The following is a 230,686-nucleotide window of genomic DNA, read 5'->3' as shown; positions in this document are numbered from 1 at the left end:
CTATCCATATATACATCCATAGTTACCAGTAGGCTTAAGTGAAACAGCATCGCCATTATTAATATAACGACTAATTCTATAGGATAGGGATGCGGAGGAGGAATATTCTGAACGTGAAGTAAATAGGGATTTGTGCTAAAACCTAACGTGATAATAAGACCGACGAAAATGATCCACAAGATAGTAAAAACTACCCTTAGTGGTTTTGAGCAAAAGTAGCTCATTGTTGTCTTTATAAATCCTTTATGGGTCTTTATTTTTATCTTCAAAATCCTCAATCTCACCAGTTAAACTAGCCAAAAAAGCATCACTGTCAGCCAGTAATTCATTTAAGCGTTCTTCATTGATAAGCATTCCCAATTCATCAGAACTAAAGGGCTGCTCTTGACTGTAAGATAACTGCTCTCTAGTGACTTCTGTTTTTTCTAATTGTCCCAAATGTTGCTTAACATTCTCGGCACTAGACTTCTCATCAGGGGTTTTATTATTAGTCATCAAAACCACCTCAAGCCACTTGGCGTAATTATGCCATCTAATGGTACATCCCATGGTTGACGTTCTAATTGCTCAACCACTTGAAAATCATAGCACCAACCAATTTTCAATGGTTTTTTTAACCCTGCCTGATGGCTTTTACCAAGCGTTGTATCATAAAAACCGCCACCCATGCCCATACGATTACCATTTTTATCAACCGCTACGAGCGGACAGATAATGACGTCTAACTCTCGTGCCCAAAGTAACCTGCGATGATGGTTCTGCTTCATACCTAAGCTATGAATGCGTGTCGGTATATTTAATAGTTTCGACTGATAAATAGGCACAAAGCGCAGACGTTTATCATCATTACCATTTCTAGTACGACCGAGCGAACCAACCACAGGCAGATAAGGCAAATAGCCTAAGCGTTGACACCAGTCCAACAGTGGCTGAGTGGGTAGCTCGCCAAAGCCATCATAATATAAGCCAATCTTTGCATGCGGCGGTAAGCGTTGTTGCAATTTAATTAAATGTAAGCTTGCCATGCGCGCATATTGTCTACGCTCGCCAGCTGTTAATTGCCGACGCTGGCGGGTAAATTGTCGTCTGGGTGGATTAGCCAAGCTATCAGCGACTTTAACCTCCTTTTTAGAGCGAGCGTCATCAGCCGATAACTGAGATAAAGAATCAGATAATGCAGTAGCAGAATGTTGTTGGCCGGTGTTTTTAGACATCAGTTAGCCTCACGGACTTGGAGAAATTTGTGATAAGTCATGCTATCATAACGCCACTTTACATCGTATTTTCCTTTATGTGCAGCGTGTGTTGCACTTTTTTCAAAGCAGCTATACAACAAACCATCAAAGAGGGTAGTTATGTCGACACAGAATCAGGCAACTCGTACCGAAAAAGATACCATGGGCAACGTGGAAGTCCCAGCTGACGCTTATTGGGGTGCGCAAACTCAGCGTAGTCGCGAGAACTTTAAAATTGGTGGCGAGACATTGCCACGTCCGATGATTGAAGCAATGGCGCTAGTGAAAAAAGCCGCTGCCATTACCAATGCTAGCCTTGAGCGTATCGAAGGCGATAAGCGCGATTTAATCGTGCAAGCTGCTGATGAAGTTATCAACGGTGGTTTAACGGATCAGTTCCCACTCGTAGTATGGCAGACAGGTTCTGGTACCCAGTCAAACATGAACATGAACGAAGTGTTGGCAAATCGTGCCAACGAAATCGCAGGGAACGCGCGCGGCAGCTACACGCCGATTCACCCGAATGACCATGTTAACCATGCACAGTCTACCAACGACAGCTTCCCAACCGCGATTCGTGTGGCGGCTGCCCGTCAGATTAACAGCCTGCTTATCCCAGCGGTAAAAGCACTACGCGATACGCTAGATGCCAAAGCCAAAGAATTCGATAGTATCGTTAAAATCGGTCGTACGCATTTGCAAGACGCGACGCCTTTGACTCTAGGTCAAGAATTCAGCGGTTATGTCAGCCAACTTGACCATTCATTAACTCGTATCGATAACGCGCTACAAGGTCTATATGAATTGCCACTAGGCGGCACAGCGGTTGGTACAGGTCTAAACGCTCACCCTGATTATGCGGTAAAAGCTGCTGAGCAATTGGCTGAATTAACAGGCTTACCGTTTGTCACCTCACCAAATAAATTTGAAGCACTAGCCGCTCGTGATGCCGAAGTGTTTGCTTCAGGCGCACTCAAAACGCTAGCTGGCAGCCTAAATAAAATCGCTAATGACGTCCGTTGGTTGGCATCAGGTCCTCGCTGTGGTTTGGGCGAATTGACGATTCCAGAAAATGAGCCAGGCTCATCTATCATGCCGGGTAAAGTAAACCCAACTCAGTCAGAAGCAATGACCATGGTCGTCGCTCAAGTCATGGGTAACGATGTCACTATCAGCATGGCTGGCGCGTCAGGTAACTTTGAGCTTAACGTTTATAAGCCAGTGATTGCCTTTAACTTATTGCAATCTATCAAGCTATTGGGTGACGCTTGCAACAGCTTTAACGAAAATTGTGCGGTTGGTATCGAGCCAGTCAAAGACAAAATCGATGACTTCTTGCATAATTCATTAATGCTAGTGACTGCTTTGAACCGTCATGTTGGTTATGAAAACGCAGCAAAAATTGCTAAGACTGCTTATAAAGAAAACAAAACTTTGAAGCAAGTGGCGGTTGAATTGGAGCTGTTAACTGAAGCGCAGTTTGATGAGTGGGTAACCCCTGCGGATATGGTGCATCCTTCTTAATTTAGATTTTTTTGGGTAAATAAAAGATCTTGTCATGTAATGTGGCAAGGTCTTTTTTATGCTGTAAACTTATATTTAGGTTACTAAATTTTGAGTGATTTAATACTCTTATACTATAGTCTACTGTTAGGCTTTATGAGGAAAGTAGAATGGAAAGTGCATGGATTGGTTTAGCAGGGCTACTAATTGGCGTTTTACTTGGAGAGTATTTTCACAGAAATAAACGGATTGAAATTTACTCTCAAAAAGTGTTTGATAAAAGATTATCTGTTCATGAAGAGCTATATAAAATTTTTCTTGAAAGTAATGAGATGGTATCAGAAGCAATGACAAACTCAACTTTGAACGAAGTATAAAGAAAAAATTTAGTTGGCTCTGTAATACATTCTCTTTGTACGTTCACGGACAAAAACGGATTCTATTTGAATGATTGTCTTATAGTTCAGGTTGTAACCGCATATATGGGGGCTGAAGACGTTTTAAGTTATGAGGATGAGCTAGGTGCCATATCGGTAAGATCAAAAGTCTATGAATCAGCTAAAATAACAAAGAAGATGATACTTGAGGAGGCTGGTGTTACTGAGGTATTTAAGCATTTCTCTACAATATCAAAATCCAAGCCTAATTCTGCTGTGATCAGGTATTTTAGAAGATTGAGAATTAATAAGATGACAATACAATACAATACTAATAGGGTGCGTCCCATGCACCATTTTTAAGAAATAGCTATACTATCGGTGCGCTAGGCGCACCCTACAATTAAAGTAGAGATAAAAAAAGACCTTGCCACATCAAGCAACAAGGTTTTTTTACCTAAAATTTATTTTTAATTAAAACTTATAAAGTAATCCTAGCGTCGTTGTTGCATCCGTACGCGAGTCAACCATTGGGCTGTCGTATTGCTCATTTGGCAGATAGCTTAAGCTTTGATTGGCAAATCCTGCCCAGCGCTCATTAAAATCATAATTAGCACTGATATTAATATAAGGGTTTAAGCTATTATTTGACTCATAAGCAGCGACGCCTGTCTTCGCTGACTCTTGTGCACTAACGCCATAATAATAGTTATTGTAGTCTGCATCATGGTACTCAAAGCCAATGCTTGGATAGACGGTCAGCTTATCTTTAGTGATTTTAGCAAGATAGGTCAAACGCGCTGTATTACCACCACTTTTATCTAAAACGTCAGTCGCGACTTGCAGGCGAAAACCACCCACAGGCGTACGACGCAGATATGATAGACCGGCAGCGGCTGAAGCCTTACGTTTATCTAGACCTTGCAGCGCGCCAGTTGCATCGTCAGGGTCGAACTCACTGCCATCGAGCTGCGCATAAGCAGCTAGCTGATTGGTGCCATCATTGATGATATAAGCGCCCGCTTGCGCACCGCGTGCATAGATTCTGTTGTTATCATAAAACACACCCGGCAATACTTTTATGTCGGTGCTGTCTTCCAAATCATAAGCCGACTTGACCGCCATGATGTTGACGCCAACGCTTAAAATGGCATCTTTATCAGTCGGTAAGTTGTTTTTAAACAGTGCGGCATTAGAGATGCTGGCGACACTAAATAGGGCAGTGGCGGTCAATGCGCTGAGGACAGTGCGCGTCAACGGTTTCGATAGCGCTGATGATTTAAACATGATTTGCTCTCATAAGTGGGTAGGATAAACGGTAAAAAAAGCATTGATAAATAGAATAATAAATAAGTCTGGCATTTTACTCAATGGCGGCGAGCACTTGTAGTATTTGCTGATGAATATCTTGCCACCACCAGACAAAACCAATACTGATCAGCAGCATGACCAGCCACGGTAGCAATTGCCAAATAAGCGTCGATTTGGTCGCTGTTTGTTGTTCGTTAATTTTGCCGTGATTAAGGGGTGGTTGATTGGCATAGCTATCTAAGGGTAAGTTTACAGCAGAGTCGTGATTAAAACTGCTGTTATTATCAAAATTGCCATCATTGTCAAAGCGAGGAGAATTGATATATGTGGTGTGATAAATGTCTTGAGCTCGGCTAGGAATATTTTGTAGCGTCGCAGCCAAGCGCTGACGGTAGGCAATGGCAAACGCCAATGCAATCACCAATCCTGTGACCGCGCCACCAATATGGCCAGCATTATCAATGCCCGGTACGGCAAAGCCATATACCAAATTGATGCCCATAATAATGATCAGGCTTTTCAGATTGAGCACCATGCCATTGACTGAGATTTTAAATAGCGCGGCTATTAATAGCGCGGCACCGATACCCATGATACCTCCAGACGCGCCCGCTGATAGTCCGGGTTGTCCCGTACCATCCAAAATACCTTGCCACGTGACATAATTGTTCAGTAAATTACCACCGATTGCCGCCAGTAAAAACAACGCCAAAAACTTCGCTGAGCCAAACATCGGCTCGGCGATTTGCCCAAAGAAATACATGGCAAAACCATTAAACAATAAATGCATCAGACCGATATGCAAAAAGGCACTACTTGCCAAGCGCCATGGTTCATTATCCATGGTATAAGGCAAAGCATTGGCGCCCCATTTTAGCAATGCTTCGGTCGATGGATTGTTAGCATCGACGCCGCTCAGCACCTGCATGAAAAATAAGCCGATAAAGCTTATTAATAGCAAAGTGGTGACGGGCGCGGTTTTTAATAATTGTTGAATGGTCATAAACGCAAACTATCAATAGTAAATGATGAGTAGAGTATAAAGGCTAGGGTTAGGGCGTGTCACCCATAACTGGGTTAGAGTCGATTCAACCTCAAAACGATATAGGATTGCTAGAATAAATTTTTCGCAGCCTCTGGAGTGCGAAGCACACAGCAAGCAAGAAAAATTTATTCAAGCAGCAAGCTATTTTGGACATATCCTTTTCACACCGAACTGAATATATCAATATTTAATAAAGCTGGGCTGTTTAATAAGGACTGGCTTTTTAATAAGCATGAGTTTTAAGATTCTCATAAGTACCTTTGACCAAAATGTCATCCGTCACTTGATTGATATCGGTATGACCGCAAAACGCCATACTGATATCACACTCGTTATAAATAAGCTCTAGCGCACGGCGCACGCCATCTTCGCCATAAGCGCCAAGCCCATATAAAAACGCGCGACCAATCATCGTACCAGTAGCGCCTACAGCCAACGCTTTGAGCACATCTTGGCCGGAGCGAATGCCACTATCGAGCCAAATCTCAATATTGCTGTTTTCCGCTCGTACCGCTTGCACGATATCAGCAAGCGCGGCAATGGAAGACAGCGCTCCATCGAGCTGACGCCCACCATGGTTTGAGACGACCAATGCATCGGCACCGCTACGAGCAGCCATGATGGCGTCTTCAGGTTCCATAATACCTTTAATAATGAGCTTGCCGCCCCACATATCTTTAATGCGCGCGACATCGTCCCAGCTTAGCGCCGGGTCAAACTGTTCAGCCGTCCATGCCGAGAGCGATGATATATCCTCGACGTTTTTGGCATGGCCGACGATATTACCAAAGCTATGCCGTTTGGTGCCGAGCATATTCATGCACCATTGCGGCTTGGTCATGAGATTCAATATATTACCAAGGGTAGGTTTTGGCGGCGCAGATAGACCGTTTTTGATATCTTTATGGCGCTGTCCGAGGACTTGTAAATCCGCGGTTAAGATAAGCGCGGAACAATTGGCCGCCTTAGCGCGGCGAATTAGGTTTGCCATAAACTCTTGATCGCGCATCACATAGAGCTGAAACCAAAACGGCGCACTAGTGTTTTCTGCGACATCTTCGATAGAGCAGATACTCATGGTTGAAAGCGAGAAGGGCACGCCAAATTTCTCCGCTGCCCGTGCGGCGTGAATCTCACCATCGGCCCACATCATGCCAGTAAAGCCAGTTGGGGCGATAGCAACGGGCATTTTGACTTTTGAGCCTAGCATGTCAGTGGCAAGCGAGCGCCCTTCCATATTGACCAGAACCCGTTGGCGCAATTTAATACGGTCAAAGTCGGTTTCATTGTTGCGATAAGTAGTCTCAGTCCATGAGCCTGAATCGACATAATCATAAAACATCCGTGGTACTTTACGCTCGGCAACATGGCGCAAATCCTCAATTTCCGTTATTTTCTTTAAATCTTTCATAAGTTCCTCATTATTATCATTTTTTACGTTGTCTGTTTTATGACGCTGCTAATAATTGCTGCAAATCCAACACTGAAAAAGGATAGTTCAATCGTTTTGATGGCGTCAATATCACAGGAATCGTAGTAGCAAACTCCATCATCAGCACCTCATCAAAATCAGCAATATCAACATACTGATAGCGTATCGGTTGCACCGCTTGAAATTGGCTAAGCAGCTGCTCAGCGATGTCACAAAGATGACAGCCAGTCGTTCCGAGTAGCCACCATTTATCCTGATTTTCAGCCGTACCAAGATTGGGATTGGCGGCAATCATGCGTGCCCGTAACATTGCTACTGTATTATTAGCCATATTTACACTCTTATTCTTATATCTATTTATCGCCAAGCGTTAGTTTTAAATTTTTAAAGAAAAGTATTCGTAGCACTTGGCAGTATTTACATAATAAAGAAATAGGGTAAATAATGACAGCGATTGTGAGATTAGGTAAGATGACCTGCTATTTATGATTAACGCGTTAGGGTTAACAGTTTATTATGTTGACTATTTTTTAACTACTTGGATATCGCTCGCATGGCAAGTTTTGGCACATTTCTCAAACGCTTATTACTGGCATTCATGTTGTTGGTGGTGGCTTTTCATATATTGGTCGCAGGTCTGCTACTGATTTGGAAGACCCAGCCGATTAATAATAGCATGTTTATGCTGACCCATCGTTTAACGGGTGGCACGGTCACGCAAACGTGGGCTGAGTATGACGCCATTGCCAAATCTGCCAAACAAGCAGCGATTGTCAGTGAAGATTCGACCTTTAGCCAGCATAATGGCTTTGATATGAAAGGCATTAAGGCGGCACAGAAAAAGAACGAAGAAACGGGCAAAATGTCAGCGGGCGGCTCAACGATTACCCAGCAATTGGCCAAAAATTTATTTCTTACCTCGCATCGCTCTTATACCCGTAAAGCTGAAGAAGCGATTATCACAGTAATGATAGAAACCTTTTGGGATAAGCAGCGCATTTTGACCGCTTATCTCAACATCGCTGAGTTTGGTAACGGCATTTATGGTGTTGAAGCCGCCGCGCAGCATTATTTTGATAAATCAGCGGCCAATCTAAACCGTGACGAATCGGCTTTGCTCATCGCCATGTTGACCAATCCAAAATACTACGAAGGTCATCAAAGTGACAAACGCTTGCGCAACAAACAACGTATCATTAAAAAACGCATGAAAAATGCCGTCTTACCGCAATCCGCTTAGAAAACGATTGGCTTAGCATGTAATTAGCTTAAATTGTCGGTTGGCATTAAATAGCGTTCATAAAAAATAAAAGATGACGGCATATCGATCACGTAAAGGATTAAAAAGGTGGCAGAGATGGTTAATAAGCAAAATAATGGTCATGAAATTAACGATAGTATTGATGTTAGTACAAAAACGGATAGTGAACTCAGCACGAATCTGGTCAAAACAGAAGAAGAGCTAACAGCAAGCTCGACCAAGAGCTTGAGCGAAATAGATTGGCAGCGTTTCGACGATGGCAGCTATTCGCCGAGCAGCTATATCAATCGCGATTTGTCATTGTTGCAGTTTCATCTGCGGGTACTGGCGCAGGCCGCCAGTCCGCGCCATCCTTTGTTAGAGCGCTTGTTTTTCCTCATTATCTTTTCTTCCAACATGGATGAGTTTTTTGAGATTCGTGTCGCCGGTATCATGCAAAAACTCAATATGGGTGATGTCTCAACCAGCGCTCATGGTATGCGCCCAAGTGAGGTGCTCAGAGAAATCTCTGCTGTCACTCATAAAGCCATCAACGAGCAATACCGCATTTTAAATGAAGATATCCTGCCAGCCCTTGCCCAAGAAGACATCCGCTACTTAAAACGTGATGAGCTAACTCCTGAGCAATCTGCGTGGATGAAGCAGTATTTTACCGAGCAAGTCTCACCAGTTTTGACCCCGATTAGTATTGATCCGGCGCATCCATTTCCACGCTTAGTGAATAAAAGCTTAAACTTTATCGCCACGTTAGAGGGCAAAGATGCCTTTGGTCGTGATATCAATCTCGCCATTGTACCAGCGCCGCGCAGCTTGCCGCGTGTCATCCGCTTGCCGAATGAGCTGACGGGTGGTAAAGAGCATCATGTGATGCTATCGGCGGTGATTCATGAGCATATCGGTGAGTTGTTCCCAGGGATGAATGTCACTGGTTGTCATCAGTTTAGACTAACGCGCAATGCCGATTTGGATTTGGCAGAGGATGTCGATGATATTGCCAAGGCACTAGAGGGCGAGCTTGAAAACCGCCGCTTTGGCGACAAGGTGCGTTTAGAGGTCACTACCGATTGCCCAGCGCCGATTAGCGATTATTTGCTCAATGAGTTTGAGCTGCATGACAATCAACTTTACCGCGTCAATGGGCCGGTGAACTTAACACGCTTGCTGTTTGACTTTAATATCCCCGCGCTACGTTATCAGCCTTTTACCCATGTCGTCCCCAAACCGTTCCGCCGTGAAGTTGATAAGCTCGATAAAGCGACCAGCATGTTTGCCGCGATGCGTAAGAGCGATGTCTTGGTGCACCATCCGTTTCATGCATTTTCACCGATTATCAATCTATTGTGGCAAGCAGCAAGTGATCCAAAAGTGCTCGCCATTAAGCAAACGCTATATCGTTCAGGTACCAACTCAGAAATCGTTAAAGCCCTAGCGGCGGCGGCACGCAATGGTAAAGAAGTCACGGCGGTTATCGAGTTACGCGCCCGTTTTGATGAAGCCTCAAATATCGCGGTGGCTAATTATCTGCAAGAAGCAGGCGCGGTGGTGGTTTACGGTATCGTCGGTTACAAGACCCACGCCAAATTGATGCTTATCATTCGCCGTGAAAACGATAAAATTCGTCGTTATGTGCATCTCGGTACGGGCAACTATCATGCTGCCAATGCCAAAGTCTATACCGATTATGGTTTATTTAGCGCCGATCCTGATATCTCAGAAGACGTGCACAAAATCTTCCAAGAGCTAACAGGCATGGGTAAACCGGCCAATCTAAAAAAACTCCTACATGCGCCGTTTACTTTGCATGAAAAGCTCATGAGCTTTATCGATGATGAAATTGCTCAAGCCAAAGCAGGCAAACGCGCTCATATTATCATCAAGGTCAATGCGCTGACCGAGCGCCGACTGATTGATAAATTGTATGATGCGTCGCAGGCAGGCGTTAAGATTGAGCTGATTTTGCGCTCCATGTGCTGCCTGCGCCCGCAAGTAAAGGATTTGTCCGAAAATATCACCGTCCGTTCTGTGATTGGGCGCTTTTTGGAGCATACGCGCATTTATTACTTTTATAATGCTGGCTATGAGCGCTTGTATTGCGGCAGCGCCGACTGGATGGACCGCAACTTATTCCACCGCGTTGAGGTGGCGTTCCCAATCGAAGACAAAAAGCTATTCAAACAAATTTATCAAGATGGTTTAATCAACTATCTACACGACAATACTCAGGCTTGGACGCTTGATGGTAATGGCGTTTGGCAGCAATTACAACCAGCGGCAGATGAAACACCGCATATCGCACAAGAGCATTTATTAAAGGTCATCAACGGCGTTGGCGAGACAACTTAGACTAGTTCTCAACAACCTTTTTAGATTCAATAAGCATTGAAAAATCCAAATAAAAACCAAGCATCTGTATTTATCGGATCTTGGTTTTTTTATTTAATAGCGCTTATAAAGTTGCGGAATAAATTACTAAAAAGTAGCGCACTAATGAAAAGCAAGTTACAAACTGTCGGCTAACCTCACATTTATTCACACATTGATACGGCAGTACACTGGTGAGCAGTCAAAAATTATTCTTATAATTAAGTTATACCTTGTCTCTGATAGCTGATAGACAGCAGTCTATATATCAATAATTTATAAAGAGCGAGCAAGGATAAGCTAATTATAGCTAGCACAATTTTATTATAAATAAATTATAAATAAGAGGAATTGCACCATGAGTAATACCAATAATGACACATCTGATGTAAAAAAAGCGGCAGAACAAGCAGATAGCCAACAAATCGAAAAAAACCTAACCGATAACAAGCAAGTCGATAAACCTGAAAATCTAAGCGAAGAGCAAAAAACGCCTTTTATCGAAGATGATTTGCGGACTGATAAATAATAAAACTAATCTGCTGCTCTACACCAAACGCGAGGGACACGCCATGAAAGACTTTACCCAACCTAATGATGAAGAACCGGTACTAATTGATGATCCAGCGGCATTAAAGCCAAAAAATCCTAAAGACAGTTACAAAGGTCGAAAGTACGAGCCGGATATTGATGGACCTGAGCAAGCATCACAGGAAACCGATGAAGTATATGTAGACCCACGTAAAGAAGAGGATTTGCCACCTGGTGGTAAAAACGTTGCTGATTTAAACGCTTATGACTTGTCTCAAAAGAATAATGAGTAAACGTGAGAACGATAAGCGAATTTACCATAACGATAAAAATAATAATTTAAAAAACAATAAGGACATTATGATGCAAGCCAAAGATATGCCAACCAAAGATCCTGAATTAACCAAAACTCGTATTCAGGAGACTGATATTCGAGAAACCGCTATTACAGAGAATGAGGTTCATTCATCTGTTGCTCATGATGAAATCGAAGACAATACTAGAGTCAATAAAGGAACCGATACCTTTAAAGAAGGTGTGATAGAAACAGAGCATGTAAACAAAAATGACAATCCTGCGCGTCAGCCAGATCGCCGCGATCAAGAAGGTAATGCTTTCGACGAAGGGGTAAATGAGCATACTATCATGCCTGAAGCGGCTAAAAGTACCGATATAAACGATTTAAATCGCTATGCCAATGTCGATAATGCGCAAACACGCGTACTAAATCCTGATGAAAAAGATTTCTAATAGTTAAGATGAAAGGTGCTTAGCGTGGCTAAGAGTGCTAGCAAATATAGATAGCTATTTTTTATATACTAATAATTATAAAGAGAAGGCCTATGACTATACAAAACGACAAGAACGTTAATGCTACGGACGTCAGTGATAGGAGCGTTGATATACCTCAGCAAAAGCGAAATCATTCAAAAGATAACCCCAATCTAAAAGATGCCGATGACAATAATGGTATTGTACCTGACGATGCCCTGCAAAAGGTCAATCCGGCAGAAGCAGAACGGTTGACGGATGACCACGATCCGCATCATGTGGTAAAAAATCACAAACAATATGATACTTCGATAACCGAAAGCGATAAATAATGGCTTTCAGGACAATAAAAGATTGAATAATATAAGAACTTGACAGTTTGTAATGTTGTTTTAGATTGCAGTATTTAAAAGGTTTAATCATTAGTGAGGTTTTATACGCTAACGGTTAAACCTTTTTTATTTCAAGTGAAAATTAATAAGATGCTTAGTTAATTAAGCAGGGTTACCACTATGAAAGCGTAGCTCGCTATCTGGACTTGATATCAGCTCTGCTTCAACTTCTTTAAAAAAGGCGACACGCTCGTCAATACTATCTTCAGCTAGTGATTGTGCTAATGCCAAATAATCTTCAAAATGGCGACTTTCTGATTTAAGTAAGTAGCGATAGTACTTCGCCAATCGTTTATCATTAATGACTTCCGCCAGCGCCGCAAAACGCTCACAAGAGCGCGCCTCGATAAATGCCCCAATAATTAAGACATCTACCATCGCGGCTGGCTCGTAAGTGCGTTTATGCTTGAGCATGCCTTTGGCATAACGTCCAGCGCTCAGATATTTCCATGCTTGCCCGCGCTCATTCATGATGCCGAGCACTTGCTCATAATGCAGCATCTCCTCGCGTATTAATTGTGCCAATTTGCGCTGTAAGTCATAAGAAAACTCATAACGAAAGATTAAATTCATCGCCGTACCAGCCGCTTTTTTTTCGCAGTTGGCATGGTCTTGAATGATTAACGGCAAATCCGCAAGGGCAGCATCGACCCAAGCCTGCGTGGTACGCGCGCCTAAAAACTCATAAATAGGCGATAGGTCTACTTTTAGTGGCGTTCTTAATTGGGCGATATCGACACTGTCTTCTTGAGAGCTGTCTTCGTCAGCGTCATTATTTTGAGTTAGCGTTGCAAGATTTTGGGTAGTAATAGTCATAGTTTTTCGGACTTTTTAAAGAGTAGATGTAAGGCAGTATTTATTAAACAATAATAAAAAGGCTTAAGAGTGAGAGCTATTATAACGACTATAACGACAAATATTTTTAATGGTGTTTGGCATTTCTGGCATGATAGATAATCAGGCAAGCTTGATACTTTCAAATGCTTTGGCTTAACAGATAACTATTAAGCATAATTTGATGTAGTAATGATTACTTACGGTTTATACATCATTTCAATTCTAGCGCTTAAGCAGACTATTTACCGCACCTAAGGCCATATAGGTTATAGGGTATCATTTATAGACAGCCTAAGTATTTACTTAGTGAATGGTCTTTCCTTGTTTATTTCATTATTTGATAGTAGGATGAGATTTTGCTTTTAGAATATCTTGTCTTACTATTATTATCAGTTAATAGCTAGCCAATCGGTATTATATCAACTATCCATGCCAGCGCAAAAAGTAACGCTTAGCGCCCTAGCATTGGCTTTGCACTGCACTAAGTAGTAGCAATATAGATAATAGCAATCCGGGATTAACACACTTCACGAACAGATAAGGATAACAATATGAGCCAGTCTTCTAACGCCAATCGTATTCAAAAGGGCATTCTTGCCATCGATAAGCAGATGTTCGATTTTATTGAAAACGAAGTGCTGCCGAAAGTCGGTGTTGATTCAGACAGCTATTGGTCAGGTTTTGAAAAGGTTATTAAAGAATTTACGCCACGTAATAAAGCGCTACTCGCGACCCGTGCCAAAATTCAGAAGCAAATTGACCAGTGGCATCTCGACAATCCTGCCAAAAATGGCGATATTGATTACCCAGCTTATAAAGCGTTTTTGCAAGAAATCGGCTACTTATTACCAGAAGGTGATGATTTCAAAGTCAGCACCCAAAACGTCGATGACGAGATTGCCCATATCGCAGGCCCGCAGTTGGTGGTACCAGTCCGTAACGCCCGCTATGCATTGAACGCAACCAACGCGCGTTGGGGTAGCTTGTACGACGCCTTGTACGGCACAGATGTCATCAGCGATGAAAACGGACAAGAAGCCAAAGGTGGCTATAACCCAACGCGCGGCGCCGCTGTCGTCGCCTATGCCAAAAAATTCTTAGATGAGAACTTTGCATTAGCATCAGGCTCATACACTGATGCTACTGGCTTTAAAGTTGTCGATGGTAAGCTTGAAGTTGTACAAGGTGACAGCAGCACTGAGCTAAAAGACGCTGCGAAATTTGTTGGATTTGTCGGTGAGGCAGAGCAGCCTACTGGTATTTTGTTAAAAAACAACAACCTACATGCTGAAATCCAAATCGATGGCAGCCATCCAGTGGGTAAAGACGACCCAGCTAACATTAAAGACGTATTACTTGAATCTGCTATCACGGCCATTCAAGATTGCGAAGACTCAATCGCTGCCGTTGATGCCGAAGAAAAAGTAGAAGTGTATCGTAACTGGTTTGGTTTGATGAATGGCGACTTGCAAGAAACCTTTGAAAAAGGCGGCAAAACTCGTACGCGTAAACAAAACCCAGACCGCGAATACACCACGCCAGATGGCGGCGCACTTATCTTACCAGGTCGCTCGCTACTATTGATTCGTAACGTTGGTCACTTAATGCAAAACCCGGCTATCTTGGTTGATTTGGGTAACGGTCAAGAAGAGATTTTTGAAGGCTTAATGGATGGTTTGATTACTCCGCTATTGTCTTTAAATGATTTAAAAGGTAAAAACGAGCTATCAAACTCGCGCAAGGGCTCGATGTATATCGTTAAGCCAAAAATGCACAGCCCTGAAGAAGTCAAAATGGCGAACGATTTGTTTAACGCCGCCGAAGATTTGTTAGGCTTAGAGCGTAATACTATTAAAATTGGTGTGATGGATGAAGAGCGCCGTATGACGGTTAACCTCAAAGAAGCTATTCGCCAAGCAAAAGAGCGCGTTATCTTTATCAATACGGGCTTCTTAGACCGTACGGGTGATGAGATGCACACCAGTATGAACGCCGGACCCTTTGTCCGTAAAGGCGATATGAAATCGCAAGCATGGCAGCCAGCTTATGAGCAGTGGAACGTCGATATCGGTTTAGAAACTGGCCTGCAAGGCCACGCTCAAATTGGTAAAGGCATGTGGGCGAAGCCTGACGAGATGAAAGAGATGATGGAAAGCAAAATCACCCATCCACAAGCAGGCGCTAGCACAGCTTGGGTACCATCACCAACGGGCGCTACTTTGCACAGCATGCATTACCATGAGGTCAATGTTGCCGACGTGCAAGACAGCTTAAAATCCCGTGAGCGTGCCAGCTTAGATGATATCTTGACCATTCCATTGGCTAAAGATAGCAACTGGACAGAAGAAGAGAAGCAGCAAGAGCTTGATAATAACGCTCAGGGTATCCTAGGTTATGTTGTACGCTGGGTAAACCAAGGTGTTGGCTGCTCTAAAGTGCCAGATATCAATGATGTAGGTCTAATGGAAGACCGTGCAACCTTGCGTATCTCAAGTCAGCATATCGCCAACTGGTTACATCACGGCGTGGTAAGCGAAGAACAAGTCATGGATACCATGAAGCGCATGGCAAAAGTCGTCGATGAGCAAAATGCGGGCGATAATGGCTATCAGCCAATGGCCAATAACTTCGATAATTCTTACGCCTTTAAAGCTGCCTGCGATTTGGTCTTTAAAGGTCGTGAGCAGCCAAGTGGTTACACTGAGCCATTATTGCATCAAGCGCGTTTAGACTTAAAAGCCAATACGCATTGTTAATTCCTTATTTGTAAAAGCCATTAAAGGGCTACTTATCCATGGTTAAGTAGTCCTTCAATACTTAGTATTACTCAAGCATATTTAAAGCAATGTATTTCTACTTTATTTATAAAAGTTACCCCTATTTGCCAATGACGAGTAGGGGTGTTTTTTTTGTTTTTATCTAAATAATCGTTAAACCTTAGGTTAAGCATGGGTTTAAGGATTTTTCGTCATAAAAGTCTCAAAAAATATGTTGCAAATTATGTCAAAGTTGTTATGCTTGTAATCGAAGTATGAGTTTGGTAACGGATGTTACACAACAGAGCGATAAAGACCAGTATTTACATGGCAGTTACGATTCTAATCCCAGTTATGTAAGTCATGGTTTTTTTCATCTTACGGTAATAGCACTTCGCCACACTTGTTTCTGACTAATCTCGGTAGCCAGTTACACATTATATCTTTGAGGATTTGTGACGATACCATATTGGGCACCGGCTAATAATAGCTCGCTCATTACTAAAATTGTAAAGTGGAGATACCCCATGAAAAAACTACTTTTAGCTACAGCAATCGCTGCCCTATCTGTATCTGCAGCTAATGCCGCACCAACTCTATATGGTAAAGCTTTTTTAGCTGCTGATTATGTTAATGCTGAGTTTGACGCCAATAACTATGATGAAGATACCATAGAAATCAACTCTCATGCTTCACGTATTGGTATCAAAGGCTCTGAAGCCATGACTGCTAATACTGATGTTATCTATCAGTTAGAGTACGGCACAAGCGTTGATGGTGATAAAGATGGTTTCACTAACCGTGACACCTATCTTGGTGTTGTCAACAAACAGTTTGGTGAATTCCGTGTTGGTAAAAACCAATCTACGTTAGACAGAATTAACAACGTTATCACTGCTGACAGCGGCTACTGGGATAACTTAGGTAATAATAAATTTGAAAATAACGTTGTTGAAGCGTTAAATATGGCTGATAGCAGACGTGTTAATAGTTCAATCATTTGGACTGCACCAAAATACGATGGTCTACCATTAGAAATCTCTGCAATGTACAACTCTGATGATCAGAATAACAATGATAATTCTGGCTTTGGCGTTGCAGCTATGTTTGATCAAGGCACAGGCTTCACCGCTGGTGTTGCTTATGATAAAGATACCAACATCGTTGGTGATATCATTCGTGGTACCGCAACTGTGGATCTAGGTAAATTCATGGCAGCTCCTGTTACTTTAGGTGCGCTATATCAAGTAGCTGATTATGATTACGATCGTGATACTAAGAAAGAAAAAGGTCTAATCGTTAGTGCGGCAATGCCTTTAACTAACTTTGCTCGTCCAGCTTCTATCTATGCACAGTACAACAAAACTGACAATTTAAACGGTTGGGATAATGCTGATTCAGACCAGATCGTAGTTGGTGGTAAATACTTCTTTAAAGACAACATGATCATGCATGCTTACGCTGGTGTGAACAACGCTGACAATGTTAGATCTGTGAATATCGACGGTGATAACGTAACTTATGGCCCTTATGGCGATGCGGAAGTATTCGTAGTAGGTACTGGTCTAGAATACAAATTCTAATCTAAACATTAGAATCTGATTATAGAAAACTCATCCTTCGGGGTGAGTTTTTTTGTTATGCCCTTTTTAAAGCGGCAGTGGCGTATAATAGTCATGCTTATGATAAATATGCACGGATGCGGGCGAAGCGCTAAAACGGAGTGTTTTAAAGAGTTTGTGCTTTTGCCCTATATTTTGTGGCGTATTTTTAGTAAAATCCTTCTTTACCAATTACCGACAGAGTACTATGACCAAGTTTATATTTGTGACCGGTGGGGTAGTGTCCTCACTAGGAAAAGGTATTACCGCAGCCTCTCTTGCCGCAGTGCTTGAAGCACGTGGCGTGAGCGTGACGATGACTAAAATGGATCCGTATATCAACGTCGATCCAGGTACGATGAGCCCATTTCAACATGGCGAAGTGTTCGTCACCGAAGACGGCGCTGAGACCGATTTGGATTTAGGCTACTATGAGCGCTTTTTACGCCATTCAAAGATGAGTAAGAGCAATAACTTTACCAGTGGCCGTATCTATCAGAACGTTTTGAATAAAGAGCGCCGCGGTGAATATTTGGGCGGTACGGTACAGGTGATTCCGCATATCACTGATGAAATCAAAAGTAAAATCCTTGCCAGTGGCCAAGGCTACGACATCGCCATTATCGAAATTGGCGGTACAGTTGGTGATATCGAGTCACTTCCTTTTATGGAAGCGGTACGCCAAATGCAAGTAGAGCTTGGACGCAATCGTGCCATGCTGATGCATTTAACGCTGGTGCCTTATATTGCCAGCGCGGGCGAAACCAAAACCAAGCCTACTCAGCATTCAGTAAAAGAGCTACGTTCTATCGGTCTGCAGCCAGATATCTTAATCTGTCGCTCTGACCACCATATTTCACCAGACAATCGCCGCAAGATTGCACTATTTACCAACGTCGAAGAGCGTGCGGTTATCATGTGTGAAGATGCGCAAAGTATTTATCAAATACCGCGCACCCTGCATGAGCAAGATCTTGATGATTTAATCTGTGAGCGCTTTGGTCTTGATGTACCAGAAGCGGATTTAAGCGATTGGGATAAAGTCGTCGAAGCTCAGCTCAACCCTGAAGCGGCAGTGACGGTTGCGATGGTAGGTAAGTATGTTGAATTGCCAGATGCTTATAAGTCTATTAACGAAGCTTTGCTACACGCTGGTATCACTCATAAAGCCGACGTCAAAATCGACTATATTGACGCTGAGCTGTTAGAAACCGATGATGCTTTATTTGCTCGTCTAAACGATGCCGATGCTATTTTAGTACCAGGCGGTTTTGGTGAGCGCGGTACCAATGGCAAAATGAAAGCCATTACCTATGCACGCGAAAACAACGTACCGTATCTTGGTATCTGCCTTGGTATGCAGCTGGCAGTGATTGAATATGCTCGTAATGTGCTACATATCGATGCCAATTCCTCTGAGTTCCATCGTACCGCGGCCGAGCCTATTATTGGTTTGATTACTGAGTGGTTGGATGAGCGCGGCGAATTGCAGATTCGTAGCGATGATTCAGACCTTGGTGGCACCATGCGTTTAGGTGCGCAGCAAGCGGAACTGGTTGCTGGTAGTAAGCTTGCGCAAATTTACGGTTCAACCAATATCACTGAGCGTCATCGCCATCGTTATGAGATGAATAATCGCTATATCGAGCCATTAGAGCAAGCAGGTATGACGATATCGGGTTATTCTGCTAAGCAGCATTTGGTTGAATCGGTTGAGATTCCTAACCATCCTTGGTTTGTCGCCGTACAGTTTCATCCTGAATTTACTAGCTCGCCACGCGGTGGTCATCCACTGTTTAACAGCTTTGTTAAAGCAGCAAGAAACTATAGTGATAATAAATAGTCGTTATCGCACAGCAGCTTAATAACTATAAAAAAGACTGATCTTCGGATGGGTCTTTTTTTTGGCTTTAATTCAGACTTTTCTAATGACATTTTTTATAGGTACAGCTTTTATATCAGGCAGTTAAAATTATCAATTACGCTTGGATACTTTTTTTCATTGAGCTATCGGTTACAATAGGAAAAGTCAGATGAATAAACGCTGTTGATAACGACAGTAAATAACAATAATGAGGGTCAGCACTTCATGGAACATTTATTAACCGCACAATCACATATCAAGCTCGATACGCCAAGTGGCAAGACGATTAATATCGGTAACGGCCAGCCGTTTGTCTTATTCGGTGGTATGAATGTTTTAGAGTCCAAAGAATTGGCGTTTGAGATTGCCGAGCAGTATGTGGATATCTGTCAGCGTTTGGGCATTGGCTATGTCTTTAAAGCCAGCTTTGATAAAGCCAACCGTTCAAGCTTACATTCATATCGCGGGCCGGGTCTAGAGCAGGGTATCGATTGGCTAGGGCAAATTAAAGAAAAATTCCAAGTACCGATTATCACTGACGTCCATGAACCTTATCAAGCAGCGCCGGTCGCTGAAGTTGCCGACATTATCCAGCTACCAGCGTTTTTATCGCGTCAGACTGACTTGGTGCACGCGATGGCAAAAACCGATGCGATTATTAATATCAAAAAGGCGCAGTTCTTAGCACCGCACGAGATGCGCCATATTGTCAATAAATGCCTTGAGGGCGGTAACGATAAGCTGATTTTGTGTGAGCGCGGCAGTGCCTTTGGCTATAACAATTTGGTCGTCGATATGCTGGGTTTTGATACCATGAAGCAGATGAATATCCCCGTGTTTTTTGATGTGACGCACAGTTTGCAGCAGCCGGGCGCGCGTAGTGACAGTGCTGGTGGTCGCCGTGAGCAAATCACCACCCTTGCTCGTGCAGGTATGGCGACAGGTTTGGCAGGTTTGTTTTTAGAGGCGCATCCAAACCCAGAAGTGGCGAAATGCGATGGCCCGTGTGCGTTGCGAACCAGTCAATTAGAGCCGTTTTTGCGTCAGCTTAAGCAGATTGATGAGTTGGTCAAAGGCTTTGAGGTATTGGATACGCATTAATGCTATAAACGACGAGGGGATAAGATCATGGCGATTAAAGTTGCACAAGTCAGTATCGAGAATATCGATGATACCGAAGGGTTTGAGAGCGTAATGACGGCGCTAAAAAACATTACCGGTGTCACAGAGATTGAGCTACAGCCTGAAAACAGAATGGCATTTATCCATTATGATGATACCAAAACGACGGTGCATGCGTTTGTTGCAGCAATTAGCATGGTCGATTACGTGACTCAACCGTTTCCTATCGATGCCCCGCAAAACCCGCGTTATCATGATTAACGTTTAGTGAGTGACTATTTACTGCGGTATTTTTAACGCTTGATAGTTTCATAAGCCATGTTTATACAAATTTCGTTTTTATAAAAATATTTGAAGCAACAACGCTTTAATAAACTTACAACCAAACGGACTTGTTGTTAACAGTAATACGGCTTATGCTAGTTGCATGCTGTATTGGTAATTAAGCGCATAAAGAGCATTATCAAAACAGTTTTTGCACATTATAAAAAATTCACTAATAAAAAATCCGTTATAAGAATAAGGAGCCTCTCATGGCAAACCAAACTAGAATTATTAATATCGATGGCATGACTTGTGGTGGTTGTGTGGCAAGCGTACATAAAGCAACTGACGGCATAGACGGCGTAGAGACAATCTCTGTTGATTTGGCTGATAATTTAGCGACCGTGACCTTTGATGACACTAAGACCACTATCGAGGAGATAGCTACTGCTATCGACGATGCAGGTTTCGATGCTACCGTTGCAAACTCTTAAGATTATTTGTATTTGTAAAAGAACCGGCTCTGATGGCTGGTTTTTTTAATGGCTAAAAAATAATGAGGCAGCAATAACTAACGTCTTTTTATTTATACGCCAATAGCTCTTGATGAGTTGCAACCATAGAAAAAGTTGAATTACCGCCAATCATAACCATTTAATATTTATCATCAGTAGGTTTAGAAAAGGGCGCTTCAAATACGCTTTCGTCTAACACCTTTATCAAGCTATTGAGTTTTTTTTTCGCGCAAACAAATGACTAAATATCTAAACGCTATCACGCGCTTTAACGCAATAACGAGTTCTCTCTATGAATGACGCTACCCGTACCGCTAACAATGACCCCTATGAAGTTGAGACTGATATCCAGTCAAATACGCCGCTTGCGCCCAAGCGTGCGCACCTGCAACTGGCGATTGAGGGGATGACATGTCAGGCTTGTGCGTCTCGCATCGAGAAGGTTCTTAATAAGAAGCCAGCGGTTTATGAGGTCAATGTCAACTTCGCTGGCGAGACGGCCAACGTCGATTATGATCCAACGCAAACCACACCTGAGCAGGTAACAGAGTGGGTGAATAAAACTGGTTTTGTGGCCAATTTGCAGGCGGCCGATAGTTTGTTTGCACAAACAGATGAGGATACCGCAACTGAGTATCCGTGGCGCTTGATTGCCCTATGGGTTTGTTTGCTACCGTTTTTAGTGGGTATGGCAGGCATGCTGGTTGGACAGGGTATGGCGTGGATGCCACCGGTTTGGATTCAGTTTATCTTAGCGACTATTGTCCAATTTGGGCTGGCATTGCCCTTTTACAAAAGTGCGTGGGCGTCTATCAAAGGTGGTCTTGCCAATATGGACGTATTGGTGGTCATTGGTACGGTAACCATTTGGGCGTATTCTACTTATTTATGGCTGACCCATGGCGATGGCACGTTAAGCAGCTTATTACAAAGCGGGCATGCAGGCGGACACGGACCAGCTGTTTATTTTGAAGCAGGGGTAATGGTTATTGCCTTTGTGCGTACGGGTAAGTATTTAGAGGAGCGCACCAAAAAGCACAGCTTAAACAGTATTGATTTATTATTATCCCTAACACCTGATGAGGTTGAGCAGCAACAGCCAAATGGTGATTTTCATAATGTCGCGCTACAAGCGGTGCAAGTAGGCGATATCCTGCGTGCCAAACAAGGCAGCCGTGTGGCAACCGATGGTGTCGTTATCAGCGGTGCTGGCTGGTGCGTTGAGAGTCATTTAACCGGCGAGTCCGTACCGCTTAAAAAAGAAGCAGGTGATGTACTGCTAGCAGGGGCGTTGGTCGAAAATGGCAGCTTACTCTATCGCGTCAGTGCGAAAGGCAGCGATACCAAGCTCGGTGATATGGTACAAGCGCTCAGCGATGCACAAGGCTCAAAGGCCAATTTAGCGCGCCTTGCTGATAGAGTAACGGCTATTTTTGTCCCTGTGGTAGTAACGATTGCCTTGGTTACTTTTGGGCTGACGTGGTGGCTAACGGGTATGGTTGATACTGCCTTAATGCATGCGGTGTCGGTGTTGGTCATTGCTTGCCCATGTGCGCTTGGGTTGGCAACGCCAGCGGCTATTATGGCCGGTATGGGTGTCGCCGCCCGTCATGGCGTTTGGTTCAAAGACGCGCAAAGCTTAGAGGCGGCAGGTAATATTGATACCGTGGTACTCGATAAAACGGGCACATTAACTATCGGTAAGCCAACCATCGTCGATCAGGTCATGGTGGATAAATCGCTTGCCGTCGATGATGTGCTGCAAATTGCTGCAAGTGTTGAGGCGCACGCCAGCCATCCTTTAGCGACGGCGTTGATTAACGCGGCTCAAGAGCGCAACTTGCCATTGATGACTGTCACTGATATCAGTGTCATCAAAGGTGCGGGCATACAGGCCAATATCGAAGGCTTAGGTGTGGTAAAAGTTGGTACGGCAGAGTTTGCTAATCTAACCCTGCCAAAACTGATGCCAAAAGTATGGCAAATTGCCAGTACTGTCGCCATTAGTATCAACGATGAGCCGCTAGGCGCGTTTGCGTTAGCTGACGATTTAAAAGACGACACGCCGCAGGCAATTACTGCGCTACAAGATGCGGGTATCAATGTCATTTTGATGAGTGGCGATAAGCAATCGGTCGTTGACCATGTGGCAGGGCAGTTAGGTATTGAGCAAGCGTACGGTAAAATGAGCCCACGTGATAAGGCGAGCCAAATTGCCCTGTTGCAGACGGCTGGTCACAAAGTGGCGATGGCGGGCGACGGCGTCAATGATGCGCCAGCAATGGCAACCGCCGATGCCAGCTTTGCGATGTTTGAGGGTACGGATGTCGCCCAGCATAGTGCCTCTGCACGCTTGATGGGTGAGTCGCTCATGCATATTGATGCGGCGCAAAAAATTGCCAATGCAACGGTGCGCAATATCAAGCAAAATTTATTCTTTGCTTTTATCTATAATTGCCTAGGTATTCCGCTTGCCGCTTTTGGTTTTTTAAATCCTATGATTGCCGCTGCAGCAATGGCGCTGAGCTCTATTTCGGTATTGATGAATGCGCTACGTCTGACGCGTTTCAAAACCGAGGTTGAGCTAAATAACACCGTCTCTAATACTCAGACTGACAGTAAGCGTTTAACAAAAACATAAATACCAAACCGCCTGTCATATCGTCGCTGTTAAGAGGGATTGCACCCCCTCTTTAATGGCTGATATTACAGGCTATATTTCATTTTATGGGCGCAAGTTGGGGTAAGATAAGGGAAGTTTGGCAAAATTTATGCTATGATGCCAAGCACGATAGCTGACAGTTAAAGTATTAGATGAAGCTTTAATAAGGCATGAAACCAGTCAATTATATGAATAGATATTGTTGGTTTTGCTATAAGTGCTATACGATATTTTGCTTTACCTTTTTTGTATTGTAGTTGCCGTTATTTATCCCTCAAACTTGGCATGACCATAGGAATTAACAGACATTATGTACGCTGAAGAAACCACCAACTTCGCCGCAATTATAGACATTCGCGCTCGTGAGATTTTAGACTCGCGCGGTAACCCAACGATTGAAGCTGATGTCATCTTAGCTGACGGCACAATTGGCCGTGCTGCTGCCCCAAGTGGCGCCTCAACTGGCTCACGTGAAGCGCTTGAGCTGCGTGATGGCGATCAAGATCGCTACATGGGTAAAGGCGTCAAAAAAGCCGTTGCCAATGTCAATAGCCAGATTCGTAGCGCGCTTATGGACAAAGACGTCACTGAACAGCAAGCGATTGATGACGCTATGATTGCGCTCGATGGTACAGAAAATAAAGACAACCTTGGCGCTAATGCCATGTTGGCGGTGTCTTTGGCAACGGCAAAAGCAGCTGCTAAGTCACAAAGCCTACCGTTGCATCAATATATCGCAAACTTGCGCAATCAGACATCATTGACCATGCCGGTACCGATGATGAACATCTTGAACGGTGGCGAGCACGCAGACAATACCGTTGATATCCAAGAGTTTATGATTGAGCCGGTTGGTTTCACCAGCTTCTCAGAAGCGCTGCGTGCGGGTACAGAGATTTTTCATAGCTTAAAATCTGTCCTAAAAGCACAGGGTTTAAATACTGCCGTCGGCGATGAAGGCGGCTTTGCACCAAACTTGCGTAGCAATGAAGAAGCCATCACCGTTATCATGCAAGCGATTGAGCAAGTCGGTTATAAAGCTGGCGATGATATCCATTTGGCTCTAGACTGTGCTGCCAGTGAGTTTTATAAAGATGGTCAATATATCTTGGCAGGCGAGGGTAATAAATCCTTTGATAGCCAAGGTTTTTCAGATTACCTCGTAGGCTTGACGCGTCAATATCCTATCATCTCTATCGAAGACGGTCTTGATGAGTCGGATTGGGATGGCTGGAAATACTTAACTGAACAGATTGGTGATAAAGTTCAGTTGGTTGGTGATGATTTGTTCGTGACCAACCCTGCTATTTTGCAAGAAGGCATTGATAAACACATTGCCAATGCGATTTTGATTAAGTTTAACCAAATCGGCACCTTATCAGAAACCCTGGATGCGATCTATCTGGCGAAGAAAAATGGCTATGCAACGATTATCTCGCATCGTTCAGGTGAAACGGAAGACAGCACCATTGCTGACTTAGCAGTTGGCACAGCAGCGGGACAAATTAAAACCGGCTCACTATGCCGCTCAGACCGTGTTGCAAAATACAATCAGCTACTACGTATCGAGCAACAAGTACGTGCAAGCTACCGTGGCCGTGAAGAGTTTATCGGTTTACGTGGCTAATCAGCTAAGTAGTTGAAAAGTTAGGCTTAAAGCTAAGCGCTATATTGTCATTCGCAAGATGATATAGCGCCTAATAAGTTAATCTAATTTTCGATTTTAATTATTATCCCTTTATCACTTGGCGTTAATACTTTATGAAATACTTTAGCCAATTTATCTTACTTGCTTTAGCGGTCGCTGTACTGTTAGGGCTGCAATACCAGTATTGGCTGGGTGAAAACGGTCAATTTGAGCATCATAAATTATTGACCCAGATTGAAGAACAACAGCGTTTAAATGACAATCAAGTAGCGGCAAATAACTTGCTGCGTACGGACGTTCATGATCTAAAAACCGGCCTTGAAGCGGTAGAGGAACACGCGCGTTTAGATTTAGGCTTGATTAAGCCAAATGAAACCTTTGTACAAGTATCAACAGCGCCGACAACCCATAGCCGTTATTGATTCTATCTACTCCAAAATAAACGATTACCTATAATTTTTTCTGCTTATATTTAAAGTACGATTTTTTTTAACTTCCTTTTTATCCAATCCAGTCATATCATCATGGAATCTGACCATGAGTATCAATCAAAACCACCTTATGAATACCACACCACATATACATGCCATGATTGTCGCTGCGGGTCGCGGTAGTCGTTTTGGTGCATCAATCGCCAAACAATATACCAAGCTACAAGGGCAGACCTTGTTACAACATAGCGTGGCACGGCTTGCGAGCAGTCGTTATATTGATCAGTGTTTATTGGTGATTGCAAAAGATGATCATACAGCGCAGACGCTTGATTTTGCATTGCCTATTCAATATACGAGCGGTGGAGCAGAGCGTTGGCAATCGGTACAAGCAGGGGTAGAGGCGCTTATTAGGGCAGGTGCGCATGACTCAGACTTGCTGCTTATCCATGATGCTGCGCGTCCAGCGGTGCCTCAACAAGATATTGATAAAGTGATTAAAGCCGCGCTGCAAGAGCCGTATGGCGCTATCTTAGCGACCCCAGTTGCCGATACCCTAAAACAATCCTATACAGCGTCCTATAAGCACGCTAGCGCTGTCTCCGAAGCTATTAATAGCGCTAAAGGTGAACAGCATTCTTATGTTGAACGTACGCTTGAGCGTAGTAATATGTGGCAAGCGCAAACGCCGCAAGTCTTTCGCTTAGCTAAGCTGCGGGAAGTGTTGGCGTATGTTGAAGAGCATGACCTTGCTATCACCGATGAAGCAAGCGCGTTCGAGTACTTAGCGCTGCCAATTCGTTTGGTCGTTGGCAATCGGCAGAACATTAAACTTACCTATCCTGACGACGCCATCCTGCTTACCGCGATTCTTAACGCCCAGTCCCAATTGTCTTAAAAGATTTTCACCACCGTCACTATTTGCATTTCTCATTCTTTCCCCTGCTAAGTATTTTACTATAAATTTTCTATTCTCAAGTTCTAAATTGAGATGACTCTTCTCATAGCATCCATTTTTCATCTTTATTTTTCTAAGATTTTAGACCGACTGTTGAATAAAAAAGCATTTATTTATGCTATATGTTGAATATAAATCTTATTAAAGCAACGTTTAGTATTAATAAGTAGTCATTTAAAATAAACATATATTGCTTTGATGACGAAATTAGCCTATGATGTAACCAACTTAATACAATTAATATAAACATTTATAAATCAATAATATAACAAGCCAATTTGTTACTTCTAAATGCCTTGTTGCTCTATTTTTTCTAAAATGAGTATGGTTGTCTTAGCTACATTTACCTGATAATAGGGAGAAGCTGATTGTCAACAGTGAATGATTCGACAAATCCAGTAACGCCAGATCTCTGCCAGCTTGTATATCTGAGCCACATTACGTCGACTGGTCTTGCAAGTGCGAGTACGCTTAATGACATCGCAGAGGTCGCGATTGAGCGTAATCAAGCCGATAACATTACCGGTATCCTTTGCTACGGCAATGGCTACTTTTTTCAATGTGTAGAAGGGTCAGAACAAGCATTGACCAATTTGAAAAACCGCTTGTTGGTCGATGATCGACATAAAGATTTAAAAATATTGGATTTTTCGGCAATTGCTGAGCGCCGTTTTGCGGGATGGTCGCTACGCTCGATCACCCTTGAGCGTTGGATGATGAATGAGCCAAAGCTAAAATCTTTTATGCCATTTAAGCCCCATACTTGGGAAGTGAATGGCTGGCAGCAATTTTTAGATATTCTGCAAGGCTATTATGAAGACCAAGAAAAGACTGGTGAGCTTGATACCCAGCCGATAAAATACAGTACGCTAGGGGTGACCTTAGGTAAAGTCGTCGGTCAGCATCAAGCGTTTTTCTTAATTCAAAGCGTCTTAGCGGGCTTAATCGTATTGGCGCTGCTTTGGTTGATGTTAGCTGATAAGATTTGGTAAATTGTTCTAAATAATGAACGCGTAGATATTTAAAAAGCCAGCATTCAGTGCTGGCTTTTTGCTGCGAGAAAATAATATAAATCACGCTCGATTTATTTATGAGTATTTATAAATATTGATGAAAGACAGATATAGTCAAAATATTCTAAAAACGCTACGGTATTGCTGATATCAATTTTTTGTAGCCTCTGTCTGCGCAAGCACAGCAAGCAAGAAAAATTGATATTAGCAGTACGTGATGTATCGATATTAATTTTCACTCACTATAGATATTCGTGAAAAAAAATAGGCATAAAAAAACCCCACTCAAATTTCTATGAGCAGGGTTTTGCTGGTGCGCTTATCAGTCTTATTGATGCCGTACAGCAAACTTGCTAATAAGTGACGCCAAATAGTGGCGTCCCCAGGGGGATTCGAACCCCCGTTACCGCCGTGAAAGGGCGGTGTCCTAGGCCTCTAGACGATGGGGACTAGTAACAACACTTCAGCTGCTTTCACCATTTATGCCGAAGTGGTGCGTATTTTAATGGCGACCGCGCTTGCTGTCAAGCCTTTTTCGACGTCTTTTTGAAATTAAGTATCTTTTTTTAAGCGCGCGCCGTGGATGTAGGTCTTTTCGCTTTAAATGATGCCGAATCCACAACGACGTACAAGCGCTAATGGTTAACGCCAGTAGCATGTAACCGATAATGGTTGCCCATAATTTAACCTGTGGTTCCATAGCAAAGTCCCTTTTTGTTAAGCTCACCTAATCCATAATAGGTGATTAGCTATAGATAACACTATTCATTGAGTTTAACAATGCAAAGGGCGTATGCTTTATTTTACTTGGCGTCGTCAGCGTTGCTATCGACAGTGCTGTTAGCGGCTGTCTCGGTATTGTTCTGCTCGTTATGGATAGCGTTCGCGAGCATCGGGTAGCTATTTAAAATATGACAAAACAGTTCAGCCGTCTTTTGGGTATCATAGAGCGCTGAATGCGCGTCATTACCATCAAAATCAAGCCCAGCAGCCTTACAAGCACGCGCGAGTACAGTTTGTCCGAATGCAAGCGCAGACAGCGTCACGGTATCGAAAACTGAGAAGTTGTGAAACGGATTATGGTTTTTGCTGTTGGTACGCAACACTGCCGCATTTAAAAACGCTAAGTCAAAATGGGCATTATGGCCAATCAAAACGCATTGACGGCAGTCTTCAGCGCGGCGTACTTCTTTTAAGCCTTTAAAAATACGGCGCAGCGCCGTTTTTTCATCTTCAGCAATGGCTTTACGCAGTGGATTATTAGGATCAATACCGGTAAAGGCAAGGGCGCTTGGCTCAAGATTTGCGCCTTCAAACGGCTCGATATGGGCGTTAAATGCCTCACCTGGATAAAACACACCCTGCTCATCAAGTAGCACAGGAATACAAGCAATCTCTAATAAGGCGTCGGTTTGCGCATTAAAACCTGCGGTTTCGACATCGACGACAACAGGTAGAAACTTACGAAAACGCTCTTTTAAGCGCATGGGTGCTTGTTCATCTGTTGCGCCGTTACTATCGGCAGTAGCGCTTGAGGTAGTAGTAAGACAGGCATTTTCCGTATTAGCCAAATTGTTTCTAGGTAAGTCGGCATCATTTTGAGTGGTCATATCAGGTTAAATCGCTTTTATCAGTCGTGCTGTGGTATTGAATGAAATAAAAAATACCTATCATAGGATATGGCATAAAGGCAGGCAGACAATTTTACATCGTCGCTGTTAAGCTTTAATAGACCAAGGTAACGTTTCGCCCGCTAACAGGGGCGTTAACGACGCGCCATCAAAATAAGGGTAATTGGTCGGTACTTGCATCGGCGTGTTTATCAACGTGATGGTACTCTCATTTACTGGCAAACCATAGAACTGGGCGCCAAAGCGGCTGGCAAATCCTTCAAGCTTATCTATTTTACCCACACTATCAAAAGCAGTGGCGTATAGCGGTAAGGCATTAGCAGCACTATAGCAGCCAGCACAGCCGCAAGCCGATTCTTTTGCGTTTGTTGCATGCGGCGCCGAATCTGTGCCTAAAAAGAATTTTGGATTGCCACTGGTAGCGACATCCAACAATACTTTTTGATGGCTTTCACGTTTTAAAATAGGCAGGCAGTAAAAGTGCGGCTTGATACCGCCAACCAATAAATGATTGCGATTAAACATTAAGTGCTGCGGCGTAATGGTCGCAGCAATTTGATTGCCTTGTTCTAAGACAAAGTCGGCGGCATCACTGGTGGTTATATGCTCTAGCACAATTTTCATCGTCGGAAATTTGACGATGATTTGTGCCAACACTTCGTCTAAAAAGCGCTTTTCACGGTCAAAAATATCGACATGGTCATGCGTGACTTCGCCATGGAGCAGTAGTGGTAGATTGTATTTTTCCAGCGCTTCAAAGACATCGACGCAGGCATTAATATCGGTGACACCGTCGGCAGAGTTGGTCGTTGCGCCAGCAGGGTAGAGTTTGACCGCTTGCACGATACCAGATTTTGCCGCCATTTCGATATCCTGAGCAGTGGTTTGATCGGTGAGATACAAGGTCATGCGTGGGTCAAAAGCTGCTTTACGCTCCGCACTCAAATCGCTTGCTGCTAAATGCTGCAGGATGCGCTCACGGTAGGCTTGCGCCGCATCGATATTTTTAACAGGCGGTACCAAGTTTGGCATACAGATGACGCGGTTAAAACTCTGGGCGGCGTGCGGAACGGTAGTCGCCAACGCTTTATCATCGCGCAAATGAATATGCCAATCATCTGGCTGCAGCAGGGTTAATTCTCTAATCGAATCGGTCATAGTATCTTCGCGCTCTATATCTTTATACGGCAGTAAAAGGGAGTCTAGCTGAGCTGCTATCATAACAGATTTGCCTACTTGACTAAATATGCGGCGAAATATCTGTACATAAAAGCGTTATGATTTCGTTGATAAGTAACCAGCGCCTATGTATGCATTCATGCTAATTTTCGGTGAAAACCTAGCACCGAATGGCGCTGATACTTTTGCCGCTCGTAAATATGATGTACACTGAGCAGGCAATCTATTTTTTATTTATTTCATCCTATCCTGCGCATTTTTATTTCTCATTAAATGTATTCGATAATAAATTCTTATATTAGGAGTTATTCATGGCTCAGCTTGATCCAAAAAATATTAATAAAATCGTCTTGGCCTATTCCGGCGGTCTTGACACCTCAATCATCGCCAGATGGCTACAAGAAACCTATGATGCAGAAGTGATTACGTTCACCGCTGACATCGGTCAAGGTGAAGAAGTTGAGCCGGCGCGTGCCAAAGCTGAAGCGATGGGTATCAAGCATATCCATATCGAAGACTTACGTGAAGAGTTTGCCCGCGATTATGTGTTCCCGATGTTCCGCGCCAATGCCATTTACGAAGGCGAGTATCTGCTCGGGACTTCTATCGCGCGTCCTTTGATTGCCAAGCGTTTGGTTGAAATTGCTAAAGAGCATAACGCTGATGCTATCAGTCATGGTGCGACTGGTAAAGGTAATGACCAAGTACGTTTTGAGCTTGGCGCCGTTGCTTTATCGCCTGACGTGGTCACCATTGCGCCGTGGCGTGAGTGGGATTTATCAAGCCGTGAAAGCTTGATGAAATATGCCGAAGAACACAACATCGCCATCGATTATGCCGGCAATAAGAAGAAATCTCCGTACTCAATGGATGCCAACTTACTGCATATCTCTTATGAAGGCGGCATCTTAGAAGACCCATACGCCGAAGCTGAAGAGGATATGTGGCGCTGGTCAGTTAGCCCAGAAGAAGCGCCTGACGAAGCGCAATATTTAGAATTAGAATACAAACAAGGTGATATCGTTGCGATTGATGGCGAAGCGCTTAAGCCTTATGAGGTAATGATTAAGCTGAATGAGATTGGCGGTAAGCACGGTATTGGCCGTTTGGATATCGTCGAAAACCGTTATGTCGGTATGAAATCACGCGGCTGCTATGAAACCCCAGCCGGTACCATTATGTTAAAAGCCCACCGCGGTATCGAATCATTAACCCTTGACCGTGAAGCGGCGCATTTAAAAGATGAGCTGATGCCGCGTTACGCTAAAATTATCTATAACGGCTATTGGTTTAGCCCTGAGCGCATGATGCTACAAGCCTTGATTGACAAATCACAAGAATATGTCAACGGTACCGTACGCGTCAAATTATACAAAGGTGCGGTAAGCGTTGTCGGCCGTAAGTCAGACGATTCATTATTTGATGAAAAAATCGCCACTTTCGAAGATGATGCCGGTGCTTATGATCAAAAAGATGCCGAAGGTTTCATCCGTTTAAATGGTCTACGTTTGGCGATTGAAGCCAGCCGTGGTCGTGATTTATCGAAGTAAGCATATTTTTTTAGATTGTTCTAAATAAAGTATGAATAAAAAAAGGCGCTAATAAGTTAGCGCCTTTTTTTTGGTTTTTTAAGGGTTGTTCAACTATTTTCGTCTACTTCAAAATTTATCTATGAATTATTCTTATTGAGACGCTTTTGGTTCTTCAGCGCCATCTTCATCATCGTCTACCATAACAATCGCCACATCTTGCTGTTGGCGCTCCTTGATAAGATCTTGCTCGATGACTTCTTCTGTGGCCAATTTGATACCGTCAGATTTTTGGCTTTGATATTTGAGCGCTGCTAGCCCGCCAAGTACGCCAATAACCGCAATAATGATTAGGATAACGGGATTTTTCCAGAGCGGTATAGGCGCGTCGTATTCAATCGGCTTTTCACTGGTGGTGGTCGGCGTATTGTCGTTATTGCCGCCAATTAGACCTAAGCTTACCAAAGGTGGTTTTGGTGCGCTGGCAGGCTCGGAGGTAATTCTTAGGCGGTTGCGCTGCAAATATATTTCTGAGATTTTCGCCAATTGCAGCAGCCAACGTTGATGTGGCAAGCTTATGGCTGACATTTCGGCAAACACCAATAAGTCATTGTGTTTACCTTGTTGGGCATTCGCAGGTGAGCGCCCAATGACCTTTAAATAATTGCCCGTCGCTAGCTGCATGTCTTGGACAGGCTCATGGTTTTCAGGTTTAAACGTCGTCAACTCGTGCCAATAAGGATCAAAAGCGGGCGGGGTATCAGCGAGCTGCGCTGTGCTTAACAAAGTGCGTTCTGTGGCATTTTTTACTTCTGTCTTTAAGTCAGGTTGTAAAGCAGCTTCTGTAGAAGTGGTTGTTGCTTCATTTTCATTAGATTCAGCCAGTTTGGCAGACGTTGGCTTATTGGCCACAAAACGCTCGACGGATAAAAACTGCGGCTGCAAGGCGAACCATTTGTCCAGCTCCTCATTATCAAGCTGGCTATATTCTGCTAAAATCGCCAGTTCACGTAAGACAATCACGCATAAAGAGGTGAGTAGTATTTGCACTTGCGGTGACGTTGCGTCAATCTGCTCAGCAATGTAATCGCTGGCTTTAATCACGCGCGCATTCTCATGAAAAATCGCATCGGCCACCTCTTGGCGATAATATAAAGTCGCATTGATGGTCGAAAAATTCATTGAATTATATCGGCGTAGTTCTTTGACGGCGGTACGAGTAAACAGTTTTTTACTCACTGCTTGGCCATCGTTATGCTGCTGATAAGCAAGTAAGGCGCTGATAATCGCTTGCAAACTCGCATCCATCGCCAAACGCGCTTGCGGTAATGACAGCTTAGCGGCGTCTGCCAATAATGACACCATCGGCTTGGTATCTTGATAGAGAAAATCATACATCGACACACGTGTCGGTGAAATAGTCGTCATAATCTGCTAGCATCAAAAAGTGTGCCCCTATATTACGGTGCCAAAAGCCTTGATACAATCCCTTAATAATAGAAAAACGCAAACATTTTGCTCGCCATTTATTCTCAACGCAGTCGATAATAACTACTGTAGATTTATGAGCGCTGGAAAACCTTATGACAAATAATGAAGAATTTAAAGAAAATTTTAACGAAAAATCTGATGTGCGACTGGTTATTAACATTGCTCAGCAAACGTTAACGCTATATAAGCACAATAAACAAATGACTCAATATACGGTATCGACCGCTAAAAACGGCATTGGCAGCCAGCAAGATAGTGGCTGCACACCCCTTGGTAAGCACGTTATCGCGGCAAAAATCGGCGGCAGTGAACCCATGAACGCGGTGTTTGTGGGACGCAAACCGACAGGCGAGGTCTATAGTGCAGAGCTTGGTAAACTGCATCCTGAACGCGATTGGATATTAAGCCGTATTTTATGGCTGAGCGGTCTTGAAGAGGGACTGAATAAAGGCAGCAATGCTCACGGCGGCTGCGATACCTATCAGCGTTATATTTATATTCACGGCACACCAGACAGCGAACCAATGGGCGTACCGCTCTCGCACGGCTGTATACGGATGCGCAATGAAGATATTTTGGAGTTATATGAGCAAGTTATCGAGGGTGTAGCCGTGACCATTGTTGCTCATTGATATTTACTTCAAAATATCGCGTTTAAAAAAAACAGCGTACTTGATAGTAGCTGTCTTTTTTTTGAATTATGTAAAAGTCAAATATAAATAACATATGATGTTAAAAAACTAGTCTCAGTATTATTACCAAAACTTATCCGCAGATTTAAGCTTAGCTAAACGTTTTTTAGACTTTTTCTGTGTATCTATTAAAGAAGCATTCAACCAGCCTGCGCCGTACAAGGCATTCGAGTCTGTGCTCGCTTTATGTTGATAGCACTGCTGATAATAAGTGGTATCAAGTTGTTGCCTAAGCGCTTGCTGTACTTTTACGAGATGTTTTAGGAAGCGCTTGCTTTTCTTCTTAGACTTTTTACTGTTGAGCTTTTTATTTTTGAGATTTTCATTGTTGATTAAGGGCGCTGCAAATTCACTAACGTAGCGCAATTTTTCAAGCTGTCGGTACAGTTTATACTGGGCTTGTTTTTCGTCCTTGGCTGGCAAATCTATATCCTTCGTCTGCAGACTTTGCGGCTCTCTACTTTCTAAATTAACGCCTTTTGATTTAACGCCTTCTAAGTTAATACTTTCTGAACTCACGCTCTCCAAATTGACACCAGTTAAATCTTTGCTATCCGCGTTAGCATTCCTAGCTTCATGGAGCTTACTCTCAGCTTTCAACAATTTTTTATAACGTTTGTCCAATGTTTTTCTAAGCTTATGAGCGGCGCGTTTATTCGCCTGTGGTTCAAGGTTGGGGTCACTCATGGTAAAGGCTATTAGCTCAAGCAACGTCAGTTGTAAATTATTGGCACGTACCGCATCGATAGGAGTGATTTTCGCCGCTTCAATTTCTGCCGACCAATCAACGCTTGGTGCCTCATGCGCTTGTAAGTAGGGCTCGATATGACTGGCAAGATAAGCAAGCTTGCGATAATCAGCCAGTAAAGTCGCTGTTTGTTTAAGAATAATCACCCAGTCAGGATTGAGCTCATCGGAGAAGCCTTTAAATAGCTTAAGCGCGGTACGTAAGCGCTGAATGCCGTTATACAATTGTAAAATATGCTCATTGTCCGTACTGCCTGCGACGATGGCGCTACTATTGGGTAGTATTTGCAATAGGCAATTATGTACGACTGCCCGTATAAATGCCGGCCTGCTGCTGTCTTTATCAACAGTTAGATCGCTAAGATTGGCGCTAACCGCTCGGCTATGTTGTTGCCCCGTAATTAATAAGCCTCCGCGCTCGGCTTTGGTCACTGTAGACAAGCAGAGTTTATGGCGCTGACACCAGGTTTTGGCAGTCGTAAATAAAAAATCTACATCGCCTGATATCAGCTCAAACTCGATTTCTTGAATACTATCGCGCTGAGTATCATCTCTACCGTGGATAATCGCTCCGCAGTCGTATGCCATTTCAATCTGATTGCTGCTGTCCTTGTCGCTATTATCTGTGAGCAATCGCGTTATACGCTCGACATCGGTGACATATAAGCGGGTGAGCGTTTTAGCCAGTTTCGTTAATTTAAATGGTTCTAGAGCAGGGGCGATGGAAGTGTCTTGATAAATGCTCAAATCAGGCATGAGCGTATTGGTGTCCAACATGGCTTGGACTTGTTGGGTATCTAGTACCGCATTGTGCTCTAAACGCGCTGCAATACCGTCGCCACCCGCTTTGATGGTCTGCACCCACGCATCGCCTTCCTGACGAATACGTAAGCCAATACCCGCCTTAGCGAGCTGCTGATCGGGAGTGTCATAATAATGCGCGGCCAGCTGCGTGAGCTGTGAGGATTTAATATTCGCTTGGCGCATCAAACCTTTTAAGCGTGATTCTGGTACTAGAAACTTCAGCTCTATCTCTTGCATGATGGCTCCCGATTATAGTTATGAATGGTTAGTAATACCTGTTAAATAATTACCATCGTATGAAAGCTATCGAACAATGACAAGTAAAAGTTTTACTTTGGGTAATTAGCGGATACTAGGGCGTGTACCCAGTTCAATCGATAGACATCTAAATGTGCTAAAAATGGCTATTTAATAACGCTGTCCTTTTAAGACAGGGAAGTTATTTAAAGCCAAAAAAAACCGCCCTACTAGGTAGGACGGCTTTTTATAACGGCTACTTATAAAATATAACTATAAGTGAGCGATTATTAGAACTGGTTCATGGTGTTTTTGCCACCACCAGCTTTAAGGGCGTTTTCACCAGAGAAGATTTCTTTGTGATCATCGCCAAGGTCAGAACCCGCCATTGCTTGGTGTTTAACACAAGCGATGCCTTCACGGATTTCTTTACGTTGGACGCCAGCTGCATAAGCAAGCATACCTTCTTCACCGAAGTAGCCTTTAGCAAGTTCATGAACGCTAAGTGCAGTGGTGTGGTAAGTCGGTAGCGTGATTAGGTGATGGAAGACACCCGCTTCGCGTGATGCGTCACGTTGGAAGTTCTTCGCAGCGATGTCAGCAGCTTCATCAAGCTCAGTACCGTCGTAATCAGCACTCATCAAGTTGTCTTTGTTGTAGCTTGATACGTCTTTGCCTTCTTCTTCCCACTGAGCGATAACTTGCTTACGGAAGTTTAGCGTCCAGTTGAACGATGGGCTGTTGTTGTATACAAGCTTCGCTTTTGGCTGCTCTTCTTTAATACGGTCAACCATCATTTTGATGTGTTCTACGTCTGGAGTAGGTGTTTCGATCCATAGTAGATCAGCACCGTTTTCTAGAGCAGTGACACAGTCAAGTACGACGCGGTCGATGTTGGTTTCTTCGCGGAACTGATATAGACCGTTAGCTAGACGCTTAGGACGAACCAATTTGCCGTTGTGCTTAAGAAGGCTGTCATTTTCATTAGCTTCTTCGATGGTCACTTCTTCCATTTCTAGGAAGTCGATATATTGAGAAGCAAGGTCGCCTGGTTCATTTGATACTGGGATTTTTTGCGTGAGTGATGCGCCCTCACTATCAGTACGAGCAACGATAATACCGTCTTCAACGCCCAATTCTAGGAATGCATAACGAATCGCATTGATTTTTGCGATGTAGTCTTCATGCGGTACGGTTACTTTACCCGCTTGGTGACCACACTGTTTTGCGTCAGACACTTGGTTTTCAACTTGGATAGCACAAGCACCGGCTTCAATCATTTGCTTAGTTAGCAAGTAAGTCGCTTCTTCGTTACCGAAACCGGCATCGATATCAGCAATGATTGGCACAACGTGTGAATCGAAGTTTTCGATTTTTTCTAGGATAGCTGAAGTATCTTGACCCGCTTCTTCTGCAGCGTTTAGCTCACGGAAGTAGTCGTTTAACACTTTAGCATCAGCTTGACGTAAGAAGGTGTAGATTTCTTCGATTAGTTTAGGCACAGACGTTTTTTCGTGCATAGATTGGTCAGGTAGAGGACCAAACTCAGAACGCAGAGCAGCAACCATCCAACCTGATAGGTAGATGTACGTTTTAGCGGTAGTGCCAAAGTATTTTTTCTTAGCGTACATAGTTTGCTGAGCAACAAAACCGTGCCATGCACCTAGAGATTGCGTGTACTGAGACGTATCATTGTCATAATCTTCCATGTCTTGACGCATGATTTTTGCAGTATACTTGGCGATATCTAAACCAGTTTTGAAACGGTTTTGCATCATCATACGTGCGGCATCAGTCTCGCTGATATTCTGCCAGTTACCGTGCTTTTGCTTTAGTTCACGTACTAGATCAATCGCTGATTTATATGCAGTTGACATCTATAGTCTCCTTGGTGGGGTGGGGATTAAAGGGGATGTAAATTACTTAAGTAAAATATGCAGATAAGTGTTGCTGGTAAAATAATGTTTCTTGAAAAGAAATACATTGGCAAAAGTAAAGTTCGGGATATAAACCTTTTACCTGAGCAATCTTTACTAAACTATAAGAAAATGATTATAAAAGCAAATAAAACCTGTCTTATTGGTCAGCTTTTATTTTTTAGATTTAATTGACGCTGTTTTAGTTAAGATGTGCTTGCCAGTTAAACCACTTATTAGCCTAAAGCGTATATAGCATCAATTCAAGCCTAAAAACTGCCGCGAGCAAAACGCCAAATTTATAAAAAACGGCTTGCATAATAAAGCTTACGCAATAAGCTTTCTGACCATCTTTTAGTATAAAAATGCGATAAAATAGCAGGCATCATTGATTCGTTAAAAGCCGTGCTGATGGCATAAGATTTGAAAATGACTTATCAGCGCTTGCTAAGCACTATAGCTAGGTTACCCTGATTTATCTAGTTTATGATTATTATCTTGGGTATTTCATTTGGTTATAGTATAGATATAACAATGGCTTGAGCAGGGTAAACTGGGGTATAATAAGCGTATATTAAAATTATTTAGATAGAAAAACGCTTGATTTAAGCAGTCGAAAAACAATTTTGCAAAATAATAGAACGGAAGATGCCGCGCTTTTTTAAGCTTATGGTGGCATTTATTCTACGGTAAAGAGAAATAGATATGAATTTGCAGCGGGTTGATTTGAATTTGTTGGTACATTTAGATGTACTACTACGTGAAAAAAACGTCACACGTGCAGCTGAGCAGCTCGGCATTACCCAGCCGGCGATGAGTAATATTTTGCGGCGCCTACGTAAGTTGTTTAATGACCCGTTATTGGTGCGCTCATCGGAAGGTATGACGCCGACCGAGCGCGCGCTTGAGCTGCAGCCACGTATTCGTGAGATATTAGCAGATTTGACGCAAGTGCTTGAGCCGCGTACCGAGTTTCGCCCTTATAGTACCTCGCGCGTTTTTCGTATCATGACCTCAGATTATGCTGAGGCGACTTTGGTGCCAAAACTGGTCAAAGCACTACGCTCTGAAGCGCCCAATGTGATTTTGGACTTCTTGACGCCCTCTGATGTTTCCTACCGTGATATGGAGCAAGGTCGCGTAGATTTAGCGATTAACCGTTTTAATGAGATTCCGCAAAGTTTCCACCAAGTATTGGTTTGGCGCGATACATTTAGCTGTTTGTTATCCGCTGAAGGGCCATATGCCAATCGTTTTAATTTAAAAAATTATCTCAAAGCGCAGCATGTTTGGGTGTCCAAAACAGGTATGGGCGTTGGCTTTGGGGTCAATCCAGAAAAATCAGGTGGGCTCGGTTCTATCGATCAGGCATTGCAACGCCTAGGTCAAAAACGCCAAATCAGCGTCTTTACCCGTCACTATCAAATGCCAGCGATGCTTACCGCCAATAAAGACTTGATTGCGACCTTGCCGACGCGGGTGGCGAGAATGCAGGCCAATAATGACAGTATCATTATGGAAGAGCCACCATTCTTTATCCCTGAGTTTGAGCTGACGATGGCGTGGTCACCATTGTTACAGCATCACCCAGCGCATCGATGGTTACGTCAGCTGATTATGCATGTAGCACGGCAAGTAGTCGCCGAAGAAGAGAATCCGCCACCAGAAATTCCAGTCATTAACCATTTGTTTTAGCACAACTTTTAAAGAACCAGCGCATGTATCATGGGCTGGTTTTTTTATTGCCTCTATTTTTTAGATCAACCTTTTTTAATTTAAAAGCTCCTTAACTCAAAAGATTCTCTAAATTTAGTTTTTTTAAATAAAGCCAGTCTTTATAAGGGTGTCACATTATTAACATCTTAAGCACACTTCTTCATAACTTGTAAAACTATAACCAATGCATTTTGCTATGCTAGAAAGACATTAAGAAAAAAGACAACTAAAGCGAGCATTGTTAAGTAATTCGATAATATTGACACACTTAACGATAGAGTATTTCTTAGTCATCATGGCTCGTTTATCAAGTATCCATTACATAATAAGCAAATAAATAAGGACAATTATCATGGCAGATATTACCACTGTGAATCCAGCAACAGGTAAAGACATTAAAAATTACACTTATATGAGCGATGATGAAGTGAAAAAAATCATCGATGCCTCGCACGAAGCGTTTTCAAAATGGCGTTTGGTTGGTGCCGATGAGCGCGCCAAAGTCATTAACTCGATTGGCGAGACGCTAATGAAGTATAAGGACGAGCTTGCGAAGCTAATGACTGAAGAGCGTGGTAAGACCTTAGAGGCAAGCTTAGCTGAAGTAGATTTATGTAAAGCGATTTGTGATTTTACTGCAGGTGAAGGCGTTGCTGCTCTAGCTGACGATGAACGCGATATTGAAGGGATTAAAAAAGGCTTAATTAGCTATGACCCTATTGGTATTATTTATGGTATCCAGCCATGGAACTTCCCGGCTTACCAAGTATTTCGCTATACTATTGCTAATTTAATGGCTGGTAACAGTATCCTGCTTAAGCATGCCTCCAATGTGACTGGCTCAGGTCAATTGATTGAAAAAATCATGCAAGAATCTGACTTACCAGAAGGCTTATTCCGTGCCTTGATTATCAATCATGATCAATCTGAAAAAGTGATCGAGCACGAAAAAGTACGCGGTGTTACCTTAACGGGTAGTGATGTCGCTGGCCGAGTAGTGGCGCAGCAAGCCGCCAAAGTACTGAAAAAGACGGTTATGGAACTTGGCTCGAATGATGCCTTTATTGTGCTAGAGGATGCCGACTTAGATCTAGCAGCAGCGACCTGTGCCCATGCACGTTTATACAATAATGGCGAAACCTGTATTGCCGCCAAACGTTTTGTCGTCGTCGATAGCGTGTATGATAAATTCCGAGATTTAGTGATCGAAAAATTCAACAGCTATAAAGTTGGCGATCCAATGGAAAAGTCGACGGACGTAGGTCCGATGTCGAGTAGCAAACAGCGCGATACCTTGCACAAGCAAGTACAAGAAAGCGTAGATAAAGGTGCGACCATTACGATCGGCGGTGAAGTACCTGATAAGCCAGGCGCATTTTACCCACCAACGATTTTGGAAAACATCAAACCTGATCAACCAGCTTATAAAGATGAGTTATTTGGTCCCGTTGCCGCACTTATCCGTGCGAAAGACCAAAACGATGCCTTCCGTATTGCCAATGATAGTCGCTATGGACTCGGCGGTGCTATATTCTCAAAAGATGAAGAAAAAGCAATTAATTTAGCGCAGCAGCATTTCGATACGGGGATGGTTTATATCAATGGCTATAACTTGGTCAATCCTGGTTTACCATTCGGCGGCGTGAAGGATTCAGGCTATGGCCGTGAACATGGTGGCTTTGGTATTAAAGAGTTTGTCAATATTAAAGCAGTACATGTGGTTGATAAAAAGCCTGCTTAATGATTGAACTGCTTTAGATTTATCATTTGAAATGCCTCGTTATTCAGTAACGAGGTATTTTTTTGCTATACAGTCAAAATATCTTAAAAACGCGACGGTATGGCTGATATCAATTTTTTGTAGCCTTTGTCTACGCACGCACAGCAAGCAAGAAAAATTGATATCAGCAGTGCGTGATGTATCGATATTACTTTTCACTCACTATATATTATCTTTGACTTAAGCATAAAAAAGCAGAACCCGTTATGGATTCTGCTTTTTAGTTTATTAGAAAAGCTTAAACATCTAACCATAGCTTTAGCGGTAAAGCCGGTAGATAAGATGAATTAGTATCCTCATGCGGATTACCTAAGTCAATAATACCCTTAGCAATCAGCAATAGGGTCCACGGTAAGAGTTGATGCTCCGCTTTTTGTACGCGTGCTTGCAGGCTATCCGCAGTGTCTTTGTAATTGACTTCAAGCAGCGCTTGGGTCAACACAGCACCGGCATCAAGCTCGGCGGTGACCACATGAATACTACAGCCATGATGGCGTTCGCCCGCTTGTATCGCACGCTGATGGGTATCTAAGCCCTTATAAGCAGGCAATAGAGCAGGGTGCAGGTTAATCATGGGCGCAGGCGCATTATCGATAAATGAGGCGCTTAACACGCGCATAAATCCTGCAAGCACAGTCACATCAGGCTGCCAAGTGGTTAATTGAGCATTAGCATGGGTTTCAAAGGTTTTGATCCCCATGCGTTTGCCGCTAGTAACGTGAGATAAGACGGCGACTGGAATAGCAGCGTCATTGGCGCGTGTAATGGCATAAGCATCTTCGCGATTACTGATAACGCCAACAATTTCAATCGGTAGCGCGCCAGCTTGCATGGCATTGATTAATACTTGTAGGTTGCTACCGCTACCCGATACCAAAACAGCGACGCGTAACGGCTTAGCTGGTTGCTTTGCCATGCTTTTTAAATTGTCGTCTGGCATTAACGGTACACCACGGCGTCCGCTTCACGGCTCACCATTTCACCCAATTTCCAAGCGTTTTCGCCTGCATCATTTAAGGTTTTGATAGCAGCTTCTGCTTTGTCTTTAGGTACAACGATGACAAAACCGACGCCGCAGTTAAAGGTGCGGTACATCTCACTTTGCTCGATATTGCCTTGGGTTTGTAGCCACGTAAATAGCTCTGAGAACTGCCAGCTGCTCGTATCAATACTAGCAGCTAAATTATCTGGTAGTACACGCGGCAGGTTATCGGTTAAGCCGCCGCCGGTGATATGTGACATCGCATGTAAGGCTGAGCTACCAAGGGTATCTTGTAACGCTTTAATGGCTTTAACATAAATGCGGGTAGGTGCCATCAGCGCATCTTGAATAGGCTGGCCATCTAATTGCTCATCGCTTGTCGTGACATCGACGCCGCTGACTTCGATGACTTTACGTACCAATGAGTAGCCATTAGAATGCGCGCCGCTTGAAGCAAGGGCGATTAATACATCGCCTTCGCTGACGTTTTCACCGGTGATAACTTCCGCTTCTTCGACTACGCCCACACAGAAACCGGCTAGGTCATAATCATCATCTTGATACATGCCCGGCATCTCAGCGGTTTCGCCGCCGATAAGCGCACAATTTGATAATTTACAGCCTTCGCCAATGCCCGTGACAACAGTTGCCGCGACATCGACATCAAGCTTGCCAGTTGCATAATAGTCTAAGAAAAACAATGGCTCAGCACCGCAAACCAATAAATCATTGACGCACATAGCCACCAAGTCGATACCGATGGTGTCATGACGGTTTAATTGCAAGGCCAATTTGAGCTTGGTACCGACACCGTCCGTACCCGAAACCAACAACGGTGAGGTATAACCAGTCGGAATACGACAAAGCGCCCCAAAACCGCCAAGTCCGCCCACAACCTCAGGACGAGAGGTGGCTTTTGCCACTGATTTAATACGTTGCACCAACGCATCGCCGGCATCAATATCAACGCCAGCATCTTTGTAGCTTAAAGAAGGCTTGTTACTCATGGTCATCTCACAAATTTATAAGGAATGAAGGTCTGTCAGTAGAAAAGCGGATCGGTCGTGTTAATTTTGCAGATAGTGCGCGCATTATACCCAAAAATGACCCTTAGCCGCAAAGCAACTTGCCAATATTTGGCGGATATTTGCAGAAGAGAGCTAATAAAGCTGTCTTAGGTGCAATAAAAAATTAAGAAACAAAAAATGACTGATTTTTTGTTCGACTCTGCGATAATAGAACGCCAAAGTCGTTGGCAAAACCTACGACAATGACGCTGCTAATGACCATGACAAATATAAAGCCGCTGAAGACATATTTCAGTGAACAAATCATCAGATGCCAGTATTTTACATTGACTTAATCGTAGGGTTACCCTTAATGATAAACCAACCAATAGATCCCTTTTTTCGGCGCTTATTTATCGTCGTTGCGATTGTTATAGCGGTATTTTTATTGTATTTGATGATGCCGGTCATCGTGCCGTTTGTCGTGGCTTTTGTGTTGGCGTATTTGTTTAATCCGCTGGTTAAGCGTTTATCAAAATATATCAAGCGTTGGATAGCCATTATCATCGTTTATTCGACGATTACGCTTGGTATGGTGCTGCTGCTTTGGTGGTTAATACCGACTTTATGGCATCAACTGCAAGCGGCGTGGGAATATCTACCCAAAGTATTAAATTGGTATAACCAAGTTGTACGTGAGTGGTTTATCAATAACAGCCGTATTCGTCTGCCAGAACTCGAAGCCAAAGGCTTTTCTGATACTTTGGTTGATTATATGCAGACCAATTATAAATTCGCTGATGCCAGCAGCATGATGAGCCAAATTTTGGTCTCTAGTATGAATTTTATTAATAATGCTGGCTTGATTGTACTGGTGCCGATTTTAACCTTTTATTTCCTATTTAATTGGGATCAGCGTCTGCATACTTGGAAAATGGCAATTCCGGCGCCTTATTGCAAAAAGGTGGTTGCCATTGCTAAAGAATGCGATCAAGCCTTAATGGCATTTATTAAAGGTCAATTATTGGTCATGGTATTATTAGGCGTCATTTATGCTGTACAGCTCCAGCTTATTGGGCTTGAGCTTGGTTTGATTATTGGTATGGTGGCTGGTATCGCAAGCTTCGTACCGTATTTAGGCTTTGGTATCGGCTTTATCGCCGCGATTATCGCCTCTTTATTCCAATTTGGTTTAGACTGGACTTATCTAGCCTTAGTGGTTGGCGCGTTTTTGGTCGGACAAGCGGCAGAGGGTTATATTTTACAACCGTTATTGTTGGGCGACAAAATCGGTTTATCGCCGTTATGGGTTATTTTTGCCGTATTGGCAGGGGCAAGCTTATTAGGTTTCGTCGGTATGCTGATTGCGCTACCGGTGTCCGCTGTGCTTAATGTCTTATTCCGTCATTTATACGCCTATTATCAATCGACTGACTTTTATAAAGGCCGTAAACAATTGGCGTTATTTGAAGAAAAATAAATCGCCCAGACATTCTATGAATAATGATAGATTGGGCTTAATGGGTAAAAGACTTGTCAGTCATTTTGCAAATATGTTATATATAGGCGCAGTATTAACGGTATTTACCGTTATTAGGTTGGCTTTGCTAAATGTGAAAGTTAGCAAAGCCAGTTTACAGAATATTAGTCGTTTAGCCTTTTTAGTGATTGCGCTACGCAAACCGAGTTGATGATTCATGGCAGAAGCACAGCTAAGTCTCAATCTGGACATTAAGCATGATGCGAGTCTCAGCGACTTTGCCGGTCCAGGTTGGATGTCTATTATCGATGCAGTGCGGCAGCTACATGTCGGCCTGATAGGTCAGCTGTACCTATTTGGCAGCCCAGAGACGGGCAAGTCGCACTTATTATCCGCCATCTGTGAGTCGTTTATCGAGATGGACAAATCCGCGATTTGTCTGTCATTAAATGAGCTGATTCATACCGATGTCAATGTTCTATCTTCTTTAGAAAATTTTTCCTTGATTGCGATTGATGATTTAGAAGTGCTTGAGCAAAGCAGCCAATGGCAAGAAGCCTTATTTCACCTAATTAATCGTAGCCGAGAAGGACAACGGCAGCTGATTTTTGCCTCCAACAAACCTGCGACCGAATTACCGTTTCAGTTAACAGATCTCCTCACCCGTTTGGCGCAGTCACCAAGCTTTAAAGTGCCAACTGGTCATGATTTGGCAGACCGTCAAGCTTTGCTACAATCTATCTTACGCCGCCGCGGTTGGCAGTTTGATGAGCGTATTATCAATCATTTACTCACCGAAGGGCCGCATCGTATCGGCGCTATGATGGACGTCCTAAATTACATTCAGCCGATGTTTTCTAACCTTGGTCGTAGTAATATATCCAAAGCGGTCATTAGCGATGCGCTGCGCACGATTGATGAGCAGACGCTCGCCGCCGAGCTTGCTGATATCGCCCAAGAAACGCAAGGTGACAATGAGGTCGCTAATCAAGATCAACATACCATGCCGCTCGACTTTTAACCTTTCGTTTTTTGACCTTTAGCTTTTAATAATTAGTTTTTAATGTTCATAGACACGCCCTTTATACCGCTACTTTACTATCCTTGGAATAACTTATGAAACCAAACGCTTCTTTGCTAAAAAAACTGACTGTTGGCTCCTTATTGATTGCTGCTGGTTCAGTATCTATGTTATCGCACGCGGCAGTGACTCTGCTTGTTGATGACCATATCAAAGTGACCGCTATCAATGGGCAAGAAATCCAGCAAAGCCCGTTTCAGCCGCTGACGAAGTCGTTTACCTTAGAGCCTGGTCAGCATGCGATTACCGCTAAATATGATCGCTTATATAACTTGCGCCGTGATGAGCACGATTATTTGCGCTCGGGTAATGTGAGTGTGACGGCTGAATTAAAAGATAATCAGACCTATCGTCTGGTTATGCCAAATCAGCCAGAAAAATATGAAGCAGCAAGAGAGTATGCCAAGCGTCCAACCCTAGCGGTGCAACAGAATAATACAGTAGTTGCCAGTCAGCAAGCTTTGGAAGGCAGCCAAGGTGGTTTGCTATCAGGTTTGGGTAAAACATTGGGTGGTGTATTTGGCGGCGCAAATGATGCTGAGCTACAAAACCAACGTGCCATTGCTGCGTTAGGTCAACCTACTGCCAGCACTGTCAATACAGGTGCTGTGACCACAGTTCAGCAAACGACAAGCGCTGCTGCCTCTACCAGTACTTTAGATCAGTTTATGCAACTTTGGTTACAAGCAACGCCAGCAGAGCGTGAAAAAATACGCCAGTGGATTGAGAAGTAGAATAGGTTCAGCTATTGAAAGAGCTTAACGTTTATCGATTTTTAGCAAAGCGAACACAAAAAAAGCACCTAAATTAGGTGCTTTTTCCTTACTTACTATCTATTCAGTTAATAAACGAATTGAGTGATAAATGGTTTTATGTATTTATCTGTTTAGCCGTTATTTAGCCAAAAAAGCGTTATACATCCAAACCAGCTTTTCTTGTTGTTGTACATACTCATCAACTAAATCGGCTGTACCTTGGTCTTCAGCTCGTTCTGCCAATGCTGACACTTCGCGTTGCTCTTCAATCAGCGCTTGTAGGCCAGTCACCACACCTTGCACACAAGCATTACCGTCTTTAACGTTTTTATCTTCTTGAATGTTGGTATGTTGACTAAAGTCGCTATAAGCATGCAGTGGCGTGCCACCCAAGGTTAAGATACGCTCAGCGATTTCATCAATTTCTACTTGCAAATTGGTATATAGCTCTTCGAACTGTGGGTGCAAGGTGAAGAAATGCTCACCTTTTACGTTCCAGTGATAACCACGTACGTTGATATAAAACATATGATAGCTTGATAATAAGTCGTTTAACTTATCAATCACTTCGCTCATATCTGCTTTTTCTAGACCGATTTGATTGGTTGCATTATTAGTATTACTCATAATATTATCCTTATAGTTTGAGTGTTGATTTAAGAGACTGGTTATTTTTATAAACTTAGACTTAATCATCTAAGGCAAATGTAGAAGTCTAAGAGTGTAGCAAGTCATATCCTGCATTGCTATGCTCGTTATATATCTTCTACAGGTTTTTAGGTATCTATACCTTGTCTGTTTATGCTTATTATAATAGCAAAGATACTATGATAAGTTAAATTCAATTAATCTAAGTCTGTGATTGATTTGATAGAATTATAAAGTCACAATATCCACGCTATTCATACTATTTTATAAAGCCAACACCTATACAAGTTTAATGCTGAATTATAAAAAACGACTAACCACAGCACTCTAAAAGCCACTTCTTAATTTAAAAGTCACTTTTATAGTTTTGCAGGTGGCTGTAAGTTTTCAGGGTTTAAGCCTTTAACGGCAATGACTTCTTGTAGGTGCTGACGTACGGTATCGATTGGGAATTTTTGCGCTTGTAAACGCTTAGGAATGATTTGGCTGCCCTGTTGACCTTTTAGCTCAAACATCATGAAGATGTAGTCATCGGTTTCATCCCAGCTTTTGACGGCGCTCCAAGGAATAACCGCTTGCTGAGTGCTACCAGCACGCATCTGCATACCGCGCATCTGATTGCTATTAAACATATCAGGCTGATTGACTGGCATTGCCATGACTAAACCATGCTTTTGCACGCCCAATTTCATCTGACGCATCTCATCAGGCATTTCTTGGTCAGCAACTTGTTTTTCAAACTCTTTTTTGACATACCATTTAAAGCCAAGGGTACGTACCAATAGATAAATGACCACCGCCGCTAGCATAAGCCAAAAGATAATGGTCGAATAACCAGTTAAAAAAACCAAGCCCGCGATGGCTAATATGACGACGACTGCCATAATAATCCACTCTTTCATCTTAATACTCGACAGACCAAACGACGGGCTGGCACTGGCAAATAGCTCATATTGGGCTTGATGAAATTCGGCCTCGGTTAGGTTTAAGGCGACAGGTTGAAGCGTGTAGGGGTACAGGGCCATAAAGGTTTCTCAGATACGTATTTTAAAAGCGTGGGATGAAAAGCGCCAAAGCGAGGCTGCGATGCCATACTTAGCGATGCTTGGCGGAAAGTAGAATAAAGATATGCGCTTATCTTACCGAAAACTGCTCTTAAATGAAACATATAAGCGGGTCTGTCGACCAATAGCTCGGTTATTTTTCAGATAGCATCCTTATTTATACTAAGGTCAATGAGAGAACTTGATGTATAAGAGCATGATGTGACTTTTATTATTTGTTATTTAACCCATAAAGCTTGTGCAAAGAAAGTGCTAGATTGTGGCAAAATATAGCCAAAACATGGTCAAATCTGCTCGGTATTGGTATGATAGTGACTATTATTTATTATTCAGATTGACGTGGCCTTATGGCAAAGCTTTATAGTGGTTTTATAAGGCTTTGCGCGCTATTTTTTGTTTTATCTCATTTATGGCTAGTGATATCTAAGCACTATACTTGGCTACTATTTTCCCTTTTTATTTCTTACTCACTTTTGGCGCTACAGGCAACTATTATGATTGACCCAAAACTCTTACGCGGTGATTTAACGGATTTACAACAGCAGCTGGCCACGCGTGGTTATGCGCTTGATATGGCGTTTTGGCAAAGTATCGAGAACGAACGTAAGTCTTTGCAAGTCAAAACCGAAGAGCTGCAATCGCGTCGTAATGCCGGTGCTAAGCAAGTGGGTGCGCTAAAAAAATCGGGCGCAGATGCCAGCGAACTGTTGGCTGAGATGCAAAGTGTCAGCGGTGAGATTAAGACAGCTGAAGATGAGCTGCGTACCTTGCAAGAGCGTATTAGCCAAGCGGCCATGCAAATCCCAAATATCCCAGCCGCCGATGTGCCAGTCGGGACATCAGAAGATGATAACGTCGAAGTGCGCAAATGGGGAACGCCGCGCGCGTTTGATTTTGAGATTCAAGACCATACTCATATCGGTGAGACGCTAGGTATGCTTGATTTCGAAGCCGCTGCAAAATTAACAGGTAGCCGTTTTAACGTCTTAAAAGGTCAGCTTGCGCAAATGCATCGCGCTTTGATTCAGTTTATGCTCAATACCCATACCATCAAGTACGGCTACACTGAAACCTATGTGCCTTATATCGTCAATTCTGAGAGTTTAAAAGGTACGGGTCAATTGCCGAAGTTTGAAGATGATTTGTTTAAATTGACCAATCATACCAATAACGAAGGTACAGATTTTTATCTGATTCCAACGGCCGAAGTGCCCATGACCAACTTGGTACGCGGTGAGCGTTTGGATATCAAAGAGCTGCCGTTAAAATTTACCGCCCATACGCCATGTTTCCGTAGTGAAGCGGGCTCGCATGGTCGCGATACCCGTGGTCTAATCCGTCAGCATCAGTTTGAAAAAGTTGAGATGGTCAATATCGCTACCGCTGAGCAATCAGATGACTTACTTGAGGCGATGACGGCACAAGCTGAGTACATTTTGCAGCAGTTGAATCTGCCGTACCGTGTGGTCAAACTATGTACTGGCGATATGGGCTTTGCCGCTCAAAAAACTTATGACATCGAAGTGTGGTTGCCAAGCCAAGATACTTATCGTGAAATCTCAAGCTGCTCAAACTGTGGCGACTTCCAAGCTCGCCGTATGGGCACGCGCGTTAAAGATGGCAAGCAAACCAGCCTAGCGCATACGCTAAATGGTTCGGGTTTGGCAGTCGGACGTACGTTATTGGCAGTGATGGAAAATCATCAAAATGCTGATGGTAGTATCACCATTCCTGAAGTATTGCGTCCGTTCATGGGCGGAGTTGAAACCATTTTAGCTTAATGATTTAGTTTTTTATCTAAACTGCGGGTTGGTTGCTGACTCGCGGTTTTTTCATACGTATTGGTTTAATAAAACTGATACGAATGATTGTTAAATACAAACGCTTCTGTCAGCGCATTTTTAGATTGCCAGATGGCAAATATGTTAATATTGCATGTGATTTTATAGTCTATCTTTTGATGACATCCATTGTATTTTTGTCGTATTTCTGATGGATTGCCCTCTGAGTAACCCTTTCTCTTATGCTCCATACTTTTCATTCGAATATTAGGACACTCTATGCCGACCCCAATTAATGAACGCAAACTTGCCAATGCCATCCGTGTACTGTCGTTCGACGCGGTTCAAAAAGCCAATTCTGGACACCCAGGCGCGCCGATGGGCATGGCTGATATTGCCGAAGTATTGTGGCGCAAATTTTTAAAGCACAATCCTGCTGACCCGCAATGGCACAACCGCGATCGCTTTGTACTATCAAACGGTCATGGCTCGATGCTCATTTATTCCTTGCTGCATTTATCAGGCTATGATGTCAGCGTTGATGATTTAAAAGGCTTTCGTCAGCTGCATTCAAAAACTCCAGGCCATCCTGAACTTGGCTATACGCCAGGGATTGAAACCACAACGGGTCCACTAGGTCAGGGTATTGCCAATGCCGTTGGTTTTGCGATTGCAGAGAAGACACTAGCGGCGCAGTTCAACCGTGACGGCCATAACATCGTTGACCATCATACTTATGCGTTCTTAGGCGATGGCTGCTTGATGGAAGGTATCAGCCATGAAGTTTGCTCATTGGCTGGCACGTTAGGTTTGGGCAAATTGGTCTTTTTCTATGATGATAATGGCATCTCAATCGATGGCGATGTCGAAGGCTGGTTCACTGATGATACGCAAGCGCGCTTTGAGGCCTATGGCTGGCAGGTCATCAAAGTCGATGGTCACGATACCGATGAGATTACCAAAGCCACTGAGCAAGCCATTGCTGAGACCGCTAAGCCAAGCTTAATTATTTGTAAAACGACGATTGGTGCGGGTAGCCCGAACAAGCAAGGCTTAGCAGCTAGTCATGGTGCGCCGCTTGGTGATGATGAAATCGTCTTGACCCGTGACGCTTTAGCATGGACTCATGCGCCGTTTGAATTAGATGACGAAATCTATGAAGCATGGGATGCTAAAGCTAAAGGCGACGTACAGCAAAAGAACTGGGATGCGGACTTTGAAGCCTATAAAAAAGCCTATCCAGGATTGGCAAGCGAGCTACTACGCCGCTTAAACGGTGAATTGCCAGCGGATTTTGAAAGCCAAGCACAAGCCTATATTCAGCAAACGCAAGAGCAGGGCAGTGATGTTGCCAGTCGTAAAGCCAGTCAAAATGCGATCAATACCTTACAGCCGTTACTACCAGAATTGTTGGGCGGTTCAGCGGATCTGGCAGGTTCAAACCTTACGCTATTTAAAGGTGCGAAAGGCATCGAAAAAGACGCTGACGGCAACTATATCTATTATGGCGTGCGCGAGTTTGGTATGACCGCGATTGCCAATGGTATCGCGTTGCATGGCGGCTTTATCCCTTATGTGGCGACCTTCCTGATGTTTATGGAATACGCGCGTAATGCGGTACGTATGGGCGCACTCATGAAGCAGCGTGTGATTCATGTTTACACTCATGACTCTATCGGCCTGGGTGAAGATGGCCCGACGCATCAGCCAGTTGAGCAATTGACTAGCTTACGTACCACGCCAAATCTACGCACATGGCGTCCGTGTGATGCGACCGAATCGGCCAGCGCTTGGGTTGAAGCAATTAAGTCCGAAAACAATCCATCAGCATTGATCTTTAGCCGTCAAAGCTTGCCACATCAAGCACGTGATGCTGAGCAAGTCGCTAACATCGCTAAAGGTGGCTATGTGTTAGCGAAAGAGCAAGGCGAGTTACAAGCAATTATCATCGCGACAGGTTCAGAAGTTGGCTTAGCTATGCAAGCGCACGAGACGTTAAGTGCAAATGGCGTTGGCGTGCGTGTGGTCTCTATGCCATGTGCCGAGATTTTCGTAGAGCAAGAGACGAGCTACCGTGAAGCGGTATTGCCAGCTAATATCCGCGCCCGCGTAGCGGTAGAAGCAGCACATGTCGATTACTGGTATAAGTTTGTCGGTCTAGATGGCAAAGTTATCGGAATGACGACTTATGGTGAATCAGCGCCTGCTGATGAGCTGTATAAAGAGTTCGGTATTACCACTAACGCTGTGGTTGATGCAGTAAATAGTTTGGTGTAATAAACCTAACTTAGTTAGCGTTTAAACAAGAAAGAGCTACTAGAGAAATCTGGTGGCTCTTTTTTTTGTGATTAACTTTTGGTTTTGAAATATTATAAAAGCCCTGTAAATAGATTGCTGGGTAGGTTAGTGTCGAAACATAATGCACCATGAGTCGTTAAATGGTAACGCAAAGTTCGACCAGCCGCTCTATAACCAAGCTTGATGTGTTGTTTTATAGTTGACCGTTGTTAGTGTTATATCTAGTTCGCTAATTTAAAGCGAGCTTAAGGACGTGTACCTGTTTTGTACTGGCACGTTGATTAATAGACAAGGTGCGTCAAAAAGAGCTGGATAAAGTAGACAAGCTGCGTCAAAAAGAACAGGATAAAATTGATAAAAAGATTCAGGCAATGATAGACGATATCAACCAAAAGGCGATGAAAAAGCAAGAAAAAATAGATACTAAAATTCAGAAAAGAAGAAATAAAATAGATAAGACTGGTATAGCAGAAGAGCAAATATGGCAGTACTAAAAACGTTAGAAAATATATTTTTAATATTTAATCGATTTTTGAGTCATTTTTAGGTCATAATATTTTTAAATAATTAAGCGTTTCTGTAAGTATCGTCTTAAAAATCTATGGTGTTATCTACCCAACTTAGAAATTCTAAGTTGGGTTTTTTGTCACTTAATCAATTGGCTGCAATCAGCTTCCCTGATATCTCAAGGGGGATGATATTGCTAATCAGTTTCGGGAAAGCTGTCACTCCATAGCTATAGCGATCGACCATACCTGTCGCGCGAAACTTTAACGTCGGTTGAGAGGTGGCGGGGTCAATCTCTACATCAGATAAAGTCACTCTTACCGTTAACGGTTTGGTTTGACCTAAAGCGGTAAAGTCGCCCGTGACATTGGCTTCTTTCGGCGTAATCATCTTGATCTTTTTTGAGACAAACGTCATCGTCGGATATTGCTGCGTATTGAGCAGCTCTTTACGGCGCAAAAAAGAGTCACGTAGCTTGCGCTCGGTATCGATGCTATCGGTATGCACGGTAAAATTAATGGTCGTACTCTCAGGCTTTTTGACGTCATAATTGATCGATCCATTTACTTTACGAAACTTACCGTCAGTGGTCGCCTTGCCTAAATACTTGACCTCAAAATCAGCGCTGGTCTTAGGCACGTCCAGTTTCCACTTTTGTGGCATCGTGTTGGCGGCGACTCCCATTATAGGCAAAGATAATAATAAAGAGGTACCAAGCGTAATCTTTAACAAAGAGGCGGCGCGAGTATTCATACGTATTATCCAAAGGGTGGTATTAAAGTCGTCAGTATTGAACATGCTTTTAGGGCACAACTGAGCGTTATAGCTGAAATAATAATACGATAGCCTACTACAATTGTGCTGTTTCAATGTATTATTAAAGTTATGAGCGATTTAGAAGTAAGACTTACACTTTACACTGGCTTAGCGCTTAAAATAACCAATTTGACTTTTTATCAAAAAGCGCCGTAAAACCATGTCCCTTCTAGGGCATGGATATCAGGCGTCAGCTATTGTCGCTCAGCCTTAAAATAGACTTGTCAACCAAACTCATTAAGACCATAATCACTCTATGAAAACGCTCAAGTGTCGCATCAAAGACAAACACGCCAATCAGCTAAATACCTTAGCGAGCGCAGTTAATTTTGTGTGGAACTATGTGAATGACTTGAGTTTTAAGCATCTTCAACGCACCAATCATTTCTTTTCAGCTTACGATATTGCGGCTTATGTAAAAGGTAGTGGTGAGCTGTTAAATCTACATAGCCAAACCTTACAAGCTATTAGTGAGGTTCACGCTAAATCTCGCAAACAATTTAAAAAAGCCAAATTAAACTGGCGAACCAATAACCCAAAATCTAAGCGTAAATCACTTGGTTGGATTCCCTTTAAAAAAGCAGCAATCAAATACGTAGGTATCAAAAAATCAGGAAAGAAAAGTCTTAAATCCACCATTCAATTTAGCCTGGCTAAAGGCAAGAAGCTGACCATCGACGTGTGGGATAGCTATAATCTAGCACTCTACACCATCAACACCTGTGAGCTTGTGCAAGACAGTCGCGGCCACTGGTATGCCTGTATCACCATTAAAGAGTACCCAAAAATTGAGTGCGGTACAGGCGAAACTGGTATTGATTTAGGTTGCAGGGACTCAGCAACGACAAGTAATGGTGAGGTACTAAAAACCAAAGTCACCCAGCAATACGCTAAAAAACTAGGTACTGCTCAGCGGGCTAAAAACAAACAAAGAGTTAAGGCGATTCACGCCAAGATTAAACATACACGCCAAGACTTGATTCATAAATTTACCACCAACCTTACCAAGACTAATAAAATAATCATCATTGGCAAACTTCAATCAAAATCATTTACCTCAACCAAGCTAGCCAAATCTGTCTATGACGCACGTTGGTTTGAGATTAAGCGGCAACTGACCTATAAGTGCGAGAACGCAGGTTGCTACTATGATGAGGTAAATGAAAGTTACACCACCCAAACTTGTTCGTGTTGTGGCTCACGCCAAAACAGTCCGAAAGGTAGAGCAAACTTAGGAATAAGAGAATGGCTTTGCGAGTGCGGTGTCACTCATGACCGTGATATTAATGCGGCAAAAAACATTCTCGCGCTCGGGCTTGAGCGTCTAGTAGTAGGAATCCCCTCACTTTAGAGAGGGGAGGAAGTCAAATAGTAGAAAACCATGTCTTTGATGTCCAGCTTTAAAGGTATCGTCGGCGAGATCGTCATCAATGTAGCTATGTGGCTAAAACTTGATAAAGATATTTATCATCGCCTAAACAATATCACTCTGCCATTAGCAGATGGTGGTAGTACCCAAATTGACCATGTTATCGTCTCTAGGTATGGCATCTTTGTCATCGAAACCAAAAACTATAAAGGCTGGATTTTTGGTAATGAGAAGCAAAGACAGTGGACGCAAGTCATTATGGGTCGCAAGTATAAATTTCAAAATCCATTGCGGCAAAATTATTTGCATATAAAAACGCTGTCTGATTTATTAGAACTGGAGATGAGTTATTTCCATTCGATGATTGCCTTTATCGGCGAGTGTGAGCTTAAAACTCGCGATGAACTACCTGAGCATGTATTGACGAGCGGCATGGCATCTTATATTAAGAAAAAACAAGATAAAATGCTTACCGATGAAGAAGTCAAAGCCATTGTTGAGCAAATTGAAAACAATCGATTTAGCAAGTCTTGGCGTACTAACAGAGCGCATAAAGCCTATTTAAAAGAGAAGCATAATCCGTCAAACAAGCAAGCTAGTGATAAACCAAATGCTAAGTCAGTTACTATATCAGCGAATCAGCCTGCGCCTGAATTAATAGTAAAACAACCTCCTAAAAAGACCATTCTTCAAAGCAGAGAAGTACTGCGATGGTCTGGGCAAACGGAAGTTGAAGCGAGCGACGCTCCGTTTGTCCCTTCTAGCAATGTTCTGCCTATCTCTCAACTGATTAATGATGATTCTGTCTTTATTACCCCATTTGAGGTTTTGGAATCAGAGCCGAAGATAGAGAAAGCTGCTACTAAGGAGCCTTCTATTATCGAGCAAGTTGAAGCGTCAATCATTTCTGATAATACTCCCGCTTGCCCGAAGTCTAATAGTGAGATGGTCAAGCGCGTTGCTAAAAAAGGTCAGCAGCAAGGTCAGCCCTTTTTTGGTTGCAGTCAATTTCCTAAGTGTCGCGGTGTGGTGAATATTAATTAGGTGATATTAGGGCGTGTATAGAATTCAAATGAGTGGCAACCAGATAAAGACACAAGCAAGCATTATCGCTGCTGCATAGCTATCTTTGAGCTTATCATATCGCGTGGCAATGCCCCTAAAATGTTTCAACCTAGCAAAAGCGTTTTCTACCAAGTGACGGCAACGATACAAATACCAGTCTAGTGTGTCATTGTTGCTATTTTTAGAGATCGACTTAACGGGTATGACTGACTCAGCACAGTGCTTGAAGATACACTCTCTAATATCACTACTATCGTAGCCCCTGTCTGCAATCACCGCTTTAGTCTGGTTATTAATCGTGCTATCTATCAACGTCTTTGCCATCTTAGCGTCATGTACTTGCCCACCTGTCAGCTCAACATGTATAGGGTTACCACAAGCATCGACCACTAAGTGCAGATTGCTGCTATTACCTGCAACACTTTTACCAATGGCCTCATCAAGATGACTGGCTGCACCTGAACTATGCTGATGAGCTTTGACCACGCTACCGTCTATGAATAACCATTCACTATCATAGTTTGCTGTGATTATTTTCATGAGCTTTTGCCATTTACCGGTTTTACGCCAATAACGGTATTGATGATATATGCGAGACCAATGACCGAAATAAGAAGGTAAGTCTCGCCATGGACAGCCTACTCTTATGCGGTACAGCATGCCTTCAACGGTACGTCTTAGATTGGGCTTGTTATATACGTTAATTTGTCGCAATATAATAAATAGCTTGTGCCAAAGTTCATCGTTGAGCTTGGTGCGAGTCATAAGTGATGCCTTATCTCTTTGTTGTGGTAAACAGTAGTGTAAGGCGTTGCTTATTTTTTTCAATGGTTTCTCAATTCTATACAGCACCTATGCAAAACGAAAATAAGTCAGGTGTTTTTAACTCAAATTGTGGGCTGCGATAAATATCGATATAAATAAGCGGTTTAAATATACTACCTTACGCAGTTGTAACGCAAGGTATCAATATATTTAATTTGATAGAAAATGTCCCGTTTTAATATCTGTATTTTTGAGTGTAAGTGCTATTTTCAATAGAAAAGTTATGAGATAAAAGCGCTTGCCGTAAAATATTTTACTTATTTTTTCTATGATGCGATTTGCTCAGCGTGATGATGTTTTGCTTTAATGAAGTCAGCCATTTTTTCGGCAATCATAATGGTTGGCGCATTGGTATTAGCGCTTATCAAGGTCGGCATCACAGACGCATCAATAACCCGTAATCCATTGACGCCGCGCACTTTTAGTTCTAAGTCGACCACAGACTTATCATCTGAACCCATACGGCATGTGCCGACTGGATGATAGATGGTATCTGATTTATTACGAATATAGCCAAGCATGCCGTCTTTTTCGATATAAGGGGCAGGGTAGTCTTCGGTGATATATTTGGCGATGGGTGCTTCTTGCATGATGGCGCGCGTACGCTCAGCGCCTGCGACCATATACTCTACGTCTTTAGGATGGGAGAGGAAGTTGGGATCAATCAATACGCACTCTGAGGGGTCAGCTGACGCAAGCCTAACCGTACCGCGGCTTTCAGGGCGCAAGTAGCAGGCGTGACAAGAAACAGCAAAACCGCGTCTAAGGTCACGACCGTGTTCAATCACGCGAGATATGACAAAATGCAGCTGGGTATTTGGCCACTCTTTTGGGGCGTCACCAACGCTAAAGAACGCACCAGCTTCGGCGTAGTTGGTAGATAGTAGCCCTGTGCCATCTTTTCTCCATTGGCGAATGCTTTTAGACAAGGTTGAGAGCGTTGCCATACCAATACCGATCACATCGGTAGTATTGACCTCGTAATCAAATACCACGTCTAAATGGTCTTGTAGATTACCGCCAACCTCGGGCGCATCGACCAATACATCGATACCGTGCGCCTGCAAGTGCTCGGCAGGACCAATACCAGATAGCATCAAAACTTTCGGCGAACCAAAAGCGCCACCTGACAAAATAATTTCCTGACGTGCCATCACCATATGCTCGACGCCGTCTTTTTCATAAGCGACGCCAACGGCTTGTTTGTCTTCAAAGATGACACGGTTGGCTTGGGCGTGGGTGATAACGGTTAAATTTGGCCGACTTTTTTGTACGGGGTGTAAATAGGCGGCGGCCGCAGAGCAGCGTTGACCTTGTTTTTCACCATGAAAATGGGTGACTTGATATAGTCCTGCGCCGTCTTGTTTTTTACCATTAAAGTCTTGATTGTGCTCCAAGCCATTAGCGACAGCCGCTTCTACAAATGCTTTTGAGATTTCACGCGGGCTTAATAAATTACTGACGTGCAAAGGGCCGCTATCGCCATGCAGTTCATCCGCGCCGTGGACATTGTTTTCAGCTTTAATAAAGTAAGGTAGCACATCGTCAAAGCCCCAACCCTCACAGCCTTGCTCAACCCAGCGCTCATAATCAAGCGCGCTGCCGCGAGTATAGATCATTGCATTAATGGCGGATGAGCCGCCCAAGCATTGACCGCGCGGTTGAAAGCCGCGTCGATTATTAAGATGGGTTTGCGGAGTAGTATGAAAGCACCAATTGTTTGATTTTAGCGGTTTGCCTGGTACTAAAAGGATTAAACCTGCCGGTACGCGAATCGCAAGGTCTTTGCCTTCACCGCCGTACTCTAATAAACACACACTGATATCGGGATTTTCTGTCAGACGGCTGGCAAGGACGCAGCCTGCAGAACCGCCGCCCACGATGACGTAGTCAAATTTTGCGTCAAATTCCATTTTTATATTCCTTATAGCTTCCATGCCAATCAAACTGGAGAGCTAGCTTTCCAGTATATAGGTCATTGATTAGTATAGACCTAACAGAATACTGACGCTAGGCATTCATTCAATCTTCAATGGCGCATATTTCAGAGCGCACAATAAAGCGTTTGCCTTCAGGTATTTCCAGTGAAAAACTCGCACCACGACCATCGACTACATCGATAGTTAAATCAGTATGTTGCCAGAGTTTATACTGGGCTTTACCCATATAAAATGGACAACCAGCAAGCTCACCGACGAGTACGTCTTGACCACCAACTTTGAACTCACCCAGCGGATAACACATCGGTGAGCTGCCATCGCAGCAGCCGCCAGATTGATGGAACATCAGGTCACCGTGTTTGGACTTTAATAGCTCAATTAACGCAACGCAGGCTTCTGTCGCTTCAAGTTTCATAACGTGCTCCTTATTTTTAAACTTTTACCCAAACTAATCGGTAAAATATAAAAGGTCGTATCATCTTCACTCACATCATTCATAGCATGTGGCTGAAAACGATACGACCTAGCGTTAGTGATTAAGTGATGTTTTGTGACTAAACGTACCAATCACTGAGACAGTTGCAATGTCTACATAGCGTAGTCAATCACGATACGTCCCTCAATCTTGCCATCACGCATACGATCAAGAATATCATTGATATTCTCAAGCGGCTCAGCGGCAACGGTCGCTTTTACTTTACCTTCCGCTGCCATATCTAGCGACTCTTGTAGGTCTAGACGTGTACCAACGATTGAGCCACGAATGGTAATACCATTTAGTACCGTATCAAAGATAGAAACAGGGAAGTCGCCTGTTGGTAGACCATTACAGACCAAAGTACCACCGCGGCGCAGCATGGTCAGCGCTTGATCAAAGGCCTTAGAGGAGACGGCTGTCACTAGCACACCATGAGCACCGCCGATCTCTTCTTGCAGATACTCACCAGGATCGGTGTTTTTGGCATTGACGGTGACTTTTGCCCCCAGTTTTTTGGCAAAATCGAGCTTTTCATCGTCAATATCGACGGCAGCAACGTTCAGTCCCATGGCAATGGCGTACTGTACCGCCATGTGACCAAGTCCACCGATACCTGAAATGACGACCCAATCACCTGGTTTGGTGTCTGTCATTTTCAGACCTTTATATACCGTCACACCCGCACATAGAACTGGTGCAATCTCAACAGAGTCAACGCTCTCAGGAATAATGCCAACATAGTCAGCATCTGCCAATACGTATTCTGCAAAGCTACCATTCACTGAATAACCAGAGTTCTTTTGACTTAGGCACAAGGTTTCCCAGCCACCTAGACAGTGCGTACAGTGACCACAGGCAGAGTAGAGCCAAGGCACACCGACACGGTCGCCTTCTTTAACATGCTTAACACCTTCACCCACAGCAGTGATCAGGCCGACACCTTCATGACCAGGGATAAACGGGGGGCTTGGTTTGACTGGCCAATCGCCTTCGACAGCGTGCAGGTCGGTATGACAGACACCTGATGCCTGCATTTTTACTACAATTTGACCAGGACCTGGGGTAGGGATATCAACTTCTTCAATCTGCAGAGGTTGGTTGAACTCATGCAGAACCGCAGCTTTCATTTTATTAGCCATGTTACTTTCTCCTTATTACTGCCTTTTAAGTCGATATGCTCAGAGAGCACCAACTAGGCACTTTATAATTATTTATAAAGTGCCTTTAAAAAACTGAATTGAAAGACTGATTTAAAAGAAGCCCATCGCTTTAGGACTATAGGATACCAGCATGTTTTTGGTTTGCTGATAGTGATCGAGCATCATCAGATGGTTTTCGCGGCCGATACCCGATTGCTTGTAGCCACCAAATGCAGAATGCGAAGGATAGATGTGGTAGCAGTTGGTCCACACGCGACCTGCTTGGATGCCACGTCCGAAGCGATAGGCTTTGTGTACACTGCGTGTCCAGACTCCAGCACCAAGACCATATAAGGTATCATTGGCAATGCTCATGGCCTCTTCGTCGTCTTTAAATTTCGTGACGGCAAGTACTGGTCCAAAGATTTCCTCTTGGAACACGCGCATGTCGTTAGTGCCTTCAAAGATAGTGGGCTGCACATAGTAGCCATCTGCAAGGTCGCCGTCATGCTTGGCTTGTTCGCCACCGACCAATACTTTGGCCCCTTCTTTTTTACCAATATCCAGATAAGATAGGATTTTTTCTAACTGGTCTGTGCTGGCTTGGGCGCCAATCATGGTATCAGTATCTAATGGGTTACCCATTTTGATGGCTTTGACGCGCTCGATACAGCGCTTCATAAACTCATCATAAATGCTCTCGTGTACTAATGCGCGCGACGGACAAGTACAGACTTCACCTTGGTTAAGCGCAAACATCACTAGACCTTCGACCGCTTTGTCCAAGAAATCATCGTCTTCGTCCATGACATCAGCAAAGAAGATATTTGGACTCTTACCACCCAGCTCTAGGGTAACTGGAATGATGTTTTCACTGGCGTACTGCATGATTAGGCGACCAGTAGTCGTCTCACCAGTAAAGGCAACTTTATTGATACGTGGATTGGAGGCAAGCGGCTTACCAGCTTCAACTCCGAAACCGTTGACCACGTTGAGGACACCTTTTGGTAAGATATCAGCAATCCCGATCGTCTCTAGCATAAATAGGATAGAGGCAGGCGTTTGCTCTGCAGGCTTGAGTACTATACAGTTACCAGCAGCAAGCGCAGGGGCTAGCTTCCATACTGCCATGAGGATCGGAAAGTTCCATGGGATAATTTGGCCGACGACACCAAGTGGCTCATGGAAGTGATAAGCAACCGTGTCATCATCAATTTGACTGATGCCGCCTTCTTGTGCACGAATGGCACTGGCAAAATAGCGAAAGTGATCGACAGCTAATGGAATGTCTGCTGCTAGGGTTTCACGTACAGGCTTGCCGTTTTCATACGTTTCGGCAATGGCGATGGCTTCTAAATTGGCTTCCATCTTATCTGCAATTTTGAGCAGTAGATTGGCACGTTCAGCGACACTGGTTTTGCCCCAAGCGTCTTTGGCAGCATGAGCAGCGTCTAAGGCTTTTTCAATATCCGCTTCTTTTGAACGGGCGACTTGGCAGATGACTTTACCGTCAATGGGGCTGGTGTTGTCAAAGTATTCTCCATCGGCTGGTGCGACCCACTCACCATTGATAAAGTTGTCATATTTTTCGCGGAATTGGACGGGGCTGTTTTCTGTATTGGGATAGGCGTGTAGCATTAACGACTCCTTGTTGTATTAATTTATAAAGCAAATAAACGTTCAAGCCTTTGATATATGATCTTTTGAGGTCATATCTATAAAGTCACTTGCACGGTTTTGCTGGATCTTCCTGATCAGGTTGTCAGTCTATCCTACTGAACTTTTATACATAAGGATAGTTACTTTTACTAGAGCAAATCAGGTTGTTTCATAAATTTAGGTTATGCATAAGTATCTGCTTAAATTGGTTCGAAAACTTGGTACAGCTGTTATAATTGCTACCATTATGATGCTACGACGGTAGTTTCCTTTTTCTTATGTTATTGGTTGGTTTGGATATATGCGTCAATCTTCTGCTCTTGATATCTTAAAAACAGGTCAAAATGTGTTTTTGACTGGCTCAGCAGGTTCAGGTAAAACTTATACTCTCAACCAGTACATCAATTACTTACGCGCGCGCCGTGTGCCAGTTGCTGTGACTGCTAGTACGGGTATCGCGGCGACACACATGAACGGCACGACTATCCATAGTTGGTCAGGTATAGGCATCAAAGACGAGTTGTCTGATCGTGATTTGACCAATTTATCGCGTAAGCAGTTTTTAGCAGACAGATTAAAAGATACGGCGGTATTGATCATCGATGAGATTTCCATGCTGCATGCCAAGCAGCTTAACCTAGTCAACCAAGTGCTCAAGCATGTGCGAAAAAACGATGCTGCATTTGGTGGTATACAAGTGGTGGTTGCAGGGGACTTTTTTCAGTTACCACCGATTGGAAGTAAGGGTGAGAGTAACCGAGAAAAGTTTGCTTTTATGTCTGAGGCCTGGCTCGATGCTAAGTTCCATATTTGTTATTTATCCGAGCAGCATCGGCAAGTCAGTGAGGCCGCTAATGGTGGTCTCGATTTGGATGATATTCTCAATCAGATTCGCAGACAAGAAGTCACTTTTGAGGCGATTGCGGCATTGGAAGCTACCTTTGATCAAAACGTCGATATCAATCGCACCCGTCTCTATACCCACAACCTCAACGTCAATAAAATCAATGATAAAGAACTGGCAGCGCTTGAAGGCGAAACCATGCGGTTTGAGGCCACCGCGACAGGTGATAGCAAACTGGTTGAGACGCTCAAAAAGACTGTGCGCACCCAAGATGAGCTGATTCTAAAAGTTGGTGCTAAGGTAATGTTTATCAAAAACAACACTGAGCTTGGTGTGTCCAACGGTACCATGGGTGAATTGATAGGCTTTGCTGCTGTCAAAGTTGATGACAGTCAGAATGATAGTAATGCCTTAATCGACAATGAGGATGGTGTTGATACAAACAATACTACCGACAGTGAGACAGATACTGCTAAGAGTGACAAAGACAACGCTAAAAAAGATCAAAAAAACCCAAAGAGTAAGAAAGCCGTCACACAAAAAATGCCAGTGGTTAGACTCAATTCAGGCCGCGAGGTCATCGCTGAGCCTGAAGAGTGGATCATCGAAGATGAGACGGGAGATGTGCTAGCAAGTTACCTGCAAGTGCCGCTCTGTCTGGCATGGGCGATTACCATTCATAAATCGCAAGGCATGACGCTTGATGCGGCTGAGATTGATTTATCGCGCACTTTTGAGCTTGGGCAAGGTTATGTGGCATTGTCACGCTTAAAGTCGCTGGCAGGTTTGCAATTGCTCGGTATGAATGACATGAGCTTGCAGCTTGACCCGCTGGCACGCGGCGCCGATAAACGCTTTTTGGCACTGTCAGAGGAAGCGGATGCCAATTATGCCATGCTTGATGAAGAAAGTATGAGGCAGGCGCATGAGAAATTTATTCTAAAATCAGGCGGCACGCTTAGCAAGTCGGTGATTGAAGCGTATGCCAATTTGCAGAAAAAACGCCGCGAGCAACAGCAAGCGCAGATAGATAAAAAACAGAAACTTGGTAATCAAGTTTCTGATAAATCGGACAGCACCTTGCTGGCGACGCGAATTTTATTAGAAGAGAGCTTATCGATTGCCGAGATTTCGCAGGCGCGGCAGCTGTCGCAATCGACCATTATGCGCCATATTGCAGAATTAAAATCGCAAGATCCAAGTTTGGCGTGTGATCATCTGCGCCCAGACGATGAAGTGATGACGGCGGTTGGCAACGCTTATGTGGCCATTAAGGTCGCCAATAACCCTAATGACTTTAACGATGATGGCAGTGTTAAGCTGCGTCCAATTTTTGAGCATCTAAAACAAGCGGTTGATTACAATACCATTCGTTTGGCATTAATTTTTATTACGCCGTAGCATCCAATCGGTGAGAAAAAATCTCTAAAGATAGACCGTCATTATGCTGATAATATTCACTGTAGCGCGCCACTCTTTTTATATCTCTTTATAGCGATACCCTTTTATGTCTGACGTTATACCTGATTTTTCTAGCGCAACTTACCAATTGAACGCCGAACCTAGAGTGGCGCTTACGCATGCGACAGGCGAGCATACGCAGCCCTTGAGGATTGCTATCAATGGCTTTGGCCGTATTGGACGTAATGTACTGCGTGCCTTGTTAGAGCGCTTTGAGGTGTTGGGGCGCGCTATCCATGTAGTGGCGATTAATGATTTGGCATCGGCTGATATCTTATTGCATTTGTTAAAATTCGATAGTACTCATGGTCGCTTAAGCCGACTTGGCGTCAGTGCAGAGGTTTTAGACGATAAAAACAATACTCAGCTGTGTTTGACTAAGAATAATCTGACCTACTGCATCAAAATGCTCTCAGAAGCTGACCCAAAAAACCTACCATGGCGCACGCTTGGTATCGATGTAGTGCTAGAGTGTACGGGGCATTTTCGCTCTTATGAGCAGGCGCAGCTACATATAGCAGCGGGTGCACAGCAAGTCATTATTGGTGCTGCGCCCTTTGATAATGTCGATGCTTGTATTGTCATGGGCGTCAATACCGCTGAGCTCACACGCAAGCTGCCGATTATCTCGAGCGTTTCTTGTACCACGCAGGCCTTAGTACCGCTGATTGATACGCTTGATAAGGCATTTGGCGTTAGGTCGGCTATGATGACCGAGATTCATGCTGTGACTGCTGACCAGACAGTGCTCGATCAAGCGCACCGAGACCCAAGACGCGCACGCGCCTCTGGTTATAATATCATTCCTACTACTTCTAGCAGTATTGCAGCGACAGAGCGTGTATTGCCAAGCATGGTAGGTAAGATTAACGGTCATTCTATTCGTGTGCCAACCATCAACGTCGCCGCTATTGATGTGACCTTTGTATTCAACGCGCCAGATGTCAGTGTCGATGCGATACGAGAAAAGTTAAGAGCTGCTAGCCTTGGTGATTTGATAAATATCATGGCGTATACTGAGGAGCCGCTCGTTTCCAGTGACTTTATCCATCAGCCAGAATCGCTGATTATCGATGGGCAGCAATTGATGCAAGTGGGCGAGCAATATAAAGTGTTTGCCTGGTACGACAATGAATGGGGCTATGCCAACAGGCTGCTTGATATGTGCTTGCACCTCGCTTTAAGTAAATAACCTGGTTTGCAGTAAATGTTTTAAAAAAAGCACGGGGTAAAAAATTTTGGCGCACGCTAAGTCATTGATTTAAAACTGGCTGTAAATTAATTTCATTTTTTTAATATGAAGCGCTTGCATTATACGATGATATCTATATAATGATGCACCAATGGAGACGTGGCAGAGCGGTTGAATGCACCGGTCTTGAAAACCGGCAAGGGTTCATAGCCCTTCGAGAGTTCGAATCTCTCCGTCTCCGCCAAATTCGAAAAAGCCCCAATCAGTTATTGATTGGGGCTTTTTTATGTTTGCATAAATGCGGTTTTAACTTAGCGGGCACTCTATAGTTGGTTTATTTTAAATCCGATACCGTGCCGAGCGACTGGGATGAATTTTCCGCAGCCTCTGCACTAGCGCAAGCAAGGAAAATTTATACCAGTCGCACATAGTTATGCCCCTATCGATTTTGTTTTGAATGGACTATATGAACTCTCTATTATTTCGCCAGCGTTTGCTCAAACTCTACTTCTTGCCCATCCATTAATACCAGTGTGCCTTCGCTAATCTCAATGTGTATGTCCGTATGATTTTTAATCGCGCGCATGACATTGATATCTTCAATACTGCTTTCGATGATGATTTTGCCAGACTGTTCAGGTTCGATTGGTGGCTGGAACTGGGTCAACGGTACATTAAAGCTTTTACTTTTGGTCAAATTGGCCTCTTGCATGGTGAGCTTACCCTTAAAGCTTTTAATCGCTACCTTACCGTGGTTTGACAGCATAAACTGTAGTTTTACTTGGTTTAGACTATCGCTATCGCTGGTTTTTACGGGGAGTAAAGCGACAGGGTAATTTTGTGCTTTGGCAGTATGCACTTGCGGACTGGTGACAATCGGGCTTTTTTTGCCAGTAGGATTATTTGGATGCAAGCGCTCATATTCACGCTGCTGGATAAGGGCTTGCTTGATGGTGATACGTGGCATCGCTCCGGACTCATACGCGCCGCTGAGCTTCATACGTAGCATATAGCGGCTCAAGAGCTGTCTGTCAGCCTCAGGCAACCGCTCAAACGTATCGCCAAGCTTTTTTTGCCATTGGTCAGAGTTGGTTGGTATGGTCTGCCTGCTTGGATCTGCTGGCGGCTGCATGCAACCATTGATAACTGGCAACATCGCTACAGTGAATGCCAATAACATGGCCTTTTTTATATAGCGTGCACGGCCTGCGTGTTTATATAAACCAATCATCATATGCCTCCTTCTCAACCCATATCAATGCGAATAACTTTTATACCAATATAGCGCTTATCAATATAGCGCTTATGATAATTTTGTATGTATGTTTATCGCTAATGGGTATTCGATGTTATTAAGCGCATTGAGAAGGGCATATTTTACGTAGCAAGTTCAAATTAAATAGCAAAAAAAAGACCAAGCGCCGTTAAGCAAACTTAGTCTTTTTTTGTATGTATGATAAGCCAAATGCTACTCTTTATCCTGCAGCTCAGACAGCGGGTGGGTGGTGGTATTATTATGCGTGACCACAATCGCCTCATCAATGATACGTTGGCTGACCCCGCGCTTACGTAAGCTTTCAATAAACACTTCATCATGCGCCAAGGTATAATCTTGATGATCGCGATCCAATCCTTGACGGATATAAAGACGAATCAGACCTTGGATACGTTTAAAGCCCAGCTCTGCTGAGGTAGACTCTAACAATCTAATCATTTCTTCAGACAGGCGAATACTGATCGGACGCGTGATTTTTTGCGGATGATCAGAGAATTTATTTTTTATACGAACAGGTATCATAATAAACCATTACTTTTAGTGAGTAGGAATAAAACACTCAGACAAAAACGAACTTGGTCACAGCTCTTCTTACCATACAATAAAAATCGCCAAAAGAACACCGTCGCCGTATGAATATTGTGTTGGTGAATAAGGTAAGCTATTAAGGATTAAATAGCGACCATAAAAAAACCTCCATCAAATATTTGATGAAGGTCTTTTAGAATATGGCTCTCCAACCTGGGCTCGAACCAGGGACACACGGATTAACAGTCCGTTGCTCTACCAACTGAGCTATTGGAGAATAAGTTGTGATAACGGTTGATTAAACAAGTTTTACAAAGCCTTTGGTAGGTGCGATTGCTTATCTTGTTTGCGTTATGTGGGGCACATTTTAGCCAAGTAGTTCTGGGCTGTCAACCTTATTAGGCGATAAATAATAAATATAATTATAAATAGGATAAAATTGTGGGTGTTTCTTGTTAAAGCGGCGCCTTTATTGACGGTGACGATGATTACTGCTGCTAAAATGTGTATAAAAATTAATTTTTCTTAATATTATAATAACTTACTTTATTCCTTAGTTTGATAAGACTATCTATTTGAAACTAAAGAAAAACCTTATATCACTTTAACCCTTAAAATCTTTATTTCATGCACCCATATAAACCTATAAAATAGTTAGCCCAGATTTTTTATCGTTTTGTTTAACTGACTGTTTCTAATTCAATACTTTCTACCAATATAGGTGCCCTACATATGAGTCCAACCATGATTGCTTACGGTTACCTTGCCATCGCTATTGTCTGCGAAGTCATTGGCACTACCTTTTTGGTCAAGTCAGAGCAGTTTACGCGCTTTGTGCCCACGCTGATTATGGCGGTGCTTTATGCGATTTCATTCTATTTATTGACCCAAACCATAAAAACCATACCGATTGGTATTGCTTATGCCTTATGGGGCGGGCTTGGTATCGTATTGACTTCACTGGTAGGACTGTTCTTTTTTAAGCAAACGCTTGATACCGCAGCGATCATCGGCATTGCGATGATTGTTGGTGGGGTAGTGGTGATGAATTTATTATCTAATTCTGTGGCACATTAAGTAAACAGGCATTAGTAGTCGTTAAACATTGAAACGTCAAGGATAAACACATTGACCACATTAAAATATATCGCGCATTACTCTGAGCAAATTCAAAGCCAAGCGGCGACGCTGATTAGCACGGGCAGACTTGGTGAGTATTTGGATAAAAACTATCCAAATACTCACCAAGTACAAAGCGATAAAGCGCTATATCAATATATTAATGAGATCAAAAATCAGTATATGCGCAAAAGCAGTCCGCTGTCGCAGGTGTCTTATAATAGTAAACTTGCGGTGCTCAATCAGGCGCTTGGTATTCATACCTACCAATCGCGCGTGCAAGGCAGCAAGCTGAAATCACATAATAGCATCACGGTAGCCAGCCTATTTAAAGAAGCGCCGCCTGAGTTTTTGCGTATGATAGTGGTGCATGAGTTGGCGCATTTTAAGGAGCAAGAGCATAACAAGGCCTTTTATCAACTTTGCTGTCATATGGAGCCAAACTATCATCAATATGAGCTTGATACTCGTTTATGGTTGCATTGGCGCGAGTGCTAATCTATCGTGATGAAATAAAAGCTAACAATAATGCTAATCAATAAAATAGTAACAGGGCTAAGGACGATGAATAAAGCCGCTGTTTTAAGAGTAAGGTAGTCTATGAGTCAGTCAGCGCCGCAGTCCATGGCTAAAGGTAAAAAAGCGTGGCTCATTCCTGTGCTGTGTCTCATCGCGGGTGGTGGATTGATCGGTATTTCTACCAATCTAGCCAAATTTGCCGGCGAGGTCGGTCTGACGCCGCTAGCATTTCTGTTTTGGTCTATTACGGGTGCGGCGTTTATTTTATTTAGTTATGCGTTGTTACGCCGCGAGCTGCCGCCGTTAAGTAAATCAACCCTGAGCTATTATTTGGTTGCGGCGTTGGTGAGTGTGGCAGGCTCCAATCTCATTTTCTTCTCCGCTATTCCGCATGTCGGCGCCAGTTTTGTCGCCTTGATTATTTCTCTGCCGCCGCTATTGACGTATCTCGCCGCTATCATTCTAAGAATAGAGCGCTTTAACAAGCTGCGCGCGCTTGGCGTGGTCGCGGCACTTGTCGGCGCCGGGGTGCTCGCCGCCCGTAAATTCGCTGCGCCCGATGCCAGTGTGTTTTGGATTGGGCTAGCGCTTTGTGGTCCGGTCTTATTGGCAATTGGTAATATTTATCGCACCTTATATTGGCCTGATAATCTCTCTCCGAGCGCGCTGGCACCGGGTATGCTGATAGCCGCATCCGTGCTACTTGGTTTGTTTAGCATTTTACCTAATTATTCTCTTGCCGTTCCGCTAGCTGAGATGTTGCCGTTAGGGTTGATTGCAGTGCAGGCGTTCGTTTTCGCTGGTCAGTTTTTACTGTTATTTTTACTGCAAAAAACGGGCGGCCCAGTATTACTAAGCTTATTAGGTTCGGTTGGGGCGGTCGTCGGTGTGCCTGTCGCTATCTTTTTGCAGGGAGAAAGTCCGCCAGAAGGGTTGTTTTTGGGTGCATCCTTGATAGCGCTTGGTGTCGTGTTGGTTACCTATGGCGGGGTAAAAATGGCGGCATCAAACCAGCAGACCCGATAAAGGGTGGGCTTGCGGCTAAAAGGGGTAAAAAGTAGATAAACCGTTAAGTTTTTTTAGGATTGAAAGATTAGGTTTAAATGTCCGCCGTCTTTGTCATACGATTGAGCATGGCTGCTAAGCGCGCATTGTTATCGGCAATATATTTATCGCCAAGCGTTATTATCTCAGTAGGTGATTGTACGGTTTTAGGATAGTTAATTAGTCCTTTTTGAATGGCATTGTCGCCATTTGCTACCATCTTAACGATGCTTTCTTTGGTGACTTCAAAATGACACTGCCAAGCCATGACCCAAGTGCCAAGCGCTTTTTGCTGCGGCGTTTGATAAAGAAAGCCTTGATTGGGCCACGCTGCTGATGTCGCTAACGGAATCGCTCCTTGTGGATATTCAAATCCATCGCCATGCCAATGAAAGACCGTAAACGCCTGATTTGGTAAGTCCTGTAGTAAAGGATGCGCCTGAGCGTCTTTAGTCAACTGAATGGGTAACCAGCCGATTTCTTTTACGCCTGCCGGCTTTACGCTCGTCCCCAAGCAGTGCGCAATAAGCTGCGCCCCTAAACATACACCTATCACTGTCTTTCCGCTATCCATACTTTGTTTAATCAGACGTTTTTCTTCAATTAACCAAGGATGGTTGTCCTCATCGTGGACACTCATCGGCCCGCCCATCACAATTAACCAGTCAAAACTGCCAAGCGCTGGCAAGGTGTCTTTATTATAAGAACGCGTGTAGGTAATAGTGTGTTGATGATTAATTGCCCAATGCTTAATAAAGTTGAGGTCTTCGTAATCTGTGTGAAATAAAGCATGAATGCGTAAGGTCATCTGATGATCTCGATTAAGAAGTTATATTTTTATAATATTGACAGTCTAGAAGCTATGAGCTGTCTTAGATAGTGGAAACTATTTAGAGTACTATAATTCTCTTAAGTGTTTCATTATAAAGCGTAAAATTAGCTATTCTTATAATAACCTAATATTGTGATAGAAAAGGCTTGCAAAGTTTTAAAAACTTGCTAAAATGCATGTCCTAAATAGGCGTATAGCTCAGTTGGTTAGAGCGCTACCTTGACATGGTAGAGGTCGCTAGTTCGAATCTAGTTACGCCTACCAGATTCGAAAGCCCCAATCTTTATGATTGGGGCTTTTTTTATGCCCGTTTTACAAGCGTTGTAGCAGGAAATATCTGCACCCAACATTTTATAAACACAGTTAGATAATCAGCTCCGCACGATTCAAAAAGACGACATTAGCTAATGCAATGGTTATGTTTTTTGTAGGAAAATTAGACGATAGACGCTAATTTTCATAAAAAAATGGTGATCATACTTAAAGTACAACCACCACAGCAGAGTGTTTCAAAAACAGAATCGCTAAAAACTAAACAGCAGGCTTAAATTTTCTACGATAGATACTTCGCAACACTGGCATAAAAACCATTAAAATAGCCAATAACCATAACACCATAGTGATAGGGCTGCCCCACAGAATACTTAGCTCACCTTGAGAAATAGATAGCGCGCGTCTTAAGTTAGATTCCATCAGCTCGCCCAAAACATAACCTAAAATAAGCGCTGATAATGGGAAGTTTAACTTACGTAAGAAATAACCGAACACCCCGAGTGCGACCATAAAGACCAGATCAAAAGTCGTACTATGAATCGAGTATACGCCAACAAAGCTGACCGCAGCAATTGCTGGTACTAAGATATAATTTGGCACGTTTAGCAATTTTGCAAATAAGCCAACCAATGGAATATTCATTACCAGCAAAATAACGTTACAGATAAATAAAGAGGCAATCAGACCCCAAACGATATCAGGCTGCTCGGTAAATAACTGCGGACCTGGTGTGATGTTATATAGAGTCAATGCGCCCATCATGACCGCTGTGGTACCTGAACCTGGCACACCTAAAGTCAGCATAGGCACAAACGAGCCACAAGCTGAGGCATTATTCGCTGCCTCTGGCGATGCAACACCGCGCAGATCACCGTCGCCAAACGTACCTTTATCACCAGCGATTTTGCGTTCACTGGCATAAGTCATGGCGCTCGCAATAGTAGCCCCTGCACCCGGTAAAATACCAACGACAAAGCCCATTAAACCACTACGTAACATCGCGCCTAAGGTAAACATAAACTCTTTAAGGTTTAATAAACTACGCTTACCTTGCTCAATTACCTTGTGTCCAGTAGTAGTTTTTTCGAGTAAGATTAAGATTTCACTGACACTGAAAAAACCAATTACAATGGTGGTAAATTGGATGCCATCAGATAGATTGACCGAATCAAAAGTAAAGCGGTAAATCCCTGTAACCGCATCGACACCAACCGTCGCTAAACCAAGACCGATTAGAGCGGCAATACCAGTTTTAACCGGTTGATCACCGACCAAACCGCTTAGACACGTAATAGCAAATACCATCAATACAAAATATTCGGCGGGCCCAAATGAGATGGCCCACTTGGCTAATAACGGGGCAAATAAAACCACACCGATCGTGGCAATCGTTGCACCAATGAAGGAACTAACGGCGGATAAAGACAGTGCAATACCAGCTTTGCCTTGTTTGGCTAATGGATAACCATCTAACGTCGTCATAATAGCGCCAGCATCACCTGGTACGTTGATAAGAATGGCGGAGATACGACCACCATATTCACAACCAAGATAGACGGCGGCAAGTAAGATGAGCGCACTTTCTGGTGGTAATCCTAAAGCAAAGGCGAAAGGCAGTAATATCGCCACACCGTTAATAGGACCAAGTCCAGGCAACATACCGACAATGGTACCCAAAAAAGCACCGATAAGTGCAATCAGTAAGTTCTCTGGGGTAGATGCAATAGCGAAACCATGCATCAAAAAATCAAAAGTATCCATACTGGCTATCCTATTATCCCTGATAACAATCCAAGTGGTAATTTGACATCCAAAAGTATGTCAAATAAGACGTATAAGCCAATACTGATTAACACTGAAAAGATAAAGCTTTTAAGCGGGTTGCCAGCAAATAGTAAACCTACGGCAAAGGACATCAGAATGGTGGCAACAATAAAGCCCAGTACCTCAAAAATCAAACCATAGACAAGTAACGCAAGCGCACAAAGTACTAAGTTTCTAATGATTGGTTTGGTAAGCCCTAATTCTATCGGCTTGGTAAAGCTTGCTGGACGAAAAGCAACAACTAGCGCACCAAATGCCAGCAATGAAAAAATTAAAATCGGGTAAGGGCGAGGGCCGATGGGATCATAGGCAATAGGAGCGACATAGCCAATGGCTAGGTATATCAAAAATAAGCTCACCAGTGCCATTAGCCCAGAAAAAAGACGTTCCATAGTCATAATAGGACTCCTAGAATATTAGGGCAAAAAGGCTAGCATCTCTATTTTTTGCCAGCCTTTTGAGAATACGATCAAACTTTAGTATTCAATCAATAACGTGATTGAACACCAAGCTCACTATTTGGCTTCAGCCTCAACAAGACCGTATTCAGCAGACAACTCACGAAGCTCACCCGTACGCTTATAAACATACTCTTGTAGCTCTTCACCGGTCATAGAGAATGGCAATAATTCTTGCTGTTCACGTAGCTCAGCAAATTTTGGATCGGCAAGCATCTTATCAAAGGCATCTTTCCACCAGTTATAAGCGCTAGGACTTACATCTGGACCCATGTAATATCCACGTACGACCGGCCACGTGATATCATAGCCTTGCTCTTTAGCAGTAGGAATATCGCTCATAGTGCCACCCAACCTTTCATCGGCAAACACGGCTAGGACGCGCAATTTGCCAGCAGTGGTTTGCGGCATAAGCTCGGCAATGCCGGCACTAACGGCGGTGATGTGATTACCCATGACTGCTGTAATAGCCTCACCGCCGCCTTCCATCGCAACATAGGTCATATCGTTAGGATTGACGCCAACGGCTTTGGCCAATATGGCAGTTTGCATCCAATCTTGACCGCCGACACTGCCACCTGCGCCAAAGCTGACTGATTTTGGATTGGTTTTTAACACTTTAACCAAATCATCTAAAGTCTTGATGTCTGAATCCGCATTGACGGCGACAGCGCCATAATCTGTGCCAACACCGGCTAGCCACTTCACATCTTTTTCAGTGAATTTACCAAATTTACCTTGTGATAAATTAAGAATAGAACCGGTTGAGAAGGCAATAATGGCATCACCGTTATCACGATCATTGGCAACAATTTTGTTATAAGCAACCGCACCAACTCCGCCTGGCATATAAGTCACGCGCATAGGGTCTTTTAAGATGCCGGTCTCTTTTAAGCCCGCTTGAGCAAGTTTACAAGTCAAGTCAAAGCCGCCGCCTGGCTTGGCAGGTGCGATACATTCAGGACGTGAAGGAGCAGTCAGCTCACTTGAGCCATCTGTCGCGGCTGCATCTGTACTGGCCGTTTCATTAGCGTTGTTACAGGCAGTCAAAGATAGAATAGATAGGCCAAGAGCCAGATAGGAAAGTTTTTTCACACGACACTCCTTGTGTGTATATTTATACTAAAGTTTCAATAGAATTCTGATCTGTGCAACCTGTTATTAAGATTTGAAGCTATGATCAGATTAACAAAGTTACTGTACTTCATCAAAATATGTTTTTTTGTCACTGTGTAAAAGTAACAGAATATTTTGTAAATGACAAGAAACATATGTATGTTTGTATGAATTTTATTGTACTATAGAGCCATGTAAGGGTATTGACTATTATTTTTATGATTAGCTTTTGCTTATAAATAACAAACACTTTTATAGTTTTCTCTTATTTATAAGACATTAAAAGATAAGTTGGATCACTAAGATTGCTATTATTCCAACACAAATGTCTAAGGGCACAGCTTTGAATAACAGAGCAGTAAAGAGCTTATTTTTTTCTATAACGACTTGAGAGGCGCCTAACATGAGACTACCACCTGATGAAAAAGGTGACAGTGATGAGCTTTGCGCGCCCAAAACAATACAGGTAAAGAGTAATAAAGGACTTATGCCAGAAGCAACGGCTAGGGGTAACACTATAGGAAACAAAGTAGGGGCGACGACGCCAAGTGTACTGGCAAATACGGACATGATTGCGCTGATAACGAAGACTAGCGTCGGTATCAACCAGATAGGGACGTTGGTACTGAGCCATTCGGTGAGCTCGTAAATAACCCCTACCTCTACGCCGAGGCGAATTAACATACCGACACCGCAAATCATAATAAGCGTATTCCAAGGTATGAGTGCTATCACCGCTCTTTCGTCGCCTAACTTTAAAAATAGGCTAATTAAAGCAAAAATAACCGCGATAAAACCAATATCAACCCGAGCGTTCAAAAACTCAATCGCTGATATTTGCGGCATGAGCAGATTTAAAACAGGGATAATCAGTACAGTCGCCATCATGATAAAAATCAGCATAATAGATTGTTTTTGCTTACTATCAAAAGGCTCTGGTACTATCGCTTGAATCGAGATTTTGCTATTTTTGGCATTGAACACGCTATAGCCACCTAACAGAATTACAGGTATGACAAAAGTAGCAGCGAAAACCCCTAAAACATACGTAAAGCTATTATCATTGGCAACGCCTGCGCTGCGCATCAGCTCTCTAAAGATAACGCCGCTTTGTGAGGTAATAAAGTTAGCGCCAGCGAGCGCGCCATAATTGACAGATAAGGTGGCAATAACGATATTTAAATTGGTATGTTTAGACAAGAGCAGAATCATCGGTGCCATTGTCGCCAAAACGGTGTAATAGCCTGCGCCTAAGCCTGCAACAACTGTAGCAACAAAAAAGATAATTAATGGCAAAAATGCTGGAAAATGACGACACCTATAGATTAAATGATTCGATAGTTTTTCTAACGCACCGTTTGCGAGAGGGAAGTTATAAAAAAGCGTCACCGCAAAAATGACAAAGAAGATTTTTAGCGGCCATAGCTCGATAATCTCATAAGCCTTTAGCCCCATACCGAAACAACCAATCAGATACGAAAACGCAATAGCAAACAAGCCGATATTGATTTTGGTGGTATAGCCTAAAATGATGCATATTACGATGGCTGCGAGAATATAAAGTGTCACAACTGCCCCTTGATTTTAACGGTATGAATTCTATAAAAAGCCATAGCAGCTTTTATAGAGTAAAAAGCAGTACGCTAATATAGAAAAATAGCTTCATAAACGATAAGTCATATAAGCCTTAGCAGCGCCTCTAGTTAAGTAGAATGATAGCAAAAAAAATCATATGAATTAGATAAGGTTGATAATAACAAAAGGATCAAAAATACCTGTTAAAACGATTAGAATGGTCTTACTTTTACGGCAATAATGTCGCTTAAAAAGAATCGAGTTATTAAAAATTTTCCATGACGGTGAAACAATGATAGACAATTTCAAAAACTTTAAAATGCCACGATATGAGCAGGTAAGATGGCACATACAAACCTTACTGACAGAGAGCAAGTGGGATGAAAACACACCTTTACCTAGCGAGCAAGAGTTTGCTGATAAATATCAGGTATCGGTAGGCACCGTGCGTAAAGCGGTTGAAAAGCTGGTGGAGGAAGGGGTTTTAATAAAACAGCAGGGCAGAGGGACGTTTTTAAAGCGTCCAGATTTTAATAGCTCATTATTAAGGTTTTTTAAATTTCGTGATAAAGAGTCTGGTTATGTCACGCCAACGGGAATAATTAAAAAAATCTCAGTGATAGACGCGATTGATGATATTAACCAAAAATTAGATATAGATGAACATGAAGCGCTCATTTATATAGAGCGGGTTCGTATCGTCGAAGACAAAGTCTTACTGAGTGAAAAGATATGGCTTCCTAAAAGCTGTTACGAAGCCTTTGCCAACTTGGCGCCTGAAGATTTTGAGAATCTTCTTTATCCTTTTTATTATACAAAGTGTGGACAGTTTGTGTCGTCTGCCGTCGAGACTCTATTTTTTATAACCAATCATATAGACCCTTATTTAGGCAATAATAAACAAGAAAGTTTGGTTAAAGTATGCCGTATTGCCAAAAATTTAGAGGGTGACCCTATCGAGTATAGAGAGTCATATGGACTGGCAGGGAAGTTTAGTTATGAAATCAATATCATTTAATCATTATGATAGACCGTCAATAAAACCAAATGACTTATTAAAACAGCACATTGACGTTTCTTATTATCATTATTAGCCCACTAATAACCATGAGTATGAGTAGCATTATTCTAAACTGACTAATCGTCATTCCCGCTAAAAAATGCTTACCAATGATATTGCCGACGACCGCACCTAACCCTAGTACCAGTCCATATAGCCAAAGTCTGGCAGGGAATACGCCAAAGAAAGCGTAGCCGCCGATTTGCATGATACCCACAAAAAAGGAGTTGGCAGTTTTAGTAGCAATCAGGTTTTCTTTTTCTAGCCCAGCATTCATATAAAAAGGGTTGAGTATAGGGCCGAGACCACCGACCAAAGTACTCATAAAAGCAATGACAAAACCCAAAGGTATAAAGCCGAGTTTTGGCATATCAAAGGTTTTATCGACTTTACCGAACCTATATTGGAAGATGGTCGATACCAAAAATACGCCAACCAATAACTGAATCCACCCTGCATCCAAGCGGCTAAAAACCAAGGCGGCAATCCATGCCCCTACGATGGCACTAGGAACATAGTATCTGGTCAAGGACCAATCAATGTCATGCCAAAATAGATAGAGCCGTGAGGCATTGCTAATAAGCGTGGCCAAATTGATCACGGGAGGCGTAACGGCTGTTCCTATCATTGAAGAGGTGACAGGTATCAATAGCATGGCCCCGCCGCCGCCAGAGACCGTAGAGATGATAAAAGCGACCATGCCAGCGACAAACAAGCCTGCCAAGTGCCAATTCGGGATGGTGTGCAATAGCTCTAAAACACTGGTCACTATAAAATCCTATTCCATCAAATTCTAAAGTATCTTAAATGACTGATAGTATGAGTAGTCGAGATGTTTAAACTAGTAATCTACTTTATTAAGGTTTCTAAAACTCAAATCGCGGCAATACCCCGTAAAACTAATAATAGCTCAGTTCAAAATAACTGGTATTTAATGCTGTTTGAAAGAGACTTACATTATCTTAATCTTTGATAAAGTATGGTGGCACCAACGCTTGCTCATTGTTGTTCCGCCAGACCTGCTAGTCATTAAGCTTTGTTTGAAAGACAAACAAAGCTTAATGGCTAGGCAACATAGAAATGTTACTATAACTCTTAAAACTAATAACGATGGCAGTTATTTAATGCTGATTGTTTGCTAGCAGTCGTTTTTAGTATCCATTTATTTAAAACTAAAATAAACAGGAGCAAAACATGGGCTTATTGGTCGATGGTCAATGGCAAGATAAGTGGTATGACACCGAGGCAAGCGGTGGACGCTTTGTACGCGAAGATGCTGGTTTTAGAAACTGGGTAACAGCGGACGGTAGCGCAGGCCCAACTGGCGTGGGTGGCTTTAAGGCCGAAGCCAATCGCTATCATTTATATGTGTCGCTTGCCTGTCCTTGGGCACACCGCACCACGATTTATCGCAAGCTCAAAGGCTTGGAAGACATGATCTCACTGTCTGTCGTGCATCCCTTTATGGGCGATAAAGGTTGGACGTTTGCAGAAGGTGCTGGCGTGATTGCTGATCCGATTGTCAATGCCAGCTATTTATATGAAGTATATGTCGCTGCCAAGCCTGATTATACCGGACGCGTCACAGTGCCAATATTATGGGACAAAAAAACCAATACCATCGTCAGTAATGAATCCTCTGAAATCATTCGGATGTTAAATTCTGCTTTTGATGAAGCAGGGGCGACGGACGTTAATTTTTTACCAAAAGCGTTGCTCGCAGAAATCGATACGATTAATGAATTCGTGTATTCAGCGGTGAATAACGGCGTGTATAAAGCAGGGTTTGCCACAACCGAAGCTGCGTACAAAGAAGCGGTAGTGACGCTATTTGACGCGCTTGATACGTTAGAGGCACGTTTGGCTGACCAACGTTACTTGCTCGGTGATACGATTACTGAGGCCGATTGGCGCTTATTTACCACGCTAGTACGGTTCGATGCGGTATATGTTGGGCATTTTAAATGTAATATCCGCCGTATTGTTGATTATCCCAATCTTTGGGGTTATCTGCGTGATTTATATCAGGTGCCCGGTATCGCCGAGACGGTCAGTATCGAGCATATCAAGGCGCATTATTATACCAGTCACGCCAACATTAATCCCACGCGTATTATCCCTGTCGGTCCCGTGCTTGATTTTAACGAACCTCATGACCGTGCACGTTTCTAGCTTTTATTGAGCTTTTTAAATTAAGCTAAAAAAAACCGCGCTAGCTTGTATATAAGCTGGCGCGGTTCTTTGTATAAAACGATTTAATTTATATTAAGCGTTATTCAACTGACGAGCCGCTTCTAGGGCAAAATAAGTCAAAATCCCATCAGCGCCTGCACGGCGGAAACCAATCAAGGATTCCAAAATCACCGCATCGGTTAGCCAGCCGTTTTGAATAGCAGCCATATGCATGGCGTATTCACCAGACACTTGATACGCAAAGGTTGGTACGCCAAAGGCGTTTTTAACTTCACGAATTAGGTCTAAGTACGGCTGACCCGGTTTAATCATCACCATATCAGCCCCCTCATTGATATCCATGGCAACTTCGTGCAGCGCTTCGGCGCGGTTGCCAAAGTCCATCTGATATTGCTTTTTATGCCCACCTTTTAAGTTGCCGGCACTCCCAACGGCATCACGGAACGGACCGTAGTAAGCAGAAGCATATTTGGCAGAGTAGGCCATGATAGCGGTGTTGACAAAGCCTTCAGCTTCAAAGGCATCACGCATAGCTTTGATACGCCCATCCATCATATCACTTGGCGAGATAATATCAGCGCCTGCACGGGCATGTACAAGCGCTTGCTTGACCAAGACTTCGACCGTTTCATCATTGACCACATAGCCTGAGTCATCGAGCAAACCGTCTTGACCGTGAGAGGTATAAGGGTCTAGCGCCACATCAGTCATTACCACCATTTCTGGTACGGCATCTTTGACTGCTTTGACGGCGCGCGCGCTTAAGCCATTTTCATCATAAGCCGATTTGCCATCAGGCGTTTTTAATGAATTATCAATGACAGGAAAGATATCGATAGTGGTAACACCCTCTGCTAATAATTCTTTGGCATAATTAATCAACAGATCAATCGATAGGCGCTCAACGCCTGGCATACTAGCTATGGCTTCGCGCTTGTTTTCGCCTTCTAAAACAAATACGGGTGCGATAAAGTGCTTGGGATGCAGCTCAACTTCACGAATCATCGCGCGGACGTTATCGTTATAACGCAAGCGACGCAAGCGGGTTTCAGGGAATTGACGGTTAAAAGTATAAGTCATGAGGTTTCCTTATTTGATTTTAAGCATGGTTATTTATAAGCTTCATTAAGACTGGTTTTTATAAGATTGGTATCATTAAGAGAATAAAAAGGTCGTTGGTATAATGTTGTACGATAACTGGCACTACTATAACCAATAGTGACTATCGAAAGCAAAAAGCCCTACCAAGTCGGTAGGGCTGATTGTAGATATCGACTATCAAGGTGAGGAAAATTTTCCCGCAACCTTTAGAGCTACTTAACGCTCATTAATCTGTGTGACCGGTACTGGTTCAACCTTGGCCTCTTTCGTAATAGTCTGTTCAGTGACCACGCCGACGGCAGCGTCTGTTTTGCCATCATTATTGACATCGACAACAGCTGTTGGGTTAAAAGTTGCTTTCTCTATTGGCTGTGCCTGCTTAATTGCTTGCGCTTCTTGTGCAGAAGCCACGCGAGCAGAGCTGGCAGCTTCGATAGCATCGACCGCTTTGGCTTTATTGCTATTGGCCGGTAGATTGACCAATTGTACCAAGTTTTTATGCGGTACAGGAATGACCGTTGGTACATCAAGGTTGGCACCGCCACCTAGCACTTGGTAGAGCTCAACTTGGCTGATAATTTTTTGTAGCTCTAAGTCCAAGATACCTTGCTGCGTTGAGAATAGCGAACGCTGCGCATCGAGTACATCTAGGTAGTTGGCAATACCCGCTTTAAAGCGCGCATCGGCAATCTGATACGTTTGTTCAAAGTTGTCTTGCAGACGGTACTGCGCGGCCAACTGTTCGCCTAATGTCGCGCGTGTCGCTAGGACGTCCGATACTTCACGGAAAGCGGTTTGAATAGAGCGCTCGTAGTTTGCCAGCGTCTGTTCGCGCTCAATTTTCGCCACATCATAATTGGCATCTAAACGGCCCGCATCAAAAATAGGCACGCTAATACTTGGACCAAATGACCAGCCAACCGAACCACTCTTAAATAAATCATCTAAACTGCCACTACTCACACCCACGCTACTAGCTAAGCTAATAGATGGGAAGTAAGAGGCGCGCGCCACTTCAATATTGGCACCAGCGGCTTTTAGACTGTACTCTGCTTCCAATACATCAGGGCGATAGCGCAGCAATTCACTTGGTAAGCCGGCGCTAAATATCTGCTGGCTTGTGATATTGCTGACCGCAGGTGCTGGAATAAGATTGGTTGGAATGGGTCCACCGACCAAAAACTGCAGCGCATTACGCGATCTTAAAATACTGCTTTGCGCCTGTAAAACGGCAAGTCTGGCATTCTCTAGTGACGCACTGGCTTGCAAAGACGGCAGTTTAGGGTCAATACCAGCTTCAAAGCGTTTATCAGCGATAAATAGAGACTTCTCACGGCTTTCGACCGTCGCTTCAGCCAGTTTTAACTGCGCAAGGCTATAGCTCAAATTGGCATAGCTTTGAGCGATATTACTAATCAAGCTGATTTGGGTGGTGTCTTTCGCTGCGGTAGTCGCTAAAAAGTTCTGTAACGCCTGCTCTTTTAAGCTGGCGATTTTACCCCAAAAGTCTAACTCATAGTTGGCAAGGCCAAGATTGACGTTATATGAGCTGTTAGGGTTTTTATCCGTTCTGTTTTGGGCTTGGCGCGTATAACCACCGCTACCATCAATTCTAGGCAGGTCATTGAGATCAGTAATTTGATACTGCGCGCGTGCTTTCTCAATGGCCAAACGCGCACTTTCAAAGTCTTTGTTGTTCTCTAAACCTAACGCAATCAGACCTTTTAAGCGCTCGTCGCTGTAAAACTCCTGCCAGCGCTGCGCGGCAATACTGGCTTGATTGGCGCTGCTGACGGTTTCTTTGTCGAACGCGCCATAGGTTTGCTCGATAGGCACGTTTGGTTCAGCAAGCACAGGACGCATATCTGCTTTTGGAATGGTGTTACAAGCAGCCATGCTCAGTGCTAAGGCAGTGAGGCCAATGAGGCGACCGCCATTTTTACGCAGTACTGCTAGCGCTGGTTGGGCAGTGGTAGCTATAGAGACTACCGCTGCTGAGTTTAAAGTAAAGTTTTTTTGAGCACTCATTGTATATTATCTCCAAAGCTTGCAGGCTGATAACTATCAGAAGGCATTGGGTCAGAAGGCGTTGGATTTTGCGGGCCAGGTGTGCCGTCGTTACCATCATCTCTATCTTTCGGTTTATTATTCTCATACTTGTAAGGGAATAAACTACGTACCCAAATAAAGAACATTGGAATAAAGAAGATACCTAAGATAGTTGCGGTGACAACACCACCTACCACGCTGGTACCAATGGCGTTTTGACTGCCTGAGCCCGGACCTGTGGCGATGAATAATGGCACAACACCAAGTCCAAACGCAAGTGAGGTCATGATAATTGGGCGCAGACGTTGACGCGCCGCTATCATAACCGCTTCTTTTAGCGTATTACCTTCTTCTTGATGTTCTTTTGCAAACTCAATAATCAAGATAGCGTTTTTGGCTGATAGACCAACCACCGTTAGTAGACCAACTTGCAAGTAGATATCGTTATTAAAGCCGCGTAGCCAGGTAAATATCACCGCACCTAGCACCCCAAGCGGGATGACCAATAGTACAGAGAAGGGGATGGACCAGCTTTCATATAGAGCGGCGAGACATAAGAATACCACCAAGATCGACAGGGCATAAAGCATCGGCGCTTGGGCACCTGACTTTTGCTCTTCAAGTGACATACCTGTCCACTCGTAGCCAATACCTTCAGGTAGCTTTTGCATCATCGCTTCCATTGAGCTCATCGCTTCACCCGTACTAAGACCAGGGGCGGCGCTACCTTGGATATTCATTGACGGTAAGCTGTTATAACGGGTCAGACGCGGTGAGCCTGATTGCCATTCACTGCTTGAGAACGCATCAAATGGAATCATTTCACCGGCATCATTACGAACATACCATTTGCCGATATCATCAGGATTGGTACGACTGCTTGGCTCGCCTTGGACAAACACGCGCTTAATACGACCACGGTCAACGAAGTCATTGATATAGCTTGAACCCCAAGCAGTAGAAATCACGCTATTAATATTAGCCAATGACAGCCCATAAGCAGCGGCTTGCTCTTGATTGATATTAATTTTTAACTGCGGCGCATCTTCTTGTCCGTTTGGACGCACGCCTGTTACTTGATCGTTTTGCGCAGCCATACCGAGCAGCATATTACGTGCTTCAAGTAAGCCTTCATGGCCGACGTTACCCGTATCTTGAATCATCAAATCAAAACCACTGGCGTTACCTAGTGCGGTAATAGCTGGCGGTACAATCGCAAAGACTTGCGCTTCATTTAATTGGGTAAAGAAATAGCCCATCGCTCGACCAGCGACCGCTTGAGCAGTATTTTCATCGCCGCTTCGCTCCGCCCAGTCTGTCAAACGTACGAAAGCCAGACCCATGTTTTGACCTTGACCGGCGAAACTGAAGCCTGCCACAGAGAACACAGACGCCACGTTGTCTTTTTCTTGGGTTTCATAATAGTTGGTGACTTTTTCTAGTACCGCTTCCGTTTCATCAAGCGTCGCCCCAGCAGGAAGCTGTACTAAGGTAAACATAATACCTTGGTCTTCCTCGGGTAAAAACGAGCCCGGAATACGTAAGAATACCACGGCCATGACGCCGATAATGGCGGCATAACCGATTAAGTATAACCACTTAAATTTAAAGCTTTTACCGACAGAATTTTCATACTTACGGCTGACTTTATAAAAAGAGCGGTTAAACCAACCGAAGAAACCTTTTTGCTCTTCAGTAGATCCTTTCTCGTGGCTCTTACTACGTTTTAGCAAGGTCACACATAGGGCAGGGGTAAAGATAAGCGCCACTAATGCTGACAGTACCATGGCGGTAATCAAGGTAATGGAGAACTGACGATAAATGACACCGGTTGAGCCACCAAAGAAGGCCATCGGTACGAAAACGGCCGATAGAATCAAGGCGATACCGACAACGATTTTACTAATCTCGCCCATCGATTGTATGGTCGCGTCTTTAATGGAAATATGAGGGTCTTCTTCCAAGATACGCTCAACGTTTTCGACGACAACGATGGCGTCATCGACCAGTAGACCGATGGACAATACCAAGGCAAACATGGTTAATACGTTGATACTAAAGCCAGCAATATATAAGACGGCAAAAGTACCTAGTAATACCACGGGTACAGCAAGCGTTGGAATAATGGTCGCGCGCCAGTTCTGTAAGAAAATGAACATGACGATAAAGACTAAAACAATCGCTTCGATTAGTGTTTTGACTACTTGCTCAATAGACAAACGTACAAATGGCGTGGTGTCATAAGGAACAACGGTCGTCAGATTTTTTGGGAAATTCTGTTCAAGCTCCGCCATACGAGCGCCAACGGCTTCACGAGTTTCAAGCGCGTTTGCACCACCCGCCAAAGAAATACCGAGACCAGCGGAACTCTGCCCATTATAAAGCGCAGTCACACTATAGTTTTCACTACCGATTTCAACTTTTGCAACATCACCTAGGCGAACCTTCGCCCCAGAGGTATCGGTTTTTAATAAGATATTTTTAAATTCTTCAGGGGTTTGTAAATAGCTTTGCACGGTAACCGTGGCGTTAATAACCTGTCGATCCGTATCTGCAGGCGCTTGTCCTAATTGGCCAGCAGACACCTGCGCGTTTTGCGCACGTACGGCATTGACCACATCAGCTGGCACCAAGTTATAACTACGTAGCAGCGAAGGATCAAGCCAGATACGCATGGCATAGGCTGAACCAAACACCTGCACTTCACCAACACCTTCGACACGGCTGAGCTGGTCAACGACGTTTGAGTTGATATAGTCAGCAATATCGCTGTTATCCATACTGCCGTCTTCAGAGATAAACCCTTGTACCATTAAAAAGCTACTAGAGGATTTATTGACGTTGACGCCTTGACGCTGTACGGACTCAGGGAGTGAGCTCATCGCGGCTTGCAGTTTGTTCTGTACCTGTACCTGTGCGGTATCAGGATCGGTACCGTTTTCAAAGGTAAGCGTTACAGATGCGCCACCATTTGACGAGCTCGATGATGACATATACATCAAGCCATCAAGCCCTTTCATACGTTGTTCGATAATCTGAACCACTGAATCTTCAACGGTCTGCGCGTTCGCACCAGGATAGCTTGCGCTCACCGAAATGGTTGGCGGTGCAATGCGTGGATACTGCTCAATCGGTAGGTTAATAACCGATATTACCCCGATGAGCATGACCAAAATAGCCATCACCCAAGCAAAAATAGGGCGATCAATAAAAAAACGTGACATAGTATATTCCTAGTCTTCCTATCTTTGAATGGAATTAGTTAGCGGTAGATTCTGCTGGTTTTTTAGCAGAGGTATCTTTACTAGCTGGCTTATCCATCGCTTTTGCAGCTTGCTGCGGCGTTTGAGCAGTTGGCGTGCCCGGCTTAGCAGGGGCAGCATTTGGATTTTCTAAAGGTTTGGCGACGACTTCTTGCTCAGGTTTGACTTTTGAGCCACCAATCACCACCACTTTATCCCCTGCTTTTAAGCCATCAGTGACGACCCACTGATCTTTGTAGGTACCATTAATAGTGACAGGACGTACTTGGATTTTGTTATTTTCATCAACGATATAAACTTGCGTTTCGCTTTTCGGTGTCCGCATTACCGCACTTTGTGGCACTAAAGCAGCGTTAGTGATGACGCTTTGAGTCAAGCGCGCACTGACATACATACCCGGCAACAAGATATTATTCTTATTAGGGAAGACTGCACGTAAGGTCACAGCACCTGTTGATTCATCAACTTTTGCTTCTGATAATGCCAGCTCGCCACGTACCGGATACGTTGAGCCGTCCTCTAATACCAACTCAACCGAATTCATACCCGCCTGTGCTTTACCAGCAGAAATTTGCTGGCGTAGTTTAAGCAGCTCAGAGGATGACTGGCTGATATCGACATAGATAGGATCTAAGCGCGAGATAGTCACTAAAGGATCTGGTTGTCCGGCGCTAACCAAGGTACCAGCAGTAACGCTAGAGCGGTCAGTACGACCTGCGAGCGGTGCCCGTACGATAGTACGATTAAGGTCTAGTGTACTGGCTTGTAAGTTTGCTTTTGCTGTTTGGATACCAGCTTTAGCACTTTCAATACCTGCTTCTGTTTGCCCAATCGCCGCACGCGCGCTTTCGACTGCTGCTTGTGCGGTGCGAACTTGGGTAACTGCTTGGTCGTATTGCTGCTTTGAGATGGCATCAATTTCGATCAAACCTTGCAAGCGATTTAAGTCATTTTGCGCTTGTGATAATGACGCTTGGCGACTGACCAGCTCAGCTTTGGCATTGGCATTGTTTGCCAACGCCGTCTGATAATTGGCTTCAGCTTGTTGAATGGCCGCCTGCCCACTGGTGATAGACGTCGCGTAGTTATCGGTATTGATACGGTATAAAGGTTGGTCTTTTTTAACGTTGCTGCCTTCGCGGAACAACACCTCGTCAATAATTCCGTTTACTTGTGGGCGAACGTCGGCGGTTTGGTAAGCGGCGGTACGTCCAGCAAAGGTTTGTACTTGCGGTACGGTATCTAGAGTGACAGTCTGAACGTTGACGACGGCAGGTGGCATCTGCTGCTGCGCCGCTGCCCCAGCTGCGTCCTCATTTTTATCACAGCCGACCAATACAGCGCCAGATAGTACAGATGCTATTACAAGCGCAAGAGTAGAGTGCTTCATCAATGTCCTCGGCAATATAAATATCATATAATAATTACAGTTTAAAAAGTTTATGGATAAATCTTAACGAAGTAAATATGAAACGTAATATGTCTTTACCGCTGTTAGAGTTCATTACTAAATAGATAATATGATAACTAAACACACAACAATCGGCTAAGCAGATTTAAAGTAATGCATGATTATAAACTATAGGGTATACCCCACAGTCAAGACACAAAAAGGTGCTTATTCACCTTGTAAATGCTTTATATCTCGATAAAATTCTAACAAACATTGATAATACAAGCGTAACGTTCTAAATACTTCGTAAGATTGGTAATGAATACCGTGCCAAAATATTGTTAAATTTTGTTTTTTTAAATACGATTTAAGGATAGTAGCAAGAAAACCATATAAAAATATAGTAGAAAATGGCATGTACAGAAAAACGGTGTTTTAGCAATACTTAAGTGTGAACGCTAAAATTTTAGGGAAGAGTAAGAACAATAGAACGAAGAAAGCGATGGGTAATGAAAAAGCTGCGTGTATACCAACCTTATTTTCTCATTTTATTTATTTCATTATTATAAAGTACAACTTAACTAAAAATTAAATGGTCACATACTTTTCTATTGATGCCTAAACATTTTAAGCATCAATAATATTTTTAAGCATCTATAATATATAGGCTAGCAATATTTACACTAACCGCGCGCTGGCAAGTTCAGTCAGCTGATATAGCCCTTGACGGTAGCGGTTGTCAGGTAAGCTGCTTAGCGCTTGCTGAGCCAGTTTGGTTTCTTCCAAAGCACGCTTTTTACAGTATTCAAGCGAACCTGACTGACGGACGAGCTCGATAAGCTGCTCAGCGTTTGGCGTTTTACCCGTTTGCACTGCAAGTCGTAATTGCTCATAGCCTGCTTTATCGCTGTCTTTTAATAATTCAAGCGCCTTGATGGTTGGCAATGTAGGTTTGCCTTCTGCCAAATCATCGCCCAAATTCTTGCCCATCACTTCACTATCGCCACTGTAGTCGAGTACATCATCGACGATTTGAAAAGCGTTACCGAAGTGTTGACCAAAATCAGCCAATGCTTGTAAGTGCTCGGTTTTATTTTGCAAAATAGCCGCGCCTTGGGTCGCCATCATAAATAAGCGCGAGGTTTTGCCATCGATAATATTGAGGTAGTCTTGTTCAGTGGCTGCAGGGTTATGCTGATGCTGTAGCTGTAAGACTTCGCCCTCAGCAATATCACAGGTGCCATCGGAGAAGACCTGCAATAACGGCAAGCTTTGAAAACCAACCAACAGATTAAAAGCGCGAGCAATCAAATAGTCGCCGACCAGCACAGCAGTGGCGTTGTCCCAAGTGGCATTAGCCGTTGGTTTGCCACGGCGCTGTCCTGACTCGTCAATCACATCATCATGTACCAAGGTTGCCGTATGCAGCATCTCAGTAATCGCCGCAAGATGCATCGCTTGCTGCGATGGCTCGTCGTTAAACATACGCGCGCACAATAAGGTAATCAGCGGGCGCATACGTTTGCCGCCAGCATTAATCACATGCTGCGAAACGCTCATCACCAATTGGACTTTAGAATTCAAGCTGCCAAAGACTTGCTTATCCATAATCTCAAAATCGTTAGCAACGATACTTTGGATATCAGCATAGCTTAGCGTATTGGCAGAGCTTGGCGTACTGGTTAGAACGTTTAATGGCGTGGTCGAGGGTGCGGCGGCGTTCGATAAAGAATTACTGGTCATAATGAGTCGTCATACCAATGAAAATAAAAGAGGGTTTGGATAGCGGTCTATCTATTTATAGTAAGTGCTTATTGCAAGTATTGATAGTTAGGCTAGCGTTTGACGCATAATAGCATAGCTGTTTAGGTCAATGGTTGATTTAAGTATAGCAGAAAGTAAGTGAGGACTTTTAATATAGCGACGTGTTGTCCTTTTGATTTCTATCATTTTTAAAAGTTAACTGGTTAGATTTTTTTAATTAGTCACTTATGTTAGCAACATTTTATTAATAATAGTCGTTAATAAGGTTTATATTTACAAAAAACTGTAAGTCACTGATAATATAAGCTATAATAGCGGCTGTTGGATTTTAACCCATTCGCGTTCGTTATAGTATATCTACATAGAGCGGTTTATCTTAACATCGGTAGTCACTACCTTTGTCAGTGAAATCTATCGCTTTTTTTGAGAATTATATCAATCGCTATGATTGTTATTACTACCTTGCAAAAACAAGAGGCGCGGCTTGCTTTTATGAGCAAAAAGCCGTAAAATCTTGCCTTTAATTTTTCCCTGTCGTGTTCGTTATTGAAGCGTTGATATAACATCAGCCACGGCACACGGGTTAAACGGAGTCAGACAATGTACGCAGTAATCAAAACTGGTGGTAAACAGCACCGTGTTGTGGTCGATGAGCTTTTAAAAGTTGAATTACTAAAAGCAGAAAAAGGCGAAACAATCAAATTTGAAGACGTATTGATGGTTGTTGACGGTGAAACTGTCAAAATCGGTCAACCTATCGTTGAAGGCGCTAGCGTAGAAGTTGAAGTAGTTGAGCATGGTCGCGGCGAAAAAATCCGTATCATCAAACACAACCGTCGTAAGCATTATCACAAAGAGCAAGGTCACCGCCAATGGTATACCTTGTTAAAAATCAAAGCGATTAATGCCTAATTATTCACTTAGCAATGACTGCTAAATAGCGCACTAAATGCTTAAGAGTTGTCGCATTAGCGATAAGTCACATTAACAAGGAGATTTTCTCATGGCACATAAAAAAGCTGCCGGTTCGAGCCGTAACGGTCGTGATTCAAACCCAAAAATGCTAGGCGTTAAAATCTTTGGTGGCCAAGCTATCACAGCTGGTAACATCATCGTTCGTCAACGTGGTACAGAATTCCACGCAGGCGAAGGCGTTGGCATGGGTCGTGACCATACTTTATTTGCACTAAATGACGGTGTGGTAAAGTTTGCGACCAAAGGTAAATTCAACCGTCGTTATGTTATGGTTGAAAGCGCATAATTGCCCATCTAGATTATTTAGTTATTAACTAACATAATCCGATGACTAAAAAGCCCTTGTTACCCTTTGGTAGTAAGGGCTTTTTTATGGCGCTCATTTACATGAAAAACAGCTAAAGTAAAGAATAAACAGCACCATATGCCGTGTAACGCTATCGGTTACAAGCGTGTATGGCAACGGTAGTAATGATTGCAAATCATGACTAGGCGCGTAATAAAAAAACTGGCACACTGTCTGCATTGTTTACTGACGTCGTTTTTTTGGCGCGAGATAAGCACTTATTGAAAACAAAAATTTTAATTAACACGTATTATTTTTATGCAACTTTGCATTTGAGAGAGGATTTATAATGACTGTATTAACGAAAAAATTAACGAAAAAGACACTTACTAAAAAGACCACTTTAAAACAGAAATTGATGGGCGGCGCTTTAACGGGCGTATTGATGACATCGCTTGGAGTGGCAGCGCCGATGGTAGCATTGACCCAAACAGCAACTGCAGCTCCTGCAGATAATTTAACCGCGGCTAAACGCTTAAATAAGCTACTAAGCAACACCAAAAGCATGACTGCTAATTTTAGCCAAACCACCAAAGGCGCAAATAGTGGCACTTTTAGCGGTACCATGAGCGTCCAGCGTCCAAATAACTTCCGCTGGGAAACCAAATCACCGTCAGAGCAGCTCATTGTGGCGAATGGTAGCTCAATGTGGATTTATGACAAAGATTTGGAACAAGCGACAAAGCAAAATGTCGATAGCCAAGTAGGTAACACGCCAGCGTTATTGTTATCGGGTGATCCAAGTAAGATTGATAAAAACTTTAAAATCACCCAGCCTTATGCCAATAAAAACTACTATGTGCTCTATCCAAAATCAGATAGCGCCAGCTTTAAGAGCTTATCGATGAGTTTTAGCGGCGGCAAACCTGTGATGATGGTGCTGAATGATACGCTAGGACAAACCACGACGATTAAGTTTAGCGGTATTAAAATGAACCCAAGTATCAATAGCAGTCAGTTTAAATTCACGCCGCCAAAGGGCGTTGATATTATTAATCAATAATTCTTTTACTGATTGAGCCTATAAAAAAAGGACACGCTTATAAAGCCTGTCCTTTTTTATTGCTATAAGTCCAAGATATACAGATTTTACTTTAATCGATAAGAAATAACGACTTGCTACTAAGACAAAGCTTTGATGGCTTCCATATCGGGCAGTGGCGGTAGCTCATCTAAACTGGTTAATCCAAATGCATCTAAAAATTGCGCTGTGGTATGTAGCAGTGCAGGGCGCCCCAAAGTTTCTTTATAACCTTTCTCTTCAATCCAGCCTTTATCAAACAGTTGACGCAAGATATTACTTGATAGCGTCACACCGCGCACGTGCTCGATATCACTACGGGTCACAGGCTGCTTATAGGCGATGACACTTAAGGTTTCAAGCAGGGCTTGGCTCAGGCGCTCTTGACGCTGAGGAAAGACACGCTGGATTAATGCACTATAGTCGTCGGCAACTTGCAGTCGATAGCCGCTAGCCGTTTCATGTAAGGTCAGCACACCAGTATCCAAACGTTGTTGTAATAGCGCTAACGCTTGCGTAAGATCTTTAGTGTTTAATGACAGATATTTTTTTAAAATACTAGCAGTCAGGGGCGCTTCTGAAGCGTGCAGGAGTACTTCGATATGCTTGCTGATTTCTTCTAAATCTTGATTTTGCTTATCTGTCATTGCACGTATTCTCTGTTAAAACCATTAAGCTAGCCACTGTAACGTTAATTGTCCTATATGGCGGTCTGCTGCGGTTTCATTATGGGCAGCTGATTGGCGTTCTGGGTTATTATTCACGACACCAACCAACTGCCGTTTCATTAGCTCAAGTACCGCGACAAAACTGACTACGACGCCTATCTTACCTTGGGATTTATCCAGTAGTTCATAAAACGAGCGTGCACCATCCGTGCTTAGTTGTCTGCTAATACTAGCGATGCGATCAGAAAGAGGCACGGCATCAACTTTGATATTATGCATTTGATAGTCGGGCTGTAGCTGCATTTTAAATAAGCTATCAATCAAAAGGTTTGGCGAATAATTGGGCAGTTCGGCACTCATAATCTCTTGGCTGGGCATACTAACCATCGCCAAAAATACATCGCGCTCAAGACGCACGAGATTGTCCAAACGCTGACTGGCTACTTTGATTTGCGCATATTCTTCAAGGCGTTCAATCAGCTCAGCTTTTGGGTCGCGCTCATCGCTTGGCGTTTCAGGCCTTGGTAGTAGCAGCTCGGTCTTAATGGCAATCAAGGTCGACGCCATCAGCAGATAGTCACCGGCCAATTCAAAATGTTCGGTATCCAGCTCACCGATATAAGCCAAATACTGCTCAGTAATCGGCAATATCGGCATTTGGGTGAGATCGACATTGTTCTTTTTGACCAGATATAATAAAAAATCTAAGGGTCCAGCAAATTGCTCAAGCCAAATGGCAAAGGCTTGCGGTGGTACATAGAGATCTTCTGGTAGACGCTGCACTGGCGTCTGATAAATACGCAGCGCCATATCATTATTGATTGAAATACGATGTTTGCCATTGTTATCCATAAACTTAGCGTTTTTATGCAGGCTTACGGAAAACGCGGCTTTTGGTAAAGTCGCTGTTACATTTTTCAATACTGTCTGCACCTTTAGCATCCGCCCTGATTACTGTGAGTAAAAGCAATTAAAGAATTACTTAAGCTTAGCAAGGGGACGAATACCAATAGCGCGGCGCGTCTTATCGAGCTGTTTACGGCTATGGCGACGGGCCTTTTCTGCGCCCATTTGTAAAATTTCTTCTAGCTCTTTTGGGTTGGCCATCAGTTCCTCATAACGAGCACGGAATGGGGCAATCTCGCTATTGATTTTATCAAACAATGCTTGCTTGGCATCGCCCCAGCCAATACCAGCTGCATATTGATCACGCATATCAGCAATCTCCGCAGGCGTTGCAAAGGCTTTATAAATCTCAAAGAGTGCAGAATCATCAGGGTCTTTCGGTTCAGCAGGCAGTTGTGAGTTGGTGACAATCTTCATGATGGCTTTATGCATTTGCTTTTCAGGACTGACTTGTGGATTAGGGTCACCGAATAGAGGAATGGTGTTGCCATAGCTCTTACTCATTTTGCGACCATCAAGTCCTGTCAATAGCGGGATATCTTCATCAACAACCGCTGATGGTAGCGTAAAGAGAGGTTTATAACGATGGTTAAATGTACCAGCGATATCACGTGCCATCTCGATATGTTGTACTTGGTCACGACCGACGGGTACATGAGTCGCATTGAACATCAAGATATCGGCCGCCATCAGCACTGGATAGCCAAATAGACCCATATTAATACCTTGATCTGGATCAACGTCGGCTTTTTCGGTATTGATATCGACAGCCGCTTTATAAGCGTGCGCGCGGTTCATCAGCCCTTTGGCGCATGAGCAATTTAAAATCCATGCAAGCTCTGGAATCTCTGGCACATCAGATTGACGATAAAAGGTCACACGTTCAGGGTCAAGACCACAGGCAATCCATGTCGCGGCAATGATTTTGGTCGATTCATGAATGACAGCAGGGTCATAACAGCCGATAATGCCATGATAATCGGCCAAAAAGAAAAAAGCCTCATCATCACTGTCTTGAATCGATTGAATGGCTGGGCGAATGGCGCCAACGTAGTTACCCAAATGCGGAATGCCCGTCGGTTTGATACCGGTTAGGATACGTTTACTTTCTTGTTTAGAACTGTCTACAGCTGCGTCAGTTTGAGTGCTCATGAAAAATCCGTTATTTTATTTCTCACATCGTTATTTATGCAGGTGAGTTATTGATATGAGTGAGTTATTAATAGAGATAAGTTATCGATGTAAATAATAGGAAGGATAAAATCTCAGCTGCAAAGTATAGCAAATTTCGCAGCTGTTTTTTGGGGAATCAAAACCTACTTATAAATATCGGTACGTCCGTTAGGGCCGTTTTTAAAGCGACGATGAAACCACATCCACTGGGTGGGATCGATACGAATCAACCCTTCTAGCACCTCGTTAACGCGGGTCGCGTCGGCAACCTCGTCATCGCTCGGATAGTTCTCTAGCTCTGGCGTAATGGTCAGATGATAATGCGGACGTTTGCCCTTTGGTAGGTTATCAGGCGTTTGCCGATAAGTATGCAGGGCCATGATTGCCGGTGGGTTTTGCTTGTCACCCAATTTTGCCATCCGCCGAGAAGCAGTAATAGTAGCAGCGGGCACACCAAAGAACGGCGCCATGACACCTTGCTTAAGACCATAATCTTGGTCAGGTGAGTACCAAATCACATGTTTAGCTTTAATAGAATTAACAAGACTACGCATGTCACGGCTGGCAATCTGCTTGCCAAAAATCTTAGTACGTCCGTTATAAATGAACCAATCAAGAAGCGGATTGTTTTGCGGGCGGTACATACAATCGGTGGCAAAAAACTGCGTGCAGAGCATGCCGCCAAGATCGAGCATCGTATAATGGGCCCCAAGTAAAATCACAGGTCGACCTTGGTTTTGGGCATTCACTAGGTGCTGTAAGCCCGAGATAGACACCGTACGGGTAAAAATATTAGGACGATACCAAGCGCATAAGGTTTCAAACACGCCGATACCTTGATTGACGAAAACTTGCTTTGCCATCAACTCGCGCTCAGCTTCGGGCTTTTCTGGAAAAGCCAATCTTAAATTAATTAAGGTATCACGTCTGCGCGAGCCGGCTAGTTTATAGATTGAAATACCCAGTTTACGACCCAACCAAAACTGCCAACGCAGCGGTAAATATATCATCGGCAAGAAAATCGCTAATAACAGCCAGATACCCCAATACTTTGGTAATAAAAACTGCCACTGAAAGGGTTTCTTTTCTGCTTGCGCCGTTTGCTTATGCGTTTGCGTAATTGTAGGCATGCCAGCAGGAATGGCGGGCGACTTAACCATTTCACTCTGTTTATTATGCTTACCTGTAGGCGGCGGCATATCCGTTTTTGATGGGTTACTAGGATCGTATTGTTCGGGGGCTTTCATAATGAGCACAGTGTAATAAAAGTTATTATTATGATGGGGGAGCACGGTTAAGTTTGCAAGCAGGTTTTAATAAACTAACGACAACGAGAGCTAAGGACTTTAAACTATTAGGCATTTAAACAATATAGTCAAAATATCCTAAAAACACTACGGTACTGCTGATATCAATTTTTTGTAGCCTCTGTCTGCGCAGGCACAGCAAGCAAGAAAAATGGATATCAGCAGTGCGTGATGTATCGATATTACTTTTCACTCACTATAGAGTTAAAACAGCAGCGCTAAAAAATAGCCATAAAAAAACCTTATAAACTGAGACCAGCTTATAAGGTTTTGCAAATCTACTCTTTTGCTTAATACTGCTGCAGCGACTCTGAGAAAAAGAAGGCAGTCGTAAAAAGAGAAGAGATAGCTTTGATTAACGTTTTGAGAATTGTGGACGTTTACGTGCTTTACGTAGACCCAATTTCTTACGTTCAACTTGACGTGAGTCACGAGTAACAAAGCCAGCTGCTTTTAGAGCAGGTTTATTGGCTTCGTCAAGCTCAATCAATGCACGCGTGATGCCGTGACGGATTGCGCCCGCTTGACCACTGATACCGCCACCTTTTACAGTGATGTATAGGTCATAAGCAGTAGGTGATTCAAGTAGTTCTAAAGGCTGACGAACAACCATGCGCGATGTTTCGCGGCTGAAGTACTCATCAAGTGGTTTGCCGTTAACAACGATGCTACCAGTACCTTTCGCTAAAAAGACACGAGCGGTAGAAGTTTTGCGACGACCAGTTCCGTAATTGCGTTCCATAAGTATATCCTTAGATGTCTAGTTCTTTAGGTTGCTGAGCTTCATGTGGATGTTCTGTACCCGCATATAGTTTCAGCTTTTTGATCATCGCGTAGCCAAGAGGACCTTTTGGAAGCATACCCTTAACCGCTTTATGTAGAACATCTTCAGGCTTATGTGCAATCAGCTTGGTGAAGTTGGTTTCTTTAATACCACCTGGGTAACCACTGTGACGATAGTACTTTTTGTCTTGCGCTTTTTTGCCCGTTACCGCGATTTTTTCTGCGTTGATAACAACGATAAAATCACCAGTATCTACGTGCGGCGTGTAACAAGTCTTGTGCTTGCCACGTAAGCGACTAGCGATTTCAGTAGCTAAGCGACCAAGGGTTTTGCCGTCAGCATCTACGACATACCAGTCATGGGTCACTTCAGCTGGTTTTGCACTAAGTGTTTTCATGATAAAACCTTAAAATTAGAATTCGTTGAGAGTTTAGCTGGGAACGGGGCTCTCAAAAAACAGACTGCACATTATAAGCAGTAGCGCCTACGCTTGCAAGCTGCATTGGGGTTTATTTTCGCCTTATATACATTAAACTGCAGCGTTGGCCAGTTTTTTAGCGGTTTTAAACATTTTCAAAATTTGTTAATGGCTTTTATTAACCTGACAATTATGACGCTGAAAGCTGATAAAGTCCAGCGACAACTTGCCCAACTTTGGTCTGTTTTAGGCATTCAAAACGTATTAGGCTTTGCGCTATATCTGCTAGCGGCTCAGCGCTTTCGTTGATACTTGCTACCAATTGGTCCAGTTGCAGGGTTAAATCTTTATCCGCCTCTAAATAAATCAGCGTTTCTGTATTGATTAAAGACTGTTTAATAAGTGCTGTCAAAATCGGCTGCCATAAATCTTGCGCATACGGCGGGTCGATAAAGACGATATCAAAATGCCGCTGTATCGTTTGGTTCTGCGTCAGTACCTGCTCGGCGGTGCCTTGAATAATCTGATAGTTACTGGCATCTAAGCGTAATTGCTCGGCGCTTTGGCGCAGCATAATGACTTGCGCTGAACTTACTTCAATAAAGGTTGTATGAGCCGCGCCACGTGATAAGGCTTCAAAGCCTAAAACGCCGCTACCAGCGCAGCTATCAAGTACTTTGGCGTCATGAATATCGGCAATCAACCAATTAAACAAGGTCTCGCGCAGGCGGTCAGGAGTCGGGCGCAAACCTTCGGCATCGATAAAGCTGACGATACGGCGTTTATACTGCCCGCCGATGATACGTACGTCGCCCGCTACTGCGTTTTTTGCTTTATGATTTTTCTTTTGTTCGCGACCATTTGAGAGTTTCTTCATAGTGTCTCTTATCTACAGCTTTTTATTCGGTGCATTTCGTTTTATATATTTTATTCAGATGTGGCTGCGTTCTCGGCACCTTGCGCCTCGGCTTTTTCCGCTAGCGCTTGCTCTTTATCACGTAAGGCGTCGCGCATGGCCTTTTCAAAAGCCTTTTGGCGTTTGATGGCCCTTAGTTCATCGGCGGTTGGCGGCAAAATAGGGTCGGTTTTACGCTGCAGCATCCAATAATCAAATAAGGCGCGACCAATAGGCGCTGCAACGGCACTACCGCCGCCGCCATTTTCGACCAGTACTGAAAGGGCGATTTCTGGCTCTTCTACAGGCGCGAAACCATTAAACCAAGCATGATCCCAGTGACGTTTATCGAGTGCCGCTTTATTATAGCTTTTACCTTGAGCGATAGATTTGACCTGCGCCGTTCCGGTTTTACCAGCGATGCGATAGCGCGGTGTATAAATGCCACGCGCTGTACCTGCCTTAACCGTTTGTTCCATCGCATCGTGCATACGCGTCCAATCTGACGGTTTACCATTGTAGTCAATTTTGCCATCAGGCTTGCTAATCACGTTAACGGCCGCCGCGCCATCGCTGCTTTTTAATAAATGCGGGGTGATGTGATAACCCTTGTTGGCGGTCATGGCGGTGGCATTGGCAATCTGTAATGGCGTGGCTAAAAAATACCCTTGGCCGATACTGACAGAGATGGTTTCACCTGGTAACCAACCTTTATCATAGGTGTCTTTTTTCCATTTTGGTGACGGCATAACGCCTGATTTTTCATTGGGTAAGTCAATACCGGTCTGCTCACCAAAACCAAAGCGCACCATCCAGTCATGAAGGCGCTGAATCCCCATCTCATACGCCAACTTATAATAATAGGTATCTACCGACATCATGATGGATTTCTTTAAATCTACCGTGCCGTGACCACCGCGTTTCCAGTCGCGAAAACGATGCGAATCGCCGGGTAGACTGAAATAACCCGGGTCATAAATGGTCGTTTCCCAATCTCGTAGGCCGTAATGAATACCGCCCAAACCCTCAAAAGGTTTAATGGTTGAGCCGGGCGGATACGTCCCTTGTAGCGCGCGGTTATAAAGGGGTTGATCGACATCATCACGCAGAGCGCCGTAGTCCTTAAAAGAGATACCCGAAATAAAAGGATTGGGATCGTAGCTTGGGTTACTAACAAAAGCCAAAACATCGCCGTTTTTTGGGTCGATAGCGACGATCGCGCCGCGGCGACCATCAAGCTGCTGCTGCGCAATGGTTTGCAAGCCATAATCTAGACTAAGCGTGATGTCATTGCCCGCAATGGGCGCTTTGGTATCAAGTTGACGTAGAATATTGCCATGAGCATCGGTCTCTACTGACTGATAACCGGGCTGTCCGAGCAAGATATCTTCATAAAAATCTTCAATACCAATTTTACCAATAAGATCAGTACCTGCGTAGCGATCCTTATTAATTTGCTTGGATTCTTTATCGTTAATACGTCCGACATAGCCAATCACATGGGCAAATAGCTCATCGTAAGGGTACGAACGCGTGAGTTTGCTTTGAATACTGATGCCACGAAAAAAAGGCTGACGTTCACTAAACTGCGCCAATTGCGCTTCGGTCAAATCAATTTTGATGGTCACCGGGTCATTTTTGGTTTTGCTAACGCGGGCCAAAATATCGGTAATGTCTTTTTCGGTAAGATCAAAAATGGGCGCGAGCAGATTTAGCGTGCGCTCTGGGTCTTCGACTTCGTCAGGGCTGAGCATAGCGGTAAATACTGGCTGATTATCAGCGAGAATAATGCCGTTACGGTCGTAAATATAACCGCGACTGGGCGGCGCAGAGATGAGCTTGATGCGATTGTTATCGGCTTGGGTGGTGTACTTATCATGGGCATACACTTGCAGATAACCGTACCGCGCGATCAAACCCAACAAGCCCACAAACATGAATAGCCCGAGGATAATAATACGGCTGGTAAAAATACGATTGACCTGTTCGGTATCGGACGCGAGCGGTTTGTTCATATAAAGTCAGTACCCAGACGATCAGTAAAACGGTCGTTGATAAAGTGATGGTTGATTAAGCACAGATAAATAAAGCCAAGAAAGATACAGTCATTTTTTTTGTTTATTTAAAGCGGGGTGAGCATAAAGGATAAGACAAAGTATTTCAATAACATAGCGCGATGATTTATCAATAAAAGGTCAAATAATTTACTTGCCGTCTTCAGCTAGCCAGTAGCATTAAGCAATCGCAAATTATAACAGAACAAACACTTGCGCGCAGTAGGCAGCGTCTGTTTTGTGAGGATTGTCATTGCCATGATCGACAGTGTTCTTTAGCTATTTTTAACATCATTAAATGATAGTAAAGGTTTAGGCTGGTGAGTAGGGCGCAAAACGTGTCATCGCTAGTCACAACTTACCAAGGCTTGATATGTGCTAATAAATAGCAAGTATGCTAAAATCAGGCGATTTATTTTTAGCCACTTATCGCATTTATAGCGTTATTTAATTTAGTGGTTATTGAGGATAGAGCGTTTTTATTGAGCGTTCTTAATCGATTAAGGATATTTGCTTAACAACGACCATCATCACCTCAAGGATAATTAGAGTCATGGATGCAAATTCATTGTGGCAGACGATAGCGGAACACCCCGAGTTTTTTGCTATGTTGACCATTCCACCAGTGACTGCATTTGTCACTTGGATACACGTGTGGATGGCACTCAAGATGCTATTTTATCCGATTAAATTTTGGGGTATTCGGATTCCAAACTTTCCATTCTTTGGTTTGCCGGGATTGGGTTGGCAAGGAATTGTGCCACGTAAGGCAGGCAAGATATCGGGCGTGATTGTTGATCAGACGCTCTCAAAGCTGGGTTCGCTCGATGAGTTCTTTCAGGCGATGGAGCCAGAACAGATGGCGGTATTTATCACCGATACGGTCGATGAAAACCTTGAGAGTTTGATTGATGAGATTATGCTTGACCATTCGCCAGCGCTGTGGGGCAATCTGCCTTATGCGTTAAAGCGCCGCGTCTATGCCCAAGCGCATCAAGAGTTGCCAAATATCATGCAATCCTTGGTGACCGATTTGACCTATCACGTCGAAGATTTGGTCGATATGCGCAAAATGATTGTCAATAAAATGGAAAGCGACCGGCGTTTGATGGTCAATATGTTTTTAAAAGTTGGGCAAAAAGAGATTGATTTTATCTGGCATATCAGTGCTTTGATTGGCCTTGTATTCGGTATTATCCAAATGTTTATATTTTTGGTGGTACCGCAGCATTGGACGGTACCGTTTTTTGCCGCTATTTGGGGATTTTTGACCAACTGGATTGCGATTTGGATGGTGTTTAACCCAGTTGAGCCACGTTTTATTCCGTATGTGAAGTTTTTTGCGCTACAAAGCCGTTTCCCATTTATTAAGCCGCAACTGCCGCACATTGCTCAGTACCGCTTTCAAGGCGGCTTTATGAAGCGCCAAGAAGAAGTTTCTGAAGTTTTTGCTGAGATTGTGGTCAAAGATTTGGTCACTTTAGAAAACATCATGAATGAGATGATGTATGGTGACCGCGCCGCCGAAACGCGTGAGTTGATGAAATCGCATTTGTATAAAGTGTTAGAATCGCCGGTCATTAGTACCACATTGCGGGTTGGGCTGGGTCGCCGCGAGTTTGGGCAATTGAAAAATACCATTATCGACAAATCCATCGTCGCGACTATGGTGCCACTGCGAGACCCTGAACTTAATGAAAGCCGTGCCAGTAAAATATTTGGGCTGTTTCGCGATCGTATTCGCGCGCTATCCCCTGATGAGTTTCAAAACCTATTGCGTCCCGCTTTTCGCGAAGATGAGATGACGCTAATTATCCTTGGTGGTTTGACAGGTTTCTTGGCAGGTTGGTTGCATTTGGTCTTGGTGTTTTTCCCTGCCATGCAGTGAGAAAGGGTTTTTATGTTCTTTACACACATTACCTACAGAGTGGATACAGAAACGTGACAAGTTGACGCTAATGTACCATGCTGTAAGTCTTCTAAGCTGCAATAGCTGATAGATACAGATGCAGAAAAAAGCATGACAATGGCGGCGTAATGTCTAAAAGTAACGACTATTGACTATTCTCAGACGCATTAAAAATACTGCTTTCTAAAATAAACAATGACCGTATTAAGGTAAACAAGGTTAGACCGTATGTTAATCACAGAATTGGGTTATTTTGCCTTGCTGGCCGCCTTTGTGTTGGCGATTTTGCAGGTAGTATTACCAACCATTGGTGTCATGAACGACCACGTTGCCTGGCAGCGCCTTGCACCGAGTTTAGCGTGGGCGCAGTTTGCGGCCATGATTATCTCGTTTGGGTCATTGATGGCAGGCTTTTATTTTAATGATTTTAGCTTGGTTTATGTCACCCAGCACTCTAATACCTTGTTGCCTTGGTATTATAAATTGTCGGCGACGTGGGGCGGGCATGAAGGTTCGCTGCTACTATGGATGACCATTATGGCCACTTGGTGTGCCTTGGTCTCTTACTTTAGCCGTGGCTTGCCATTGACCATGCGCGCCCGCGTACTGGTGATATTGGCTGGCGTGCAGGTGATGATGCTGGCGATGTTAATCTTTACCTCATCACCGTTTGATCGCACTTTACCAAATTTACCCGTCGATGGCGCCGATTTAAACCCTCTGCTACAGGATTTTGGTTTGGTTGTCCACCCACCAATGCTGTATATGGGCTATGTGGGTATGGCCGTGCCATTTGCGTTTTGTATGGCGGCATTATGGGAAGGACGTTTGGACGCTGTCTGGACCCGCTGGTCGCGTCCATGGGCACTGGCGGCGTGGGGCTTTTTGACTGTTGGTATCGCCCTTGGTTCTTGGTGGGCTTATTATGAGCTTGGCTGGGGCGGTTGGTGGTTTTGGGATCCAGTAGAGAACGCCTCACTGATGCCTTGGCTTGCTGGTTTAGCTTTGCTGCATTCCTTGGCCGTAACCGAAAAGCGCGGAGTCTTTAAAGCGTGGACCATTATGCTGGCCATTTTTGCTTTTGCCTTGAGTCTTTTGGGCACCTTCCTTGTGCGCTCAGGCGTTATTACCTCGGTGCATTCATTTGCAGCCGACCCAACGCGTGGTCTGGTTATTTTGGTCATTCTGGGTATTATCGTCGGTGGCGGACTGTTGATGTTTGCTGTGCGCGGTTGGCGTCTGACGGTTGAAAGTCAGTATCAGCTGATATCGCGTGAATCATTTTTAGTTATTAATAACGTGATTATTTTAATCTCAACCTTAGTCGTTCTGCTTGGTACGCTATATCCTATTATCGCTGACTCCTTTAATTTGGGTCAGGTCTCTGTTGGTCCTCCGTACTTTAATGCGCTCTTTGTACCTTTAGCATGGCTACTGTTAGTAGCAATGGGCATGGGTTCTAACATTCGCTGGAAAAAAGACAGCCGTCCGCTCTTAGGCGCCGGTATGGTCATTGCGTTCAGCAGTTTATTATTAGCAGCGATTATTGCCTACTTTGTTAGCCCGTCTGATATGTTAAATATTGGCGTGACGCTGGCGGTTAGCTTTTGGGTCTTACTTTGGATGGCAGTCGATTTTAAAGACAAAACCAAAAACGCCCCAAGTTTCTTTAAAGGACTACGTCATCTACGTTTGAGCTACTGGGGGCAGCAAACTGCTCATATTGGCGTAATCGTCGCCGTCATCGGGGTGGCGTTTACCAGCACCTTGAGTGTCGAGCGCGATGTGGCATTGGGCGAAAATGAAACTGTGCACGTACAAGGCTACGACTTTGAGGTCAAAGATTTCCATGAAGTCAGGGGCAGTAACTTTGATGGTATGCAAGCACAGGTTGAGGTGACCAAAGAGGGCCGCGCGGTGACAACTTTGTATCCGGAGAAACGTACTTATATTATCAGTGGTATGCCAATGACCGAGGCGGCAATTGATGCCAGTCTCATGCGTGATGTCTATGTAGCGCTGGGCGAGCCTATCGCAGAAGACAGTAATAAGTGGGCGGTACGTATTTATGTCAAGCCGCTGGTGCGCTGGATATGGCTTGGAGCGATTATCATGGCCTTAGGCGGTCTGCTAAGTATGCTCGATAGCCGTTATCGTTTTAAAAAGGCTAAGGCATCAACGCAAACGGCAGCCAACAAAGCAGGATTTATTACCGAAGCTCACGTAGGGGAGAAGTAACATGAGTCAGTCAAATAATTCTTCCCAAAAAGCGCCTGCAGATAAAAAGACTAAAACTATGAAAAAAAGCCAAATAAAGATATGGTTTTTGATTCCGCTGATTGTGTTTGTTGGTTTTATTATTATGCTGTACCTGCGTTTGGGTCAGCCGACGGATATCGTCACCAATACTGCGCTTGAGCGGCCGGTACCGTCATTTGAGTTGCCATTATTGTCCGATACTAGCCGTATGATGACCAATGACAATTTGCCCGAACAACCATTTTTGATGAATATTTGGGGCTCATGGTGTCCAACTTGTATCATTGAGCATCCTTTTTTAATGCAATTAGAGGAGCGCGGGGTCAATTTGGTTGGTGTTAATTACAAAGATGACATCGGTGATGCGCTAGGATATTTAAATCGTGGCGGCGACCCATTCTCCATGTCTATTCAGGATTTATCTGGGCAGTTTGCTTTAGATTTAGGCTTAACTGGCGCGCCTGAAACCTTTGTGGTTGATGGGCAAGGTATTATTCGTCAGCATATTGTTGGTGAGATTAATGAAAGCAACTGGCAAAGCCGCATCATGCCCTGTCTGATGGTGCTCAATGAAGCGGATAAGAAAAATGTCAGTCCCGATCCTAGTCAGGTTCAGGAGGTGTGTAAATGAACGCCATATCTTTAAAGGCACATTCATCAAAAAACATGTCATCAAAAAGCCTGTCAGCACAAAGCATAAAACCAGCAAATTTTATAATAAAGTTAGCCAGCTTAATGCTTGCGTGCTTGCTGAGTTTTATCCTCAGTTTTAGTGCGCATGCCGCAATCGATGTTTATGACTTTGATTCGCCGCAACAAGAAGCACAGTATCGCGGACTTATCGAGGAGCTGCGTTGCCCAAAATGCCAGAACCAAAATTTAGCAGGTTCTGATGCGCCCATTGCGCAAGATTTAAAGCAAAAAACGTACGACATGATTAAAGAGGGTCGTAGTGATGCGGAAATACGCGCATATATGCAAGAGCGTTATGGCGACTTTATTACTTACAAGCCGCCTGTGCGCCCATCGACCTGGATACTGTGGTTTTTTCCGCCATTATTATTGATTGTGCTAATCATTGGCTGGTTTTGGCAAAGTAAACGTAGTCAGCGCGTGGCGCGCGGTGAAAGTGCGGTTAATGTAGACAGCGCCGCAGCGTTATCGGCGGCAGAAAAAGCGGAGCTTGATCGTTTATTGTCTCGTAGCAATAGCAATAGCAATAGCAATAGCAATGCTAAAAGCGAAGCTGTTATCACCAGTACAGAGGACAAAAAATGACCCTATTTTCTACTTTTGGCTTATTTATTGCCCTAAGCTTGTTTATTGCGCTGCTACTGGCTGTTATCGCTATCATGCCATGGCTACGCGCCTCACGCTTGCGCGACAAGCCTGTTGACAACCAACTGCTAGACATCAACGTTGCCGTATTCCGTGAGCGTCTAACAGAGCTGCAAACCGATAAAGACAGCGGCACCATTGATGACGTCCATTACCGCAATCAAAAGCTCGAGCTTGAGCGCCAATTACTGGACGCGCAGCGCACAGTCACACCCATGGTAGCGCCAAGTTTCAAAAGTCGTTTGATTATCATGATATGGGTGCCGGTATTGGCAGGATTGGCCTATTTCTTAATCAGTGACCGTACGTCAGTATTTGACTTATGGGCAGCTGAAGATAAAGTCGGACAAGTGGCAGATGACTTATTGACTGGTAAAATCGATCAGCCGCCTGCTTGGGCGATTGAAGATGGTACGCAGCTAATTAGTGCTATGCAGACCAACGTCTATCGTCATGCTGATGATCCTGATCGCTGGATGCGTCTGTCTGAGCTGTTTTTATCATTAGAAGCAACCGACTCAGCGCTTGAAGCTTTATCGCGTGCTTATCGTTTGTCGCCAGGCAATGAAGAGATTGCCACCACTTATGCGCAAATCAGCTTTTTTGCCAATAAAGGCCAGCTCGATGCCAATAGCCGCCGCGTCTTACAAGACGTACTAGCAAAAAATCCAAAGCACGAAGGCGCTCAAATGCTGATGGCAATGGGCGAGGCGCGTGGCAATAACTTTGAGCAGGCACAAGGCTGGATTAAGCGTTTGCGCGCCAGTATTGCCGCCAAACCGGGCGACCATAGCCAGGCGCTGGCAAGCCTTGATGAATTGAGCGCCAACGTCAGCGCGCAGCAGCAGCAGGCATCTGAGGGCGTTGAGGTTACGGTCTCTATTAATGCAAGTTTGCTACCGTTAGTAAAAGCAGACGATGTGTTGTTTGTCGCTATTCGTGATGTCAAAGGTGGGCCACCGTTCGCTGCCAAACGTTTACCGATTAGCGTCATTAAGCAGGGTGAGGCGACTATTAGCCTAAGTGATTTAGACGCCATGATGCCTGAACGTACGCTTGCGTCTGCTCGAGGCGATAAAGTCCAGCTTGCTGTCATTGCGCGTATTAGCCATAGCGGCACCGCCGATGCTGAATCCGGTGATTTAACCGGTAATCCTGTTGTCATTAGCGCCGACCAAAATCAGGTCAATGTGGCGATTAATCAACAAGTTCCTTGATAGATATATTGTAAAAATTGAATACTTAGTAAATGTGCGCCGTCATACTTTTGGCGGCGCATAACCCGCACAATCTTATCTCATGAACAGATAAGTCATCGTAACTTGCCGCATCAAGACTAAAAATACTTGAGCTTTTGAAAGCCACAAGGTAAGGTAAGCTCTGCAACCCACCAATCCCTAAGTTTTATTAGTCCCAAAATCCTATCTATTAAGGAGAGTCGTATAATGATGCGTATTATTTTGCTAGGTCCACCAGGCGCCGGTAAAGGTACCCAAGCCCAGTTCATCTCTAAAGAGTATGATATCCCGCAAATCTCAACAGGTGATATGCTACGTGCCGCCATCAAAGAAGGTACGGAACTTGGCAAACAAGCAAAAGATGTGATGAACGCTGGTGGTTTGGTTTCTGATGATCTTATCATTAACCTCGTGCAAGAACGCATCGCCAAGCCTGATTGTGTCAACGGCTGTATTTTAGATGGTTTTCCGCGTACCATTCCACAAGCCCAAGCGCTTGCTGATGCCAACGTAGCGATTGACCATGTGATTGAAATCAGCGTGCCTGATGATGAAATCGTTAAGCGCCTATCAGGCCGTCGTCAGCATGCTGGTTCTGGTCGTGTTTATCATATCGACCACAATCCACCTAAGGTCGAAGGTATCGATGATGTGACGGGTGAGCCGTTGATTCAGCGCGAGGACGATAAAGAAGCGACCATTCGCGATCGTTTAGCGACCTATCAACAGCAGACCTCTGCCTTGGTTGGTTACTATCAAGAAAAAGCAGCTGAGGGCGGCGATGCTCCTAAATATGACAAATTTGATGGCACCCAAGGCATTGATGACGTTAAGCAGCAAATATTATCGGCACTAAAAGGCTAAAGCTTTTTAAACGTCGCCGATAGACGTGTTGATTAACCGTTATATTCAAAACCCTGCCGCTTGTAATCATGAGCAGCAGGGTTTTTTAGTGCGTAAAAGCAAATACCAAAAAACGTCCATAAAAAAGCCGCTTACTTAAATTCAGTAAACGGCTTTTAGCTACTATTGGTTAAATGCAGCTTAGCTAATGCATTAGCAGATTAAAACTTACGCGTTACCTTGGGCATCAACTTGCGCTTGCTGCTGGCTTTGCGCGTATGCTTGGTCAAAGTTGACTGGTGCAAGCAATAGCTGCGGGAAGCTACCACGCGTTACGATGTCGCTAATCACTTCGCGCGCATACGGGAACAATACGTTCGGGCAATAAGCACCCAAAATTTGACCGATTTGGTCTTCTGGAATGTCTTTTAATAAGAAAATGCCCGCTTGATGCACTTCGGCGATAAATGCCGCTTCTTCAGCGTTTTTGGCGTTGACGCTGACCGTCAATACCACTTGATAATGATCGTCATCAAGCTTTTCAGCGTTGCTTGATAGATTGATATCAAGCTCAGGGTTCCACTCTTTAGTAAATACAGCGGCGCCTGGGACTTCAAGTGACATGTCTTTTACATAAATGCGTTCTAGTGCCAATTGTGGTTGTGCTTGTTCTTCAGCCATGGTCATTCCTCTAAAAGTTAATCAAATAATGGGGCAGATGTCATTGTAACAACATATCATTGTAATATAAATGCAGACTAAGGTTTGAGATTTATCTCAAAGTCTTTTACGCAGTTTTTTTAAATGTTTTTTATCACAACGCTTTATTCTTATCGCTGTCTATTTTTACACAATAAAAATAGACAGAAAAAGACAATAGCAAATTAACCGGCTAATAGCTCGTCAAGTTTGCCTTGTTGGTTCATTTGGTTGAGCTCGTCAAAACCACCGACAAAGGTGTCACCAATAAAAATTTGCGGCACAGTGCGATAGTTGTTGGTCTTTTGCATCAAAGCTTGGCGCTCTTCGCGGCTGATGTCATGCATGCCGATTTCTTCGTAATCAACGCCTTTAGATTGCAATAATTGCTTAGCGTTTGAGCAGTATGGGCACATTGGAGTGGTATAAATTTGTACAGAAACAGTCATGGTCATTCCTTATTTATAAATTTATGGGGGAGCAATTTTGTTATAAGTAATAGGATAAATAGTAAGATAAAAAAATTATAGGGTAGTCATTAATATAATCCGTTATCAATACGTAAATAACCCCTATATTTGCTGCTGCTCCGTATAAAGTGGGGATGGCTATGGCAAATTCAAGCAGTGTTGGTTAAAAAGCGCTGACGGTAGCATCATTAGCGCATAAAAAAAGACACCTCTTGATAAAGTGTCTTTTTGATTAGCGCTGCAAGCCTCTGAAGCGATATAGCTATTAATCTTATGAAATTTGCAGCTTTATCGGTTGTCTTACTTATGCAAACTTGGCTTGGCTTTACCTTTGTTTTTAGACTTAGTATCTTTTAACCCAACCAATGGCATACCAGCGCCTTGCCAGCCGCCGATTCCGCCCTCTAGGCGATAGACATTGTCTTTGCCAATCATTTGTACCGCAGCACCTGCTTGGATACCCATATCACAGACGATGATGACTGGCTGCTCAATCGCACGAATTTCCTCAATGCGGTCTTTGAGTTCAGTAAAAGGTATGTTGCGGCTGCCTTGGATATAACCAGTTTCAAATTTCTTTTTGGCGCGAATATCGATCAGCTGCGCATTTTGCGAGTTGACCATCATACCCAAGGTGTTGGGCGATATTTTTCTGCCACTACGTTTGTTTTCAATAGCAAAAAACAGCACGGCAAGCACGGCTAATATACCAAATAAAAACGGGTGGTTGCCCACAAATTCCAGCGCACGATCCAAACCATACCTCCAAAAATATAAGTGTTCGGTCAAACTGAGATAACAGCCCAACGATGGTGAACAAGGCGCTATTATACCGATAAGGTCATCTATAGTAAACGGGCGATGGCTTCGTCGTTACTTTATCTCGTCGTTCCTTTATCAGTAACCTTTAGACATATTTGCTAATAAGGCTTAGTATCCGCCTCTTCTGTTAACGTCACAAGGTTTTCAACCCGGCGCTGCAATACTTCGCCGTCCGCAACCGCTTGCCATAAGGCGCAGCCTTTACTGTTATGGGTATGGCGACAATCGCGGAACTGGCAATCACCTGCCAGTGGCGCAAGCTCGATAAAGCCTGAGATAACATCATCAGGAGTCAGATGCCAAATACCGTACTCACGAATACCAGGGGTGTCGACAATACCGCCTTGGTCTAAGTCACTTGGGTTAAATGGCAATAAGCGACTGGTGGTGGTGGTATGTTGACCGAGCTTTGAGTTTTCGGAGATGACATTTACCACTTGTCCTGACTCTGGCAGCAAGGCATTGATTAAGCTGCTTTTACCGACGCCTGATTGACCAGCAAAAATGACCAGTTTCTTATCGATGTAGCGCTTTAGCTCATCAAGCCCTATTTGCTCATCGCTATTAGCGATGTTTTCAGGGCACGCAACCGAGGTCAGCACGCTTTCGTAACCAAGCGCCGCGTATTGTGCCAATAATTCACTGGTATCGACGCCGTTTTCTTGGGCCAGTAGATCAGCTTTATTAAGTACCAATAATGGCTTTACGCCCGCATGATGACAAACGACCAAATAGCGATCAATCAATGTCGGCGCAGCGGCAGGCAAGGGCGCAAATACAATGGCCAAAATATCAACATTAGCAGCGACGGGTTTGAGCTTATGATAACGGTCAGGACGCGAAACGAGCGAGGTGCGAGGCTTGACTGATTCGATACGTCCAAAGCCGGTATTAGGATCGGCGCTCCAGCGTACTTGGTCGCCCGCTGCTAGCATAGGTAGATTGGTACGCACATGACAGCGCCAAATATCGCCTAACGTTAATTCCTGCCAAAATGGCTCAGGGTCATCGGGCGCAATCTCCGGCTGCACAGGAATTACTGCCGGCAAGCTGGTCACTTGTACTTCTAGCTGCTTACCATAATGCGCCATGACCACGCCATCCATCAAACTGTCATCGATGCTGTCTTGGCTATCGAGCTGTTGTTTGTCGATGCGACGAATCTGTTGTTTAGTCAGTTTGCGTTGCCGGATTAATGCCATGGGTTGTGACCTATTAGAAAAATATTGCTAAGTGTAGCGTGAAAATTTGCTAACATACAGCCTAAAGCGCCGCTAGCAGATAGTGGTTTTGTAATGTTTTCGTTTTATTAGGCATTATAGCCAACCAAGTGCAAAGCATATGATTTTAGCCTGACTATTTAGAGTCAGTTTAATTGATTAACAAGGCTCACAAGCTGTGCCAAAGTTTATTGACCATAGGATATTTTATGAGTACCGACGACCATCCCAATAAAATTAAAATCAAAAACCAAGGTAAAAAAGGGTTGGTGTGGATTGACCTAGAAATGACCGGACTTGATACCTTAAATGATGAGATTATCGAGATTGCGACCGTGGTGACCGATGAGGATTTAAACGTCCTTGCCGAAGGGCCAGTGTTTGCCATTAAAGTATCCGATCAAATATTAAATAAAATGGATGACTGGAATACCAAGCAGCATGGGCAGTCAGGCTTGGTGGACCGTGTGCGCCGTAGTACGGTGACCTTGGCGGAAGCAGAAGCGGAAACCATTAAGTTTTTGAATAAATGGGTCGATAGTGGCAAGTCGCCGATGTGTGGTAACTCAATCTGCCAAGATCGCCGCTTTTTAGCACGGCAAATGCCCGAGCTTGAGCGCTTCTTCCATTATCGCAACCTTGATGTGTCGTCGATTAAAGAGCTGTGTTTCCGCTGGCGTCCAGATATTTTAAGGAACTTTGAAAAAGGCGGCAGCCATTTAGCCTTAGATGATATTCGCGATTCTATTCGTGAACTAAAACATTATCGTCAGCATTTCTTTAAGTTGATGCCTTAACGTCATGTTCAAAGATTGATGTCTTAGAAATCAATCTTTAGAAATAACCATTTAAGAACAAATAAAAAGTCCGTCAAAGAAGCGAATGCCAAGATATGGCTCGTTTCTTGGCGGACTTTTTGTTTCAGTGATATTTTTAATTAACTCTTATTGGGGTAATCCTTTAATAGTATATTAGCGACCCTCATCAGGCCGCTTGATGCTATCAGAGCTGGCTTCATAAACCGCATCTAATTCTGCTTCCGTTAAATATTTTTCTACCGTCGGGTATAACTCGCGCTCTTCAAAGCGAATATGGTCGTATAATAGGGTGCCAAGCTCATGAACTTGTGCCACGCTGACCCCTTTATTGCCAGATTTTTGTGATTGTTCGACCGTATTTATCAGTTGATGTAATTGCTTATGCTGTCCATCAAGGGTATCGAGTACTAAGGCCACATCGGATTCAGTCACGCGGTACGGCTCTAAGGCATTAGCGATTAAATTGTCTTCAATTTGGAAGTGGTAAGCCATATCATTAATATAAGAAGTGAGATTGTCCCAATGTTTGGCAATCTCTTCGGGTTCATCCAAGCTTTCTTTGGCATGGCGTGACAGATTAAGCCCAAGATGGTGTTGGCGTGACAATGGCTGCAATTGATTGGCGCGTTTCATAATTAAATACCTTAATGCTTCGAGAAATCATGATTGATTAATTATTTGGAGTTATATTTTATGTTCAATTATCTTTTAATTTTACATTTACTGGGAGCAGCAATTTGGACAGGTGGTCATTTAATACTAGCATTAGTGGTGCTGCCAAAAGTGCTATCTTCACGTAATTTAGACGCATTGTTACAATTTGAAGGTCAGTTTGAAAAAATTGGTATGCCGGCATTAGCCATTCAAATCATTACTGGATTATGGATGGCGTATAAAATATTACCTAACATAGAGATGTGGTTTGCCTTTGATAATGACATCAGTGTCTTGATTGGTATGAAGCTGAGCTTATTATTACTGACGGCACTAGTCGCGATGCATGCGCGCTTTTGGGTTATACCACGCTTATCCGCTAATAATTTGAATGGGTTTGCCATCAATATTATTTTGGTGACGTTATTTTCAGTGGCGTTCGTCGTGGTTGGTACGCTGTTCCGTACGGGGTTTTAATGAGAAAGTTTTTAGATAAAATGATATAGACTAAGTAGCAATTAATAGCTAATACAAATCAACAAACACAAAAAAACCTCAAGTAAATGAATACTTGAGGTTGAAACTTTGTACTTAATAATGTAATTAAAAACCAAGTTTTAAATATGGCGCAGCGGACGGGACTCGAACCCGCGACCCCCGGCGTGACAGGCCGGTATTCTAACCAACTGAACTACCGCTGCTTAGGTCGTCTTTAGCATGTCGTCTTCTAAAAGACCCACTCGCTAAATGAGTGGTGGGTGATGACGGATTCGAACCGCCGACATTCTGCGTGTAAGGCAGACGCTCTACCAACTGAGCTAATCACCCTGAGAAGCGTTAAAAAATTGCACTGCAATTTTAGCTTCGCAAGGGAAATCCTTTAAATAGGATTTCCTGAAAGCTTTAACATTCAAAGCTGTCACCCTTTAAATAACTTTCAACAGAAGAGAACTAACTAAAGCCTCGCTCTGTGGGTGTGTATTATATACATTTACACATGGCTGTCAAATATTATTTTAAGTATTTTTAAAATTATGGCTAATAAACTTACTTACCGCTCAAACTAAGCCGTAAGTAGGGTGATGATAGACTATATAGCCGCTGTATTGCTGGCTATTGCGTGCTTGCTAAAAGTCACTATACTGATAAAGCTTTTTGCATCTAACGAACAAGACGTCGACTTATAGGGCGTCTACTTAATAAAACAGCGGGCTAATAACTAATAACCAATAACTAATAAATAGATGAATGATTTGAGTAATATAGGGTCATCGAGGTGAGCATAGATAATTTTAATATAAAAGCTCTGTCTATTGAAGAATACTTTACTACCTGGTCGGTGGGAGACTTTGCTGGATTGGGTCTGATATTGCACGTGATTCTTATGATAGTCATGACCCTACGTATTGTCTCGGTGCAGCGCAATATTGGGGTATCGATTGCTTGGGTGGCTGTGCTTTATACGTTACCCGTGGTTGGTTTTATCGCTTATATCTTATTGGGTGAGCCAATGATTGGGCGGCGTTATCGTGCGCGTATGAATCAGGCGCGGCTACTGATGAATGATATGGCCAAGCGTGAGCAAATGGTGTTTGATGAAGGACAAGAGCTGCTACCCGATAATTATCGCGGTGTCAGTAAAATCGGTACACGCTGGACAGGGTTTGGAGTGTTTCCTGATCATCAAATGCAATTATTGACCACGCCGAATGCTATCTTTGGGCGCTTGATTGAAGATATTAATGCCGCTCAGCGCATTATCCTGATGGAGTTCTATATTATTTATCCAAAAGGTCAGATACTCGACGTCATGGACGCGTTGATGGCAGCGGTACAGCGCGGCGTCGAGTGCCATATTTTGGCGGATAGTGTGGGCAGTTTTAGCTTTTTTAATAGTAAACAGCATCGCATGCTAGAAGAAGCCGGGGTTTTTGTACACCAGTCGCTACCAGTTGGTTTGTTTAAAACCCTATTTAAACGCTCAGATTTGCGTAATCATCGCAAAATGATCGTCATTGACGAACATGTCGGTTATATCGGTAGCTTTAACTTGGTAGATCCAAAGTTTTTTAAACAAAATAAAAATGTCGGTCAATGGATTGATGTGGCGATACGCAGCGTCAGTCAAGAGCCGATAAATATTGCTACAGCAATGGCAAAAGTAGTGGTCACCGATATTGGCGCGGAAAATAAAGACAATCTCGATGCGCTCAATCACCGCGTGAATAATTATACGCGTAAACTTTATGTCATGAGTCCGACTATTAATGATATCAATAGCCGCGTTAAAGTGATAGACGAGATTAGCGATACAGATGAGCTACCCGAGATTGGGTCGACATCGATTGTGATACCGCGTATGCCAATCGTTGAGAATGTGCTGGCGCAGCTGATACCTTCGGCGCCGCAAGTGACGGCGCACGTGATTTATAATACCTTGGTAACGGTGATACATCGCGCCAATAAACGTATTCGCATTACTACGCCGTATTTTGTCCCCGATGAAGCGTTATCGGGCGCGCTGACTACCGCGGCCAAACGCGGGGTCGAGGTGACGATTATTGTGCCCGAAAAGGTAGATTCATTTTTGGTGCAGCATGCCTCGCAAGCGTACTATCAAGAGCTACTCGAAGCCGGGGTAACCATTGCTTTATTTAAAGGTGGACTGCTGCATGCTAAAACCGTGGTTATTGACGATGATTACTGCCTGTTTGGTACAGTGAATATTGATATGCGCAGTTTTTATTTAAATATGGAGGTCAGCTTAGCGATTTATACGCCAGAAATGGTCGCGCAGGTTGCTGATTGTCAAGAAGTTTACTTGCAAAGCTGCCGGTTTTTAAGCTTAGAAGAATGGCAAGAGCGCCACGGGGCAGAGCGCTTATTCGATAATGTGGTGCGCTTATTTAGTCCTTTATTGTAGCGCTTTTGATTTTAGGTTAAGGTAAACTACTTATTTTTATTACCAGCTCATTTTTATTATTATTTGAAATGTTGGTTTTCAAAACGCTCAATTTTTAAAGGATAGGCTCGCCTTATGTCTGCATCGCCCTTGACGCCCCTTGATTATATCGCAGCAGGCTATTGGCAAGATTTCTTAGCTGGCCGTTTTGTCGCTGGCGGCATGGCTTATGAAGCGGAATTGCATCGATGCACACTCGATGAATCGCTGGCAAGTTTACAGCGCGTAGATACTTTGCTGTCGCAGATACGCCGCGACATGGTTAAGTCGGGCAGCTGGGATGAAGCGGCGCTGTTAGCAGATGAGCGCTATCGTAATTTTATGGTATTTTTGGCGTTTTATGCCGGGCGCGTATTGGCACAGCAATGGCAAAATACGCCGCATTGGTTCGGTGAGTTTGAGCTACGTAAGCGCTATCCTACCTTGCCGCTACTGACCGATGACTTTTATCAGCATATGGCCGTGGTTTATCGCGATGATAGTGAGGTTAATAATCAGTTTAATACGACTGAGTCGCTATTTTTTGCTTTAGAGCCGATAGGAATGCGGCTGTTTGGTCATATTGATAGACCGTTTCAAGCAGTGCAAGGCGGTCAGGTGACAAGTGGACTATACCAAGCAGTAACTGCAAGAGTGCCAAACGTCATTAATAATAGTTATACATTACCCTTAGATGACGCGCAATCTTTCGATAAAAAATTGACTGAAGTAGGTGTGAAGCAGCATAGCAGACAAGATATTCAGACAGATACTATGGATAATAGTCATACTCATCATGAGCTGCAATCAATACCTGAAATCACTCAAACAGAGGCGCTACCAGCAAAGCCTATTTTATCGACGGCTTCATTAGAAAGCCCCCCTGTACAAACTATAACGGCAGAAACTACGTCAGTAGTATCTTCACAAGCAGCGTTAAAAGAAGTTGCAGTAAAACCAATAACAAAATTCGCGCCAACTCCAGAGCTTTTTACTCAATTGCTGATAGAGCTTGATGAAATAGACGTCGCCCAAAGCGCTGGCAAGACAGAATACGAGCAAGCCCGTAAAGTCTTGGATCAATTTGAGCAGTATATTGCTAAGCAAGAGAAACCGCGCGCGCAAGTTGCCTTTTCACAGCAGCATTTGGCAGCAAAGCAGCAAGCTCTAGCAAGATTGCAAGACGCTGCCCATGCAGGTAATAGCGCGGCGATGCTACGTTTGGCAATGTATGAGCTGCTTGGTGAAGGAATAAATACGGATAAAGTAGCTGGCATGGAAGCAGGCGTTGAATGGGTGAAGCAAGCAGCGAGCAAAAACGACAGCCGTGCCCAGCGTTTATTAAGTAAGCTCTACTATCAAGGCTTTGGCGTACCGCAAGATATGACCAATGGCAAATATTGGCTTGAGCAAGCGGCCGAAAACGGTCATGTAGAAGCGGCCAGTTTGGTCAGTCAATGGCAGCAAGCGCAGGCGTTGATTAGCACACAAAAGCAAGAGCAGCATAGTCTCAAACGTTATCAGTTATTGTTTGCGGTAATTATTGTCGTCGCTATATTAATCTTCATTATTGTCTAAATGCTTATTTTAAATTCTAGCTCTTAAATCCTCGTTTTTAAATCTTTGTTTCTGATAGCGAGTGCTTTAAAACTATTGTTTAGCGTTAAATTCAGGTAGAATTGGCGCGTTTTTTATTGGCATCTCTTATTGTCATTTTATAACGTCACTTCTTATCGTCCGATCCATTACTAATCTGGGCTTCTTCATGCCATCTTCTGATAATTCCTTACCTTCTTTTGATAAGTCGACTCAGCCAAGCCGAGCCGTTTATAAGCCACCTGTTTATTATCAGGTGACGATTGGGTTGCTAAAACCGCTCTATCGTCTGCAAGTATGGCGCCGCTCGCATAAGCGTGATAATTATCAGCAAGAAGTCGAGCAGCGTTTTGGTAAGCGCTATCCTGCGCCGCCTGTATCTAATGCCAAAGTTAAACCTAATGCGACTGCCAACGAAAATGGCAATCTTAAAGAGAGCGATGGCAAAAGGGTCATCTGGTGCCATGCGGTGTCTTTAGGCGAGACCAATACTGTCGCGCCTTTGCTGGATGCGCTATTGGCAAAAGGCTATCAGATATGGTTGACCAATACCACGCAGACTGGATATGCGCGCGGTGCCAGCCGCTTTGCCGATGATATTTCTCGAGGTCGCTTAAGTCATAGTTACGTTCCTGTCGACAGTCCTGCGGTGATTGAGACATTTTTGGCACATGTACAACCCGTCGCTGCCCTGTTTGTAGAAACCGAGCTTTGGGCCAATATCTTAACCAAACTGTCCGAGCATCATATCCCAAGTGTTTTGGTCAATGGACGGCTGTCGGCGTCTTCTTTTAAAAGCTATCAAAAAATTGGCGCCGTCAGTGCCAGTATGATGAAGAATTTGAGTTTGATTATTGCGCAAGATAATGAATCGGCAAAACGCTTTCGGCAATTGGGCGCTCATAGCGCGCAAATCCGCGTGGCAGGCTCGCTAAAATGGGTCATTAATACCCCGAAGCTGAATGATGATAATGGTGCCAAAAAAGCTGAAATAGTAAACGATGGCGCAGACTTGGACTTAGATTTAGACGTAGCAGATCGTCCGATTTGGGTGGCAGCAAGCACGCATAGCGGTGAGGAAGAGATCGTATTATCATGGCAGCAGCAAATCCTATCTAACCCTTTGTTAGCCAATACCTTACTGATTATAGTGCCAAGACATCCAGAGCGTTTTGGTGACGTGGCAGAGCTGATTGAAAAATCTGGCTTGGGCATGGCGCGGCGTAGTGCTGAAGATGCCATTAGCGCAAATACTCAAGTCTATCTCGCTGATAGTATGGGTGAGTTGATGCGCTGGTATGCGCTTGCCGATGTGGCATTGGTAGGCGGCTCATTGGTCGATATTGGCGGGCACAACCCCGTTGAGCCGGCAAGCGTAGCAACGCCAGTATTGATGGGTGCTTATACCCAGTCTTGCCAAAGCGTGGTTGATAAGCTTGCTAGCGTCGGGGCGTTATATCAGCCAAACAATGCGTTTTATAGCGCGATTAATGCGAATGGCCAAGTCTCTCAGCCGCATCACTCTGATGGTAAACAATCTTCTTCAGATGATGGTGACAATCTTCTTTATCAGCAGCTAAAGTATTGGCTGAGCCATTTAACCTTAGCAAAACAGGCAGGGCAAGCAGGTGCAGCAATGACTGAGCAACAGCAAGCAGTCTTGCATCGTCAGCTATCGATGATTGAAGGTGTTATTGAACAATACGCTAAACCATCTTTTGAGCAAGACCTGAGCCAAGACGTGAATCAAGAGCGGATATAAGTGACGCTATGAACTGTATATTATTGCCAGCGACCAACTTTCAACATGATAACGCGTCTGCGTATATCAATGATTTAGCGCAAATTGCTCATGTGAATAAAGTGCTAAATGCCCAAGTAGGCGATAGGTTAAAAATTGGTCAGCTTGGCGGTAAGCTCGGTAGCGCTATCATTAAAACCATTACCTCCGATAGTATTCAACTAAGCGATATACAGCTGAATAACAATCCGCCAGCAAAGCTTAATCTTATAGTGGTGTTGGCATTGCCAAGGCCAAAGGTATTGCGGCGTTTAATCATGGATATGACAGCGCTTGGCGTTAACGATATCATTCTTATCAACAGCTACCGTACGCAAAAAAGCTATTGGCAAAGTCCAATGCTAGCTCGCCTTGACGAGTTTGTGTTAGAAGGTCTGCAACAAGGCGTGGACACAATTGCGCCGCGTATTAGCCTGCAAAAACGCTTTAAACCCTTTGTTGAAGATAAGCTTGCAAGTTTAATGACCAATCGTGCTATCGTTGCTCATCCTTATAGCGCGCTGTCATTTGCGCAATATGTCCAGCAACCACTGGCAAAACCAAAGTCAGCTCATGAATCGGTTTTACCAAGTATGGTATTTATCGGTGCAGAAGGCGGCTGGATTGATTATGAGATTGAGTTGCTTGCTGAGCAAGGATGTACGCTAGTTAATATCGGGCCACGCATCTTACGTACCGAAGCGGCGGTCAATGTTATTTTGGGACAATGGTTGCTACAAGGTCGAGATTAAGCGCAGGCAGATACATAAATCATTGATATCTTGTTAAAAATTAGACCAGTTTATCGGCACAGCAGGGCCAGATAAATGTATTGATAATTAATCTCATTTCTATTAGTATAATGTGTCTTAGATATTAAGGTCTTATTAATCCCGCTGTTTAATCATTTTCTAATGATTTTAATGTCGTCTTATCTCACTTATCCGTAGCACCATTATGGGGAATGCCATGTCATTAACTGCTATCAGTGCAAATCTATCTTCTAGTAAGCTTACTTTACCTATTGCTGTATTTAGCATGATGTTGGGTCTTGCGGGCTGTAGTAACTCATCGACGCCAGAAGAAAACGTAGATGCTGACACTACAACCACTGCTGAACAATCTGGCACTGAGCAAGAAGTGGCGAAAAATGATGACGCAACGGCCGCTGGTGGGCAAACCGTTACTATTTACTCATCACGTAATGAGCAGTTGATTAAACCGTTATTGGATAAATATACCGAAAAAACAGGTGTTAAAATTGAGCTGGTCACTGATAAAACTGGCCCATTGATGGCGCGTCTGCAAGCGGAAGGTAAAAACACGCCTGCGGATATGTTATTAACCGTTGATGCGGGTAACTTATGGCAAGCAGCGGAGCAGGGCTTATTGCAACCTGTGTCTTCTACTATCTTAGAAACCAATGTTCCTGCTAAATACCGTGATCCAAAAGGTCAGTGGACAGGTCTGTCTTTGCGCGCCCGTACAATTTTTTATGATCCAAGCAAAGTTAGCGCCGACCAGCTATCTACTTATGCAGATTTGGCCGATCCAAAATGGAAAGGCAAACTTTGTCTGCGTTCATCAAAAGCTGTTTATAACCAATCATTGGTTGCAAGCATGATGGAAAATCTGGGCGAAGAAAAAACAGAAGAAATTATTCGTGGTTGGGTAGCTAACTTAGCAACAGACGTCTTTAGTGATGATACCAGTATGTTAGAGGCAATTGCCGCTGGTCAGTGTGAAGTGGGTATTGCTAACAGCTATTATTATGGTCGCCTGCTTGATGAAAAACCAAATTTCCCTGTAAAAATATTTTGGGCGAACCAAGGTACGACTGGTACTCATGTCAACATCTCTGGCGCTGGGGTTATCGCCAACTCAGACAATCCAGATGGTGCGCTTAAATTGATGGAGTGGTTATCTTCTGATGAGGCGCAAGGTCTTTATGCCAGTTCTGATAAAGAGTATCCTGTAAAAGTAGGTATCGATGAGTCAGAGCTACTCAGATCTTGGGGTCCGTTTAAACAAGACAGTATCAGCGTGCAGAAGTTTGGTGAGCTACAAACCCAAGCCATTCAAATGATGGATAAAGCGGGTTATAAATAACAGACTGTCAGTCGCTAAGCGGTTGGTTTTTAGCGATTAGATGTTTAGTCATCTAGCATCTAATTGCGTTATTACGCGTATGACACGGTAACAACTTATGATAACAATGCCAGAAGCGTCTGCTAAACAAGACAATACTGTCAATGAAGCTAATAACGACAATAATAGCCCGTCTATCAGTCAAGACCATGTCGTCCGCAAACGTATTATCTCGAAATCAGTCTTAGGACTGATTTCGTTGTTTATGCTCGTACCGATTTTAATCGTACTATTATCATGGACGCAGCCGGTCGCTGATATTTGGACGCACATGCGTCAATATGTGTTGCCGCAAGTGCTAAAAAACACCGTCATTTTATTGCTGATGGTGACACTGATTTCTGGCGTGATCGGAACGGCACTTGCGTGGGTGACCAGTATGTACCGCTTCCCGGGACAGCGGTTTTTTGCCTGGGCGCTGATGCTACCATTAGCGATGCCCGCTTATGTTTTAGCATTTGTTACCGTCGGTATCGTTGATTTTAGCGGACCGCTGCAAACGGCTTTAAGAGAGTCAGGCTTTACCACCGCTATCCCATCGGTGCGTAATGTGTGGGGTGCAGGTTTAGTATTGTCATTGGCATTTTATCCTTATGTTTATTTGTTGGCGCGCCAAGCGTTTTTATCGCAAGGTAGGCGAGCGATTGAAGCGGGGCAGATGCTTGGCTTAAGTCGCAGTAAGGTATTTTTTCGGCTGGCATTACCACAGGCGCTGCCTTGGGTTATTGGTGGTTTGCTGCTTGCTAGCATGGAGACGCTTGCAGATTTTGGCGCAGTATCGGTCTTTAATGTCGATACTTTTACCACGGCGATTTATAAAGCATGGTTTGGATTTTTTAGTCTAACCACTGCCGCGCAGTTGGCCGCGTTATTAATCGGCGTGGTTTTTATCGTCGTCTTGTTTGAGCAATATTGGCAAGCCAAGCGCGGTAATACGGTGACGCAGGGTAGTAGTCAGCGCTTTGAAGCCAGTAAACCTGCGCAGTGGGGCATGGCGCTACTTTGTATACTGGTGTTTTCGATAGCGTTTTTGATTCCGTTTTTGCAGCTGCTTTATTGGACCACTTTAAATTTCCAGCAAGACTTCGATGCGCGTTATATTGATTTTGTCACCAATAGCCTTATGATTGCCAGTATGACCACCATATTTATCGCATTTTTGGCGATTATTATTGCGTGGGTCAAGCGTCAATATCCGGATAAATCGACCAAACTCATGACTACCTTAGCCAATTTGGGCTATGTGGTGCCGGGTACGGTATTGGCGGTTGGGATATTTATTCCGATAGCGTGGCTTGATAATCAGCTCATTGCTTTTGGTATTACTTCAGCACAGTTTTTATCCGGTAGTGTGATTGTGATGCTGCTGGCCTTATCGACGCGTTTTATGACGGTGAGCTTTCAGCCGGTCGACCGTCAGTTACAGCGCTTGACTGTCAATCAAGAAGCGGCAGCTAAATTACTCAGTGATAGCCCGTATCAGCGTTGGCGGCAAGTGATGCTACCCGTACTTAGCCCTGGGGTATTAACTGGATTATTAATGGGTTTTGTCGAAGTGATGAAAGAGATGCCGATTACCTTGATGACGCGGCGACAAGGCTGGGATACGCTGGCAGTAAGGGTATTTGAGATGACCAGTGAAGGCATGTGGGGGCGCGCCGCCTTGCCAAGTTTGTTGATTGTACTGGTTGGTCTTATTCCTGTTTGGATATTGCTGCGTCAAAGTGATAAACAGAGTTAAGCGCATTTATCGTTAAATAACCATAATCCAAGCGCTATAATCAAAGAGCCTTAATCAACTAGCCCTAGTTAAATAGTAGTTAAACAGTCTCTTTGAAAAAGAATCATATTAAAAAAGCCATATTAAAAACCGTGTCAATAAAAGGTTTTATTCACTAATAGCTCACTGGTACCGTCTATGTATACTGACTTGATGAACGATTCAACCAATCCAGCAGCGTCTAAATCCGTCAAGGTGGGCGGCAAGCCAAGACCGGAGCATGTGAAAAAACCACCGACAACGTTATTAACCAAAGCTCAAGTAGCAAAGTTGCAAGCAGATAGAAGCTTGCCTAAAAATACAGCAAAACAAAATATATTAAAACAAGGCATATCAAAACAAGGTACTTTAAACCAAAGCACTTTAAACCAAAGCACTTTAAATCAAAGCACTTTAAATCAAAGCGTTATAAATCAGTCTGTCTCAAATCAAGAAACGGCAGAACAGAGCCAATCGCAAGATAACCAAGCTATTAAAGCATCGACTAACAACACCGGTGCTGATGACGCTTACTTTAGCGTGCAGGACTTAATCGTTGGCTATGACGATACGATTATCGTTAATGGCTTATCGTTAGATTTAAAGCAAGGTGAAATAGGCTGTTTTTTAGGTTATAGCGGCTGCGGTAAAACCACGGCGTTAAGGGCGATTGCTGGGTTGGAGCAGAGTCGTGGCGGTAAAATTCGCTTAAGCAATCAGCGTCTCACTGAGCAGACAACGCGCACCAAATTTGCGGTCGCGCCAGCCAAGCGCGGTATGGGCATGGTCTTTCAAGATTATGCGTTATTTGGACACTTAAGCGTGGCAAAAAATATCGCTTTTGGTCTTAATAAGTGGACGGCGGCCGATAAAAAAGCGCGTATTAAAGAAATGCTAGAACTTGTCGAATTGACGGAACATGCCGATAAACGTCCTAGTGAGCTATCGGGCGGCCAGCAGCAGCGGGTGGCATTAGCACGTGCGTTGGCACCAAAGCCTAAACTCTTGCTACTTGATGAACCGTTTTCTAATTTAGATGTGGTACTACGTGAATCACTGGCGATGAGCGTGCGTGATATCCTTAAACGTACCAATACCACCGCTATTTTGGTCACCCATGATCAAAACGAAGCCTTTGCTTTGGCCGATAAAGTCGGGGTCATGGATAAAGGTAAATTGGTCCAATGGGCGACGCCAAGTGAGCTATATCATGAGCCAATCAGCCCGTTTGTCGCTGAGTTTGTCGGCGAGGGGGCAATGATAGATGGCATCATCAAAGAAGGTCATGTCGAAACCGCACTTGGTGATATTTATCGGCGTATGGAAGTCTATGATGAGTTAGGGCAGCCACTATATTGCGAGTACGATTATCCAAACGGCACACCGATTAAGGTCTTGGTACGGCCTGATGATATCGTTCATGACGATGAAAGTACGCAAACGGCCTTGGTCGTTGGACGTGTATTCCGCGGGGCAAACTATCTCTATCGCTTGCAACTGTCTGACGGTCAAACCGTGTTGTCGTTAGTTGCCAGTCATCATAACCATGAGATTGGCTCGCAAATTGGTATCTTGCCTATCTTAGAGCATGTGGTGGTGTTTGATGAAAAAGACATCAATGCCACCACTTGGTCAGAGTACGATAGATCTGAGCGCGTGGAAGAAATCAGATAGTTAGCAGTTTTAAGCTTGGCAATACTTTTTAAGTTTAACGAAGACGTTAAGCTTGGCGCGTTGCTAATATATGGAGATAACGTCCTAGCCATTTATACGGCTCGAGTTGTGAGTAGCGCAGCTCCATGCGTATGACTCCTTCAGGGTCATTATGACCGCCACGTTTGAGCGGCGCATAATCATGAAATACCCGCAAGCCACTGGCAAGTATGGTTTGATACTCATGCGACCTTAGCCATGATTCGACTTCTTCTTTAGCAACCGGATGATTGGGTGTGAGGCTTTTTTTATTGTCCGCTTTATACTCTGTATTATCCAATAAGTTGAAATTACCCATAATAAGATTGCGATAATCAAAACTCGCCGGATTATAAAAGCACAGCGATAGCGAGCCATGTTCAGTTAAGTGCTTATCAAAAAAATCCATCACCGCGGCCGGTTCTGCGAGCCATTCAAGCAGCGCATGACACATAATCAAATCAAATTTCTCTGTGTTACCTGCTAACTTTTCTTCTAATTCTTGATACGGACAAACGTACCACCTAATATCCAAATCCTTTTCGACGCATTCAGCATTTGTTTGCGCTTTCTCCAGCATATTGGCTGAAATATCATTGATAACCAACGTATGACCTTGGATAGCAAGCTCAATCGCGATTTGCGCCAGTCCTGCGCCCACATCTAGAATACGTAACGGTCGCCCAAGCATTTGGCTCATCTGCGTGCAATAGATAAAAATATCACGGCGCAATACGGCCAGACGAATATCACCCTTTAAGCCGCCGTAAACCTTTTTTTCAAAGTGGTCGGCAATGGCATCAAAGCTGCGGTCTGTACGCGTGTCGGGCTGGTCAATGGGTGCTGTAGTGGCTTGTTTGCTTGCCTCGTTAGTTGCTTGCTTAATGGATGGACTGCTTGCTTGGCTCTCTTTTTGTTTCATTACGGACTCTATCTTATCTAAGGTATTTGAAATGGTTTTTATAACTTTTTTATTGGATTTTAATAGGGTTTTAGCGTATAAATAGTAGGGTTGCAGCCATAATTTTTATTAAATTATTTTAATTAAACTGCATTTATCCATTGCCAAGGAATTTAGGCAATTTTTTGCATTATTACTGCTAAGGATAGCAATCATGGTCTTACCCAATACCTCTATTATAAACAAACCCATCATGACGCGCGGTATATTATCGCTAGCGATTGCCAGTAGCTTATTACTTGTTGGTTGTGGCGATGATGATAATGAAAGAATTGTTTCTGATACTACAACTGTCAAAACTATCGGCTCATTCACTGCCACTCAAATAAATACTCAGTTTGGCCTCAATAATACTGCCACCCCAGCCGCCAAATGTGATATTAAAATTGAGAAAGTAAGCTATCGGACAGTGGGCGCAGCAGGCGAGCGTACGAATGCGACCGCTGCGCTGATGCTGCCAAGTGGAGACAGCGCTGACTGTCAAGGCGATCGTCCAGTATTGTTGTACGCCCATGGTACGACAACGGATAAAGGCTATGATTTTGCGCAAGTAGGCAATGTCAAAAACCCTGCGGTAGGAGAGGCAAACTTAATTGCCGCGAACTTTGCCGCCCAAGGTTATATCGTCGTCGCTCCCAACTATGCCGGTTACGATGAGTCGAAGCTTGACTATCATCCTTATTTGGTCGCCCAGCAGCAGTCAACCGACATGGTTGATGCGTTAGATAGCGCGCGTAGCATTATCGAACGCAAAAAACGCGCCAATGATGTCAATTACAGCAAAATTGATGACTCAGGTAAGCTGTTTATCGCCGGTTACTCGCAAGGTGGCTATGTCACTATGGCGACCGCAAGATTATTAGAAGCGCAAAAGAAACCAGTGACGGCGATTGCACCATCATCGGGCCCTTATGCGTTGGCAGCTTTTGGTGATGAAATCTTTAGAGGTAATGTCAATATTGGTGCATCGCGCTTTGCCCCGCTGCTCGGTATTGGTTTGCAGGCAAAATACGGCAATATTTACAATAAAAAATCAGATATTTTTTTGGATAAATATGCTGACGCGCAGTTGCCTAGTAATACGCCATTTGATGAGTTGGTCAAAGCAGGTAAACTGCCCAATAATGCTTTATTTCAAAAAGATCCTAGCGATCCAAGGCTGGCAGGTCTATCACCAGGTAAGCTGTTTTCTATCTTGGGTGGCTACGATGATACCGATTATTTGATTAAAACGGATTTCCGAGCGGCTTATGTGGCGGATACGCAAAAAAATCCTGATGGTCTATGGGCTGATAATGGTGACGGACGGACAGCGGCAAACCCTGAGAACAATCTGCGTAAGGCGCTTAAGGATAATGACTTACGTGGTTACGTGCCTACAATGCCAACGTTCATTTGCGGCGGCAACCAAGACCCAACGGTTTATTTCGATACCAATACCGGCTCGATGGTAAAACTCATACAGACCGAAGTGGCTAAAAATCCTGCTAAGAAAGTTAATATTACGGTTTTGGATGTGGATAAAGACAACGAAGCGGAACGCCCAGATTATCAAACGTTGACTATCATTGGACAAGCATCAATGAACCCTTGGAAAGTCAACGATGTAGTCAAAAAAGTACAAACCAACTTTAGTAATAGTGTGAAAAAAGTCAAAGACAATGCAGACCCCAACGGAGGCGTCGCGGCGCTATTGGCATTCTATACCAACTATCACGGTGATTTGGTCAGTCCAGCCTGTACTGAGGCTACGCGTGAGTTCTTTAATCAAGAGTTCAAACCTGTTTAAACTGCTTTATAATTAAATGTCCTAATAGCTGTAGCCTTACTCACGAAAAACTGTATCCTTTGGGTGCAGTTTTTTTATGAAATAGCCTTTAAAAACAGCAAAGACAATGCCCAATTATTAAAGTCATTTTTATCCTTATCACTAAAGATAAAAACGAGCGCTAATCAGCTGTTTTGCTTGATTTTAATAGCATCTACAATCCCCTAAATAGACAAAAATGTGTTAAAATAGCTTCTTTAATTAAACGTTATTTTTAACAAAAACCGTATCGCCATTTTCCTATTATTTAGCCTGTTTGATAACGCTTTTTATAGTCTGTATATCATGGATATTGACGCTTTTTAGCGCCTTTATTTTTGTACAACTATCAGCGTTTTTAACCGAGCCAAATACTAGAAAAAGAATGTGAATAAAGGAGTGTATATGAGCGACTCGATCAGTCCTATTGCCATCGTGGATGAATTAAAGCAGTCCTATCTGGATTATGCGATGAGCGTGATCGTCTCGCGCGCGCTGCCTGATGTGCGTGATGGGTTTAAGCCAGTGCATCGCCGTGTGATGTATGCGATGCATGTGTTGTCCAATGATTATAACAAACCTTATAAGAAATCAGCACGTGTGGTCGGTGATGTCATCGGTAAATATCACCCGCATGGTGATAGTGCTGTCTATGATGCAATTGTACGTATGGCGCAGGACTTTAGCTTGCGTTATCCGATGGTTGATGGTCAAGGAAACTTTGGCTCGATTGATGATGATCCACCGGCGGCAATGCGTTATACCGAAGTGCGTATGACCAAGCTGACCCATCAAATGCTAGCGGATTTGGATAAAGATACGGTCGACTGGGAAGACAACTACGATGGCTCTGAGCGTATGCCAAGCGTCTTGCCAGCGCGTATTCCAAACTTATTGGTCAATGGCGCAACCGGTATTGCGGTTGGTATGGCGACCAATATGGCACCGCACAACCTGACAGAGGTGATTAATGCCTGTTTAGCGTATGCCGAAAACCCGCAAATATCTGCCGAAGAGTTGATGTCGCATATATCAGGTCCTGACTTTCCTACTGGCGGTGTTATTTATGGTCGAGCGGGTATTTTAGACGCTTATCGCACGGGTAAAGGCCGCTTGCATGTACGCGGTCGCTATATCATTGAGCCAATGAGCGATACGGGCGTCAACCGTGACCGTGAGCGCATTGTCTTTACTGAAGTGCCTTATCAAACCAATAAAGCCAAATTGATTGAGCGTATTGCTGAGCTGGTACGCGACAAAAAAATCGAAGGTATTACTGAAATTCGTGACGAGTCTGATAAAGACGGTATGCGTATCGCTATCGATTTGCGACGCGGTGAAACGGCAGAAGTGATCGTTAATAACTTGTTCTTGCAAACGCCGCTCGAATCTAGCTTTAGTATCAATATGGTGGCGCTCGATAACGGTCAGCCAAAACTATTGACTTTGCGTCAGTTAATCGCCGCCTTTGTCCGTCATCGTCAAGAAGTGGTGACGCGTCGTACTATTTTTGAGCTTAATAAAGCCCGCGTTCGTGGTCATCTGCTTGAAGGCTTAACCGTTGCCCTAGCCAATATTGACGAGATTATTGCGACGATTAAAGCCTCTGCAAACCGCGGCCTTGCTCGTGAAAATTTACTCAATAATACGTGGGGTTCAGGCAGCGTCGTTGCGATGCTAACCGCGGCAGGTAGTCAGTCGGTACGTCCAGACTTCATCGAAGGCGAAGACCCAAAAGCGCCGTTTGGTTTGATTGACAATCAAGAAAGCTATCGCTTATCACTTGAGCAGGTCAATGCCATTTTAGACATGCAGCTGCATCGCCTGACGGGTCTTGAACAAGACAAATTGACCGAAGAATACCAAGATTTATTACGTGAAATTGCTCATTTAGAGTCAATTCTTGGTGATTTTGATAAATTAATGACCATTATCTCTGATGAGATGATTGAGATTCGTGAAAACTTCGGTGATGAGCGTCGTACCGATATCATTGATTCCCGTATGGACTTTAACCGTGAAGATCTGATCCCAGAGCAAACCGTTGTGATGACAGTGTCGCGTACGGGCTATGCAAAAACGCAGCCAATTGACGATTATGTGGCGCAAAAACGTGGCGGCAAAGGCAAATCTGCAACCGCGATGAAAGAAGACGATGTGATTGATCATTTGGTCGTGACCTCAACGCACGCAACGGTATTGTGTTTCACCGACACAGGCCGAGTGTTCAGCTTACGTGGTTTTGAAGTGCCGATTGCCAGCCGCGGTTCGCGTGGTCGTCCGTTAGTGAATTTGATTGGTTTAAATGCTGATGAAACGGTCACCACGATATTGCCAATACCGCAAAATACCGCGGATGTGAGCGGGCATTTTGTCTTCTTTGCCACGGCAAATGGTACGGTTAAGCGTGTTGAGCTTGAGCAGTTTGCCAATATTCGCTCGAACGGTTTGATTGCTGTTGGCCTAGAAGATGATGATAAATTGGTTAGCGCCCGTATTACCAATGGCAGTCAAGAAGTGATGCTATTTGCTTCGAGCGGTAAAGCCATTCGTTTTGATGAAAACGATGCGCGTGTGATGGGTCGTACTGCTAAAGGTGTGCGCGGTATGCGTCTGGCCGCCGATGAATTTATCAAATCGCTGGTGGTTATCGAAGATGATGTGCGCGAAATCCTTATCGCTTGTGAAAACGGCTTTGGTAAACGTACCTTTGTCGAAGAGTTTAATACGCAAAATCGCGGCGGTGGCGGTGTCATTGCTATCAAAACCAGCGCCCGTAATGGCGCCTTGGTTCGGGCGACCAAGGTTGAGCCTGAAGACGATATTATCTTAATCTCTGATAAAGGCACGCTGGTTCGTACGCCGGTAGAACAAGTTGCAAGCTCGGGTCGTAATACCCAAGGCGTTACCTTGATTCGTCTGTCAAAAGATGAAAAACTGGTGGCCATGGCGTGCGTTGAGAACGAAGAGGGCGACGACGAGTTGGTCGAGGCGATGAAAGAAGATGGTACTTTTGGCGTAGAGGGTCAAGAACAAATCGATATTGATGCCGAAACAGGTCATGCGACGACCGATATCAATGATGTTATCGATATTGCCAATGACTATACGTTAGATGACGAAACATCGAATGATACCGCAGATGAAAACACCGACGATGACGAGTAATTATATCAGTTGTTAGCTTTTTAGTTTAGTTAGTCATACTGCTCTAGAATAAGCCTCTGACGTCATCGTTGGAGGCTTTTTTCTGAGCGCTGTTTATCCTTATAGCGTGTTTTTTAACCTTTAACTTTGCATGCTTAGCTTCTATACACTTATGATAAATAATATCTATTAAGCGCTATTTTTTAAGGCCGTTGTTATGTTTACGACCAATCAAACTTTTCAAGGAACGTTAGCCGCAATATCATCGAGTTTTTTATTCTCGATGATGTTTTTGTTTGGGTTATTTATGCTGCCCTTGACAGGAACACAGGTAGCATCATGGCGCATATTGATGATGCTGTTGAGTTTGCTTATATTGGTCAGTTTTACTAAGCAATGGCAACATGTCTTTGATTATCTAAAAACCTTAAAAACACCAAAAGAATGGCTGATATTTATCTTGCCGACGCCGATTTTGGGTGGGCAAATTTGGCTATTTATGTGGGCGCCGGTCAATGGCTTTGGTCTTGACGTCACTTTGGGCTATTTTTTATTGCCGCTGGTGATGATCATATTGGGGCGCTTTTTTTACCATGAGCATATGAGCGCGCTACAGTGGCTAGCGGCCCTGTTGGCTGCTTTAGGTATCGGTCATGATATTTGGCAATATGGCACCATCTCTTGGGTTACCTTGTTTGTCTGTTTAGGTTATCCCCCTTATTATCTGCTGCGGCGTAAGCTTGCCGTACCGCCGATTACTGGTTTGTTGTCAGATTTAACTTTGCTGACGCCAGTGGTACTTATTATGCTGTATAGCAGTGGCGGCTTTAGCGTGGCGGCACAAAATATGAAGTTTTGGTATTTATTACCGCTGCTTGGCGCGTTTAGTGCGCTTGCGATGTCCCTGACCATGATTGCGAGTAGTAAATTACCCGTCTCATTATTTGGTGCGCTAAGCTATATAGAGCCAATGCTATTGTTTGTGCTATCTATTACCGTGTTAAGCCAAAGCATTGAGGAAGGCGGCTCGTTATTTATGTACGGTATGATTACGCTGGCGTTATTTATTATGATTACTGATAGTGTCATGGGTTATCTTCGCCGCCGCCGCGACAACCATTTGCACGGCTACCGCGAGCCACAAGTGGGCGGTTTTCCGCCGCGTCGCCGCTTGATAAACTACCGTATCGACGGGGTGTTAGCCGCACATCGTTTTCGTAAGATGCGTCGTTATCAAAGGAAGCTCGATAGCATACAGCGTAAAATCGAGCAGCTTGATAGCAAATAAATCCTCACATGTATGTCAAATGAATAAACTGGATTTTAAAATGAACAGACGGGTTAAGCCATTGTATTGCGTATCTGTGCCGACTTTGACATAATGCTGAGCATGAGATACACAAGCGTTTATCTTAATTTTATTTAGTGACAGGATAGATAAAAATTTCTATCAACAATAGAGCTGATAGACAAAAGGCCTCCGACGTTCGCGTCTGAGGCTTTTGTTTTTTTCAAAATTGCCAAGGACGTGCGCTTATTTTTAAAGGCAGTTGTTATGCTCCTCACCAATCAAACGTCGCAAGGCACCATCGTTGCAGTCGCCGCAAATTTTTTATATGCAGGTTTGTTTTTATTTGGTCTGTTGATGCAGCCGTTATCAGGGACGCAAGTCGCTTCTTGGCGGGTACTGATGATGCTACTCAGTTTGGTGCTACTGGTCAGTGCGCTGAAACAATGGCAGCATATTTTTGATTATCTAAAAACCTTAAAGACGGCCAAAGAGTGGTTTTTATTTATCATTCCCACACCGATTTTGGGTGCGCAAATCTGGATATTTATGTGGGCGCCGGTCAATGATTTGGGATTGGAGGTGACATTAGGTTACTTTTTATACCCGATGATTATGATTGTCGTGGGGCGCTTTTTTTATAATGAAGACATGAGCTTGCTGCAATGGCTTGCGACTATTTGTGCGGCGCTCGGTATTGGCTACGATGTGTGGCAATATGGCAGCATTTCTTGGGCGACTTTATTTGTCTGTTTGGGTTATCCGCCTTATTATCTGCTGCGGCGTAAGCTTGCCGTACCGCCCATCACCGGCCTTATCTCGGATTTGGTGTTATTAACGCCGGTGGTGATGGTGGTATTATACTTAAGCGGTGGTTTTGAGCTGGCGTTCGCGACCGATAAGTTTTGGTATCTATTGCCGCTACTCGGTATTATTAGTACAGCGGCGATGGCGCTGACCATGGTTGCCAGCCAAAAGCTACCCGTGTCACTATTTGGCACTTTATGCTACCTTGAGCCGATATTTTTATTTATTTTTTCCATTACCATTTTGCACCAAAGTATCAATGACGGCGGCTCGCTGTTTATGTATGGCATGATTGTCATCGCGCTGCTGATTATTATTGCTGATAGTGCGCTTGGTTATTTGACACGTAAGCGCCACGACCGCCTACAAGCGTACAATGAGCCACAAGTCGGCAGTTTCCCGCCGCGCCGTCGCCTAAAAAATCGCCGCATCAAAGGGGTTTTGATTGCCCATCGGTTTCGTAAAATTAGGAAGTATCAGCAAAAAATAGACAAGATGACGCGCAAAATCGAAGAACTACATGCTAAGTAAGCTTTGCTATAAAGGCTCTCAATTAGACTCAGCAAGCATTGTTTTTCCTTATTACTCTACATAGTTTTTGTATTAAAGGGCGATTAATTGCGCTATTATCGTCAACAAGGCGGCCTTGCTCAATGATGCTTGACGAGTTACAAAAATGAAGTCTGAAGGCAGGCGTAGCCTATTAATATAGGTCTTATTTAAAATTATCGCTTATTCAAATTATAACTAGGATGGTTTATGTTACATCTTCATCATTTAGCAAATTCACGCTCGTTTCGTATTTTATGGCTATTAGAAGAGCTTGGACTCGATTATAAATTAACCTGTTATGAGCGCAACAAGGCTTACCGCGCCCCAGACAGTTTAAAACAAGTACATCCGCTCGGTCATGCGCCCATATTAGAGGTAAACGACCGTGCGCTCGTCGAGTCGGGATTTATCATTGAGTACTTGATTAAGCATTATGATAAAGAACATCAATTTAAGCCTGCTGATGACAATGAAGCTGCATGGGATGCTTATACGTTTTGGCTACATTTTGCAGAAGCGTCACTCATGCCGCCATTGGTCATGCGTCTGGTCTTTACCAAAGTGGTTGAGCAATCGCCGATGCTGATCAAACCTGTGAGCAAAAGCATTCGCAATCAGGTCGAGAAAAGCGTGATTAGCAAAAGTTTGGATACAATGCTCGCCATGATGGAGCAACATCTGCAAGATAATCATTGGTTTGCCGGTAGCGAATTTAGTGCCGCTGATATTCAGATGCATCTTGCGGTCGTCGGTGCCAATGCGGGAGCAGGTTTAGATAGCAGTAAATATGCCAATATCTTAAACTGGCTAAAACGCTGTGAAGAGCGCGATGCCTTTAAGCGCGCAGAAGAAAAGGGCGGGCGTTTAAAATTTTAGATGCAGCACATTTCATCATTAATAAATGACTGAATTTATATTAAAATAAAGGTTTTGTTTATTTATAGACAAAACCTTTTTTAGGATAAAAAATGACAGACTTAAATAAAACAAACAACCGGCATAGCAATGCTGATACAAGCTTAACTACGGAACCAACTATAAATGCTGCTGAAGAAAATAAAAATAGCCAGCAAGTCTCTATCAAAGCGTGGTCACAAAAGCTGCTGGTAGTACTCCTATGTCTTGCAAGCTTTTATGGTGGTTGGAAATCCTATGAATCCAATATGGTAAATGAATGTACGGCTAATGGCGGTAAAATGATTGAGGGTCAAAGAACCATGCTATGCCAGTCTTTATAAAGTCGTCTTTATAAAAACATCACTATAAAAACGTCGCTATAAAAAGTATTTAGATAAAGAGTTTGCCTATGTTAAAGCTTACCTTTTTGGGCACCTCAGCGGGCGTGCCAACCAGGCAGCGTAATGTCACCGCATTAGCTCTTGAGTCTCTTAATCCCTATGCCTCAAACATCCAAAACACGACTCAATCTAAAAAATCACGGCCTTGGGTGTTGGTTGACTGCGGCGAAGGCACACAGCAGCAGCTCTTACATACTAAGTTATCTCTACATCAGCTCCAAGCCATTTGCATCACTCATGTGCATGGCGATCATTGTTATGGTCTGCCGGGGTTGCTTGCGAGTGCGGCAATGTCAGGGCGCCGTGAGCCGTTAATCATCGTTGCGCCAAAAGCAATCGCCACGTTGCTTGAAGCGGTAACTTTGACGACAGAGCTATATTTTCCATTTGTTATCAACTTTATGGCGATAGAAGATTTGCTTTCTGAATCAGACGATAAAAACAAAATTCAAGTAACGATTACACTAGACAATCAGCATCAGCTGACGATAGGTATTTATCCTTTATCGCATCGCGTGGCCTCTTATGGCTTTGCTATCAATCAAACCATCAGCCGCCGTACGCTGAATACCGATAAATTGATAGCCGATGGTATTCCAGCAAGCGTGCTGTGGGGCAAGTTGCAGCAAGGCAAAGATGTCGCAGCCGAAGACGGACGCACGCTTTATTCAGCCAATTATGTCGATAATAACAGTCAGCGCATAAAGGTTGTGGTGGCGGGCGATAACGATACGCCAGAGTGCCTAAGTGCTGCGGTAGTCGATGCCGATTTAGTGGTACACGAAGCCACGTATACTCATGAGGTGTTACATAAGATTCAGGCAAAAAACCCAGACTTTGATCCGATGCACAGTAGCGCGCAATTGGTCGGTCAATTTGCCCAAGAAAACAGCGTTAAAAATTTAATTTTGACCCATTTTAGCGCCCGTTATCAAAGCTTTGATAATCCTCACAGTGATACGCCCAATATGGCGCATATCCGCTTGGATGCCCAAAGTGCTTATCAAGGCAATCTATGGTTAGCCGCTGACTTTGATCAGTATATGGTGAATGGCACAGCGGACTTAGTAAGCGCAGAAGAAGGGAGCCGCGTACAGTATCTAGGCTCTGCACGCGACCATAAAGAATAACATAACAACAAATTTCAATAACTTTTAAGCGTTATTATCTTCAGCTGCTAATTGCATTTGCCCTATCCAGTAGCGGCTAAATTGATAGGCCACGCGCCCCGAGCGGCCACCGCGCTCTGATGCCCAGCGTAACGCCGCTGCTCTAATGTCGTCAGGCAGCGTATTATTTTCCTCTGCATGATGATTACTTTCTTTAACGTCATTCGCATTATCTAGCTTGCGGTTTGGCGAAAGTGATAAATAATGGCGCACGATGTGTAAATACGTGTTTTGATCCATCGGATGAAAGGATAACCAAAGTCCAAAGCGATCAGACAAGGAGACCGTTTCGTCAATGGTTTCATAAGGGTTGACCTCGTCAGTCTGACCGTTATAAATATTGACATTGTCTTTCATCAACTGCGGCAAAAGATGGCGACGATTACTGGTGGCATAGACGAGTAGCTTGTCTTGCTCGGAATCCAGTGCGCCGTCTAACACACTTTTTAGCGTCCGATAACTTTCATCTTGACCGTTAAACGCCAAGTCATCACAGTACACCACATAACGGCAACCACAGTCCGCGGGCAGCGCATTAATCGCAACGCGTATCTTATCAAGCATCCGTAGGTCATCACGAGCGATTTCGATAATACGTAGCCCTTCGCTATGATAGGCTTGTAGCAGTGCCCGAATCAGCGATGACTTGCCAGCGCCGCGTGTGCCTGTCATCAGGACGTGATTGGCAGGATAGCCCTTTAAAAACTGGCGCGTATTTTGTACCAGTTTTGCCTTTTGGGTATCGATACCATGCAAGTCATCTAAACTTAAAAATAAATTCACTGCCAAAGGCTCCAGGTGCCCTTGCTTACCGCCAACCCAACGATAAGCCAGCTGGGCAGGATCAATCTCGATAGTTGGCGTGACCTGCTCTTGCAAATACTGCTCAAGTAAATTTAATACATGGTCGGGTAGGGCGTAATTCATAACAGGCATAGTAGATTGGGGCATAATACATAGTCGCTTATAATTTAGTTACTTATAATCATAAAAATGGCAGATTGCCTATTACATATATCAAGTACATACATCAAGGCAGCACTTATCATGAAAAATAGTGCCAGTTATCAGGCTGTATTTCAAGCAAAGCCAAAGCAAGACTTGGCAAAACAGACGTTGCAAACGGATGCGCAGCAAATTCTGCCTATATTGACCATAGCATTCTTGGACTTGCAGTATAGTAAGATAGCACATCAGCGTATCAGTCAGCAGGGTGTCACTAATACGCTTGAATATCAAGGTTTAACACGCGCCAAGCATCCCCAGTTTGGTGAGGTCATGATGAAATGGCAATTAAGTACAGATGCTCATCGACACGGAACTGATTTATCTTATGAGGCCGAAGTTCTAAAAACTATCAATCAGTTTTCGAACCATCAGGGTAGGTTTTCTTCTATCGGGCCGCCGTTATTAGCCACTCATCATTTACAGCTACAAGTATTAAATAACAGTCAAACACTCACCATTGTTGTTATGCCAAATTATGCCAACGGTAGTGTCGCGCGCTATTTAAAACAAAGCCTGACTGCCGAGCAAAAGCAGCAATTAATCGTTCAAGCCGCAAAGCTTATTGCCAATTTACATCACATAGGTTGGCTGCATAATGATATTAAGCCGAGTAACTTTTTACTAGAGGGTTTTATGCCAAATCATACGGCTATTGGCGGTATCGTACCTAATTTATTATTAACTGATTTTGCTTTGGCAGAACCCATTAATAATGGTATTACTCAAATAAATAAGAAAAATAGTACGGAAAATAATGCTGGCACGCCCGCTTACCTTGCCCCTGAACGCTGGCAAGGACAAGGCGCAACGCTGCAAAGCGATATTTATGCGTTTGGGATAATGCTATATGAAATATTGGCAGGCGAGCGACCTTTTAAGATTGATAATCCGAGTGGTGCGCCGTTAAGAGAATGGGCGACTCAGCATTGCCAACAGCCAATTGCAACATTGCCGTTAGAGTATAGTCGCTATCAACGTATCATCAATAAAGCATTGGCGAAGAGAATTGAAAAACGTTATCCAAGTATGGAAGAAATCGTGATGGATTTGAAAAGATTATAATCATGAATGCTAAATGCTAGACACAAAAAAACCTGCTAAAAAGCAGGCTTTAATATTTGGTCTAAGATGTACTATCCGAAAATGGTGGGGCTGGAGAGACTCGAACTCTCACACCTTGCGGCGCCAGAACCTAAATCTGGTGCGTCTACCAATTCCGCCACAGCCCCATTTTCGTTACTCTATCATCAAAGGCAGTTAAATTCAAATACCATCGAGATAGTTAACTGATTCGGTAGTGCGTCTCAGTGGTTGGCTATTATATAGAGTTTCAAAGGTTTGGCAACCCCTATTTACGATTTTTTTTAATTATTTGAAAATTATTTTTGCTAAATATCATAAATATTTGATATTGCTGGTTTTATTTCAGAGACTGATGGCTTTAATTATTATTATTTTTCTCTGCTGCTGTCATCTCTAATTGCTGTAATTTGCGGGTCAAAGTATTGCGTCCCCAACCCAGTAAGTTGGCGGCAGCTATTTTTTTACCGCCGCTATGATTGAGAGCAGCTTGCAGTAACACACGCTCAAACTCGGGCGTTGCCGTTTGTAAAATATCGGTTTCACCCGTTTGCAGCGACTGCTTCGCCCATATAGCCAACGCTTGCTGCCAGCTTTGCTTGTCATGCGTTTGGGTCAATTGACTGTTCTGGCTGTTTTGCATGTTTTGATGCACGTGATATGCCGCATTGCTTTGTTGCTCTACATTAGGGGCAATATTGTCTAGCAGCTCTGGCGGCAAATCCTCAATCATAACGGTGTCGCCCGTGGTCATTACCGTCAGCCAAAGGCAAACGTTTTCAAGTTGACGGACATTACCTCGCCACGCAAAAGATTGCATCATCTGAAGCGTAGTGGGATGCAGCTGCTTTTCGGCGCTATTTAATTGTTTGGCGGCGCGCTGCATAAAGTAGTTTGCTAATGCAGGAATATCTTCAGGGCGCGTCCGTAAGGGCGGCAATGGCATACGAATCACATTAAGGCGATAAAATAAATCTTCACGAAATTTGCCTTGTTTGACCAATTCTTCTAAGTTTTGATGGGTAGCGGCAATGATGCGTACATTGACTTTGACCGGCTGCTGTCCGCCCACACGAAAAAACTCACCGTTGGCCAATACGCGCAGCAGTCGCGTTTGGGTACTATACGGCATGTCACCGATTTCGTCTAAAAATAGCGTGCCGCCGTCCGCTTGTTCAAAACGACCTTGCCGCGTCGTCGTTGCGCCAGTAAACGCGCCTTTTTCGTGACCAAACAATTCTGACTCAATCAAGTCATGCGGTATCGCTGCCATATTAAGCGCGATAAAAGGTTGCTGCGCCCTTGGAGAATGGGCATGAAGCGCACCTGCCACCAGCTCTTTACCTGTGCCTGATTCACCAGTAATCAAAACGGTAATAGGAGAGTGTGCCAAGCGTCCAATCGCGCGAAATACCGTTTGCATCGCTTGTGATTGACCGATGATACCGCTCGGATTGTTATTAATATCGCTATCCGTTTGGTTTTTAGATTTAGGTTTAGATTTAAGTTCGATGGTCGTTTTGGTTTCATTTTTAGCTTTTTTGACAGTCTTTTGAGCAGGCTTAGTTGCATCATTTGTTATTACTAAATTCGGCTGATAATTAATGGCCTTATAAATTGTGGCGACCGCCTCATCTAAATCAAAGGGTTTGGGCAGATATTCAAATGCACCAGTCTGATAGCTATTGATAGCAGAGCTCAGGTCGGAATGCGCGGTCATAATCACAATCGGTAGCGTAGGGAAGTGCTGATGTACCCAATCACTAAATGACAGACCGTCCATCATTGGCATACGAATATCGGTCAATATCACATCTGGTAGCTGGTCGGCTGCTTCATGCTGTTGCAAGATATCGTTCAGGCGCGTCCACGCTGCTTGCGCTTGGGTAAAGCTAATAACCGTTAAGCCTGCCTCTTCAAAGGTATCTGCCAAGATCAAGCGCAGCGCCGCATCATCATCGATAAGCCATAACGTTGCAGGAGTAGCAGCAGGATTATTACCCACAGTGACCATAGGAATTTGCTCATTGCTCGTAAGGTATTTTGTGTCATTATGCTGAGTCATGGGTTTGGCCTAATAAGCAGTGAGAAATGGAAAATGAATATAAAATTCTAGCCTTAACGGTCAGCGCTTGGCTGAGAAAAAGGCAGGTAGAGGGTAAAGCGGGTTTGATTGTGCTGATAATGACTTTTAAAACTGCCGCTAAAACCTTGGGCTTGCTTTGAGCTGACGTCAATCATACCATGATGGCGGCTGATGATATCTTGGACGATGGATAAACCTAGACCTGTACCAGCTGCGCGGTTGGTCACCATCGGGAAAAATATCTGACCGATTAATGCGTCGTCTATCCCTGAGCCGTTGTCGGTAATGGTGATTTGCAAGACTTGTTTGTGCTGCAGGCTACCGATGGTATGCTGAAAAACAACTCGCGTTTGGATATGCAGCTTTGGTTCATAGCTACTATCAATGTCAAGATGACTTTGGGTATTAGCTGATGAAAAGTTGCCAAACGTGGCTGGCGTATTTTGTTGCAGCGTTTGCTCAAAATCAGTCATCGATTCGCAAGCATTATTCATCAGGTTTAAAAACACTTGAATTAATTGAGCTTTATCCGCGCATAACTCAGGTAACGACAAATCATAATCACGTTGTAGCACCACGTCCGGATATTGATGAATGATTAAAGCCAAAACGTGCTCTAGCGGTTCATGGATATTGAGCATTTGCCAGTTTGGCAATTGATGAGAGCCAAGAAGCTGCCCAATCAACTGGGTCAAACGATCGGTTTCTGAAATGATAATATCAGTATAACTCCGCAGCTTTGCCGCATTATTTCTCAGGTTATTTTCATCCGCTACATTCAAATTTTCATTCACAATAGCAGAAAATTCATTAAACTTAATAAATTGCCGCTGTAATAATTGTGCCGCCCCGCGAATACCTGCCAATGGATTTTTAATTTCATGGGCGACCGAGCGCAGCATATGACGTGCAACGCTATATTGCTGCTGCTGGCGCTGTTCTTCTGAAATGCGACTTTGCCGATCTTTGCCCCACATCTCTATAATAAAATAAGACTGCTGCGCATAACTAACAGGGGTCACGCTATAATCCACGGATAGTGTCAGTCCGCCGTTAAGCTGGGTGTGTATAAGGTGGTCATGGTCAATAAACGGCTGCTGATAGTATTTTGCTTGACTAAAACGCTCCGTCAACGCACAGGTCTTATCTTCTCGATTACTATTAATAAGTCTGTCTTTTAACATTAACTCATCGGGCGCAAGTAGGCTCAAGATTGATTGACCTCGCAAACGTCCGCTGCTAATGGCAAGCAGCTGCTCCGCTTGCGCATTTAGCCAGGTAATGGTCAGCGCTTCATCAACGTATAAAATAGCGGTAAATAAATGCTGTAATATAAACGTCGAATCTGGATTAGGTTTGGCAGTGGTCAAATCAGCCGTCATGGATAATGCCTAAAATTAAGTGAGACTGGGGATAATATTTAACCATAAATCAACACACTAGCGCGGCAAAACTGGCGATTATCACAAAAAAAACGTACAATGCGCACAGCCAATTTATCTCTAGCAAGGTCAGCCATGCCCAACACTTCTACCGAGTCGCTTAATACGACTGTTACCACCTCATCAGTTCCTACATCGCCAGCTTCTGCCTCATTAGCTTCTATGCCAAAAGACACTGCCACTATTTTTAATCCTGCAAAGCCAAATATAGCGCGAGAAAGCAGTCAGGCAGATGTCAGTCAAGCAAACACTAACCAGCCTTACCACCATAAAGCCAACCACAATCAAAACCGTAGTATTGAGCAAAGTAGCGATGCGACGCTAGCCAATTCAGCGACGATTGACGCGCCCGTGAACGCTGCGCCAAAGATTGGCTTTGTATCGCTTGGTTGTCCAAAGGCACTGGTCGATAGTGAGCGCATTATCACCGAGCTTAGTCGTGACGGCTATCAAGTTGCCAGCGATTATGAAGGCGCAGACTTGGTTGTGGTTAATACTTGCGGTTTTATTGAGTCAGCCGTGCAAGAATCCTTGGACGCCATCGGTGAAGCGATTAGTAAAAACGGTAAAGTGATTGTCACCGGCTGCTTGGGTAAAGAGGCCGATAAAATCCGTGCCATGCACCCAGCTGTGCTATCGGTTACCGGTGCGCATGCTTATGATGAGGTAATTACTGCCGTCTCGCAACATGTGCCCAAACCCAAGCGCGATATAGATAGCAACTATGATCCAAAAATAGATTTGATTAATGAGGCGGGGATTAAATTAACCCCCAGTCATTATGCGTACCTTAAAATATCGGAAGGCTGTAACCATCGTTGTACTTTTTGCATCATTCCAAGCTTACGTGGCGATTTGGTTTCGCGGCCGATTGATAGCGTGATGAATGAAGCAATGGCGCTGAAAAATGCTGGCGTGAAAGAGCTGCTGATTATCTCGCAAGATACCTCGGCTTATGGGCTGGACTTAAAATATAAAACCAGCTTTTGGAATGGCATGCCGCTGAAGTCGAAATTTTATGACTTGTGCCAAGCGTTAAATGATTTGGGTATTTGGGTACGCCTGCACTATGTTTATCCCTATCCGCATGTCGATAAAGTGGTTGAACTGATGGGTGAGAAAAAACTACTGCCTTATCTTGATATTCCATTCCAACATGCTAGCCACAGTGTTTTAAAAGCCATGAAACGTCCGGCGCATAGCGAAAATACTTTGGCGCGTATCGAAGCGTGGCGTGAGATTTGCCCTGATATTGTCATTCGTTCAACCTTCGTCGTCGGCTTCCCGGGTGAAACCGAAGAAGATTTTCAGTGCTTGCTTGATTGGCTAGTCGAGGCGCGCCTTGATCGCGTCGGTGCTTTTACGTATTCAGAAGTCGAAGGTGCGGTTGCCAATGATTTGCCAAACCATGTACCTGAAGACATTAAGCAAGAACGCTATGAGCGTTTGATGACACTACAGCAAGAGATTTCAGCTCAAAAACTGCAAGAAAAAGTCGGTAAAACCTTGATGGTATTGGTCGATGAGATTGATGAAGAAGAAGGCATCGCGATTTGTCGTAGTTATGCCGATGCGCCTGAGATTGACGGTCACGTCTATGTCGATGATATCACTGCGCAAGTCAAAGTTGGACAATTCCTAACCGTCACGATCGATGATGCCAGCGAATATGATTTGTTTGCCAGTTATAAAGGTTAGAGAGCCACAACGATAACCGAGTGAAAGTTGCCCAATCGTGGGCAGTTTTTGCTACAATTAGCGCAATTTGGCTTTTTACCTATTTGACATCGTTTTTGGCGCTTATTATGCCATTTAGGATAATTTGAAAGGGTAAGCTAAAGTCCAATGCAATTTGTGTTTTACCGCTTATTTTCATTATAATTTCATGCTAACAAGGTGACCTCATGTCTGACAAAAACCCGCGTTACTCTCGTATCTTGCTAAAACTTTCTGGCGAAGCCTTAGCTGGTGGCAAAGAGATGGGGATTGATACCGAAGTGCTCGATAAGATGAGCTTGTCTATCGCCCACTTACGCGGACTTGGGGTACAAGTCGGTATCGTCGTCGGCGGTGGTAACTTGTATCGCGGTGCCCAGTTGCAACAAGAAGGTTTGGTCGGCCGTGTCACTGGTGACCAAATGGGTATGCTAGCCACTGTGATGAATGGTCTGGCCATGCGTGATGCCCTCGAGCGCCGTAATATTAAAACGCGTTTGATGTCAGCATTGCCAATTGGCGAAGTCACTGAAAGCTATAGTAGCCGTAATGCCATTCGTTATCTTAAAAATGGCGAAGTGTGTATTTTTGTCGCGGGCACGGGCAATCCGTTCTTTACCACTGATACCGCCGCTTGCTTACGTGGTATCGAAATCGAGGCGGGCTTAATTCTAAAAGCGACCAAGGTTGATGGCGTTTACGATAAAGACCCAAGCCTCCATGATGATGCCAAAAAATATGACGGATTAACCTTTGATGAAGTGCTCGAGCAAAAACTTGGCGTCATGGATTTAACAGCGATTGCTTTATGCCGTGAACACAACGTCCCATTGCAAGTATTTGATATGACCAAGCCTAATGCCTTATTAAACGTCATTATGGGCGAAAATGAAGGCACGCGCGTTTATCATTAAACGCTCACTTTATTTATAGATGACTAAATGATTATATGAATAAAAATCATTGATGTTGTAAGCATCAATCGTTGCATAGGATTTATACCTAACAGCTTTATACCTAACAATAATGAGTGATTTATCGACAGCGATAAATAAGGATACATGATGATTAAAGAGATTAAGCAAGACGGCGAAGCACGCATGCAAAAAACCTTGGAAGCGCTTGAGACGACTTTTAGCAAAGTACGTACGGGCCGCGCGCACCCAGGTATGTTATCTGGCGTGATGGTTAGCTACTATGGTGCCGATACGCCATTGAACCAAGTTGCCAGCGTCAACGTCGAAGATTCACGTACTTTACTGGTACAGCCATTTGAGCGTAGCATGGTGCAAGCGATTGATAAAGCCATTCGCGAAGCAGATTTGGGCTTAAACCCGATGACTGCTGACGTTATTCGTGTACCGATGCCAGCGTTGACCGAAGACACACGCCGCGATATGCAAAAGCTTGCGCGTAGTGAAGCGGAAAACAGCCGCGTTTCTATCCGTAATATCCGCCGCGATATGATGAATGATATTAAAGAGTTGGCAAAAGAAAAAGAAATCTCAGAAGATGATGAGCGCCGCGCCAGTGATGATATCCAAAAAATCACTGACAAATATATTGAAACCATTGATAGCCGCTTGAGCAAAAAAGAAAGCGATTTGATGGAAGTATAGGCGACAGTCTTTTCTCTTTGATTAAAGACGACGTTTTAGCATTATTTTTTCTCTACAAACAGTCAGTGTTAAATAAATATTGGCTGTTTATTGCTGTATAAGAAATTAAGCCATTGTTAAGTAATTGTTCTGTCATAAACCCTTTATCAAAGTATTTTCTGCTGAGTTTAGGTTTTTTAATAAGTCATTTACTAAATATGCAATATTTTTCTTAACAGGCGATAATTCGCGTCACCTTACTTTACCCAAACCACAAGCAAGTCAGCCTATGTCTATTTCAGATACTTCATCTCCCGCGCTTCTCCCGCGGCATATCGCCGTCATCATGGATGGCAATAACCGTTACGGTAAAATCAATCAGTTAGGCAAAGGTCAGGGGCATATCGCTGGCAAAGATGCGCTAGATCCCATTGTCGAATACTGCGTTAGTACGGGCATTGAAGTCTTAACCGTCTTTGCCTTCTCTAGTGAAAATTGGCAACGTCCACCGAGCGAGGTGGCTTTGCTGATGCATTTGTTGAGTTTAACCATCAATGAGCAATTACCGCGCATGCAAAAATATCGCATTCGCTTGCGTTTTATTGGTGATCGCAGTCAGCTTAGTGAAGAGTTGCAAGCCTTGATGTTAGATGCGGAGGCAAAAACCGCTGACTTTGAAGCGATGACCTTGGTAATCGCTATTAGCTACGGTGGTCAGTGGGATATTGCCCATGCTGCTAAGCAGTTGGCGCAGCAAGTCGAAGCGGGCAAGTTGCGCGCAGAAGACATTAATAAAGAGATGCTTGGCGGATATGTGCAATTAGCAGATGCGCCTGCGGTTGATATGTTGATACGCACGGGCGGCGAATACCGTTTGTCAAACTTCCTATTATGGCAATCTGCTTATGCGGAGCTGTTTTTTACCCAAACCCTATGGCCTGATTTTAAAGTAGTCGAGCTTGCGACGATGATAACAGAGTTTGCTCAGCGCCAACGCCGCTTTGGCAAAACCAGCGAACAAGTAGTAATAGAGCAGCAGAGTTCTTAAAATAATTTTAGCAAATAAGCGCTGTAGAAATAATTGCTTAAATCGTCCGCGAGGTTTGAATTACACTTGTTTGGTCTATAATAAGCTGCTTTAATTGGCGTTAATCCTGTTTAATGGGCTATTATAGAGTGCTGTTATGCTAGATTTTGACCAAACATTTTTCGTTATATAAGGCTCGATAAGTATGTGGCAACGAATTAAGACGGCAATTGTTCTCGTTATTATCGTTGGTATTGCAATGTTTGCGAGCCAAACGCCTATTTTATTTGCACCGCTGCTAGCGATTGGTGTCATTATCGCTGCCCACGAGTGGACCAAACTGATGCCAAAGTGGCAGCAGCCTGCGTTGTTTGTGCTGTTGGTTTTGGCGCTGACCATCGTCTCGCTGATGTTTAAAGTCACGTGGCTGTTTTGGTGGGTAGCGTCACTAATTATCTGGCTGATGGCACTGTCTTGGGTGCGAGTCTTTCCTACTCATACTAGCTGGTACGGTAAGAAATTAGCATTGATGGGCGCTATTATATTAACCGCTGCCATTACCGCTATGTTTTACTTATGGCAACTGTCCGCATGGTGGCTGCTGTATGTATTCTTATTGGTCTGGTGTGCCGATAGTGGCGCTTACTTTGTTGGGCGTAAGCTCGGTCGCCGTAAGATGGCGCCAAACGTCTCACCTAATAAAAGCATGGAAGGGCTGGCAGGCGGCTTGGTAACAGGTTTGCTTGTGGTCATCGTCATTAGTGTTTTTAAACTACAATTGACTGGCCTACCGTTAGTCGCTTTTGTAGCACTGTCAGCACTGACGATTTTGGCTTCTGTACTCGGCGATTTATTTGAGTCGATGCTCAAGCGCCGCGCTGACGTTAAAGATTCTGGAACGATTTTGCCAGGGCATGGCGGGGTACTTGACCGTATTGACTCGCTACTGTCTGCCACGCCGATATTTGCCCTTGGTTTTTGGTCGCTACAGCAGCTCGGTTTAATGGTCGTATAGCAATAACTAGTTTAAGAATAAAAAGTCTAAAAATAAAAAACTATCAGGCTAAAAATATAAAATAGGTAGGGCTTACATATTTGGTAGCGACTAGGCTGCCTCGTATTAGATTCTATACCTTATATTATTGTCTTTATTTCTCATTTAATTTCACCATATTATAGGCACCGATGGTTATGACCCAACGCATCGCCGTACTAGGCGCGACAGGCTCGATAGGCGATAGCACGTTAGCAATTTTGGCGGCACAACCACAGAACTACGACGTTTATGCCTTATCAGGCTACCATCGTTTAGATAAATTATTCGCGCTTTGTCAACAGTTTTTGCCAAAACGCGTCAGTGTACCGACAGCAGCGGTCGATGATTTCGCTCAGCGTCTTAGTACAGCTGGTCTTAATATCGACGTAATCGGCGGCGCTACAGGGCTGGTCGATATTGCGACTGATCCGCAAACCGATACCGTCGTCGCTGCTATCGTAGGCGCAGCCGGTCTGCCTTCTACTTTGGCAGCCGCGCGTGCAGGCAAGCGTATTTTATTGGCGAATAAAGAAGCATTGGTCATGGCAGGAAAGGTGATGATTAATGCGGTTAAAACGCATCACGCGACTTTGCTGCCTTTAGATTCAGAACACAATGCGATCTTCCAGTGTTTACCCTTTGCGATTCAACAAGACAGTAGCCAAATTCATCAGCCAAACCATGGCGTTCGTAAGCTTTGGTTGACCGCGTCTGGCGGGCCTTTTTTGCAGCAGTCATTTGCGCAAATGCAGCAAGCTAGCGTCGCTGAAGCAGTTAAACATCCCAATTGGTCAATGGGGCAAAAGATATCGGTTGACTCAGCAACGATGATGAATAAAGGGCTTGAGCTCATCGAAGCTTGTCATTTATTTGATTTGAGTGAGGATAAGATAAATGTGGTGATTCATCCACAAAGTATCATCCACTCAATGGTAGAATATAGTGATGGTAGCTTTTTGGCGCAGCTTGGCAGCCCTGATATGAAGACGCCTATTGCCCATGCCCTCAGTTACCCTGCCCGTATCGATAGTGGCTCGCAGCCATTAGATTTATTTGCATTAAGTGGTTTAGAGTTTATTGAGCCTGATTTGCAAAAATTTGCCTGTTTGCGTTTGGCAAGGCAAGCGATGCAAGCGGGTACGCAGGCCACGATTGTACTAAATGCGGCCAATGAGATTGCAGTTGCCGCATTTTTAAATGGGCAGATTCGTCTGACTGATATTGCCGATATTAATGCGCAAGCACTAGATGAGATACAAGTAGCGGTATTAAATGAGACTGCCGATATTGAAGATATTTTAGCGATTGATAACATAGCGCGTCAGCATACTGATACGTTAGTGGCAAAGTTGGCATGAATCTATAAAAATTCAGTCATTTGATAAACGATGTTAAAAGAGCATATTGAGAAAAGATCATGACGTTTTTATTAACGCTACTTGCGGCAATATTTGTCTTAGGTCCACTCATCGCCTTACATGAGTGGGGCCATTACATCGTGGCGCGTCTGTGCGGCGTTAAAGTACTGACGTACTCTATTGGCTTTGGTCCGAAACTCTTTGGTTGGACCAGTAAAAAAAGTGGCATCGATTATCGTATCTCGGCACTGCCGCTTGGTGGCTACGTCAAAATGCTTGATGAGCGTGAAGGTGAGGTAGCAGCAGACGAGCTACATCTAGCGTTTAATCGTCAGCATCCGCTCAAAAAGATTGCGGTGGTTGCCGCAGGTCCTATTATGAATTTTGTCATCGCTATTGCATTATTTTGGGTGTTATTTATGACCCCATCAGAGCAATTGGCAACAAAGATAGGGCAAGTGCTGCCCGATACCCCAGCAGCGATGGCACAGTTACCTGTGGGCGATAAAATTGTCGCTATTGATGGTCATGAGGTGCAGACGTGGGAAGGTATTAACTATCGCCTTGCTGGGCGTATGGGTGAGACGGACAATGTCAGTGTCACCTTACAATCTGATGCAAAAGGTAGTAACGCCACCAAAACCTATCAAGCACCGATTAAAGAGTTTATGCAAGGCGATGCCCAAGGCAAAGATGCGTTATCAAGCTTCGGCATGATACCGTGGCAACCAAACATCACACCAATCGTTGGCAATTTAACGCCCGATGGCGCTGCCAGCCGTCAAGGCCTACAGGTTGGTGACCGCATTACGGCTATTAATGGTAAAGAGATTACCGACTGGATTAGCGCCACGCGTATCATTCGCGACAATCCTGAAACTTTGCTTAATTTCACTGTATTGCGTGATAGCAAACAAGTTCAGTTATCCATCATGCCGCAAGGTAAAAAAGACAATTTAGGTAACGATTACGGGCAAATTGGTGCTATGGTGGCAGAGTCTGAAATTGTCATTCCTGACGCTTACAAAACCACGGTTGTCTACGGCCCTGGTGAGTCATTGATTAAGTCGTTTGAGAAGACGGAGCAGTTAGCCGTCATGACGGTCAGCTCAATGGGAAAGATGCTGTCTGGTATGATAGGTTTGGAGAATTTATCAGGTCCGATTACCATTGCGAAAGTCGCCAAACAAAGCTTTGATATTAGCTGGCAAATGGTATTATCGACAGCAGCGTTGATCAGTTTGAGCCTTGCGGTTTTGAATCTTTTGCCCATTCCAGTATTAGATGGTGGACATATTGTCTACTATCTTATTGAGCTGATACGCGGTAAACCTCTGTCTGAAGGCGTGCAAATGGTTGGTCTAAATATCGGTTTACTCTTGCTGGCAGGTTTCATGGTGTTAGCAATTGGTAATGATATCAGTCGGCTATTTTGATAAATAATGCGGCGGTTTATTAACTAAAGCATGATGGTTTAATGCTTGTATGCTGCTACAGCGCAGGCAGTTCATGTAATACGGCGTTTATTTTCTATTACCGCTACTGTACTAATTTTATTTTTTAGTTTATTTTATGATGCGTTTTATATAAAGTGTCCTGAGTCTGCCGTGCTGAAGTTTTTCGACTTTATGCGAAATGGGCTAGACAACACGTGCTTTTTACCTTAACTTAAGCAAGTTTTTTATTGACGGATAGTGTTTATGCGTACGCCTTTATTTATGAGCGCGGCTGGGTTGCCGTTAGTTGTAGCAATGATGAGTATGCCGGTGCAGGCTGCAGAATTTGTGGTCACTGATATCGGCTTTAATGGTCTACAACGCCTAACTCCTGATAGTCTCTATCCAGTTTTGCCGATTTCGGTGGGTGATACGGTTAATGATAGTCGTTTGGCCGCCAGTATTAAGGCACTATATGCGACTGAAAACTTCGCTGATATTCAAAGTCGTGTCGAAGGCGGCAAGTTGCGCTTTGATGTCGTCGAGCGTCCTATCATCGCTGAAGTCAACTTTGAAGGCAATAAACTTATCCCAAAAGAAGGGCTTGAGCAAGGGCTTGGTAACGCTGGTTTGTCTGTGGGTGATGTGCTAAAGCAAGCGACCTTGCAAGGTGTTGCCAACGAGCTACAACAGCAATATATTAGTCAAGGTTATTACAATAGCAATATCGAAGTCGATCAGACATTATTAGATGGTAATCGCGTCAAGCTTGATGTGCGCTTTATCGAAGGTAAACCCGCCAAAGTCGTCGATATCAATATCATTGGTAATAAGCACTTTAGTGATGAGCAGATTAAAGACGTTTTTGCGGTAAAAGAGTCGTCGTGGACGCGACTATTATCTAAGTCTGATCGCTATGCTAAAGAAAAGCTGGCGGCCAGTTTAGAAAATTTAAAAGCACTTTATCAAAACGATGGTTATGTACGTTTTTCTGTCGATAATGCGGTTCTTAATATTAGCGAAGATAAAAGCAATGTGTTTATCGAAGTCAGTCTTAGCGAAGGCGAGCAGTATCAATTTGGCGAGGTGAACTTCTTAGGTAAACCAACCTTTGATAACGCTGAGCTAAAAGAGCTGGTCACGTTTGCGCCCGATGAAAAATATTCACAAGCCAAACTGGATGCGACCACTGCTGCACTGAAGAGCCGTTATGGTAATGAAGGATATTATCTCGCACAAATCAGACCGGTACCGCGTATCAATGATGAGACCAAAGTGGTCGATATCGACTATTATATTGATCCTGCGCGTCCTATTTATGTGCGCCGTATCAACTTTACGGGTAACTTAAAAACTCAAGATGAAGTATTGCGCCGTGAAATGCGTCAGTTAGAAGGTACACTAGCCTCTAATGATAAAATTCAGCTGTCGCGTACACGCTTGATGCGTACCGGTTTCTTTAAAGCGGTCAATGTTGATGTGAAGCCTGTGCCAAACCAGCCAGACCAAGTTGATGTCAACTATACGGTCGAAGAGCAGCCTTCTGGCAGCTCAACGATTGCTGCTGGTTACTCGCAAAGTGGCGGTGTGACTTTCCAGTTGGATTTAACCCAAAATAACTTTATGGGTACGGGTAACCGCGTGAAAGCAGCGCTATCACGTTCAGAAACGCGCGATTCTTACAGCTTAGGTTATACCGATCCGTACTTTACTGAAAACGGTGTGTCGCAAGGTGTCAGCGCATATTATCGCGAAACCAAATACGACGACAGAAACGTTAGTAACTATGTCACTGATGCTTACGGTGCCACGCTAAACTACAGCTATCCTGTTGATGAAACCAAGCGTGTGAGCGCAGGTTTAAACGTTGATAAGACAACTGTACGCGGTGGTAGCCGTCTTGGTGTGTCCAACGTGCAGCAGATTATTGATGGTGGTGGTTCATTCGAAAAATTTATCAATGATGATAATGAGTTCTCGGGTCGCACCGGTTTTAAAAACGACTATCAGACCTACAACTTATTACTAGGTTGGGATTACAGTACGCTAGATCGCCCCGTATTCCCAAATAAAGGCATGAGCCATACTGTCGATGCAACCATTGGCTTTGGCGATGAAAGTTATCAAAAACTTGTTTATCGTGGCAATATCTACTATCCGATTTATAAAGATTGGGTGGCGCGTGGTTATACCAAACTTGGCTACGGTAATGACTTGCCATTTTATGAAAACTTCTACGCTGGTGGTTATGGGTCAGTACGTGGTTACGAAGCTTCAACGCTAGGACCTAAATCGCAAAGCTACTATGATGCGGTCAGTGATAAACCGGGCTCGTTGAAACCAGAAGAGATCGGCGGTAATGCGTTGGTTAGCTTTGGTACCGAGCTAATTCTACCAATGCCGTTTAAAGGCGATTGGGCGGATCAAGTACGTCCAGTACTATTTGCCGAAGGTGGTCAAGTATTTGATACCACAGATAAAGAGGACCGCACTTTTATTGATCCTGTTAGTGGTGACGATACGGGTGTTCCATTATTAACCCAAGATAATAATTTCCGCTTTAGTGCGGGTTTAGGGGTAACCTGGTATACACCAATTGGTCCGATTTCGCTCAGTTATGCTGTGCCTATCGGTGACAAAGAAGGCGATGAGACTGAAAAAGTTCAGTTCCAAATCGGTAATACTTTTTAGTCCGATAAAGTTAAATGCAGCGGTTTAATTGCTTTTGTTCGTTTATGCAGCTAAGTAAACTAGTCCGCAGTTAGAATTTAATAGGTCGCCAAGCTGTTATCTCAACTTGGCGATTCACTTATTCATACCAATACTAATTTTAATTATACCAATAGCAACTATGATAACGATTGAGCAACTTATCACGCGGATTGAGCAGCGTCAGCCGGTTCTTAACAAGGATGACCTTAGCGCTGAGCAGTTGTGCCTAAAATTAGAGGGTATCGGTAATTTAACCACCGCCAATTCGCAGCAATTAAGCTTTTTAGCCAATCCGCATTATCTGCCTAGTCTGGCAAACAGTCAGGCTGGAGCTGTGCTGACCACCTCAGACCATCAAAGCAAAGTTGCACAGAATACGGTTGCCTTAATCGTTGCGGCGCCTTATTTGGCTTATGCCAGTGCCAGTCAACTATTTGCCTGTACGTCCTTGTTTAAAGGTATTCATCCGAGTGCTGTGATAGCGGAAAATGCAGTTATTGGCAACCAAGTGACTGTTGGGCCTTTTTGTATGATTGGCGAAGGGGTACAAATTGGTGATCGCAGTGTGCTCGATGCGCACGTGGTCATTGAGGCGAACAGCAGTATTGGTACCGATTGTGTGCTCAAGTCACAAGTGGTCATCGGGCATGATTGTGTGCTTGGTAATCGTGTAAGATTGCATGCTGGCGTTAGCATAGGGTCAGAAGGCTTTGGCTTTGCGCCTACGAGTAATCCTAGTGTTACCGGCTGGGAGCGTATTGCTCAATTAGGACGCGTGGTAATTGGCGATGATGTACGTATAGGTAGCCAAACCTGTATCGATCGTGGTGCAATTGACGATACGGTGATTGGCAATCATGTTATTATTGACAATCTTGTACAAGTTGCCCATAACGTCCGTATCGGTGATGGTACTGCCATCGCAGCGCAAACTGGCATTGCCGGTAGTACCACTATTGGCAAGCGCTGTATTATCGGCGGTGCTGTTGGCATTACTGGTCATATTGAGATTGCGGATGATGTTACCTTATCTGGCATGACTATGGTAACCAAATCTATTACCAAGGCTGGTTCATACTCCTCTGGTACAGCGGCCATGCCAACCGCCAATTGGCGCCGTGCGGCGGTACGCTTTCGCCAGCTTGGTCGCGATTAGCCTAGCGCGATTAATGCATGACAATGAATGCTTAATGAATAAGACCTTCAATTATTTATAAAATTTAAAAACACAGCAATGCTTAAACACAAAGCACTGCTTAGTATATAGCAAGGAAGCGCGATTATGAGCACAATTGATATTGATAGACCAAGTGATGAAGACATCAAAAGCTTAGCAGAACAAGGCTTAACACTGCCATTAACCTATCATACATTGAAGCATTATCTGCCGCATCGTTATCCGTTTTTGCTGGTAGATAAAGTCATATCGTGCAGCCCTGGCGAATGCATTACAGCGATCAAAAACGTGACCATTAATGAAGAGTTTTTCAATGGACACTTTCCCGATCAGCCCATCATGCCGGGTGTATTGATGGTGGAGTCGATGGCGCAAGTATCGGGCGTCCTTGGGTTTATCAGTGCCGGATTGACGGCAGAAGATGGTTATTTGTATTTGTTTGCAGGGGTGGATAAAGTGCGCTTTAAACGCCGTGTTATCCCTGGTGACCAGCTGATTATCCGTGCAAAAACCGTGATGCAAAAGCAGGGTATCTATAAGTTTGATTGTACCGTCCATGTCGAAGATGAGCTTGCTGCTAGTGCCCAAATTATGATTGCCCGTCAGGGACAATAAAATACGATGAACGCTAACGTATGACAAGTTTATAAGATTGGCTAAATCTTTCGCCTTTAGATAATTGTTAGTAGAAATCTAGAAATTTATCTCGGTATTTTACCTAGATTGCCATTTTTAAACACCACTGTGCTTTTGGGCGTCGTTGTCTTTTTAACCAGTTTTAACCAAAACCAGTATCAGGTTGATTATTTACGCTAAGCTTGCTTTACTTGTTTTACCATTTATTCGCATCAGATGATACAAAGGTCCATATTATGAGTCAGATTCATCCAACAGCACTCATCTCACCGTCCGCTAACATTGATGAGACTGCCATCATTGGTCCTTATTGTATTGTCGGTGATGAAGTTTCTATTGGCGCCCATACGGTATTGCATCGGCACGTGGTCGTAGCAAGACTGACGCGTATCGGGCAATACAACCAGTTTTATCAGTTCGCCAGTATCGGCGAAGACCCGCAGGATTTGAAATACGCTGGTGAACGTACGTGGCTTGAAATTGGCGATCATAATACCATTCGCGAGGCGTGTAGCTTGCACCGTGGCACTGAGCAAGACGGAGGCTTGACGAAGATTGGCAGTCACAATCTTTTGATGGTCAATACCCATGTGGCCCATGATTGTTTAATCGGCGACCATAATGTACTGGCTAATAATGTCGGGGTGGCAGGGCATGTGACTATCGGTAATCATACGATTATTGGCGGCAACTCAGGTATTCATCAGTTTTGTACCATTGATGATTACAGTTTGGTTGGCGGCGCCAGCCTAATTTTAAAAGACGTCGCTGCTTTTACCATGGTTTCAGGTAATCCTGCTAAAGCCCACGGGCTAAATGTCGAAGGTATGCGCCGTAAAGACTGGTCTAAAGAGACGATTGATGTATTGCGCCAAGCGTATCGTGTTATCTACCGATCAGGTCTAACAACGGCTCAAGCGCTTGAGATTTTAAAAACAGAGCTATTACCAACAGAGCCAAAAATCGCCCTGCTAATAGATTCGCTACAAAAAAGCCGCCGAGGCGTGGTACGGTAAACATAGTTTTAGTAATTATAAAAGTAGCATAATAGCAAGATTTTGCATCTAGCATAGTTTGACAAATTATCTCGATAAATATAAGAAGCCATAACTAATAGTTATGGCTTTTTATATTTATCGCTACTTGACTTTTTTGGTCGCTTAGCAGAAACTGGGCGTTTACGATATTGTAAACAATTCTTTCATAATGTTGCTAAGCGCGTCACATTGACATGCTGGTTAAATGAGTCTCAGTCATTAAGAGCGATTTATGATAATCAAGGAAGATTATAAGCAACAGTAATTGAAGCACGAGGAAGGCAAAATGGCTATTAATAAACAAGAACATGCTCAGTGGAGCTCAAGTTTTGGCTTCGTACTAGCAGCAGTAGGATCGGCAGTTGGTTTAGGGAATATTTGGAAGTTCCCTTATATGGTTGGGGAAAGTGGTGGTTCCGCTTTTGTTATCGCCTATTTATTTTGTCTTGCTCTGATTGGTTTTCCAATTTTGGTTGCAGAATGGCTGATTGGTCGCCGTGGGCAAAAAAACCCTATCAATACGTTTTCTGATGTCGCCGCAAGCGAAGGTAAATCACGCAGTTGGGGTATTGTCGGTGCGACTGGTATTTTAGGTGGCTTTTTAATCTTATCGTTTTATAGTGTCATCGGTGGTTGGGCGCTTAATTACATCACCAAAGTTGGCTCAGGCAGCTTTGCCGGACAAGACAGTGACTCTGTAGCGGCAACCTTTGATGCGATGTTGGCGTCAGCTGGCACCTTGACAATTTGGCATACGGTTTTCATGGCAATCACCGCTTTAATCGTCGGTGTTGGTGTCACGAAAGGTATTGAAAACACTGCCAAAGTGCTTATGCCTTTACTGGGTTTGATTTTATTCGTGATTGTTGGTTACAACGTCATGAATGGCGGTTTTGGCCAAGCGGTGAACTACCTGTTTGCGCCAGACCTTAGTAAGTTAAATGGCGATGTGATGCTAGCGGCGCTTGGTCATGCTTTCTTTACCTTATCTATCGGTATGGGCATCATGGTGGCTTATGGCTCTTATTTGGGTCGTGATGTCAATCTATTAAGCACGGCGCGTACCGTTGTTATTCTAGACACTGTCATTGCTTTAGCGGCTGGTTTGGCTATTTTCCCAATTATCTTTAACAACGGTCTTGATCCTGCTTCAGGTCCTGGTCTTATCTTTGTCAGTTTGCCAATTGCTTTTGGTAGCATGGGCGCCGGTGCCATCATTGGTACGTTGTTCTTCTTATTGATTACCTTTGCCGCTGTGACTTCTTCAATCTCATTACTTGAGCCAACGGTTGAGCTGTTAGAAGAGCGTACGCCAATGAGCCGTACCGTATCGACCATCGTCGCTAGTATCGCGGTTTGGTTATTAGGTATCGCAGCTTTGTTGTCATTCAATCTATGGAGCGACTTTACCATCATGGGTAATGGTATTTTTGATGCTCTGGACAAATTAACCAGTAAATTCATGTTACCTTTAACCGGTCTTGCCGCGATTATCTTTGTCGGTTGGAAAATGGATCAACGTAGCATTCAGCAAGAGCTTGGATTGTCTAATGGTACCTGGCAATTATGGCAAATCATTGCTAAATTTGTCGCGCCGATTGCTGTACTGATTGTTTTTGTGACCACTTTGATGAGCTAATAGATTAACTATGATTAATACGAGCTTGTATTCTAGGCGGTATTGATTATTAGCTAATAAAAAGGGCTTAAGATTAATCTTAAGCCCTTTTCCATTTTAATGTCTCTCGCTTAAAGCAGCTTCAAGCAGCTTACGCAGATAAAATAACTCTAAAAATGGTTAACGTAAATTGAGTTCAGGAACGCTTTGACCGCGTTTGCTATAAAACTCATTTACAAACTCATCAAACTTATCTTGTTCAATCGCGTCTCTGATACCTTGCATCAAACGCTGATAGTAACGCAGGTTATGAATAGTCGCTAGCTGCGCCCCTAGCATCTCTTTACATTTATTTAGATGTGATAAGTAAGCACGGCTAAAGTTTTGGCAGGTATAGCAGTCACATTCAGGGTCTAATGGCCCTTCATCAGTGCGATACTGGCTATTACGTATGCGTATAATGCCGGCATTCTCAGCGTCACCGGTGACAAAGTAATGACCATTACGGGCGTTGCGAGTCGGCATCACGCAGTCAAACATATCGACGCCGCGGCGTACCCCTTCAACGAGGTCTTCAGGCTTACCAACGCCCATCAAATAGCGCGGCTTGTCAGCGGGCATATCGTCGGCGATATAATCTAGGACGTCTATCATCTCTTCTTTTGGTTCGCCAACCGATAAACCGCCGATGGCATAACCATCAAAGCCAATCTCAAGCAGACCTTCGAGTGATTGCTGACGCAAATCGGCATACATACTGCCTTGGATAATGCCAAATAAGGCATTGGTGCTGCCAAGCTTCTTATGCTCATCGACACAGCGCTGGCCCCAGCGTAGTGACAACTCTAAAGATTTTTTGGCTTCTTCATGAGTGGCAGGATAGGGCGTGCACTCATCGAACTGCATGACGATGTCTGAGTTTAAGCTATATTGAATTTGCATCGATTTTTCTGGCGATAAAAATACTTTTGCGCCATCGATAGGCGATTTAAAAGTCACGCCTTCTTCGGTGATTTTACGCATGGCCCCAAGACTGAATACTTGGAAACCACCCGAATCGGTAAGGATTGGCTTATCCCAATGCATGAATTTATGCAGACCACCAAATTTATCAATGATATCAGTGCCCGGACGCAGCCATAAATGGAAAGTATTGCCCAAGATAATATCGGCGCCAATCGCTTCGATATCACGTGGCAGCATGCCTTTTACGGTACCATAAGTACCCACTGGCATAAAAGCAGGCGTTTGCACATCGCCATGATTGAGATGAACCGTACCACGGCGTGCGCGCGTGATACCGCTGGCCGTTTTGTGTAAAACAAATTGCATAAGATAACCGCTATTTAAGCTATGAAAATGGCGCTAATTATAACATTGTTAAGCATTTTTTTGGACATGGATATTTAAGCGGCTGACAATTGGTTTAGAGAAGGAGAGCGTTTATAAAATAGCCTAAGCATGCTAACAATTAAACGGGACATTAATCGCTTATTAATTGGCATGCTATAACCGAAAAATACAGACATTCTTGCCAAGTCATTGCTAAAGTAGAAGAGTGGCTACTATAAATCAAATAAATGTTAAGGTCTAAATGTATATAGCGGAGAGATAATATGGCTAAAACACGCTATTTGTCATCGATTCGCTTGCTATTGAATAATGACTTATCAAATAAAGCCCTATTAGATGGACTGTTTTTAACGAGCGCATTATTACTATCAGGAGCAGCTATGGCAACCGAAGAGCCAAAATATACTGTACTAAAACAGACTGAAGACTTTGAGCTGCGTCGTTACGATGAGCAATTAGTAGCACAGACTTGGGTAACGGGCGACCAAGATACCGCTAGCCGTGCAGGATTCAAGATTCTAGCAGATTATATCTTTGGCAATAATAGCGCCGCAAATGGCGAGAGTCGTAAAATTAGCATGACGGCTCCCGTCACGATGCAACCTGAAACTAAGAAAGGGAGCGGTGAGTCACAGAAAATTGCCATGACTGCGCCAGTCAGCATTCAACAAACTAAAGATAAATGGCGCGTGCAATTTACCATGCCAAGCCAATATACGCTGCAAACGCTGCCAAAACCCAATAATCCGAATATCGAAATTGTAGAAGTTCCAGCGCAAACTTATGGCGTTATTAAATTTTCAGGATTGGCGGGTACTGAAAAGGTCGCGGCAAAAACTAAAGAGCTACAATCTTGGATGCAAGGGCAAAATTTAACCATCACAGGTAAGCCTGAGCTGGCGCGTTATAATCCACCTTGGACGCTGCCATTTATGCGCCGCAATGAAATAATGATTGCTTATCAGCCTAAATGATTCATTATTAAAAAAATAACGCCAAAAATGATGCTAAAAAAAGACAGCAAGCGCTGTCTTTTTTATTGGCGATTAAATAAGATTAGCTGTTTTGCTCACGGATAATATTCAGCATACGGCGTAATGGCTCTGCTGCGCCCCATAATAGCTGGTCGCCGACAGTGAACGCACCCAAATATTCAGGGCCCATATTGAGCTTGCGTAGGCGTCCTAGCGCCACTGTTAAAGTGCCAGTCACTGCTACCGGTGTTAAGCGATTTATAGCAGCTTCTTTGGTATCTTCAACCACATCTAACCACTGATTATCGCTATTTTTCAATGCCGCTTCGATTTCTTCTAGCGGGATGTCTTTTTTAAGTTTAATCGTTAAGCCTTGAGCGTGACAACGCATGGCGCCAACGCGGACACACATACCGTCAATGGCAATTTTATCGGCTTCAGAATTGCCAAGGATTTTATTGGTTTCAACGCCACCTTTCCATTCTTCGCGCGATTGTTTGTTTTCTAACTGCGAATCGATATAAGGAATCAAACTGCCTGCTAGTGGTACGCCAAAGTATTGCTTTGGAAAGTCGTCTGAGCGCTGTGTCTGAGCGATTTTTTTATCAATCTCAAGGATGGCGCTGGCAGGGTCGGCAAGCTCGTCTTTGACTGCTTCATGGAGTACGCCCATACCTTCGATTAGCTCGCGCATGTTGTTGGCGCCAGAGCCACTCGCTGCTTGATAAGTCATGGCGCTGACCCATTCAACCCAGCCTTTATTAAACAGCTCCCCGATTGCCATCAGCATCAGTGACACGGTACAGTTACCACCGATGAAGTCTTTTTTGCCATTTGCCAGTGCTTTATCAATCACACTGCGGTTAACAGGATCAAGAATGATGATACTGTCGTCTTCCATGCGTAAGGTGCTTGCTGCATCAATCCAGTAGCCGTTCCAACCGCTATCACGTAGGGGCTGATGTACCTTTGAGGTGTAATCGCCGCCTTGGCAGGTGATAATTACGTCACAGGCAGCAAGTGCTTCAATATCATGAGCATCTTTTAGTTTGCTGGTCTTGATACCGTCAAAGCTTGGGGCGTCGCCGCCAGCGTTACTGGTCGAAAAAAACACTGGTGTGATACCATCGAAGTCTTTTTCTTGACGCATACGCTCTATCAATACTGACCCGACCATACCGCGCCAGCCTACCAAGCCTACTGTTAAATTACTCATAAAACTCAATCCTTTTCACCATAAATTGTTGCACTGCCAACCGATAACAATGCCGTGAATAGCAGCAAAAAGCAAGGTTTTTTAGAGAATATACCGCATTTTTTAGATATGACTTATTCACTTTTCTACTTGTCAATGCTACTACCCATAAAGCCTGTTATTTATAAAGCGTATGACTTATTCATGATGTCAACTTAGCTTAAATGCAAGTCCATCTGCATAAGGTCTAGATTGTAATTTTTTATAGCCGCTAACGCCTAATGAATGTTCAATAGTAGGCGCAGGCGTGATGAGGTGCTAAAGTATGCAGGCTATTTATCTTGTGACAAAGGTTTAGAGTTTAGCCGCTCAATCATTTTTAGCTTAAATAAATTTAGCCCAAACAATTATTATATAAAGAATATTCACTATTATTGGCTTTGCCATTCATTTAATAAACGGTCGACACACATTATGGATCTCTCCCTCTTATATTATGGCGCTCAGTGGTTGGCAGGATTCATCGCCTTTGTCACTATTTGGGGCTTGTTGCCTCTTGATAATTGGTGGGTGCGAGGTGTTGAGTTTCCTCGTATTCAAATTATGTTCCTCGGGCTCGCCGCTTGGCTTGGCATGGTTATATTTTGGTCGGACTGGCAGTTTGGTCAGTGGCTGTTATTTATCGTTTTAAGTAGCGCGCTCGCCTTTCAATTGCGTATGGTGTTGCCCTATACCATACTTTGGAAAAAAGAAGTGCTCACTGCCAAGGATATGCCAAATGGACATGCGCACCAGCTTAAAATCATGGTTTCAAACGTATTGACGCCCAATGATGAGACCCAAAAACTGGTTGAACTGGTAAAAGATAAGCGCCCCGATATTTTAATTACTTTAGAGACTGATAAAAAATGGGAGAAAGCCCTTAATCAAATAGAAGCAAATTATCCTTATACTGTCAAAGTGCCTTTGGATAATCTATACGGTATGCATCTGTATTCTAAGCTTGAGCTCATAGACCCTGAAGTTAAGTATTTGATGATTGATGATATTCCATCTATCCATACGCAGCTACGTTTGCAGGGTGGACAAGTGATTTGGCTCTATTGTTTGCACCCGATGCCGCCCAGTCCGACAGAGGCAGATAAGTCTACGACCCGCGATGCTGAGCTGCTGATGGTTGGAAAACATATCAAAGAAAATAAGCAAACGGCGATATTGGCAGGAGATTTAAACGATGTCGCTTGGTCAAAGACTACCCGCCGCTTTCAACGTATCTCAGGCTTGCTAGATCCTCGTATCGGGCGCCATTTTATCAATACCTTTCATGTTAAATATCCGTTTTTACGTTGGGCGTTAGATCATATTTTCCATAGTGCCTGCTTCACCTTAGTCGATATTCAGCGCATGCCGTCTATCGGCTCCGACCATTTTCCGGTGCTGACAACGCTACAATACGAGCCCGAAAAAGTCAGCACCCAAGAAACTAATGCGCCAATTGAGAAGGCAGAAGATGTCAAAGAGGCAAAAAATACCATTGAAGCGGGTAAGGAAGAGGGCTGTAAAGTATCAAAAGAACATGCAGAGGCTGAAAAGGAAAGTGATTGCTAAAAAGGTTTTATCATCTGTATAAAACCCTCGCCACAAACAATGGCGACGTAAGCAAATGCTTACGCTAAATAAGGTCTTTAGCCTCTAGTCGTTCCGCGTCAATTCACCTAGAATACAACCATCAACACAAGGATACGTAAGGATGCAGTGTTGAGGCAGTAACAATAAAAGCACAGGTCAGCCCGCTGTCTTATAGGTTACTGTTTATGACTTAGGACGAGTCAACACGGAAGAGATAATAACAACAATATGAAACGCCATAGCCCTGAACCCAACGCCCTAGGTTCGGGGCTTTTCTTTGTGCATTATTTTTATTTGAAAAATATTTTCGACCGTTAATAAAAGCGTTAATGAATGTATAGTTAAAATATCCTAAAAACGCGACGGTATTGCTGATATCAATTTTTTGTAGCCTCTGTCTGCGCAGGCACAGCTAGCAAGAAAAATTGATATCAGCAGTGCGTGATGTAACAATATTACTTTTCACTCACTATAGAGCTCTAAGCTAAAGCTTATCCCATCATTTATGGAGTTTTTAATAAATGACCTAAATTAAAAAAGGGTACATGCATTAGCATTTACTACCCTTCTTTTATAAAATTTTTTCGATATTATTAAATACTAATTAGCCGAGTATCTGAATATAAGCGCCGGCTTGTAGTTCTTGTAGCCAGTCTTCTTTGGCTTGCGGAGCAAGGCGCTGATATAGCGCTTGACGTGCCATATTGCGACGGTATTCATCGCTGACATCTTGCTCGCGTTTGCCTTCAACTTTTAGAATGTGCCAGCCAAATTGCGTTTTGAATGGTGCAGAGTAATCACCGACGGCGGTATTCTTCATCGTTGTTTCAAACGGACCAATCATTTGCTCTTCACCAACCCAATCCAAATCGCCACCGCGTCCTGCTGAACCGGGATCATCTGAATAAGTTGAGGCTAGGCTCGCAAAGTCGGCTCCTTTACGTAATTGCTCGTAGAGGTCATTGATTTTTTGCTCAGCCAAAGCATCGGTTTGTAGCTCATCGACTTTGACTAAAATGTGACGCGTATGCCACTGCGGCACTAGCATGGTATCACTGGATTTTTTATCAGCCAGTTTGATGATATCAATACCTTCTGGGGTCACTAACGGCGCACTGACGGCGCCAACTTCAAGTTTGGTGATTTCGCTAGCAAGCTCGGTTGGTAGTGCAGCCGCTTTATGAAAGCCCATATCGCCCCCTTGCAGCTGAATAGGGTAGCTGCCTTGACTTGCGGCAATGGCTTCTGTGACATCGACATTTGGCGCCTGCAGTCGTGTGCGTAGACGCTGCGCGACTTTTAATGCTTCTTCACGCTGGGCGTCCGACAGACGGCTGTAATCGTCCATATAGGGGATACGTACGTGAATAGTTTGATATTCGCTTTGACTCAAACGCTTGGCTTCAGGAGAGGCCAAAAAGGCATCGATATCTTGTTCGCTGATGCGCACGCGGCTTGCGATTTGGCGCTGCTGCAAGGCTTGAATCGCGGCATCTTCAATCAATTGCGCGCGTAGGGTAGCATAACTGCCTGGTTTTGCGGCGTCCAAACGTTGTTGCAAGTCGCCAAGGCTGCTGAGTCCTTCTGCTTGGGCGATTTGAGCCAGCCGCTGATTGATGGCAGCTTCATCAGGATTGAGACCCACCCGTTTGACCATTGAGAGTTGTAATTCACGCATAATGAGGGCGTTTAGTACTTCAGACTGCAGCTGGGCTGAATTGGTAATGGGTTCACCAGCCGCCTGCGCTCGTGCTTGGGTTTGCGCCATAGCAGCGATCAGATCGCTTTTTAAGATAGCGTTTTCATTGACTAAGGCAATGATACCGTCCGTACTATTGGCAGGCGTCAAACGTGCGGCGCTATTTTTCTGAGTGCCAGCATCAACGTTTGCAGCTGAAGCTTTTGCAGGCTTAACGGTGGCTGCTTGCGCACTTAGGCTCAGAGCAATAGCGCCCGTCATACCCATAGAAAGCAATACAACTCGGCTTGTCTGACGTAAAGAAAAAAATCTCATGATGCTCCTCATCAATGTCATTGCATCGGATGGTAATCGGTTAAACCTTAGCCGTTGCTTTCTATTTAAGTAGCGGCTAAGGCTGTTTATAATAGGGTGTAAACACTGCTATATGCTGTTATAGCACAAATGTTACTTGATACATAAACCATCAATCATACGTGAGTCTAAGGATATAGACGACGTTTTATTCATCTTTCCATGCGCTTTGAACCGGCTCAAAGCCCAACACTTTATCAGAAAGTAAGCGTGTTAAGCGGCTGCTACCGCTACCAAGACCGTTGAGTCTGATTTCTGCCATAATCGCTTGTGTTGGTTTGTCTTTGATATTCAAATCATTATAGTAACGACGACCATAAACTGCAAAACCAAAACAGCAATCCTCATAATCAACACCGACTAACGAGTCGAGCATTTTATCACGATTATAATCGTATTGACCTTGCGCCAATACGCGCCAGTTATTATTAATTGGGAAAACCGCTGATGCGGTAAACGCCGATAAAGGTAACTGGTTGGTGTTTTCATCGCGCATACGCTTCACAAAGCCGACGTTAAATAAACTGTTGTCAGATGGCTGATAACGCAGCTCAGTGGTGATATAGTTTAAATCATAGCTATGAGTAAGCGCGCCGCTTACATCGACCCAGACGTTATTATAAGGCTGGGTACTGGTATCCCACACCAATCCTGAGGAAGAATTCGTCAGCACAGGTTTTTGGCCTTCAAGGGTCACGCGCCCATCATCGATATAAAACTGCTCTGCGATACTACCATCAAAACGTGTCACACCCGTTGCATCGATGTAACGATAATTAATACCGGGTGTAAAGGCATGCAAATCTTGCAAGCGGTCATGACCTAAAAACCAGCTGTCCGAAAACAGTTGCTCGTAGTTGATAGAGGCAATACGGGTATTAAAGTTAGGAATATCGTTTTGGTCTTTATAGGGCGAGTAGGTATATTTTAAGCGCGGACTGAGCAAGCGATAACCGCCTAAAGTATCGTCAAAGGCGCCAAAGGGTGAGCCCGCTTGAGAAAAGTGCAAGCCAGCATCGACACTGACTTGAGGCACAAATACCGATTGGTTGCCGTCATCTTTGCTCAAATCATTGTCCGCCAAACTGTCTTCATCATAAGACGTATACAGATGCTGTAAGCTGAGCTTAGGTTTGATATAGCCCCAAGATTTTTCCATCGGATAAACGGCGCTTAATTTATTATAAAAACGCGTGCCACTTTTTTCATTTTCAGAGCCATCATCGATGGATTTTTTAAAATAAGCCGAGTCACTTACGCCTGTGATATCAAAGCTTTTTGCCCATGGTAGACGATAGTCAAGTTTAAGCTGTGGCAAGCGCGAGTACGGCTTGTCTTTATCTTGTAAAGGCTGTCCATTATTGTTAAATGCATCGAGCGTTTGGAAAGTCTCGACTTTTAATTCACCATTGACATAATCGTTATAATAATTCACCCGCGCACGGCGTGGTAGGTTTAACGTATTGTCTGACAAACCCAAGGTATCGAAGTCGTTGAGATAATCGGCATCTGACACATAGCTATATTTTGCGTCGCCACTTAAGCGCGGAATACTGGTAGATGACCAATAATGATCGTAAAAAAAGCTGCTACGATCTTCGCCATCATATTTTTTATCATTGGGCAAATAAGAGCCGTTAAAAATTCCTTCGCCGTACTCCTCAGTTAGATAACGAAACTCACCGGAGAGCATGGGATTACGGTTGGTATAAACGCGAGTATTAAGGGTGGCATCGTAGTTCGGCGCTAAATTAAAATAATAAGGTACGTCAACTTCAAGGCCGCTTTCACTACCGACACTCGCGCTCGGTAATAAAAAGCCGCTGCTGCGTCTATTGTCTATAGGGAAATTAAAATAGGGTAAATAAAATACCGGTACATCAGCAATTTTAAACGTTGTGTTGTAAGCTTCGCCGCGGCCTGTTTCGGTATCTAAATCGATGCTTTTGGCATCAAACTGCCATTTGCGGTTGGTCGGCGGGCAAGTACTAAACATCACTTCATCAAGCTCATACTGCGTCTCGTTAGGGCGGTTTAAGCGCTTGGCATAGCCGTGCGCTTGCAGCTCTACGCTAGCAAAAGCCACGTCCTTAGCTGTTGATTGTCCGGTTTCGGTATTGTAGTTTAAGCTGTCCGCGACGCCGATAAGACCGCCAGTTGAGGCTTTATCACTGAGGCTAGGTTTACCGTTTTGGACATTAATATTTTGTCCGTTGCCATTTTGAAATGCGCTATTTCGCACACGACTAGCTGGGGTCGTGCCAGTAGCGTCTTTGTTTTGTCCAGTCGCTTGGTCGGTAAACATCACTTTACCCTGTGCGGCCGCCACATTGTTGTTCAAATCGAGTACGATTTTTTCCGCTTCGATATGCTGCGTACCTTGGTCAACGATGACATTACCAGAAAGCTCGGCGTAGTCGACATTGTCGTAATAGCCATAATCCGACTCTGCAAACAGTGGCGCTTGATTATTAGGAATGCCGTTTAAGTTGGGCGCTGGCTGGCCGTTAGGTGCGCCCGTTTCATTGATCGCACGTTGGTAATTAGGATTTTTCTTAGGATAAACCCATTGACCTTCACAGCGCTGGGCGCTATCGACGCTATTTGGTAGCAGTTTTAAGTCGTTGCCTACAGGTTCAATGGTTTGCGCGGCAAAAGAGTTTTGAGTATCGCTGTCATTGCTATCTGCTACGTCATCATTGCTATTATTGTGTAACGTAGCGGGATCTGTATCAGGCGTTAATTCATAAAATTCTGCTAAACGTATCAGGCTGTCTTGAATACTTTCGTCATTGACATCAATGCTGCGCTTATTGGATTTGGCTGTGTTGCTGTTATTATTATTGACGGGCGCAGTGGTATTGTTTGTTTTAGTAGCGTTGTTGACGGCATTATTATTAATATCAATACTGTCACTGCTGTCATTAATTGCCGTTATATTTACGTTGTCACTGGTAAATACGTCATCAGTGTTGAAAACAGGCGCAGTTGCTAATTGACTGTTTAACGCTTTATTATTAGCATCAGCAGCGCCATTTTGGGTTTGATTGCCCTTTTCAGTAGAGAGGGTAGACATGGCGGCGTCACTACTATTTTCAGTGATTAGTGGCTCAGTCGTCTGTGCATCAACATTGTTATCGACAGGATTAAGAGCCGCACTGACCGTCAAGCTGGTTAAGCCCAAGGCGCCAAATAAAATCAAACGGATGCTTTGGTAAAGCGGAGAATATAACAAGGGCACACCTATGATTGTAGAGCCTATTGGATTGCGATCGTTAAATGACAGGCTGTATTTTAACGGTATTTAACGACGAATAAACCTGTCATTAAGACGATAATCTCGAAAATCGGAACGTTTTACATATAATGACGACTAATCATAGTCAAAAAAAACCAAATCAGCTACACTATTTACCAAAATTTATAATATAGCGGATGATACAGACCTTTTTACGGCGGCATAGCCAGTAGAGTTTGTCTGCTTAAAGCGGCTGCATTGCTCAGTTGCACGCTCATTATTTTAACAACTATTTGCCCCACATATCACTTATTTATGACTGATATTTAATTTGCGATGCTTTTTATGACGGATAAAACCATGACAGTACCTAGCGTGACTGGTACGCGCCAGCAGCAGTTAGAGCAATGGCTGCAAGACGTGTTTGCCAACCAAAAATTTATTCTTGATAGTCTGCCGGGCGATGCCAGCGCGCGCCAATATCACCGTATTCAATTACTTGATAATGATGCTGTCGAAACAGGGCGCTATATTGTCATGGATTCAGCCGATGAACAAGACGCGTTGCAGCAGTTTATCAATGTCGCAAAACTGATGGCGCCAGCAATCAATGTCCCGACACTCGTCGCTCAAGACATGGCAAAAGGCTTTTTGGTATTGCAAGATTTTGGTACGGTAGAATTTGCTCATCTGCTGGTCGATGCGCCAGCCGCTCAGGTGAATGATTACTATCAATTAGCGCTGCGCACTTTGGTTGCCTTACAAGCGGTGTCAGTGGCGACCGCAAAGACGGATCATCAATTACCAGATTATGATGCTGCCCTACTAAACCGTGAGATGGATTTGTTTAGCGAGTGGTTTATTCCTTATATTGGTATAGAGCTTGCGCAAACGCTTTGGGAAAATCTTAAAACGGCTTTAATCGCTGAGATTTTGGCGCAGCCGCAGGTCATCGTCCATCGTGATTATCACAGTCGCAACCTTATGCAAGACCAAGCAGATCATACGCGCTTGGGCGTGATTGATTTTCAAGATGCGGTGATAGGCGCGTATAGCTATGATTTGGTGTCTTTAGTACGCGATGCTTATGTAGAATGGCCAGAGGATCAGGTATCAAGCTGGATACAGGACTGCTGGCAATTGCAAAAACAGGCAGAGCTTGCGACAGCTGATAATGCAGCGCAGTTTGAAAATGATGTCAATGTCATGGGCGTACAACGGCATTTAAAAGTGCTGGGTATTTTTATCCGCCTGTTTGAGCGTGATGGTAAAAGCCGCTATTTGGCCGATATTCCAAAAGTCATGCGTGACCTGATTTTTGAGCTAGAATGGCTGGCAGAACATGGTAATTCCAATATGCAGCAAGCGGTTACCCCTTTTAATGAATGGCTGCGAGAGTCTATCTTGCCTGCTTATCAACATAAATTTGTACAACAGTATATTTAAACAGCATGAGCAAAATAAAAGCGATGACAGTATTCAACGCTTTTACTTTGTTTAAAACAGTCGATAATGAATAATAGGCAATCATACAGCCAACAACAAGGAGCGTGTATGTCGGTAATAACGCAAGCGATGATTTTGGCGGCTGGCAAAGGTACGCGCCTGCGTCCGCTCACACTCGAGACGCCAAAGCCTTTGGTGGAAGTAGGCGGGCAGCCGCTTATTGTCTGGCATATCAAGGCGCTACAAGCTGCTGGCATTACTGATATCACTATCAATGCCTCATGGCTTGCAGACAAGCTGATGCAGACATTGGGTGATGGTGCAGAGTATGGCGTAACGCTGCATTGGTCAGATGAAGGTGATGAACCGCTTGAAACTGCTGGTGGGATTTTTAACGCGCTGCAAAACCGTAAGCTGCGCGATGAGCCTTTTATCTTAGTCAACTCTGATATTTGGACGACCTATGATTTTGCGCAGTTGCGAGATTACCCGTTAGGCGCTGACCAACGAGCGCACTTATTATTGATTGATAATCCTGAGCATAATAATGGCGGCGACTTTGCTATCAATAATGGACTGGCAAGCGAGCAGCCGATTGCCGATGCGGACAAATATACCTTTGCTGGCATCAGTGTCATCTCACCAAGACTGGTTGATGGGCTGGTAACAGGACAACCGGCAGCCCTTGCGCCCTTGTTAAAACAAGCAATGCTAAAGTTCCAAATTACCGCTGAGGTGATTAAAGACAATTGGATAGACGTCGGTACGCCCGAGCGCCTAACGCAAATCAATGACTATATAGAAAATCGCAGTATAGAAAATCACAGTGTCGATAATCATCGCGGCGCATAAACGGTTTTACGACAGTCAAAGTTAAAGCAAAAAAGCAGCGCTGAATATTTACTATTCAGCGCTGCTTTTTTATGGCGCTAGGTTTTGATAAAAGAGATTTTATACACCCATTGCCAATTTTATTAATCGGGCAATGGTAAAAACAACCAAAAAACCCGCCAAATATAAGCCTATAAACCAAGCCCATTGCGACTGTTTTTTACTGAGTTTTTTCATCACTATCTCCAAACTGCCTTTTAACTCCAAGCTATTTTCTAACTTCAAACTACCTTTCTAATCTAAGCCATTTTTTAATAATCAGTCATCACATATTCATGAGCGGATTAAGCTAAGCGCGGCTACTATCCTTACTAGATAGATAATAGCCGCAGCTTATTTAATACATGTGCTCGTGGTCGGTTTTACCTTTAAAAGTATAATACGCGAAAGCCGTGTAGCTTAAGATAATAGGTAACATAATACCGGCGCCGATGAGCATAAAGGAGAGCGAAGTATCAGCCGCTGCTGCTTCATAAATTGTCATTTGATACGGTACGATATATGGGAATATCGCTATACAAACGCCGATATAACCCATCAAAAATAACGCAACGGTCAATAAAAATGGACGATACTCGCGCTCAGTGGTTAAATCTTTACGCATAAAGAAGAATAAGAGCAAGACGATAATTGGCATCGGCGCTAGATATAACAGCCCTGGTAAACTAAACCAGCCTTCCAGCGCTTCGATATCTGAAAAATACATGAATATCGTCACCGCAATCATCGCGACGATTAAGGCGGTGAGCAGCCAACCTGATACTTTGCGTGCCCAGACTTGCAGCGTATGTTCGGTTTTGATAATCAGCCAAGTAGAGCCCAGTAGCGCATAACCAATCAATAGCGCAAAACCGCACATGATAGAAAAAGGCGAGAACCAATCAAAAGGGCCGCCTGTATACAGACGATTGCTGGCCTCTAAGCCTTGAACCAGCGCCCCAAGCATAATACCTTGGGCAAACGTCGCAACGACAGAGCCGATAAAAAAGAAACCATCCCAAACGTAGCGATGGGCGGTGGCTTTAAAACGGAATTCAAATGCCACGCCACGCATAATTAAGCCAAACAGCATAAAGATAACTGGCAGATAAAGACCGCTCATAATGATGCCGTAAGCGACAGGGAAGGCGGCGAATAAACCACCGCCGCCCAGTACCAGCCAAGTCTCGTTACCATCCCAAAAAGGCGCGATAGAGTTCATCATGCGGCTACGGTTTTTATCAGAGCCTGCAAACGGAAATAAGATGCCGCAGCCCAAATCAAAACCATCTAGTAAGACGTAGATAAAGACTGATAGCGCAATCAAGCCACCCCAGATTAAGGGTAAATCTAATACATCACCATAGTTAAACATTAGCGTAACCCTCCATCATCGACGTCGTCAGCAGGTTCGTCCGAACCTTCTTCAGGCCCTTTGGTTTTATCAGCAGCGCGCTTATCACCGCTTAGCGTGCGACCTTGGGCTTCGGTGACAGAGTGATCATAGAAATGATCATCCGACGGATCCTCGTACGGTTTGGGTCCTTGTGCAATGAGGCGCAAAATATAAAAGCTGCCCGCGCCAAATACAAAGGCATATAGCACGATAAAGCCAATCAAGGTTGTCGCCACTTGCTGCGCTGCGATAGGTGACATACTCTCAGCAGTACGAATAACCCCATATATTGTATAAGGTTGACGACCTGTTTCGGTCACAAACCAGCCGGCAAGTAACGCTATAAAGCCAAGCGGCGTCATCATCATCCACGCACGGTGGAAGAGCTTACTCTCAGGATCGAACTGCTGCTTTTTAAAGTACTTATAAAGACTAAATAAACCGATGAGCACCATTAACATACCAATACCAACCATGATACGAAATGCCCAAAATACAATCATAACGGGCGGCTGATCTTCTGGTACCCAATTTTTAAGACCTTTGACTTCGCCATCTAGTGAATGGGTGAGAATCAAACCGGAGACATAAGGAATGCTAAGCTCATAGTTATTGGTTTGGTTCTTTTGGTCCGGTATGGCAAATAGCCGCAATGCCGCACCGCGCTCATCTTCCCAAATCCCTTCCATCGCTGCGACTTTAGCTGGCTGATGCTCAAGAGTGTTTAAGCCATGCTCATCACCGATGAGGACCTGCGCTGGCGCCACAAATATCGCCATAATCATCGCCATGCCGAGCATGACTCGACCATGCTGCCGATGCTCAACGTGCTTTTTGGACTGTAAATAATAAGCGCCAATACCGCCAACCACAAAGGCGGTGGTTAAAAAGGCTGCTGTCATCATATGGGCATAGCGATAAGGGAACGAAGGATTAAAGATAATCTCAATCCAGTTGGTGGGGTATAACAGACCATCAGCGCCCAGCATAAAACCTTGCGGCGTTTGCATAAAGCTGTTGGCGGCCAAAATCCAAAATCCTGAAATCATCGTACCAATGGCAACGATAGCGGTGGAGGCAAAATGCATGCGTTTGCTCACCCGTCCCCAACCAAAGAGCATAATCCCTAAGAAGGACGCTTCTAAGAAAAACGCCGTTAAGACTTCAAACGCCAATAATGGGCCTAAGATATTACCAGCTCTGTCGGAGAACACGGCCCAGTTAGTTCCGAACTGATAGGACATGACCACACCCGATACCACGCCCAGTCCGAAGACGACGGCGAAAATCTTGACCCAATGTTTGTATACTTCAACATAAATGGGCTCGCCAGTTCTCAGCCAGCGAAATTCAAGCACGGTCAACCAGCTGGCAAGACCGATAGAAAAAGCGGGGAAGATAATATGCCAGGAAATAACGAAGGCAAACTGAATGCGCGCGAGCATCAACGCATCCATTTGATCAATCATAAATGTAGCGAACATAAACGGTTACCCTTATCTGTTAGCTGAATAGCGTTGGCTTCCATGATACGCGCAAGTAACTGTCCGTAACCGTCCATCAATCAGGGCGCTTATTATTACGGGCAATCGCTAAATATTAGTTAGCGGCAAATGTAATTAAGATAAAAATTTAACTAAAATAGCGTTCATTACCCTTATGTTTTATTCATTACCGTAGGGTAAGACTCAAAAACTTTAGGGCCGACTATTTAGCCAAAGTAAATAATTCATATCCTTATAAACTATTAAATATTCATCAAATGATCGTTTTATTCATATTAAACGTTTTAGTATTATGCGCTTCACCTTACGCACACGCAAGTTGCACAAGTGTGCTATCACACACCTATGCGTTCATAAACCAATTACAATATTAGCCAATAATCTTTGAAATAATAGTCATTGTTTAACTATTGTTATCAATAGATACCAAACAGTAATATAAAAAAACAAATTTTAATAATAAGAATTCAAAGCTTTTTATATAGGTGAAATTTAGTTTGTATCTTGCTGCTGTAATTGTTGATGCAAAATACGGCGTAAGGTCAAAATGGTTTGCGGGTTTTCTTGGATGCTATGACCGCCGTTAATAACCGTCTCTGACGCTGCACCATCGAGGTGAGCGCTGGTGTAGGGCACGATACCATCTGACAGCTGCTCGGTGAGTGCTTGCCCAATCTCGCCATCGACTGTCACGGCGGCGACCAGCGGTTGACCTGGCAACTCATCACTATCCGTTAACAGCGCATTGCTGTCATCAACGTCGATAACGTCCTCTGCATGGTCATTTTCTGTTATCTCTTCGGACAAGTCGAGCTTTGCTCCAGCAGGCTGCATTTCTGCCAAACCTCGGGTAATATCAGCATCGTTATTGGCGATGATTGAATGATAGGTGATACGGTCGTTGATACGGATATCTTTGGTTAATTGAATAAAAGACGATTTGTCACTTAATTGACTGGCGCCATTTTGTAAATATAGCGCGCCGAGCGGGTTCTGGGCCAAATCGCCTTGGATGGCCAAGGCTGCTAAGTTATCGGTCACCGTTTTTACCAAACCAACGGGCAGATACACGATGCGGCGTAGCGCGCGCGTGAACCAGCGGTCGGCATAATCGGTACCGCGAAACGGCGACGATAAAAATACTGCCGTATCTACTTGTGGCAAAGTTTTAAGCTCAAAACGCTCTTTTAGCTGCTCTTTGCCCGCAGACTGCTTGATCGCCTCACGTATTTGACGTTTCTCATTCATGGACAGCGCATTGTGGTCGTCAAGTCGGTCCAAATCATCGAGCAAGTTTTCGTCAGACAGCATCATACGCGCAATGATACCGCCCATACTATGACTGATAATGACGCTGTTTTTGCTGGCAATATTTTGCCCTGTCGGGTCGGTTTTTTCATAAGCGGTATTGATGAGCTTTTGGATTTGATAACGATTTTCCAAAATAGGCAAGTTGGTTGGATAAAAAATCTGCCAAACTTGATAGTTATTGCGCAGTTTGTCGTCATTAAAAATATCGTTGGTTAAGTTGACCCATGTCGCTGGGCTTGAGGCCAAACCGTGCAGCATGATGATGACGCGCTTATCAGCATCATAAGGTTCGAGCATAAAGAGCTTGGGTAAACTGGTTTCTTTTTTACGGGTAATCAGGTTTAGATAACCGACGCCATCGAGCTGGTTTTCTGCCAACCATAAGCCGTAACCTGCTGAAAAGTTTGCCGCCAGTGGATAATCGTCACCTAAGATATTGGCGCTCTCGCTGCGGTAAGGGTTGTATAAATGAATATCAAGCTGTTTGCTGCTCAGGGTATCAAGCACGCTATTGCCCGTCGGCTTAATCAGCCCGGTCATCAGTAAATGTCCGGTCGGATAAATCCGCGTAATGGCATCATCACTGTCCAAGCTATTCTTTGAGGGGTCTTTCGAGCTTTCGTTTATATCGCTGGCTGTTCGACGAGGGCTTTCTTGATGCAGTCTGCCCGTCCTATCTGCTAACGACGAGATTAATAATTGACGAATGGTAGTGGTATAGCGGTCGTCCAATGAAGCTACCAAGCTGATACCCAGACCTGGGCGCTTACTAATAGAGTTTAGTCCAGAGAGGCGTAGCTCATAGGTCGAGACCAAATCGGTTAGGGCAGCGGTTTGTTGGTTGGCATTTTTGAGGTAGTTATTTTCGTTGGGCAAATAGACATTGAGATTGTAATCGTCTATGTGCATTTTCATGACTTTGATTTGGTCAGTTGGTCGCCCCTTGACGGCCGTGCGATTGGCAATTACTGCTCGCTCGCTGCTAGTGGCAGTACTTGCGGACGTCGGTAAGTATTCTACCTTGGTATTACCCATCATTTTACCGCCACCATCAGCCGTTTGATAGAGCTGGGTAATCACATCGTTACTGGCGGCGTTATAGATGTCTTGGGTTTGGATATCCATCTCACTTGGAATACGACTTTGCGCGTGTGAGCGTCTGGTTTCTTTATCCGCACCTTCAAAATCATGCTCTAAGCTGTCATAAAATAAATAGGTATAACTGGTTTTAATGGCATCAAATAAACGTTCTTGATAGCCAATCAAGCAGCTATCGGTTCTTTTTTGCTGTGCCTTGGCATCAGTGTCGCTTAAAGGCGCGTTGGCATAATAAGGGTCAAGTGGCGGGCGGGCGAGGGCATTGCGGCAGTCTTTAGATTCGCCAAGCTGGCGCGCTTTGGCGTAGTGTAATTCAGCAAATACTGCCAAAGCTGGGCGATAATGTTCATTTAGCATGCTGTCGGTAAGCTGCGTTAGGCAGAGGTTAAACTGCTGCATACACGCTTGCTCATTAAGCCCGGTTGACAATAGGACTGAGGCAGTATCGCTACTCAATTTGTTATCGGTGACAATATTGCCGCGCTGGGCGGCGATAGTCTTTTCTGAGGGCTGTTTATTGACGGAGACGGTGCTACAGGCAGGTAATATTGCCATGGCGGCGACCACTGCGAGTAGAGCAAAAGGCGTCTTGTTTTTACGCTTGTACTTGTACTTATACTTATACTTATACTTATGTTCTAGCGACGGCATATCGTTGGCAAGGTCAGCAAATATCATAGGTCATTCCAGTAATAAGTATCAGCAACGCATCATAAATAAGTGATAAATACCACCTTTATATAGCAGCATGAGTGTAACGTAAGTCGAGCTATTCAACTATTGTAGTTGTTATCTTATAGTCATCTATCTTATATTCATATAGCACGAAATACTATCGAAAAGATGGATAGGCAATGCTTAACAAAACCCACTTAGATATTTCTAAATTAAGCACAAAAAAGCGCGCTCACATTATTAATCATAATTGCAGCGCGCTTTTTACAGCTCTTTAGAAATCGGTGTGAGCTATCATTTTACCAAATAGCTAACACTTTACGTTTCTATCACAAAGAATTAAGTGCTTGGTTTGATATTAATATCTGGGGCAGGGATATCCCAAATATAGAATTTACCGTCCTCGATCAGCTTAATTTGTTGACGAATAATAGCGTTGTCAGGGTTTTGTTGTGCCAAGCGGCGTAAACGCTCTAACGCCTTATCACGGCGATCACTTAACAAGTCAGATTGCGCAAGACTCTGCTCAGCTTCGGTGTAACCAAGAGTAACGGCTTTATCAAGATATTTTTGACCTTCTTTAAAACCGCCACCTTCTGAGAGCATCATGCCATAGATAAAGTTGGCCTCGCCGCTATTTGGTTTAAGTTTAATGGCGCGATCGATATATTGTCCGCCACGTACCGTGTATTCTGAGCCTAAATCTAAGTTGCGTCCCATGCCATTGAGTTTGGCGGCGCGAACTAAGACATCGTACGAGGCATTTGGCGCTTTGGCATACGGCTCAATCCATTCAGTCAAGACTTTGATTTTTTCACGGGCGTTGTGGCGCTGGGTGCGGTTCGGGAAGTTTGGTGGATAATGGCGCGCATTTGGTGAGACTTCTTTGATAAAGTCATCGAGTAAGCTGACGTCCAGTTTATCAGTGCCAAGTCCTTGCTGCTGCGGTATGAGCACGGTAGGGACAAAGCTGATATCTGAAATATTCACTTGCGGGGTTGGGATATTTGGCAGCTGACCACTGCGTAAATCAATCCCCGTCGCAGTGATAGGACCACGCTCATAAACGCGCGTCGTACCGGTCAACTCGGACGTGTCTGGTGTTGGTACGGCTGGTGGTTGGGCAGCATTTTGCGCAGTATTTAAAGGCGCACGGTTTGGTTGGACAATAGCCTGCTGGACATTGCTTTGCTGCGTATTGCCTTGCTGCGTATTAAGGGCTTGATTATTAGCTGATTGCGCTATGTTAGTTGGTTGGACGGTATTCTGCTCAACATTGTTTTGAGCGCCAGTCTCAACTCCAACATTGGCTTGAGCATCAGTTGGCGCCGTGCTAATCGTTGCATTTGGCTTGGCTAGGCGAATGATACGTTTACTAGAATCGATAGCGCTAGGTACTGCTGTGCTGCTCGTAGCGGGCGCTGCGGCGGTATTCGCTTCTTCAGCTGCATTTGCCGGCGCTGATAGCAGCATGGCACAAGCGGCAGCGAGTGCCGTTAGAGTCGCAAGCCTAGGCGCTTTACTAGAGTGGGGCGCTTTACTAGAGTGCGATGCTTTATTAGAAATAGGGGTTTGGCTGATGGCTTTCATAAAAATAATTACCTTTTAATCGTTGTCGTTTATCAGTTATTGTAGTTACTGACTTGTTATCTATTCATCCATTGATTGATCGTTAGGTTTTGGCATTCCGTAAAATCGTACAAATTTTTCATACCCTAGCAAATTAATCTGACTGCTAACAGTAGTAGGATTGTTAAAAGCACAGAATAATGCCGTCTGTAGCCACTAAAAAAAGATGCAGATTAGTAGCGTCTGCGTATTATAGATGATAAACGCTTATAAATGATAAGCCGTGGCTTTCATGCGATTGGCCATCCAGCGCATCGTGTGGCGTACTAGTGGCGACAATGCCGCGCCGCCATTTGCCAGCGCCAACTCGCGGTGATGTAATTCTTCAATATCCATTTGCGCCAGTATTTCTCTTGAGCGTTGATCTTGCGGTGGCAATTGACCGATATGGTCTTGCAAATGCTCACTAACTTGCGCTTCGGTTTCGGCGACAAAGCCCAAGCTAAACTCGTTAGAAATCGCCCCTGCTACCGCGCCAAGCCCAAATGACATGCCGTACCATAAAGGCGTAAAAATACTAGGATGGCTGCCAAGCTCATCTAAGCGAACCTCGCACCAAACTAGATGATCGACTTCTTCTTCAGCAGATTGCTGCATGGCTTGCTTGACGTCATCGTTTTTTGCGGCAAACGCTTGCCCGTGATACAGCCCTTGGGCGCAGACTTCGCCCGTATGATTGATACGCATCAAGCCTGCGACATGACGGGCTTCGTTGATACTCAGCTCAGGAATCTCATCACTGCTAACAGGCAGCGGGCGAGTGCTAGGATTTGAATGCGGTACAACCGCTCGCAATGCTTTATCTACGCCAAGTAATAGCTGGTCAATTTTTGATAAGGGACGCTGCGCCATGATTCACTCCTGATGGCTGTATGAATTATAAATAGAACTTATGATGAATAGGTTTAAGCTATTTAATAGGCCACTAAGCCTATCAGACAACACTTATCAAACCACTATAACAAACAATAGACAATCTCGGCAGCGAAATTATTGGCTTGCCGATTCATATTGCGTTTGACGCTAGTCGTATCGATTTTTCTCGTCATCATGAGTTTGGATAACGGCGTGTTTGATGTGTTTATTAAGCTTAAGATATAAAAATATACCAAAGATAATATTTAATAAGCCGGTAACTAAAAACAGTTGCGGCAAATTTAGACCCAGCGCATTTAATACCACAATCGAGAAAATCGCCGAACACACCATAAAAATGGCGTTAAAGATATTATTGGCACCGACGATACGCGCGCGATGGCTTTTTGGTGCATAAGCCTGCATAGAGGCGTATAAAGGCACGATGTATAAACCGCCGCTAAAGCCCAAAAAGAACAAGTCGGCAAACACGCGCCAGCTACCGCTCAGACCCCATAAATCACTGATACCAAATAGTGCAGCCGAGCTGACATTGAGTTTGAGCCCTGACAAAGAAAAATATAAATCAATGGCAAAAATGCTCAAACCTGTAATGCCAAAGGGCAGTAGGCGCAGACTGACTTGATTTTTGGTCAGGGATTTGCACAGTAGCGAGCCAATCGACACCCCAACTGAAAATAGCGTTAATAAGAAAATCACCACGGATTCATCGCCATGCAAAATGACTTTGCTAAATTCTGGCGTTTGGGTCAAAAACGTCGCGCCATAAAACCAAAACCAGCTATTACCAAGAATGACAAAGAATAAAAAAGGCAACGAGTATAAATAACGCACCGTCGCCATACTGGTGGTAAAGATATTCCAATTAATCTTCAAATCAGGCTGCATCGCTGACATGGTAGGAATAAAACGGGCGGCAAAATAGCCTATCGCCGCAACAAAAAGCACCGTCACACTTATCCAAAATAGCGGCTGGGTAATTTGGGTCAATACCCCAGCGATAATCATACCAAGCAAAATGGCAAGCGAGGTGCCCATTTGAAACAGACCATTGGCACCGACCAGCTCATTTTCCCTCATCGCTTGCGGCAAGTACGCATACTTAATCGGCCCAAAAAACGTCGATTGCGTCCCCATCAAAAACAGTGCCACAAATAACAGCGCGTACCATTCAAAGACAAAGCCGACAGCAGCGATAATCATAATGCCTATCTCAAGCAATTTAATTAAGCGCGTCAGTTTCGATTTTTCAAACTTATCGGCAATTTGCCCTGCCAATGCCGAAAATAAAAAGTACGGCAAAATAAACAACATCGCCGCCAAGTTATTTAAAATACTGACTTCCATGCCCAATTGGCTGGCAGCAGTATAGGTCAGCACCAGTATCAGTGCTTGCTTAAAGATATTGTCATTAAAAGCACCCAAAAATTGGGTAAAAAACATGGCATTAAACCGGCGATGTTTAAAGAGTTGAAACTGATTGGCCATGAAGATTCCTACAGATGGGTCGCGGCTAATAAAGGAGAAAACAAACTTTTACGCAGTGATTGGCAGATAAACAATTATCAATACTATCAAAAACTTATCGAAATATAGCGTAGGTTTTATCGATGTTACGCCGTATAATAGCAAGGCTTTGGTAAAAATACATGCGCACAGTGCTATGATTTGAGAATTAACTAAGTTATGATTTGTAAATTTTAGCCGTCCAAACCTTTAATGTCAGCGAACTGTTCTACGTTTATTCACCGGTAAGACGAGGCGATTGCCATCGACCGTCACTTGTGCCGCGTGAGGTGATAGGAAATAAATATGAAACACCAGCCTTCAACTCTAGCGCGCCACTCATCGGGGATACCGCCTGCTGCTGCGTCAAATGCGCCGCTGTGTTCGGCTAAATTTGCTCATCCTACTCATATAAATCCTATGGATAACCCTCGTGTTTGTTTTACGCGTACGGCGCTATTTCGGGCATTGACCACCAGTTTGGTTGGTTTTGGGGTCAGTGTTGCTATCGCGCCTAGTGCTCTTGCCGCCACTGATTTAAATAATAATACGGCCAATAATGCAAGCAGCAGCCAACTTATCAAAAATAGTGGCAATGATGCGACCACTGCACAGCCGCAACGACAATCGCAGCCACCAACGCCAAAACCGCCTTCCAATTCTTCGGCTCAGTCCTCGTCTAAACGAGCACTTTCTAAAGATGCCTATGAAGACAGCCAGCTTGATATTGCTTTGGACGCCTTGCGTCTAAAAAAAGCCGTTGAAGAAGGTATTATCGATCAATCGGTATTGGATGATTATAGCGAGCAGAACTTAGGTATTAAAAATCCTAACAAAAACGCCACCGCGCAAGCAAATAACACGGATAAGTCCCAGTTATCAAATAATGATATCGATAGTATTAATGACTTTGCTAGTGCTATCGGTAATGGCATAGATAGTCTAGGCAACAACCAAGCATTTGACAGCAATGAAAACTTAGAGCAGCAAGTTAATAGCGTGCAGCAACAAGGCTATCAGATGATGACGCCTGACGAGATTGATCGCGAGCTGGCGGCGATGGATAAGCAAAACGCTCAAGATATCGGCAATATCACTCAAAGTAATGCCGTTAATAATATCGATGGCATGCGTTATGACGACAATGACTTTCAAGCTTTAGATGGCGCATTTGATGCGCCTGTTGCAAGGTTAGACGATAGCACGCCGCCAATTGGGCTCGATGTGAGTTTAGATGCTACCAATTTACCAGCACCAAGCAATCTTGAAACCTTGGGTAGAAATGAGGCCGCTGCTAAGCAGGCGGAGACAGATGATGTGATGTCGCGTCCTATTGACGTCAGCGACTCGGTTGGTAGTGGCACTGGCGATAGCGCGACTAGTGTGGACATGGATAGTGGTATAGAAAATGCCCAGTCGGACAGCATCAATCCTGATGATTATTTGCCTAACTATGAAAACGATGTCAATGCGGTAAAAGAAAGTATCGAACAAGCGGCGAAACCCAAACCGATAGCACGTAACAAAAAAGGCAATATTGTTAAGCGCCTTTATAATCGCTTTTTTAATGGTGGCGTTGTCACCCTACCGCATGTTGAGACGACCATTTATTTGCAACAAGCTGCCGCAGATAATTTAAACGATAATAGCAAAAACAACGCTCAAAACAGTACAAGGAATGCTAAACCAAAATTAACCAAAGCCGATGATGATATTCAGCCCTTTAAGAATATCAAAGCCGCTATTGATGACACTACCTTGCAATCTGTGGTTGATTTCACTGCTGCGCTGCCACGTCTACGACAAAGCGCCTTAGATGCCGCCAAAGCCGTCGGCTACTATGATGTGACCCTACGTTTGCGCCAACCAACTACCGATACCATTGATGTCATTATTGAAAAGTTAGGTGAGCCGGTACGCGTGGATAGCCGCATTGTTGACATTCGCGGCGAGGGCAGCGAGCGAGAAGAGTTTGCCAAGCTGGAAAAAGACCTACCGCCACAAGAGGGCGATATTTTTAATCACCGCGTTTATAAAGACAGTAAGGCGGCGCTTGAATCGCTCAGTGATACCTATGGTTACTTTGATCAATATTGGCTCAATAAATCGGTCGATATTATCTTGCCCGACAATACCGCCGATGTGTCGCTGGTTTACAATACGGGCGATCGTTACAAGTTTGATGAAGTGGTGTTTTTTACTTATGATCAAGAGTCGGGTACGCTGACCCGCGATCCTGAAAAGCTACCGGTTGAACTGTCGTTATTAAAGCAGCTGGTCGACTTTGAAGAAGGCGAGCCATTTTATCGTCCGGCCGTGACCAAGTTTAGTAACGATTTATCGGCGACCCGTTATTTTAATACTGTCAACGTCGAGACGATTTTGCCGCCAGACGAGCGTACAGAAAGCAGTACTTTAGCCTTTGATAATACGCCTAATAGCAGTAGTGCTGAGACTACCGATGATGACTTCGATAGCAATAATATCGAGCAAGATGAGGCAGTCAAAGCCGAAAGTGACGCTGAGCGTTACGCTACCAGCAGTGAGACAGTCAATCCAGCCGATATCGCTGCCATCGAGTTTGAAGCCGATGAAGAAACCTTGGGTAAGCTGCAAGCCATTAGACAAAAAGCTGAACGTTTAAGCCGTCTGCCGGATGATCGCGTCTTGGATGAAAAAGACCAAAAAGCCACTAGTATTTTGGGTAAAATCAGCGACTCTATCAGTAATGTCGCACAAAAAATCTTCCCTGATGAAGAAAATATCCTTGCCGATGAAAACTTCGTGCCGCCAACGCTTGCTGGACGCAAAACCCCGCAGGACGTGTTAGAAAACAAAAAAGTGCCACTGTACGTCTTTGTTTCGGCAAACAAACCACGTGATGCCCAAGTTGGTCTCGGTTATGGTACCGATACTGGGGTGCGCGCCACTGCTAAGATAGATTATAATCTGATCAATCGTAAAGGCTATCAAGCAGGGGCAGAAACCGAAGTATCGCGTATTACCAAAAATGTTGCCGTGTATGGCAGTCGACCATGGAAGCATCCGCTAAACGATAAGTTGGATGCCCGTTTGACCTATGAAGAAGAGGTCATCGACCAAGGTGAAGGTAATTTTGACTTATCTACCAAAACCTTAAAAGCAGCATTGGCGCGTAATATCCGCCGTGAAAACGGTTGGGATCGTAGCTATTCTGTACGCTACCGTTTAGATGAGTTAGAAACTGGTGTCGATGAGGAAGAATTAGACAATCTGCCAGTGCGCTTTACTTCCTCGAAACCGACGCAGCACGCTTTGTTATTTGGTTATGGCATGAGCAAAACAGACGTCGATAATGCTGCCAATCCTACCCGCGGGTTCCGTCAGTATTATGCGCTTGAAGCAGGTTCAGAAAGTCTGCTAAGCGATACCGATATGGCAATTTTACGCGCGGGTGTGAGCGGTCTTTATAGCTTCGGGGCTGACGATAAACACCAAGTGCTGGGCAGTTTAAATACCGGTTATATCTGGGCGGATGATTTTTATGAAGTGCCTTATAAACTGCGCTTCTTTGCTGGCGGCGATCAAAGTATTCGAGGTTATGATTACGAAAGCCTATCACCGATTGAGAAGGGCTATCTCACCGGAGGACAAATCCTGGCAGTCGGCAGCGCGGAATATAACTATGAGTTTAGACCAGGTTTCCGCGGCGCAGTCTTTACCGATGTCGGTAATGCCTATGACAAAGATTTTGAAACCGACACCAAAGTTGGCGTCGGCGTCGGTATCCGCTGGGCGTCGCCGGTTGGTGTGGTACGTGTCGATGTTGCTGCTGGCGTGACGGAAGATAGCATCCCTGTTAGACTGCATCTGTTTATCGGGTCACCTTTATAAATGGCTGCTATAAGTACGCCTAACACCAGTGCTTATAACCAGCCCTAATAGAAACTAAAAACAGACTTATTTTTCATTCTAGCGCTTGCTGGTAATCCTTCTTTAACATAGCTGAGTGTCATGTTGACCAAAAATACCCCGCCAAATAAGCCCTCGGATGAAGATCCAGCACAGCGCGATGCCCGCGCTGTTAGACGTTGGTTTCCCCTGTCTTTTTTGCTCAAATTAACGGTCCTTATTTTGATTGTACTGGCGATTATGTTCGCCATATTTTTATATGCGGTCGGTACTGAGTCAGGCACAAAATTCATTTTAGAAAAAATCAGTGCCGAGACGGGGGTTAAGTTTAAATACGGTCGGGGTAATCTGCGCGATGGTATTTGGGTCAGCGATATCGATATCAACGCCACCGAAGACCTTGAGATATTGGTCGATAAAGCTTATGTCAAAATAGGCTGGCGCGCGGTATTTGCCAAAGAAGTGCATCTGCGTGATGCCGACATTCAAACCATTGAGATTATCAATAATAAGCCACCAACGGGCGAGCCGTTTGATTATCGAACGCTTAGCTTGCCAGTCAATTTGCGCTTTGATCAAGCAAAAATAAAAACCATTATTTATAAACAAGTCACCAAAGACCCTATCGTCGTGCATGATATCGAAGCGCGAGATTTGACTTGGGTTGGTAGCGTGGTGAACGTTGGGCGCGGCAAATTGCAGTATGCAGATATTGTAAAAGTCAGCGCTTTAAAAGGTCAGGCAGATTTACAAGGCGACTATCCTTTAGATTTGAGCGGAATTGTCGAGGTAAGTGCGTTAGAAAAAGCCTACATCGACCCGTTAAATATCACCGCAACCGGTACGCTAAAACGTACCGTTGGTAAAGTCCGTAGCCGTTATAACGACAGCGATGTCAGCGGTGATTTTGTGGTGCAAGGCTTAGATGAAGGTTCGCCGTTTCAAGCGAAACTTAAATGGGACGATATTTTAATTCCTTATGCCGATAGCCAAAATATCCACCTAAAAAGCGGCATGGCGACCGCGTCGGGCGTCATCTCGGAGATACGTCTGCGTATCAATACCGAGCTGACCGCTAAAGATATCCCATCGGGTCACTATCAAGGTCGCGGTATTATCGCCAACAGTCAGCTGCGCGTTGATCGTTTGGATGCGCAAGTACCAGCAGGCAATTTGACATTGCAAGGTATTTTGGACTGGAAAGAGAGTTTTGATGCGGTAGTCCGCGCCACAGGCAGTAATTTTGATATTCGACAGGCGATTCCAGCTGAATATGCCGACTTTAAACCCTATGCGCCGCAAAAGCTCAATGGTCGCTTATCGGTACATTATCAGCATAAAAATAAAAATGGCAATCTAGAGATGGATGCAGATTTGCGTCAGCGCGATGGTGAGCATCTCAATGCCAATATCGTGCGCGGCAAAACGCCTGCTCGTGGTCGCAGCGCCAATTCTAAGCAAGTCACACCTTGGTATATCGACGCCAAGTGGCAAAATTTGGTACGCCGCAATTTGCCTAATATTGGTAATGTCGACAGTCCAAGCGGACAAGCCAATGTTATTATCCGCGGCTCGAATTTATCGGTCGATAGCAAAGCGGTGATTAATGAGTTAAATGCCGCCCCTAAAGGCAACTACGATGTGCGCGTGCGTAAAGCCGGTGACGTGATTAATATCAACCGTCTTAATTACAAAGGTATAGTAGGCGACCTATCTGGTACAGGGCAGATTCAACTGGCCAGTAAAAAACGCCCGCTAACGTGGCAAATTGATGCGCGTACCACGGGTTTGTTACCCAAAAAATATCGTAGTGACATACCGCTTGAGCGCTTAACAGGGCATATCAATGCGCGCGGGCGCATGCTCAATATCAGTAAAAACCGTGTCAAAGGTCAGCGCCATATTATTAGCTTTACTAATACCGATTTAAAAGCAAATCTTGATGCCAGCCAAGATAGCCGCGCTATTGGTATCACGGGCAGCGGTGATGCCAGCGTTGATATTATCGGCGGCGAGCTGTCTGTTTTTGATGCTCGTTTTGATGGTCATATTGATACCGCTGACGTACCAAAGGGCAGTTTATCGATTGATGCTGCTGGTACGCCAAAGCTGATTCGTATTCGTAAACTCAACTATAACGGTGAAGCCGGCGCAGTAAAAGCGAACGGTGTTATTGACTTACGTCAAAACATTGGCTGGACGGTCGATGGCCGCTTTGATAAATTTAACCTCGGCTATTTTTTACCCAATAATGCCGCCATTATCACCGGTGATTTAAAAACCAGCGGCGTGTGGCAAACGCCGCCAAAGAACCAAGCCAATACTAATGCTAATACTAACGCAAAGGGTAAGCTGAAAAACTTTGTGGTGAAATTCGATGGTGTATTGGACGCTGAGCAACTGCCAGCCGGTAAACTTAGCATTGACGCCAGTGGTGACGCGCAGCTGATTCGTATCAAGCGTTTCCGCCATGTCGGCGCCGCAGGTAGTATCGATGCCAATGGTACGGTCGATGTGCGTAAAGGTATCGCTTGGGATGTCAAGGCGGTGATGAATCGCTTTAACTTGGGTTATTTCTTTAAAGATATCCCAAGTACCATTACTGGCACTATTGATACCGATGGGCGCTGGGGTGACAATCAGCAAATCGTTAATATCAAACAAGTTAACCTAAGTGGCGTGCTAAAAGGCCAGCCGCTCAGTGCCAAAGGTAGTCTGGCGGCGAAGCTGCGCCTACCAAAAGACTTGGGCAGTTACTTTAAACGCTTACAAGCACAGGATGCACAGGCACAGTATCAGCAAGTCAATGCGCTAATCGATAGCTTAAATGCCAATAATTTGGTGCTGCGTTGGGGCGACAATTATCTTACTGCCAATGGCAATGCTAAACAGCTACAAGCTAAGATTAATATCACCAGTCTTGACCAGCTCTCAGATAAGCTTGCTGGTAAAGTGACGGGCGGCGCAACCTTGTCGCAGCCCGCAGGCCAAGCGCTGCCCACGATTTATATCGACTTGGTTGGTGAGCGACTAGCGCTACCGGGCTTTATTTTGCGTCAAGGTCGTATTCGCGGTAAGCTGGTCAATTTGGCCAATAGCCCAAGCCAGCTTATTATTAGCGCCGAAGGTTTGGATGCGGCAGGTCAGAGCTTTAAAAAGGTCAATGCGACTTTTAATGGCACTGAGCAGGCCCATGTGGTCAATCTTGAAGTGGCAAATGATGAACTTGCTATCGCCGCTCGGCTCAAGGGTGGTTTTAATCGCGATAAGCTCAGTTGGTCAGGGGTGATTGGTAAAGGGCGTATCAAATCAAAATATGCGACGTTAAACCAACTACAACCTGCACAATTAATTGTCAATTTACCCAAAAAGCAAGGTAATAATTCTACTGACTTAAAAGTGCAGCTTGCCGCCCACTGTTGGCAGGCGACCGACCAAACGGGCAAGCTGTGTTTACGCGAGAATCTCATTGCTTCACCAGCGGCAGGTCAAGTCAATTTAGCGGTACAAAACTTGGATACTTCGCTGTTTTCCGTATTCTTACCCAAGGATATTGATTGGCAAGCGAAAATTAATGGTAAAGCCATTGTCGGTTGGCAACGTGGTCGTCCGCCGACGATCAATACCACGCTGTATTCTGACAACGGCAAAATCGGCTTGATGCAAGATGGCGATAGTCAGCCGGTTACCTTACCTTATAAGCGCGTGTCAGTCATTGCTTTGTCGGTCCCTGAAGGCATCAAACTGCGCACGGATATCAATACTGGTCGCGGAGCGCGTGGCTATGCTGAGGTTATCGTTGACCCTTATAAAACACCGAAACCTATCTCGGGTGCGCTGGTGCTCAATGAGCTGAATTTGGCAGTGTTTAAGCCTTTCTTCCCCGGTATGCGCGTGCTCGAAGGCAATATCACTATGGCAGGTGGTTTGGGTGGGACGCTCGATAAACCGCAGTTTTATGGCGATGTGAAATTGGCTGATGGCCGTATTGCGATGCTAGATTTACCAATCAATTTAAGAAAGGTCAATGTCGATGCCAAAATTCGTGGTACGCAGGCGAATATCGACGGCACTTTTAATAGTGGTACCGGTACGGGCAAGCTGACTGGTACGGTAAATTGGCAACAAAAACTGCAAGCTAAGCTCAGCATCATTGGCGAGCGTTTGGTATTGACCCAGCCGCCATTATTGTTGGCTGAGATTAACCCTGATATCGACATTATCGTGCGTCCGGGTGACCGTTATGTCAATATTACTGGCGCGGTCAGTGTGCCGTCAGCGACCATTCGTCCACCAGAAGCCAGTGAAGATATCATTACTCAAACCGAAGATGCGGTGGTTCTTGATCGCCGTTTGATTGGTAATATTGATGAGGTTTTAGCGATTTCAAAACCTTGGTCAATCAATGCCGACATCGGTATTGACTTGGGCGATGACATCAATTTCCGCGGTTTTGGTGCAGTGATTCCGTTAGCAGGGGCGATTAATGTGACCCAAAATGGCACAGGCGTTATGCGCGCCAAAGGCGTCGTGCAGGTTTCTCGCCGTACCAATGTCAATATTTTTGGTCAGAGCTTAGAGCTGAATTACGGTCAGGTGCGTTTTAATGGCGATGTGATGAAACCAAATCTGAGCATTGAGGCGGTGAAAACCATCAGCGGTAAGACCGTCGGCGTACGCGTTAAAGGCAATACAGAAAATCCAAATATTATCGTCTTTAACAATGCTGGCTTAACCCAGCAGCAAGCGATGAATGCCTTGATAACGGGCCGTATTAATAATAAGAGCGCGACGCAAATCAGTGAGCAAGGCTTTAAATCGCAGGTGACCAATAACCTTGCAGCGGCGGGACTAAGCTTTGGGCTGAGTGGCACGCGCAATCTGACCAACCAGATAGGTCAAGCGTTTGGCTTCCAAAGCCTAACCGTTGATGCGTCAGGCAGCAGTGATGACACCAACGTCAACGTTACTGGTTATGTAACCCCTGATTTGTATATTCGCTACGGAGTCGGGGTGTTTAATGCACAAAATAGCCTATCTATCCGTTATCAGCTAACGCGCCGCATTTATGTCGAAGCAACTTCAGCGGCGGAAAACGCGGTCGATGTGGTTTATAGTTGGCAGTTCTAAGCACTTAAGCTTTTAATAACCTTACTATACTGTCGATTTTTAAGTCGCTTGTTAGTGGTTCATTTAATGCAATAAAAAAACGCCTTTATCAAAAGGCGTTTTTTTATGCGGTGAGCAGTTGATTTATTTGGTCAAAATTAAGCGGTTATTGCGCGTTAAGCGTAAGCGATATTCTTCGCCTTCGTGCTCGATACGCACTTCTTTGGTTAGCGCAAATAGGTGCTGCGACTGTAGCGTAGGCAAACGGTTTTCGCGGCAGTTTAAATAACGAGAGATGACCATGCTCATAGTAAATTCCTTTTGATAAAATAATTAAAGATAAGACAGTGGGTAAAGTAAGTTATTAACGATAATAATTATCATTTACATTGAAAGCTTTTGCAAGCTATTTGATAAAATAAATCACAGTTATTATGTAAACTTATATAAAGCAGCATTTACAAACGCTATAAATCAAAACAGTCGTACCATTATAAAGGGCAATAGAATGAGCAGTCATGTAGAGGCTTCAAGCAAAAATTCGTTCGCTAAAAATGAGGCAAGTGCTCCTAAACCGCTAAAAATCGTCAATGTTGCGGTGGCGGTCATTTATTATCAGCATCGTTATTTGCTCGGTTTTAGAAATGCATCGCAGCATCAAGGTAATCGTTATGAGTTTGTAGGCGGCAAGATAGATCCTAATGAAACCGCTCAGCAAGCGCTGATACGCGAAGTCGCTGAAGAGACGGGCATTGATATCGCGAATAATACTTCGGTAAAACTCGGTCGGCTGCATCATGACTATGGCGATAAGCAGGTTTGCTTACAGGTTTACAAGGTAGCACTAAGTGCGCAGCAGTATGAACAGCATAGACATTGCCAGCAGGGATTGGAGGGACAAGCATTAACTTGGGTAGATAAATCGAAGTTATTGGCAGAAGATTACCATCTGCCAGCCGCTAATAAGACCATTCTTGCCTGGTTGCGCTTACCACAACAGATAGCAATTACTTATCCATTGGCACACTTCAACGACGCGGCTGATCCAGCAGCAGCTTGGCTACAATTTCATGCAGCGCATTTGGCGCATGATGCTTGGGTTTATGTCCGTCCAAAAGCCATGGATGCAGATAATAATATAGCGCAGTTATTACGCTTGCGTGCAGATATACAGGCGATTGTACCAGCTGAATTTGAAAGCGACCAAGCACATAAGCAAGCTATAAACCATCAAATCGTCGCAAAGCAGTTAACCCAGACACAGCTTATACGCGGCTTAAGCGATATTAATAACGATATTCACCAAAGCCAAAATGTAATTCACGACGATTTGTCTACAAACCATTTATTAAACTATCCATTAATCATTAGCTGCCACGACGCCCAAAGTATCGCTGCCGCTAATAAGTTGGCTCATAGACGTTTAGAGCAACAATTACCACCCGTTATCGGTATTTTTCTATCGCCAGTTTTAGCAACCCAAACTCATCCTGATACAGAGCCACTTGGCTGGCAAGCGTGGTCAATATTAGCAGAATTAGCCGATATGCCAGTGATTGGACTCGGTGGTTTATCGCCGAAAATGAGCACACAAGCAGAGCAGTATGGTGGTATTGCTATTGCTGGCATTCGTCAGTTTTTGCGGTAATTTTTAAGATGGTATTTATAGTATTTGAGAGTATATTTTAGGCCAATAATTAACCAAAATATGAAAGGTAAATCAAAAACTGAAAGCAAATGTAAGGCCATACAAGAGTAGGATTTAATGGGGACAAACCACTGATTTTAAATCTATTTTTACACAAGGTAACTATGTATTGCTTGTATGGCGTAAATACAGAATTACTTACAAACCGTTGCGTTTTCCTACATTGCTACACTGTTTTGCTTAGCCCTTTGCCATTATTATAAACCTGAAAATTACCAAAGGGCGCAAAATCAGTTTGTTAAGGGCGATTCATCTAGCAACTTTTTATCCAATCATTTGCTATTTAACCAATTGCTATCCAACCACCTCTTATCTATCGTGATTTTATTCATCACAGCGCCACTGAAAGGTATAGTAAATATAAGTAATCCAGTATTTAATTTTCACTCATCTGTCTTTTGTATTTAAAGTGATTGTTGAGCATTATTTATACTGAGTTAATCGCTATAAAATTTGATAAATGAAAAATTTTAACTAACACTATTAATAAATGGTACTCCTATGAAAACCAATAAGTTACCTAAGTCAGCATGGCCTGATTCGCAGGCAGCTGGTTCTCAATCACAGAAGACTAAATCAAGTCAGCATTACCTTGATAAAAACTATTTAAAAAAAGGTTATCGCAAGACAGATAATACGTCACAATCGAGTAATGCCAGCAACGACGCCAGCTATCACAACGATAGCGCCAACGACATGTCAGTAGACGATGTCGCTCTAAATACCTTGGCAACAGATAATGAATTTGGCTATAAAAAGAGTGGACAAAACGCGCCTATAGCCGCCACGCCTGCATTGATTCAGAAAAGCAATCACCGCCAAGATGAAGATAATACAAGTTTTAAAAGCACTCAAGATTTGCAAAGCCGCAGTTTTCAAGATGGCGGCGGATACAAAAAAGCGCTTGCTTATAAAAAAGTACAAAAAACTACTGACCTCAATACTTCCGATATCAATATTGACAGTGAAATTAACAGCTCAGCGAAAAGCTTAATTGAAAGTAATAACTTCAATAAGTCAATTACTGCTGAAACTGTTGATATAGACGACGTCAATGAAGATATGGGTTTACCAACAATACCGGAGCGTATATTTATGAATGGACTTATTAAACACACAGGTATTGCTTTAGCAATTATCATACCGCTGGCGGCGTTTTCAGCGTATGCGGCGACGCCACCCGTCAATAGCGCGGCTAAAGCTAATGTGACGGCTAATGCAACGACGGATAAAACCAGCACCGAGACATTAGCCATCAAGCCGAGTGCCATCATTCATAAGTCTGCAAGTGTACCAACCACAGTTGATAGCGTTGATCTGAAAAAATACGCCGGCACTTGGTATGAGATAGGTCGTTTACCGATGTATTTTCAGCGCAATTGTGCCAGTGACGTGACCGCGACTTATGTTGAAAAGACCGACAGTTCAGGCATCAAGGTGATTAACCAATGCAAAGCGCAAGACGGTTCAGGAATTACCGCTGAAGGCTTAGCCAAACCAGCAGATAGTACGGGCAGCAAATTAAAGGTAACTTTCTTACCTTCTTGGATTCGCTGGTTGCCCGTCGGTCGTGCCGATTATTGGATACTCGCACATGATGCAGACTACAAAACAGCATTGGTTGGCACGCCGGATAAAGACTATCTATGGTTGCTAGCGCGTTCACCAAATGTGAGCCAAGAAACTTATGCAAAATACCGCCAGATTGCTCAGCAACAGGGCTATGATTTAAAAGAGTTTAAACTTACCACGCAGACCAATCAGACAGTAAAGTTGGTTCCTTAAGCTTTTTATCACCATACATGGCACAACCATATAAGTATTTTATAATTGTCCTATTTTTGCATAGGTTGTTATTAATTGACAATAGAGCAGCAGTGCAAGCTGCCTTTATTTTTAACAAGCAACTTATAAAGCTATGAAAAACGCGATAAGTACGTCAAATTCGGTTATCACTAGCAAAATAGGGCGTTTTAGGCTAAAATCCACCTTATCTAAAGACGGTGACGATAAAGACTGTGACGCTAGTTGCTAATAGTTACTATTGCTAATTACTACTGCCAAAGTCGAGCATGACCGTTTTAATATCATTATTTAAGTAATGATGACCTATCTATTTATATTTCTTTCTACTTTACAGCTATTTAATTACTGACCAAAAGGATGTTTCTCGTGAGCAACGCTGATACCTTACGCCAATTACATCAAGACCATTTGAGCAATTATAACCAACAAGAGCAACAAGCCATTGAGCTTATGGGCTTATTAAATAAGCTTTATAATGAGCAAGATGTGCAAGTGACATTGTTTGGTGATACGCTAGATACAACCTCTGTGGGTCAAATACTGGCATTGCATCAAAAAGTCGCGCTGCGTGATAAAGGTGCTAAACCTATCGCTGTCGCGGATACTTTAGCGATGGTTAAAACGCTTGCAGAGAATAAAGACATCCAAGCGGCGCGTATCGATGTTGGTCAATTAATTGCTAATGACAGTGATTTACAAGCGGCATTAGAGTCTGTTAACAACAATAACGCTGCAAGCAATGGCGCAACGGATGTGGTGCTATACGGTTTTGGCCGTATTGGTCGTATCTTAACGCGTCTTTTATTGTCACAAGCGTCAAGCGCTAAAGGCTTACAGCTAAAAGCCATTGTGGTGCGTCCAGCAGCAGCGGGCGATCTGGCTAAGCGTGCTTCATTGCTTGAGCGTGATTCAATCCATGGTAGCTTCGCTGGTGGCGTCGTTGTCGATGATGAAAACAATGGTTTGATTATCAATGGCCGCTTTGTACAAGTCATTTATGCCAAAGACCCAAGCGAGATTGACTATACGGCTTATGGTATCAACGATGCATTGGTCATCGATAATACTGGCATCTGGAAAGATGAAGACGGTCTTGGCAAGCATTTGCAATCGACTGGCGTGAAAAAAGTATTGCTAACGGCTCCTGCTGGCGGTGAGATTAAAAACGTCGTTTATGGCGTCAATAACGATACGGTCGGCGATGACACTATCGTCAGTGCAGCGAGCTGTACGACCAACGCGATTACCCCAACGCTCAAAGTTTTAAATGATGAGTACGGTATTGAGAATGGTCACGTAGAAACTATTCACTCGTTCACCAACGATCAAAACTTAATTGATAACTATCATAAAGCTGATCGCCGTGGCCGCAGCGCGGTATTGAATATGGTTATCACCAGTACTGGCGCGGCAAAAGCAGTTGGTAAAGCCCTACCAGAGCTTAGCGGCAAACTAACGGGTAATGCAATTCGTGTGCCAACGCCAAACGTCAGCTTAGCAATTTTGAACTTAAACCTTAAAACGGCGCCAGCCAGTGCCGATGCGTTGAATGAGTTCATGCGTAAAGTGTCTAATAGCAGTCAGTGGCAAACTCAGATTGCTTATACAGATTCTACCGAAGCAGTATCGACTGATTTTGTCGGTGATACGCATGTCGGTATCGTTGATGCGCAAGCGACTATTTTGACAGACAATCATGCTATCGTTTATATTTGGTACGATAACGAAGTTGGCTATAGCACGCAGGTATTACGTTTGGCTACGCAAATGGCTGGCATCAGCTATGCGCAAATTCCAGCGTAAAAATTTGCACAGATGCTATCTTAGCCGTTTGTATTTAGATAAAATGCTAAGGCAAAATAGCGCGACGAAAGTAAGTTTTATCCTAGATAAATCGGTGTAGATTATTAACGGCAGTACTCAAACACCCGATAGTCCGAATGGTTATCGGGTGTTGTTGTCATGATAGATGCTAAGCGTGGTATGACATTTTAGCGAATACCGTTTTAAAGAAGATTTTATATTTTTTAAGTTATTCATAACTACCAAACATATAGCTACCACCTAAAATACAGTCGTGGACTGTAGCCAGTTGATAAGCTGGATGGTAAATAAAGGAACGTAAGATGCGATTTATTGATGAAGCCGTCGTAACGGTAAAAGCAGGTGACGGTGGTAACGGAATCGCCAGTTTTCGCCGAGAAAAGTATGTCCCACGCGGTGGCCCTGACGGTGGCGATGGCGGTAAGGGCGGCGATGTCTATGTCATTGCCGATGACAATACCAACACCTTAGTTGACTACCGTTATACCCGTCGTTATGACGCCATGCGCGGTGAAAACGGTCATAGTAAGAACTGTTCGGGTAAAGGCTCTGACGATATTTATTTGCCGGTTCCTATTGGTACGACCGTGGTTGATACCGAAACCGACGAAGTATTAGGCGATTTGATTGAAATTGGTCAAACGCTACTGATTGCCAAAGGCGGCGACGGCGGTCTGGGTAATACCCATTTTAAAAGCTCAACCAATCAAGCACCGCGCAAAGCCACTTCAGGTTTTGAAGGCGAGTTAAAGGTGCTGAAGTTTGAGCTAAAAGTAGTCGCTGACGTTGGTCTGATTGGTTTACCTAACGCGGGTAAATCAACCTTTATCCGTCAGGTATCTGCCGCCAAACCTAAGGTTGCCGATTATCCCTTTACCACATTAGTGCCAAACTTAGGCGTGGTTGATATCGGTCGTCACCGCTCATTTGTGATGGCAGATATTCCGGGTTTAATCGAAGGCGCGTCAGAAGGCGCAGGACTTGGCATTCGTTTTTTAAAGCATGTCGCTCGTACACGCCGTCTGTTACACTTGGTTGATGTAAAACCGATCGATGGCAGTGATCCAGTAGAAAACGCGCGCGTGATTTTAAATGAGCTTGAGCGTTTTTCACCTGAATTGGCCAATTTGCCACAGATTTTGGTGCTAAATAAAATCGACCAGGTTGCCGAAGAAGACTTAAATGAGCTTTGCACTCATATCGTGGCTGAGCTTGGCTGGACAGGTATGGTATTTCGTACCGCAACCTTGACCGGCGAAGGCGTTGATGCGATTAAGTACCATTTGATGAATGAGATCGAGCGCGAGCGCGAGCGTGAACTCGAAGATCCGATTTTTGCTGAAGCCCAAAAAGAGCGTTTTGAGCGCTTAGAAGCAGAAGTTCGTTTGAATACCGAAGCGCAGCGTGAAGCCTATCGTGCGGCTCGTAAAGCAGCGCGTGAAGGTACCACTTTAGACGACGATGACGATTTTGATGATGGCGTCGAAGTGGTATACGTTCCCTAATATATCTGCGCTTAAATGTATCTGACTTTAAATATATTTAGGGTTAAATTGGCAAAAGTTAATGTTTCGTTTTTTAAATAGGTGTGTGTACAGTTTTAATATAATCCACGTAATTCATTTACCCTAGCAACAGGAGTTTATATGGTAGTTGACATAGAGAACACGACAGAAGAAGCAAGGTTTGTTAAGCAAGCTCGCAACTTTGATATTCGGCGCGTTATTGTCAAGATTGGCTCATCGCTATTAACCAATAATGGACGAGGGCTTGATCGAACTGCCATTTACGAATGGGCAAAGCAGATTGCCAAACTGCATAAGCAAGGCGTGGAAGTATTACTTGTGTCATCAGGTGCTGTTGCTGAAGGCGTGGTACGGATGAATCTGGACGAGCGCCCAAGAAAACTGGCGGCGCTACAAGCGTGTGCGTCCATCGGTCAGATGGGCTTGATTGAAACTTGGTGGTCAGCACTAATTCAGCATGGTATTCAAAGCTCGCAGTTGTTATTGACCCACGATGATTTGTCCAACCGTAGCCGCTATTTAAATACCACGGGAGCATTGACGCAGTTATTAGAATGGCGTGTGCTGCCCGTGATTAATGAAAACGATACCATTACCATTGATGAGATTAAATTCGGTGATAATGACACCTTAGGCGCGATGGCAGCGGCAATGGTCAATGCCGATTTATACATTATCTTAACCGATCAAGATGGCGTCTTTACTGATAATCCGCGTAATAATCCGAATGCCAAAATGATTCGCCAAGAGCGGGCGATGGCCGATTACTTATTTGATATCGCCGGTGACGGCGGCAAACTTGGTCGTGGCGGTATGCTGACTAAAATTCGTGCTGGACGCTTGGCTGCCATGGGTGGTTGTCCAACGGTTATCGTGAGCGGCGCTATCGACGATGTCATCACGCGCGTGGTTTCTGGCGAAGCCGTTGGTACGTTATTGACCACTAATGACGAAGATAAAATCATTGCTCGTAAACAGTGGTTAGCGGCGCATTTGCGCATGTCAGGCACGCTCATTGTAGACGCTGGGGCTGCAAAAGCGGTTGTCGAACATCACAAGAGCTTATTGCCAGTTGGCGTCGTCGAAGTCCGCGGTGATTTTGATGAAGGTGATGTGGTTGAGATTGTCAATCAAGACACGGGCGAGCGTATCGCTGTTGGTCAAGTAAACTTCTCATCGCGTGACGCCTGCCGTGTGGCTCGTGAGCGTACAGAGCAGTTCGATAGAATTCTTGGTAACAAAGAAGAGCGCGTGGTCATGGTACATCGCGACAATTTAGCGTTAACCGTGTAGTTATACCCCTTTAATCGGTAGGTGTTGTCAAAGCTTAATAGTAAATGGCATTTAATATAAAGAAGCTGATATCAAATGATTATGAAGCTTTTTAGAATTAAATGCCGCTATCTATGCGTTATAAGCGTTTATTAATCTTTTCTTTCACTTATTTTATCTTGCCCTGTTATTTATTTTATTGAATATAGGGCTGTTTTGGAGAGTTGTACATGAGTGCTTCAGACAGTAACCATGCGCTTGAGCAGAACTTTGCGCCTTTAAAAAACGATAGATTGCTACGAGCACTCCGCTTTGAGCCCATAGATACCACGCCCGTATGGATGATGCGTCAAGCTGGTCGTTATTTACCAGAATATAAAGCCACCCGCGCTGAAGCCGGTGATTTTATGAGTCTATGTAAAGATACGGCGCGTGCGACCGAAGTCACTTTGCAGCCGCTGCGCCGTTATGAGTTGGACGCCGCGATTTTATTCAGTGATATTTTGACCATTCCTGATGCCATGGGGCTAGGACTATATTTTGAAACAGGCGAGGGTCCGAAGTTTAAGCATCCGATTCGTACGCAAGCGGATTTAGACAGATTACCTGTGCTCGATATGAATGACTCGCTTGATTATGTCATGCGCGCGGTGACGAGCATTCGTAAAGCACTAAACGGACAAGTGCCGTTATTCGGCTTTTCTGGTAGTCCTTGGACGCTAGCGACTTACATGATTGAAGGCGGCAGCTCAAAAGATTACCGCTATACCAAAGGTTTCTTATATAGCAATCCGGAGTTTTTACATCAATTATTAGATAAATTGGCAACGTCAGTGATTGATTATTTGGATGCGCAAGTGGTTGCTGGCGCACAAATTTTGCAGATATTTGACAGCTGGGGCGGGGCGCTTGGTCATCGTCAGTTTGTGAATTTCTCGCATGCCTATAATAAGCGTATTGTCGCTGAGCTAAAGGTACGTCATCCAGAAATCCCAGTCGTACTATTTACTAAAGGCGGTGGATTGTGGCTTGATGTGCAAGCGGATAGTGAGGCAGATGCGCTAGGTTTAGACTGGACGATGCCTATTGATCGCGCCCGTCAAGTATTGACAGAAAGTCAGCGCCAATTGACCAAACAACATAAAAAACTACAAAGCAGCAAAGCCATTCAGGGTAATTTAGACCCCGCAACCTTGTACGGCTCGCCTGCAACCATCCGTGCTGAAGTCAAGGCCATGCTCGATAGCGCTTACGCCAGTGGCGAAAAAACCGGCTATGTGGCAAACTTAGGTCACGGTATTACCCAGTGGGTCAATCCTGATAATGCCAAAGTCTTTATCGATGCGGTACATGATTATAAAATTTAAGTTATAAAATTTAATATCGTTAATTATTAAAAAATGAACGTTTAAAAGCGCTAGTAATAGCGCTTATATTTACGCATTAAAAGAAAAAGGAATATCTTATGATTTCAGCAGCGATTGTCGGCGGCACAGGCTATACAGGTATTGAGCTGATTCGCTTATTGTCTGCCCATTCTGAAGTGTCTATTGATTTGCTAACCTCGCGTAGCGAAGCTGGCACCCGCGCTGATGAGATATTTCCAAGTTTACGCGGTATCTCAGATATCGTCTTTAGTGACTTGGGCGATGAAACACTTGCTACCTTACAAAAATGCGACGTGGTGTTTTTTGCCACCCCGCATGGCGTGGCAATGAAGCAAGCTGAGGCGTTAACGGCAGCGGGCGTCAAGGTCATTGATTTGGCGGCGGATTTTCGCTTGCAGTCATTAACAGATTTTGAGCATTGGTATCAGCAAGCGCATGCCTGTCCTGAATTGTTAAAGACAGCCGTTTATGGCTTACCTGAAATCAATCGAGAAAAATTGGCCAATGCGTTAGTTGTCGGTAACCCTGGCTGCTATCCAACTACCGCTATTTTGGGCTTAAAACCTATTATCGATGTGCAAAATCAGCAAGCCGAAAGGCTGGTTGAGTCGCGTATCGTTATCGATGCAAAATCTGGCGTTTCCGGTGCTGGTCGGCAAGCGAAGCTTGCGCTTAACTATGCGGAAACCACCGATAATTTTAAAGCGTATAGCGTCGAGGGTCATCGGCATTTACCAGAGATTGAGCAGGGCGTTGCTCAATTGTTAGAGAGCCAGTTTGACCATCGTATCCGTTTTTTACCGCATCTGGTGCCAATGATACGCGGCATGCTGAGTTCTATTCATTTAGAGCTTACCGAAGCAGGCACTGCTATCGATTGGCAGCAAGTATTTGAGACAAGCTATGCGGCAGAGCCGTTTGTCGATGTGATGCCAAAGGGGCTTTATCCTGATACGCGCAGCGTGCGAGCCAGTAATCGTTTGCGTATTGGTATTCACCAAGACAATGCGCGTGCTGAGCTGACGGTGATTGTTGTGCAAGACAATTTGGTGAAAGGTGCTGCTGGGCAGGCCGTGCAAAATATGAATGTGATGTTTGGTTTCGATGAATCGATGGGCTTAGACTTTGCCCCTATCGTTCCTTAACAGATGTCTAGCCATTAACAAATCCCACATATTTATGGTGCTAGGTATTGATTATAAATTCCGCTATAATAACCTGCCTTTATTGTTAAGAGATATCGTCTAAATGCGTTTGAAGAGTGCACCACGCCTTTGCCAACAGCCTGCACGAGTATTGTGCCAAGACTCTGTTTCCTATGATGTGGGGCACGATGCGCATCTCTCTTATTCTCATTATCAACAGAGTCATGCGCTGATAAATAGCCCGCTTATTAGTAATAAGCAACGAGGCGCTTCTACCTTAGTATTGGCATTATTCGTGGTGACGGTATTGGTGACCGCTGGAGTTGGACTCGCATTTGGCCATAAACTTGGCTATCAGCGCGGCTATTATTCTATGCAGGCAGAAACTCAGCAAGCGGTAATTACCAGTAAAGAAGCCACGCAAGAACTAAAAGATTTACGCCTTAGTAGCAAAATTGCGACCAATGAAGCAGCTACTGCTAAGCAAGAGTTAGAAATAAGTTTGGCAAATTTAAAAGAGCTACGTGAAAACCAACAGGAATTGACGGTTGAAAATAAACAACTAGCCCAGCTTAATGAGGTATATGCCGAGCTTGTTAGCGAAAATGGCGGTATGCCTTTACAAATATTTGGGGCGAAAATCAAACCTTTGCCTGAAAACGCTTTTGAGTACGGCTTTGATGTGGCTATGCTGGCCAGCGACGGCAAAGCTAAGCGCTTAAAACCTACTTTAACCTTACTGAATGATAATGACTTTGTAGAAGTGCCGCTTGAGCCGGCAAGTTATACCATCGATGGGATAACGCGTATTCGTGGCCGCTTTATGATGCCAACAGGCTTTAAACCTTTGCAGGTTAAACTAAGCTTAAATGCTGGCGGACAAGAATTGGAGCAATTATACGACTGGAAGCTTGGTGATAAGGTTGATAGCATGCCGTTGTCACTTTTAGATTTGCCAGAAGTTGATGAAAGCCCTATCGAGCCTTAAGTTTTTGATATTTTATTGAACTTTATTTTATTAAATTTTAGATTTTTAATGTATTAATACTTTCGTGTCTTATGCTAAGTGATAGCTAGACAGGTCTGCTACTCTTTTTTAATCCTCTTTATGCTGATACAGCATCGCTATTAATTTGTACGCTAATTATGATAAAACAACCGATATTACATTCAACGCCAACCGTTGCTGATTGGCATTTCCCAAATACGCCGCTGCGTCTGGCGCAAGATAGTGATACCGAGGGCGAAACTTCACCGCAAGCCGATGTATTGGTCGCTGAGCCAGAAGTGGCAAAACCGCCGATGTATGCAGTGGTCATGTATAACGATAACTACACGCCGATGGAGTTTGTTGTCTATGTGCTGCAATCAGAGTTTCGTCATAGTATGGATACAGCGGTTGAAATTATGCTGACCATTCATAATAGTAGCAAGGGTATTGCCGGTATTTATCCAAAAGACATTGCTGAAACCAAAGCCAAAAAAGTCAACAGCTTGGCGCACCGCGAAGGTTATCCTTTATTGACTCAAATCGAGCCCCATCAGGGCGAATAATTTTTTAGCCTATTGTGTCTTAAGTTTTCTCTAGGTGCTGTTGATTCTAATCACTTCTCTATTTCTTACCTTTTTATTTATTACAAGAACAGGCTAGAGCAAACCTGCTGTATTCGCCAATGGTTTGCTCTAATCTATTTGTCTACTTGATTCCTGCCTTTTTAAATTTATTGTCATTCCTTTAATTCTCTTTTATTAATCTTCCTAGCTTTGTATTTCCTGCTTGATTTTTCTTTCATATCACCCATATATTAAAGTATACCCTTGTACACTTAATAGGATTAAACCCCACATTTTTCCATGTCGTTTTAGCACCTTTTATCTCTGTTATATTCAACCGTGAATTTTAAAAATAGCCGCTCGAAGTACTTTATCGCCTATTTTTCGCTTTAATACTGCACAATAAATACTGCGCAATTAAGGTCTAGTGGACACTTCGATACATTTTAGTCAGCGTTAAAAGATTGACTATGGTTAAGTATCATGTTGAGATAAAGGTAAGACGCAAATAGTACTCAAGCCATGGAAGACATCATTCAATAATATGCAGTAATGTCTGTTAATAATCCCAACATTGCCCTTGAACAATCCATCTATCGCCCTGATTTAGTTACTAACTCATTCATAAAGCTATCAATAATAAGATAGGTACAACCGTAGGAAGTCCTTATGTTAAGTCGTCATCTTGAAGTTTCTTTGCGTTTAGCAATGACACTTGCGCGCCAAAAATCGCATGAGTATCTCACTGTTGAACATCTGCTATTGGCGTTATTGGAAAATACCAATGCTGCCAATACGTTGACTGCTTGCAATGCCAATGTCTCAACGTTGCGTAGTGAGCTAGAAGCTTATGTTAATAAGCATACGCCAACCGTGGACGCAGATTCTGAACAATCACCACAGCCAACCCAAAGCTTTGACCGCATTTTACAGCGTGCTATTTTCCACGTGCAGTCTATTGGTGGCGGGCGTTTAGTGGAAGGTTCTGATATTTTGGTATCGATGTTTTCAGAGCATGACACCTATGCCGTTTATTTGCTTAAAAAACAAGGCATCAGCCGCCTTGAGCTGACCCAGTATTTATCACATGGTCAAGACAAAGACGAGCCATCTGAGCCACGTGCGTCGATGACAGGTGAGCGCCGTAGTGCGTCAGAAAAAACCAGTAAAGATCCTTTGGTTGAATTTGCAACCAACTTAAACCAACGCGCCGCTGAAGGCAAAACCGACCCACTCATTGGTCGTGGCCCTGAGATTGAGCGTGCTGCACAAGTGCTATGTCGCCGTCGTAAAAATAACCCGCTACTGGTCGGTGAGCCGGGCGTGGGTAAGACTTCAATTGCTGAAGGTTTGGCGTGGTTGATTATCAATGATAAAGCGCCAAAACCGCTTAATGGCTGCGTAATTTATGGCCTAGATATCGGCTCATTAATCGCTGGCACTAAGTACCGCGGTGATTTTGAAAAACGGATGAAATCACTACTTGATGCGTTAAAGAAAAAGCCCAATGCGATTTTGTTTATCGATGAGATTCATATGATTATTGGCGCAGGCTCGTCAATGAGTAGCAATATGGACGTCTCAAACTTAATCAAACCAGCGCTTGCCAATGGTGAGCTGCGCTGTATTGGTTCGACAACCTTTACTGAGTATCGTCAGGTGTTTGAAAAAGATCATGCATTGTCACGCCGTTTCCAAAAGATTGATGTGAAAGAGCCAAGTGTCGATGACAGTATCGATATTTTACGTGGGTTGAAACCGCGTTATGAAGAGTTCCATAACGTCGAATATACCGACGAAGCCTTGGTCACTGCTGTGCAATTATCGGCGAAACACATTCATGAGCGCTTTTTACCCGATAAAGCCATCGATGTTATCGATGAAGCGGGTGCTTATAAGCGTTTGGGCATCGTCGCGGATTTGGACGATATTGACGCTGAAGAAAGCTTTATTGCCAATTTAGAACAAGACTTTGATGCACAAATCGATGCCGATGAAGAAGGTCTTGGGGGTGATGCTGACGATGACAGCCTTGATGAAACAAGCACTGCTAACGAAATGCAAGAAGAAGCAAATATGGCAAAAGCCAATGATAAAGCCAATGGGTCTAAGAAATCTAAAGGCAAACGCGCACCGATAAAAATCGATGTTGCTGATATCGAAGCCATCATTGCTAAGCTTGCGCGTATTCCGCCCAAATCCGTGTCCAGTGATGATAAGAGCATTCTTGAGCATTTAGATCGTGATCTTAAACACTTAGTATTTGGTCAAGATGAAGCGATTGAAACCTTGGCTGATGCCATTAAACTGTCGCGTGCCGGTCTAAAAGCGCCGGATAAACCAATTGGCTCGTTTATGTTTGCTGGTCCAACCGGGGTTGGTAAAACAGAAGTATCACGTCAATTAGCAAACTTATTGGGTGTTGAGTTGGTTCGCTTTGATATGTCAGAGTACATGGAAGCGCATACGGCTTCACGTCTGATTGGTGCGCCTCCTGGTTATGTTGGTTATGACCAAGGCGGTTTGCTGACTGAAAAAATCAATCAGCATCCGCATTGCGTGTTATTACTTGATGAAATCGAAAAAGCACACCCTGATGTCTTTAACTTGTTATTACAAGTGATGGATCATGGTACGTTGACTGACAACAACGGCCGCGTGGCTATCTTTAAGCAAGTGATCGTCATTATGACGACCAACGTCGGCGCTGAAAGTATCAGCCGCTCTTCGATGGGCTTTACCCAACAAGACCACAGCCGTGACAATACCGAAGCGCTCAAACGTGTCTTTACGCCTGAGTTCCGTAACCGTTTGGATGCGATTATTCAGTTCAACGCGTTAGATACGTCGGTTGTGGTTTCTGTGGTCGATAAGTTCTTGGTTGAGCTACAAGTACAGCTCGATGACAAGCAAGTCACGCTCGAGATTGACGATGAAGTCCGTGATTACTTGGCGGAAAAAGGCTATGATCGCCTCATGGGTGCGCGTCCTATGCAGCGCCTTATTCAAGACGAGATTAAAAAACCACTCGCAAGTATGATTTTGTTTGGCGACTTGGTAAACGGCGGGATTGTACATTTAAGCTTAGAGCCCAAAGAAGCCAATGAGCAAGACGGTGATACTGTTAAGCTTGATAAAAATGGCGGTAAATCTTCGGATAAAGGGTCAGCCGACAGTCGTATTATCTTAACGGTCGTTGAAACCCATGAGCCCCATCCAGATTCTGAGTCACTAGCTAGCTAAGTTTTTACTATTGATATAATAACAACGGTTACGGTGTTATAAAAACGGTTACAATGGTAGCCGTTTTTTTATTGCTATAATTTATTGAATGACCGTATTTCTTATACTCCTATAAAAAATAAAAAAGGACCTATCATGGAATTGTTCGATGAAAAATCTACGAAGAGCGATGCCCAAAAGCAAGCCATTTTGGACAATGTGCGCTTACCGGACGACTGGAAACAAGCCTTAGCAGAAGAATTGATCTCTGATAATATGGATAATTTGCGCGCTTTTTTAAAAGAAGCCTATCAATCAGATGATAGTATTTATCCGCCAGCGCCGTTGATGTTTAATGCGTTAAATCTAACGCCGTTATCACAGGTGAAGGTGGTGATACTGGGTCAAGACCCTTATCATGGACCGGGGCAAGCGATGGGTTTGTCATTTTCAGTACCAAAAGCGATGCCGAAACCGCCGTCTTTAAATAATGTGCTAAAAGAGATGGCGAGTGACATCGGAATCGCTCCTTCAAAACATGGCGATCTGACTTATTGGGCGCAGCAAGGCGTTTTATTGTTAAACAGCTCGCTTACGGTACAAGAAGGCACGCCAAACAGCCATCAAAATAAAGGTTGGGAGCAGTTTACCGACGCCGTGATTGACGTGGTCAATGAACAAACAGAGCATACGGTATTTATATTGTGGGGTAGTAAAGCGCAGAAAAAGGGCAAATATATCAATACCGATAAACATCTGATTCTGACCGCTGTACATCCATCGCCGTTGGCTGCCAACCGCGGCGGGTTTTTTGGTTCTAAGCCGTTTTCTAAGACCAATGATTATCTAATACAACATGGCCAAAAACCGATTGACTGGCAATTGCCACAGTAAATGAAAAATATACAAAATATAAGCTTGCAGCCATTTCAGGCAATGAACTACCAACTTGCTACAGATGAACTTTGGGCAGTCGAAGATATCAACTGGATGCAACAAGCGCTTAATCTTGCTAAGCAAGGCGCTGCACGTGAAGAAGTGCCCGTAGGAGCAATACTGGTACACAATCAGCAGATTATAGGTCAAGGTTTTAATGAGCCTATTAGACGCCATGACGCAACCGCGCATGCAGAGATTATCGCGTTAAGGGATGCCTGCAGGCGTTTAAACAATTATCGCTTGCCGCTTCAGACAACGTTATATGTGACTTTAGAGCCGTGCACTATGTGTATTGGCGCGCTGATTCATGCTCGCGTCGATAGACTTATCTATGCAGCAAGCGAGCCGAGGGCTGGTATGGTTGGTAGTCAAATGAACTTGGCTGCCGAGTCTTTTTATAATCATCGTATTCAAGTGCATAAAGGCTTGTGCCGTGAGCATAGCAGTCAAATGCTAAAGGCTTTTTTTCGTGAACGTCGGCAAGCGTCCAAACGAAAAAAAAGATAAAAAAACCTTTCAAATGATTAACAAGATATTGTTCTCACTGCTAGTGATAGGGAGTTATGTTTGCTATACTATCGCCCTATTTGCTTACGAATCTGTCTATTACCGTGCAAGCGTTTGATAGCGCAGGGAAATTCTTTGTTTACCACGATGTCAGCTTTGCCGACGATTAAGTGAGTGTTATGTCCGCTTTTATACCTGATACTAATGACAATAGTGAGACGCCGTCATTGCGCTATCCGGTTATCTGTATTGATGGTCCAAGTGGGGCAGGTAAAGGCACGATTACGTGGCGTTTAGCGCAAACCTTGGGCTATCAGCTGCTTGATTCAGGGGCGTTATATCGCATTGTTGGTCTAAAAGCGTTTGAAGCAGGTCTGATTACAGCAGATGCCAGCCAAGCGATTGATGAGACTGCGTTATTAGAGTTGACCCAAAGCTTACAGATCGTTTTTGAGCCTAATAGCGATTCAGGGCGCGTGGATATCATTGTCAATGGCGCTAAGATTGGTGAGCAAGTACGCAATGAAACCGTTGGCGGTTATGCTTCACAAGTTGCAGTTTATCCAAAGGTGCGTCAAGCATTGCTTAAATTGCAGCAAGACATGGCAACCCAATCAGGATTGGTCGCTGATGGTCGCGACATGGGTACGGTAGTTTTCCCCGATGCCGATGTAAAGGTCTATCTGACCGCAAGCGCTACCGCTCGCGCAGAGCGCCGCGTGGCACAGCTATTAAAAGCTGGGCAGGCGGCTGATTTCGATGCGATTCTGGCAACGATTAAAGCGCGAGATGAGCGTGATGAAAACCGAGCAACGGCACCGTCAAAACCGGCTGAAGATGCACTGGTTTTAGATAGCTCAAACCTAGACGCTGACGCGGTTTATGAGTTGGTAAAAAAACATTGTCAAGATAAGGGTGTTTGTTTTAATCGTTAATAAAAACAACATTTTAAGTACTAAATGGTTTCCTATGGCTTCCGTTTTAGTATAAAATTGTATAAATATAAGTAAGACAGTCGTTGCTAGTGAGTTCGCCGCAAAATCGCTTATTAGCAACAACTGTTTTTTTATATGACTGCATAAGATATAAAACCAGTATTCTCGTTTTATACAGTCATACATTTGATCCGTACTGTGCTGGACAGGATACGGCTATACAAAGGTAGACATAATGGAATCATTTGCTGAACTATTTGAAGCGAGCATCGAAGAAACAGGTCTTGATATCGAGCGTGGCTCGGTTATCACCGGTACTGTTGTAGCCATCGATAGCGATTGGATCACAGTAGATACTGGTCTTAAATCTGAAGGTATCGTCGCTCGTGAAGAGTTTTTAAGCGAAGAAGGCGAACTTGAAGTTGAAGTTGGCGACACAGTTGACGTCGTGGTTGAAGCGGTTGATAACGGTATGGGTCAAACCTTACTGTCACGCGAAAAAGCCAAACGCGTTGAGACTTGGAATTTCCTTGAGAAAATCTCTGATAACGATGAGATCGTTAAAGGTATTATTTCTAGCAAAGTAAAAGGCGGCTTTACCGTTGATATCGGTTCAGTTCGCGCGTTCCTACCAGGTTCATTGGTAGACGTCCGTCCGATTCGTGATACCACGCATCTAGAAGGCAAAGAGCTAGAATTTAAAGTTATCAAACTTGATCAAAAACGTAACAACGTCGTGGTAAGTCGCCGCGCTGTTATGGAAGCTGAAAACTCAGCTGAGCGTGAAGAGCTATTGAACAAGCTTGAAGAAGGTATCGAGATCGAAGGTATCGTTAAAAACCTAACTGATTACGGTGCATTCGTTGATCTTGGTGGTATTGATGGTCTACTACACATCACTGACATGGCGTGGCGCCGTATCAAGCACCCATCTGAGGTGGTTGAAGTTGGTCAAGATCTAAAAGTTAAAGTATTGAAGTTTGACCGTGAGCGCAATCGCGTAAGCTTGGGTCTAAAACAACTTGGTACGGATCCTTGGGATAACGTTGGCGGCACTTACCCAGTAGGTAGTGTGGTTAAAGCACGCGTCACTAACCTAACTGATTATGGTTGTTTCGCTGAAATCTCAGAAGGTATCGAAGGTCTAGTACACGTATCAGAGATGGATCATACCAACAAAAACATCCACCCATCAAAAGTTGTTCAAGTGGGCGATGAAGTTGAAGTAATGATCCTTGATATCGACGAAGAGCGTCGCCGTATCAGCTTAGGTATTAAACAAACTCTTGCTAACCCATGGGATGAGTTTGATAAGAAACACGAGCGCGGTGATAAAATCACTGGTACGATCAAATCTATCACTGATTTCGGTATCTTTATCGGTCTAGACGGTGGTATCGATGGTCTTGTTCATCTGTCTGATATCTCTTGGAACGAAACTGGCGAAGAAGCTATCCGTAACTACAACAAAGGCGACACCGTTGAAGCAATGGTATTGTCTGTAGATTCAGAAGCCAACCGTATCAGCTTAGGCATCAAACAATTAAGCTCTGATCCATTTAACGAATACCTGGTCAACAATGACCGCGGTGCTATCGTTAATGGTAAAGTAAAAGAAGTAGACGCGAAAGGTGCGACTATCGAACTTGCTGACGAAGTAGAAGCTTACTTACGTGCTTCTGAGATTCAACGTGATCGCGTTGAAGATGCAACCAAGCATCTATCTGTTGGTGATGATGTTGAAGCGAAAATCATCAGTGTTGATCGCAAAACTCGTAACATCAACTTGTCAATCAAAGCCAAAGACGAAGCTGAAGAGCGTCAAGCGATTAAAGAATTGGGAAGCACTGGTACGACTGCTGCTGCCGGTTCTGATGCACAGCCAAAAACCATTGGTGACTTAATCAAAGAACAAATGCAGTAAGCGGTAGTTTGTTGATATAGTTATACTATAAAAAGAAAGCGACTCCGGTCGCTTTTTTTTGTGATTAAATTTGAGTATGGGGCAAGTTAGTAAGGTTTTATGGTAAAAAAGGAAACTCTTATTCCTATTTATGCCAATATCCGCTATCATTTGCAACATTGAGTAACGAGATGTGAATGTTAAATTAAACAGACTTAAACGGGTCATTTACTTCATATCATCTTATCCATTAATCAATAAGGTCCATGTGATAATGCAGCAAGCAATTAACAAGTCCGAATTTATTAGTAATCTGAGTGCGAATTGTGACAACATGACAGATACTGTCGTCGATGATGCAGTACGCGAAATATTAAATTTGATGACCGATACCTTAGCCAATGATGGTCGAGTAGAGGTGCGGGGCTTTGGTAGTTTTTGTCTTCATCATCGCCGTGCCCGTATGGGACGCAATCCTAAAACAGGCGAAAGCGTACCCGTACCTGCAAAAGCCATTCCACACTTTAAGCCGGGCAAAGCGCTACGTGAAGCTGTCAATGCCAAGGTAGCAAACGGTTAGGTAAGCAGAGCCGTCAGAATGTCGCGTTCTTTGTTAAACGGTTCATACGATTCAACATAAAAGGATATCTCTGATGCGTATTTTACTGCTGGTATTACTGTTTCTAAGCTTCGCTTATTCGCTCGGTTTGGTATTGGCCAATAATACCGAAGTTGGGGTGAACCTACTTTTTTCCCAAGCACCAACGATGAATTTGGGCTTATTACTGATTCTGTGCTTAATACTCGGCATTGTGATTGGCATGTTACTCGCGCTGCTTATCTTCCGTGTGCTACAAAATAAGTGGGAAATCTCACGGCTACAAAAGCTAAATACCAATTTGCAAGAGCAGGTGACGCAGGCCAATATCGTCATTGACCGTCAGGCAAACGCACCATCGGTACAAGAAGCGGTTTATGGTGCGACAGCGACCAATGTACAAGACGGCAGCATTAGCGATGTAGACGATGGTGCTACTTTAACCAAGCAAAAGCGTGAGCATTGAGTGCTAGGCCAGCATTCTTATATTGAGACGTTTATATAATCATTTAATAATAATCATTTAATAAACTGATATAACGTGGCACAACTATGAATAACATCATCGATTCTCCAGTCGTCGTTGCACTGGATAATATGACTAAAAATGCCTCTTTAGCGCTAGCTGACCAATTAGACCCAGCGTTATGTCGCTTAAAAGTAGGCAAAGAGCTGTTTACCCGCTGTGGTCCTGACATTGTTAAAGCGCTACATCAGCGTGATTTTGACGTGTTTTTGGACTTAAAATTTCACGACATTCCTAATACCACCGCCCAAGCGGTACTCGCAGCAGCCGAGCTTGGTGTATGGATGGTCAATGTGCATGCAAGCGCGGGCCTTGAGGCCATGTCGTTAGCCAAGCAGCGCTTGTCAGACGGTAATTTTGAAACCCTGCTAATAGCTGTTACTGTGCTGACTTCTATGGATAATCAGGCACTGACGCAAACCGGTATCACTGATGGTCTAGATGCCCAAGTGAGCCGTTTGGCACAACTGACTAAGCAAGCGGGTCTTGATGGGGTAGTATGCTCAGCACAAGAGGCCAAAACGCTTAAAGCGTTATGTGGGCAAGATTTTAAGCTTGTCACTCCGGGCATTCGCTTGCCAGACGACAATGCTGATGATCAAAAACGTATCTGTACACCGAAGCAAGCATTAGCAGATGGTTCTGATTATTTGGTGATTGGTCGCTCAATCACCCAAGCAGTAGATCCTTTGGCCAAATTACAATTGATATTGAATAGTATCTAGCGCTATAGATCGACCGTATAATAAAAAAAGACAGCCTAATCCGCTGTCTTTTTTACTTTTTGCTCGTTAACGAAAAGCTGCTACACTGGTTAAATTCACGCTAATCGTAAGCTGAGGAAAAAGCTGACTTTTACAAATAGTCTGATTGGATAATAGTAAAACCTATGAAATTACAGATTTTAAGTGACTTACATATTGATAGTTATGCGCGGCAGTCATATCCACTAGGGCGCATCCCTAAAACGGACGCAGACGTGGTATTGGTAGCGGGAGATACTGCCAATAGCGATGATGGTATGCCATGGCTACAAGAGCAGGCAGCGCATTTGCAAGTACCTTTGATTACCATCGCGGGCAATCATGAATACTTCGGCGAAGATGTACTGCATTTTGATAAAAAGCTAGCCACTTGGGATAATTATGATAGTGAATTAGAGCAGGGCGTACGCTTTTTACAGTGCCAGTATATGGATATTGGTGAGGTAAGGATTCTAGGCTGTACGTTATGGACGGACTATCAATATCAAGCCGATGCCGATACGATGGCAGCAGCTAGGCGTTTTATGCGCGATTATAAGCAAATTTATGCGGGTGGCGAGCTGTTCTCTCCTGAAGTATCGGTACAAATCCATACTGCGCATCGTCAGTGGCTACAACAAGCGCTGATAACGGCGCAAGCATTGGGCAAAAAAACGGTGGTCATGAGTCATCATAGTATTAGCCCATTATCGGTGTCTGAAAAATTTGCCAACCTACCGAGTAATGCCGCCTTTGTCAGTGATTTATCGAGCTGGATGCATGAGGACTGGGCACCTGTGCTATGGGTACATGGCCATACTCATGAAGCCTTTGATTATCAAATTAATAAAACGCGGGTGATAGTCAATCCGCGTGCTTATCCTAATGAGGTAAGCAGTACCGAATTGGCGTTTGTTTGGAACAAAGTGGTGGATATTGGCTAAATCCTGTTAACCAAGCGCTTATATCGATATATAGCTGAATAAACTATAGTGCAACTGAGCTTATATTTTGTTCATTCTCATCAATAAATCTGCTACGCTTACTACCATGAGTAAATTGCCTAATAATATCCCATCGGAACGATCGACACCGCCTGAAAAGCCTACGAACCTCAGGCCAAGCGTACCTGCACCTTCTCACTTACCTGACAGTATGATGTCTTCGGTAGGTTTGTTGCCGGTAGATAAAAGACTGATTTTATTTACCAGACATTCTTTACGTGAGCGCTCTGATGGTAATGGGTTTGCCAGTTACCAACTACCATTAACGCCAAAAGGTCGCGTGTTGGCAAAGTCTTGGGGGCGCTGGCTAGCAGAACATCTGCCGTATTCGCTCGATGTTGATAGTATCTCAAGCCCAATTGGTCGCTGTATTGATACCGCGCAGCTGATGCAAGAGGGGGCGGGACTACGACGTGATATTGCCCATCAATCGCTACTGGTTGAACCGGGCAGTCTGGTAACTGAACCTGAGATTGCCAACCCGATTTTTAAGGAAATTGGCGTGCTAAACTTTATCAATCGCTTCTTGCAAGGCAATCTTGAAGGCACGAAAAACGCTTATCAAGGCGGACTTGATCTTTTATCACTTTTTTATCAAAACCAGCCGCAACATGGGCATTTAATGCTCGCCGTCAGTCATGATACTCTGCTATCAGCGTTTTTGGCAGTGATGCTTGATATGGTTGAGATTGATTGGAATGATTGGCCAAAGATGATGGAAGGGGTGTTTTTGTGGTTTGATGATAAGCCTTTTGAACAGGCCAATGCCTATTTCGTTTGGCGCGGGCAAGTATATATTCGTCCAATCAGCGATTTATTACAGGGCTACCGTGCCGCTGGTTTTCATCCAAGCAAATTGCTATTGCCACCAGAAGTAAAATGGACATAGATCTTATTCTTTAAGCATTTAATTAAGCCGCTAATGTTTTCAAATGCCAGCTTTTAACTATTAAATAGGCATAAAAAAACCCTGCCCCAGTATGAAAACCAGTAGCAAGGTTTTGGTCATCACACCCTCAAGTGCGATGCGGTCTAAACGCAACCAAACTTAAGCTTGTAAGCCTTTGATGGTTTTGTTTAGGCGGCTCTTACGACGAGCAGCTTTATTCTTATGAATAATACCTTTGTCAGCCATACGATCAAGAACCGGTACCGCTTTTTTGTAAGCTTCGGTAGCCGCGTCATAATCTTTAGCAGCGATAGCCGCATCAACACGTTTTAGATAAGTACGAACCATAGAGCGTTGTGACGCAGAGTTCTGACGACGTTTGGTGTTTTGACGGGCGCGTTTACGAGCTTGTGCAGTATTAGCCACGCGTATCTCCTTGATAAAGACAGATAAAAATATGAATGTTGATTGCAATAATAATGGGTTTAACAATCATCGGTGACGAGCAGCCTCTCGCCAAACATGATGTCGATGTCTATTATGAGGGCACTTATCTGTTATTAAAGTACCTAATAGTAATAGAGCATCGCTCGCGCCAGAACTGTTTGGAATAATTAAACAGCGTTGACGTGTAAAGCCGGTTATCTTAGCAAATTATTGCGCTTAGAACAATATATTTGATGATTAATGCTAAAAGAAGTTATGCTAGCCGATCTTAAAGGTTTAATTAAAGGGTTTATCGCGCTAACAAATGAATTATCTAACAAAAGTTCGACTTAAAAGTCTGAATTATTCCCATAAACCTAGACGTTGATAAAATCTCTTACAATAAATTGTGTAGAATAGCGCTAGCGAGTTGTTAATTTAGGTATGATACCAAAGCAAATAATTTCTACAAGACATCATTTTTAGCATTATAATCACCCCAACATGATATAAATGGATAGGCTATGCAGCGAAAAGCAATTGTAATTGGCGCAACAGGACTGGTCGGACAGCATCTTGTTAAGCAGCTTAGTGAGCTTTATGACACGTTGATTGTAATTGCACGGCGGCCGCCTCGCTACATCAATGCCAGCATGCGCTTTTTTCAGGTTAGTGATTTTGATAACTTGGCTGAAATATTTGCCAGTGTCGGCGTAGATAGTAAGACCGATGCCTTTAGCTGCCTTGGTACCACCAAAAAACAAGCAGGTAGTGACGAAGCGTTTCGAAAAGTTGACCACGACTATAATGTCAATTTTGCCACATTGTGCCGTGTGAAAGGCGTGGAAAACTTCTTTTTATTGTCCTCAATGAATGCCGATATCGACAGCCGTTTTTTATACAATCGGGTCAAAGCGGAAACAGAGCAGTCTATTATGGCGCTAGGTTTTACCCAGTTGGTGATTTTTCGGCCATCGTTATTACTTGGCAAGCATAAAGGCCGTCCGCTTGAAAGCTTTGGTCAAAAAGCATTTAAACTGATCTCGCCAATCGTCCCCGAGTCATTATCCTTGCATCCTATTTCTGCCAAGCGCGTTGCCAGTGCGATGGCGATGAGTGCGCATGAGGTATATCAGCGTAATAAATATCGTAGTGAGCCTACCATTACAGACACGGAAATTATCGAAAATAAACAGCTACTAGCAATGACCAAAGTCAAAAAATAGCCTAAGCATAAATTGATAAAAACTCAGATTTCATGATAGATAATTCAACTATTTAACTTAACAAGGAGCGTCACGATGTCAGATACAGCAGAAACAACCACGATGAATAAAGACAACTTTGTCACTTGTGATTTATTAGATGCCAATCCTGAGTCGCAAGTATGCCTGCCCAATATCGAAGGCAAATCATTTTATAGCTTTGGCGGTAAAGACAGATTTTGCGGTGAAATCGTGACAGTAAAATGCTTTGAAGATAATAGCCGCGTAAAATCTTTATTGAACAGCGATGGCAAAGATAAAGACGGCAATGGCAAAGTCTTGGTCGTTGACGGTGGCGGTTCAATGCGCTGCGCGTTGCTCGGCGATATGATTGCGCAATCAGCGATTGATAATGGCTGGGCAGGGGTGGTGGTATATGGCTGCGTGCGTGATGTAGATGATATGGCGCAAATGGATATCGGCGTCATGGCGCTTGGCTGCATCCCGCGCAAATCAAATCGCCGCGATGAAGGTCAAACCGATATTGAAATCCGCTTTGGTGATTTAACGTTAAACTCAGGTATGTTTGTTTACGCCGATAATAACGGCATTATCGCGAGCGAAAAACCATTAATTTAAAAACAGCTTATACTTTAACAGTAGCTTTATGGTTATAACTCTAAAACCTCAGCTTAATCGTTGAGGTTTTTTTATTTAAGTAGCTTGTCGTTATAGATGAATATGCGTTTTTTCAATTGTTTAGTTTTTGGTTTTTTCATAACAAGGCTAAGTGACAAACCGTTACGGCATAAATTTTGGTAATTGCGCAAATATTCGTATAATAGCTTTCTGACTCTTAACGTTGACCCTATCCTTTATGTCTATCACTGCTTTGACCGACGCCTTTGACCCTATTAACCAGCAGTTATTTCCTATCCAGAATGCCGAGCGGCGTTGGCTGGCGCCTGTGCATGGAGCAGTCAGTAGCTTGTGGCTCGCAAGTCTGGTACAAACGCCGCTATGGGATGTGGCTGACCGTCTAAAGGTTGTGGTGACGCGTGACCAAAATCAGCTTAACCAGATAGAGACGGAGTTGGCATTTTGCGGCGTCGATGCTTATGTGTTCCCTGATTGGGAAACGCTGACCTATGATGAGCTGTCTCCGCATCAAGATATCGTCAGCGAACGTATTAATCTGTTAACGGATATGCCAACGTCAGGCGTACTGTTAATTTCGGTACAGGCATTGATGCACCGTGTTGCACCGCCAAGCTGGCTGATAGGGCAGCATTTTGATTTGAGTGTCGGTGATCGATTCGATATCAATACTCAGCGTGAACTATTGGCAAAGGCGGGTTACCGCGCGGTTGAGAACGTCTTTGAGCCGGGCGAATTTGCCGTACGTGGTAGTATCATTGATATCTTTGCCATGGGTCAGCCATTTCCGCTACGCCTAGATTTATTCGACGATGAAATTGAGACCATTCGCTTTTTTAATCCGCAGACCCAGCGCACATTGACCGTTGATGACCTCAAAACCATGATAAGCGGCAACGATAGCAGCATGGGCAAAGAATCGCTATCGCTGCTGCATAAACTGCCAGATATCTCAAAGCCCATTAAGCAATTTCAAATATTACCCGCTAAAGAGTTTCCGCTCGATGAAGGGCGGGAGACGTTCCGCACCAACTTTGCTGCTATGTTCCCCAATGCTAGTAGCCGCAAATCTGAGCTGCATAAAGATGTCATGGCAGGTATTGCCAGTAGCGGACTTGAGTATTATCAACCACTGTTTTTTGATTTAAAGGATTGGCAGGCAGAAAGTAGTTTGTTTTCCTACTTGCCAAGCGATTCACTGTTTATCACGGATGAGCTGATTAACGAAAAACAGGCAGATTATTGGTCACAAATTCAGCGTCGTTATGAAGAGCGCCGTCACGATATTGACAAGCCCATCGTTGCGCCTGAATTGTTGTATCTACTATCAAATAGTCTAAACGAGCACCTTAATCATTATCCGCGGGTGATACTGAGTGCGCGCAATGAGCTTGCGACCATGACTGATGTTGCTGCGATTGATAGCATTGATAACGATGACGCAACCTTAGCATCTGAGCAACTATCGCTGACGCCAAAAAAACAGGGGCTAGTGACGTTAAGCGCGCAAGAACCGCCACAACTACCAGTCAATCATCAAAAAGCCGAACCCCTTAGCGAACTGTTAGCGTTTTTAGAGTTGCAAGCGCAAACAGCAACACCTGTATTAATTGTGGCAGAAACGGCGGGTCGGCGTGAAATTCTGATTGAACTGTTTAAAGGCAAAATAGATGTCAAAGCTTACGATAGCTTTGAGGCATTTTTAGCAGCGGACAAATCGAAGAATAATAGTAATAAGTTACCGCAAGTCGGATTGACCATTGCGCCTATTGAACGCGGCGTTTACGTCCCTGAGCGCTTGGTGGTGATTAGTGAGACGCAATTATTTGGCCGGCAAGTGCTGCAAACGCGTCGTCGCCGGCAAAGTGGGGTATCAGAAGAGTTCTTGGTTAAAAGCGTCACCGAAATCACCGAAGGCAGTCCAGTGGTGCATATCGAGCATGGTATTGGGCGTTACAATGGCCTGATTACGCTCGATGTTGGTGACGGCGAGCAAGAGTTTATTCACTTAAAGTACGCTGATGACGCCAGTATCTATGTACCGGTTGCCAATTTACAAATGATTAACCGTTATAGTGGCGGAGACCCTGCACTTGCGCCATTACATAAAATTGGTAGCGGTAAATGGGATAAAGCCAAGCAAAAGGCGCTTGAGCAAATCCATGACGTGGCGGCCGAGCTGCTTAATATGCAAGCACGGCGCGAAGCGAAAGTCGGTATTCATTTTAAAATCGACCCATCGCAATATGAGCTATTTGCCAGTCAATTTGCCTTTGAAGAAACGCCTGATCAAGCCAATGCCATCCATGCAGTTATGGAAGACATGCGGCAGAACCAGCCGATGGATCGACTTATTTGCGGTGATGTCGGTTTTGGTAAAACAGAAGTCGCTATGCGTGCGGCATTCATTGCGGTCAGCGCAGGCTATCAAGTGGCGGTGTTGGTGCCGACAACCTTGCTCGCCGGTCAGCATGAAGACAATTTCCGTGACCGTTTCGCTGATTGGCCGGTACGTATCGAAACCTTGTCACGCTTTGGTGGTAAAAAGCATCAAGATACCGTGTTAACAGACCTCGCAGCGGGCAAGGTCGATATTGTTATCGGTACGCATAAACTTCTGCAACCTGATGTAAAGTTCTCTAATCTGGGTTTGATGATTGTCGATGAAGAACATCGTTTTGGTGTACGCCATAAAGAACGTATCAAGGCGATTCAGACCGACGTCGATAGTATGTCGATGACCGCGACGCCAATCCCTAGAACGCTTAATATGGCGCTCTCAGGGATGCGTGATATGTCGATTATTGCTACCCCGCCTGCACGTCGTCTGGCGATTAAAACCTTTGTTATGCAAAAGACCGATGCCTTATTAAAAGAAGCCATCTTGCGTGAGCTACTACGTGGCGGACAGGTTTATCTATTGCATAATGATGTCGCCAGTATTGAGCGTATGGCAGAGACCGTCCGTGAACTGGTGCCTGAAGCACGAGTAGGGGTTGCGCATGGGCAAATGCAAGAGCGCCAACTTGAGCAAGTGATGCAGCAGTTTTATCATAAAAAGTTCAACGTGCTGATATGCTCGACCATTATCGAAACCGGTATTGATGTGCCCAATGCCAATACCATTATCATTGAGCGCGCCGATAAATTTGGTTTGGCGCAATTGCATCAGCTGCGTGGTCGCGTTGGTCGTAGTCATCATCAAGCCTATTGCTACTTGCTAGTGCCTTCTATCAAAGGGCTTAAAGGCGATGCTAAGCGCCGTCTGCACGCGATTGAGCGCGCCAATACCTTGGGCGCAGGTTTTATGCTGGCAAGCGAAGATTTAGAGATTCGCGGCGCCGGTGAAATCCTTGGTAAGCAGCAAAGCGGTAACATGCAAGCGATTGGCTTTAGCTTATATATGGATATGCTTGAGCGCGCAACCAAGGCGATTAAAGCCGGTAAAGAGCCGGATTTAAGTACGCCGCTGTCATTGACCAGTGAAATCAATTTGCACAGCTCGGCGCTAATACCAGAAGAATATTTGCACGATGTGCATCAGCGCTTATTGTTTTACAAACGTATTAGTAATGCTGATGATAAAGAAGCCTTGACCGATATTCGTACCGAAATGATTGACCGTTTTGGGACATTACCCGACCAGACTAAGCAATTATTTGCCGTTCATGGACTGCGTATACAAGCTGAACCGCTCAAGATTAATAAGATTGATGCCAATAGCAGCAGCCTAACACTAGAATTTGCGCCTGATACGCCGGTCGACGCCTTAGCGATTATTCAGCTGATTCAAAAAGACGGTCAGCGCTATCGTATGAACGGTGCATCTGGTATACGCTATCAAGATAGCAATAAGCTGGCAACACCGCAGCAGCGTGTCAGCGTCATTCAAGACCTATTGCGCTATTTTAGCGAGCATACAGTGACAGAGTCTGCCTAGCTTTATTTGTTTATATCGCTAAACCAAGCACGTTTACGAAATCGTTTAAGTACAGCAAATACCATACGCTAAGACAATCGGTCACGGCGCTATTTTATCGCTTGGATAACTGATAAAATAGCGGCATCTTATATTTAGCCTGCTGTTTCTTTAAGCATAATGTTTTAAGCGTATTATAGTTTAGTAAATTCAGTTCTGCTTTTCGGTATTTTAATTCCATTTATTTGAGCGTCATAACAAGAGAACCGTCATTATGTTCCAACTTCATCATAAACTTGCAGCCGACAGTTTTTTAGTGGGTGATTTCCCATTATCAACCTGTCGTTTAATCAATGATTGTCAGTTTCCATGGTTAATATTGGTACCGCGGGTATCAGGTATCAAAGAATTATACGAGCTATCTGAGGCAGACCAGGCGCAGTTTTTGCGTGAGTCGAGCTGGTTATCAAGCCAACTTGCTAAGACTTTCCAAGCAGATAAAATGAATGTCGCTGCCCTCGGTAATCAAGTACCGCAGCTACATTTTCATCATATCGTCCGCTATCAAAACGACATGCAATGGCCAAATCCAGTATGGGGCATTCCTGCCGTTCCTTATACCAAAGAAGTGTTGGCGCAAATGCAGCAAACGCTGATGATGGCGCTGCGTGGTCATCATCAAATGCCGTTCGATTGGCAAATGTAGTTAAGCTTTAGATAATGGTTGATAAATGTGACTTTAGTACTTTTTATTTAAGTCGTTTTATCTAAGCCATCTTATTTAAGTAAGTATGCTCAAAGTAAAATCATAGTAAAGTGGTTTTTAAGGGCAATTGAAGGTTTGGTTGCTATAAAATATTCTACATTTATTTGTTAATCGTTATATCAGATAGTGGGTTGGTTAAATGGACATAGCCAACTTATGTACTCGCAGTCGTTTTCGTGGATTGATGTGTATTGGTAGTTATCAATAGTTATCATTGATTAAGCGCGCATCACAGGTTGCGGGATATTTAATCTTAGACTGAGATTTTTCAGTTGAAGATTTTACTCTATGTTAAGGATAACAAATGGCTACTTCCTCTATCGCACCTCCACTATTACGACCTTTTATGTTACTCATCTCTATTTGTACCACTGTATTGAACCTAACGGCATGTGAGACGGATTCAACGGAGTCTGCTTCAACACAGTCGGCATCCGTACAATCTGTGGCAGCCTTGTCCGATTTGGGGCCAACGATTAGTGAAAATGCTACTGCCGCAGCGGACAGCTCTGTCACGTTAAATCGTAGCGCTTCTGCTATGTCTATGAGAACAATGCCGACAAGTCAGTATCTCGTTGGTAGTGGTAAGGCAGATATCACCGGAGCTGCTGCCGAAACTGGCATGTTTGGTTATGCGGCGGGGTAGGTGGTACAAGGTATCAACGACCGTTTGTACTCTTATGCTTTTATTATCGGCGAAGCGGACAAAAATACGGGCAAACGCGTCGTCTATGTATCAGCAGATATGGGCGCTATGTTTACCGCGGTAAAACTTGAGGTCATTAAACGTCTAAAAGCGGATTATGGTGACTTATATAACGATGACAATGTCATGCTCGCAGCCACGCATACCTATGTGAGTAACGCCGGCTACTCACATCAGCAGCTGTATCAAATTGCCAGTACCGATGACACGCTAGCAGGCTATAGCAGCCAAAACTTCAATGCTATCGTCAATGGTATTGTCACCTCAATTAAACGCGCTCACGCTACCTTGACGCCAGGGACGTTATCTTTGGCGCAAGGCGAGCTAAAGGGTGCGACAGTCAATCGCTCGGATTTTGCCTATAACAATAATAACGACGTCAAAGATTTTGATAGTAATGTCAATAAAACCATGACCCAGCTGCGTCTTAATGACGCCGATGGCACCCCAGTGGGTCTGATCAATTGGTTTGCGCTGCATCCAACGAGTTTTAGTAATAAATTTATGCACCTGAGTGCTGATAACAAAGGCTTTGCTCAGCGCGGCGCGGAAAAGATTTTTGGCGGAGCATCAGACAAGCCGTTTGTCGCAGCTTTTGCCAATGCTGATGAAGGCGATATGCTGGCGGCAGGTGGTAATGCCAATTCTAAACCGGGCTTTCAAGGTAGCGATAACGAGTGGGAAAACGTTAGACGGGATGGGCAGATGCAGCTGGATAAAGCGGTTGAGCTTTGGCATCAAGGCGTGCCGGTTGCTGGACCAGTAGACGTACGCGCGCGCTGGATTGACTTAAAGGGCTATCAGGTCGAAGGTAAATTCACCAATGGCGCGGGTAATAAAGTCTTATGTATGCCAGCTCGTGGTTACTCGTTTGCCGCTGGCGGGGAGAATGGCCCCTCGAATATACCTGGTATGTATGAGGGCATGACCCGAGAAAATTTCCGTATCAATGACGATATCAATAAAGTCGATCAATCATTTTTGGGCAGTTTAACGCGCGGCGCGTTTGGTATAGTATCAACCGTCAGCCAAGATGATTGTCAGGCGGAAAAACAAGTCTTATTGCCAACGGGAAGCTGGGGCTGGATTAATACTCAACAGCCGGTGCAACTGATGCGTATCGGTAATATCGCTCTCGTTGCCATCCCTGCCGAGCCGACGACCATGGTTGGACGCCGGATGCGCGCTGCCGTGCTTGCTCAACTACAAGACTCGGGGGTTGATACCGTTATTATTAATGGTTTGGCGAATAACTATAGCGGCTATTTGAGCACGCGCGAAGAATTTGCTACTCAGTATTACGAGGGGGCGTCTACTGAGTATGGTCCATATCAAACCGCTGCTTATATCCAAGAATACACGCGGCTGGCTGAAGCGCTGTGTGATGGTATAGAAGTCTATGACAGCGCCACACCGCCTGATCGCTCAGGCAAATCCTTTAACGAGCGTCCAAGGGTGGTCTTCGACGATAAGCCTTTAAAACAAGCTTGGGGACAAACCCTCACTCAGCCTAAAACCAGTTATCAAAAGGGTGACATTGCTACGGCAGTATTCCGCGGTGCTCATCCCAAAAATAATCTACGTACCGAAGACAGTTTCTTAAAAGTACAGCGTCTTGACAATGGTAAATGGGTCGATTATCTGAGTTATAGTGATTTTGATACCACTTATACGTGGCAGCGTGGAGGAGCGGCGTATAGTAAAGCCATCATTGATTGGCGAATAGCTAAGGACACCCTAGCAGGTACTTATCGATTGACCCATCAAGGCGACTGGAAGAGCGGTTGGACGCATAAAATTAAGCCTTATTCAGGCGTTTCTAATAGTTTTAGTGCGCAATAACTGTTTTTATTCAGATAGTTGTTGAGTATGGGCTTATATTTATTTTTCACTTCAAAAAAGTCAGATAGATATTATCTGGCTTTTTTGTCTTTGTTATGGTTATTAACTCAAGTCGTTTTTAATGCAAATAGTTTTTATTAATCATGAGCTTTACACTGCTTTTTATGGCTAATAAGCGACAAGTGGTATGCTTTTACTTACCAGTGTCCTAGGTAAGAAGGCATTAAAGCCGTATAATAGATAGATTTCCTATCTACTTATATTATCAAATGTTGATAAAGCGATTTACTTATTAACGCATTTACTTGTTAACTTAAGGGCATAGCAACCTGAAAGCTTATTAACCTAAGTACTTATTAATCTAAAGACTGCGCAAAAACATATGTTGATAGAAAATCCGCTTTAATTTTTATTCAAACCTTCGACAGTTTTCCTTTAAGCGAACCTTGACTATGGTATTTTTTGAAACCACAAGCCCAAAGATTCCTGTACAGGGTGGTAGTAGTAGCAATGCCTATCGATTTGATTATCCAGAAATTTTTGTTTTAATACTAACGGTTATATTGCTCGCGATACATTATAACTTTAGTCCGACGTCGATGGCGCTCGCTGTCGTGGTTTGTCTGCCGAGTTTGCTGATTTTAATTTATAACTATCGCCGTCCAGCCAGTTTTTGGACGTCTAACATTGTTATTATTTTATCTTCAGCGGTCATAGGTTCGATACAGTTTTGTGCAGTGATTTCGCTCAGTCTAGCAGCGCTCATCGGTATGCGAATTATTCTTAGTAGCCCTGAAAACCATCTTAAACTTCTCGCTGCATCAGTAGTGACGGTCATTGTCTTTTATTACGTCAGTGTGACTTTAAATAGTACTGAGATGGACTGTCACGACAGCTTTGTTACCCCTGCAGTGTTATTGGCCAGTATGATTGTGATACTGTGCCATTTTCGCCATGTTTATCGTGATTATGTAGATTATGAAGCGCGAGCGCGGCAAGCGGCTGGACGTCTAAATACCATGGTTTCTGTCATTAATAAACTGACGCGCTTTGTACCGCCGCAAGTTTGGGAGCCAATCGTTAAATCTGACAGTCCCGTTAGCGTCGAAAATAAACGTGCCAAACTGACGATGATGTTTTCAGATATTGTCGGCTTTACAGAGCTGTCCGATAGTTTGAGCGCTGACAATTTGGCAGACATTCTAAATACCTATATGCATTGTATGACGTTAATCGCCAATAAGCACGGTGCGGTGCTGGATAAGTTTATCGGCGATGGGATGGTGTGCTTTTTTGGCGAGCCGAACAGTCGAGGGCCGCGCCAAGATGCGCTCGATTGTGTGGCAATGGCGATAGATATGCGCCGTGAAATGCGCACCTTGCGGCAAAAATGGCGGCTGCTCGGTTTCGAGGGTTTGTATATCCGTATCGGCATTACCACCGGCTACTGTCACGTCGGCAATTTTGGCAGTAACAACCGTTTGAGCTATACGCTGATTGGTAAAGAGGCCAACCTTGCGTCAAGGCTTGAGGCAGTCGCGGGTAAAGGCCAGATATTTATTAGCGAAAGTACCCATGATTATATTTCGCATGATTATGACTGTGAATATGTCGGTGCTTTTCAGCTCAAAGGTTTTGATGATAAGGTAAGCGCGTGGCAAGTACGCGACCCCGATGAAAATAAAGGTCAGTTGTCAAAATGGGTGGATCATACGCTACCTGGTTTTAATTTGCATTTGAACTTTAAAGACATGCAAAATAATGACTATCAAGATATCAGAAATCGCTTGAATCTAGCGCTTGCCCGTATCGAACAAGAAGAGCAAGCAGCGCTGCTTGAGATAGTCACAGCAAGTAAGCAGGAAAATATCAGTCATAATTAGGTACAGATTGATTGCGACTTGAAAGTATTTATAAAAAGAAAAATCCAGTTATGATAAATAACTGGATTTTTTAGTTTCATTTCATGCTTCAGCTTTATTATTTAATGATTTTCTTTCGCATGGTTCAACGTATATTTAGGAATCTCAATCGTTAGATCATCATCTTCAAGCATCACTTGGCATGATAGGCGTGAGTCAGGCTCTAGACCCCACGCGCGGTCCAATAAATCCGCTTCGATATCGTCCATCTCATCTAAGGTGTTAAAGCCTTTACGCACCACGACATGACAAGTGGTACAGGCTTTCGACATCTCGCAAGCATGTTCAATCTTGATGCCCTTTTCAAGTAGCGCTTTACATAAGTTTGTGCCCGATTCTAGCTCGACTTCGGTGCCTTCTGGGCAGATTTCATGGTGAGGTAATATTGTAATTTTTGGCATAAGTTATTCGTCCGCTGCTAATCAATTAAAAATAAAAAAAGGGTCAATCTAGTATAGTTGTTAGTTTAGCTTCTTAAGCGCCTATCATATAATTGGTATAAATGCTATCTACTACCAATCTTGCGCACTGGTACCCGACATACTTGCTTTGACGCTTTGATTCATAATACGCGCGGCAAAAGCATCACTGTGTGGCTTTAATTTGCCTTGCGCGCTTTCAATAACGGTTAAGTCGTCGGTGCTAAGCGCGGTTTGCAAGGCTTGCATGCTCACGGTCAACGACTGCTGCTCTTCAGGTGTGATTAACGCCGCAAACTCGTTAAGCGCCGACTGTAGCGCCAATAATTCACGTTCCGCTTCTACTTTGGTCTCAATTAGCGAGCGCGCATTCTTGTCTTCTTCCGCATACTTAAAGCCTGCGATTAATAATTGCTCTTTTTGCTCATCAGACAGACCATAAGATGGCACAATCTCAATTTTACTTTCAGTCTTGGTCGTTGTTTCTTGCGCACTGACGGTCAGCTGACCATTGGCATCAATACTAAAGGTCACTTCAATACGCGCAAAGCCCGCTTTCATCGGCGGAATACCATATAGCTCAAAGCGTCCAAGTGAGCGGCAATTATCCACTGTTTCACGCTCGCCTTGCACTACATGAATCACCATGCCGGTTTGACCATCTTGGTAAGTGGTAAAGACTTGGCGTTTTTTAACGGGAATAGGGGTGTTGCGCGGAATCAGCACTTCAACCAAGCCACCCATAGTCTCAAGACCGAGTGATAAAGGCGTCACATCGAGCAATAACAAGCTATTATCGCTGTCACCATTGACCAATTGATGCGCAGTTTGGGCAGCACCTAAAGCCACGACTTCATCGGGATTTAAGCGGCAAAGCGGTTCTTTCGCAAAGAAATCTGCCACCACCTGCTGGATAGCAGGCATACGCGTCGAGCCACCAACCAAAATGACTTCATCTAAGTCAGCGGCAGATAATTTGGCATCGCGCAGTACTTGCTCGCAGACACTTAACGTGCGGCGACTGACAGGCTCTGCAATTGTTATCAAATCGTCGCGGCGTAACACACCTCGAAAAGAGCGCTCATTGACAACAATGTCGATATCGACTTGCTCAGCATCGGTCAATGCTTGTTTATAGCTTTTTGCTTGCTGAGCAAGTATGGATTTGTCGTGCAGGCTCACGTCTTTAGGGTCAATATTTAACTGCTTAATCAGCCAATTGGTCAATAAGCGATCGATATCATCACCGCCAAGCGCACTATTGCCGCCCGTCGCTAATACTTCGAATACGCCATCGCTAAGCTTTAATATAGACACATCAAAGGTGCCACCGCCTAAATCATAGATGAGGTAGTAGTTTTCACTCTTGTCAGTGTTAGGCTGATCAAGACCGTAGGCAACGGCGGCCGCGGTTGGCTCATTTAATAAACGCAAAACGTTAATACCAGCAGCTTGTGCGGCATCTTTGGTGGCTTGACGCTGCGCTTCATCAAAATAGGCGGGCACAGTAATCACCGCACCTTGTATGCTGTCATCTGGCAAAGCGCTTGCGGCACGTTGCTCTAGCGCGGCTAAAATACGCGCTGACACTTCAACAGGAGAGACTTCACCTTGCGCCGTCACAAAAGCTGGCATGGCATCTTCGCTGCCACTTAACTCATAGGGATGGGAGAATTTAATATCGGCTTGACTACGGCCCATAAAGCGCTTAGCCGAGACGATGGTATTTTTTGGATCATCTGCTAAATGGGTAAGGGCATCATAGCCAACTAAAGGCTTACCAGCACTTGGATAGTAGACCACCGACGGCAACAAAGTATCGGTCGTTGTATCGGCTTGCAAAACTTGCGCCTTGCCTGAGCGTACCACAGCGACCAATGAGCGCGTCGTACCAAGGTCAATTCCTAGGCCAAAACGATGCTGGTGAGGTTGGACACTTTGATTGGGTTCGGCAATTTGCAATAAAGACATAAGAAAACTCAAAGATAAAATGAATTAAGTGAAATGGTACAAATACAATATATGGGCGACTAGTATTTAAAATTTAAGGAAGCGTTTAGATTTAACAAATCATAGTAAAAATGATAAAGCGCTTTTAATGTTTACAATTATACGGGATAGTAGTGGTTATTTTAACCATATCCACATATAAGCTCGTTGCTCGTAAATATAAACAGTCGTCCTTAGCATGACGTTAAACGTATAAATCATCGTCATCTAAATGCTCAGCAGACGCGACTTCATCAAGCCCCGTAGTAACATCGGCATCTAATTTCACCAAGAATTTTAATTTTTGTGTGGCATCAATCGCCGTTTGCCAATCTTGGCTCTGATAAGCACTATCAAAACGCTCAGATTGCTTATTTAGACGCTCGGTAATCTGCGGATGTAGTTGCTTCAGCGCGGCAAGCTCTTTGCCTTCAATCGCATCATCCAAATCCATACGCATTTGCATCGCATCTTCTAAGAAGTCCAGATCGGCAATCGAATGCTCTAAGTTCTGCGCCTGCCCAGCGATATCCAACAAGTAGCTGGCACGACTGTCAGGGGCACTTAACGTTTGATAAGCTTGGTTAATCAGCGCAGAAGCTTGCTCTGATTGCTGCTTAGCTTGTGCGCTATCCGCTACATTTTTGCTATCAGCGACAAGATTGTCCGGATGATAACGTTTTTGTAGCAGACGCAGCTGTTGATCAAGGCGCTCTTGGTTGACCGCAAACTGTACAGGTTGCTCAAAAAGAGCAAAGAAGTTATCAAACTGTGCGTCTGGCGTGATGTCTGTCATAGCGTCTACCTTTGTTTTTATTTATTCTTGTGAAGACTTACTTTTACTTATGCACTGTTTTGTTTACTGTCTGTTTTAAATACTGGTCTTTTAAAGTTCAGTACTTACTCAGTATCTAAGCGCTAACTCAGGTTTTAGGTGCTAAGCGCTCGTATATCAATCGTTTAGTGCGCTCTGGTTTAGAGCTCTAGACGGTAAACGATTCACCGCAGCCACATTCACCTTTTTGATTGGGATTGGTGAATTTAAAGCCTTCATTGAGACCTTCTTTTTCATAATCCATCACTAAGCCATCTAAATAAACCAAGCTTTTAGGATCAATAAAAATATTGACGCCACGGCTTTCATAACGGGTGTCGTTTTCATCAGGCGTGTCAACAAACTCTAGCACGTAAGCCAAGCCTGAGCAGCCTGCTGTACGGATACCTACTCGGATGCCTTCACCTTTACCGCGATTGTCCAAAAAGTCTTGAACATGCTGAGCGGCGCGTTCTGTCATTTCAATCATGCCAACTCCCATTGACTATCAATAATTGAGATAATAATTGCGGCAAAAGCGTTTTTATCAACACCACTGCCAATAAAGCGTTAAAAATAAATAAAAGGTGACAATTACATGAGCGTTATTGTCACCTTAGGGGCGTTAGTAGCTTCTAACGTCGTATTACTCATGTTTGTTTTCAAATTCGCTACTTTCGCCTATTATATAAATAAGCGCAAGGCTTTATATAAATTTAGCTGGTTGCTTCTTCTGTTACTGCCTCAGCTGTACCATGCTTACCTTTATAGTCGCTAATGGCGGCTTTAATGGCGTCTTCTGCAAGGACTGAGCAATGCACTTTTACCGGTGGTAATGCCAATTCTTCAGCGATATCCATATTTTTGATCTCGCCAGCTTGGTCCAAGCTTTTGCCTTTTAGCCACTCGGTGACAAGCGAGCTTGAAGCAATCGCCGAACCGCAGCCATAGGTTTTAAAGCGTGCATCTTCGATGATACCGTTGTCATCGACTTGGATTTGTAGGCGCATTACATCGCCACAGGCTGGGGCGCCAACCATACCCGTACCAACGTTTTTGGCATTTTTGTCAAGATTGCCGACGTTGCGTGGATTTTCGTAATGATCAATAACTTGGTCACTATAGGCCATGGGGTTTTCTCCTAGTTAGATGATGAGTAGCCACTTAAATGTTAAGTTATATAAGTAACTTTCCAAATAACTCACTTATTAAGTTTAAATGTCTGTCTACTCATCGATAATTGGGGTCAAACACATATTATAAAAATGGTATTTATAATTGTCTGATGAATTATTTGGTTTAATGCTTATACCTGATAACCATTAAACCTTTTTACTATTAAAATTTATGGATAAATATTAATGCTCAGACCATTCTACCGAGTCTAAATCAACGCCTTCTTGGTACATATCCCAAAGTGGCGATAGCGCGCGTAATTTGTCTACCGCTTCATGCATCTGTTTTACCACGGTATCGATATCTTCTTCGGTGGTATAACGACCAAAGCTAAAGCGGATTGAACTATGTGCCAACTCATCTGGGCGACCGATGGCGCGCAATACATACGATGGCTCAAGCGTCGCTGAAGTACAGGCTGAACCTGATGAAACCGCCAAGTCTTTTAGCGACATCATCAGTGACTCGCCTTCAACAAAATTAAAGCTGATATTAATGATGTTAGGCACGCTGTTTTCTAAATCGCCGTTTAGGTAAATCTCTTCGATATCTTGTAGACCGTCCCACAGTTTTTGGCGCAGCTTTGCCACGTGAGCATGGTCTTCTTCATAACGCTCATTGGCCAATGCAAATGCCGCACCTAGCCCAACAATTTGGTGCGTCGGCAGGGTACCTGAACGCATACCGCGCTCATGACCACCGCCATGCTGCTCAGCTTTTAGGCGAATACGAGGTTTACGGCGAACAAATAGCGCACCGATACCTTTAGGGCCATAGGCTTTATGACCTGAGAAACTCATCAAGTCAATTTTCATCTCTTCAAGATTAACAGGTATTTTACCAACAGACTGCGCACCATCGACATGGAATACAACGCCTGCTTTGCGAGTGATCTCACCAATCGCGGCAACATCGGTAATGGTACCAAGCTCATTATTGACCATCATTAGTGATACTAAAATCGTATCGTCACGTAGGGCTTCTTGTACTTGCTCTGGCAAAATCAAACCCGTACCAGCTTGTGGCTCAAGGTAAGTAATCTCAAAACCTTCTTGTTCAAGCTCACGGCAAGTATCTAAAACTGCTTTGTGCTCAATTTTACTGGTAATGATGTGCTTGCCGCGCGACTGATAAAAATGTGCCGCGCCTTTAATAGCTAAGTTATCTGATTCTGTCGCGCCCGAGGTAAAGACGATTTCGCGTGGATCCGCATGAATCACTTCAGCCACTTGCTGACGAGCCGTTTCTACCGCTTCTTCTGCTTGCCAGCCATAACCATGTGAGCGTGATGCTGGGTTACCAAAGATGCCGTCTACCGTCAGATATTCGCTCATTTTAGTAGCGACTGACTTAGCAACTGGCGTCGTGGCGGCATAATCTAAGTATATAAGGTTGTTATGTTGGCTCATGCTGGGTTTGCCTCGCTGGTCGATAGAGTAATAGTGTTGATGTCTTTTGTGGACATATCTTTTGTAGCAATGTCGTTTGGAAACGTGAGGTGCTGACGGTCTGAGACTGACTGCACATGTTCCATGTCTAATAATTGCGCTAATGTTATATTTTTCAAGTATTGTTCGACATGATTTGATAAAGCGCACCATAAATCATGCGTTAGGCACATTGTACCACTTTGACAATCGCCGCGTCCGCCGCACTGCATCGCATCGACAGATTCATCGACGGCAGAAATGATGCTCATCACATCAATCTGATCAAGGGGCTTGGCTAAGTGATAGCCGCCAGCCGCGCCGCGGATACTGGTGACCAAACCGCGCTTACGAAGCTTGGAAAATAACTGTTCAAGATAAGAGATAGATATCGATTGCCGCTTAGCAATGTCAGATAAAGAGACGGCGCTGTCTTGTTGGCTGGTTTGCAAAGCCAAATCAAGTAAAGCGGTCACGGCGTATCTGCCTCGAGTAGTCAAACGCATGTGTTATCTCCAATCCTTTTCATAAAAAGTTTATTTAACAACGAACTTAGTCTTGTCGTATTCCAAAAGTGCATGGTTATCAATAGGTTCTTTATAGATTTAATAGATTTATAATCGACTTATTGGCCGCTGACGGTTAGTAACTCGCCGTACTTGCGCTTCTATTTAGGAAAATCATCTATCGACTAAGTGGTGTCTTGTCGCTATTAAACAGCAGATGGTTTACCCGATGTGTGCAACGATAGGGTAATTATACTCAATCCTGAGTAATTTAGTCAAGATTAAAGTGTGGTTGAATGGTGAGTGCGACTTATTCCTATCATTGATAAAAACAATGATAGGAAATATTAAGGCTTAAAAGAGAATGAATACGCGAACGCGCAGGATGTGAACTGCAGAAAGGAAGCAAGAGCGCTTAATAAGTCTACATCCTATTAAACGCGATACAAGGTTAGAAAAATAACTTTAAAAACACGTTATCACTGCAGTTAGTAAGGCATTAGGTCATGATAAATAAAGCAATAATGGCAGCGATAGCGATAACCGCAAAAATAATTGCGGTAATGATAAAGGTCTTCTGCTTACTTTGCAGTTCTTTAACCGTGGTTTCAAGTTCACGGTTTTTAATGGTCAAGGTGTTGATTTGAGTTTGCTGCTCCTTAATACGCAGCTTATAACTCTCCTTTTTTTCTGCCATTTCGGCTTCGGTAGGTTTGGTCTTACCTTTGCCGCCCTTAATCTTTTTAATCAGCCCTTGAATCAGACTACCAAAACCAAGCTGCATAATAAACTGCTTCACCAGCTGTACTTGCACCGCCTCGCCGCGCATTTGCAGCTTTTCAGTCGACTCAGTATCGTGGGTAATGATGGCATTAAGCACTTGAATGCTATAAGCGTTGATAATAACGTCAGGCTCACTACGGCCGATAGGCAATCTATCGTCTAATAACACCCCTTTAGTAGTAAATGTGGCGAAAACCTCTACATGAGGCAAGTATAACCTAAGCGCGACGACCGTCTCTTGCTTGGCGAGTGGATAAGCGGCTTTACGGAGTTCTGGGTCTAAACGTAACAGCAGGGTCAGCGCCGACTCGATAAACACCAATATGATATTAAGAAAAGAGTGAGACAACGTAGAACGCTTCATGTAAATAATCCGTTTTTATTGTTTAAGTTAAAGATAAAAGGACAAACAAATATCAAAATCAACCCAAAATGTACAATGCAATCGCGCTTATAGTAACGCCTTTAGTATAAAAAGTAACGCACGTTTCTGTCAGTTGGTCAGTCACTACCTTATAATTTGCTCATCTATAAAGACACCAAAATTTATGACTGGTAATGCATTAGTTGGGCTTGGCAGCCGTTTTTCGATCCAAGTTTATGCTTTAGTTTTTAATTTTGCTTGTTAGTATAAAAACTGAGTTTTGGCACCTGCATCATATTTGAGTATTTAGGTTATAAAGGCAAAATGCATAAAAGAGCCAATACAAAGATAGGTGCTTTATTTGATAGGTGCTTTATTTCGTTAAATCCTATAAGCTAAAGTA

Annotated in this window: 180 protein-coding genes, 7 tRNA genes and 1 pseudogene; 111 read left to right on the top strand and 77 right to left on the bottom strand. The window is 43.9% G+C overall.

The window, feature by feature from the left end:
• Nucleotides 1-243: 243 nt before the first annotated feature.
• Nucleotides 244-495, bottom strand: coding sequence for a hypothetical protein (locus ACPEGP_RS06010; RefSeq protein ID WP_423812897.1), 252 nt, complete (start codon nucleotides 493-495; stop codon nucleotides 244-246).
• Entirely contained in the window at nucleotides 495-1,214 is a 720-nt protein-coding gene (locus ACPEGP_RS06005) for a 5-formyltetrahydrofolate cyclo-ligase (protein ID WP_423812896.1), read from the bottom strand. Before ACPEGP_RS06005 ends, ACPEGP_RS06010 begins: the two co-directional genes overlap by 1 nt.
• Before the next feature lie 141 nt (nucleotides 1,215-1,355).
• Between ACPEGP_RS06005 and fumC the strand changes: the two genes are divergently transcribed.
• Both fumC and ACPEGP_RS05995 read left to right on the top strand, forming a co-directional pair.
• On the top strand, nucleotides 1,356-2,759 hold the full coding sequence (fumC, locus tag ACPEGP_RS06000; protein ID WP_191690480.1) for a class II fumarate hydratase: 1,404 nt from the start codon (nucleotides 1,356-1,358) through the stop codon (nucleotides 2,757-2,759).
• Nucleotides 2,760-2,908: 149 nt separating this feature from the next.
• A complete protein-coding gene (locus tag ACPEGP_RS05995) occupies nucleotides 2,909-3,115 on the top strand; it encodes a hypothetical protein (protein WP_102077659.1) in 207 nt (68 codons plus the stop codon).
• Between the two features lie 474 nt (nucleotides 3,116-3,589).
• On the opposite strand, the gene ACPEGP_RS05990 is transcribed toward ACPEGP_RS05995, so the two are convergent.
• From ACPEGP_RS05990 to ACPEGP_RS05975, 4 genes are all read right to left on the bottom strand, one after another.
• Nucleotides 3,590-4,402, bottom strand: coding sequence for a MipA/OmpV family protein (locus ACPEGP_RS05990; RefSeq protein ID WP_423812895.1), 813 nt, complete (start codon nucleotides 4,400-4,402; stop codon nucleotides 3,590-3,592).
• 76 nt (nucleotides 4,403-4,478) lie between these two features.
• Nucleotides 4,479-5,429, bottom strand: a complete 951-nt coding sequence (locus ACPEGP_RS05985; RefSeq protein ID WP_423812894.1) for a rhomboid family intramembrane serine protease — start codon at nucleotides 5,427-5,429, stop codon at nucleotides 4,479-4,481.
• 265 nt (nucleotides 5,430-5,694) lie between these two features.
• A complete protein-coding gene (locus tag ACPEGP_RS05980; RefSeq protein ID WP_423812893.1) occupies nucleotides 5,695-6,882 on the bottom strand; it encodes an alpha-hydroxy acid oxidase in 1,188 nt (395 codons plus the stop codon).
• A gap of 37 nt (nucleotides 6,883-6,919) precedes the next feature.
• Entirely contained in the window at nucleotides 6,920-7,234 is a 315-nt protein-coding gene (locus tag ACPEGP_RS05975) for a glutaredoxin family protein (protein ID WP_102077664.1), read from the bottom strand.
• A gap of 222 nt (nucleotides 7,235-7,456) precedes the next feature.
• On the opposite strand from ACPEGP_RS05975, the gene mtgA reads away from it, so the two are divergent.
• The 6 genes from mtgA to ACPEGP_RS05945 all read left to right on the top strand — a co-directional run bounded on the left by mtgA (nucleotide 7,457) and on the right by ACPEGP_RS05945 (nucleotide 12,159).
• Nucleotides 7,457-8,143 (top strand): monofunctional biosynthetic peptidoglycan transglycosylase, encoded by a 687-nt coding sequence (gene mtgA, locus ACPEGP_RS05970; protein ID WP_423812892.1) that lies wholly within the window; start codon nucleotides 7,457-7,459, stop codon nucleotides 8,141-8,143.
• Nucleotides 8,144-8,260: 117 nt separating this feature from the next.
• On the top strand, nucleotides 8,261-10,507 hold the full coding sequence (gene ppk1 / locus ACPEGP_RS05965) for a polyphosphate kinase 1 (RefSeq protein ID WP_423812891.1): 2,247 nt from the start codon (nucleotides 8,261-8,263) through the stop codon (nucleotides 10,505-10,507).
• A gap of 376 nt (nucleotides 10,508-10,883) precedes the next feature.
• Complete coding sequence (locus tag ACPEGP_RS05960) at nucleotides 10,884-11,054, top strand: hypothetical protein (protein WP_180952588.1); 171 nt, start codon at nucleotides 10,884-10,886, stop codon at nucleotides 11,052-11,054.
• Nucleotides 11,055-11,097: 43 nt separating this feature from the next.
• Nucleotides 11,098-11,349 (top strand): hypothetical protein, encoded by a 252-nt coding sequence (locus ACPEGP_RS05955; RefSeq protein WP_102077667.1) that lies wholly within the window; start codon nucleotides 11,098-11,100, stop codon nucleotides 11,347-11,349.
• 67 nt (nucleotides 11,350-11,416) lie between these two features.
• On the top strand, nucleotides 11,417-11,806 hold the full coding sequence (locus tag ACPEGP_RS05950; RefSeq protein WP_223808518.1) for a hypothetical protein: 390 nt from the start codon (nucleotides 11,417-11,419) through the stop codon (nucleotides 11,804-11,806).
• Nucleotides 11,807-11,898: 92 nt separating this feature from the next.
• The gene (locus ACPEGP_RS05945) at nucleotides 11,899-12,159 is read left to right on the top strand and encodes a hypothetical protein (protein WP_423812890.1); all 261 of its coding nucleotides are present in this window, start codon (nucleotides 11,899-11,901) and stop codon (nucleotides 12,157-12,159) included.
• Between the two features lie 162 nt (nucleotides 12,160-12,321).
• Here the strand turns inward: ACPEGP_RS05945 and ACPEGP_RS05940 are convergent, their stop codons facing one another.
• Nucleotides 12,322-13,035 carry a tRNA-(ms[2]io[6]A)-hydroxylase gene (locus ACPEGP_RS05940; protein ID WP_423812889.1) on the bottom strand — a complete coding sequence of 238 codons (714 nt, stop codon included), beginning with the start codon at nucleotides 13,033-13,035 and terminating at the stop codon, nucleotides 12,322-12,324.
• 572 nt (nucleotides 13,036-13,607) lie between these two features.
• On the opposite strand from ACPEGP_RS05940, the gene ACPEGP_RS05935 reads away from it, so the two are divergent.
• The 11 genes from ACPEGP_RS05935 (at nucleotide 13,608) to ACPEGP_RS05885 (ending at nucleotide 27,869) form a co-directional block, all read left to right on the top strand.
• Nucleotides 13,608-15,812 carry a malate synthase G gene (locus ACPEGP_RS05935; RefSeq protein ID WP_423812888.1) on the top strand — a complete coding sequence of 735 codons (2,205 nt, stop codon included), beginning with the start codon at nucleotides 13,608-13,610 and terminating at the stop codon, nucleotides 15,810-15,812.
• Between the two features lie 527 nt (nucleotides 15,813-16,339).
• Nucleotides 16,340-17,395, top strand: coding sequence for a porin (locus ACPEGP_RS05930; protein ID WP_423812887.1), 1,056 nt, complete (start codon nucleotides 16,340-16,342; stop codon nucleotides 17,393-17,395).
• A 226-nt stretch (nucleotides 17,396-17,621) separates the two neighbouring features.
• Nucleotides 17,622-19,256, top strand: a complete 1,635-nt coding sequence (locus ACPEGP_RS05925; protein ID WP_423812886.1) for a CTP synthase — start codon at nucleotides 17,622-17,624, stop codon at nucleotides 19,254-19,256.
• A 246-nt stretch (nucleotides 19,257-19,502) separates the two neighbouring features.
• Complete coding sequence (kdsA, locus tag ACPEGP_RS05920; protein WP_423812885.1) at nucleotides 19,503-20,378, top strand: 3-deoxy-8-phosphooctulonate synthase; 876 nt, start codon at nucleotides 19,503-19,505, stop codon at nucleotides 20,376-20,378.
• A gap of 27 nt (nucleotides 20,379-20,405) precedes the next feature.
• Nucleotides 20,406-20,660: a hypothetical protein gene (locus tag ACPEGP_RS05915; protein WP_068407125.1), complete on the top strand. Its 255-nt coding sequence runs from the start codon at nucleotides 20,406-20,408 to the stop codon at nucleotides 20,658-20,660.
• 272 nt (nucleotides 20,661-20,932) lie between these two features.
• A complete protein-coding gene (locus ACPEGP_RS05910; RefSeq protein WP_068407122.1) occupies nucleotides 20,933-21,157 on the top strand; it encodes a heavy-metal-associated domain-containing protein in 225 nt (74 codons plus the stop codon).
• Between the two features lie 313 nt (nucleotides 21,158-21,470).
• Nucleotides 21,471-23,819 (top strand): heavy metal translocating P-type ATPase, encoded by a 2,349-nt coding sequence (locus ACPEGP_RS05905; protein ID WP_423812884.1) that lies wholly within the window; start codon nucleotides 21,471-21,473, stop codon nucleotides 23,817-23,819.
• 331 nt (nucleotides 23,820-24,150) lie between these two features.
• On the top strand, nucleotides 24,151-25,467 hold the full coding sequence (gene eno, locus ACPEGP_RS05900) for a phosphopyruvate hydratase (RefSeq protein ID WP_102077674.1): 1,317 nt from the start codon (nucleotides 24,151-24,153) through the stop codon (nucleotides 25,465-25,467).
• 134 nt (nucleotides 25,468-25,601) lie between these two features.
• A complete protein-coding gene (locus ACPEGP_RS05895; protein WP_068407112.1) occupies nucleotides 25,602-25,910 on the top strand; it encodes an FtsB family cell division protein in 309 nt (102 codons plus the stop codon).
• 115 nt (nucleotides 25,911-26,025) lie between these two features.
• On the top strand, nucleotides 26,026-26,817 hold the full coding sequence (gene ispD / locus ACPEGP_RS05890) for a 2-C-methyl-D-erythritol 4-phosphate cytidylyltransferase (protein WP_423812883.1): 792 nt from the start codon (nucleotides 26,026-26,028) through the stop codon (nucleotides 26,815-26,817).
• Nucleotides 26,818-27,254: 437 nt separating this feature from the next.
• A complete protein-coding gene (locus tag ACPEGP_RS05885; protein ID WP_227671156.1) occupies nucleotides 27,255-27,869 on the top strand; it encodes a BLUF domain-containing protein in 615 nt (204 codons plus the stop codon).
• 395 nt (nucleotides 27,870-28,264) lie between these two features.
• Here the strand turns inward: ACPEGP_RS05885 and ACPEGP_RS05880 are convergent.
• From ACPEGP_RS05880 to pyrC, 3 genes are all read right to left on the bottom strand, one after another.
• Nucleotides 28,265-28,340, bottom strand: a tRNA-Glu gene (locus tag ACPEGP_RS05880).
• Nucleotides 28,341-28,693: 353 nt separating this feature from the next.
• Nucleotides 28,694-29,377: a ribonuclease T gene (rnt, locus tag ACPEGP_RS05875; RefSeq protein ID WP_228706582.1), complete on the bottom strand. Its 684-nt coding sequence runs from the start codon at nucleotides 29,375-29,377 to the stop codon at nucleotides 28,694-28,696.
• 231 nt (nucleotides 29,378-29,608) lie between these two features.
• Nucleotides 29,609-30,679, bottom strand: a complete 1,071-nt coding sequence (gene pyrC, locus ACPEGP_RS05870) for a dihydroorotase (protein WP_423814218.1) — start codon at nucleotides 30,677-30,679, stop codon at nucleotides 29,609-29,611.
• Nucleotides 30,680-31,011: 332 nt separating this feature from the next.
• Here pyrC and ACPEGP_RS05865 point away from each other — a divergent pair, with 332 nt between their 5' ends.
• Nucleotides 31,012-32,250 (top strand): argininosuccinate synthase, encoded by a 1,239-nt coding sequence (locus ACPEGP_RS05865; RefSeq protein WP_191692334.1) that lies wholly within the window; start codon nucleotides 31,012-31,014, stop codon nucleotides 32,248-32,250.
• A gap of 132 nt (nucleotides 32,251-32,382) precedes the next feature.
• On the opposite strand, the gene ACPEGP_RS05860 is transcribed toward ACPEGP_RS05865, so the two are convergent.
• Entirely contained in the window at nucleotides 32,383-33,657 is a 1,275-nt protein-coding gene (locus tag ACPEGP_RS05860; protein ID WP_423814217.1) for a hypothetical protein, read from the bottom strand.
• A gap of 155 nt (nucleotides 33,658-33,812) precedes the next feature.
• Between ACPEGP_RS05860 and ACPEGP_RS05855 the strand changes: the two genes are divergently transcribed.
• Nucleotides 33,813-34,352, top strand: coding sequence for a L,D-transpeptidase (locus tag ACPEGP_RS05855; RefSeq protein ID WP_193032164.1), 540 nt, complete (start codon nucleotides 33,813-33,815; stop codon nucleotides 34,350-34,352).
• Between the two features lie 123 nt (nucleotides 34,353-34,475).
• Here ACPEGP_RS05855 and ACPEGP_RS05850 read toward each other — a convergent pair whose 3' ends face one another.
• A complete protein-coding gene (locus ACPEGP_RS05850) occupies nucleotides 34,476-36,200 on the bottom strand; it encodes a CYTH and CHAD domain-containing protein (RefSeq protein WP_144297026.1) in 1,725 nt (574 codons plus the stop codon).
• Between the two features lie 290 nt (nucleotides 36,201-36,490).
• Complete coding sequence (locus ACPEGP_RS05845) at nucleotides 36,491-38,077, bottom strand: isocitrate lyase (protein WP_102077245.1); 1,587 nt, start codon at nucleotides 38,075-38,077, stop codon at nucleotides 36,491-36,493.
• 744 nt (nucleotides 38,078-38,821) lie between these two features.
• On the opposite strand from ACPEGP_RS05845, the gene ACPEGP_RS05840 reads away from it, so the two are divergent.
• Nucleotides 38,822-39,811: a LysR substrate-binding domain-containing protein gene (locus tag ACPEGP_RS05840; RefSeq protein WP_423814216.1), complete on the top strand. Its 990-nt coding sequence runs from the start codon at nucleotides 38,822-38,824 to the stop codon at nucleotides 39,809-39,811.
• Between the two features lie 373 nt (nucleotides 39,812-40,184).
• Nucleotides 40,185-41,573: an NAD-dependent succinate-semialdehyde dehydrogenase gene (locus tag ACPEGP_RS05835; RefSeq protein WP_423814215.1), complete on the top strand. Its 1,389-nt coding sequence runs from the start codon at nucleotides 40,185-40,187 to the stop codon at nucleotides 41,571-41,573.
• A gap of 277 nt (nucleotides 41,574-41,850) precedes the next feature.
• On the opposite strand, the gene purN is transcribed toward ACPEGP_RS05835, so the two are convergent.
• Both purN and purM read right to left on the bottom strand, forming a co-directional pair.
• Entirely contained in the window at nucleotides 41,851-42,552 is a 702-nt protein-coding gene (gene purN / locus ACPEGP_RS05830) for a phosphoribosylglycinamide formyltransferase (protein ID WP_423814214.1), read from the bottom strand.
• Nucleotides 42,552-43,601: a phosphoribosylformylglycinamidine cyclo-ligase gene (gene purM / locus ACPEGP_RS05825; RefSeq protein ID WP_102077247.1), complete on the bottom strand. Its 1,050-nt coding sequence runs from the start codon at nucleotides 43,599-43,601 to the stop codon at nucleotides 42,552-42,554. The genes purN and purM overlap by 1 nt, the downstream gene beginning before the upstream one ends.
• Nucleotides 43,602-43,974: 373 nt before the next feature.
• Here purM and ACPEGP_RS05820 point away from each other — a divergent pair, with 373 nt between their 5' ends.
• From ACPEGP_RS05820 to ACPEGP_RS05810, 3 genes are all read left to right on the top strand, one after another.
• Nucleotides 43,975-45,081, top strand: coding sequence for an AI-2E family transporter (locus tag ACPEGP_RS05820; RefSeq protein ID WP_286795812.1), 1,107 nt, complete (start codon nucleotides 43,975-43,977; stop codon nucleotides 45,079-45,081).
• Between the two features lie 217 nt (nucleotides 45,082-45,298).
• Complete coding sequence (hda, locus tag ACPEGP_RS05815; protein ID WP_068407080.1) at nucleotides 45,299-46,102, top strand: DnaA regulatory inactivator Hda; 804 nt, start codon at nucleotides 45,299-45,301, stop codon at nucleotides 46,100-46,102.
• Between the two features lie 95 nt (nucleotides 46,103-46,197).
• The gene (locus ACPEGP_RS05810; RefSeq protein WP_068407077.1) at nucleotides 46,198-46,896 is read left to right on the top strand and encodes a DUF2057 family protein; all 699 of its coding nucleotides are present in this window, start codon (nucleotides 46,198-46,200) and stop codon (nucleotides 46,894-46,896) included.
• 159 nt (nucleotides 46,897-47,055) lie between these two features.
• Here the strand turns inward: ACPEGP_RS05810 and ACPEGP_RS05805 are convergent, their stop codons facing one another.
• Complete coding sequence (locus ACPEGP_RS05805) at nucleotides 47,056-47,544, bottom strand: Dps family protein (RefSeq protein ID WP_102077250.1); 489 nt, start codon at nucleotides 47,542-47,544, stop codon at nucleotides 47,056-47,058.
• A gap of 380 nt (nucleotides 47,545-47,924) precedes the next feature.
• The gene (locus ACPEGP_RS05800) at nucleotides 47,925-48,590 is read right to left on the bottom strand and encodes a YcxB family protein (protein WP_068407072.1); all 666 of its coding nucleotides are present in this window, start codon (nucleotides 48,588-48,590) and stop codon (nucleotides 47,925-47,927) included.
• Nucleotides 48,591-49,123: 533 nt separating this feature from the next.
• Between ACPEGP_RS05800 and serS the strand changes: the two genes are divergently transcribed.
• From serS to ACPEGP_RS05785, 3 genes are all read left to right on the top strand, one after another.
• A complete protein-coding gene (gene serS, locus ACPEGP_RS05795; RefSeq protein WP_423814213.1) occupies nucleotides 49,124-50,410 on the top strand; it encodes a serine--tRNA ligase in 1,287 nt (428 codons plus the stop codon).
• 279 nt (nucleotides 50,411-50,689) lie between these two features.
• Nucleotides 50,690-52,687: a transketolase gene (tkt, locus tag ACPEGP_RS05790; protein ID WP_423814212.1), complete on the top strand. Its 1,998-nt coding sequence runs from the start codon at nucleotides 50,690-50,692 to the stop codon at nucleotides 52,685-52,687.
• Nucleotides 52,688-53,001: 314 nt separating this feature from the next.
• A complete protein-coding gene (locus ACPEGP_RS05785) occupies nucleotides 53,002-53,202 on the top strand; it encodes a hypothetical protein (protein ID WP_068407062.1) in 201 nt (66 codons plus the stop codon).
• 160 nt (nucleotides 53,203-53,362) lie between these two features.
• On the opposite strand, the gene ACPEGP_RS05780 is transcribed toward ACPEGP_RS05785, so the two are convergent.
• Complete coding sequence (locus ACPEGP_RS05780; RefSeq protein ID WP_068407059.1) at nucleotides 53,363-53,968, bottom strand: YceI family protein; 606 nt, start codon at nucleotides 53,966-53,968, stop codon at nucleotides 53,363-53,365.
• 319 nt (nucleotides 53,969-54,287) lie between these two features.
• Here ACPEGP_RS05780 and ACPEGP_RS05775 point away from each other — a divergent pair, with 319 nt between their 5' ends.
• Both ACPEGP_RS05775 and ACPEGP_RS05770 read left to right on the top strand, forming a co-directional pair.
• Nucleotides 54,288-55,382 (top strand): RNA-guided endonuclease InsQ/TnpB family protein, encoded by a 1,095-nt coding sequence (locus ACPEGP_RS05775; RefSeq protein ID WP_423814211.1) that lies wholly within the window; start codon nucleotides 54,288-54,290, stop codon nucleotides 55,380-55,382.
• Nucleotides 55,383-55,412: 30 nt separating this feature from the next.
• Nucleotides 55,413-56,444 (top strand): NERD domain-containing protein, encoded by a 1,032-nt coding sequence (locus ACPEGP_RS05770; RefSeq protein WP_423814210.1) that lies wholly within the window; start codon nucleotides 55,413-55,415, stop codon nucleotides 56,442-56,444.
• Nucleotides 56,445-56,468: 24 nt separating this feature from the next.
• Here ACPEGP_RS05770 and ACPEGP_RS05765 read toward each other — a convergent pair whose 3' ends face one another.
• The 5 genes from ACPEGP_RS05765 to exaC form a co-directional block, all read right to left on the bottom strand.
• Complete coding sequence (locus ACPEGP_RS05765) at nucleotides 56,469-57,230, bottom strand: IS5 family transposase (protein ID WP_423814209.1); 762 nt, start codon at nucleotides 57,228-57,230, stop codon at nucleotides 56,469-56,471.
• Between the two features lie 326 nt (nucleotides 57,231-57,556).
• Nucleotides 57,557-59,203 (bottom strand): GMC family oxidoreductase, encoded by a 1,647-nt coding sequence (locus ACPEGP_RS05760; RefSeq protein WP_423814208.1) that lies wholly within the window; start codon nucleotides 59,201-59,203, stop codon nucleotides 57,557-57,559.
• Nucleotides 59,204-59,312: 109 nt separating this feature from the next.
• Nucleotides 59,313-59,645: a DUF779 domain-containing protein gene (locus ACPEGP_RS05755; protein WP_068408108.1), complete on the bottom strand. Its 333-nt coding sequence runs from the start codon at nucleotides 59,643-59,645 to the stop codon at nucleotides 59,313-59,315.
• A 173-nt stretch (nucleotides 59,646-59,818) separates the two neighbouring features.
• Entirely contained in the window at nucleotides 59,819-60,847 is a 1,029-nt protein-coding gene (adhP, locus tag ACPEGP_RS05750; protein WP_423814207.1) for an alcohol dehydrogenase AdhP, read from the bottom strand.
• Nucleotides 60,848-60,958: 111 nt separating this feature from the next.
• Nucleotides 60,959-62,485: an acetaldehyde dehydrogenase ExaC gene (gene exaC, locus ACPEGP_RS05745; RefSeq protein ID WP_198328895.1), complete on the bottom strand. Its 1,527-nt coding sequence runs from the start codon at nucleotides 62,483-62,485 to the stop codon at nucleotides 60,959-60,961.
• Nucleotides 62,486-62,807: 322 nt separating this feature from the next.
• On the opposite strand from exaC, the gene ACPEGP_RS05740 reads away from it, so the two are divergent.
• The 3 genes from ACPEGP_RS05740 to ACPEGP_RS05730 all read left to right on the top strand — a co-directional run bounded on the left by ACPEGP_RS05740 (nucleotide 62,808) and on the right by ACPEGP_RS05730 (nucleotide 66,247).
• Nucleotides 62,808-64,751 carry an AAA family ATPase gene (locus tag ACPEGP_RS05740; protein WP_423814206.1) on the top strand — a complete coding sequence of 648 codons (1,944 nt, stop codon included), beginning with the start codon at nucleotides 62,808-62,810 and terminating at the stop codon, nucleotides 64,749-64,751.
• 118 nt (nucleotides 64,752-64,869) lie between these two features.
• A complete protein-coding gene (locus tag ACPEGP_RS05735; protein ID WP_423814253.1) occupies nucleotides 64,870-66,003 on the top strand; it encodes a type I glyceraldehyde-3-phosphate dehydrogenase in 1,134 nt (377 codons plus the stop codon).
• A 153-nt stretch (nucleotides 66,004-66,156) separates the two neighbouring features.
• A tRNA-Ser gene (locus tag ACPEGP_RS05730) sits at nucleotides 66,157-66,247 on the top strand.
• Nucleotides 66,248-66,481: 234 nt separating this feature from the next.
• Here the strand turns inward: ACPEGP_RS05730 and ACPEGP_RS05725 are convergent.
• The 3 genes from ACPEGP_RS05725 to ACPEGP_RS05715 form a co-directional block, all read right to left on the bottom strand.
• Nucleotides 66,482-67,237, bottom strand: coding sequence for a hypothetical protein (locus ACPEGP_RS05725; protein ID WP_227678318.1), 756 nt, complete (start codon nucleotides 67,235-67,237; stop codon nucleotides 66,482-66,484).
• A gap of 234 nt (nucleotides 67,238-67,471) precedes the next feature.
• Nucleotides 67,472-67,801, bottom strand: coding sequence for a CopG family transcriptional regulator (locus ACPEGP_RS05720; RefSeq protein ID WP_068408103.1), 330 nt, complete (start codon nucleotides 67,799-67,801; stop codon nucleotides 67,472-67,474).
• A 207-nt stretch (nucleotides 67,802-68,008) separates the two neighbouring features.
• Nucleotides 68,009-68,084, bottom strand: a tRNA-Asn gene (locus ACPEGP_RS05715).
• 455 nt (nucleotides 68,085-68,539) lie between these two features.
• Between ACPEGP_RS05715 and ACPEGP_RS05710 the strand changes: the two genes are divergently transcribed.
• From ACPEGP_RS05710 to ACPEGP_RS05700, 3 genes are all read left to right on the top strand, one after another.
• Nucleotides 68,540-68,884, top strand: a complete 345-nt coding sequence (locus tag ACPEGP_RS05710; protein WP_082894398.1) for a DMT family transporter — start codon at nucleotides 68,540-68,542, stop codon at nucleotides 68,882-68,884.
• Nucleotides 68,885-68,935: 51 nt separating this feature from the next.
• Nucleotides 68,936-69,424, top strand: coding sequence for a M48 family metallopeptidase (locus ACPEGP_RS05705; protein WP_423814205.1), 489 nt, complete (start codon nucleotides 68,936-68,938; stop codon nucleotides 69,422-69,424).
• A gap of 102 nt (nucleotides 69,425-69,526) precedes the next feature.
• On the top strand, nucleotides 69,527-70,471 hold the full coding sequence (locus ACPEGP_RS05700; protein WP_313493758.1) for a DMT family transporter: 945 nt from the start codon (nucleotides 69,527-69,529) through the stop codon (nucleotides 70,469-70,471).
• A 73-nt stretch (nucleotides 70,472-70,544) separates the two neighbouring features.
• Here the strand turns inward: ACPEGP_RS05700 and ACPEGP_RS05695 are convergent, their stop codons facing one another.
• On the bottom strand, nucleotides 70,545-71,297 hold the full coding sequence (locus ACPEGP_RS05695; RefSeq protein WP_423814204.1) for a type 1 glutamine amidotransferase: 753 nt from the start codon (nucleotides 71,295-71,297) through the stop codon (nucleotides 70,545-70,547).
• A 211-nt stretch (nucleotides 71,298-71,508) separates the two neighbouring features.
• Here ACPEGP_RS05695 and ACPEGP_RS05690 point away from each other — a divergent pair.
• Nucleotides 71,509-71,585 (top strand) — tRNA-Val (locus tag ACPEGP_RS05690).
• A gap of 267 nt (nucleotides 71,586-71,852) precedes the next feature.
• Here ACPEGP_RS05690 and ACPEGP_RS05685 read toward each other — a convergent pair.
• From ACPEGP_RS05685 to ACPEGP_RS05670, 4 genes are all read right to left on the bottom strand, one after another.
• The gene (locus ACPEGP_RS05685) at nucleotides 71,853-73,355 is read right to left on the bottom strand and encodes a tripartite tricarboxylate transporter permease (protein WP_068406030.1); all 1,503 of its coding nucleotides are present in this window, start codon (nucleotides 73,353-73,355) and stop codon (nucleotides 71,853-71,855) included.
• Between the two features lie 5 nt (nucleotides 73,356-73,360).
• A complete protein-coding gene (locus ACPEGP_RS05680; RefSeq protein WP_068406033.1) occupies nucleotides 73,361-73,816 on the bottom strand; it encodes a tripartite tricarboxylate transporter TctB family protein in 456 nt (151 codons plus the stop codon).
• 117 nt (nucleotides 73,817-73,933) lie between these two features.
• A complete protein-coding gene (locus tag ACPEGP_RS05675) occupies nucleotides 73,934-74,971 on the bottom strand; it encodes a Bug family tripartite tricarboxylate transporter substrate binding protein (RefSeq protein ID WP_423814203.1) in 1,038 nt (345 codons plus the stop codon).
• Between the two features lie 300 nt (nucleotides 74,972-75,271).
• Nucleotides 75,272-76,561, bottom strand: coding sequence for an SLC13 family permease (locus ACPEGP_RS05670; RefSeq protein WP_423814202.1), 1,290 nt, complete (start codon nucleotides 76,559-76,561; stop codon nucleotides 75,272-75,274).
• Between the two features lie 298 nt (nucleotides 76,562-76,859).
• Between ACPEGP_RS05670 and ACPEGP_RS05665 the strand changes: the two genes are divergently transcribed.
• Nucleotides 76,860-77,585 (top strand): GntR family transcriptional regulator, encoded by a 726-nt coding sequence (locus ACPEGP_RS05665; protein ID WP_191689757.1) that lies wholly within the window; start codon nucleotides 76,860-76,862, stop codon nucleotides 77,583-77,585.
• A 37-nt stretch (nucleotides 77,586-77,622) separates the two neighbouring features.
• On the opposite strand, the gene ACPEGP_RS05660 is transcribed toward ACPEGP_RS05665, so the two are convergent.
• Entirely contained in the window at nucleotides 77,623-78,396 is a 774-nt protein-coding gene (locus ACPEGP_RS05660) for a sulfite exporter TauE/SafE family protein (protein WP_423814201.1), read from the bottom strand.
• Nucleotides 78,397-78,821: 425 nt separating this feature from the next.
• Between ACPEGP_RS05660 and ACPEGP_RS05655 the strand changes: the two genes are divergently transcribed.
• Nucleotides 78,822-79,799, top strand: a complete 978-nt coding sequence (locus ACPEGP_RS05655) for a glutathione S-transferase family protein (RefSeq protein WP_198328732.1) — start codon at nucleotides 78,822-78,824, stop codon at nucleotides 79,797-79,799.
• A gap of 93 nt (nucleotides 79,800-79,892) precedes the next feature.
• Here the strand turns inward: ACPEGP_RS05655 and hemB are convergent, their stop codons facing one another.
• The 5 genes from hemB to ACPEGP_RS05630 all read right to left on the bottom strand — a co-directional run bounded on the left by hemB (nucleotide 79,893) and on the right by ACPEGP_RS05630 (nucleotide 89,234).
• Complete coding sequence (gene hemB / locus ACPEGP_RS05650; RefSeq protein ID WP_423814200.1) at nucleotides 79,893-80,900, bottom strand: porphobilinogen synthase; 1,008 nt, start codon at nucleotides 80,898-80,900, stop codon at nucleotides 79,893-79,895.
• 237 nt (nucleotides 80,901-81,137) lie between these two features.
• Nucleotides 81,138-82,949: an efflux transporter outer membrane subunit gene (locus tag ACPEGP_RS05645; protein WP_423814199.1), complete on the bottom strand. Its 1,812-nt coding sequence runs from the start codon at nucleotides 82,947-82,949 to the stop codon at nucleotides 81,138-81,140.
• On the bottom strand, nucleotides 82,946-86,194 hold the full coding sequence (locus tag ACPEGP_RS05640; protein ID WP_288727136.1) for an efflux RND transporter permease subunit: 3,249 nt from the start codon (nucleotides 86,192-86,194) through the stop codon (nucleotides 82,946-82,948). Before ACPEGP_RS05640 ends, ACPEGP_RS05645 begins: the two co-directional genes overlap by 4 nt.
• 34 nt (nucleotides 86,195-86,228) lie before the next feature.
• On the bottom strand, nucleotides 86,229-87,623 hold the full coding sequence (locus ACPEGP_RS05635) for an efflux RND transporter periplasmic adaptor subunit (RefSeq protein WP_423814198.1): 1,395 nt from the start codon (nucleotides 87,621-87,623) through the stop codon (nucleotides 86,229-86,231).
• 681 nt (nucleotides 87,624-88,304) lie between these two features.
• Complete coding sequence (locus ACPEGP_RS05630; RefSeq protein ID WP_423814252.1) at nucleotides 88,305-89,234, bottom strand: polyprenyl synthetase family protein; 930 nt, start codon at nucleotides 89,232-89,234, stop codon at nucleotides 88,305-88,307.
• A 756-nt stretch (nucleotides 89,235-89,990) separates the two neighbouring features.
• Between ACPEGP_RS05630 and rplU the strand changes: the two genes are divergently transcribed.
• The 3 genes from rplU (at nucleotide 89,991) to lolA (ending at nucleotide 91,714) form a co-directional block, all read left to right on the top strand.
• Nucleotides 89,991-90,302, top strand: coding sequence for a 50S ribosomal protein L21 (rplU, locus tag ACPEGP_RS05625; RefSeq protein ID WP_025652795.1), 312 nt, complete (start codon nucleotides 89,991-89,993; stop codon nucleotides 90,300-90,302).
• A gap of 91 nt (nucleotides 90,303-90,393) precedes the next feature.
• The gene (gene rpmA, locus ACPEGP_RS05620; RefSeq protein ID WP_055123782.1) at nucleotides 90,394-90,651 is read left to right on the top strand and encodes a 50S ribosomal protein L27; all 258 of its coding nucleotides are present in this window, start codon (nucleotides 90,394-90,396) and stop codon (nucleotides 90,649-90,651) included.
• A gap of 349 nt (nucleotides 90,652-91,000) precedes the next feature.
• Complete coding sequence (lolA, locus tag ACPEGP_RS05615) at nucleotides 91,001-91,714, top strand: outer membrane lipoprotein chaperone LolA (protein ID WP_423814197.1); 714 nt, start codon at nucleotides 91,001-91,003, stop codon at nucleotides 91,712-91,714.
• Nucleotides 91,715-91,833: 119 nt separating this feature from the next.
• Here the strand turns inward: lolA and scpB are convergent, their stop codons facing one another.
• The 8 genes from scpB to mrdA all read right to left on the bottom strand — a co-directional run bounded on the left by scpB (nucleotide 91,834) and on the right by mrdA (nucleotide 99,898).
• The gene (gene scpB / locus ACPEGP_RS05610) at nucleotides 91,834-92,379 is read right to left on the bottom strand and encodes an SMC-Scp complex subunit ScpB (RefSeq protein WP_423814196.1); all 546 of its coding nucleotides are present in this window, start codon (nucleotides 92,377-92,379) and stop codon (nucleotides 91,834-91,836) included.
• A 24-nt stretch (nucleotides 92,380-92,403) separates the two neighbouring features.
• Nucleotides 92,404-93,252, bottom strand: coding sequence for a segregation and condensation protein A (locus tag ACPEGP_RS05605; RefSeq protein WP_423814251.1), 849 nt, complete (start codon nucleotides 93,250-93,252; stop codon nucleotides 92,404-92,406).
• A gap of 126 nt (nucleotides 93,253-93,378) precedes the next feature.
• Entirely contained in the window at nucleotides 93,379-94,458 is a 1,080-nt protein-coding gene (locus tag ACPEGP_RS05600; protein ID WP_423814195.1) for a tryptophan--tRNA ligase, read from the bottom strand.
• A 164-nt stretch (nucleotides 94,459-94,622) separates the two neighbouring features.
• Complete coding sequence (locus ACPEGP_RS05595) at nucleotides 94,623-95,726, bottom strand: lipid A biosynthesis acyltransferase (protein ID WP_423814194.1); 1,104 nt, start codon at nucleotides 95,724-95,726, stop codon at nucleotides 94,623-94,625.
• 415 nt (nucleotides 95,727-96,141) lie between these two features.
• Nucleotides 96,142-96,528, bottom strand: a complete 387-nt coding sequence (gene rpsI, locus ACPEGP_RS05590; RefSeq protein WP_068407462.1) for a 30S ribosomal protein S9 — start codon at nucleotides 96,526-96,528, stop codon at nucleotides 96,142-96,144.
• Between the two features lie 10 nt (nucleotides 96,529-96,538).
• The gene (rplM, locus tag ACPEGP_RS05585) at nucleotides 96,539-96,967 is read right to left on the bottom strand and encodes a 50S ribosomal protein L13 (protein ID WP_068407459.1); all 429 of its coding nucleotides are present in this window, start codon (nucleotides 96,965-96,967) and stop codon (nucleotides 96,539-96,541) included.
• Nucleotides 96,968-97,178: 211 nt separating this feature from the next.
• Nucleotides 97,179-97,865 (bottom strand): 16S rRNA (guanine(966)-N(2))-methyltransferase RsmD, encoded by a 687-nt coding sequence (rsmD, locus tag ACPEGP_RS05580; protein WP_423814193.1) that lies wholly within the window; start codon nucleotides 97,863-97,865, stop codon nucleotides 97,179-97,181.
• Between the two features lie 50 nt (nucleotides 97,866-97,915).
• Nucleotides 97,916-99,898 carry a penicillin-binding protein 2 gene (gene mrdA, locus ACPEGP_RS05575; protein ID WP_423814192.1) on the bottom strand — a complete coding sequence of 661 codons (1,983 nt, stop codon included), beginning with the start codon at nucleotides 99,896-99,898 and terminating at the stop codon, nucleotides 97,916-97,918.
• 592 nt (nucleotides 99,899-100,490) lie between these two features.
• Here mrdA and ACPEGP_RS05570 point away from each other — a divergent pair.
• From ACPEGP_RS05570 to adk, 6 genes are all read left to right on the top strand, one after another.
• Nucleotides 100,491-101,825 carry a hypothetical protein gene (locus ACPEGP_RS05570; protein ID WP_423814191.1) on the top strand — a complete coding sequence of 445 codons (1,335 nt, stop codon included), beginning with the start codon at nucleotides 100,491-100,493 and terminating at the stop codon, nucleotides 101,823-101,825.
• A gap of 249 nt (nucleotides 101,826-102,074) precedes the next feature.
• A complete protein-coding gene (locus tag ACPEGP_RS05565; RefSeq protein WP_423814190.1) occupies nucleotides 102,075-104,084 on the top strand; it encodes a heme lyase CcmF/NrfE family subunit in 2,010 nt (669 codons plus the stop codon).
• Between the two features lies 1 nt (nucleotide 104,085).
• Nucleotides 104,086-104,736, top strand: coding sequence for a DsbE family thiol:disulfide interchange protein (locus ACPEGP_RS05560; protein WP_423814189.1), 651 nt, complete (start codon nucleotides 104,086-104,088; stop codon nucleotides 104,734-104,736).
• A 104-nt stretch (nucleotides 104,737-104,840) separates the two neighbouring features.
• Nucleotides 104,841-105,383, top strand: a complete 543-nt coding sequence (locus ACPEGP_RS05555; RefSeq protein ID WP_423814250.1) for a cytochrome c-type biogenesis protein — start codon at nucleotides 104,841-104,843, stop codon at nucleotides 105,381-105,383.
• Nucleotides 105,380-106,660, top strand: coding sequence for a c-type cytochrome biogenesis protein CcmI (gene ccmI, locus ACPEGP_RS05550; RefSeq protein ID WP_144297735.1), 1,281 nt, complete (start codon nucleotides 105,380-105,382; stop codon nucleotides 106,658-106,660). The genes ACPEGP_RS05555 and ccmI overlap by 4 nt, the downstream gene beginning before the upstream one ends.
• Nucleotides 106,661-106,888: 228 nt before the next feature.
• Nucleotides 106,889-107,545, top strand: a complete 657-nt coding sequence (adk, locus tag ACPEGP_RS05545; RefSeq protein ID WP_068407441.1) for an adenylate kinase — start codon at nucleotides 106,889-106,891, stop codon at nucleotides 107,543-107,545.
• Nucleotides 107,546-107,752: 207 nt separating this feature from the next.
• On the opposite strand, the gene secB is transcribed toward adk, so the two are convergent.
• The 4 genes from secB to rsgA form a co-directional block, all read right to left on the bottom strand.
• A complete protein-coding gene (gene secB / locus ACPEGP_RS05540) occupies nucleotides 107,753-108,205 on the bottom strand; it encodes a protein-export chaperone SecB (protein ID WP_068407439.1) in 453 nt (150 codons plus the stop codon).
• Between the two features lie 203 nt (nucleotides 108,206-108,408).
• The gene (gene grxC, locus ACPEGP_RS05535) at nucleotides 108,409-108,672 is read right to left on the bottom strand and encodes a glutaredoxin 3 (RefSeq protein WP_423814188.1); all 264 of its coding nucleotides are present in this window, start codon (nucleotides 108,670-108,672) and stop codon (nucleotides 108,409-108,411) included.
• Between the two features lie 321 nt (nucleotides 108,673-108,993).
• Nucleotides 108,994-109,449 carry a rhodanese-like domain-containing protein gene (locus ACPEGP_RS05530; protein ID WP_068407433.1) on the bottom strand — a complete coding sequence of 152 codons (456 nt, stop codon included), beginning with the start codon at nucleotides 109,447-109,449 and terminating at the stop codon, nucleotides 108,994-108,996.
• A gap of 164 nt (nucleotides 109,450-109,613) precedes the next feature.
• Complete coding sequence (rsgA, locus tag ACPEGP_RS05525; protein ID WP_423814187.1) at nucleotides 109,614-110,717, bottom strand: ribosome small subunit-dependent GTPase A; 1,104 nt, start codon at nucleotides 110,715-110,717, stop codon at nucleotides 109,614-109,616.
• Between the two features lie 227 nt (nucleotides 110,718-110,944).
• On the opposite strand from rsgA, the gene orn reads away from it, so the two are divergent.
• On the top strand, nucleotides 110,945-111,532 hold the full coding sequence (orn, locus tag ACPEGP_RS05520) for an oligoribonuclease (protein WP_102077375.1): 588 nt from the start codon (nucleotides 110,945-110,947) through the stop codon (nucleotides 111,530-111,532).
• A gap of 174 nt (nucleotides 111,533-111,706) precedes the next feature.
• On the opposite strand, the gene ACPEGP_RS05515 is transcribed toward orn, so the two are convergent.
• Nucleotides 111,707-112,186: a hemerythrin domain-containing protein gene (locus ACPEGP_RS05515; protein ID WP_201591777.1), complete on the bottom strand. Its 480-nt coding sequence runs from the start codon at nucleotides 112,184-112,186 to the stop codon at nucleotides 111,707-111,709.
• Between the two features lie 60 nt (nucleotides 112,187-112,246).
• Between ACPEGP_RS05515 and ACPEGP_RS05510 the strand changes: the two genes are divergently transcribed.
• Complete coding sequence (locus ACPEGP_RS05510) at nucleotides 112,247-112,684, top strand: CopD family protein (RefSeq protein ID WP_200662411.1); 438 nt, start codon at nucleotides 112,247-112,249, stop codon at nucleotides 112,682-112,684.
• A 147-nt stretch (nucleotides 112,685-112,831) separates the two neighbouring features.
• On the opposite strand, the gene ACPEGP_RS05505 is transcribed toward ACPEGP_RS05510, so the two are convergent.
• A tRNA-Asp gene (locus ACPEGP_RS05505) sits at nucleotides 112,832-112,908 on the bottom strand.
• Nucleotides 112,909-112,959: 51 nt separating this feature from the next.
• Nucleotides 112,960-113,035: transfer RNA gene (locus tag ACPEGP_RS05500), tRNA-Val, on the bottom strand.
• 442 nt (nucleotides 113,036-113,477) lie between these two features.
• Here ACPEGP_RS05500 and ACPEGP_RS05495 point away from each other — a divergent pair.
• The 7 genes from ACPEGP_RS05495 (at nucleotide 113,478) to ACPEGP_RS05465 (ending at nucleotide 124,105) form a co-directional block, all read left to right on the top strand.
• Nucleotides 113,478-115,130, top strand: coding sequence for a cardiolipin synthase (locus ACPEGP_RS05495; RefSeq protein WP_423814249.1), 1,653 nt, complete (start codon nucleotides 113,478-113,480; stop codon nucleotides 115,128-115,130).
• 114 nt (nucleotides 115,131-115,244) lie between these two features.
• The gene (locus ACPEGP_RS05490) at nucleotides 115,245-116,726 is read left to right on the top strand and encodes a tetratricopeptide repeat protein (RefSeq protein ID WP_423814186.1); all 1,482 of its coding nucleotides are present in this window, start codon (nucleotides 115,245-115,247) and stop codon (nucleotides 116,724-116,726) included.
• A gap of 187 nt (nucleotides 116,727-116,913) precedes the next feature.
• Nucleotides 116,914-118,506 carry a 3-deoxy-D-manno-octulosonic acid transferase gene (locus tag ACPEGP_RS05485; protein WP_423814185.1) on the top strand — a complete coding sequence of 531 codons (1,593 nt, stop codon included), beginning with the start codon at nucleotides 116,914-116,916 and terminating at the stop codon, nucleotides 118,504-118,506.
• A gap of 8 nt (nucleotides 118,507-118,514) precedes the next feature.
• Nucleotides 118,515-119,276 carry a 16S rRNA (uracil(1498)-N(3))-methyltransferase gene (locus tag ACPEGP_RS05480; RefSeq protein ID WP_423814184.1) on the top strand — a complete coding sequence of 254 codons (762 nt, stop codon included), beginning with the start codon at nucleotides 118,515-118,517 and terminating at the stop codon, nucleotides 119,274-119,276.
• A gap of 217 nt (nucleotides 119,277-119,493) precedes the next feature.
• Nucleotides 119,494-120,633, top strand: a complete 1,140-nt coding sequence (locus ACPEGP_RS05475; RefSeq protein ID WP_201541281.1) for a Fe(3+) ABC transporter substrate-binding protein — start codon at nucleotides 119,494-119,496, stop codon at nucleotides 120,631-120,633.
• Nucleotides 120,634-120,730: 97 nt separating this feature from the next.
• Nucleotides 120,731-122,413: an ABC transporter permease gene (locus ACPEGP_RS05470; protein WP_423814183.1), complete on the top strand. Its 1,683-nt coding sequence runs from the start codon at nucleotides 120,731-120,733 to the stop codon at nucleotides 122,411-122,413.
• A gap of 177 nt (nucleotides 122,414-122,590) precedes the next feature.
• Nucleotides 122,591-124,105 carry an ABC transporter ATP-binding protein gene (locus ACPEGP_RS05465; protein WP_423814182.1) on the top strand — a complete coding sequence of 505 codons (1,515 nt, stop codon included), beginning with the start codon at nucleotides 122,591-122,593 and terminating at the stop codon, nucleotides 124,103-124,105.
• A 46-nt stretch (nucleotides 124,106-124,151) separates the two neighbouring features.
• Here ACPEGP_RS05465 and ACPEGP_RS05460 read toward each other — a convergent pair whose 3' ends face one another.
• A complete protein-coding gene (locus tag ACPEGP_RS05460) occupies nucleotides 124,152-125,045 on the bottom strand; it encodes a methyltransferase domain-containing protein (RefSeq protein WP_423814181.1) in 894 nt (297 codons plus the stop codon).
• A 193-nt stretch (nucleotides 125,046-125,238) separates the two neighbouring features.
• Here ACPEGP_RS05460 and ACPEGP_RS05455 point away from each other — a divergent pair, with 193 nt between their 5' ends.
• The 7 genes from ACPEGP_RS05455 to ACPEGP_RS05425 all read left to right on the top strand — a co-directional run bounded on the left by ACPEGP_RS05455 (nucleotide 125,239) and on the right by ACPEGP_RS05425 (nucleotide 135,113).
• Nucleotides 125,239-126,873, top strand: a complete 1,635-nt coding sequence (locus ACPEGP_RS05455; RefSeq protein ID WP_423814180.1) for an alpha/beta hydrolase family protein — start codon at nucleotides 125,239-125,241, stop codon at nucleotides 126,871-126,873.
• A gap of 423 nt (nucleotides 126,874-127,296) precedes the next feature.
• Nucleotides 127,297-130,059, top strand: a complete 2,763-nt coding sequence (gene gyrA / locus ACPEGP_RS05450) for a DNA gyrase subunit A (protein WP_423814179.1) — start codon at nucleotides 127,297-127,299, stop codon at nucleotides 130,057-130,059.
• Nucleotides 130,060-130,255: 196 nt separating this feature from the next.
• Complete coding sequence (gene rarD, locus ACPEGP_RS05445; protein WP_102076349.1) at nucleotides 130,256-131,326, top strand: EamA family transporter RarD; 1,071 nt, start codon at nucleotides 130,256-130,258, stop codon at nucleotides 131,324-131,326.
• A 267-nt stretch (nucleotides 131,327-131,593) separates the two neighbouring features.
• Entirely contained in the window at nucleotides 131,594-132,664 is a 1,071-nt protein-coding gene (gene rarD / locus ACPEGP_RS05440) for an EamA family transporter RarD (protein WP_423814178.1), read from the top strand.
• Between the two features lie 228 nt (nucleotides 132,665-132,892).
• Nucleotides 132,893-133,561, top strand: a complete 669-nt coding sequence (locus ACPEGP_RS05435; RefSeq protein WP_423814177.1) for a glutathione S-transferase — start codon at nucleotides 132,893-132,895, stop codon at nucleotides 133,559-133,561.
• Between the two features lie 92 nt (nucleotides 133,562-133,653).
• Complete coding sequence (locus tag ACPEGP_RS05430; RefSeq protein ID WP_200662422.1) at nucleotides 133,654-133,923, top strand: hypothetical protein; 270 nt, start codon at nucleotides 133,654-133,656, stop codon at nucleotides 133,921-133,923.
• Nucleotides 133,924-133,991: 68 nt separating this feature from the next.
• Nucleotides 133,992-135,113 (top strand): ribonuclease Z, encoded by a 1,122-nt coding sequence (locus tag ACPEGP_RS05425; RefSeq protein ID WP_423814176.1) that lies wholly within the window; start codon nucleotides 133,992-133,994, stop codon nucleotides 135,111-135,113.
• A gap of 24 nt (nucleotides 135,114-135,137) precedes the next feature.
• Here the strand turns inward: ACPEGP_RS05425 and ACPEGP_RS05420 are convergent, their stop codons facing one another.
• A complete protein-coding gene (locus ACPEGP_RS05420) occupies nucleotides 135,138-136,103 on the bottom strand; it encodes an ATP-binding protein (RefSeq protein WP_423814175.1) in 966 nt (321 codons plus the stop codon).
• A gap of 96 nt (nucleotides 136,104-136,199) precedes the next feature.
• Here ACPEGP_RS05420 and ACPEGP_RS05415 point away from each other — a divergent pair, with 96 nt between their 5' ends.
• Entirely contained in the window at nucleotides 136,200-137,222 is a 1,023-nt protein-coding gene (locus ACPEGP_RS05415) for a protein kinase domain-containing protein (RefSeq protein ID WP_423814174.1), read from the top strand.
• Between the two features lie 82 nt (nucleotides 137,223-137,304).
• Here ACPEGP_RS05415 and ACPEGP_RS05410 read toward each other — a convergent pair.
• From ACPEGP_RS05410 to ACPEGP_RS05400, 3 genes are all read right to left on the bottom strand, one after another.
• A tRNA-Leu gene (locus ACPEGP_RS05410) sits at nucleotides 137,305-137,389 on the bottom strand.
• Between the two features lie 212 nt (nucleotides 137,390-137,601).
• A complete protein-coding gene (locus ACPEGP_RS05405) occupies nucleotides 137,602-139,305 on the bottom strand; it encodes a sigma 54-interacting transcriptional regulator (protein ID WP_423814173.1) in 1,704 nt (567 codons plus the stop codon).
• Nucleotides 139,306-139,358: 53 nt separating this feature from the next.
• Complete coding sequence (locus ACPEGP_RS05400; protein ID WP_423814172.1) at nucleotides 139,359-140,708, bottom strand: two-component system sensor histidine kinase NtrB; 1,350 nt, start codon at nucleotides 140,706-140,708, stop codon at nucleotides 139,359-139,361.
• A 135-nt stretch (nucleotides 140,709-140,843) separates the two neighbouring features.
• On the opposite strand from ACPEGP_RS05400, the gene rimO reads away from it, so the two are divergent.
• The 12 genes from rimO (at nucleotide 140,844) to ACPEGP_RS05340 (ending at nucleotide 156,140) form a co-directional block, all read left to right on the top strand.
• Nucleotides 140,844-142,466: a 30S ribosomal protein S12 methylthiotransferase RimO gene (gene rimO, locus ACPEGP_RS05395; RefSeq protein ID WP_423814171.1), complete on the top strand. Its 1,623-nt coding sequence runs from the start codon at nucleotides 140,844-140,846 to the stop codon at nucleotides 142,464-142,466.
• Between the two features lie 206 nt (nucleotides 142,467-142,672).
• Nucleotides 142,673-143,398, top strand: coding sequence for a UMP kinase (pyrH, locus tag ACPEGP_RS05390; protein WP_144296545.1), 726 nt, complete (start codon nucleotides 142,673-142,675; stop codon nucleotides 143,396-143,398).
• A gap of 150 nt (nucleotides 143,399-143,548) precedes the next feature.
• On the top strand, nucleotides 143,549-144,103 hold the full coding sequence (frr, locus tag ACPEGP_RS05385) for a ribosome recycling factor (RefSeq protein ID WP_068404574.1): 555 nt from the start codon (nucleotides 143,549-143,551) through the stop codon (nucleotides 144,101-144,103).
• A gap of 268 nt (nucleotides 144,104-144,371) precedes the next feature.
• Nucleotides 144,372-145,130 (top strand): polyprenyl diphosphate synthase, encoded by a 759-nt coding sequence (gene uppS, locus ACPEGP_RS05380; protein WP_423814170.1) that lies wholly within the window; start codon nucleotides 144,372-144,374, stop codon nucleotides 145,128-145,130.
• Nucleotides 145,131-145,314: 184 nt separating this feature from the next.
• Entirely contained in the window at nucleotides 145,315-146,124 is an 810-nt protein-coding gene (locus tag ACPEGP_RS05375; RefSeq protein ID WP_286797848.1) for a phosphatidate cytidylyltransferase, read from the top strand.
• A 170-nt stretch (nucleotides 146,125-146,294) separates the two neighbouring features.
• Complete coding sequence (gene ispC / locus ACPEGP_RS05370) at nucleotides 146,295-147,503, top strand: 1-deoxy-D-xylulose-5-phosphate reductoisomerase (RefSeq protein WP_423814169.1); 1,209 nt, start codon at nucleotides 146,295-146,297, stop codon at nucleotides 147,501-147,503.
• A gap of 59 nt (nucleotides 147,504-147,562) precedes the next feature.
• Complete coding sequence (rseP, locus tag ACPEGP_RS05365) at nucleotides 147,563-148,939, top strand: RIP metalloprotease RseP (RefSeq protein WP_193032365.1); 1,377 nt, start codon at nucleotides 147,563-147,565, stop codon at nucleotides 148,937-148,939.
• 264 nt (nucleotides 148,940-149,203) lie between these two features.
• Entirely contained in the window at nucleotides 149,204-151,630 is a 2,427-nt protein-coding gene (bamA, locus tag ACPEGP_RS05360) for an outer membrane protein assembly factor BamA (protein ID WP_423814168.1), read from the top strand.
• A gap of 160 nt (nucleotides 151,631-151,790) precedes the next feature.
• Complete coding sequence (lpxD, locus tag ACPEGP_RS05355; protein WP_102076363.1) at nucleotides 151,791-152,807, top strand: UDP-3-O-(3-hydroxymyristoyl)glucosamine N-acyltransferase; 1,017 nt, start codon at nucleotides 151,791-151,793, stop codon at nucleotides 152,805-152,807.
• Between the two features lie 126 nt (nucleotides 152,808-152,933).
• Complete coding sequence (gene fabZ / locus ACPEGP_RS05350; protein ID WP_102076364.1) at nucleotides 152,934-153,443, top strand: 3-hydroxyacyl-ACP dehydratase FabZ; 510 nt, start codon at nucleotides 152,934-152,936, stop codon at nucleotides 153,441-153,443.
• Between the two features lie 257 nt (nucleotides 153,444-153,700).
• Complete coding sequence (gene lpxA / locus ACPEGP_RS05345) at nucleotides 153,701-154,480, top strand: acyl-ACP--UDP-N-acetylglucosamine O-acyltransferase (protein WP_068404561.1); 780 nt, start codon at nucleotides 153,701-153,703, stop codon at nucleotides 154,478-154,480.
• A gap of 307 nt (nucleotides 154,481-154,787) precedes the next feature.
• On the top strand, nucleotides 154,788-156,140 hold the full coding sequence (locus tag ACPEGP_RS05340; protein ID WP_423814167.1) for a sodium-dependent transporter: 1,353 nt from the start codon (nucleotides 154,788-154,790) through the stop codon (nucleotides 156,138-156,140).
• A gap of 159 nt (nucleotides 156,141-156,299) precedes the next feature.
• Here the strand turns inward: ACPEGP_RS05340 and tgt are convergent, their stop codons facing one another.
• Nucleotides 156,300-157,451, bottom strand: a complete 1,152-nt coding sequence (gene tgt / locus ACPEGP_RS05335; RefSeq protein WP_102076366.1) for a tRNA guanosine(34) transglycosylase Tgt — start codon at nucleotides 157,449-157,451, stop codon at nucleotides 156,300-156,302.
• 284 nt (nucleotides 157,452-157,735) lie between these two features.
• Between tgt and ACPEGP_RS05330 the strand changes: the two genes are divergently transcribed.
• The gene (locus ACPEGP_RS05330; protein ID WP_369957673.1) at nucleotides 157,736-158,446 is read left to right on the top strand and encodes an SOUL family heme-binding protein; all 711 of its coding nucleotides are present in this window, start codon (nucleotides 157,736-157,738) and stop codon (nucleotides 158,444-158,446) included.
• 82 nt (nucleotides 158,447-158,528) lie between these two features.
• On the opposite strand, the gene asd is transcribed toward ACPEGP_RS05330, so the two are convergent.
• The gene (gene asd / locus ACPEGP_RS05325; RefSeq protein ID WP_423814166.1) at nucleotides 158,529-159,662 is read right to left on the bottom strand and encodes an aspartate-semialdehyde dehydrogenase; all 1,134 of its coding nucleotides are present in this window, start codon (nucleotides 159,660-159,662) and stop codon (nucleotides 158,529-158,531) included.
• A 453-nt stretch (nucleotides 159,663-160,115) separates the two neighbouring features.
• On the opposite strand from asd, the gene ACPEGP_RS05320 reads away from it, so the two are divergent.
• Complete coding sequence (locus tag ACPEGP_RS05320; RefSeq protein WP_423814165.1) at nucleotides 160,116-161,249, top strand: endonuclease/exonuclease/phosphatase family protein; 1,134 nt, start codon at nucleotides 160,116-160,118, stop codon at nucleotides 161,247-161,249.
• A gap of 625 nt (nucleotides 161,250-161,874) precedes the next feature.
• Here ACPEGP_RS05320 and ACPEGP_RS05315 read toward each other — a convergent pair.
• The gene (locus tag ACPEGP_RS05315) at nucleotides 161,875-163,284 is read right to left on the bottom strand and encodes a peptidylprolyl isomerase (protein WP_423814164.1); all 1,410 of its coding nucleotides are present in this window, start codon (nucleotides 163,282-163,284) and stop codon (nucleotides 161,875-161,877) included.
• A gap of 187 nt (nucleotides 163,285-163,471) precedes the next feature.
• Nucleotides 163,472-166,558: an LPS-assembly protein LptD gene (locus ACPEGP_RS05310; RefSeq protein ID WP_423814163.1), complete on the bottom strand. Its 3,087-nt coding sequence runs from the start codon at nucleotides 166,556-166,558 to the stop codon at nucleotides 163,472-163,474.
• Between the two features lie 339 nt (nucleotides 166,559-166,897).
• On the opposite strand from ACPEGP_RS05310, the gene ACPEGP_RS05305 reads away from it, so the two are divergent.
• Both ACPEGP_RS05305 and murU read left to right on the top strand, forming a co-directional pair.
• The gene (locus ACPEGP_RS05305; protein WP_423814162.1) at nucleotides 166,898-168,007 is read left to right on the top strand and encodes an aminoglycoside phosphotransferase family protein; all 1,110 of its coding nucleotides are present in this window, start codon (nucleotides 166,898-166,900) and stop codon (nucleotides 168,005-168,007) included.
• Between the two features lie 108 nt (nucleotides 168,008-168,115).
• Complete coding sequence (gene murU, locus ACPEGP_RS05300; RefSeq protein WP_423814161.1) at nucleotides 168,116-168,859, top strand: N-acetylmuramate alpha-1-phosphate uridylyltransferase MurU; 744 nt, start codon at nucleotides 168,116-168,118, stop codon at nucleotides 168,857-168,859.
• Between the two features lie 376 nt (nucleotides 168,860-169,235).
• Here murU and cydB read toward each other — a convergent pair whose 3' ends face one another.
• The 6 genes from cydB to ACPEGP_RS05270 all read right to left on the bottom strand — a co-directional run bounded on the left by cydB (nucleotide 169,236) and on the right by ACPEGP_RS05270 (nucleotide 178,855).
• A complete protein-coding gene (gene cydB / locus ACPEGP_RS05295; RefSeq protein ID WP_144296532.1) occupies nucleotides 169,236-170,252 on the bottom strand; it encodes a cytochrome d ubiquinol oxidase subunit II in 1,017 nt (338 codons plus the stop codon).
• A complete protein-coding gene (locus tag ACPEGP_RS05290) occupies nucleotides 170,252-171,757 on the bottom strand; it encodes a cytochrome ubiquinol oxidase subunit I (protein WP_423814160.1) in 1,506 nt (501 codons plus the stop codon). The genes cydB and ACPEGP_RS05290 overlap by 1 nt, the downstream gene beginning before the upstream one ends.
• Nucleotides 171,758-172,270: 513 nt before the next feature.
• Nucleotides 172,271-174,865: an esterase/lipase family protein gene (locus ACPEGP_RS05285; RefSeq protein ID WP_423814159.1), complete on the bottom strand. Its 2,595-nt coding sequence runs from the start codon at nucleotides 174,863-174,865 to the stop codon at nucleotides 172,271-172,273.
• A gap of 336 nt (nucleotides 174,866-175,201) precedes the next feature.
• Complete coding sequence (locus ACPEGP_RS05280) at nucleotides 175,202-176,452, bottom strand: tetratricopeptide repeat protein (protein ID WP_423814158.1); 1,251 nt, start codon at nucleotides 176,450-176,452, stop codon at nucleotides 175,202-175,204.
• 246 nt (nucleotides 176,453-176,698) lie between these two features.
• Nucleotides 176,699-177,343, bottom strand: coding sequence for a 2-polyprenyl-3-methyl-6-methoxy-1,4-benzoquinone monooxygenase (gene coq7 / locus ACPEGP_RS05275; protein ID WP_288726365.1), 645 nt, complete (start codon nucleotides 177,341-177,343; stop codon nucleotides 176,699-176,701).
• 171 nt (nucleotides 177,344-177,514) lie between these two features.
• Complete coding sequence (locus ACPEGP_RS05270) at nucleotides 177,515-178,855, bottom strand: MFS transporter (RefSeq protein WP_286796257.1); 1,341 nt, start codon at nucleotides 178,853-178,855, stop codon at nucleotides 177,515-177,517.
• Nucleotides 178,856-179,179: 324 nt separating this feature from the next.
• Here ACPEGP_RS05270 and ACPEGP_RS05265 point away from each other — a divergent pair, with 324 nt between their 5' ends.
• Complete coding sequence (locus ACPEGP_RS05265) at nucleotides 179,180-182,746, top strand: autotransporter assembly complex protein TamA (protein ID WP_423814157.1); 3,567 nt, start codon at nucleotides 179,180-179,182, stop codon at nucleotides 182,744-182,746.
• Between the two features lie 120 nt (nucleotides 182,747-182,866).
• Nucleotides 182,867-187,894: a translocation/assembly module TamB domain-containing protein gene (locus tag ACPEGP_RS05260; RefSeq protein ID WP_423814156.1), complete on the top strand. Its 5,028-nt coding sequence runs from the start codon at nucleotides 182,867-182,869 to the stop codon at nucleotides 187,892-187,894.
• Nucleotides 187,895-188,017: 123 nt separating this feature from the next.
• On the opposite strand, the gene hemP is transcribed toward ACPEGP_RS05260, so the two are convergent.
• Nucleotides 188,018-188,176 carry a hemin uptake protein HemP gene (gene hemP / locus ACPEGP_RS05255; protein ID WP_227672156.1) on the bottom strand — a complete coding sequence of 53 codons (159 nt, stop codon included), beginning with the start codon at nucleotides 188,174-188,176 and terminating at the stop codon, nucleotides 188,018-188,020.
• Nucleotides 188,177-188,381: 205 nt separating this feature from the next.
• Between hemP and ACPEGP_RS05250 the strand changes: the two genes are divergently transcribed.
• From ACPEGP_RS05250 to ACPEGP_RS05155, 20 genes and pseudogenes are all read left to right on the top strand, one after another.
• Complete coding sequence (locus ACPEGP_RS05250; protein WP_423814155.1) at nucleotides 188,382-189,521, top strand: NUDIX domain-containing protein; 1,140 nt, start codon at nucleotides 188,382-188,384, stop codon at nucleotides 189,519-189,521.
• A 561-nt stretch (nucleotides 189,522-190,082) separates the two neighbouring features.
• Entirely contained in the window at nucleotides 190,083-191,366 is a 1,284-nt protein-coding gene (locus ACPEGP_RS05245) for a lipocalin family protein (protein WP_423814154.1), read from the top strand.
• Between the two features lie 378 nt (nucleotides 191,367-191,744).
• Complete coding sequence (locus tag ACPEGP_RS05240; RefSeq protein ID WP_201591664.1) at nucleotides 191,745-193,190, top strand: glyceraldehyde-3-phosphate dehydrogenase; 1,446 nt, start codon at nucleotides 191,745-191,747, stop codon at nucleotides 193,188-193,190.
• Nucleotides 193,191-193,513: 323 nt separating this feature from the next.
• Nucleotides 193,514-194,716 carry an Obg family GTPase CgtA gene (gene cgtA, locus ACPEGP_RS05235; RefSeq protein ID WP_144296521.1) on the top strand — a complete coding sequence of 401 codons (1,203 nt, stop codon included), beginning with the start codon at nucleotides 193,514-193,516 and terminating at the stop codon, nucleotides 194,714-194,716.
• Between the two features lie 141 nt (nucleotides 194,717-194,857).
• Nucleotides 194,858-196,030: a glutamate 5-kinase gene (gene proB, locus ACPEGP_RS05230; protein ID WP_144296520.1), complete on the top strand. Its 1,173-nt coding sequence runs from the start codon at nucleotides 194,858-194,860 to the stop codon at nucleotides 196,028-196,030.
• Nucleotides 196,031-196,239: 209 nt separating this feature from the next.
• The gene (gene hemE, locus ACPEGP_RS05225; RefSeq protein WP_144296519.1) at nucleotides 196,240-197,376 is read left to right on the top strand and encodes a uroporphyrinogen decarboxylase; all 1,137 of its coding nucleotides are present in this window, start codon (nucleotides 196,240-196,242) and stop codon (nucleotides 197,374-197,376) included.
• 98 nt (nucleotides 197,377-197,474) lie between these two features.
• Nucleotides 197,475-198,542: an N-acetyl-gamma-glutamyl-phosphate reductase gene (gene argC / locus ACPEGP_RS05220; protein WP_423814153.1), complete on the top strand. Its 1,068-nt coding sequence runs from the start codon at nucleotides 197,475-197,477 to the stop codon at nucleotides 198,540-198,542.
• 103 nt (nucleotides 198,543-198,645) lie between these two features.
• Nucleotides 198,646-199,530: a hypothetical protein gene (locus ACPEGP_RS05215; protein WP_423814152.1), complete on the top strand. Its 885-nt coding sequence runs from the start codon at nucleotides 198,646-198,648 to the stop codon at nucleotides 199,528-199,530.
• A gap of 158 nt (nucleotides 199,531-199,688) precedes the next feature.
• Complete coding sequence (locus ACPEGP_RS05210; RefSeq protein ID WP_423814151.1) at nucleotides 199,689-200,096, top strand: ATP-dependent Clp protease adaptor ClpS; 408 nt, start codon at nucleotides 199,689-199,691, stop codon at nucleotides 200,094-200,096.
• Between the two features lie 669 nt (nucleotides 200,097-200,765).
• Nucleotides 200,766-200,891: pseudogene (locus ACPEGP_RS05205) on the top strand (Clp protease N-terminal domain-containing protein); the annotation flags it as partial.
• 78 nt (nucleotides 200,892-200,969) lie between these two features.
• Nucleotides 200,970-203,339 (top strand): AAA family ATPase, encoded by a 2,370-nt coding sequence (locus ACPEGP_RS05200; RefSeq protein WP_423814248.1) that lies wholly within the window; start codon nucleotides 200,970-200,972, stop codon nucleotides 203,337-203,339.
• A gap of 135 nt (nucleotides 203,340-203,474) precedes the next feature.
• Nucleotides 203,475-204,212: a uracil-DNA glycosylase gene (locus ACPEGP_RS05195; RefSeq protein ID WP_423814150.1), complete on the top strand. Its 738-nt coding sequence runs from the start codon at nucleotides 203,475-203,477 to the stop codon at nucleotides 204,210-204,212.
• Nucleotides 204,213-204,764: a tRNA adenosine(34) deaminase TadA gene (gene tadA, locus ACPEGP_RS05190; RefSeq protein ID WP_423814149.1), complete on the top strand. Its 552-nt coding sequence runs from the start codon at nucleotides 204,213-204,215 to the stop codon at nucleotides 204,762-204,764.
• 179 nt (nucleotides 204,765-204,943) lie between these two features.
• Nucleotides 204,944-205,699 carry a (d)CMP kinase gene (cmk, locus tag ACPEGP_RS05185; protein ID WP_144296512.1) on the top strand — a complete coding sequence of 252 codons (756 nt, stop codon included), beginning with the start codon at nucleotides 204,944-204,946 and terminating at the stop codon, nucleotides 205,697-205,699.
• Nucleotides 205,700-205,934: 235 nt separating this feature from the next.
• On the top strand, nucleotides 205,935-207,623 hold the full coding sequence (gene rpsA / locus ACPEGP_RS05180) for a 30S ribosomal protein S1 (protein ID WP_068404509.1): 1,689 nt from the start codon (nucleotides 205,935-205,937) through the stop codon (nucleotides 207,621-207,623).
• A 253-nt stretch (nucleotides 207,624-207,876) separates the two neighbouring features.
• Nucleotides 207,877-208,182: an integration host factor subunit beta gene (locus ACPEGP_RS05175; protein WP_068404507.1), complete on the top strand. Its 306-nt coding sequence runs from the start codon at nucleotides 207,877-207,879 to the stop codon at nucleotides 208,180-208,182.
• Nucleotides 208,183-208,255: 73 nt separating this feature from the next.
• The gene (locus ACPEGP_RS05170) at nucleotides 208,256-208,666 is read left to right on the top strand and encodes a lipopolysaccharide assembly protein LapA domain-containing protein (protein ID WP_286796549.1); all 411 of its coding nucleotides are present in this window, start codon (nucleotides 208,256-208,258) and stop codon (nucleotides 208,664-208,666) included.
• An 86-nt stretch (nucleotides 208,667-208,752) separates the two neighbouring features.
• Nucleotides 208,753-209,451, top strand: a complete 699-nt coding sequence (gene pyrF / locus ACPEGP_RS05165) for an orotidine-5'-phosphate decarboxylase (RefSeq protein ID WP_423814148.1) — start codon at nucleotides 208,753-208,755, stop codon at nucleotides 209,449-209,451.
• 164 nt (nucleotides 209,452-209,615) lie between these two features.
• Nucleotides 209,616-210,413: a metallophosphoesterase gene (locus ACPEGP_RS05160; protein ID WP_423814147.1), complete on the top strand. Its 798-nt coding sequence runs from the start codon at nucleotides 209,616-209,618 to the stop codon at nucleotides 210,411-210,413.
• 106 nt (nucleotides 210,414-210,519) lie between these two features.
• A complete protein-coding gene (locus ACPEGP_RS05155; protein WP_423814146.1) occupies nucleotides 210,520-211,362 on the top strand; it encodes a histidine phosphatase family protein in 843 nt (280 codons plus the stop codon).
• A gap of 159 nt (nucleotides 211,363-211,521) precedes the next feature.
• Here ACPEGP_RS05155 and rpsT read toward each other — a convergent pair whose 3' ends face one another.
• Nucleotides 211,522-211,788 carry a 30S ribosomal protein S20 gene (gene rpsT, locus ACPEGP_RS05150; protein WP_010200097.1) on the bottom strand — a complete coding sequence of 89 codons (267 nt, stop codon included), beginning with the start codon at nucleotides 211,786-211,788 and terminating at the stop codon, nucleotides 211,522-211,524.
• A gap of 524 nt (nucleotides 211,789-212,312) precedes the next feature.
• Between rpsT and ACPEGP_RS05145 the strand changes: the two genes are divergently transcribed.
• From ACPEGP_RS05145 to ACPEGP_RS05115, 7 genes are all read left to right on the top strand, one after another.
• Nucleotides 212,313-213,014 (top strand): NAD-dependent epimerase/dehydratase family protein, encoded by a 702-nt coding sequence (locus ACPEGP_RS05145; protein ID WP_144296508.1) that lies wholly within the window; start codon nucleotides 212,313-212,315, stop codon nucleotides 213,012-213,014.
• Between the two features lie 75 nt (nucleotides 213,015-213,089).
• Entirely contained in the window at nucleotides 213,090-213,632 is a 543-nt protein-coding gene (gene rraA / locus ACPEGP_RS05140; protein ID WP_082894266.1) for a ribonuclease E activity regulator RraA, read from the top strand.
• Nucleotides 213,633-213,870: 238 nt separating this feature from the next.
• Nucleotides 213,871-217,590 carry a transcription-repair coupling factor gene (mfd, locus tag ACPEGP_RS05135; RefSeq protein WP_423814145.1) on the top strand — a complete coding sequence of 1,240 codons (3,720 nt, stop codon included), beginning with the start codon at nucleotides 213,871-213,873 and terminating at the stop codon, nucleotides 217,588-217,590.
• A gap of 253 nt (nucleotides 217,591-217,843) precedes the next feature.
• Nucleotides 217,844-218,275 (top strand): HIT domain-containing protein, encoded by a 432-nt coding sequence (locus tag ACPEGP_RS05130; protein WP_144296506.1) that lies wholly within the window; start codon nucleotides 217,844-217,846, stop codon nucleotides 218,273-218,275.
• Nucleotides 218,276-218,639: 364 nt separating this feature from the next.
• Nucleotides 218,640-218,981: a hypothetical protein gene (locus ACPEGP_RS05125; RefSeq protein WP_286796553.1), complete on the top strand. Its 342-nt coding sequence runs from the start codon at nucleotides 218,640-218,642 to the stop codon at nucleotides 218,979-218,981.
• On the top strand, nucleotides 218,982-220,883 hold the full coding sequence (locus tag ACPEGP_RS05120) for a neutral/alkaline non-lysosomal ceramidase N-terminal domain-containing protein (protein WP_423814144.1): 1,902 nt from the start codon (nucleotides 218,982-218,984) through the stop codon (nucleotides 220,881-220,883).
• 452 nt (nucleotides 220,884-221,335) lie between these two features.
• Entirely contained in the window at nucleotides 221,336-222,766 is a 1,431-nt protein-coding gene (locus ACPEGP_RS05115) for an adenylate/guanylate cyclase domain-containing protein (RefSeq protein ID WP_423814143.1), read from the top strand.
• Between the two features lie 101 nt (nucleotides 222,767-222,867).
• On the opposite strand, the gene fdx is transcribed toward ACPEGP_RS05115, so the two are convergent.
• From fdx to ACPEGP_RS05075, 8 genes are all read right to left on the bottom strand, one after another.
• On the bottom strand, nucleotides 222,868-223,206 hold the full coding sequence (gene fdx / locus ACPEGP_RS05110) for an ISC system 2Fe-2S type ferredoxin (RefSeq protein ID WP_068404490.1): 339 nt from the start codon (nucleotides 223,204-223,206) through the stop codon (nucleotides 222,868-222,870).
• Between the two features lie 111 nt (nucleotides 223,207-223,317).
• Nucleotides 223,318-225,195, bottom strand: coding sequence for a Fe-S protein assembly chaperone HscA (hscA, locus tag ACPEGP_RS05105; RefSeq protein ID WP_423814142.1), 1,878 nt, complete (start codon nucleotides 225,193-225,195; stop codon nucleotides 223,318-223,320).
• Between the two features lie 223 nt (nucleotides 225,196-225,418).
• Nucleotides 225,419-226,009 (bottom strand): Fe-S protein assembly co-chaperone HscB, encoded by a 591-nt coding sequence (hscB, locus tag ACPEGP_RS05100; RefSeq protein WP_423814141.1) that lies wholly within the window; start codon nucleotides 226,007-226,009, stop codon nucleotides 225,419-225,421.
• A 187-nt stretch (nucleotides 226,010-226,196) separates the two neighbouring features.
• Complete coding sequence (iscA, locus tag ACPEGP_RS05095) at nucleotides 226,197-226,517, bottom strand: iron-sulfur cluster assembly protein IscA (RefSeq protein ID WP_068404485.1); 321 nt, start codon at nucleotides 226,515-226,517, stop codon at nucleotides 226,197-226,199.
• Between the two features lie 226 nt (nucleotides 226,518-226,743).
• A complete protein-coding gene (gene iscU / locus ACPEGP_RS05090; RefSeq protein ID WP_423814140.1) occupies nucleotides 226,744-227,157 on the bottom strand; it encodes a Fe-S cluster assembly scaffold IscU in 414 nt (137 codons plus the stop codon).
• A gap of 228 nt (nucleotides 227,158-227,385) precedes the next feature.
• Nucleotides 227,386-228,612, bottom strand: a complete 1,227-nt coding sequence (locus ACPEGP_RS05085) for an IscS subfamily cysteine desulfurase (protein ID WP_423814139.1) — start codon at nucleotides 228,610-228,612, stop codon at nucleotides 227,386-227,388.
• Nucleotides 228,609-229,136, bottom strand: coding sequence for an Rrf2 family transcriptional regulator (locus tag ACPEGP_RS05080; RefSeq protein ID WP_102076829.1), 528 nt, complete (start codon nucleotides 229,134-229,136; stop codon nucleotides 228,609-228,611). The genes ACPEGP_RS05085 and ACPEGP_RS05080 overlap by 4 nt, the downstream gene beginning before the upstream one ends.
• A 499-nt stretch (nucleotides 229,137-229,635) precedes the next feature.
• Nucleotides 229,636-230,283, bottom strand: a complete 648-nt coding sequence (locus tag ACPEGP_RS05075) for a hypothetical protein (protein WP_193032354.1) — start codon at nucleotides 230,281-230,283, stop codon at nucleotides 229,636-229,638.
• Nucleotides 230,284-230,686: the final 403 nt, after the last annotated feature.

It is taken from the genome of Psychrobacter sp. 219-2-C (assembly GCF_049560815.1).
Classification (GTDB): Bacteria; Pseudomonadota; Gammaproteobacteria; order Pseudomonadales; family Moraxellaceae; genus Psychrobacter; species Psychrobacter faecalis.
This window is presented reverse-complemented; position numbering and strand designations above follow the sequence as displayed.

What these genes read in the sequence shown, in the direction of transcription:
- ACPEGP_RS06010 (WP_423812897.1), bottom strand. Translation starts at nt 495, where the DNA reads ATGACTAATAATAAAACCCCTGATGAGAAGTCTAGTGCCGAGAATGTT.
- ACPEGP_RS06005 (WP_423812896.1), bottom strand. Translation starts at nt 1,214, where the DNA reads ATGTCTAAAAACACCGGCCAACAACATTCTGCTACTGCATTATCTGAT.
- fumC (WP_191690480.1), top strand. Translation starts at nt 1,356, where the DNA reads ATGTCGACACAGAATCAGGCAACTCGTACCGAAAAAGATACCATGGGC.
- ACPEGP_RS05995 (WP_102077659.1), top strand. Translation starts at nt 2,909, where the DNA reads ATGGAAAGTGCATGGATTGGTTTAGCAGGGCTACTAATTGGCGTTTTA.
- ACPEGP_RS05990 (WP_423812895.1), bottom strand. Translation starts at nt 4,402, where the DNA reads ATGTTTAAATCATCAGCGCTATCGAAACCGTTGACGCGCACTGTCCTC.
- ACPEGP_RS05985 (WP_423812894.1), bottom strand. Translation starts at nt 5,429, where the DNA reads ATGACCATTCAACAATTATTAAAAACCGCGCCCGTCACCACTTTGCTA.
- ACPEGP_RS05980 (WP_423812893.1), bottom strand. Translation starts at nt 6,882, where the DNA reads ATGAAAGATTTAAAGAAAATAACGGAAATTGAGGATTTGCGCCATGTT.
- ACPEGP_RS05975 (WP_102077664.1), bottom strand. Translation starts at nt 7,234, where the DNA reads ATGGCTAATAATACAGTAGCAATGTTACGGGCACGCATGATTGCCGCC.
- mtgA (WP_423812892.1), top strand. Translation starts at nt 7,457, where the DNA reads ATGGCAAGTTTTGGCACATTTCTCAAACGCTTATTACTGGCATTCATG.
- ppk1 (WP_423812891.1), top strand. Translation starts at nt 8,261, where the DNA reads ATGGTTAATAAGCAAAATAATGGTCATGAAATTAACGATAGTATTGAT.
- ACPEGP_RS05960 (WP_180952588.1), top strand. Translation starts at nt 10,884, where the DNA reads ATGAGTAATACCAATAATGACACATCTGATGTAAAAAAAGCGGCAGAA.
- ACPEGP_RS05955 (WP_102077667.1), top strand. Translation starts at nt 11,098, where the DNA reads ATGAAAGACTTTACCCAACCTAATGATGAAGAACCGGTACTAATTGAT.
- ACPEGP_RS05950 (WP_223808518.1), top strand. Translation starts at nt 11,417, where the DNA reads ATGATGCAAGCCAAAGATATGCCAACCAAAGATCCTGAATTAACCAAA.
- ACPEGP_RS05945 (WP_423812890.1), top strand. Translation starts at nt 11,899, where the DNA reads ATGACTATACAAAACGACAAGAACGTTAATGCTACGGACGTCAGTGAT.
- ACPEGP_RS05940 (WP_423812889.1), bottom strand. Translation starts at nt 13,035, where the DNA reads ATGACTATTACTACCCAAAATCTTGCAACGCTAACTCAAAATAATGAC.
- ACPEGP_RS05935 (WP_423812888.1), top strand. Translation starts at nt 13,608, where the DNA reads ATGAGCCAGTCTTCTAACGCCAATCGTATTCAAAAGGGCATTCTTGCC.
- ACPEGP_RS05930 (WP_423812887.1), top strand. Translation starts at nt 16,340, where the DNA reads ATGAAAAAACTACTTTTAGCTACAGCAATCGCTGCCCTATCTGTATCT.
- ACPEGP_RS05925 (WP_423812886.1), top strand. Translation starts at nt 17,622, where the DNA reads ATGACCAAGTTTATATTTGTGACCGGTGGGGTAGTGTCCTCACTAGGA.
- kdsA (WP_423812885.1), top strand. Translation starts at nt 19,503, where the DNA reads ATGGAACATTTATTAACCGCACAATCACATATCAAGCTCGATACGCCA.
- ACPEGP_RS05915 (WP_068407125.1), top strand. Translation starts at nt 20,406, where the DNA reads ATGGCGATTAAAGTTGCACAAGTCAGTATCGAGAATATCGATGATACC.
- ACPEGP_RS05910 (WP_068407122.1), top strand. Translation starts at nt 20,933, where the DNA reads ATGGCAAACCAAACTAGAATTATTAATATCGATGGCATGACTTGTGGT.
- ACPEGP_RS05905 (WP_423812884.1), top strand. Translation starts at nt 21,471, where the DNA reads ATGAATGACGCTACCCGTACCGCTAACAATGACCCCTATGAAGTTGAG.
- eno (WP_102077674.1), top strand. Translation starts at nt 24,151, where the DNA reads ATGTACGCTGAAGAAACCACCAACTTCGCCGCAATTATAGACATTCGC.
- ACPEGP_RS05895 (WP_068407112.1), top strand. Translation starts at nt 25,602, where the DNA reads ATGAAATACTTTAGCCAATTTATCTTACTTGCTTTAGCGGTCGCTGTA.
- ispD (WP_423812883.1), top strand. Translation starts at nt 26,026, where the DNA reads ATGAGTATCAATCAAAACCACCTTATGAATACCACACCACATATACAT.
- rnt (WP_228706582.1), bottom strand. Translation starts at nt 29,377, where the DNA reads ATGCGCTTAAAAGAGCGTTTTCGTAAGTTTCTACCTGTTGTCGTCGAT.
- pyrC (WP_423814218.1), bottom strand. Translation starts at nt 30,679, where the DNA reads ATGACCGATTCGATTAGAGAATTAACCCTGCTGCAGCCAGATGATTGG.
- ACPEGP_RS05865 (WP_191692334.1), top strand. Translation starts at nt 31,012, where the DNA reads ATGGCTCAGCTTGATCCAAAAAATATTAATAAAATCGTCTTGGCCTAT.
- ACPEGP_RS05860 (WP_423814217.1), bottom strand. Translation starts at nt 33,657, where the DNA reads ATGACGACTATTTCACCGACACGTGTGTCGATGTATGATTTTCTCTAT.
- ACPEGP_RS05855 (WP_193032164.1), top strand. Translation starts at nt 33,813, where the DNA reads ATGACAAATAATGAAGAATTTAAAGAAAATTTTAACGAAAAATCTGAT.
- ACPEGP_RS05850 (WP_144297026.1), bottom strand. Translation starts at nt 36,200, where the DNA reads ATGCAAGAGATAGAGCTGAAGTTTCTAGTACCAGAATCACGCTTAAAA.
- ACPEGP_RS05845 (WP_102077245.1), bottom strand. Translation starts at nt 38,077, where the DNA reads ATGTCAACTGCATATAAATCAGCGATTGATCTAGTACGTGAACTAAAG.
- ACPEGP_RS05840 (WP_423814216.1), top strand. Translation starts at nt 38,822, where the DNA reads ATGAATTTGCAGCGGGTTGATTTGAATTTGTTGGTACATTTAGATGTA.
- ACPEGP_RS05835 (WP_423814215.1), top strand. Translation starts at nt 40,185, where the DNA reads ATGGCAGATATTACCACTGTGAATCCAGCAACAGGTAAAGACATTAAA.
- purN (WP_423814214.1), bottom strand. Translation starts at nt 42,552, where the DNA reads ATGCCAGACGACAATTTAAAAAGCATGGCAAAGCAACCAGCTAAGCCG.
- purM (WP_102077247.1), bottom strand. Translation starts at nt 43,601, where the DNA reads ATGAGTAACAAGCCTTCTTTAAGCTACAAAGATGCTGGCGTTGATATT.
- ACPEGP_RS05820 (WP_286795812.1), top strand. Translation starts at nt 43,975, where the DNA reads ATGATAAACCAACCAATAGATCCCTTTTTTCGGCGCTTATTTATCGTC.
- hda (WP_068407080.1), top strand. Translation starts at nt 45,299, where the DNA reads ATGGCAGAAGCACAGCTAAGTCTCAATCTGGACATTAAGCATGATGCG.
- ACPEGP_RS05810 (WP_068407077.1), top strand. Translation starts at nt 46,198, where the DNA reads ATGAAACCAAACGCTTCTTTGCTAAAAAAACTGACTGTTGGCTCCTTA.
- ACPEGP_RS05805 (WP_102077250.1), bottom strand. Translation starts at nt 47,544, where the DNA reads ATGAGTAATACTAATAATGCAACCAATCAAATCGGTCTAGAAAAAGCA.
- ACPEGP_RS05800 (WP_068407072.1), bottom strand. Translation starts at nt 48,590, where the DNA reads ATGGCCCTGTACCCCTACACGCTTCAACCTGTCGCCTTAAACCTAACC.
- serS (WP_423814213.1), top strand. Translation starts at nt 49,124, where the DNA reads ATGATTGACCCAAAACTCTTACGCGGTGATTTAACGGATTTACAACAG.
- tkt (WP_423814212.1), top strand. Translation starts at nt 50,690, where the DNA reads ATGCCGACCCCAATTAATGAACGCAAACTTGCCAATGCCATCCGTGTA.
- ACPEGP_RS05780 (WP_068407059.1), bottom strand. Translation starts at nt 53,968, where the DNA reads ATGAATACTCGCGCCGCCTCTTTGTTAAAGATTACGCTTGGTACCTCT.
- ACPEGP_RS05775 (WP_423814211.1), top strand. Translation starts at nt 54,288, where the DNA reads ATGAAAACGCTCAAGTGTCGCATCAAAGACAAACACGCCAATCAGCTA.
- ACPEGP_RS05770 (WP_423814210.1), top strand. Translation starts at nt 55,413, where the DNA reads ATGTCTTTGATGTCCAGCTTTAAAGGTATCGTCGGCGAGATCGTCATC.
- ACPEGP_RS05765 (WP_423814209.1), bottom strand. Translation starts at nt 57,230, where the DNA reads ATGACTCGCACCAAGCTCAACGATGAACTTTGGCACAAGCTATTTATT.
- ACPEGP_RS05760 (WP_423814208.1), bottom strand. Translation starts at nt 59,203, where the DNA reads ATGGAATTTGACGCAAAATTTGACTACGTCATCGTGGGCGGCGGTTCT.
- ACPEGP_RS05755 (WP_068408108.1), bottom strand. Translation starts at nt 59,645, where the DNA reads ATGAAACTTGAAGCGACAGAAGCCTGCGTTGCGTTAATTGAGCTATTA.
- adhP (WP_423814207.1), bottom strand. Translation starts at nt 60,847, where the DNA reads ATGGCTAATAAAATGAAAGCTGCGGTTCTGCATGAGTTCAACCAACCT.
- exaC (WP_198328895.1), bottom strand. Translation starts at nt 62,485, where the DNA reads ATGCTACACGCCTATCCCAATACAGAAAACAGCCCCGTCCAATTCCGC.
- ACPEGP_RS05740 (WP_423814206.1), top strand. Translation starts at nt 62,808, where the DNA reads ATGCGTCAATCTTCTGCTCTTGATATCTTAAAAACAGGTCAAAATGTG.
- ACPEGP_RS05725 (WP_227678318.1), bottom strand. Translation starts at nt 67,237, where the DNA reads ATGATGATTGGTTTATATAAACACGCAGGCCGTGCACGCTATATAAAA.
- ACPEGP_RS05720 (WP_068408103.1), bottom strand. Translation starts at nt 67,801, where the DNA reads ATGATACCTGTTCGTATAAAAAATAAATTCTCTGATCATCCGCAAAAA.
- ACPEGP_RS05710 (WP_082894398.1), top strand. Translation starts at nt 68,540, where the DNA reads ATGAGTCCAACCATGATTGCTTACGGTTACCTTGCCATCGCTATTGTC.
- ACPEGP_RS05700 (WP_313493758.1), top strand. Translation starts at nt 69,527, where the DNA reads ATGAGTCAGTCAGCGCCGCAGTCCATGGCTAAAGGTAAAAAAGCGTGG.
- ACPEGP_RS05695 (WP_423814204.1), bottom strand. Translation starts at nt 71,297, where the DNA reads ATGACCTTACGCATTCATGCTTTATTTCACACAGATTACGAAGACCTC.
- ACPEGP_RS05685 (WP_068406030.1), bottom strand. Translation starts at nt 73,355, where the DNA reads ATGGATACTTTTGATTTTTTGATGCATGGTTTCGCTATTGCATCTACC.
- ACPEGP_RS05680 (WP_068406033.1), bottom strand. Translation starts at nt 73,816, where the DNA reads ATGACTATGGAACGTCTTTTTTCTGGGCTAATGGCACTGGTGAGCTTA.
- ACPEGP_RS05665 (WP_191689757.1), top strand. Translation starts at nt 76,860, where the DNA reads ATGATAGACAATTTCAAAAACTTTAAAATGCCACGATATGAGCAGGTA.
- ACPEGP_RS05655 (WP_198328732.1), top strand. Translation starts at nt 78,822, where the DNA reads ATGGGCTTATTGGTCGATGGTCAATGGCAAGATAAGTGGTATGACACC.
- hemB (WP_423814200.1), bottom strand. Translation starts at nt 80,900, where the DNA reads ATGACTTATACTTTTAACCGTCAATTCCCTGAAACCCGCTTGCGTCGC.
- ACPEGP_RS05645 (WP_423814199.1), bottom strand. Translation starts at nt 82,949, where the DNA reads ATGAGTGCTCAAAAAAACTTTACTTTAAACTCAGCAGCGGTAGTCTCT.
- ACPEGP_RS05640 (WP_288727136.1), bottom strand. Translation starts at nt 86,194, where the DNA reads ATGTCACGTTTTTTTATTGATCGCCCTATTTTTGCTTGGGTGATGGCT.
- ACPEGP_RS05635 (WP_423814198.1), bottom strand. Translation starts at nt 87,623, where the DNA reads ATGAAGCACTCTACTCTTGCGCTTGTAATAGCATCTGTACTATCTGGC.
- ACPEGP_RS05630 (WP_423814252.1), bottom strand. Translation starts at nt 89,234, where the DNA reads ATGGATAAGCAAGTCTTTGGCAGCTTGAATTCTAAAGTCCAATTGGTG.
- rplU (WP_025652795.1), top strand. Translation starts at nt 89,991, where the DNA reads ATGTACGCAGTAATCAAAACTGGTGGTAAACAGCACCGTGTTGTGGTC.
- rpmA (WP_055123782.1), top strand. Translation starts at nt 90,394, where the DNA reads ATGGCACATAAAAAAGCTGCCGGTTCGAGCCGTAACGGTCGTGATTCA.
- lolA (WP_423814197.1), top strand. Translation starts at nt 91,001, where the DNA reads ATGACTGTATTAACGAAAAAATTAACGAAAAAGACACTTACTAAAAAG.
- scpB (WP_423814196.1), bottom strand. Translation starts at nt 92,379, where the DNA reads ATGACAGATAAGCAAAATCAAGATTTAGAAGAAATCAGCAAGCATATC.
- ACPEGP_RS05605 (WP_423814251.1), bottom strand. Translation starts at nt 93,252, where the DNA reads ATGGATAACAATGGCAAACATCGTATTTCAATCAATAATGATATGGCG.
- ACPEGP_RS05600 (WP_423814195.1), bottom strand. Translation starts at nt 94,458, where the DNA reads ATGAGCACTCAAACTGACGCAGCTGTAGACAGTTCTAAACAAGAAAGT.
- ACPEGP_RS05595 (WP_423814194.1), bottom strand. Translation starts at nt 95,726, where the DNA reads ATGAAAGCCCCCGAACAATACGATCCTAGTAACCCATCAAAAACGGAT.
- rpsI (WP_068407462.1), bottom strand. Translation starts at nt 96,528, where the DNA reads ATGGAACGCAATTACGGAACTGGTCGTCGCAAAACTTCTACCGCTCGT.
- rplM (WP_068407459.1), bottom strand. Translation starts at nt 96,967, where the DNA reads ATGAAAACACTTAGTGCAAAACCAGCTGAAGTGACCCATGACTGGTAT.
- rsmD (WP_423814193.1), bottom strand. Translation starts at nt 97,865, where the DNA reads ATGAAGAAACTCTCAAATGGTCGCGAACAAAAGAAAAATCATAAAGCA.
- mrdA (WP_423814192.1), bottom strand. Translation starts at nt 99,898, where the DNA reads ATGAACAAACCGCTCGCGTCCGATACCGAACAGGTCAATCGTATTTTT.
- ACPEGP_RS05570 (WP_423814191.1), top strand. Translation starts at nt 100,491, where the DNA reads ATGGATGCAAATTCATTGTGGCAGACGATAGCGGAACACCCCGAGTTT.
- ACPEGP_RS05565 (WP_423814190.1), top strand. Translation starts at nt 102,075, where the DNA reads ATGTTAATCACAGAATTGGGTTATTTTGCCTTGCTGGCCGCCTTTGTG.
- ACPEGP_RS05560 (WP_423814189.1), top strand. Translation starts at nt 104,086, where the DNA reads ATGAGTCAGTCAAATAATTCTTCCCAAAAAGCGCCTGCAGATAAAAAG.
- ACPEGP_RS05555 (WP_423814250.1), top strand. Translation starts at nt 104,841, where the DNA reads ATGCTTGCGTGCTTGCTGAGTTTTATCCTCAGTTTTAGTGCGCATGCC.
- ccmI (WP_144297735.1), top strand. Translation starts at nt 105,380, where the DNA reads ATGACCCTATTTTCTACTTTTGGCTTATTTATTGCCCTAAGCTTGTTT.
- adk (WP_068407441.1), top strand. Translation starts at nt 106,889, where the DNA reads ATGATGCGTATTATTTTGCTAGGTCCACCAGGCGCCGGTAAAGGTACC.
- secB (WP_068407439.1), bottom strand. Translation starts at nt 108,205, where the DNA reads ATGGCTGAAGAACAAGCACAACCACAATTGGCACTAGAACGCATTTAT.
- grxC (WP_423814188.1), bottom strand. Translation starts at nt 108,672, where the DNA reads ATGACTGTTTCTGTACAAATTTATACCACTCCAATGTGCCCATACTGC.
- rsgA (WP_423814187.1), bottom strand. Translation starts at nt 110,717, where the DNA reads ATGGCATTAATCCGGCAACGCAAACTGACTAAACAACAGATTCGTCGC.
- orn (WP_102077375.1), top strand. Translation starts at nt 110,945, where the DNA reads ATGAGTACCGACGACCATCCCAATAAAATTAAAATCAAAAACCAAGGT.
- ACPEGP_RS05515 (WP_201591777.1), bottom strand. Translation starts at nt 112,186, where the DNA reads ATGAAACGCGCCAATCAATTGCAGCCATTGTCACGCCAACACCATCTT.
- ACPEGP_RS05510 (WP_200662411.1), top strand. Translation starts at nt 112,247, where the DNA reads ATGTTCAATTATCTTTTAATTTTACATTTACTGGGAGCAGCAATTTGG.
- ACPEGP_RS05490 (WP_423814186.1), top strand. Translation starts at nt 115,245, where the DNA reads ATGTCTGCATCGCCCTTGACGCCCCTTGATTATATCGCAGCAGGCTAT.
- ACPEGP_RS05485 (WP_423814185.1), top strand. Translation starts at nt 116,914, where the DNA reads ATGCCATCTTCTGATAATTCCTTACCTTCTTTTGATAAGTCGACTCAG.
- ACPEGP_RS05480 (WP_423814184.1), top strand. Translation starts at nt 118,515, where the DNA reads ATGAACTGTATATTATTGCCAGCGACCAACTTTCAACATGATAACGCG.
- ACPEGP_RS05475 (WP_201541281.1), top strand. Translation starts at nt 119,494, where the DNA reads ATGTCATTAACTGCTATCAGTGCAAATCTATCTTCTAGTAAGCTTACT.
- ACPEGP_RS05470 (WP_423814183.1), top strand. Translation starts at nt 120,731, where the DNA reads ATGATAACAATGCCAGAAGCGTCTGCTAAACAAGACAATACTGTCAAT.
- ACPEGP_RS05465 (WP_423814182.1), top strand. Translation starts at nt 122,591, where the DNA reads ATGTATACTGACTTGATGAACGATTCAACCAATCCAGCAGCGTCTAAA.
- ACPEGP_RS05460 (WP_423814181.1), bottom strand. Translation starts at nt 125,045, where the DNA reads ATGAAACAAAAAGAGAGCCAAGCAAGCAGTCCATCCATTAAGCAAGCA.
- ACPEGP_RS05455 (WP_423814180.1), top strand. Translation starts at nt 125,239, where the DNA reads ATGGTCTTACCCAATACCTCTATTATAAACAAACCCATCATGACGCGC.
- gyrA (WP_423814179.1), top strand. Translation starts at nt 127,297, where the DNA reads ATGAGCGACTCGATCAGTCCTATTGCCATCGTGGATGAATTAAAGCAG.
- rarD (WP_102076349.1), top strand. Translation starts at nt 130,256, where the DNA reads ATGTTTACGACCAATCAAACTTTTCAAGGAACGTTAGCCGCAATATCA.
- rarD (WP_423814178.1), top strand. Translation starts at nt 131,594, where the DNA reads ATGCTCCTCACCAATCAAACGTCGCAAGGCACCATCGTTGCAGTCGCC.
- ACPEGP_RS05435 (WP_423814177.1), top strand. Translation starts at nt 132,893, where the DNA reads ATGTTACATCTTCATCATTTAGCAAATTCACGCTCGTTTCGTATTTTA.
- ACPEGP_RS05430 (WP_200662422.1), top strand. Translation starts at nt 133,654, where the DNA reads ATGACAGACTTAAATAAAACAAACAACCGGCATAGCAATGCTGATACA.
- ACPEGP_RS05425 (WP_423814176.1), top strand. Translation starts at nt 133,992, where the DNA reads ATGTTAAAGCTTACCTTTTTGGGCACCTCAGCGGGCGTGCCAACCAGG.
- ACPEGP_RS05420 (WP_423814175.1), bottom strand. Translation starts at nt 136,103, where the DNA reads ATGCCCCAATCTACTATGCCTGTTATGAATTACGCCCTACCCGACCAT.
- ACPEGP_RS05415 (WP_423814174.1), top strand. Translation starts at nt 136,200, where the DNA reads ATGAAAAATAGTGCCAGTTATCAGGCTGTATTTCAAGCAAAGCCAAAG.
- ACPEGP_RS05405 (WP_423814173.1), bottom strand. Translation starts at nt 139,305, where the DNA reads ATGACTCAGCATAATGACACAAAATACCTTACGAGCAATGAGCAAATT.
- ACPEGP_RS05400 (WP_423814172.1), bottom strand. Translation starts at nt 140,708, where the DNA reads ATGACGGCTGATTTGACCACTGCCAAACCTAATCCAGATTCGACGTTT.
- rimO (WP_423814171.1), top strand. Translation starts at nt 140,844, where the DNA reads ATGCCCAACACTTCTACCGAGTCGCTTAATACGACTGTTACCACCTCA.
- pyrH (WP_144296545.1), top strand. Translation starts at nt 142,673, where the DNA reads ATGTCTGACAAAAACCCGCGTTACTCTCGTATCTTGCTAAAACTTTCT.
- frr (WP_068404574.1), top strand. Translation starts at nt 143,549, where the DNA reads ATGATTAAAGAGATTAAGCAAGACGGCGAAGCACGCATGCAAAAAACC.
- uppS (WP_423814170.1), top strand. Translation starts at nt 144,372, where the DNA reads ATGTCTATTTCAGATACTTCATCTCCCGCGCTTCTCCCGCGGCATATC.
- ACPEGP_RS05375 (WP_286797848.1), top strand. Translation starts at nt 145,315, where the DNA reads ATGTGGCAACGAATTAAGACGGCAATTGTTCTCGTTATTATCGTTGGT.
- ispC (WP_423814169.1), top strand. Translation starts at nt 146,295, where the DNA reads ATGGTTATGACCCAACGCATCGCCGTACTAGGCGCGACAGGCTCGATA.
- rseP (WP_193032365.1), top strand. Translation starts at nt 147,563, where the DNA reads ATGACGTTTTTATTAACGCTACTTGCGGCAATATTTGTCTTAGGTCCA.
- bamA (WP_423814168.1), top strand. Translation starts at nt 149,204, where the DNA reads ATGCGTACGCCTTTATTTATGAGCGCGGCTGGGTTGCCGTTAGTTGTA.
- lpxD (WP_102076363.1), top strand. Translation starts at nt 151,791, where the DNA reads ATGATAACGATTGAGCAACTTATCACGCGGATTGAGCAGCGTCAGCCG.
- fabZ (WP_102076364.1), top strand. Translation starts at nt 152,934, where the DNA reads ATGAGCACAATTGATATTGATAGACCAAGTGATGAAGACATCAAAAGC.
- lpxA (WP_068404561.1), top strand. Translation starts at nt 153,701, where the DNA reads ATGAGTCAGATTCATCCAACAGCACTCATCTCACCGTCCGCTAACATT.
- ACPEGP_RS05340 (WP_423814167.1), top strand. Translation starts at nt 154,788, where the DNA reads ATGGCTATTAATAAACAAGAACATGCTCAGTGGAGCTCAAGTTTTGGC.
- tgt (WP_102076366.1), bottom strand. Translation starts at nt 157,451, where the DNA reads ATGCAATTTGTTTTACACAAAACGGCCAGCGGTATCACGCGCGCACGC.
- ACPEGP_RS05330 (WP_369957673.1), top strand. Translation starts at nt 157,736, where the DNA reads ATGGCTAAAACACGCTATTTGTCATCGATTCGCTTGCTATTGAATAAT.
- asd (WP_423814166.1), bottom strand. Translation starts at nt 159,662, where the DNA reads ATGAGTAATTTAACAGTAGGCTTGGTAGGCTGGCGCGGTATGGTCGGG.
- ACPEGP_RS05320 (WP_423814165.1), top strand. Translation starts at nt 160,116, where the DNA reads ATGGATCTCTCCCTCTTATATTATGGCGCTCAGTGGTTGGCAGGATTC.
- ACPEGP_RS05315 (WP_423814164.1), bottom strand. Translation starts at nt 163,284, where the DNA reads ATGAGATTTTTTTCTTTACGTCAGACAAGCCGAGTTGTATTGCTTTCT.
- ACPEGP_RS05305 (WP_423814162.1), top strand. Translation starts at nt 166,898, where the DNA reads ATGCTTTTTATGACGGATAAAACCATGACAGTACCTAGCGTGACTGGT.
- murU (WP_423814161.1), top strand. Translation starts at nt 168,116, where the DNA reads ATGTCGGTAATAACGCAAGCGATGATTTTGGCGGCTGGCAAAGGTACG.
- cydB (WP_144296532.1), bottom strand. Translation starts at nt 170,252, where the DNA reads ATGTTTAACTATGGTGATGTATTAGATTTACCCTTAATCTGGGGTGGC.
- ACPEGP_RS05290 (WP_423814160.1), bottom strand. Translation starts at nt 171,757, where the DNA reads ATGTTCGCTACATTTATGATTGATCAAATGGATGCGTTGATGCTCGCG.
- ACPEGP_RS05285 (WP_423814159.1), bottom strand. Translation starts at nt 174,865, where the DNA reads ATGATATTTGCTGACCTTGCCAACGATATGCCGTCGCTAGAACATAAG.
- ACPEGP_RS05280 (WP_423814158.1), bottom strand. Translation starts at nt 176,452, where the DNA reads ATGAAAGCCATCAGCCAAACCCCTATTTCTAATAAAGCATCGCACTCT.
- coq7 (WP_288726365.1), bottom strand. Translation starts at nt 177,343, where the DNA reads ATGGCGCAGCGTCCCTTATCAAAAATTGACCAGCTATTACTTGGCGTA.
- ACPEGP_RS05270 (WP_286796257.1), bottom strand. Translation starts at nt 178,855, where the DNA reads ATGGCCAATCAGTTTCAACTCTTTAAACATCGCCGGTTTAATGCCATG.
- ACPEGP_RS05265 (WP_423814157.1), top strand. Translation starts at nt 179,180, where the DNA reads ATGAAACACCAGCCTTCAACTCTAGCGCGCCACTCATCGGGGATACCG.
- ACPEGP_RS05260 (WP_423814156.1), top strand. Translation starts at nt 182,867, where the DNA reads ATGTTGACCAAAAATACCCCGCCAAATAAGCCCTCGGATGAAGATCCA.
- hemP (WP_227672156.1), bottom strand. Translation starts at nt 188,176, where the DNA reads ATGGTCATCTCTCGTTATTTAAACTGCCGCGAAAACCGTTTGCCTACG.
- ACPEGP_RS05250 (WP_423814155.1), top strand. Translation starts at nt 188,382, where the DNA reads ATGAGCAGTCATGTAGAGGCTTCAAGCAAAAATTCGTTCGCTAAAAAT.
- ACPEGP_RS05245 (WP_423814154.1), top strand. Translation starts at nt 190,083, where the DNA reads ATGAAAACCAATAAGTTACCTAAGTCAGCATGGCCTGATTCGCAGGCA.
- ACPEGP_RS05240 (WP_201591664.1), top strand. Translation starts at nt 191,745, where the DNA reads ATGTTTCTCGTGAGCAACGCTGATACCTTACGCCAATTACATCAAGAC.
- cgtA (WP_144296521.1), top strand. Translation starts at nt 193,514, where the DNA reads ATGCGATTTATTGATGAAGCCGTCGTAACGGTAAAAGCAGGTGACGGT.
- proB (WP_144296520.1), top strand. Translation starts at nt 194,858, where the DNA reads ATGGTAGTTGACATAGAGAACACGACAGAAGAAGCAAGGTTTGTTAAG.
- hemE (WP_144296519.1), top strand. Translation starts at nt 196,240, where the DNA reads ATGAGTGCTTCAGACAGTAACCATGCGCTTGAGCAGAACTTTGCGCCT.
- argC (WP_423814153.1), top strand. Translation starts at nt 197,475, where the DNA reads ATGATTTCAGCAGCGATTGTCGGCGGCACAGGCTATACAGGTATTGAG.
- ACPEGP_RS05215 (WP_423814152.1), top strand. Translation starts at nt 198,646, where the DNA reads ATGCGTTTGAAGAGTGCACCACGCCTTTGCCAACAGCCTGCACGAGTA.
- ACPEGP_RS05210 (WP_423814151.1), top strand. Translation starts at nt 199,689, where the DNA reads ATGATAAAACAACCGATATTACATTCAACGCCAACCGTTGCTGATTGG.
- ACPEGP_RS05195 (WP_423814150.1), top strand. Translation starts at nt 203,475, where the DNA reads ATGGAATTGTTCGATGAAAAATCTACGAAGAGCGATGCCCAAAAGCAA.
- tadA (WP_423814149.1), top strand. Translation starts at nt 204,213, where the DNA reads ATGAAAAATATACAAAATATAAGCTTGCAGCCATTTCAGGCAATGAAC.
- cmk (WP_144296512.1), top strand. Translation starts at nt 204,944, where the DNA reads ATGTCCGCTTTTATACCTGATACTAATGACAATAGTGAGACGCCGTCA.
- rpsA (WP_068404509.1), top strand. Translation starts at nt 205,935, where the DNA reads ATGGAATCATTTGCTGAACTATTTGAAGCGAGCATCGAAGAAACAGGT.
- ACPEGP_RS05175 (WP_068404507.1), top strand. Translation starts at nt 207,877, where the DNA reads ATGCAGCAAGCAATTAACAAGTCCGAATTTATTAGTAATCTGAGTGCG.
- ACPEGP_RS05170 (WP_286796549.1), top strand. Translation starts at nt 208,256, where the DNA reads ATGCGTATTTTACTGCTGGTATTACTGTTTCTAAGCTTCGCTTATTCG.
- pyrF (WP_423814148.1), top strand. Translation starts at nt 208,753, where the DNA reads ATGAATAACATCATCGATTCTCCAGTCGTCGTTGCACTGGATAATATG.
- ACPEGP_RS05160 (WP_423814147.1), top strand. Translation starts at nt 209,616, where the DNA reads ATGAAATTACAGATTTTAAGTGACTTACATATTGATAGTTATGCGCGG.
- ACPEGP_RS05155 (WP_423814146.1), top strand. Translation starts at nt 210,520, where the DNA reads ATGAGTAAATTGCCTAATAATATCCCATCGGAACGATCGACACCGCCT.
- ACPEGP_RS05145 (WP_144296508.1), top strand. Translation starts at nt 212,313, where the DNA reads ATGCAGCGAAAAGCAATTGTAATTGGCGCAACAGGACTGGTCGGACAG.
- rraA (WP_082894266.1), top strand. Translation starts at nt 213,090, where the DNA reads ATGTCAGATACAGCAGAAACAACCACGATGAATAAAGACAACTTTGTC.
- mfd (WP_423814145.1), top strand. Translation starts at nt 213,871, where the DNA reads ATGTCTATCACTGCTTTGACCGACGCCTTTGACCCTATTAACCAGCAG.
- ACPEGP_RS05130 (WP_144296506.1), top strand. Translation starts at nt 217,844, where the DNA reads ATGTTCCAACTTCATCATAAACTTGCAGCCGACAGTTTTTTAGTGGGT.
- ACPEGP_RS05125 (WP_286796553.1), top strand. Translation starts at nt 218,640, where the DNA reads ATGGCTACTTCCTCTATCGCACCTCCACTATTACGACCTTTTATGTTA.
- ACPEGP_RS05115 (WP_423814143.1), top strand. Translation starts at nt 221,336, where the DNA reads ATGGTATTTTTTGAAACCACAAGCCCAAAGATTCCTGTACAGGGTGGT.
- fdx (WP_068404490.1), bottom strand. Translation starts at nt 223,206, where the DNA reads ATGCCAAAAATTACAATATTACCTCACCATGAAATCTGCCCAGAAGGC.
- hscA (WP_423814142.1), bottom strand. Translation starts at nt 225,195, where the DNA reads ATGTCTTTATTGCAAATTGCCGAACCCAATCAAAGTGTCCAACCTCAC.
- hscB (WP_423814141.1), bottom strand. Translation starts at nt 226,009, where the DNA reads ATGACAGACATCACGCCAGACGCACAGTTTGATAACTTCTTTGCTCTT.
- iscA (WP_068404485.1), bottom strand. Translation starts at nt 226,517, where the DNA reads ATGATTGAAATGACAGAACGCGCCGCTCAGCATGTTCAAGACTTTTTG.
- iscU (WP_423814140.1), bottom strand. Translation starts at nt 227,157, where the DNA reads ATGGCCTATAGTGACCAAGTTATTGATCATTACGAAAATCCACGCAAC.
- ACPEGP_RS05085 (WP_423814139.1), bottom strand. Translation starts at nt 228,612, where the DNA reads ATGAGCCAACATAACAACCTTATATACTTAGATTATGCCGCCACGACG.
- ACPEGP_RS05080 (WP_102076829.1), bottom strand. Translation starts at nt 229,136, where the DNA reads ATGCGTTTGACTACTCGAGGCAGATACGCCGTGACCGCTTTACTTGAT.
- ACPEGP_RS05075 (WP_193032354.1), bottom strand. Translation starts at nt 230,283, where the DNA reads ATGAAGCGTTCTACGTTGTCTCACTCTTTTCTTAATATCATATTGGTG.